The sequence below is a fragment of the Necropsobacter rosorum genome (assembly GCF_964241405.1).
Lineage (GTDB): Bacteria > Pseudomonadota > Gammaproteobacteria > Enterobacterales > Pasteurellaceae > Necropsobacter > Necropsobacter rosorum.
Map to the genome: position 1 here is coordinate 1 of NZ_CAXSXF010000003.1, position 230,686 is coordinate 230,686.

General features: G+C 48.8%; 222 protein-coding genes, 3 tRNA genes, 1 pseudogene, 1 riboswitch and 1 other annotated feature (1 of these 228 cut by a window edge). Of the genes and pseudogenes, 146 read left to right on the forward strand and 80 right to left on the reverse strand.

Annotation, left to right across the window (positions count from 1 at the left end; all coding sequences use genetic code 11):
- The first annotated feature begins 477 nt into the window (after positions 1-477).
- Positions 478-2,331: an ATP-binding protein gene (locus ACESOH_RS06500; protein WP_373100437.1), complete on the forward strand. Its 1,854-nt coding sequence runs from the start codon at positions 478-480 to the stop codon at positions 2,329-2,331.
- 175 nt (positions 2,332-2,506) lie between these two features.
- Entirely contained in the window at positions 2,507-3,967 is a 1,461-nt protein-coding gene (locus ACESOH_RS06505; RefSeq protein ID WP_373100438.1) for a sucrose-specific PTS transporter subunit IIBC, read from the forward strand.
- A 77-nt stretch (positions 3,968-4,044) separates the two neighbouring features.
- Here the strand turns inward: ACESOH_RS06505 and ACESOH_RS06510 are convergent, their stop codons facing one another.
- Both ACESOH_RS06510 and ispB read right to left on the reverse strand, forming a co-directional pair.
- A complete protein-coding gene (locus ACESOH_RS06510; RefSeq protein WP_373100439.1) occupies positions 4,045-4,749 on the reverse strand; it encodes an epoxyqueuosine reductase QueH in 705 nt (234 codons plus the stop codon).
- A gap of 140 nt (positions 4,750-4,889) precedes the next feature.
- Positions 4,890-5,861 carry an octaprenyl diphosphate synthase gene (gene ispB, locus ACESOH_RS06515; protein ID WP_373100670.1) on the reverse strand — a complete coding sequence of 324 codons (972 nt, stop codon included), beginning with the start codon at positions 5,859-5,861 and terminating at the stop codon, positions 4,890-4,892.
- A gap of 235 nt (positions 5,862-6,096) precedes the next feature.
- Between ispB and rplU the strand changes: the two genes are divergently transcribed.
- From rplU to cgtA, 5 genes are all read left to right on the forward strand, one after another.
- Positions 6,097-6,408 (forward strand): 50S ribosomal protein L21, encoded by a 312-nt coding sequence (gene rplU / locus ACESOH_RS06520; protein ID WP_032093524.1) that lies wholly within the window; start codon positions 6,097-6,099, stop codon positions 6,406-6,408.
- 20 nt (positions 6,409-6,428) lie between these two features.
- Positions 6,429-6,686, forward strand: a complete 258-nt coding sequence (rpmA, locus tag ACESOH_RS06525) for a 50S ribosomal protein L27 (protein WP_032093525.1) — start codon at positions 6,429-6,431, stop codon at positions 6,684-6,686.
- Between the two features lie 65 nt (positions 6,687-6,751).
- Positions 6,752-7,672: a DMT family transporter gene (locus ACESOH_RS06530; protein WP_032093526.1), complete on the forward strand. Its 921-nt coding sequence runs from the start codon at positions 6,752-6,754 to the stop codon at positions 7,670-7,672.
- Positions 7,673-7,686: 14 nt separating this feature from the next.
- Entirely contained in the window at positions 7,687-8,631 is a 945-nt protein-coding gene (locus ACESOH_RS06535; protein WP_373100440.1) for a DMT family transporter, read from the forward strand.
- A 72-nt stretch (positions 8,632-8,703) separates the two neighbouring features.
- Positions 8,704-9,879 (forward strand): Obg family GTPase CgtA, encoded by a 1,176-nt coding sequence (cgtA, locus tag ACESOH_RS06540; protein WP_373100441.1) that lies wholly within the window; start codon positions 8,704-8,706, stop codon positions 9,877-9,879.
- A gap of 48 nt (positions 9,880-9,927) precedes the next feature.
- Here the strand turns inward: cgtA and rapZ are convergent, their stop codons facing one another.
- The 5 genes from rapZ to lptC are packed head-to-tail and all read right to left on the reverse strand — an operon-like array spanning position 9,928 to position 13,127.
- Positions 9,928-10,782: an RNase adapter RapZ gene (gene rapZ, locus ACESOH_RS06545; RefSeq protein WP_032093529.1), complete on the reverse strand. Its 855-nt coding sequence runs from the start codon at positions 10,780-10,782 to the stop codon at positions 9,928-9,930.
- 1 nt (position 10,783) lies between these two features.
- Positions 10,784-11,293 carry a PTS IIA-like nitrogen regulatory protein PtsN gene (ptsN, locus tag ACESOH_RS06550; RefSeq protein ID WP_373100671.1) on the reverse strand — a complete coding sequence of 170 codons (510 nt, stop codon included), beginning with the start codon at positions 11,291-11,293 and terminating at the stop codon, positions 10,784-10,786.
- Positions 11,294-11,311: 18 nt separating this feature from the next.
- Positions 11,312-12,037 carry an LPS export ABC transporter ATP-binding protein gene (gene lptB / locus ACESOH_RS06555; protein ID WP_032093531.1) on the reverse strand — a complete coding sequence of 242 codons (726 nt, stop codon included), beginning with the start codon at positions 12,035-12,037 and terminating at the stop codon, positions 11,312-11,314.
- 12 nt (positions 12,038-12,049) lie between these two features.
- Positions 12,050-12,571: a lipopolysaccharide transport periplasmic protein LptA gene (gene lptA / locus ACESOH_RS06560; protein WP_373100442.1), complete on the reverse strand. Its 522-nt coding sequence runs from the start codon at positions 12,569-12,571 to the stop codon at positions 12,050-12,052.
- A complete protein-coding gene (lptC, locus tag ACESOH_RS06565) occupies positions 12,552-13,127 on the reverse strand; it encodes an LPS export ABC transporter periplasmic protein LptC (protein WP_032093533.1) in 576 nt (191 codons plus the stop codon). Before lptC ends, lptA begins: the two co-directional genes overlap by 20 nt.
- Before the next feature lie 249 nt (positions 13,128-13,376).
- On the opposite strand from lptC, the gene mlaF reads away from it, so the two are divergent.
- The 7 genes from mlaF to murA are packed head-to-tail and all read left to right on the forward strand — an operon-like array spanning position 13,377 to position 18,095.
- Entirely contained in the window at positions 13,377-14,171 is a 795-nt protein-coding gene (gene mlaF, locus ACESOH_RS06570) for a phospholipid ABC transporter ATP-binding protein MlaF (RefSeq protein ID WP_032093534.1), read from the forward strand.
- Positions 14,168-14,953 (forward strand): lipid asymmetry maintenance ABC transporter permease subunit MlaE, encoded by a 786-nt coding sequence (gene mlaE / locus ACESOH_RS06575; RefSeq protein WP_032093535.1) that lies wholly within the window; start codon positions 14,168-14,170, stop codon positions 14,951-14,953. Before mlaF ends, mlaE begins: the two co-directional genes overlap by 4 nt.
- Before the next feature lie 36 nt (positions 14,954-14,989).
- The gene (gene mlaD / locus ACESOH_RS06580) at positions 14,990-15,511 is read left to right on the forward strand and encodes an outer membrane lipid asymmetry maintenance protein MlaD (RefSeq protein WP_373100443.1); all 522 of its coding nucleotides are present in this window, start codon (positions 14,990-14,992) and stop codon (positions 15,509-15,511) included.
- A 41-nt stretch (positions 15,512-15,552) separates the two neighbouring features.
- Positions 15,553-16,191, forward strand: a complete 639-nt coding sequence (gene mlaC / locus ACESOH_RS06585) for a phospholipid-binding protein MlaC (protein ID WP_032093537.1) — start codon at positions 15,553-15,555, stop codon at positions 16,189-16,191.
- 3 nt (positions 16,192-16,194) lie between these two features.
- A complete protein-coding gene (locus tag ACESOH_RS06590; protein ID WP_032093538.1) occupies positions 16,195-16,566 on the forward strand; it encodes an STAS domain-containing protein in 372 nt (123 codons plus the stop codon).
- Positions 16,547-16,804, forward strand: a complete 258-nt coding sequence (locus tag ACESOH_RS06595) for a BolA family protein (RefSeq protein WP_032093539.1) — start codon at positions 16,547-16,549, stop codon at positions 16,802-16,804. Before ACESOH_RS06590 ends, ACESOH_RS06595 begins: the two co-directional genes overlap by 20 nt.
- Before the next feature lie 16 nt (positions 16,805-16,820).
- Complete coding sequence (murA, locus tag ACESOH_RS06600) at positions 16,821-18,095, forward strand: UDP-N-acetylglucosamine 1-carboxyvinyltransferase (RefSeq protein ID WP_373100444.1); 1,275 nt, start codon at positions 16,821-16,823, stop codon at positions 18,093-18,095.
- Between the two features lie 57 nt (positions 18,096-18,152).
- Here murA and fbp read toward each other — a convergent pair whose 3' ends face one another.
- Entirely contained in the window at positions 18,153-19,154 is a 1,002-nt protein-coding gene (gene fbp / locus ACESOH_RS06605; protein WP_032093541.1) for a class 1 fructose-bisphosphatase, read from the reverse strand.
- A 144-nt stretch (positions 19,155-19,298) separates the two neighbouring features.
- Between fbp and mpl the strand changes: the two genes are divergently transcribed.
- Complete coding sequence (gene mpl, locus ACESOH_RS06610; RefSeq protein WP_373100445.1) at positions 19,299-20,687, forward strand: UDP-N-acetylmuramate:L-alanyl-gamma-D-glutamyl-meso-diaminopimelate ligase; 1,389 nt, start codon at positions 19,299-19,301, stop codon at positions 20,685-20,687.
- Between the two features lie 145 nt (positions 20,688-20,832).
- Complete coding sequence (locus tag ACESOH_RS06615) at positions 20,833-21,042, forward strand: cold-shock protein (protein ID WP_032093543.1); 210 nt, start codon at positions 20,833-20,835, stop codon at positions 21,040-21,042.
- Between the two features lie 123 nt (positions 21,043-21,165).
- On the opposite strand, the gene ACESOH_RS06620 is transcribed toward ACESOH_RS06615, so the two are convergent.
- A tRNA-Met gene (locus tag ACESOH_RS06620) sits at positions 21,166-21,242 on the reverse strand.
- 201 nt (positions 21,243-21,443) lie between these two features.
- On the opposite strand from ACESOH_RS06620, the gene mltA reads away from it, so the two are divergent.
- The 4 genes from mltA (at position 21,444) to rlmKL (ending at position 26,678) form a co-directional block, all read left to right on the forward strand.
- Positions 21,444-22,553 (forward strand): murein transglycosylase A, encoded by a 1,110-nt coding sequence (gene mltA / locus ACESOH_RS06625; protein ID WP_032093544.1) that lies wholly within the window; start codon positions 21,444-21,446, stop codon positions 22,551-22,553.
- A complete protein-coding gene (gene tcdA / locus ACESOH_RS06630) occupies positions 22,553-23,326 on the forward strand; it encodes a tRNA cyclic N6-threonylcarbamoyladenosine(37) synthase TcdA (protein WP_373100446.1) in 774 nt (257 codons plus the stop codon). Before mltA ends, tcdA begins: the two co-directional genes overlap by 1 nt.
- A 94-nt stretch (positions 23,327-23,420) precedes the next feature.
- The gene (gene znuA, locus ACESOH_RS06635; protein WP_373100447.1) at positions 23,421-24,407 is read left to right on the forward strand and encodes a zinc ABC transporter substrate-binding protein ZnuA; all 987 of its coding nucleotides are present in this window, start codon (positions 23,421-23,423) and stop codon (positions 24,405-24,407) included.
- 123 nt (positions 24,408-24,530) lie between these two features.
- A complete protein-coding gene (rlmKL, locus tag ACESOH_RS06640; RefSeq protein WP_373100448.1) occupies positions 24,531-26,678 on the forward strand; it encodes a bifunctional 23S rRNA (guanine(2069)-N(7))-methyltransferase RlmK/23S rRNA (guanine(2445)-N(2))-methyltransferase RlmL in 2,148 nt (715 codons plus the stop codon).
- A 177-nt stretch (positions 26,679-26,855) separates the two neighbouring features.
- On the opposite strand, the gene frdD is transcribed toward rlmKL, so the two are convergent.
- The 4 genes from frdD to frdA are packed head-to-tail and all read right to left on the reverse strand — an operon-like array spanning position 26,856 to position 30,182.
- The gene (gene frdD, locus ACESOH_RS06645; protein WP_373100449.1) at positions 26,856-27,200 is read right to left on the reverse strand and encodes a fumarate reductase subunit FrdD; all 345 of its coding nucleotides are present in this window, start codon (positions 27,198-27,200) and stop codon (positions 26,856-26,858) included.
- 11 nt (positions 27,201-27,211) lie between these two features.
- Positions 27,212-27,607, reverse strand: coding sequence for a fumarate reductase subunit FrdC (gene frdC, locus ACESOH_RS06650; RefSeq protein ID WP_373100450.1), 396 nt, complete (start codon positions 27,605-27,607; stop codon positions 27,212-27,214).
- Between the two features lie 12 nt (positions 27,608-27,619).
- Positions 27,620-28,390, reverse strand: coding sequence for a succinate dehydrogenase/fumarate reductase iron-sulfur subunit (locus tag ACESOH_RS06655; RefSeq protein WP_032092236.1), 771 nt, complete (start codon positions 28,388-28,390; stop codon positions 27,620-27,622).
- Positions 28,383-30,182: a fumarate reductase (quinol) flavoprotein subunit gene (gene frdA / locus ACESOH_RS06660; protein WP_032092235.1), complete on the reverse strand. Its 1,800-nt coding sequence runs from the start codon at positions 30,180-30,182 to the stop codon at positions 28,383-28,385. Before frdA ends, ACESOH_RS06655 begins: the two co-directional genes overlap by 8 nt.
- Before the next feature lie 312 nt (positions 30,183-30,494).
- Between frdA and epmA the strand changes: the two genes are divergently transcribed.
- The 3 genes from epmA to ACESOH_RS06675 all read left to right on the forward strand — a co-directional run bounded on the left by epmA (position 30,495) and on the right by ACESOH_RS06675 (position 34,663).
- On the forward strand, positions 30,495-31,466 hold the full coding sequence (gene epmA / locus ACESOH_RS06665; protein WP_032092234.1) for an elongation factor P--(R)-beta-lysine ligase: 972 nt from the start codon (positions 30,495-30,497) through the stop codon (positions 31,464-31,466).
- A gap of 667 nt (positions 31,467-32,133) precedes the next feature.
- The gene (locus ACESOH_RS06670; protein ID WP_373100451.1) at positions 32,134-33,192 is read left to right on the forward strand and encodes a porin; all 1,059 of its coding nucleotides are present in this window, start codon (positions 32,134-32,136) and stop codon (positions 33,190-33,192) included.
- Between the two features lie 322 nt (positions 33,193-33,514).
- Entirely contained in the window at positions 33,515-34,663 is a 1,149-nt protein-coding gene (locus ACESOH_RS06675) for a porin (RefSeq protein WP_373100452.1), read from the forward strand.
- Positions 34,664-34,812: 149 nt separating this feature from the next.
- Here ACESOH_RS06675 and ACESOH_RS06680 read toward each other — a convergent pair whose 3' ends face one another.
- Positions 34,813-35,505, reverse strand: coding sequence for a YggS family pyridoxal phosphate-dependent enzyme (locus ACESOH_RS06680; protein WP_373100672.1), 693 nt, complete (start codon positions 35,503-35,505; stop codon positions 34,813-34,815).
- 168 nt (positions 35,506-35,673) lie between these two features.
- Positions 35,674-35,790 (forward strand) — a sequence feature (Thr leader region).
- A 45-nt stretch (positions 35,791-35,835) separates the two neighbouring features.
- Between ACESOH_RS06680 and thrA the strand changes: the two genes are divergently transcribed.
- The 10 genes from thrA (at position 35,836) to ACESOH_RS06730 (ending at position 47,049) form a co-directional block, all read left to right on the forward strand.
- Positions 35,836-38,283 (forward strand): bifunctional aspartate kinase/homoserine dehydrogenase I, encoded by a 2,448-nt coding sequence (gene thrA, locus ACESOH_RS06685; protein ID WP_373100453.1) that lies wholly within the window; start codon positions 35,836-35,838, stop codon positions 38,281-38,283.
- A gap of 12 nt (positions 38,284-38,295) precedes the next feature.
- Complete coding sequence (gene thrB, locus ACESOH_RS06690; protein WP_373100454.1) at positions 38,296-39,240, forward strand: homoserine kinase; 945 nt, start codon at positions 38,296-38,298, stop codon at positions 39,238-39,240.
- Between the two features lie 40 nt (positions 39,241-39,280).
- Positions 39,281-40,558 carry a threonine synthase gene (gene thrC / locus ACESOH_RS06695; protein WP_373100455.1) on the forward strand — a complete coding sequence of 426 codons (1,278 nt, stop codon included), beginning with the start codon at positions 39,281-39,283 and terminating at the stop codon, positions 40,556-40,558.
- 129 nt (positions 40,559-40,687) lie between these two features.
- On the forward strand, positions 40,688-42,598 hold the full coding sequence (gene gss / locus ACESOH_RS06700; protein WP_373100456.1) for a bifunctional glutathionylspermidine amidase/synthase: 1,911 nt from the start codon (positions 40,688-40,690) through the stop codon (positions 42,596-42,598).
- Positions 42,599-42,943: an ArsC family reductase gene (locus ACESOH_RS06705; protein ID WP_373100457.1), complete on the forward strand. Its 345-nt coding sequence runs from the start codon at positions 42,599-42,601 to the stop codon at positions 42,941-42,943. It begins immediately after the preceding gene.
- Between the two features lie 27 nt (positions 42,944-42,970).
- The gene (gene dapE / locus ACESOH_RS06710; RefSeq protein ID WP_373100458.1) at positions 42,971-44,113 is read left to right on the forward strand and encodes a succinyl-diaminopimelate desuccinylase; all 1,143 of its coding nucleotides are present in this window, start codon (positions 42,971-42,973) and stop codon (positions 44,111-44,113) included.
- 56 nt (positions 44,114-44,169) lie between these two features.
- Complete coding sequence (locus tag ACESOH_RS06715) at positions 44,170-44,859, forward strand: M15 family metallopeptidase (protein ID WP_373100459.1); 690 nt, start codon at positions 44,170-44,172, stop codon at positions 44,857-44,859.
- A 185-nt stretch (positions 44,860-45,044) separates the two neighbouring features.
- Positions 45,045-45,668, forward strand: coding sequence for an ADP-ribose diphosphatase (gene nudF, locus ACESOH_RS06720; protein ID WP_373100460.1), 624 nt, complete (start codon positions 45,045-45,047; stop codon positions 45,666-45,668).
- Between the two features lie 154 nt (positions 45,669-45,822).
- A complete protein-coding gene (gene cpdA, locus ACESOH_RS06725; RefSeq protein WP_373100673.1) occupies positions 45,823-46,653 on the forward strand; it encodes a 3',5'-cyclic-AMP phosphodiesterase in 831 nt (276 codons plus the stop codon).
- Between the two features lie 102 nt (positions 46,654-46,755).
- A complete protein-coding gene (locus tag ACESOH_RS06730) occupies positions 46,756-47,049 on the forward strand; it encodes a DUF3861 domain-containing protein (RefSeq protein WP_032092222.1) in 294 nt (97 codons plus the stop codon).
- 49 nt (positions 47,050-47,098) lie between these two features.
- Here the strand turns inward: ACESOH_RS06730 and ACESOH_RS06735 are convergent, their stop codons facing one another.
- Positions 47,099-48,274 (reverse strand): FAD-dependent monooxygenase, encoded by a 1,176-nt coding sequence (locus ACESOH_RS06735; RefSeq protein WP_373100674.1) that lies wholly within the window; start codon positions 48,272-48,274, stop codon positions 47,099-47,101.
- A 223-nt stretch (positions 48,275-48,497) separates the two neighbouring features.
- Here ACESOH_RS06735 and miaB point away from each other — a divergent pair, with 223 nt between their 5' ends.
- Entirely contained in the window at positions 48,498-49,922 is a 1,425-nt protein-coding gene (gene miaB, locus ACESOH_RS06740) for a tRNA (N6-isopentenyl adenosine(37)-C2)-methylthiotransferase MiaB (RefSeq protein ID WP_373100461.1), read from the forward strand.
- A gap of 47 nt (positions 49,923-49,969) precedes the next feature.
- Here miaB and rnb read toward each other — a convergent pair whose 3' ends face one another.
- The 6 genes from rnb to ACESOH_RS06770 all read right to left on the reverse strand — a co-directional run bounded on the left by rnb (position 49,970) and on the right by ACESOH_RS06770 (position 54,827).
- On the reverse strand, positions 49,970-51,949 hold the full coding sequence (gene rnb, locus ACESOH_RS06745; protein WP_373100462.1) for an exoribonuclease II: 1,980 nt from the start codon (positions 51,947-51,949) through the stop codon (positions 49,970-49,972).
- 72 nt (positions 51,950-52,021) lie between these two features.
- Positions 52,022-52,810, reverse strand: a complete 789-nt coding sequence (locus ACESOH_RS06750) for an enoyl-ACP reductase FabI (RefSeq protein ID WP_373100463.1) — start codon at positions 52,808-52,810, stop codon at positions 52,022-52,024.
- Positions 52,811-52,913: 103 nt separating this feature from the next.
- Positions 52,914-53,192 (reverse strand): hypothetical protein, encoded by a 279-nt coding sequence (locus tag ACESOH_RS06755; RefSeq protein WP_373100464.1) that lies wholly within the window; start codon positions 53,190-53,192, stop codon positions 52,914-52,916.
- A 9-nt stretch (positions 53,193-53,201) separates the two neighbouring features.
- Positions 53,202-53,585: a phage holin family protein gene (locus ACESOH_RS06760; RefSeq protein ID WP_032092217.1), complete on the reverse strand. Its 384-nt coding sequence runs from the start codon at positions 53,583-53,585 to the stop codon at positions 53,202-53,204.
- A gap of 78 nt (positions 53,586-53,663) precedes the next feature.
- On the reverse strand, positions 53,664-53,975 hold the full coding sequence (locus ACESOH_RS06765; RefSeq protein WP_373100465.1) for an ElaB/YgaM/YqjD family protein: 312 nt from the start codon (positions 53,973-53,975) through the stop codon (positions 53,664-53,666).
- Positions 53,976-54,071: 96 nt separating this feature from the next.
- Positions 54,072-54,827, reverse strand: a complete 756-nt coding sequence (locus tag ACESOH_RS06770) for a Nif3-like dinuclear metal center hexameric protein (RefSeq protein ID WP_373100675.1) — start codon at positions 54,825-54,827, stop codon at positions 54,072-54,074.
- A gap of 120 nt (positions 54,828-54,947) precedes the next feature.
- Here ACESOH_RS06770 and hypB point away from each other — a divergent pair, with 120 nt between their 5' ends.
- Genes hypB through hypE form a run of 3 tightly spaced genes read left to right on the forward strand, consistent with a single transcriptional unit; the run spans position 54,948 to position 57,884 of the window.
- Positions 54,948-55,745 carry a hydrogenase nickel incorporation protein HypB gene (gene hypB / locus ACESOH_RS06775; protein ID WP_373100466.1) on the forward strand — a complete coding sequence of 266 codons (798 nt, stop codon included), beginning with the start codon at positions 54,948-54,950 and terminating at the stop codon, positions 55,743-55,745.
- Between the two features lie 9 nt (positions 55,746-55,754).
- Positions 55,755-56,867: a hydrogenase formation protein HypD gene (hypD, locus tag ACESOH_RS06780; RefSeq protein ID WP_373100467.1), complete on the forward strand. Its 1,113-nt coding sequence runs from the start codon at positions 55,755-55,757 to the stop codon at positions 56,865-56,867.
- Positions 56,868-56,870: 3 nt separating this feature from the next.
- Entirely contained in the window at positions 56,871-57,884 is a 1,014-nt protein-coding gene (hypE, locus tag ACESOH_RS06785; RefSeq protein ID WP_373100468.1) for a hydrogenase expression/formation protein HypE, read from the forward strand.
- A gap of 41 nt (positions 57,885-57,925) precedes the next feature.
- Here the strand turns inward: hypE and hypF are convergent, their stop codons facing one another.
- Positions 57,926-60,205 carry a carbamoyltransferase HypF gene (hypF, locus tag ACESOH_RS06790; RefSeq protein WP_373100469.1) on the reverse strand — a complete coding sequence of 760 codons (2,280 nt, stop codon included), beginning with the start codon at positions 60,203-60,205 and terminating at the stop codon, positions 57,926-57,928.
- A 12-nt stretch (positions 60,206-60,217) separates the two neighbouring features.
- A complete protein-coding gene (hybG, locus tag ACESOH_RS06795) occupies positions 60,218-60,493 on the reverse strand; it encodes a hydrogenase maturation factor HybG (RefSeq protein ID WP_373100470.1) in 276 nt (91 codons plus the stop codon).
- A gap of 339 nt (positions 60,494-60,832) precedes the next feature.
- On the opposite strand from hybG, the gene ACESOH_RS06800 reads away from it, so the two are divergent.
- From ACESOH_RS06800 to yedF, 14 genes are all read left to right on the forward strand, one after another.
- Positions 60,833-61,432 (forward strand): 4Fe-4S dicluster domain-containing protein, encoded by a 600-nt coding sequence (locus ACESOH_RS06800; RefSeq protein WP_373100471.1) that lies wholly within the window; start codon positions 60,833-60,835, stop codon positions 61,430-61,432.
- Between the two features lie 29 nt (positions 61,433-61,461).
- On the forward strand, positions 61,462-63,483 hold the full coding sequence (hyfB, locus tag ACESOH_RS06805) for a hydrogenase 4 subunit B (protein WP_373100472.1): 2,022 nt from the start codon (positions 61,462-61,464) through the stop codon (positions 63,481-63,483).
- Positions 63,484-63,493: 10 nt separating this feature from the next.
- Positions 63,494-64,456 carry a respiratory chain complex I subunit 1 family protein gene (locus ACESOH_RS06810; protein WP_373100473.1) on the forward strand — a complete coding sequence of 321 codons (963 nt, stop codon included), beginning with the start codon at positions 63,494-63,496 and terminating at the stop codon, positions 64,454-64,456.
- 9 nt (positions 64,457-64,465) lie between these two features.
- Positions 64,466-65,902, forward strand: a complete 1,437-nt coding sequence (locus ACESOH_RS06815; RefSeq protein WP_373100474.1) for a hydrogenase 4 subunit D — start codon at positions 64,466-64,468, stop codon at positions 65,900-65,902.
- Positions 65,903-65,911: 9 nt separating this feature from the next.
- Positions 65,912-66,550 carry a hydrogenase 4 membrane subunit gene (gene hyfE / locus ACESOH_RS06820; RefSeq protein WP_032092205.1) on the forward strand — a complete coding sequence of 213 codons (639 nt, stop codon included), beginning with the start codon at positions 65,912-65,914 and terminating at the stop codon, positions 66,548-66,550.
- Positions 66,551-66,554: 4 nt separating this feature from the next.
- Entirely contained in the window at positions 66,555-68,096 is a 1,542-nt protein-coding gene (locus ACESOH_RS06825) for a hydrogenase 4 subunit F (protein ID WP_373100475.1), read from the forward strand.
- A 17-nt stretch (positions 68,097-68,113) separates the two neighbouring features.
- The gene (locus ACESOH_RS06830; RefSeq protein ID WP_373100476.1) at positions 68,114-69,844 is read left to right on the forward strand and encodes a hydrogenase large subunit; all 1,731 of its coding nucleotides are present in this window, start codon (positions 68,114-68,116) and stop codon (positions 69,842-69,844) included.
- Between the two features lie 11 nt (positions 69,845-69,855).
- Positions 69,856-70,428, forward strand: coding sequence for a formate hydrogenlyase complex iron-sulfur subunit (locus tag ACESOH_RS06835; protein WP_373100477.1), 573 nt, complete (start codon positions 69,856-69,858; stop codon positions 70,426-70,428).
- A complete protein-coding gene (locus tag ACESOH_RS06840) occupies positions 70,425-71,201 on the forward strand; it encodes an NADH-quinone oxidoreductase subunit B family protein (RefSeq protein WP_373100478.1) in 777 nt (258 codons plus the stop codon). The genes ACESOH_RS06835 and ACESOH_RS06840 overlap by 4 nt, the downstream gene beginning before the upstream one ends.
- A 9-nt stretch (positions 71,202-71,210) precedes the next feature.
- Complete coding sequence (locus tag ACESOH_RS06845; RefSeq protein ID WP_032092200.1) at positions 71,211-71,618, forward strand: formate hydrogenlyase maturation HycH family protein; 408 nt, start codon at positions 71,211-71,213, stop codon at positions 71,616-71,618.
- A gap of 10 nt (positions 71,619-71,628) precedes the next feature.
- Positions 71,629-72,072, forward strand: a complete 444-nt coding sequence (gene hycI, locus ACESOH_RS06850) for a hydrogenase maturation peptidase HycI (RefSeq protein ID WP_373100676.1) — start codon at positions 71,629-71,631, stop codon at positions 72,070-72,072.
- A 105-nt stretch (positions 72,073-72,177) separates the two neighbouring features.
- Positions 72,178-74,331, forward strand: coding sequence for a formate dehydrogenase subunit alpha (gene fdhF, locus ACESOH_RS06855; protein ID WP_373100677.1), 2,154 nt, complete (start codon positions 72,178-72,180; stop codon positions 74,329-74,331).
- 243 nt (positions 74,332-74,574) lie between these two features.
- Positions 74,575-75,795: a selenium metabolism membrane protein YedE/FdhT gene (gene yedE / locus ACESOH_RS06860; protein ID WP_373100479.1), complete on the forward strand. Its 1,221-nt coding sequence runs from the start codon at positions 74,575-74,577 to the stop codon at positions 75,793-75,795.
- A gap of 14 nt (positions 75,796-75,809) precedes the next feature.
- Positions 75,810-76,079, forward strand: coding sequence for a sulfurtransferase-like selenium metabolism protein YedF (yedF, locus tag ACESOH_RS06865; RefSeq protein ID WP_032092196.1), 270 nt, complete (start codon positions 75,810-75,812; stop codon positions 76,077-76,079).
- 59 nt (positions 76,080-76,138) lie between these two features.
- On the opposite strand, the gene hypA is transcribed toward yedF, so the two are convergent.
- From hypA to prfB, 3 genes are all read right to left on the reverse strand, one after another.
- A complete protein-coding gene (gene hypA / locus ACESOH_RS06870; protein WP_373100480.1) occupies positions 76,139-76,480 on the reverse strand; it encodes a hydrogenase maturation nickel metallochaperone HypA in 342 nt (113 codons plus the stop codon).
- A gap of 63 nt (positions 76,481-76,543) precedes the next feature.
- Positions 76,544-78,055, reverse strand: a complete 1,512-nt coding sequence (gene lysS / locus ACESOH_RS06875) for a lysine--tRNA ligase (RefSeq protein ID WP_032092194.1) — start codon at positions 78,053-78,055, stop codon at positions 76,544-76,546.
- Positions 78,056-78,119: 64 nt separating this feature from the next.
- A protein-coding gene (gene prfB / locus ACESOH_RS06880) for a peptide chain release factor 2 (RefSeq protein WP_373100481.1) occupies positions 78,120-79,218 on the reverse strand; the annotation gives its coding sequence in 2 pieces (ribosomal slippage) (positions 78,120-79,142 and positions 79,144-79,218; 1,098 coding nt in all).
- A gap of 222 nt (positions 79,219-79,440) precedes the next feature.
- On the opposite strand from prfB, the gene dsbC reads away from it, so the two are divergent.
- From dsbC to ACESOH_RS06900, 4 genes are all read left to right on the forward strand, one after another.
- Positions 79,441-80,127: a bifunctional protein-disulfide isomerase/oxidoreductase DsbC gene (gene dsbC, locus ACESOH_RS06885; RefSeq protein ID WP_032092273.1), complete on the forward strand. Its 687-nt coding sequence runs from the start codon at positions 79,441-79,443 to the stop codon at positions 80,125-80,127.
- A 72-nt stretch (positions 80,128-80,199) separates the two neighbouring features.
- The gene (recJ, locus tag ACESOH_RS06890; RefSeq protein ID WP_373100482.1) at positions 80,200-81,921 is read left to right on the forward strand and encodes a single-stranded-DNA-specific exonuclease RecJ; all 1,722 of its coding nucleotides are present in this window, start codon (positions 80,200-80,202) and stop codon (positions 81,919-81,921) included.
- Between the two features lie 4 nt (positions 81,922-81,925).
- Positions 81,926-82,618 (forward strand): thiol:disulfide interchange protein DsbA/DsbL, encoded by a 693-nt coding sequence (locus tag ACESOH_RS06895; RefSeq protein ID WP_032092192.1) that lies wholly within the window; start codon positions 81,926-81,928, stop codon positions 82,616-82,618.
- Between the two features lie 2 nt (positions 82,619-82,620).
- Entirely contained in the window at positions 82,621-83,310 is a 690-nt protein-coding gene (locus ACESOH_RS06900) for a 5'-methylthioadenosine/adenosylhomocysteine nucleosidase (protein WP_373100483.1), read from the forward strand.
- Between the two features lie 7 nt (positions 83,311-83,317).
- Here ACESOH_RS06900 and ACESOH_RS06905 read toward each other — a convergent pair whose 3' ends face one another.
- Entirely contained in the window at positions 83,318-83,731 is a 414-nt protein-coding gene (locus ACESOH_RS06905; protein ID WP_032092190.1) for a MerR family transcriptional regulator, read from the reverse strand.
- An 80-nt stretch (positions 83,732-83,811) separates the two neighbouring features.
- On the opposite strand from ACESOH_RS06905, the gene ACESOH_RS06910 reads away from it, so the two are divergent.
- From ACESOH_RS06910 to ACESOH_RS06930, 5 genes are read left to right on the forward strand one after another with little or no spacing between them, the layout of a single operon-like run.
- Entirely contained in the window at positions 83,812-84,495 is a 684-nt protein-coding gene (locus ACESOH_RS06910; RefSeq protein WP_373100484.1) for a DUF4198 domain-containing protein, read from the forward strand.
- Positions 84,495-84,992 carry an HI_1622 family ECF transport-associated protein gene (locus ACESOH_RS06915; protein ID WP_373100485.1) on the forward strand — a complete coding sequence of 166 codons (498 nt, stop codon included), beginning with the start codon at positions 84,495-84,497 and terminating at the stop codon, positions 84,990-84,992. The genes ACESOH_RS06910 and ACESOH_RS06915 overlap by 1 nt, the downstream gene beginning before the upstream one ends.
- A 1-nt stretch (position 84,993) precedes the next feature.
- Entirely contained in the window at positions 84,994-85,605 is a 612-nt protein-coding gene (cbiM, locus tag ACESOH_RS06920; RefSeq protein WP_373100486.1) for a cobalt transporter CbiM, read from the forward strand.
- Positions 85,602-86,249 (forward strand): energy-coupling factor transporter transmembrane component T family protein, encoded by a 648-nt coding sequence (locus ACESOH_RS06925; protein WP_373100487.1) that lies wholly within the window; start codon positions 85,602-85,604, stop codon positions 86,247-86,249. Before cbiM ends, ACESOH_RS06925 begins: the two co-directional genes overlap by 4 nt.
- Positions 86,246-86,887 carry an energy-coupling factor ABC transporter ATP-binding protein gene (locus tag ACESOH_RS06930; RefSeq protein WP_373100488.1) on the forward strand — a complete coding sequence of 214 codons (642 nt, stop codon included), beginning with the start codon at positions 86,246-86,248 and terminating at the stop codon, positions 86,885-86,887. The genes ACESOH_RS06925 and ACESOH_RS06930 overlap by 4 nt, the downstream gene beginning before the upstream one ends.
- Positions 86,888-86,933: 46 nt before the next feature.
- Here ACESOH_RS06930 and ACESOH_RS06935 read toward each other — a convergent pair whose 3' ends face one another.
- The 7 genes and pseudogenes from ACESOH_RS06935 to ACESOH_RS06965 form a co-directional block, all read right to left on the reverse strand.
- Positions 86,934-87,266 carry a zinc ribbon domain-containing protein YjdM gene (locus ACESOH_RS06935; RefSeq protein WP_373100489.1) on the reverse strand — a complete coding sequence of 111 codons (333 nt, stop codon included), beginning with the start codon at positions 87,264-87,266 and terminating at the stop codon, positions 86,934-86,936.
- Between the two features lie 44 nt (positions 87,267-87,310).
- Positions 87,311-88,600, reverse strand: a pseudogene (locus ACESOH_RS06940) (nucleobase:cation symporter-2 family protein); the annotation flags it as partial.
- A gap of 137 nt (positions 88,601-88,737) precedes the next feature.
- A complete protein-coding gene (locus tag ACESOH_RS06945) occupies positions 88,738-90,147 on the reverse strand; it encodes a basic amino acid/polyamine antiporter (RefSeq protein WP_373100490.1) in 1,410 nt (469 codons plus the stop codon).
- 8 nt (positions 90,148-90,155) lie between these two features.
- Entirely contained in the window at positions 90,156-91,043 is an 888-nt protein-coding gene (locus ACESOH_RS06950; RefSeq protein WP_373100491.1) for a homocysteine S-methyltransferase family protein, read from the reverse strand.
- A gap of 127 nt (positions 91,044-91,170) precedes the next feature.
- Positions 91,171-92,262, reverse strand: coding sequence for a redox-regulated ATPase YchF (gene ychF, locus ACESOH_RS06955; RefSeq protein WP_373100492.1), 1,092 nt, complete (start codon positions 92,260-92,262; stop codon positions 91,171-91,173).
- A gap of 28 nt (positions 92,263-92,290) precedes the next feature.
- A complete protein-coding gene (gene pth / locus ACESOH_RS06960) occupies positions 92,291-92,875 on the reverse strand; it encodes an aminoacyl-tRNA hydrolase (RefSeq protein ID WP_032092180.1) in 585 nt (194 codons plus the stop codon).
- Between the two features lie 73 nt (positions 92,876-92,948).
- Entirely contained in the window at positions 92,949-93,365 is a 417-nt protein-coding gene (locus ACESOH_RS06965; protein ID WP_032092179.1) for an EamA family transporter, read from the reverse strand.
- A gap of 81 nt (positions 93,366-93,446) precedes the next feature.
- On the opposite strand from ACESOH_RS06965, the gene ACESOH_RS06970 reads away from it, so the two are divergent.
- Genes ACESOH_RS06970 through xseA form a run of 4 tightly spaced genes read left to right on the forward strand, consistent with a single transcriptional unit; the run spans position 93,447 to position 96,792 of the window.
- Positions 93,447-93,878: a type II toxin-antitoxin system RatA family toxin gene (locus tag ACESOH_RS06970; RefSeq protein WP_032092178.1), complete on the forward strand. Its 432-nt coding sequence runs from the start codon at positions 93,447-93,449 to the stop codon at positions 93,876-93,878.
- A 10-nt stretch (positions 93,879-93,888) separates the two neighbouring features.
- Positions 93,889-94,251: an RnfH family protein gene (locus ACESOH_RS06975; RefSeq protein WP_373100493.1), complete on the forward strand. Its 363-nt coding sequence runs from the start codon at positions 93,889-93,891 to the stop codon at positions 94,249-94,251.
- Entirely contained in the window at positions 94,244-95,446 is a 1,203-nt protein-coding gene (locus ACESOH_RS06980) for a ribosomal protein uL16 3-hydroxylase (RefSeq protein WP_373100494.1), read from the forward strand. The genes ACESOH_RS06975 and ACESOH_RS06980 overlap by 8 nt, the downstream gene beginning before the upstream one ends.
- Before the next feature lie 2 nt (positions 95,447-95,448).
- Positions 95,449-96,792, forward strand: coding sequence for an exodeoxyribonuclease VII large subunit (gene xseA / locus ACESOH_RS06985; protein WP_373100495.1), 1,344 nt, complete (start codon positions 95,449-95,451; stop codon positions 96,790-96,792).
- Here the strand turns inward: xseA and ACESOH_RS06990 are convergent.
- The gene (locus ACESOH_RS06990) at positions 96,773-97,051 is read right to left on the reverse strand and encodes a hypothetical protein (RefSeq protein WP_373100686.1); all 279 of its coding nucleotides are present in this window, start codon (positions 97,049-97,051) and stop codon (positions 96,773-96,775) included. The two genes, xseA and ACESOH_RS06990, sit on opposite strands and share 20 nt — an antisense overlap.
- On the reverse strand, positions 97,003-97,485 hold the full coding sequence (smpB, locus tag ACESOH_RS06995; protein WP_373100496.1) for an SsrA-binding protein SmpB: 483 nt from the start codon (positions 97,483-97,485) through the stop codon (positions 97,003-97,005). Before smpB ends, ACESOH_RS06990 begins: the two co-directional genes overlap by 49 nt.
- A 132-nt stretch (positions 97,486-97,617) precedes the next feature.
- Between smpB and ubiD the strand changes: the two genes are divergently transcribed.
- The 3 genes from ubiD to ACESOH_RS07010 all read left to right on the forward strand — a co-directional run bounded on the left by ubiD (position 97,618) and on the right by ACESOH_RS07010 (position 99,832).
- Positions 97,618-99,093 carry a 4-hydroxy-3-polyprenylbenzoate decarboxylase gene (ubiD, locus tag ACESOH_RS07000; RefSeq protein WP_373100497.1) on the forward strand — a complete coding sequence of 492 codons (1,476 nt, stop codon included), beginning with the start codon at positions 97,618-97,620 and terminating at the stop codon, positions 99,091-99,093.
- A 43-nt stretch (positions 99,094-99,136) separates the two neighbouring features.
- Positions 99,137-99,319: an NF038104 family lipoprotein gene (locus tag ACESOH_RS07005; RefSeq protein ID WP_051977393.1), complete on the forward strand. Its 183-nt coding sequence runs from the start codon at positions 99,137-99,139 to the stop codon at positions 99,317-99,319.
- Positions 99,320-99,451: 132 nt separating this feature from the next.
- Positions 99,452-99,832 carry a hypothetical protein gene (locus ACESOH_RS07010; protein ID WP_373100498.1) on the forward strand — a complete coding sequence of 127 codons (381 nt, stop codon included), beginning with the start codon at positions 99,452-99,454 and terminating at the stop codon, positions 99,830-99,832.
- A 31-nt stretch (positions 99,833-99,863) separates the two neighbouring features.
- Here ACESOH_RS07010 and ACESOH_RS07015 read toward each other — a convergent pair whose 3' ends face one another.
- Genes ACESOH_RS07015 through ACESOH_RS07030 form a run of 4 tightly spaced genes read right to left on the reverse strand, consistent with a single transcriptional unit; the run spans position 99,864 to position 102,659 of the window.
- On the reverse strand, positions 99,864-100,694 hold the full coding sequence (locus ACESOH_RS07015; protein ID WP_373100499.1) for a nucleotidyl transferase AbiEii/AbiGii toxin family protein: 831 nt from the start codon (positions 100,692-100,694) through the stop codon (positions 99,864-99,866).
- Positions 100,667-101,131 (reverse strand): hypothetical protein, encoded by a 465-nt coding sequence (locus ACESOH_RS07020; RefSeq protein ID WP_373100500.1) that lies wholly within the window; start codon positions 101,129-101,131, stop codon positions 100,667-100,669. The genes ACESOH_RS07015 and ACESOH_RS07020 overlap by 28 nt, the downstream gene beginning before the upstream one ends.
- A gap of 58 nt (positions 101,132-101,189) precedes the next feature.
- The gene (locus tag ACESOH_RS07025) at positions 101,190-101,612 is read right to left on the reverse strand and encodes a hypothetical protein (RefSeq protein WP_373100501.1); all 423 of its coding nucleotides are present in this window, start codon (positions 101,610-101,612) and stop codon (positions 101,190-101,192) included.
- Between the two features lie 9 nt (positions 101,613-101,621).
- Positions 101,622-102,659, reverse strand: a complete 1,038-nt coding sequence (locus ACESOH_RS07030) for an IS1595 family transposase (RefSeq protein WP_373100502.1) — start codon at positions 102,657-102,659, stop codon at positions 101,622-101,624.
- A 106-nt stretch (positions 102,660-102,765) separates the two neighbouring features.
- Between ACESOH_RS07030 and ACESOH_RS07035 the strand changes: the two genes are divergently transcribed.
- From ACESOH_RS07035 to ACESOH_RS07060, 6 genes are all read left to right on the forward strand, one after another.
- On the forward strand, positions 102,766-103,101 hold the full coding sequence (locus tag ACESOH_RS07035) for a helix-turn-helix domain-containing protein (protein WP_373100503.1): 336 nt from the start codon (positions 102,766-102,768) through the stop codon (positions 103,099-103,101).
- Positions 103,102-103,271: 170 nt separating this feature from the next.
- Positions 103,272-105,335, forward strand: a complete 2,064-nt coding sequence (locus ACESOH_RS07040; protein ID WP_373100678.1) for a type I restriction-modification system subunit M — start codon at positions 103,272-103,274, stop codon at positions 105,333-105,335.
- The gene (locus ACESOH_RS07045; protein WP_373100504.1) at positions 105,322-106,674 is read left to right on the forward strand and encodes a restriction endonuclease subunit S; all 1,353 of its coding nucleotides are present in this window, start codon (positions 105,322-105,324) and stop codon (positions 106,672-106,674) included. The genes ACESOH_RS07040 and ACESOH_RS07045 overlap by 14 nt, the downstream gene beginning before the upstream one ends.
- Before the next feature lie 532 nt (positions 106,675-107,206).
- Entirely contained in the window at positions 107,207-108,280 is a 1,074-nt protein-coding gene (locus ACESOH_RS07050) for an IS1595 family transposase (protein ID WP_373100505.1), read from the forward strand.
- A complete protein-coding gene (locus ACESOH_RS07055; RefSeq protein ID WP_373100506.1) occupies positions 108,280-108,645 on the forward strand; it encodes a hypothetical protein in 366 nt (121 codons plus the stop codon). The genes ACESOH_RS07050 and ACESOH_RS07055 overlap by 1 nt, the downstream gene beginning before the upstream one ends.
- 13 nt (positions 108,646-108,658) lie before the next feature.
- Entirely contained in the window at positions 108,659-109,171 is a 513-nt protein-coding gene (locus ACESOH_RS07060; RefSeq protein ID WP_373100507.1) for a hypothetical protein, read from the forward strand.
- Between the two features lie 183 nt (positions 109,172-109,354).
- On the opposite strand, the gene arcA is transcribed toward ACESOH_RS07060, so the two are convergent.
- The 3 genes from arcA to ACESOH_RS07075 all read right to left on the reverse strand — a co-directional run bounded on the left by arcA (position 109,355) and on the right by ACESOH_RS07075 (position 110,729).
- Positions 109,355-110,068: a two-component system response regulator ArcA gene (gene arcA, locus ACESOH_RS07065; protein ID WP_032092173.1), complete on the reverse strand. Its 714-nt coding sequence runs from the start codon at positions 110,066-110,068 to the stop codon at positions 109,355-109,357.
- Positions 110,069-110,311: 243 nt separating this feature from the next.
- Positions 110,312-110,452: a type B 50S ribosomal protein L36 gene (ykgO, locus tag ACESOH_RS07070; RefSeq protein ID WP_005720998.1), complete on the reverse strand. Its 141-nt coding sequence runs from the start codon at positions 110,450-110,452 to the stop codon at positions 110,312-110,314.
- A gap of 10 nt (positions 110,453-110,462) precedes the next feature.
- Positions 110,463-110,729 (reverse strand): type B 50S ribosomal protein L31, encoded by a 267-nt coding sequence (locus ACESOH_RS07075; protein ID WP_032092172.1) that lies wholly within the window; start codon positions 110,727-110,729, stop codon positions 110,463-110,465.
- A gap of 193 nt (positions 110,730-110,922) precedes the next feature.
- On the opposite strand from ACESOH_RS07075, the gene ACESOH_RS07080 reads away from it, so the two are divergent.
- The 6 genes from ACESOH_RS07080 (at position 110,923) to glyA (ending at position 118,522) form a co-directional block, all read left to right on the forward strand.
- Positions 110,923-112,680 carry a protein-disulfide reductase DsbD gene (locus ACESOH_RS07080; protein ID WP_373100508.1) on the forward strand — a complete coding sequence of 586 codons (1,758 nt, stop codon included), beginning with the start codon at positions 110,923-110,925 and terminating at the stop codon, positions 112,678-112,680.
- A gap of 140 nt (positions 112,681-112,820) precedes the next feature.
- Positions 112,821-113,225 (forward strand): DoxX family protein, encoded by a 405-nt coding sequence (locus ACESOH_RS07085; RefSeq protein WP_373100509.1) that lies wholly within the window; start codon positions 112,821-112,823, stop codon positions 113,223-113,225.
- A gap of 155 nt (positions 113,226-113,380) precedes the next feature.
- Positions 113,381-114,982: a bifunctional phosphoribosylaminoimidazolecarboxamide formyltransferase/IMP cyclohydrolase gene (gene purH, locus ACESOH_RS07090; RefSeq protein ID WP_373100510.1), complete on the forward strand. Its 1,602-nt coding sequence runs from the start codon at positions 113,381-113,383 to the stop codon at positions 114,980-114,982.
- 84 nt (positions 114,983-115,066) lie between these two features.
- The gene (gene purD / locus ACESOH_RS07095; RefSeq protein WP_373100511.1) at positions 115,067-116,356 is read left to right on the forward strand and encodes a phosphoribosylamine--glycine ligase; all 1,290 of its coding nucleotides are present in this window, start codon (positions 115,067-115,069) and stop codon (positions 116,354-116,356) included.
- Positions 116,357-116,423: 67 nt separating this feature from the next.
- Positions 116,424-117,140 (forward strand): DUF8095 domain-containing protein, encoded by a 717-nt coding sequence (locus ACESOH_RS07100; protein ID WP_373100512.1) that lies wholly within the window; start codon positions 116,424-116,426, stop codon positions 117,138-117,140.
- 119 nt (positions 117,141-117,259) lie between these two features.
- Positions 117,260-118,522, forward strand: a complete 1,263-nt coding sequence (gene glyA / locus ACESOH_RS07105; protein ID WP_373100513.1) for a serine hydroxymethyltransferase — start codon at positions 117,260-117,262, stop codon at positions 118,520-118,522.
- A gap of 77 nt (positions 118,523-118,599) precedes the next feature.
- Here the strand turns inward: glyA and ACESOH_RS07110 are convergent, their stop codons facing one another.
- Positions 118,600-119,964: an L-cysteine desulfidase family protein gene (locus ACESOH_RS07110; protein ID WP_373100514.1), complete on the reverse strand. Its 1,365-nt coding sequence runs from the start codon at positions 119,962-119,964 to the stop codon at positions 118,600-118,602.
- Between the two features lie 119 nt (positions 119,965-120,083).
- Here ACESOH_RS07110 and ACESOH_RS07115 point away from each other — a divergent pair, with 119 nt between their 5' ends.
- The 4 genes from ACESOH_RS07115 (at position 120,084) to qseC (ending at position 123,582) form a co-directional block, all read left to right on the forward strand.
- Entirely contained in the window at positions 120,084-120,635 is a 552-nt protein-coding gene (locus tag ACESOH_RS07115) for a YgiW/YdeI family stress tolerance OB fold protein (RefSeq protein WP_373100515.1), read from the forward strand.
- 42 nt (positions 120,636-120,677) lie between these two features.
- A riboswitch (TPP riboswitch) is annotated at positions 120,678-120,773 on the forward strand.
- An 82-nt stretch (positions 120,774-120,855) separates the two neighbouring features.
- Complete coding sequence (gene tenA, locus ACESOH_RS07120) at positions 120,856-121,503, forward strand: thiaminase II (RefSeq protein WP_032092165.1); 648 nt, start codon at positions 120,856-120,858, stop codon at positions 121,501-121,503.
- A gap of 41 nt (positions 121,504-121,544) precedes the next feature.
- Positions 121,545-122,216 carry a response regulator gene (locus ACESOH_RS07125; protein ID WP_373100516.1) on the forward strand — a complete coding sequence of 224 codons (672 nt, stop codon included), beginning with the start codon at positions 121,545-121,547 and terminating at the stop codon, positions 122,214-122,216.
- Complete coding sequence (qseC, locus tag ACESOH_RS07130) at positions 122,203-123,582, forward strand: quorum sensing histidine kinase QseC (protein WP_373100517.1); 1,380 nt, start codon at positions 122,203-122,205, stop codon at positions 123,580-123,582. Before ACESOH_RS07125 ends, qseC begins: the two co-directional genes overlap by 14 nt.
- 150 nt (positions 123,583-123,732) lie before the next feature.
- Here the strand turns inward: qseC and aphA are convergent, their stop codons facing one another.
- Both aphA and prfC read right to left on the reverse strand, forming a co-directional pair.
- The gene (aphA, locus tag ACESOH_RS07135) at positions 123,733-124,440 is read right to left on the reverse strand and encodes an acid phosphatase AphA (protein WP_373100518.1); all 708 of its coding nucleotides are present in this window, start codon (positions 124,438-124,440) and stop codon (positions 123,733-123,735) included.
- A 119-nt stretch (positions 124,441-124,559) separates the two neighbouring features.
- Positions 124,560-126,140, reverse strand: coding sequence for a peptide chain release factor 3 (gene prfC, locus ACESOH_RS07140; protein ID WP_032092161.1), 1,581 nt, complete (start codon positions 126,138-126,140; stop codon positions 124,560-124,562).
- Between the two features lie 192 nt (positions 126,141-126,332).
- On the opposite strand from prfC, the gene ACESOH_RS07145 reads away from it, so the two are divergent.
- From ACESOH_RS07145 to argG, 3 genes are all read left to right on the forward strand, one after another.
- On the forward strand, positions 126,333-127,193 hold the full coding sequence (locus ACESOH_RS07145) for a phosphoribosylaminoimidazolesuccinocarboxamide synthase (RefSeq protein ID WP_373100519.1): 861 nt from the start codon (positions 126,333-126,335) through the stop codon (positions 127,191-127,193).
- A gap of 73 nt (positions 127,194-127,266) precedes the next feature.
- Positions 127,267-128,094 (forward strand): SDR family oxidoreductase, encoded by an 828-nt coding sequence (locus ACESOH_RS07150; protein WP_373100520.1) that lies wholly within the window; start codon positions 127,267-127,269, stop codon positions 128,092-128,094.
- Positions 128,095-128,194: 100 nt separating this feature from the next.
- Positions 128,195-129,526, forward strand: a complete 1,332-nt coding sequence (gene argG / locus ACESOH_RS07155; protein ID WP_373100521.1) for an argininosuccinate synthase — start codon at positions 128,195-128,197, stop codon at positions 129,524-129,526.
- Positions 129,527-129,646: 120 nt separating this feature from the next.
- Here argG and ACESOH_RS07160 read toward each other — a convergent pair whose 3' ends face one another.
- The 4 genes from ACESOH_RS07160 to ACESOH_RS07175 all read right to left on the reverse strand — a co-directional run bounded on the left by ACESOH_RS07160 (position 129,647) and on the right by ACESOH_RS07175 (position 133,829).
- A complete protein-coding gene (locus ACESOH_RS07160; protein ID WP_032092157.1) occupies positions 129,647-130,114 on the reverse strand; it encodes an Lrp/AsnC family transcriptional regulator in 468 nt (155 codons plus the stop codon).
- 176 nt (positions 130,115-130,290) lie between these two features.
- Positions 130,291-131,808: a YfcC family protein gene (locus ACESOH_RS07165; RefSeq protein WP_373100522.1), complete on the reverse strand. Its 1,518-nt coding sequence runs from the start codon at positions 131,806-131,808 to the stop codon at positions 130,291-130,293.
- Between the two features lie 73 nt (positions 131,809-131,881).
- The gene (gene arcC / locus ACESOH_RS07170; RefSeq protein ID WP_032092155.1) at positions 131,882-132,811 is read right to left on the reverse strand and encodes a carbamate kinase; all 930 of its coding nucleotides are present in this window, start codon (positions 132,809-132,811) and stop codon (positions 131,882-131,884) included.
- A gap of 13 nt (positions 132,812-132,824) precedes the next feature.
- Positions 132,825-133,829, reverse strand: coding sequence for an ornithine carbamoyltransferase (locus tag ACESOH_RS07175; protein ID WP_373100523.1), 1,005 nt, complete (start codon positions 133,827-133,829; stop codon positions 132,825-132,827).
- Positions 133,830-134,152: 323 nt separating this feature from the next.
- On the opposite strand from ACESOH_RS07175, the gene ACESOH_RS07180 reads away from it, so the two are divergent.
- Complete coding sequence (locus ACESOH_RS07180) at positions 134,153-135,043, forward strand: VirK/YbjX family protein (RefSeq protein WP_373100524.1); 891 nt, start codon at positions 134,153-134,155, stop codon at positions 135,041-135,043.
- 73 nt (positions 135,044-135,116) lie between these two features.
- Here ACESOH_RS07180 and nadE read toward each other — a convergent pair whose 3' ends face one another.
- From nadE to ACESOH_RS07195, 3 genes are read right to left on the reverse strand one after another with little or no spacing between them, the layout of a single operon-like run.
- Complete coding sequence (gene nadE, locus ACESOH_RS07185; RefSeq protein ID WP_373100525.1) at positions 135,117-135,863, reverse strand: NAD(+) synthase; 747 nt, start codon at positions 135,861-135,863, stop codon at positions 135,117-135,119.
- Between the two features lie 29 nt (positions 135,864-135,892).
- Positions 135,893-136,915 carry a PTS sugar transporter subunit IIC gene (locus ACESOH_RS07190; protein ID WP_373100526.1) on the reverse strand — a complete coding sequence of 341 codons (1,023 nt, stop codon included), beginning with the start codon at positions 136,913-136,915 and terminating at the stop codon, positions 135,893-135,895.
- Between the two features lie 5 nt (positions 136,916-136,920).
- The gene (locus tag ACESOH_RS07195) at positions 136,921-138,039 is read right to left on the reverse strand and encodes a nicotinate phosphoribosyltransferase (protein WP_373100527.1); all 1,119 of its coding nucleotides are present in this window, start codon (positions 138,037-138,039) and stop codon (positions 136,921-136,923) included.
- Positions 138,040-138,352: 313 nt separating this feature from the next.
- Here ACESOH_RS07195 and cmk point away from each other — a divergent pair, with 313 nt between their 5' ends.
- From cmk to yciH, 7 genes are all read left to right on the forward strand, one after another.
- Positions 138,353-139,069: a (d)CMP kinase gene (gene cmk / locus ACESOH_RS07200; RefSeq protein ID WP_373100528.1), complete on the forward strand. Its 717-nt coding sequence runs from the start codon at positions 138,353-138,355 to the stop codon at positions 139,067-139,069.
- Positions 139,070-139,137: 68 nt separating this feature from the next.
- A complete protein-coding gene (gene rpsA, locus ACESOH_RS07205) occupies positions 139,138-140,787 on the forward strand; it encodes a 30S ribosomal protein S1 (protein WP_032092149.1) in 1,650 nt (549 codons plus the stop codon).
- A gap of 70 nt (positions 140,788-140,857) precedes the next feature.
- Positions 140,858-141,142, forward strand: a complete 285-nt coding sequence (locus ACESOH_RS07210; RefSeq protein WP_373100529.1) for an integration host factor subunit beta — start codon at positions 140,858-140,860, stop codon at positions 141,140-141,142.
- A gap of 94 nt (positions 141,143-141,236) precedes the next feature.
- Positions 141,237-141,530, forward strand: coding sequence for a LapA family protein (locus ACESOH_RS07215; protein ID WP_032092147.1), 294 nt, complete (start codon positions 141,237-141,239; stop codon positions 141,528-141,530).
- A 2-nt stretch (positions 141,531-141,532) separates the two neighbouring features.
- Positions 141,533-142,723: a lipopolysaccharide assembly protein LapB gene (gene lapB, locus ACESOH_RS07220; protein WP_032092146.1), complete on the forward strand. Its 1,191-nt coding sequence runs from the start codon at positions 141,533-141,535 to the stop codon at positions 142,721-142,723.
- A gap of 18 nt (positions 142,724-142,741) precedes the next feature.
- Positions 142,742-143,437: an orotidine-5'-phosphate decarboxylase gene (gene pyrF / locus ACESOH_RS07225; protein ID WP_373100530.1), complete on the forward strand. Its 696-nt coding sequence runs from the start codon at positions 142,742-142,744 to the stop codon at positions 143,435-143,437.
- Position 143,438: 1 nt separating this feature from the next.
- A complete protein-coding gene (yciH, locus tag ACESOH_RS07230) occupies positions 143,439-143,759 on the forward strand; it encodes a stress response translation initiation inhibitor YciH (protein WP_373100531.1) in 321 nt (106 codons plus the stop codon).
- Positions 143,760-143,822: 63 nt separating this feature from the next.
- Here yciH and ACESOH_RS07235 read toward each other — a convergent pair whose 3' ends face one another.
- Both ACESOH_RS07235 and gyrA read right to left on the reverse strand, forming a co-directional pair.
- The gene (locus ACESOH_RS07235) at positions 143,823-144,173 is read right to left on the reverse strand and encodes a SirB2 family protein (RefSeq protein WP_373100532.1); all 351 of its coding nucleotides are present in this window, start codon (positions 144,171-144,173) and stop codon (positions 143,823-143,825) included.
- A 143-nt stretch (positions 144,174-144,316) separates the two neighbouring features.
- The gene (gene gyrA / locus ACESOH_RS07240) at positions 144,317-146,977 is read right to left on the reverse strand and encodes a DNA topoisomerase (ATP-hydrolyzing) subunit A (protein WP_373100533.1); all 2,661 of its coding nucleotides are present in this window, start codon (positions 146,975-146,977) and stop codon (positions 144,317-144,319) included.
- Positions 146,978-147,127: 150 nt separating this feature from the next.
- Here gyrA and ubiG point away from each other — a divergent pair, with 150 nt between their 5' ends.
- On the forward strand, positions 147,128-147,838 hold the full coding sequence (gene ubiG / locus ACESOH_RS07245) for a bifunctional 2-polyprenyl-6-hydroxyphenol methylase/3-demethylubiquinol 3-O-methyltransferase UbiG (protein WP_373100534.1): 711 nt from the start codon (positions 147,128-147,130) through the stop codon (positions 147,836-147,838).
- Between the two features lie 51 nt (positions 147,839-147,889).
- Here ubiG and fur read toward each other — a convergent pair whose 3' ends face one another.
- The 4 genes from fur to ACESOH_RS07265 all read right to left on the reverse strand — a co-directional run bounded on the left by fur (position 147,890) and on the right by ACESOH_RS07265 (position 150,079).
- Positions 147,890-148,330 carry a ferric iron uptake transcriptional regulator gene (gene fur, locus ACESOH_RS07250; protein WP_032092140.1) on the reverse strand — a complete coding sequence of 147 codons (441 nt, stop codon included), beginning with the start codon at positions 148,328-148,330 and terminating at the stop codon, positions 147,890-147,892.
- 29 nt (positions 148,331-148,359) lie between these two features.
- On the reverse strand, positions 148,360-148,887 hold the full coding sequence (gene fldA / locus ACESOH_RS07255; RefSeq protein WP_032092139.1) for a flavodoxin FldA: 528 nt from the start codon (positions 148,885-148,887) through the stop codon (positions 148,360-148,362).
- Positions 148,888-148,892: 5 nt separating this feature from the next.
- Positions 148,893-149,177 carry a LexA regulated protein gene (gene ybfE, locus ACESOH_RS07260; protein WP_032092138.1) on the reverse strand — a complete coding sequence of 95 codons (285 nt, stop codon included), beginning with the start codon at positions 149,175-149,177 and terminating at the stop codon, positions 148,893-148,895.
- Between the two features lie 122 nt (positions 149,178-149,299).
- Complete coding sequence (locus tag ACESOH_RS07265) at positions 149,300-150,079, reverse strand: alpha/beta fold hydrolase (protein ID WP_373100535.1); 780 nt, start codon at positions 150,077-150,079, stop codon at positions 149,300-149,302.
- Positions 150,080-150,159: 80 nt separating this feature from the next.
- Here ACESOH_RS07265 and seqA point away from each other — a divergent pair, with 80 nt between their 5' ends.
- From seqA to dnaX, 10 genes are all read left to right on the forward strand, one after another.
- Positions 150,160-150,786: a replication initiation negative regulator SeqA gene (seqA, locus tag ACESOH_RS07270; protein ID WP_373100536.1), complete on the forward strand. Its 627-nt coding sequence runs from the start codon at positions 150,160-150,162 to the stop codon at positions 150,784-150,786.
- Positions 150,787-150,809: 23 nt separating this feature from the next.
- Positions 150,810-152,213 carry an o-succinylbenzoate--CoA ligase gene (gene menE, locus ACESOH_RS07275; protein ID WP_373100537.1) on the forward strand — a complete coding sequence of 468 codons (1,404 nt, stop codon included), beginning with the start codon at positions 150,810-150,812 and terminating at the stop codon, positions 152,211-152,213.
- A gap of 1 nt (position 152,214) precedes the next feature.
- Positions 152,215-155,529, forward strand: coding sequence for a mechanosensitive channel MscK (gene mscK / locus ACESOH_RS07280; protein WP_373100538.1), 3,315 nt, complete (start codon positions 152,215-152,217; stop codon positions 155,527-155,529).
- Between the two features lie 9 nt (positions 155,530-155,538).
- Positions 155,539-156,621, forward strand: a complete 1,083-nt coding sequence (gene aroC, locus ACESOH_RS07285) for a chorismate synthase (protein WP_373100539.1) — start codon at positions 155,539-155,541, stop codon at positions 156,619-156,621.
- Complete coding sequence (mepA, locus tag ACESOH_RS07290) at positions 156,612-157,478, forward strand: penicillin-insensitive murein endopeptidase (RefSeq protein WP_373100540.1); 867 nt, start codon at positions 156,612-156,614, stop codon at positions 157,476-157,478. Before aroC ends, mepA begins: the two co-directional genes overlap by 10 nt.
- A gap of 82 nt (positions 157,479-157,560) precedes the next feature.
- Positions 157,561-158,886, forward strand: a complete 1,326-nt coding sequence (locus ACESOH_RS07295) for a cation:dicarboxylate symporter family transporter (RefSeq protein ID WP_373100541.1) — start codon at positions 157,561-157,563, stop codon at positions 158,884-158,886.
- A 2-nt stretch (positions 158,887-158,888) separates the two neighbouring features.
- The gene (locus ACESOH_RS07300) at positions 158,889-159,656 is read left to right on the forward strand and encodes a TSUP family transporter (RefSeq protein ID WP_032092130.1); all 768 of its coding nucleotides are present in this window, start codon (positions 158,889-158,891) and stop codon (positions 159,654-159,656) included.
- A gap of 15 nt (positions 159,657-159,671) precedes the next feature.
- The gene (lpxM, locus tag ACESOH_RS07305; RefSeq protein ID WP_373100542.1) at positions 159,672-160,628 is read left to right on the forward strand and encodes a lauroyl-Kdo(2)-lipid IV(A) myristoyltransferase; all 957 of its coding nucleotides are present in this window, start codon (positions 159,672-159,674) and stop codon (positions 160,626-160,628) included.
- A gap of 94 nt (positions 160,629-160,722) precedes the next feature.
- On the forward strand, positions 160,723-161,265 hold the full coding sequence (gene apt, locus ACESOH_RS07310) for an adenine phosphoribosyltransferase (RefSeq protein WP_373100679.1): 543 nt from the start codon (positions 160,723-160,725) through the stop codon (positions 161,263-161,265).
- Positions 161,266-161,284: 19 nt separating this feature from the next.
- On the forward strand, positions 161,285-163,312 hold the full coding sequence (gene dnaX / locus ACESOH_RS07315) for a DNA polymerase III subunit gamma/tau (RefSeq protein ID WP_373100543.1): 2,028 nt from the start codon (positions 161,285-161,287) through the stop codon (positions 163,310-163,312).
- 141 nt (positions 163,313-163,453) lie between these two features.
- On the opposite strand, the gene ACESOH_RS07320 is transcribed toward dnaX, so the two are convergent.
- On the reverse strand, positions 163,454-164,782 hold the full coding sequence (locus tag ACESOH_RS07320; protein ID WP_373100544.1) for a cation:proton antiporter: 1,329 nt from the start codon (positions 164,780-164,782) through the stop codon (positions 163,454-163,456).
- A 140-nt stretch (positions 164,783-164,922) separates the two neighbouring features.
- On the opposite strand from ACESOH_RS07320, the gene ACESOH_RS07325 reads away from it, so the two are divergent.
- On the forward strand, positions 164,923-165,804 hold the full coding sequence (locus ACESOH_RS07325; protein WP_373100545.1) for an endonuclease/exonuclease/phosphatase family protein: 882 nt from the start codon (positions 164,923-164,925) through the stop codon (positions 165,802-165,804).
- Here the strand turns inward: ACESOH_RS07325 and ACESOH_RS07330 are convergent.
- Positions 165,785-166,135, reverse strand: a complete 351-nt coding sequence (locus ACESOH_RS07330) for a RidA family protein (RefSeq protein WP_373100546.1) — start codon at positions 166,133-166,135, stop codon at positions 165,785-165,787. The genes ACESOH_RS07325 and ACESOH_RS07330 overlap by 20 nt on opposite strands.
- 105 nt (positions 166,136-166,240) lie before the next feature.
- Between ACESOH_RS07330 and ACESOH_RS07335 the strand changes: the two genes are divergently transcribed.
- Positions 166,241-166,954 (forward strand): YwiC-like family protein, encoded by a 714-nt coding sequence (locus ACESOH_RS07335; RefSeq protein WP_373100547.1) that lies wholly within the window; start codon positions 166,241-166,243, stop codon positions 166,952-166,954.
- A 9-nt stretch (positions 166,955-166,963) separates the two neighbouring features.
- Entirely contained in the window at positions 166,964-167,680 is a 717-nt protein-coding gene (locus ACESOH_RS07340; protein WP_373100548.1) for a tetratricopeptide repeat protein, read from the forward strand.
- 47 nt (positions 167,681-167,727) lie between these two features.
- Here the strand turns inward: ACESOH_RS07340 and parC are convergent, their stop codons facing one another.
- From parC to ACESOH_RS07365, 5 genes are all read right to left on the reverse strand, one after another.
- Positions 167,728-169,983 carry a DNA topoisomerase IV subunit A gene (gene parC, locus ACESOH_RS07345; protein WP_373100549.1) on the reverse strand — a complete coding sequence of 752 codons (2,256 nt, stop codon included), beginning with the start codon at positions 169,981-169,983 and terminating at the stop codon, positions 167,728-167,730.
- 58 nt (positions 169,984-170,041) lie between these two features.
- Complete coding sequence (gene nirK / locus ACESOH_RS07350; RefSeq protein ID WP_373100550.1) at positions 170,042-171,136, reverse strand: copper-containing nitrite reductase; 1,095 nt, start codon at positions 171,134-171,136, stop codon at positions 170,042-170,044.
- Between the two features lie 16 nt (positions 171,137-171,152).
- Entirely contained in the window at positions 171,153-173,051 is a 1,899-nt protein-coding gene (gene parE, locus ACESOH_RS07355) for a DNA topoisomerase IV subunit B (RefSeq protein ID WP_032092120.1), read from the reverse strand.
- 225 nt (positions 173,052-173,276) lie between these two features.
- Positions 173,277-174,593, reverse strand: a complete 1,317-nt coding sequence (argA, locus tag ACESOH_RS07360) for an amino-acid N-acetyltransferase (protein WP_373100551.1) — start codon at positions 174,591-174,593, stop codon at positions 173,277-173,279.
- Between the two features lie 129 nt (positions 174,594-174,722).
- Positions 174,723-174,986, reverse strand: coding sequence for a GrxA family glutaredoxin (locus ACESOH_RS07365; protein ID WP_032092118.1), 264 nt, complete (start codon positions 174,984-174,986; stop codon positions 174,723-174,725).
- Between the two features lie 133 nt (positions 174,987-175,119).
- Between ACESOH_RS07365 and nfsA the strand changes: the two genes are divergently transcribed.
- From nfsA to ycfP, 3 genes are all read left to right on the forward strand, one after another.
- Positions 175,120-175,854 (forward strand): oxygen-insensitive NADPH nitroreductase, encoded by a 735-nt coding sequence (gene nfsA, locus ACESOH_RS07370; protein WP_373100552.1) that lies wholly within the window; start codon positions 175,120-175,122, stop codon positions 175,852-175,854.
- A gap of 6 nt (positions 175,855-175,860) precedes the next feature.
- Positions 175,861-176,766, forward strand: a complete 906-nt coding sequence (locus ACESOH_RS07375) for an ATP-grasp domain-containing protein (protein WP_373100553.1) — start codon at positions 175,861-175,863, stop codon at positions 176,764-176,766.
- A gap of 159 nt (positions 176,767-176,925) precedes the next feature.
- The gene (gene ycfP, locus ACESOH_RS07380; protein WP_032092115.1) at positions 176,926-177,462 is read left to right on the forward strand and encodes an alpha/beta hydrolase YcfP; all 537 of its coding nucleotides are present in this window, start codon (positions 176,926-176,928) and stop codon (positions 177,460-177,462) included.
- A 32-nt stretch (positions 177,463-177,494) separates the two neighbouring features.
- On the opposite strand, the gene ACESOH_RS07385 is transcribed toward ycfP, so the two are convergent.
- Entirely contained in the window at positions 177,495-178,109 is a 615-nt protein-coding gene (locus ACESOH_RS07385) for a chalcone isomerase family protein (protein ID WP_032092114.1), read from the reverse strand.
- Between the two features lie 97 nt (positions 178,110-178,206).
- Positions 178,207-179,601, reverse strand: a complete 1,395-nt coding sequence (gene fumC, locus ACESOH_RS07390) for a class II fumarate hydratase (protein ID WP_373100554.1) — start codon at positions 179,599-179,601, stop codon at positions 178,207-178,209.
- 283 nt (positions 179,602-179,884) lie between these two features.
- Between fumC and ACESOH_RS07395 the strand changes: the two genes are divergently transcribed.
- The 9 genes from ACESOH_RS07395 to ACESOH_RS07435 all read left to right on the forward strand — a co-directional run bounded on the left by ACESOH_RS07395 (position 179,885) and on the right by ACESOH_RS07435 (position 195,888).
- Positions 179,885-180,310 carry a DNA polymerase III subunit chi gene (locus ACESOH_RS07395; RefSeq protein ID WP_032092112.1) on the forward strand — a complete coding sequence of 142 codons (426 nt, stop codon included), beginning with the start codon at positions 179,885-179,887 and terminating at the stop codon, positions 180,308-180,310.
- A gap of 9 nt (positions 180,311-180,319) precedes the next feature.
- Complete coding sequence (locus ACESOH_RS07400; RefSeq protein ID WP_373100555.1) at positions 180,320-180,808, forward strand: GNAT family N-acetyltransferase; 489 nt, start codon at positions 180,320-180,322, stop codon at positions 180,806-180,808.
- 66 nt (positions 180,809-180,874) lie between these two features.
- Positions 180,875-183,742, forward strand: a complete 2,868-nt coding sequence (locus tag ACESOH_RS07405; RefSeq protein ID WP_373100556.1) for a valine--tRNA ligase — start codon at positions 180,875-180,877, stop codon at positions 183,740-183,742.
- Between the two features lie 389 nt (positions 183,743-184,131).
- Positions 184,132-187,809, forward strand: a complete 3,678-nt coding sequence (locus ACESOH_RS07410; RefSeq protein ID WP_373100557.1) for a nitrate reductase subunit alpha — start codon at positions 184,132-184,134, stop codon at positions 187,807-187,809.
- 61 nt (positions 187,810-187,870) lie between these two features.
- Positions 187,871-189,430: a nitrate reductase subunit beta gene (gene narH / locus ACESOH_RS07415; RefSeq protein ID WP_373100558.1), complete on the forward strand. Its 1,560-nt coding sequence runs from the start codon at positions 187,871-187,873 to the stop codon at positions 189,428-189,430.
- A complete protein-coding gene (narJ, locus tag ACESOH_RS07420; RefSeq protein WP_373100559.1) occupies positions 189,430-190,107 on the forward strand; it encodes a nitrate reductase molybdenum cofactor assembly chaperone in 678 nt (225 codons plus the stop codon). The genes narH and narJ overlap by 1 nt, the downstream gene beginning before the upstream one ends.
- Positions 190,107-190,799, forward strand: a complete 693-nt coding sequence (narI, locus tag ACESOH_RS07425) for a respiratory nitrate reductase subunit gamma (protein ID WP_373100560.1) — start codon at positions 190,107-190,109, stop codon at positions 190,797-190,799. Before narJ ends, narI begins: the two co-directional genes overlap by 1 nt.
- 18 nt (positions 190,800-190,817) lie before the next feature.
- The gene (locus tag ACESOH_RS07430) at positions 190,818-192,041 is read left to right on the forward strand and encodes an MFS transporter (RefSeq protein WP_373100561.1); all 1,224 of its coding nucleotides are present in this window, start codon (positions 190,818-190,820) and stop codon (positions 192,039-192,041) included.
- Positions 192,042-192,999: 958 nt separating this feature from the next.
- Complete coding sequence (locus tag ACESOH_RS07435; protein WP_373100562.1) at positions 193,000-195,888, forward strand: ESPR-type extended signal peptide-containing protein; 2,889 nt, start codon at positions 193,000-193,002, stop codon at positions 195,886-195,888.
- Positions 195,889-195,908: 20 nt separating this feature from the next.
- Here ACESOH_RS07435 and ACESOH_RS07440 read toward each other — a convergent pair whose 3' ends face one another.
- From ACESOH_RS07440 to ACESOH_RS07465, 6 genes are all read right to left on the reverse strand, one after another.
- Complete coding sequence (locus ACESOH_RS07440; protein ID WP_019034308.1) at positions 195,909-196,073, reverse strand: transposon-encoded TnpW family protein; 165 nt, start codon at positions 196,071-196,073, stop codon at positions 195,909-195,911.
- 102 nt (positions 196,074-196,175) lie between these two features.
- Entirely contained in the window at positions 196,176-196,592 is a 417-nt protein-coding gene (locus tag ACESOH_RS07445; RefSeq protein WP_019034309.1) for a YjdF family protein, read from the reverse strand.
- A 185-nt stretch (positions 196,593-196,777) separates the two neighbouring features.
- Positions 196,778-198,238 carry a MobQ family relaxase gene (gene mobQ / locus ACESOH_RS07450; protein WP_373100563.1) on the reverse strand — a complete coding sequence of 487 codons (1,461 nt, stop codon included), beginning with the start codon at positions 198,236-198,238 and terminating at the stop codon, positions 196,778-196,780.
- A gap of 239 nt (positions 198,239-198,477) precedes the next feature.
- The gene (locus ACESOH_RS07455; RefSeq protein ID WP_005761264.1) at positions 198,478-198,798 is read right to left on the reverse strand and encodes a DUF3847 domain-containing protein; all 321 of its coding nucleotides are present in this window, start codon (positions 198,796-198,798) and stop codon (positions 198,478-198,480) included.
- A 126-nt stretch (positions 198,799-198,924) separates the two neighbouring features.
- Complete coding sequence (locus tag ACESOH_RS07460) at positions 198,925-199,443, reverse strand: ClbS/DfsB family four-helix bundle protein (protein ID WP_005761288.1); 519 nt, start codon at positions 199,441-199,443, stop codon at positions 198,925-198,927.
- Between the two features lie 60 nt (positions 199,444-199,503).
- Complete coding sequence (locus ACESOH_RS07465; protein WP_207778591.1) at positions 199,504-201,165, reverse strand: DUF4368 domain-containing protein; 1,662 nt, start codon at positions 201,163-201,165, stop codon at positions 199,504-199,506.
- A gap of 135 nt (positions 201,166-201,300) precedes the next feature.
- Here ACESOH_RS07465 and ACESOH_RS07470 point away from each other — a divergent pair, with 135 nt between their 5' ends.
- The 4 genes from ACESOH_RS07470 to ACESOH_RS07485 all read left to right on the forward strand — a co-directional run bounded on the left by ACESOH_RS07470 (position 201,301) and on the right by ACESOH_RS07485 (position 204,105).
- Positions 201,301-202,767 (forward strand): YadA family autotransporter adhesin, encoded by a 1,467-nt coding sequence (locus ACESOH_RS07470; RefSeq protein ID WP_373100564.1) that lies wholly within the window; start codon positions 201,301-201,303, stop codon positions 202,765-202,767.
- 436 nt (positions 202,768-203,203) lie between these two features.
- Positions 203,204-203,347 carry a hypothetical protein gene (locus ACESOH_RS07475; protein WP_373100565.1) on the forward strand — a complete coding sequence of 48 codons (144 nt, stop codon included), beginning with the start codon at positions 203,204-203,206 and terminating at the stop codon, positions 203,345-203,347.
- Between the two features lie 132 nt (positions 203,348-203,479).
- Positions 203,480-203,806 (forward strand): type II toxin-antitoxin system RelE/ParE family toxin, encoded by a 327-nt coding sequence (locus ACESOH_RS07480; protein ID WP_373100680.1) that lies wholly within the window; start codon positions 203,480-203,482, stop codon positions 203,804-203,806.
- Positions 203,803-204,105, forward strand: a complete 303-nt coding sequence (locus ACESOH_RS07485) for a helix-turn-helix domain-containing protein (protein ID WP_373100566.1) — start codon at positions 203,803-203,805, stop codon at positions 204,103-204,105. Before ACESOH_RS07480 ends, ACESOH_RS07485 begins: the two co-directional genes overlap by 4 nt.
- A gap of 174 nt (positions 204,106-204,279) precedes the next feature.
- Here the strand turns inward: ACESOH_RS07485 and ACESOH_RS07490 are convergent.
- From ACESOH_RS07490 to lptF, 3 genes are all read right to left on the reverse strand, one after another.
- A tRNA-Leu gene (locus tag ACESOH_RS07490) sits at positions 204,280-204,366 on the reverse strand.
- A gap of 157 nt (positions 204,367-204,523) precedes the next feature.
- Positions 204,524-205,594, reverse strand: coding sequence for an LPS export ABC transporter permease LptG (lptG, locus tag ACESOH_RS07495; RefSeq protein WP_373100681.1), 1,071 nt, complete (start codon positions 205,592-205,594; stop codon positions 204,524-204,526).
- A gap of 8 nt (positions 205,595-205,602) precedes the next feature.
- Complete coding sequence (lptF, locus tag ACESOH_RS07500; RefSeq protein ID WP_373100567.1) at positions 205,603-206,709, reverse strand: LPS export ABC transporter permease LptF; 1,107 nt, start codon at positions 206,707-206,709, stop codon at positions 205,603-205,605.
- A gap of 118 nt (positions 206,710-206,827) precedes the next feature.
- Here lptF and ACESOH_RS07505 point away from each other — a divergent pair, with 118 nt between their 5' ends.
- Positions 206,828-208,324, forward strand: a complete 1,497-nt coding sequence (locus tag ACESOH_RS07505) for a leucyl aminopeptidase (RefSeq protein WP_373100568.1) — start codon at positions 206,828-206,830, stop codon at positions 208,322-208,324.
- A gap of 388 nt (positions 208,325-208,712) precedes the next feature.
- On the opposite strand, the gene recR is transcribed toward ACESOH_RS07505, so the two are convergent.
- Entirely contained in the window at positions 208,713-209,318 is a 606-nt protein-coding gene (recR, locus tag ACESOH_RS07510) for a recombination mediator RecR (RefSeq protein ID WP_032092094.1), read from the reverse strand.
- 78 nt (positions 209,319-209,396) lie between these two features.
- Entirely contained in the window at positions 209,397-209,726 is a 330-nt protein-coding gene (locus ACESOH_RS07515) for a YbaB/EbfC family nucleoid-associated protein (RefSeq protein WP_373100569.1), read from the reverse strand.
- Between the two features lie 183 nt (positions 209,727-209,909).
- Here ACESOH_RS07515 and ACESOH_RS07520 point away from each other — a divergent pair, with 183 nt between their 5' ends.
- From ACESOH_RS07520 to ACESOH_RS07610, 19 genes are all read left to right on the forward strand, one after another.
- A complete protein-coding gene (locus tag ACESOH_RS07520; protein ID WP_373100570.1) occupies positions 209,910-211,844 on the forward strand; it encodes a DNA topoisomerase III in 1,935 nt (644 codons plus the stop codon).
- A gap of 109 nt (positions 211,845-211,953) precedes the next feature.
- Positions 211,954-212,304: a preprotein translocase subunit SecG gene (gene secG, locus ACESOH_RS07525; protein WP_032092092.1), complete on the forward strand. Its 351-nt coding sequence runs from the start codon at positions 211,954-211,956 to the stop codon at positions 212,302-212,304.
- A gap of 12 nt (positions 212,305-212,316) precedes the next feature.
- Positions 212,317-212,402, forward strand: a tRNA-Leu gene (locus tag ACESOH_RS07530).
- Between the two features lie 278 nt (positions 212,403-212,680).
- The gene (locus tag ACESOH_RS07535) at positions 212,681-213,934 is read left to right on the forward strand and encodes a tyrosine-type recombinase/integrase (RefSeq protein ID WP_373100571.1); all 1,254 of its coding nucleotides are present in this window, start codon (positions 212,681-212,683) and stop codon (positions 213,932-213,934) included.
- A gap of 214 nt (positions 213,935-214,148) precedes the next feature.
- A complete protein-coding gene (locus ACESOH_RS07540) occupies positions 214,149-214,424 on the forward strand; it encodes a hypothetical protein (RefSeq protein WP_373100572.1) in 276 nt (91 codons plus the stop codon).
- 11 nt (positions 214,425-214,435) lie between these two features.
- Entirely contained in the window at positions 214,436-215,209 is a 774-nt protein-coding gene (locus ACESOH_RS07545) for a hypothetical protein (protein ID WP_373100573.1), read from the forward strand.
- Positions 215,210-215,397: 188 nt separating this feature from the next.
- Positions 215,398-215,589: a helix-turn-helix transcriptional regulator gene (locus ACESOH_RS07550; RefSeq protein ID WP_373100574.1), complete on the forward strand. Its 192-nt coding sequence runs from the start codon at positions 215,398-215,400 to the stop codon at positions 215,587-215,589.
- A 9-nt stretch (positions 215,590-215,598) separates the two neighbouring features.
- The gene (locus ACESOH_RS07555; RefSeq protein ID WP_373100575.1) at positions 215,599-215,850 is read left to right on the forward strand and encodes a helix-turn-helix domain-containing protein; all 252 of its coding nucleotides are present in this window, start codon (positions 215,599-215,601) and stop codon (positions 215,848-215,850) included.
- 24 nt (positions 215,851-215,874) lie between these two features.
- The gene (locus tag ACESOH_RS07560; RefSeq protein WP_373100576.1) at positions 215,875-216,162 is read left to right on the forward strand and encodes a hypothetical protein; all 288 of its coding nucleotides are present in this window, start codon (positions 215,875-215,877) and stop codon (positions 216,160-216,162) included.
- A gap of 11 nt (positions 216,163-216,173) precedes the next feature.
- Positions 216,174-216,914, forward strand: coding sequence for an antA/AntB antirepressor family protein (locus tag ACESOH_RS07565; protein ID WP_373100577.1), 741 nt, complete (start codon positions 216,174-216,176; stop codon positions 216,912-216,914).
- A gap of 8 nt (positions 216,915-216,922) precedes the next feature.
- Positions 216,923-217,048 (forward strand): hypothetical protein, encoded by a 126-nt coding sequence (locus tag ACESOH_RS07570; RefSeq protein WP_256821813.1) that lies wholly within the window; start codon positions 216,923-216,925, stop codon positions 217,046-217,048.
- Between the two features lie 118 nt (positions 217,049-217,166).
- The gene (locus ACESOH_RS07575; RefSeq protein WP_373100578.1) at positions 217,167-217,685 is read left to right on the forward strand and encodes a host cell division inhibitor Icd-like protein; all 519 of its coding nucleotides are present in this window, start codon (positions 217,167-217,169) and stop codon (positions 217,683-217,685) included.
- Complete coding sequence (locus ACESOH_RS07580; RefSeq protein WP_373100579.1) at positions 217,678-218,070, forward strand: hypothetical protein; 393 nt, start codon at positions 217,678-217,680, stop codon at positions 218,068-218,070. The genes ACESOH_RS07575 and ACESOH_RS07580 overlap by 8 nt, the downstream gene beginning before the upstream one ends.
- A complete protein-coding gene (locus ACESOH_RS07585) occupies positions 218,063-218,290 on the forward strand; it encodes a hypothetical protein (protein ID WP_373100580.1) in 228 nt (75 codons plus the stop codon). The genes ACESOH_RS07580 and ACESOH_RS07585 overlap by 8 nt, the downstream gene beginning before the upstream one ends.
- The gene (locus ACESOH_RS07590) at positions 218,283-218,543 is read left to right on the forward strand and encodes a hypothetical protein (protein ID WP_373100581.1); all 261 of its coding nucleotides are present in this window, start codon (positions 218,283-218,285) and stop codon (positions 218,541-218,543) included. The genes ACESOH_RS07585 and ACESOH_RS07590 overlap by 8 nt, the downstream gene beginning before the upstream one ends.
- On the forward strand, positions 218,540-218,989 hold the full coding sequence (locus ACESOH_RS07595) for a terminase small subunit (protein ID WP_373100582.1): 450 nt from the start codon (positions 218,540-218,542) through the stop codon (positions 218,987-218,989). Before ACESOH_RS07590 ends, ACESOH_RS07595 begins: the two co-directional genes overlap by 4 nt.
- Positions 218,990-219,001: 12 nt before the next feature.
- Positions 219,002-221,185: a DUF927 domain-containing protein gene (locus tag ACESOH_RS07600; RefSeq protein WP_373100583.1), complete on the forward strand. Its 2,184-nt coding sequence runs from the start codon at positions 219,002-219,004 to the stop codon at positions 221,183-221,185.
- A 538-nt stretch (positions 221,186-221,723) separates the two neighbouring features.
- The gene (locus ACESOH_RS07605) at positions 221,724-222,008 is read left to right on the forward strand and encodes a BrnT family toxin (RefSeq protein ID WP_373100584.1); all 285 of its coding nucleotides are present in this window, start codon (positions 221,724-221,726) and stop codon (positions 222,006-222,008) included.
- Entirely contained in the window at positions 222,005-222,220 is a 216-nt protein-coding gene (locus ACESOH_RS07610; RefSeq protein ID WP_373100585.1) for a BrnA antitoxin family protein, read from the forward strand. Before ACESOH_RS07605 ends, ACESOH_RS07610 begins: the two co-directional genes overlap by 4 nt.
- 1,367 nt (positions 222,221-223,587) lie before the next feature.
- Here the strand turns inward: ACESOH_RS07610 and ACESOH_RS07615 are convergent.
- Positions 223,588-224,706: a Fic family protein gene (locus ACESOH_RS07615; protein ID WP_373100586.1), complete on the reverse strand. Its 1,119-nt coding sequence runs from the start codon at positions 224,704-224,706 to the stop codon at positions 223,588-223,590.
- 805 nt (positions 224,707-225,511) lie between these two features.
- Here ACESOH_RS07615 and ACESOH_RS07620 point away from each other — a divergent pair.
- Together ACESOH_RS07620 and ACESOH_RS07625 are read left to right on the forward strand one after the other, a co-directional pair.
- Positions 225,512-227,509, forward strand: a complete 1,998-nt coding sequence (locus tag ACESOH_RS07620; protein ID WP_373100587.1) for an ESPR-type extended signal peptide-containing protein — start codon at positions 225,512-225,514, stop codon at positions 227,507-227,509.
- Positions 227,510-227,511: 2 nt separating this feature from the next.
- Positions 227,512-230,686 carry the start of a YadA-like family protein gene (locus ACESOH_RS07625; protein ID WP_373100588.1) on the forward strand. The gene runs 3,785 nt beyond the window's last position, so only the first 3,175 of its 6,960 coding nucleotides appear in the window; its start codon is at positions 227,512-227,514; its stop codon lies beyond the right edge, outside the window.

Here is a 230,686-nt window from a genome sequence, read left to right on the forward strand (position 1 = left end):
CAAAACATAAACTCAACTCAATCAAACTCAACAACCCAACCGCAATAAAAAACAGGTAAAAAAATCACCGCACTTTTGTTGTTTCGGCCGGCGGTGAATCAAGCAAAAAAGTCAAAACATAAACCCAACCTAATCCAACTCAACACAACCACCAGACAACAATAAAAAACAGGTAAAAAAATCACCGCACTTTTAGGTCAACCAAAGATGAAGATAAAGTGCGGTGGGTGTTGAGAGAATTTTTTTCTAAACAAATCAAAACATAAACTCAACTCAATCAAACTCAACAACCCAACTGCAAGAAAAAACCGACAAAAAAATTACCGCACTTTTAGGTTAACGGAGATAAAGGGGATAATAAAGTGCGGTGGATTTTTGATAAATTTTATCCCTTTTGCAGGGGTAAATGGGGCGGCTTTTCACATTTTAATAAGGATGATAGAATGTTTGACAGGTCGGTTTAGTTTTTTGATTTGTATGAAAAATTTAAAGTATTTCGCGAAAAAATATGTGGATTGGGTGATTCGTTTAGGGCGCTTTAAGTTTTCCCTGTTGGGGGTGTGCATTCTGGCGGTTTTTGCTTTATTTGTGCAGATATTATTAAGTCTGTCTGTCGTCGGTACCGTGTATTGGGATGATGTGGCGCGTTCCGTGATATTCGGGCTTTTTTCTGCGCCTTTTGTGATTTATTTTTTTACTTTACTGGTTGAAAGACTGGAAAAATCCAGACTTGAGCTGGCTAAATCGGTGGACAGCCTGCGCCGCGAGGTTTCCGAGCGCATTCTGGCGGAGCGAAAACTGTCGATCGCCCTGAATGATTTGGAGCAAAATAATCGAAATAAAACAGCATTAATGACGACCATTAGTCATGAATTGCGTACCCCATTAAACGGTATCATCGGTTTAAGCCGCATATTGCTGGACGGTTCGCTTAATGAACAGCAGCGGGATTACCTTAAGACCATCAGCATGAGTGCCATATCGCTCGGGCATATTTTCAGTGATATTGTTGATTTGGAAAAAATCGACGCCAAACGGATTGAATTAAATTGCAAAGAAACCGACCTGCGCCGTTTTTTAAGCGATATCGCCAATTTTGCCACGCTGATGGCGGAACAAAATAAATTAAAATTCGAAATGTATTGTGCGCCGGATTTGCCGGATTGGCTGATGCTGGACAGCGCCAGATTAAGTCAGGTGCTATGGAATTTGATCAGTAATGCCGTTAAGTTTACCCCGCAGGGACAGATTAATCTGGCGGTGCGTCGGTTGTCTGCCGACACCTTTTCCTTTGCCATTTCCGACACTGGTATCGGCATTGCGCAGGCGGAGCTGGAAAATATTTTTACCATGTATTATCAGGTGAAATCCGATTCTAACCAACGGGCCGGGAGCGGTATCGGGTTAGCCATTTCCCGCACGATAGCCCGTTTAATGCAAGGCGATTTGACTGTGACCAGCGAACCGGGAAAAGGCTCGACCTTTTTGCTCACCCTGAAAGCGCAGGAAATTGCCAAACCGTCGGAGGAAACGCAGAATATACCGACCACCTTATCAATTTTATTAGTCGAAGATATTGAAGTGAATATTATCGTTGCCAAATCTGTTCTGGAAAAACTCGGCTATTCCGTTGATGTTGCAATGACCGGGCGGCAGGCGATAGAAAAATTCGAACATCATTATTATGATCTCATTTTGCTGGATATTCAGCTGCCGGATATGTCCGGCTTTGATGTGGCCATGTATTTGCGACAAAAGTATGAAGACGGCAGCTATGATTTTCTGCCGCCGCTGATTGCGCTGACGGCGAATGTGATGCAAAGCAAGCAAACTTATCAGCAAAAAGGAATGGATGATGTTTTGCGTAAACCGTTATCGTTAGATGAACTGACTCATTGTTTACAAGACTATTTCGGCGAGGAAATACACCCCGGTTTGACCTTAGCCCCGCCGGCGCCGGAGACATGGCAGGAAGATGAATTTCTTGATCTTGCCATGTTGAACGAACTCCGCGGGATTTTAGATACTGCGCTGATAAAAAATAACATATTGCTGTTTCAGCAGACGATGCCGGGTTATATTGATGAATTATTCGCGGCTTACCAACATTATCAACGCTCGCAAAATACAACCGATGTGGCGTCCGTTGCCCATAAAATCAAAGGTGCCGCCGCCTCTGTCGGGTTAAAACGTATTCAGCAAATCGCCGCGCAGGCTCAGACGCCGGAAGCCGAGGATTGGGCGGTGAAGATCGATAACTGGGTTCATGCGTTAGCCGATTTCTGGCAGGAAGACGTGCAGCGGTTGCAGCAGTGGATTGATAATGTTTGATCGCGGTTAAGCATTTCATGCCGGGGCGTTTGGTACGAAAGTGCGGTCATTTTTGCCGGCTTTTTTAGAAATAGATCACGAAACGGCGATTTTTTCCTGATTTTGCTAGAATCGCTTAACCGTTTTAGTTAGAATTTGCTGACTCATTTTATTACCAACCCTCCAGGAGAACGATATGAACTTCCCTAATATTGCCAAACAAGTGATTAACAAACTTGGCGGCAAGGACAATATCAGCGCGTTAGCCCATTGTGCGACCCGTTTACGCATCGTCGTGAAAGACGAGTCTAAAATTGATAAAGAGGCCATTGAAAATATCGACGGGGTCAAAGGACAGTTTTCCGTATCCGGTCAATATCAGATTATCTTCGGTTCCGGTACGGTCAATAAAGTCCACGCCGAAATGTCTGCGCTGCTCAATATGGGCGATATGACCAAAAACGAAGTCGCGGCGGCCAGTACGGAAAAACAAAACTGGTTAATGCGCATTGTCAAAGGGCTGGCGGATATCTTTGTACCGATTATTCCGGCTATTGTGGCCGGCGGTTTGCTGATGGGTATTCATAGCATGCTGACGGCGCAAGGGTTTTTCTGGAGTATTCCGCAGGCGCTGCGCGAAACGGGCGAGACAATCAGCGGCTTTTCTGTGGTTGATCGCTATTCCGCGATCTCCGATTTGGTTGATTTTATTAATACCGTTGCCAATGCGCCGTTTGTTTTCCTGCCGGTGCTGCTCGGATTTTCCGCCACGCGTAAATTCGGCGGAAACCCGTTCCTGGGGGCGGCATTAGGGATGTTGCTGGTTCACCCGGCGCTGGCCGACGGTTGGAATTATGCGTTAACCGCAGCGCAGGGCAAAATTACCTACTGGAATGTGCTGGGGCTGGAAATTGAAAAAGTCGGTTATCAGGGAACCGTTATTCCAACGCTGGTTTCCGCCTGGGTGTTGGCGACATTGGAAAAAACCTTCCGTAAATTTGTGCCTTCTTATCTGGATAATCTGATTACCCCGCTGTTCTCTTTGTTTATTGCCGGATTATTGGCGTTTACCGTAATCGGGCCGTTGGGGCGTGAAGCGGGGGATATTATTACCAAAGGGCTGACTTGGTTATATGACACGCTCGGCTTTGTCGGCGGCGGCGTGTTCGGAACGTTCTACGCGCCTATCGTCATCACCGGTATGCACCAAACCTTTATCGCCGTCGAAACGCAATTATTATCCAACATGACTTTATCCGGCGGAACGTTCATTTTCCCGATCGCCGCCATGTCGAATATCGCTCAGGGCGCCGCTTGTCTGGGTGTGGCGTTTGCGCTGAAAGATCCTAAAGTGCGCGGGCTGGCGATTCCGTCCGGCGTTTCGGCATTATTGGGCATTACCGAACCGGCCATGTTCGGGGTGAACTTACGTTATCGTCAGGCCTTTTTGGCGGCGATGATCGGTTCCGGTTTGGCCAGCGCTTTTATCGCGTTTTTTAACGTAAAAGCACAGGCGCTGGGCGCGGCGGGATTACTGGGCATTCCGTCTATCAAACCGGATAGTCTGGCGATGTACTGTATCGGTATGCTGATTTCTTTCTGCGTTGCCTTTACGCTGTCTGTGATTTTAGTCAAAAGAGCGCAGGCAAAGGCCTGATAAGATAAAAAATCAAGCAGAAAATACCGCACTTTGCAGCGCTCAAAGTGCGGTATGTTTTATCTGTGTTTTTAATTTTAATCTGCGTGATAGAACAAGGTGCCGATTTCGATTTTCTGACGCCCGTTTTTCTCACGCCATTTGTTGGTGTCGCGCAGGGAATAGACGCAACCGCAATATTCCTGCTGATAAAAACGCTCACGTTTGCTGATTTCGATCATGCGCTGTGAGCCGCCGCCTTTGCGCCAGTTGTAATCCCAGTAAACGACATCGTCATATTTATCCGCGGCGCGATGACCGCAGCCGTTAATCTGGTTCATATCTTTCCAACGGGAAATCCCCAGACAGCTGGTAAAAACCGGAAAACCGTTTTCATGGGCATATTGCGCCGCTTTTTCAAAGCGCATATCAAAACACATGGTGCAGCGAATGCCGCGTTCCGGTTCGTCTTCCATACCTTTGGCGCGATCAAACCAGTTTTGCCGGTCATAATCGGCGTCAATAAACGGGATGCCCCATTTTTCGGCAAAGCGAATATTTTCTTCTTTCCGAATCAGGTATTCTTTCAGCGGGTGAATATTCGGATTGTAGAAAAAAATCGTAAACTCGATACCGGAGGCATGAATGGCTTCCATCACTTCGCCTGAGCAGGGCGCGCAGCAGGAATGCAGCAATAATTTATTATGTCCGCCCGGCAGGGTGAGTTTGGGGCGAATGAACGGCGCATCGGGTTGGTTGCCTTTGCGCGTTAATTTCTGTGGTTTCTGTTGTTCTGTCGTCATGATTAATGCTTTGTTTATCGTAAAGTTAAGTTTTCACCGCAATTTTGCCGTTTTAATCTGATGAAGAACGCCGCCCGGCAGGCGGGCTGCGCTTCGGCGCAGTGAAAAAGTGCGGTCAAAAAAAGGGTATTTTTATAATCTTAATATTCCCGTTCTACGGAAAGATAAGCCAATGAGATCAAGGCGGTTTTATACGCGCTGTGCGGTAAAACCGCAATGGCGTCAACGGCTTTCTGCGCTTCTTCACGGGCGCGCTGCATGGCATAATCCAGCGATTTATGTTGCGCCATAATCGCCAGCACTTGCGCTAAAATGTCGCGCTTGCCGCCCTGTTCAATCGCATTGCGGATTAAGGCGGACTGCGTTTCATCTCCCTGCCGCATGGCGTGCAACAGCGGCAATGTCGGTTTACCTTCGGCTAAATCATCGCCCACATTTTTGCCCAGCGCCTGTGCGTTGGCGCTGTAATCCAGTACATCGTCAACCAATTGGAAGGCGGTGCCGAGATAACGCCCGTAATCCTGCAGCGCTTGTTCCTGCTGTGGCGTCGCGCCGGCGGCAATGGCGGCACATTGAGTGGCGGCCTCAAATAAGCGCGCCGTTTTGCTGTAAATGACCCGCATATAATTTTCTTCCGTAATATCCGGATCATTGACATTCATTAATTGCTGCACTTCCCCTTCGGCAATAACATTCGTCGCTTCCGACATGATTTTTAAAATTTTTAATGAATTCACCTGCGTCATCAGCTGGAACGAACGGGTGTAAATATAATCGCCGACCAAGACGCTGGCCGCATTGCCGAATTCGTTATTGGCGGTGGGCTTACCGCGCCGCATATCCGATTCGTCCACCACATCATCGTGCAGCAAGGTGGCGGTATGAGTGAATTCGATAAATGCCGCGCAGGTGATATGATCTTCACCTTGATAACCCAGCGCATTGGCCGCCAGTACGGCAATCATCGGGCGGATGCGTTTGCCGCCGCCCTGAATAATGTAGTAACCGAGCTGATTAATCAGCGCCACATCGGAATTAAGCTGAGCTAAAATCGTAGTGTTTACTTTCTGCATATCCCCGCTGATTAAAGCCTGGATCGCATGAATATCCATTAGGTTGGTTTTTTCTGTCATCGCGCATATCGGTAAAAGACTAAAGTGCGGTTGATTGTACCCGATTTTCCGGGCTTTCTGAAATCAAACCGGAAGAAATCGGAAATTTTTTATTTTATTGCAAAGAAGTTCTTGCTATCAGCGGGTTTTTTCCGTAGAATTTGCGACCTATTTATATGAATTTTGATGTGCTGAATGGGTTAACATTGTAAGCACAATGTATAGCGGAGTATTTATGTACGCAGTTTTCCAAAGTGGCGGTAAACAACACCGAGTCAGCGAAGGTCAGGTTGTTCGTTTAGAAAAACTTGAAATCGCAACGGGCGAAACCGTTGAGTTCGACTCAGTGTTAATGGTCGTTAACGGTGAAGATGTAAAAATTGGTGCCCCGGTGGTTGCCGGCGGTAAAGTAGTGGCTGAAGTGGTTTCCCACGGTCGTGGCGATAAAGTTAAAATCGTCAAATTCCGTCGTCGTAAACACAGCCGTAAACAGCAAGGTCATCGTCAGTGGTTCACGGAAGTGAAAATCACTGGGATTCAGGCATAATTTCAGAGGAGATCAAGTAGATGGCAACTAAAAAAGCTGGTGGTTCAACTCGTAACGGTCGCGATTCTGAAGCTAAACGCCTTGGTGTGAAACGTTTCGGTGGGGAATCCGTATTAGCAGGCAGCATTATCGTTCGTCAACGTGGTACAAAATTCCATGCCGGTAACAATGTCGGTATCGGACGTGACCACACTTTATTCGCAACCGCGGACGGTAAAGTGAAATTTGAAGTGAAAGGCGAGAAAAACCGTAAATACGTCAGTATCGTTACCGAGTAATTTCTAAAACACGCAATAAAATGCCTCACAATTGTTTGTGGGGCTTTTTTTATTAAAGGACAGCGATGAAACAACCTATAGCAGGCTTTCTTTTCGGGCTGACGGCAGCCTTTATGTGGAGTTCACTGCCTATTTTTGTACAGCAGGTCGTGCAAGTGATGGATATTCAGACCTCGGTGTGGTATCGGTTTGCTTTAGCGGCCGTCGGGTTGTTTATATTGTTATGTTTAAGCGGCAAACCGTTTAAATTCACTCGGTTGGGCGGGAAAGACACGCTACTGATTCTGCTTGGTATCGGCGGATTATCGGTGAACTTCTTTCTGTATAATCTGGCGCTGAAATATATTCCCCCGACCACCAGTCAGGTACTCAGTCCGTTATCTTCGTTTATTATGCTGATTGTCGGCGTTTTTCTGTTTAAAGAAAAAATGGGAATGCATCAGCGAATCGGGCTGGGGTTTTTAGTGCTGGGTCTGTTGCTGTTCTTTAATGAGCGGGTCGATGACTTTTTACAGTTAAATCTGTATTCCAAAGGGGTCATCTTTATTGTGCTGTCCAGTTTTATCTGGGTGGTTTACGCGATTGCGCAGAAATTATTGCTGGCTCGGCTTAATTCGCAGCAAATCCTGTTAATGATTTATATCGGTTGCGCACTGGTTTTTCTGCCCTTTGCCGATGTGCCGCAGATTGTCGAACTGAATACCTTCCAGCGGATCTGTCTGATTTTATCCGGCGTAAATACGATTATCGCATACGGCTGCTATGCCGAGGCATTAAATCGCTGGGATATTGCCAAAGTCAGTGCCATTTTGACGCAGATCCCGGTATTTACGCTGATTTTTTCTCATCTGGCGGTGGCAATCAGCCCGCAGCGTTTTGCGGCGGTGGAGTTAAACTGGATAAGTTATTGCGGTGCGCTGTGCGTGGTGTTGGGCGCCCTGTTATCGGCATTGGGGCATAAATTAAAACTGGTCAGATTGTTATAAGTGAAGGAATCGGTATGAAACAGCAACCGTTGTTAGGATTTATGTTTGCGTTAATCACCGCCATGGCGTGGGGATCGTTGCCGCTTGCCTTAAAGCAGGTGTTAACCGCAATGGATACGCTGACTATCGTCTGGTATCGCTTTCTGGTTGCCACACTGGCATTATTGCTGTTGCTTGGCATCAGCGGAAAGCTGCCGAAACTCTCCCAGCTCAACCGTTATTTTGTGGGGCTGGCGGTTATCGGTATTCTCGGGTTGGCCGGCAATTTCTCGCTGTTTAATTCCTCACTGCGCTTTATAGAACCGTCGGTGGCGCAGATCTTCATTCATTTATCCTCATTTATGATGCTGTTTTGCGGCGTAGTTATTTTTAAGGAAACGCTGGGATTACATCAAAAAATCGGGGTTGTGGTGCTGATTATCGGGTTATGTTTGTTTTTCAATGACAGACTGGATGATTTTACCCGCTTAAATGATTATTTTATCGGGGTGATATTGAGCGTTTGCGCATCGATTATTTGGGTGACTTACGGCTTGGCGCAAAAATTAATGCTGCGCCGGTTCAGCTCGCAGCAGGTGCTGCTAATGATTTATTTCGGCTGTGCGGTCGTATTTACGCCCTTTGCCGACTTTCCGCAGGTGGAGGCGCTAAGCGGCTTTACCTTACTTTGCTTTATTTATTGCTGTTTGAATACCCTGATAGGCTATGGCGCCTATGCCGAAGCGCTGAATCGCTGGGATGTGGCGAAAGTCAGCGTCGTGATTACTTTGGTGCCGTTATTTACCATTTTATTTTCCCATTTGCTGCATTATTGTTTACCGCAGCATTTTGCCGCGCCGGAATTAAATTCCATCAGTTACCTCGGCGCATTGGTGGTCGTACTCGGTGCGATGACATCCGCGATCGGGCATCGTTTTATCAAACCGAAACCGGTACCCAAAATCAAGATGCCGGATTAACCCGACAATCGGCCAAAGTGCGGTGCATTTTGAGCGAAAATAAAGAGAGACAGAAAACCATAAGGAGACAAAATGAAGTTTATTGATGAAGCCTTGATTCGTGTCGAGGCCGGCGACGGCGGTAACGGCTGCGTCAGTTTCCGGCGTGAAAAATATATTCCGAAAGGCGGGCCGGACGGCGGTGACGGCGGTGACGGCGGCGATGTGTATTTGCTGGCGGATGAAAACCTGAATACGCTGATTGATTACCGCTTTGAAAAACGATTCGCCGCCGAACGGGGCGAAAACGGGCGAAGTTCCGATTGTACCGGACGCCGGGGCAAAGATATTACCTTGCGCGTGCCGGTCGGAACCCGCGCCATTGATAATGATACCAAAGAAGTGCTGGGCGATTTAACCAAACACGGGGCGAAAATGCTGATCGCAAAAGGCGGCTATCACGGTTTGGGCAATACCCGGTTTAAATCTTCCGTAAACCGTGCGCCGCGCCAGAAAACCAACGGTACGCCGGGCGAAAAACGGGATTTGCAGCTGGAATTAATGCTGTTGGCGGATGTCGGCATGCTGGGATTGCCGAATGCCGGTAAATCAACCTTTATCCGCGCGGTCTCGGCGGCAAAACCGAAGGTGGCCGATTATCCCTTTACCACGTTAGTGCCGAGCCTTGGCGTGGCGCGCGTTGATGCCAACCGCAGCTTTGTGGTGGCGGATATTCCGGGGCTGATTGAAGGCGCGTCTGAAGGCGCCGGATTGGGGATCCGTTTCTTGAAGCATTTGGAGCGTTGCCGGGTGCTGATTCATTTGGTGGATATCGCGCCGATTGACGGCAGCGATCCGGCGGATAATATTGCCATTATCGAAACGGAATTATTCCGTTACAGCGAAGCGCTGGCGGATAAACCGCGCTGGCTGGTGTTTAATAAGATTGATACGCTGTCCGATGAGGAAGCGGAGCAGCGCGCCGCAGAAATTGCTCAGCGTTTGGCGTGGGAAGGGGATTACTATCTGATTTCCGCCGTTACCGGTAAAAATATCCGGCCGCTTTGCCGGGATATTATGGACTTTATTGAGGCCAATCCGCGTGAAGAGGCGCAGGTTGTTGAGCAGCCCGCCGAAGTCGCCTTTAAATGGGACGATTATCATCAGACCCAGCTGGCGCAGCACGCGGTGGAAGACGACGATGACGATGACTGGGACGACTGGTCGGAGGAAGACGAAGAAGGCGTCGAAATTATTTATAAGCCTTAAACCCGAAAAGTGCGGTGAAAATACCGCACTTTTTTTTGTGTCTGTCAGTTACTTTTTATGCCGTTCCAAGGATTTATGCTGAATCCGGACGTTTTTTCCCTTTGCCAGAAAGTATTCGCCCAGTTGTTGCGCGATGTACACTGAGCGGTGTTTGCCGCCGGTGCAGCCGATGGCAATGGTTAAATAGCTGCGGTTGTTTTGTTCCAGCATCGGCAGCCAGGTTTCGATGTAGCTGCGGGTTTGATAAATAAAGTTGTTGACTTCCGTATGTTTATTCAAAAAATCGGCGACCGGTTTATCTAAGCCGGTCAGGGGGCGGAGTTCCGGATTCCAGTGTGGATTCGGCAGAAAACGGACGTCGAAGACGTAATCCGCATCAAGCGGTAAACCATATTTAAAGCCGAAAGATTCGACGATGATTTTCAGCTCTTTGTCCGTATTGCCGCGCAGAAACTCGCGCAGACGTTCCGCCAGTTCGTGAGTGGATAAGCGGGCGGTATCGATGATGATATTGGCCTGTTGAATCAGCGGTTCTAAATAGGCTTGTTCCGCATCAATGGCGGCTTCCAGCGACAAATCCTGAATGGACAGCGGATGCAGCCGGCGCGAGTCGCTGTAGCGTCGGATTAAAGTGCTGCGATCCGTGTCGAGAAAGATAATTTTAAGCTGGTGGCTGTCCTGTAAGCGGGAAAGTACCTGCTCCAGTTGCGAGGTGCTATTCGGCAGATTACGGATATCGATGCTGATCGCAACGGAAGACTGATTGGCGGACAGAATATCGACCAGCTGCGGCAGTAAATCTACCGGCAGATTATCGACACAATAATAGCCGATATCTTCCAAAGCCCGTAAGGCGACGGATTTTCCGGCGCCGGAACGACCGCTGATGATGATGATTTCCATATTAGACCTGCTGTTGTTCGTTCACTGTTTGGTTCGCGTTTGATTGATTTATCTGATCGTAATGCTGAAAAATCTGCCAGATTTCCTCCGCACTTTGGGCGCTTCTCAGCTGTTTGCAAAGTGTTTTGTCCAACAATTCGTCCGCCAGTTTCGGCAATACCGACTGTGAAAATTCGGCGCAGATACGGGCGGGAATGAATAACGCCAAAATCAGATCCACCTCGCGGTGGTCGGCGGCTTCGTAGTCGATCGGTGTGTCCAGCTGCAGAAAGACGGCAATCGGCCGGTTTCCGTCCGGCAGCCGGCCTTTCGGCATAGCCACGCCGTTGCCCAGCCCCGAATTGCCCAGTTTTTCACGATTAAACAGGTAGTCGAAACCGCAATGCTCGCCGTCGGGGATCTCAAGCTGCGGGGCAACTATACGTCCGATAGTTTCAAACACCCGTTTTTTACTGGAACACACAACGCCCTGACGAATATTGTCGGGCGTCAGTAATTGAGTTAATGTCACCATAGTCATAAACCGCAACTATAATTTAAACTGTTCGCCTAAATAAACACGTCTGACATGTTCGTTGTTCATCACCTCTTGCGGCGTACCGGTGGCGATCATTTTGCCTGCGCTGACGATATAAGCCCGCTGGCAGACATCCAGCGTTTCGCGCACATTATGATCGGTGATAAGTACGCCTAGTCCCCGGTCGCGCAGATCCATAATGATTTTTTTGATATCAATGACGGAGATCGGATCGACGCCGGCAAAGGGTTCGTCCAGCAGAATAAATTTAGGATTCGCCGCCAGCGCGCGCGCGATCTCTACCCGGCGACGTTCCCCGCCAGATAAGGATTGACCCAGATTATCACGGATATGCCCGATGTTAAATTCGTCGATCAGCTCATCGGCTCTTTCACGTCGTTGTCTGCCGTTGAGATCTTTGCGGATTTCCAATACCGCCATCAGATTGTCATAAACGCTGAGACGGCGGAAAATCGACGCTTCCTGCGGCAAATAGCCGATCCCCCGCTGTGCGCGGTTGTGCATCGGCAACAGGCTGATATCTTCGTCATCAATGCGGATCTTTCCCTGATCATGGCGGATCAGACCGACCACCATATAAAATGTCGTGGTTTTACCGGCACCATTGGGGCCGAGCAGACCGACGATTTCATTCGAATTTACGGTTAAGCTGACATCGGCGACCACCTGACGGCTTTTATAGCTTTTGGTGAGGTTTTCGGCATAAAGAATAGACATAAACGCGTAATCCTATTTTTTCTTCTTCTGATCATTTAGCTGGTTCGGAATTAAAATGGTTTTCACCCGGGATTTCCCGTTACCATTGGCTTTCAGCTGTTGTTTTTTCACATCGTAAGTGATGACTTCGCCGTTAATTTTACTATCCAGCTGTTTTAGCTCGGCATTGCCGGTCAGGGTTAAAAATTCCGTGCCCAGATCATAATGCACTTTATTGGCTTTACCGTCCACCGGTTTGCCGTCATCCAGCAGCTGGTGGAACGTCACCGGGTTTCCGAAAGCATCGACGGTGTCTTTTTTACCCGAATTTTCCGGCGGTCGGGTGATCACGACTTTATTGGCTTTGATCAAAATGGAACCCTGCGTGATAACCACATTATCGGAAAAGGTCACCACACTGTTTTCCATATCCAGCGACTGATTGTCGGATTCGATATTAATCGGTTGATTCGTATCGTCTTTTAACGCCAATGCCGGCACCGATGCCATCATCAGGGTTGTGAGTAAGAAAATTTTATTGCTTATTGATTTCATAATGTGTTTTTACCTGCTCTTTCAGGGTGGCGATCTGTTGTTGTAAATTACCGCTTAGCTTTAATCCGGTGGAATTAAAGTTTAAGCCGTTGATGGTGACCATTGTATCAGATGTGATATCCTGCGTCTTTAAATTCACCACCGCACGCTGGGTTTCCACCCGTTGCAGGCGGGAATCGGCCAGCAGACTTTGTACGATCACGTTGCCGTTTAAATACAGCATATTCTCTTGGCTTAATTTGGCCTTGTCCGCGCTGATTTTCCAGCTTTGCCCGCCTAATTGCCCGGTTTGAATATCATACAGATAAACGACGGGGCGGTGGAAATCCGTATGTTTGTCGCTGGCGTAATGCTCGACTTTGTCGGACAGCGCCAGATATTGTTTTTTACCGCTAGGCGAATACACGGTGGTCTGCATGTTCTGACCGATATATTCCGGGCCGTCATCGGACTTGATCAGATCATTGAGGTTTTCATCAGCCTGATGGAGGCTGTAAAACCACGCGAGTAAGGCAAGGGTGATGACGGATAAAACGATATTCCAGCGGATCTTCATAAATGTGTCTGCTCGTCGGTTGTTAAAAAATCAGAAACGAATAATAGCATAATTTTTGCCGAGCAAGTAATAACGCACGGATAAATGGTAAGGAAAGTGCGGTGATATTTGGCGGAGAATTTTATTGAGGAACGTTTTTTTCAAATCGCGGTCAAACAGGAAAGCGGATTTAGATTTGACATTCAGCCTAAATTCATAGAATATCACTAACTTCATTTTTTATATCGAAACAGGGCAAACAACGGTTTTATGGCTAACCCCTTGGTTGAGGTGAAAAATCTCACATTTAAACGCGGTGAACGCACCATTTACGATAAGCTTAATTTGCGGGTTGAACAAGGCAAAATCACCGCAATTATGGGGCCGTCGGGAATTGGTAAAACCACCTTGCTGAAGCTCATCGGCGGGCAGTTAATTCCCGAACAGGGCGAAATTTTATTCGACGGACAGGATATCTGCAAAATGTCCCGCGCCGAACTGTATCGGGCGCGCAACCGGATGGGCATGCTGTTTCAATCCGGCGCGCTGTTCACCGATATGTCCACCTTTGATAATGTCGCGTTTACCATTCGCGAACATACCCGCCTGCCGGAAGCCTTAATCCGTAAAATCGTGTTAATGAAGCTTGAATCCGTCGGGTTGCGCGGTGCGGCCGATCTGATGCCGTCGGAGCTGTCCGGCGGGATGGCAAGACGGGCGGCGCTGGCCAGAACCATTGCGCTGGATCCGGATTTGATTATGTATGATGAACCTTTTACCGGTCAGGATCCTATCAGCATGGGCGTGATTATCAGCCTGATCAAACGCTTAAACGAAGCGTTGCAGCTGACCTCCATTGTGGTTTCGCATGATGTTCAGGAAGTGCTGAGTATTGCCGATTACGCCTATATCATCGCCGATAAACGCGTCATCGCCGAAGGCAGTGCGCAACAGTTGCTCGCAAGCCGTGATCCGCAGGTGATTCAGTTTATCAAAGGCGAAGCTGACGGCCCGGTGCATTTTCATTATCCGGCGCGGGATTATGTTCAGGAGTTATTCGAATGATAGTGAATATGATTTCCGCATTCGGGCGCACGGCAATAACTTTTTGCCGTTCTCTCGGCAGTGCGGGTTTTATGCTGTGGGGCGCCCTGATCGGCAAACCGCAGATAAGAAAGCATTTCCCGCTGTTAATTAAACAGTTACATGTCCTCGGCGTGCAGTCTTTGCTGATTATTATGCTGTCCGGTTTGTTTATCGGTATGGTTATCGGGCTACAGGGCTATGTGGTATTGGTGGATTTTGCGGCGGAAACCAGCCTCGGGCAATTGGTGGCGCTGTCTTTATTGCGCGAATTAGGGCCGGTTGTGACCGCACTTTTATTTGCCGGGCGTGCCGGCTCGGCATTGACCGCGGAAATCGGTTTAATGAAAGCGACCGAACAATTATCCAGTCTGGAAATGATGGCGGTCGATCCGCTGCGACGGGTGATTTCGCCGCGCTTTTGGGCCGGGGTGATCGCGATGCCGATTCTGGCGATTATTTTTACCGCGGTAGGCATTTGGGGCGGCTCGCTGGTCGGGGTGGACTGGAAAGGCGTGGATGCCGGCAGTTTCTGGTCGGTGATGCAAAATTCGGTCAGCTGGAGCTACGATATTCTTAACGGCTTTATTAAAAGTCTTTGCTTTGCGGTATCGGTGGTCTGGATTGCCTTATTTAACGGGTATCACTGTATTCCGACCTCGGAAGGCATCAGTAAAGCGACGACCAAAACCGTGGTGAACGCCTCTTTGGTTGTACTGGGATTGGATTTTGTGCTCACGGCAGTCATGTTCGGGGCGGGTTAAGTGAATTAAAAGTGCGGTAAAAAATCAGGACATTTTATGCGACAAACAACTAAATACGAATTTTGGGTCGGTTTATTTTTATTACTCGGCATTGCGGCATTGGTCTTTTTAGGCCTGAAAGTGGCGAATGTACAGGGATTTAATGAGGCGAAAAGTTACCATATCAGTGCAACTTTTGATAATATCGGCGGACTAAAAGTACGGGCGCCGTTAAAAGTCGGCGGAGTGGTGATCGGCCGGGTTACCGATATTGAGCTGGACCCTAAGACTTATCTGCCGGTGGTGAAAATCGCCATTAATCAGGCCTATCACGACATTCCGGATAACAGCTCGCTGTCAATTAAAACATCCGGTCTGTTAGGCGAGCAATATGTGGCGTTAAGTCTCGGCTTTGATGACGGTGAAACCACCGAAATGCTGAAAGACGGCAGCAAGATCATTGATACCAAATCCGCCATCGTACTGGAAGATCTCATCGGTCAGTTCCTGTATGGCGATAAAAACAAGTCTGAGCATGCCGACGCGAGCAAGGAATCTGCCGAAGCGGATTCGCAGTAAGACGGACACTCTTTTTAACGATATTTGAACGGGAGAAATCAATGTTAAAAATTCAATTAAACCGCTGGTTAGCGAAAACAGTCGTAATTATGACCGCACTTTTCAGCCTGCAGGCCTTTGCCGATGACAGTCCTTATGCCTTGATGCAGCAGGCCTCGGATAAGCTGTTCAGCGATATTGCAGCCAATCAGAGCAAAATCAAACAGGATCCGAATTATCTGAAAACCGTCGTACGTCAGGATTTAATGCCTTATGTGCATGTGAATTACGCCGGCTCGTTGGTATTGGGGCAGCATTTTAAATCCACCACGCCGGAGCAGCGGGCGACATTTTTCTCCGCTTTCGATAAATTTATCGAACAGGCTTATGCGCAGGCGCTGACTATGTACACGCAGCAGAAAATTGAAATTGAAAAGCCGAAAAATGTGTCCGACAATCAGGTCAGTATTCGGGTGAAAGTGTTGCAAACCGGCAACGCCGCCCCGATAAATCTTAACTTTTTCTGGCGCAAAAACAGTAAAACCGGTCAATGGCAGGTGTACGATATGGCGGCGGAAGGGGTCAGCATGGTAGATACCAAAAAGCAGGAGTGGGCGCCTATTTTGCGTAAAGACGGTATTGAAGCCTTGACCGCTCAGGTTCGTAAAGCGGCTAATGTGCCGGTAACCTTAGGCAAGTAACCCATGCAAAGCAAGAACGGTTTGAGTTGGGAATCGGCACGGAATGATGATAAGATAACGCTCCGATTAGCCGGCGAGCTATCCAGAAATACGTTGCTGCCATTGTGGCGGCAACGTTATTCTTTTTTATCGGCGGAAAAACTGGCCGGGCAATCGGTGGTGTGGGAACTGGCCGGCATTACGCGGATTGACAGTGCCGGTTTTGCATTGTTATGCGATTTTATTCAGCTGTGCCGGAGCATGAAGGTCAACCGGCAGAATATCGTCCATGCGCCCGTGCAGTTAGTCACCTTAGCGGATCTGTTCGGTTTAGCCGACTGGATGAAACCATTTTTACAATTTGATGGAAAACTTAATGGAAACTCAGGAAATTGAACGAATTCTAAAACAGGCTTTAAATCTTGATGAAGTGTATGTGCAGGGAGAGGATGCCCATTTCGGCGTTATCGTGGTGGATGATGAGATTGCCCGGTTATCCAGAGTTAAGCAGCAACAAAGAATTTATGCGCCGTTAATGAATTATTTTTCCAGCGGTGAGATTCATGCGCTGACAATCAAAACGTTCAGCGTTGAAAAATGGAAACGCGAACGTTTACTCAATCCTTTAAACTAAGTGGCGGTAAAGTATTATGCAAAAATTTCGTGTTTACGGTCAGTCCCGTTTGAGCGGTACGGTCAATATTTCCGGGGCAAAAAATGCGGCGCTGCCGATTCTGTTTGCCGCAATTTTAGCGCAAGAGCCGGTGGTGTTAAGCAATGTGCCGGAACTTAAAGACATTGATACCACGTTAAAAATTCTGCGTCGTTTAGGCGTAGTCGTCGAACGGGATGAAAGCGGCAAAGTGCATTTGGACGCGTCTCATATTGACCATTTCACGGCGCCTTACGAACTGGTTAAAACCATGCGGGCGTCTATCTGGGCGCTGGCGCCGTTGGTGGCTCGTTTTAATCAGGGGCAGGTTTCTTTACCGGGCGGATGTTCTATCGGCGCCCGACCGGTTGATTTGCATATCAGCGGATTGGAACGTTTAGGCGCTAAAATTACGCTGGAAGACGGCTATGTGAAAGCCTATGTGGACAATCGTCTGACAGGTACCCGTATCGTGATGGAAAAAGTCAGTGTTGGGGCGACCTTATCCATTATGATTGCCGCCACACTGGCGAAAGGCACGACGGTGATTGAAAATGCCGCCCGCGAACCGGAAATCAGCGATACCGCGGTATTTTTAAATAAAATGGGGGCGAAAATCAGTGGCGCCGGCTCCGATACGATTACCATCGAAGGAGTGGAACGCCTGGGCGGTTGCGAACACAGTATCGTCGCGGATCGTATTGAAACCGGTACATTTTTGGTCGCCGCCGCGATTTCCGGCGGACGTATCGTATGTAAAAATACCAAAGCGGATACCCTTGATGCGGTGATTGATAAACTGCGTGAGGCCGGCGCACAGGTTGATGTCAAGGAAGACACGATTACATTGGATATGCTCGGTTATCGTCCGAAAGCCGTGAATATTCGTACCGCACCTTATCCGGGTTTTCCGACCGATATGCAGGCGCAGTTTACCCTGCTGAATATGGTTGCCAACGGCACCAGTATTATTACCGAAACCATCTTTGAAAATCGCTTTATGCATATTCCCGAATTGGTACGCATGGGCGGTAAAGCGGAAATCGAAGGCAATACCGCCATTTGTCACGGGGTTGAACGGCTTTCCGGCGCGGAAGTGATGGCCACCGATTTGCGCGCGTCGATAAGTTTAGTGCTGGCGGGCTGTATTGCAACCGGGGAGACCATTGTGGATCGGATTTATCATATTGACCGCGGTTATGAACATATTGAAGAAAAACTGCGCGGCTTAGGCGCCCGCATTGAACGTTTTTCCGATCATGACGGCGAATAAATTCGAATACGACAACGGCAACCGAGAGGTTGCCGTTTTGCGTTTAATCGACACGGCTTAACCGAATTCACGCATAAAATCCTGCGCTTTTTCCACCATATCTTTAGAGCCGATAAACAACGGAATACGTTGATGAAGTTCAGCCGGCTGAATATCCAGAATGCGATGGTAGCCGTCGCTGGCGATACCGCCCGCCTGTTCGGCTAAAAATGCCATCGGATTGCCTTCATACAGCAACCGCAGTTTGCCCTTCGGATATGTTGTAGCGCTCGGATAAATATAAATCCCGCCTTTCAGCATATTACGGTGGAAATCGGAGACCAGCGAGCCGATATAACGCGAAGTATAAGGCCGCCCTGTGGTTTTATCTTCTTCCTGACAATATTTAATGTATTTTTTCACCCCCAGCGGGAATTTTAAATACTGCCCTTCGTTAATGGAATAAATCTTGCCGCTGTGCGGAATCTGAATGTTCTCGTGCGATAAGCAGAAGACGCCGAGAGACGGATCATAAGTGAAGCCGTTGACACCGTTGCCGGTGGTATAAACCAGCATCGTGGATGAACCGTAAACGATATAACCGGCGGCAACCTGACGATTGCCCGGTTGCAGAAAGTCTTCCAGCGTAACCGGCGTGCCGATCGGTGAAATGCGGCGGTAAATTGAGAAAATGGTGCCGACCGCCACATTCACATCAATATTGGAAGAACCGTCCAGCGGATCGGTCAGAATCACATATTTGGCATTACGACCGCGTTCGGTATCGAAAGCGACGAAATTTTCTTCTTCCTCCGAGGCGAATCCCGCCACTTCTTCCCGTGCGATCAACGCCTGTTTCATGGTATTGTGGGCAAATAAATCCAGTTTCATCTGCGCTTCGCCCTGCACGTTTTCCACACCGGAGTTACCGATGATGTTGTTTGTCAGTCCGGCTTTATTGATATCACGGTGAATCACTTTCGCGACCAAACGTATGGAAGACAGAATACCCGATAATTCGCCTTTGGCATTGGGGTATTCCGCCTGTTTTTCTATAATGAACTGTCCTAATGTCTTCATATTGTTATCCTGTTTGATTAATAAATTTACTCTCTAAGAGAGTTGATTTATTATAGCAACCTTTAGTTTCGGGCTACAAAGCTGATTTTTAATCTGTGATCCTAACCACATTTTTATACTAACTTTTTTATCAAGAGATAACAAATGACACAAAAACATCTTCATATACTGGGTATTTGCGGCACGTTTATGGGCGGCGTCGCAATCATCGCCAAGCAGATGGGCTATAAAGTCACAGGCTCGGATACCAATGTATATCCGCCGATGAGTACCTTTTTGCAACAAAGCGGTATTGAGATTATTCCGCATTATGATGCCTCCCAGTTGCAGCCCGCACCGGATCTGGTGGTGATCGGCAATGCGATGAAACGCGGAAATCCCTGTGTTGAATATGTGTTGGAGCATAATTTGCCTTATACTTCCGGCCCGCAGTGGCTGCATGATCATTTATTGCGTGAACGCTGGGTGCTGGCGGTTTCCGGTACTCACGGCAAAACCACCACAACCGGCATGCTGAGCTGGATTTTACAACAAAACGGCTTGGAACCGGGATTTTTAATCGGCGGTATTGCCGGTAATTTCGGCACCTCGGCGCGTTTGGGCGGCAGTCAATTTTTTGTGATCGAAGCGGACGAATATGACACGGCATTTTTTGATAAACGCTCTAAATTCGTCCATTACAATCCGAAAACCCTGATTATCAATAATATCGGTTTTGATCACGCGGATATTTTTGACGACCTGAAAGCGATTCAGCGTCAGTTTCATCATATGATCCGCACCATGCCTGCCAGCGGTCGCATTCTTTCCGTGGCGGCGGAACAGAGCGTGAAAGAAACGCTTGAAATGGGCTGTTGGTCGGAAACCCAGTTTTTAGGCGAGGGACAGGAATGGCACGCCCGGCGGCTGACTAATGACAGCAGCGAATTTACCGTATTTCATCACGGCGAGGAAGCCGGCACGGTGAAATGGCAGATTGTCGGCCAGCATAATATGCACAATGCGCTGATGGCGATCGCCGCCGCTTACCATGCCGGCGTCAGTATTGAAAATGCCTGTGCGGCGCTGTCCGATTTTGTCAACGCCAAACGCCGTCTGGAAGTGAAAGGCGAGATTAACGGCATTACTGTTTATGATGATTTTGCCCATCATCCGGCAGAAATTCTGGCAACGCTGACCGCACTTCGCGATAAAGTGGGCGGCGGCGTGCGTATCTTAGCGGTGCTGGAGCCGCGTTCCAATACCATGAAAATGGGCGTGCATAAAGATGATCTGGCGCCGGCGCTGGCGCGGGCCGATCATGTCTTTTTATTGCAGCCGGAAAGTATTCCCTGGGAAGTGGTGGATATTGCCAATCAATGCCTGCAACCTGCGAGCTGGTCGGCGAATCCGGATAAGCTGGCGGAGATGGTGGTGCAGGAAGCCAAGCCGACGGATCATGTACTGATCATGTCCAACGGCAGCTTCGGCGGCATTCATCAGAAGATACTGGATAAATTGTCGGTGACGAATCATCTCGGCGATGCTAAATAACGCGTGCTATTTGTCATATATACTGATAGTATAACTGCGCTTTGTTAAGCGAAAAGGGTAACCCGAATAAGTGCGTGGCGGGAGTAATCTATCATCACAATATTATTGCGTTATCTCATTATTTTTTATTAATTAGGATTATATAATGTCTCAAAATAAAGGAACCGTTAAATGGTTCAATGAAACAAAAGGGTTTGGTTTTCTACAGGCGGAAAGCGGAGAAGATGTGTTTGTTCATTTCTCGGCAATCCAGTCGAACGGATTTCGTACGCTGAAAGAAGGCCAGGCGGTCGCTTTTGATATTGTTGATGATAAACGCGGAAAGAAAGCCGAGAACGTAACGATTCTGGCGTAATCACACAAATGTATTGACAAACCGTTACCCGCAAGCGTAGCGGTTTTTTTGTGGGTATTATCCAAGATAGCATGACAGGCAAAAAGAAAAGCCGCGAATACAGTATTCGCGGCTTCTGAAATCTGGTTGCGGGGGCCGGATTTGAACCGACGGCCTTCGGGTTATGAGCCCGACGAGCTACCAAGCTGCTCCACCCCGCGTCTGTGAGGGCGTACTATACGCGATTAAATTTTTAATGCAAGTGAAAATCACGCCGATGTTGATTATTTGTTATAAAAATAGACGATCCGACGCTTTTTGCCGCAACTAAGCGGATAAAATTTATTAAAAAGCACTATATATTCCGTGTATTTTTTGTTACCTTATGGCGTTTCCATTGACTCGGTTTTTTAGGTATCACTATGCAGTTCCAATCCAGAATAACAATCAGATTCGCCGTATTGCTCGGCGTTATATTATTAGCGGCCTGTTCTTCCAAACCGCGGCCCGGCAAAAGCGGCGGTGCCGATAGCAGCTTGGCTAATCCGGAATTATTCGGGGCAAAATATGCCGGGCGCACGTATCAGCAGGCGGTGCTGATGCCGGTATTATCGGTCGACAATAAAAGTGCGGTAATTAATCAGGGCGATTTTTTAACTCAGTTATCCAATGTGCGCAGCTATTCGGGTCGGTTAACCAATCGCTTTGCGCCGACTTACGGCAAAGTCACCAGCTGGGTATTGGCCGGCGCCAATGTGGATGAACTGGCGACGTTCGGCATTCAACCGATGCTGATGAAAGGGCAGGACGGTTATCAGAATGTGCTGATGACCGGCTATTATTCGCCGGTGATTCACGCCCGCCGCACCCAGCAGGGGAAATATAATCAGCCGATTTACGCATTGCCGGTACAAAAACGCTTCAGTCGCGCACAGATTTATGCCGGCGCGTTGCAGGGAAAGGGCTTGGAACTGGCATACAGCGATTCGATGATCGATAATTTTCTGCTGGGCGTTCAGGGCAGCGGTTATGTGGATTTCGGCAATGGCGATCTGAATTATTTCGCCTATGCCGGACAAAACGGGTTTGACTATGTGGCGGTCGGGCGCTTGTTAGTCGAAGACGGCGAAATTGCGAAAGAAAAAATGTCTATTCAGGCGATTAAAGACTGGGCGCAGGCAAATCCGTCACGCTTACAGCGTTTGCTGGAGCGTAATCCTTCCTACGTTTTCTTTAAAAATGATCCGACCGGTCAGGTAAAAGGTTCTGCCGGCGTGCCTTTAGTGCCGATGGCGTCGATCGCCTCCGACCGTAATCTGATCCCGTCCGGTTCGGTGGTGCTGGTGGAAGTGCCGCAAATCGACAACAACGGCAACTGGACCGGCGAACATAAATTGCATTTAATGGTGGCGCTTGATGTGGGCGGCGCAGTGAAAGGCCATCATTTCGATTTATATCGCGGCGTCGGTGATCAGGCGGGGCATATCGCCGGTTTATCAAAACACTACGGACGGGTTTGGTTATTACAATAATGCAGCAACCTACGGATAATTACGAACGCCGCTTCGGCGGCATCGGTCGCCTGTATGGCAGTGCCGCGCTTGCCCGCCTGCAACAGGCGCACGTTTGCGTTATCGGCATTGGCGGCGTCGGTTCCTGGGCGGTGGAGGCGCTGGCACGCTCGGGCATCGGGCAAATCACCATGATCGATATGGATGATATTTGCGTCACCAATATTAACCGCCAGATTCACGCGCTGGGCGATAACGTCGGCAAGCTGAAAACCGAGGTGATGGCACAGCGCATCGGGCTTATCAACCCGGATTGTCAGGTGAATATCATTGACGATTTTATTACGACGCAGAATCTGGCGGACTACCTGAACCGGGGCTATGACTATGTGATCGACGCCATTGACAGCGTCAAAACCAAAGCGGCGCTGATCGCGTACTGCAAACGGCATAAAATCAACATTATTACGGTCGGCGGCGCCGGCGGTCAGACCGATCCGAGCCGGATTCAGATCGCCGATTTAAGCAAAACCATACAGGATCCGCTGGCGGCAAAAGTGCGGTCGCTTTTGCGCAAGGAATATGGTTTCAGCCGAAATCCGAAACGGAAATTCGGGGTTAGCTGCGTGTTTTCCACTCAGCCGCTGATTTTTCCGCAAACCGACGGCAATTGTGCCGTTTCCGCCACCATGAATTGCGCCAACGGTTTCGGTGCGGCAACCATGATTACCGCCACATTCGGCTTTTTTGCCGTGGCTCAGGTGATCGATAAGCTCATTATGGCGCCGCAATAACTTATTTTTTTTAGTAAAAAAAGATAGTAATTCCGGCAAAAAGCGTATAAGCTAATGCGGTTTCTGATAATTATTCTTAACAAGAGGATAGCCTATGAACGCTTTGCATAATACGTTTAAAAAAGCTGCCGTGGCGGCGGCAGTCATGACTTTTTCCGCGGTTGCCAGTGCGACCGTACTGACATCTATCAAACCGCTGGGCTTTATCGCCTCTTCCATTGCCGACGGGGTGACCGATACTGAGGTGCTGGTGCCGATGGGCGCTTCTCCGCATGATTACAGCTTAAAACCCTCCGATATTCAGAAAATCAAATCAGCTGAGCTGATTGTCTGGATTGGCGAAGATGTGGATCTTTTCCTGGATACTTCCGTACTGCGTGATATTGATCGCAAAAAGGTGCTGACCGTCGCGGAAATTTCGGACATCAGCGATGATATGTTGCATCAAGGTGAACATCATCACCATGGTCACGACCACGACCACGACCACGACCACGACCACGACCACGATCATGACCATAAAGCGGACGCTCATGGCGCGGGGCATGCTCATCAGCATGATAATTTAAGCACTAACTGGCATGTCTGGTATTCGCCGGAAGTCAGCGGCATCGTGGCGAAAAAAGTCGCGCAACGGTTAAGCGAACAATATCCGGAAAAACGTACGCTTATCGAACAAAACTTAGCGGAATTTAACCGCACTTTGACGGCGCAAAACGAAAAAATCAAACAGCAGCTGGCGCCGGTGCATGATAAAGGTTTTTACGTCTTCCACGATGCTTACACCTATTTTAATGCCGCTTATCATCTGAACCAGATCGGTGCGTTCACCATTAATCCGCTGGTGGCGCCGGGGGCGAAAACCATTGCGGCGATTAAACATGAAATTGAGGAGCACAAAGTCAGCTGTTTATTTGCCGAACCGCAATTTACACCGAAAGTGATTGATTCCCTGCATAAAGGCACCGGTGTGAAAGTCGGCCGTCTGGATCCGATGGGCGATGCGGTGAAACTGGGTAAAAATTCTTACGCCGACTTCCTGCAATATACCGCCGACAGTTATTTCGATTGTTTGAAATAACCTCTTCATCCACGGGGCGCGGCGAACTTGAAACTGCGCCCCCTGGCGATGCTTAATTAAAATCGACCGCACTTTTCCTCTCTGTTATAATCTCTGCAATTTTTAGCGTTGATGAGAATATTCATGAAAAAACTGTTCGCAACCACCGCCCGTGGTTTTGAAGAATTATTAAAGGTCGAACTGACTGAGCTGGGAGCAAACGACTGCCGGATCGCACAGGGCGGCGTGCATTTTTTAGCCGATGACGAGACCTTATACCGCGCGCTATTGTGGTCGAGACTCAGTTCGCGTATTTTACTGCCGATTGCCGCCGCCAAAATTTACAGCGATTTGGATTTATATGCCGCAGTGATCGGACAAAACTGGGCGGATTATTTTGATGATAAAACCACTTTTTTAGTCGATTTTAACGGCACGAATCGTGAAATCCGCCATACGCAATTCGGTGCGATGCGGGTAAAAGACGGCATTGTGGATTATTTTGAGCGCCACGGTAAGCGCCGCCCGACAGTGGATAAAGCACGGCCGGATATTCGTATTCATGCTTATTTAAACCGTGAGGATTTGATTTTGTCGCTGGATTTAAGCGGCGAAGCGCTGCATATGCGCGGCTATCGTGAAGATACCGGCAAAGCGCCGCTGCGCGAAACACTGGCGGCGGCGATTGTGTTGCGTTCCGGCTGGCAGCGCGGCACGCCGCTGGTGGATCCTATGTGCGGTTCGGGGACGTTGTTAATTGAAGCGGCGCAAATGGACGCGCAAATTGCGCCGCAATTGTATCGTCTGCATTGGGGATTCGATTTCTGGAAAGGACATAATCAGGCCGCGTGGGATAAGGTAAAAGCCGAGGCGATAGCTTTGGCCGCACAGCAACTTGAGAAAAATCCGCAACCGCACTTTTACGGCTTTGATCTGGATCACCGCGTGCTGCAAAAAGCACAGAAAAATGCCGCCAATGCCGGCGTTGCCCATTTGATTCGGTGGCGGCAGGGCGATGTGGCGGGGTTGGTTAATCCGAGTCGGGAAGAAAAAGGAACGCTGATTTGTAACCCGCCTTACGGTGAGCGCTTAGGCACCACGCCGGCATTGATTGCGTTGTATTCGGTGTTCGGCCAGCGGGTCAAGGCGCAGTTCGGCGGCTGGAATCTGTCCGTTTTCAGTGCCGAACCGGCGTTGCTGGATTGCCTGCGGTTGCGTTCTCACCGTCAGTTTAAAGCGAAAAACGGCCCGCTGGACTGCGTGCAGAAAAATTATCAGATTGCAGAACGTCAAACGGAGCAAGCCGAAAGTGCGGTGGAAAATGCGTTAGAATTTAATTCCGAGCATGCGCCGGTGGCATTGGATTTCGCCAATCGGCTGCACAAAAACCGCAAAAAAATTGAAAAATGGGCGAATCAGCAGGGCCTGGATGCGTATCGGTTATATGATGCGGATTTGCCGGAATATAATCTTGCCGTTGATCGTTACGGGGATCATATTGTAGTGCAGGAATATGCCGCGCCGAAAAATATTGATGAAAACAAAGCCCGCCAGCGCTTATTGGATGCGGTGACGGCAACTTTATCGGTAACCGGGGTGGAGACCAATAAACTGGTGCTGAAAGTCCGGCAGAAACAAAAAGGCACCAACCAGTATGAAAAGCTGGCCAATAAGGGCGAGTATTTTTATGTGACCGAATACGGCGCCAGACTTTGGGTGAATTTAACCGATTATCTGGATACCGGCCTGTTTTTGGATCATCGCCTGACCCGCAAAATGCTGGGAGAAATGGCGCGCGATAAAGATTTTTTAAATTTGTTTGCCTACACCGGTTCCGCAACGGTGCATGCCGCACTGGGAAAGGCCAAATCCACGACCACGGTGGATATGTCGAATACCTATTTGAACTGGGCGGAACAGAATCTGATGTTAAATGATGTGGCAGGCAAACAGCATACATTGATTCAGGCGGATTGTCTGCAATGGCTGGAAAAATGCGATCGTCAGTTTGATCTGATTTTTGTGGATCCGCCGACATTTTCCAATTCCAAACGCATGGACGACAGCTGGGATGTGCAGCGCGATCATATTAAATTGCTGAGCGCATTAAAACGGATTTTGCGCCCGCACGGCACAATTGTTTTTTCCAATAATAAACGCGGTTTTAAAATGGATTTTGCCGCGTTGGCAGAACTGGATTTCAGTGCGGTGGACATTTCGGCCAAAACGCGACCTTTGGATTTCGAACGCAATAAACACATCCACAATTGCTGGCTAGTGACGCATAAATAAAAAACGTCGTCTATTTTAACCGCACTTTTTATGCGAGCCTAAGCATGGGCATAATCGGCAAGCCGGCGGGAAATGATCCGCCGCGGTGTTGAGAAAAACGGATTTTGCTATCACACCGCCGTTTAGGCAATAAAAAACCCTTTCATTGTTGAAAGGGTTTGTCATTTTGGGACTGTCTTAAATATTAAATACTGCGAACAGCGTTAATACCGAATACAGCGTCGCCAGTCCGTAGAAAATCACACTGCCGGCAGGAACATGCACTTTGAAATCATGCAGCCCTAAATGGATACGGTGAATGCCGCACCATGCCGGGAAAATTAACAGCGCGAGAATCGCGAGTTTGCCGATCCAAGTGTGGGCGAAAGCAATAATATTATCCGGTGTGGCTAAGCCGAACGGCAGCAGAAAACCGATAATTAAGACTAAAACAGGAAAAAATACCGCACTTATGGCACCGCCGGCACCGAATAGCAGCCAGACGACCGGTTCATTTGAACGTTTTGGAGTGAGTTTGTCCATGTTATTTCTCCCTACACCAGAATTAAGGCGATGATACTGACTAATGCCGTCACACCCCAGAAAATACGGGATACCAGTTTCGCATCAAGGCGTTCGTTTTTGACGATGACGTTCATCATCTGCGGCGCCATATTAAAGAAGGTGAAACTGTGCAGTAATGCCGCACCTAAGGTAATGATATTTAAAATCACGACGACCGGATTTTGTAAGAACGTGATGAACGTCGTACCGAATGTGCCGTTGCTTAAACAGACTAATCCGTAGAAGAGTTCTAAACAGAACCATACGGTCGGCACGGAAGTGCTTTCACGCAAGACATAGAATTTGTAAAAATCTAACTTTTTCCACCATGTCGCTTTGACTTCACGCACATATTTTTTGCGTTTGCTTGCTACTGTTGTTGTCATTTTACTGTCTCCTTAGCTTTGCGGTTTTAACATTGCAAAAACATAGTCTTTCGCACTTTCGATTTTACCTTGGTTAACTCCGGAGGCCGGGCCGACATGTTTCGGGCATACCTCGGAACAATAACCGACGAAAGTACAGCTCCATACGCCGTTTTTACCGTTAAGGATTTTCATACGTTCCGCTTTACCGTGATCGCGGTTGTCAAGGTTGTAACGCAGCGCAAGTGTCAGTGCCGCCGGGCCGACGAATTCCGGATTCAAACCGAATTGCGGGCAGGCCGCATAACACAGACCGCAGTTAATGCACATTGAGAACTGGCGGTATTTTTCCAGCTGCGCCGGTGTTTGTTTGGTTCGGCTTTTGGCAAGCTCAGCGGACGGATGCGGTTTGCCGTCCAGCTCCGGCGCCTGATTACCGATAATATAAGGTTTAATGCTTTCCAGACTTTCGATAAAGTGACTGAGATCCACTACCAAATCGCGTTCGATCGGGAAGTTGGCCAACGGCTCGATCCGCATATGTCCGCTGTAATCGCGCAGGAAAGTTTTACAGGCCAGTTTCGGTTTGTCGTTGACCATCATACCGCAGGAACCGCAAATCGCCATACGGCATGACCAGCGATAGGATAATTCCGGTTCCAGTTTATCTTTAATATACCCCAACGCATCCAATAACGAAGTCTGGCTGTCATAAGGGACCTGATAGGTTCTTAAGTACGGTTCTTTGTCCGTTTCAGGATTGTAACGCAATACTTCGACATTCATAATTGCTTGATTAGCCATTTGCTTGCTCCTTAGCTTTCGCAGCCGCTTCCTCAGCTTCTGCTTCCGCACCGTAAACACGTTTTGCCGGTTGAGATTTGGTAATCTTCACATCGCTGTATTCGATACGCGGCGCACCGCCTTCATTGTAAAATGCCAGCGTGTGTTTTAAGTAATTGACATCGTCGCGTTCGGTATAGTCTAAGCGTTGATGCGCACCGCGGGATTCTTTACGCTCGATCGCAGAATTGGCGATAGACTGCGCAACATCCAGAATATAACCCAATTCGACGGTGTACAGCACATTCGTGTTAAAGACGCTTGAACGGTCGGCAATACGGATATGTTTATAACGTTCTTTCAGTTCGGCGATTTTATCGACGGTCTGCTGCATGCTTTCCTGAGTACGGTAAATACCGCAGCCTTCTTCCATGGAATCGCCCATTTCGTCACGAATCTGCGACCAGGATTCATTACCTTCCTGATTGTATAAATCCTCTAATCGGCGGACAACATCTTTTGCCTGCGCATCGACCGCACTTTGGTTAGCCGGTGCGGCTTCGGCGGCGCGTTGTGCGGCATATTCGCCGGCAACGCGGCCTAATACCACCAGTTCCGCCAGCGAGTTGGAACCTAAACGGTTGGCACCGTGTAAACCGGAGGAGGCACATTCGCCCACCGCAAATAAGCCTTTAATACGGGTTTCGCTGTTGAAATCCACTTCAATACCGCCCATGGTATAGTGCACCACCGGGCGCACCGGAATCGGCGCTTTTGCCGGATCGACGCCTTCATAAGCGCTGGCCAGTTCACAGATAAACGGTAAACGTTCATGCAAATATTTTTCACCCAAGTGGCGCAGGTCAAGGTGGACGACATCCACGCCTTTTTCGGTTTTCAGGGTATTGCCTTTACGCCATTCCTGCCAGAATGCCTGCGAGACTTTATCGCGTGGGCCTAATTCCATATATTTGTTTTCCGGTTTGCCGATCGGCGTTTCCGGGCCCAGACCGTAATCCTGCAAGTAACGGTAGCCGTCTTTATTAACCAGAATACCGCCTTCGCCGCGGCAGCCTTCGGTCATCAAAATACCGGTGTTCGGCAGACCGGTCGGGTGATACTGAACGAATTCCATATCACGCAGCGGCACGCCGTGGCGGTAAGCCATGGATAAACCGTCGCCGGTAACGATACCGCCGTTGGTATTGAAGCGGAATGCGCGACAACCGCCGCCGGTAGCGATCACCACGGCATTGGCATTGATTTGCACTAAGGTGCCTTCCATCATATTCATCGCGACCATACCGCGGGCATGACCGTCGTCAACCAGAATATCTAATACAAAATGTTCGTCGAAACGCTGAATCTGAGGGTATTGAATAGAGGTCTGGAAAAGGGTATGCAATAAGTGGAAGCCGGTTTTATCCGCGGCGAACCAAGTGCGTTCGATTTTCATCCCGCCGAAACGGCGCACGTTCACATCGCCGTCCGTTTTACGGCTCCAAGGGCAACCCCAGCGTTCTAATTGAGTCATTTCAACCGGAGAATGCTGAACGAAATAGTCAACCACATCCTGTTCGCACAGCCAGTCGCCGCCGGCAACTGTGTCGTGAAAATGTTTATCGTAAGAATCTTCTTCCTTAATCACCGCTGCGGCACCGCCTTCTGCTGCTACAGTATGGCTGCGCATAGGATAAACTTTTGATACTAATGCGATTTTTAAATTAGGATTGGCTTGTGCCGCCGCAATCGCTGCACGTAAGCCGCCGCCGCCGGCACCGACAATCGCAATATCGACATTAACAGTTTGCACGATATTCCTCCAATAAATGATGAGAGTAAAAAATAAAGATTTCGAACCGAGCGAAATCAATAACGGGTGAAAATATTCTGCCATGCTTTTGGGCGAGCGCTAACTGTTTTTTTACAAAATGGCGGAAGAAAAGTTCAGTTTCGTGATCTAACTCAAAAAGTTAGAAATTTGTTAATAGCCGATTTTATGACAGATGATAACTGATATCATTTGAATGCCTAAAATACCGGCGGCACATTAAATCATTGGTTTTTAGCCTGCCTGATTTCGGGTAAAATAACGCACATCATTTTTATACGGAACACATCAATTATGCTTTTAGAACCTCAATGGCGTCCGTCGGCATCCATCAAAAATCTGCTTGCCCGGGCTAAAATTATCGCCGAAATCCGCCGCTTTTTTACCGATCGCGGATTATTGGAAGTGGACACACCGGTATTAAGCGAGTTTGGCGTCACCGATGTGCATCTGGCGTCTTTCTGTACGGAATTTATTTCGCCGTTTCATGATCAATCCAAAACCTTATGGCTTTCGACCAGCCCCGAATATCATATGAAACGGCTGCTGGCAGCGGGCAGCGGAGCGATTTTTCAGTTATGCAAGGTGTTTCGCAACGAAGAAGCGGGGCGTAAGCATAATCCCGAATTTACCATGCTGGAATGGTATCGGCCGTATTTCGATATGTATCGCCTGATTGACGAAGTGGATGATTTGCTACAGCAGATTCTGGATTGCGAAGCGGCGGAAAATTTCAGTTATCAGTTTATTTTTCAGGAATATGTCGGTCTTGATCCGTTGTCTGCCGAACAGCACGAGCTGGTTGAAAAAGCCAAAGCGTTTCATTTAGCCGGTGCTGAAAATGAAGATCGCGATACCTTATTGCAGTTTTTGTTCAGCACGGTGGTCGAGCCGAAAATCGGCCTGCAAAGACCGGTGGCGGTTTATCATTTCCCGGCGACACAGGCGGCGCTTGCACAAATCAGTTCGGAGGATCACCGCGTGGCCGAACGGTTTGAATTCTATTATAAAGGGCTGGAGCTGGCGAACGGCTTTAACGAATTAACCGATGCCGGCGAGCAGCAGCGGCGGTTTGAGCAGGATAACCGGTTAAGAGAAAAAGCCGGTTTACCGCCGCATAAAGCCGACGAACGTTTTCTCGCCGCCTTGCAGGCCGGCGTGCCGAATTGTTCCGGCGTCGCATTGGGGGTTGACCGGCTGGTAATGTTGGCGTTAGGCGCCGAGAAAATCAGCGAGGTCATCGCGTTCGGCATTGATAATGCGTAATTCGCCGGCAGCGGATTCTAACGAAAAACCGACCGCACTTTTTAACAGTTTTGGCGGGATAAAAGTGCGGTTCGTTTTCAGCCCGTATATTGTTTTTTTCTTATCAGTACCTTTCTTTTAAAAATCCAATCAAATGAGCGGCGAAACTGTGACGCAGTTCACGGAATCTAAGTGCGGTTTATTTTTTATCAATAAAATAAATTTCTGATGAAATTTTATTCTGACACGGCATAGAATATTGCTTATTTTTCAACCTGTTATCCGCACAATTAAAATGTGATCCGTCTCACAAAAATGAATTAAACATTTATAAAAATAAGTTGTTTTGAAATTTAATTTCATTAGATTGCCTGTTTAAATGTGAATTTTATTAAATATCAATGAGATAAATGATTTCTATTGCATGACTTGAGGAAAATTAATAATAAAAAATGTGATCGGGATAACATTTTAAAATGTGTTTTTTAAGCTTTGAATTTTTATAACTTATTGTTTTAATTTATGTTTATAAAAATGACAAAAAGTTCCCGCACTTTTGACATTGGAAAATAACTTACTTATATTATTTCCGACAGAAATTATTCTGGAACTTAGTTTTATCAGTCGGTTGAATTTTATTATTCAATCAAAAATAAAAACACTCCTCTGAAAATTAAGGAAGTAAGTTATGAAAAAGACGCTTATCGCACTAGCAATCGCAGCCGTCGCCTCAACCGCAGCCAATGCGACGGTAATTTATTCACAAGACGGGACTAAAATTGATTTGGACGGTCGTGTTGCATTACAAATCGCGAATCAAACCGGTAAACGTACTGATTTACTTGATAAAGGCTCACGCCTCCGTGTCCGCGCGTTCCAGGAAATCGGTAATGGTTTTACCGCATTGGGCGCGGCTGAAATCCGCTTTACGCAAAACGGTACTGTCGGCGACGGCATTCATACCAAACGTTTATTTGCCGGTTTAACCCATGCGGATATCGGTTCATTGACTTTCGGTCGTCAGTTGACCGTCGGTGACCACATCGGTTTATCGGATTACACCTATGAATTAGGCTCCATTGTGAAAGTCGTGGACGCCCATAACAAAGCGGCGCATTTTATGTCCGCCGAATTTAACGGCTTCCGTTTCGGCGCCGATTATTACTTTGGTAATGCGGATAAAACTTATGTAGAAAAAGATAAAGATGGAAATGTTACTAAAACCGGATATTCTGCGGATAACGGTCAAGGCTTCGGTTTAGGCGCATTCTATAAAACCAAAATCGATGAATTCGGCTTTGCGGTAGAAGGCGGTTATAGTGAATTGACAAAAGGCGATTTCAAGGCGAATGAATATAAGGCAAAAGGCGCCGGTGCGGCAATCGAACTGTCTTACGGCCCGGCGGCGTTAGCGTTCGACTGGTCGCAGGCAAAATCTCCGGTAGGACATTCCGATCATAAATTCCGTGTCGGTGACGTCAAAAATGAAAAAGTTGATCAATTTGAAGTTGGTTTCAAATATCATGTCACACCGCAAAATAAAGTTTATGCGGAATATCTATGGGGTATCGGTAAAACTCAAGGAGAGGAAAACGATAAATTCAAAGGCTGGTTCTTAGGTGCGGATCACCATTTCAACAAACATGTTATTCTGTATGTGGAAGGCGGTTCGTTTAAAACTAAAAATGCCGGCGAAACGGTTGAAAAAGAAAAACGTATTGCATTAGGTACTCGTATCTTATTCTAATTTTCGCATTTGCTATCAATGTCCGATTCTGCCCGTAACTGTGCTTGGTTACGGGCTCTTTTTCGGCTAATCGGCGGTTAAAAATAAATAATTATTAAGTTTTGGGGGAATTGATTGGTTTTTATCCTGAAAAGCGCGAGTTCTTTTTAGAATTGTGATCCTGATCACTAAATTAAGTGAACTTTTTATCGACAGCATTGACACCGCTATATTTCTTTGCCAATATACAGCTGCTTCAAACGAGGTGGGCTTTGACATTTCTTTTAACGGAAAGTTTCAGCTTTAATTGTTATAACAACTTAATTCTGAAAGGAATTGTATTATGAAAAAGACATTAGTAGCATTAGCAGTGGCAGCTGCAGCAGTATCAGCAAGCGCGACAACAGTTTATAGTAATGAAGGTACAACCTTCGATATCGGTGGTCGTGTTGATGTTGCATTAGGTAAATTCGGTGACAACCAACGTGGTGATTTACGTAATAATGAATCTCGTATTGATTTCCATGCAGAACATCAGATCACAGACGGCGTTAAAGCATTAGCGCATTTGCGTATCCGTTTTAATGAAAATGGCGACCGTTGGGACAGCAAAAACAGCTTTAACGATCCGACAACCAATAAATTATGGGCTGGTTTACAGGCGGACAATATCGGTCGTTTAACTTTCGGTCGTCAGAATACCAGCGGTGATGATGTACAGCTGAATGACCCGACTTATCTGTTCGGCGGCAACAACAACTTAACCGACGGCGGTAAAAAAGTGGTCACATTCCGTTCCGCCGATTTTGAACTGGCACAGGGTCAGACTTTAACTCTCGGACTTGATTACCTATTCGGTCAATCTAATAAAGATAACTTGAAAGCTGGTGAACTGAAACACGGTTACGGTGCTGCGTTATTCTATAACGGTCAATACACTGAAGATCTGAGCTTAGAATTAAATGCCGGTGCAACCTTTGATAAATTTGATGCCGTTCAACCAGCTATTGGTGCGAACACTGCCGGTGCTCAAGAGAAAAAATCCTGGCGTGTCGCTTCATTATTACATTACGGCCCGGCTGCATTAGGTGCCGAATACGGTCAATCGACTTATAAAAATGTGGCTAATTTAGATACCGATTCGACTGACGGTAAAGCGCGTTTCTTAGAAGTGGGCGCACAGTATCAGGTATTGCCGGAATCAAAAGTTTACCTGCAATGGCAGCGTAATGAATTCAAAGGCAGAACAACAACAGACTTTGAAACCGATTACAGCTTAGCGAAAGCCGCACTTAGCAATGTGACATTAAACGACGGTGATAAAGCGCTACAGAACGTTTATTTAATCGGTGCCGATTATGCGTTCACTAAAAATGTAGTGACTTATGTTGAATATGCGCACAGCCGTGTGAAATTAACTGAAGCCGGTGTTGACGAAGCAACTAAAGACAACGAAAACTTCTACGGTGTAGGTTTACGCGTTTACTTCTAATCGCTTAAACTTGTGATAATAACTAAGCCGCTCATTGAGCGGCTTTATTTTTGCCTAAAAATAACGACTATTACGGCAGCATTTCGTGACAACTTATTTTTTGGAAATAAAAAACCTTGCCGTTCCGGTTTTTGAGGTTTTACAGCCGATCAGCCGCGTTGACCGAAAATGGCGGTGCCGATTCTGACCATGGTGGAACCGCACTTTATGGCGCTCGGCATATCATCGCTCATGCCCATTGACAGCGTATCGATCGGCGCGTCGGGCAACGCTTGTTGCAATTGCAAAAACAGCGCGTGCATTTTAGCGAAAGCCTGCTCCTGCAAGGCGATATTGTCCGTCGGCGCCGGAATCGCCATTAAACCGCGCAGGCATAAGTGCGGTAAGTTTTGCACCTGTTTTGCCAGCGTGAGCATCTCTGCCGGTTGAATACCGGATTTACTGCGTTCATCGCTGATATTAATTTGAATTAAAACGTTTAACGGCGCTTTAAAGTGCGGGCGCTGCGCATTCAGGCGCTCGGCGGTTTTTGCCCGATCCAGCGTTTGCATCCAGTCGAAATGCTCGGCCACCAGCCGGGTTTTATTGGATTGCAGCGGGCCGATAAAATGCCATTCCAGCGGGATATTCTGCTGTTCGAAAAACAGGATTTTCTCCACGCCTTCCTGTACATAGTTTTCGCCGAATGCGGTTTGCCCGGCTTGACAGGCGGCTAAAATCGCTTCAACCGGTTTGGTTTTGCTCACCGCCAGTAAACGCACCTCGTCGGCACTGCGCTGCGCCAGCCGGCAATGCTGTGTGATTTGCCGGTGAATTTGATTAAGATTTTGCTGAATATTCATCATAGACGTTTTATCGGTTAAATAGAGAATCAGGCGCTATTTTACAGGATTTACAATAAAGAAGGGAAATTTATCTTATTTATTCATTTTCCGTTTGACAAGCGACGAAAATTTCGGTATTTCTAACGCATTCGTTTTTATGAAGGAAATAACGCAATGACACACCGCACTTTCGCTATGACCACCACCATTATTATGATGACCATTACGATGACTAATGGGGCGGGTTAGTGCGTTAAAAACAGAATTGATAAAACCCGCATACAAAGTGCGGGTTTTTTTATCGCAGTTTTTCAGATTAACTTTATACACAACATTCAGGAGATTATTATGCGCGTACTTAAATTCGGCGGTACCTCTTTGGCTAATCCCGAACGGTTTTCACAGGCGGCACGGCTTATTGAACAGGCCCATTTAGACGATCAGGCGGCCGGCGTGTTGTCCGCACCGGCCAAAATTACCAACTATCTGGTCGCCCTTTCCGAGAAAGCCGCTCAAAACCAACCTACCGAAACCGATTTTAATCAAGCTTTAGAGATTTTTTATAACATCATCAATGGATTACATGCGGAAAATACAAATTTTGATTTAGCCGCGACAAAAGCGTTCATTGATGCCGAATTTGCGCAGATTCAGGGATTGCTGGACAATATCAGACAAAACGGCCGTGTTGAAGACGCGGTAAAAGCCACCATTGATTCACGCGGTGAGAAATTATCCATTGCCATGATGAAAGCCTGGTTTGAGGCGCGCGGTTATCGCGTAACGTTAATCAATCCGGTGGAAAAATTGTTGGCGCAGGGCGGTTATCTGGAATCCTCCGTAGATATTGACGCCTCCGCCACACGGGTGAACGCCGACGCGATTCCGAAAGACCATGTTGTGTTAATGGCCGGCTTTACCGCCGGTAATGATAAAGGCGAACTGGTGCTGCTGGGGCGCAACGGTTCCGATTATTCCGCCGCTTGTCTTGCCGCCTGCCTGAAAGCGAAAGTTTGTGAGATCTGGACGGATGTGGACGGCGTTTATACCTGTGATCCGCGTTTGGTGCCGGATGCGCGTTTGCTGCCGAGCCTGTCTTATCGTGAAGCGATGGAATTGTCTTATTTCGGCGCCAAGGTGATTCACCCGCGCACTATCGGGCCGCTGGTACAAGCCAATATTCCCTGTCTGATTAAAAATACCGGCAATCCGGACGCGCCGGGTTCCGTTATTGACGGCGAAGTTAAAGCGGAAGGATTGCAAGTGAAAGGCATCACCAATCTGGATAATCTGGCGATGTTTAATGTTTCCGGGCCGGGCATGCAGGGCATGGTCGGTATGGCATCACGGGTATTTTCCGCCATGTCGAAAGCCGGAGTGTCGGTGATTCTGATTACTCAATCCTCATCGGAATACAGCATCAGTTTTTGTGTGCCGGTTAAAGCGATCGACACCGCACGTTGCGCGCTGGAAAACGAATTCGCACAGGAACTGAAATCCGCCGCACTGGAACCGATTGAAGTCATCAAAGATTTATCCATTATTTCCGTGGTCGGCGACGGCATGCGACAGGCAAAAGGCATTGCGGCGCGTTTCTTCTCGGCGCTGGCGCAGGCAAATATCAGTATCGTGGCCATCGCGCAAGGCTCCTCCGAACGCTCCATTTCCGCCGTGGTGGCGCAGAATAAAGCCATTGAAGCGGTGAGATCCACCCATCAGGCGTTATTTAATAATAAAAAAATCGTCGATATGTTTCTGGTCGGCGTCGGCGGTGTGGGCGGCGAATTAATCGAGCAGGTAAAAAACCAAAAGGAGTATCTGGCAAAAAAGGACATTGAAATCCGTGTGTGCGCATTAGCCAACTCAAACAAAATGCTGTTGGATGAAAACGGATTAAATTTAGATAACTGGCAGGCGGATCTGGAAAATGCCACGCAACCGTCGGATTTCGACGTATTGTTATCCTTTATTAAACTGCATCATGTAGTCAATCCGGTGTTTGTGGACTGCACCTCGGCGGAAAGCGTATCCGGTTTGTATGCGCGCGCGCTAAGCGAGGGTTTTCATGTGGTGACTCCGAACAAAAAAGCCAACACCCGCGAGATTGAATATTATAATCTGCTGCGCGAAAATGCGCGTAAAAATCAGCGTAATTTTCTGTATGATACCAATGTGGGCGCCGGGTTGCCGGTGATTGAAAATTTGCAGAACCTGCTTGCCGCCGGCGATGAAGTGATCCGCTTTAACGGGATTTTATCCGGTTCGTTATCCTTTATTTTCGGCAAATTGGAAGAGGGTTTATCCTTATCGGAAGCCACCGCACTGGCGCGCGAAAAAGGCTTTACCGAACCGGATCCGCGTGATGATCTGTCCGGTCAGGATGTGGCGCGTAAATTATTGATTCTGGCGCGCGAAACCGGTCTGCCGCTTGAACTGGCGGATATTAACGTGGAAAGCGTGCTGCCGCAAGGGTTCGCCGCGGGCAAATCGACGGAAGAATTTATGGCGCTGCTGCCGCAGTTGGATGACGAATTCCGCGCCCGGGTGGAAAATGCCCGCGCGCAAGGGAAAGTGCTGCGTTATGTCGGTCAGATCGAAAACGGACAGTGTAAAGTGTCCGTGCTTGAAGTGGATGGCGACGATCCGCTGTATAAAGTGAAAAACGGCGAAAACGCACTTGCATTTTATACTCGCTACTATCAGCCGATTCCGCTATTATTACGCGGTTACGGTGCCGGCAATGCGGTAACTGCCGCCGGTATTTTCGCCGATATTTTAAGAACGGTACATCATTAACGGAGAATGGCAATGTTAAGAATTTATGCGCCGGCATCCAGTGCCAATATCAGTGTGGGATTTGACACCTTGGGCGCGGCGGTTTCCCCGATTGACGGTTCCTTGCTGGGCGATGTGGTTCAGATTGATGACATAGACAGCGGTTTCGAGCTGGAAAGTGCGGGCTATTTTGTGCGTAAATTACCGAAAGAGCCGCACAAAAATATTGTATATCAGGCTTATGTGTTATTTCGCGAACGCCTGAAACTGCGCAACAGTAACGTTAAAGCCCTGCGCTTGACGCTGGAAAAAAATATGCCTATCGGTTCCGGGCTGGGTTCCAGCGCCTGTTCGATTGTCGCCGCGCTGGTGGCGTTGAACCGCTTTCATCAGGAACCCTTTTCAAAAATGGAGTTGCTGGAAATGATGGGCGAACTGGAAGGTCGGATTTCCGGCTCCATTCATTATGATAATGTCGCACCCTGTTATTTGGGCGGCGTACAGCTGATGGTGCAATCGCTCGGCAATATTTGTCAGCAGCTGCCGTTTTTCGACAATTGGTATTGGGTGCTGGCTTATCCCGGCATTGAAGTGTCGACCTCCGAAGCGCGCGCGATTTTGCCGAAAAGCTATACCCGTCAGGATGTGATTACGCACGGCCGTCATCTCGGCAGCTTCGTTCATGCCTGTCATACGCATCAGGAAGCCTTGGCGGCATACATGATGAAAGACGTAGTCGCCGAACCTTACCGCGAAGCGCTGCTGCCGAATTTTGCCGAAGTGAAACAGGCGGTGCGCGATTTAGGTGCGCTGGCTTCGGGAATTTCCGGCTCCGGCCCGACGATTTTTGCCATTGCGCCGGATCTGGCCACCGCCACCCGCCTGTCCGCTTATCTGGAACAGCATTATTTACAGAATAACGAGGGCTTCGTGCATATCTGTAAAGTGGATAATCAGGGCGCGCGCGAATTAAGCTGATTGAATTAGGGCTGACACATTTAACCGAACAGGACAAACTATGAACTTATACAATATCAAGCACCCGACACAACGGGTTAATTTCGCTCAGGCGGTTCGTCAGGGCTTAGGGAAAGATCAGGGACTTTTTTTCCCGGCTCAGATCCCGCAATTGGATAATATCGAACAATTACTGGCGCTGCCGCTGGTGGAACGCAGCCAGACGATTTTAAGCGCGTTAATCGGTGAGGAAATTCCGCGCGAACAGCTGAATCAAATGGTGCAAAATGCGTTCACATTTCCTGCCCCGGTGGTAAAGGTGGAGGAAGGAATTTATGCGCTGGAACTGTTTCATGGCCCGACGCTGGCATTTAAAGATTTCGGCGGCCGTTTTATGGCGCAGGCACTGGCGGCGGTGCGCGGCGACGGCAAAATCACCATTTTAACCGCCACTTCCGGCGATACCGGTGCGGCGGTGGCGCATGCCTTTTACGGTCTGCAAAATATTGACGTCGTGATTTTATATCCGCAGGGCAAAATCAGCCCGCTACAGGAAAAACTGTTCTGTACGCTGGGCGGCAATATCCGCACCGTGGCGGTGAAAGCGGATTTCGACGCCTGTCAGGCGCTGGTCAAACAGGCTTTTGATGATGACGCATTACGTCAGGCAATCGGGCTGAACTCGGCCAACTCAATTAATATCAGCCGCTTACTGGCGCAGGTGTGTTATTATTTTGAAGCGGTCGCACAATTGCCGCAGCAGGCTCGAGACAATCTGGTGGTATCCGTGCCGAGCGGCAATTTCGGCAACTTAACCGCCGGCTTGATCGCCAAAACCTTAGGCTTGCCGATTAAACGTTTTATCGCCGCCACCAACGCCAATGATACCGTACCGCGCTATTTAGCCGACGGCAACTGGGCGCCGCACGCGACACAAGCGACCTTATCCAATGCCATGGATGTCAGCCGCCCGAATAACTGGCCGCGGGTGGAAGAATTGTTCCGACGTAACGGCTGGCCGCTGTCCGACCTGCATTCCGCCGCGGTGAGCGATGGGCAGACGGAAGACACCTTACGCGCCATGTACGCCGCAGGCTATTTGTGCGAACCGCACGGTGCGGTGGCCTATCGCGTACTGCAACAGGATCTGCAACCGGGTGAAAGCGGACTGTTCCTGTGCACCGCACATCCGGCAAAATTTAAGGAAAGCGTAGAACGGATTCTGTCGATTCAGCTTCAACTGCCGGCGGCGCTGGATAAACATAACAGACTGCCGTTATTATCCGATACAATGGAAAACGATTTCGCCGCGTTGAAGGCATATTTACTACATAAATAAACGACAACGAAAAAAGTGCGGTCCGTTTAACGCAGGTTTTAAAAACCGGCAAAAAAACGACCGCACTTTTGTTTTTGGCACTGATTGGATCTATACTACGCCGTTATTTGCCTTTACTCGGAGCTTGCCATGTCTGAACTGTCCTCATCAGAAATTTCACCCAATATTCCCACCGATGACCCTTTCGGCAGTCTGCTCGGTTATGCGCCGGGCGGGATTGCGATTTATTCGTCCGATTACGATACGGCGGATCCCAAGGAGTTTCCCGACGATGCGGCGTTTCGCAGCTATTTGGGGCGCGAATATATGGGCTATAAATGGCAATGCGTGGAATTCGCCCGCCGTTATCTGTATTTAAATTACGGTATGGTGTTCAGCGATGTGGGCATGGCTTATGAAATTTTTTCCCTGCGTTTTTTGCGTCAGGTCATCAACGATGCGCTGGTGCCGTTGCAGGCCTTTGCCAACGGCAGCAAAAAAGCGCCGGAAGCGGGCGCGTTGCTGGTTTGGCAGGAGGGCGGCGAGTTTAAAGAAACCGGTCATGTGGCGATCATCACCGAAGTGCTGGCGGACAGAATCCGGATCGCGGAACAGAATGTGATTCATTACCGTTTACCGAGCGGTCAGCAATGGACGCGCGAGCTGCCGATGACGGTCAGCGAAGCGGGTTATCGTTTACAGGATACTTTTACCGATACGGAAATTCTGGGTTGGATGATCCAAACGGAAGATACCGCATACAGCCTGCCGCAGCCGATGCCGGCGCCGGAAACCTTGCGGATTTTAGCCCGCAGACTGGACAATCACGGTCAATTCGACGCCGAATGGCTGAATGCAACGGATCCGCTGGAAAGCCGTTATATCGCTGCGATGAAAGGACATCGGATCAATTTTTCCGATCCATACCGCTATTTCACGATTTCCGAAAGTGCGCAGCATGAACTGATCCGCGCCACCAATGAACTGCATCTGATGTATCTGCATGCCACCGATAAAGTGTTGAAAGACGACGGTTTATTGCGGTATTTCAATATTCCGAAACTGTTATGGCCGCGCCTGCGTTTATCCTGGCAGAATCGCCGTTATCAAACCGTTTCCGGGCGGCTTGATTTCTGTTTGAGCGAACGCGGGCTGAAAGTGTATGAATATAATGCGGATTCGGCCTCCTGCCATGCGGAAGCCGGTGCCATTCTCGGACGCTGGGCGCAGGTCGGCGGTTTGCGGCAGGGCAGCGATCCCGGCGCCCGTTTGCGCGATGCACTGGCCGATTGCTGGAAACATCGCGAACATGCCGCTTTGGTGCATATTTTGCAGGATAACGATAATGAAGAAGATTATCATGCGCTGTTTATGCAGTCGGCACTGACACAGGCGGGATATCGCGCCAAAATTGTACACGGCACCGAAGGGTTGCATTGGGATAAACGCGGTCGCCTGCTGGATGATGAAGATAACCAGATACTCAGCGTGTGGAAAACCTGGGCGTGGGAGACCGTGCTGGAACAGCTGCGCGAAGAAACCGGCGGGCAGGAGGTGGCGCCGCCGATCCGCACCGGCTATGCGGAAGATAACGTGCGGCTGATCGATGTTTTACTGCGCCCGGAAGTGCTGGTGTATGAGCCGCTGTGGACCGCCATTCCGAGCAATAAAGCGATTTTGCCGGTGTTATGGTCGCTGTTTCCGAATCACCGCTATTTGCTGGAATCCGGTTTTGAGCTGACGCCGGCACTGGCGCAAAACGGCTATGCGAAAAAACCGATTGCCGGTCGCTGCGGTAATAATGTGACTTTAATCGGCGACGGCAAAACCGTGCTGGACGAAACCAGCGGCCGTTTTCATCAGCAGGAGGCGATTTATCAGCAGCTTTGGTGTTTGCCTAAAGTGGAAGAGCTGTATGTGCAGGTTTGCACTTTTACCGTCGGCGGGCATTACGGCGGCAGCTGTTTGCGTTCCGATCCGAGTCGTGTTATTGTCGGCGCCAGCGACATGCAGCCTTTGCGCGTGTTGCCGGATAACGAATTTTTACAACAGGAAGGTTAAATGATTACGGTTTACGGCATTAAAAATTGCGATACGGTAAAAAAAGCGTTGCAATGGCTGGCGGCGAATCATCTTGCACATCGGCTGCATGATTATCGCACCGACGGTCTGACGCGTGACTGGCTGGTAGCAGCGGAACGCCGTTTCGGCTGGCAAAATCTGCTGAATAAGCGCAGCACCACTTGGCGCAATCTGGATCAAGAGGCGAAAAAAACGTTGTCAAAACAGACCGCACTTGAGCTGCTGCTGGCGCAGCCGACGCTGATTAAACGGCCGATTATTATGCAGGATGAGATTGCGCTTATCGGCTTTAATGAACAAGATTATGCGGCGGCGCTGAAATAATCGCCGGCGCACATAACGGGAAATAATATGAAGAACAGGATTATTGAATTAGCGCAGCAGCTGATCCGCCGACCTTCCGTCAGCCCCGACGATCAGGGCTGCCAGCAAATTATTGCCGAGCGCTTGCAGGCGTTAGGTTTCACGATTGAATGGCTGCCGTTTAACGATACCCTGAATTTATGGGCGAAACACGGTGAGGGCGTGCCGGTGGTTGCCTTTGCCGGGCATACGGATGTGGTGCCGGCGGGGGATGAAGGCCAATGGCGTTATCCGCCGTTTTCCGCGCAGATCGTCGATGATATGCTGTATGGGCGCGGCGCCGCGGATATGAAAGGTTCGCTGGCGGCGATGATTGTGGCGACGGAGGAATATGTCAACGCCCACCCGCAACATCGCGGTACCATCGGCTTGTTGATTACCTCCGATGAAGAAGCGGCCGCCAAAGACGGCACGGTGCGCGTGGTGGACACCTTAATGGCGCGCGGCGAACGGATTGATTATTGCTTAGTCGGCGAGCCGTCCAGCGCGCAGCGTCTGGGCGATGTGGTAAAAAACGGACGGCGCGGCTCAATCACCGCGAATCTGATTATTCAGGGCGTTCAAGGGCATGTGGCTTATCCGCATCTGGCGGACAATCCGGTGCATAATGCGCTGCCGTTTTTAACCGCACTGACCGCTTATCAATGGGATCAGGGCAATCGGTTTTTTCCGCCGACCAGCCTGCAAATTGCCAATATTCAGGCGGGAACGGGCAGCAATAACGTTATTCCGGGTGAGCTTTTCGTGCAGTTTAACCTGCGTTACAGCACCGAAGTTACTGATGAGATCATTAAACGTACTGTGGCGGCCATGCTGCAACAATACGGTTTAACTTATCGCATCGACTGGCAGTTGTCCGGCAAACCGTTTTTAACCGAAGCGGGCAAGCTGGTCAGCGCGGTGACCGACAGTCTGCGCGAAATCGCGCATATCGAACCGCGGCTGGAAACCGGTGGCGGCACTTCCGACGGGCGTTTTATCGCCTTGATGGGAGCAGAAGTGGTAGAACTCGGCCCGCTGAACGCCAGCATTCATAAAGTTAATGAATGCGTCAGCTGTCATGATCTGGCACTGCTGGGGCAGGTTTATCGCGCCATGCTGAACAAGCTGTTGAGCGGCGCCGAAGGCTAAATCGTGCGCAGAGACCGTTATCCGCTTAATCGAAACCACATATTCACCGAGGAACCATGACACGCGTTTTTTTTACGCCCGATATGCTGAGCGGCAAATCCCGTGCGCATTTGCAGCATTTGCCTTGTCCGTTTTCCGCCAATCATTTTCTACAGCCGCAGGCATTGCGCGCCTTTCAGGCGTTGCAGAAAAGTGCGGTGCAAAACGGCTTTAATTTACAGCCGGCCAGCAGCTTCCGTGATTTTCAGCGCCAGCAGCAAATCTGGAACGAGAAATTCTGCGGTCGGCGCAAAGTGCATGATGATCAGGGCAACGCGCTGAATCTGAGCGCACTTTCAGAATGGGAAAAGTGTGAGGCGATTTTGCGCTGGTCGGCGTTGCCGGGCGGCAGCCGTCATCACTGGGGCACGGAAATCGATATTTTTGATCCCGATTTATTGCCGGCGCAGCAAAAACTACAGCTGGAACCTTGGGAATATGAACAAAACGGGTATTTTTTCGCCTTAAGTCAGTGGCTGGCCGAAAACTTGCCGCGCTTTGATTTTGCGCTGCCGTTTATGCATTTGCCGGCGCATTTGGCCATCGGGCGCGAGCCTTGGCACATCAGTTATCTGCCGGTGGCCGAACAGGCGCGGGCACAATTCGGGCCGCAGGTGCTGCTGGCGGCCTGGCAAAATGAATTTATTGCCGGCAATGCGGTGTTAAGCGCCCATATGCCGCAGATTTTTGCCCGTTTTTTTATTTAATACAATCGGCAATATCAAGGGCGGAGAATAAATAAGCCGGATGTAATATGAGAATAAAAGGTTTACGCAGGTGAACCTTTTTTTGTGAAAAAAGTCAAACATGATCGCAGACATGGTATTTTCGCTGATCGCGTGATGCTATCCGCTCATACAAGGGCGAGAGCGATCGCTTCTAAGGATGCAAGATGAAAGACGAGCAACAGTTTACCCAGCAGGATATTGAAATTCTGAAGGAAGAAACCCTGTACAGCGGCTTTTTCCGTTTACAAAAAATTCAGTTTAAGCATAAATTATTCGCCGGCGGAATGAGCGGGGTAGTGACCCGCGAGCTGTTAGTGAAAGGGGCGGCTTCTGCGGTGATCGCCTATGATCCGCAGGCGGATAAGGTGATTCTGGTCGAACAAGTGCGCATCGGCGCTTATGATCCGCGCTTAACCCAATCGCCCTGGTTGTTGGAATTGATCGCCGGCATGGTGGAAGCGGGCGAACGGCCGGAGCAGGTCGCCCTGCGTGAAAGCGAGGAAGAGGCGGGCTTAAAGGTGGATAAATTAACTCACGCGCTGAGCATGTGGGACAGCCCGGGCGGCGTGCGTGAACGGATTCATCTGTTTGCCGGCAAAGTGGACAGCACCAAGGCGACGGGCTTGCACGGGCTGGCGGAGGAACATGAAGATATCCGCGTGCATGCGGTGAGCCGGCAGACGGCTTATCAATGGGTGTGCGAGGGAAAAATCGACAACGGCATCGCCGTGACCGGTTTGTTGTGGTTGCAGTTGAATTACCAAATGTTACAGCAAAAATGGCGTTAAAAAATGTGATATAGCTTTTATTTTTGGCACAAAGTCGGCGGCAAAACATGACAGTGTTAACATTTTTTGTATTTTACTGATGCAATTTTTTTTGAAATCCGTAAGTTATAGCACAGTTTGGAGAAAATAAGGATATTAAGGGAGGATGGATCACTTGGTAAACACTTATACACATCAGACCTCGGAGAAGGTTATACGGTTAATCCAGATTACTGATCCCCATTTGTTTAAAGAAGAAAACGGCGAATTACTCGGAATAAACACGCAGGCGAGTTTTAACCAAGTATTAACGGAAATTCGGCAAAGCGATTTTAATTACGAACTGGTGCTGGCCACCGGCGATTTGGTGCAGGACAGCAGCGGCGAAGGCTATCTGCGCTTTTGCGAAAGCGTCAAGCCGCTGCAAAAAATGGTGTTCTGGATCCCGGGCAATCATGATTTTCAGCCGAAAATGTTCGATATTTTAAATCAGAAGCAAGGCAATATCAGCCCGATCAAACATGTGCTGCTGGGCGAGCACTGGCAAATTCTGATGCTGGACAGTCAGGTGTTCGGCGTGCCGCACGGTCAGCTGGGACAATATCAGATCGATTGGCTGTTATCGAAACTGAAAGATCACCCGGAACGTTATTCTCTGATCGTGCTGCATCATCATATTTTATCCACCCATTCCGCCTGGCTGGATCAGCACAATCTGCGCAATTCGCTGGATTTGGCTTACACTTTATCGCCGTTTCGCAACGTGCGCGGCATTTTGTGCGGGCATATTCATCAGGAAGTGGACGGCGAATGGTACGGCTATCGAGTGATGGCGACGCCCTCCACCTGCGTGCAGTTTAAACCGGACAGCAACAATTTTGCCCTTGATACGCTACAACCCGGCTGGCGGGAAATCGAACTGTATGATGACGGACGTATCGTATCGCGCGTAAAACGGATCCAACACGCGGTTTTTCTACCGAATATGTTGGGCGACGGCTATTAAAAGTGCGGTAAAATTAACGCCTATTTAAAAAACGTAGCGTTTTATGACCGCACTTTGCCGGTTTTTATCATCGGCGGAAAGGGTTAATCGGAGGCAAAACATATGAAACAACATCAGTATCGCATTAACGTACAATATTTATCCGACCATGAAGGACAGCCGGTAAATCAGGACATCACGTTTGAGGCGCCGAATCATGATAATCTCTTCAATATCATCGCAATGACCGAACAACGTGAAGGATTTACGCCGGAAATGGCGCAACGCTTTGTCGTCGGTTTGAAATTGCTGGGTGAGGTTATGTTGGAAAATCGCGATAATCCGTTATTTCGCCAATTACGCCCGCACTTTATGGAAATGATGAAGGTGATAAAAGGCAAAAATAAAACGGAATAAACGCAGCCAATCGCGCAGTCGGTTGCGCGCCAATATGCTGTCTGACAAATTACAATCCCAGCGCATATTTCAACGCCTGTTTTTTCAGCGGTGCGGCTTTGTCGGCCAAGACTAAGGCGAGATTGCGGGCGATCTTTAACGGCAGCAACTCTTCTTTAAAGGCTTTATAAAATAAATCCATGCCGGACTGCATCAGCAGATTATCTGCTTTGCGTTGCCGCTGGTAGCGTGCCAGTACGTCATCGGTGGCGAAATTGTGATTTTTTTCCACCGCACTTTCGATCACCGCCAGCAGCGCTTTCACATCTTTAAAACCAAGATTGACCCCTTGCCCCGCCAGCGGGTTGATGGTGTGCGCCGCATCGCCCGCCAGCACCACGCCCTGTTTGAAATAATCCTGTGCGTGACGGCGGGTCAGGGAAAAATCCGCGGCGCGCTGCACCCGGATATGACCCAAACGCGGTGGAAATGCCAGCTGGATTTGCTGTGCCAGTTTTTCTGCCGACAGCTGGCGCAGGGCGCGGATTTTCTGTGCGCTGTCATACCACACCAAGCAGGCCTGATGACCGCATAAAGGCAAAAACGCCCGCGGGCCGCTAGGATAAAACTGCTGCCAGGTGATGTCCTGCTGCGGCGATTCGGTCTCCACTAAAATCAGCATACAATCCTGACGATATTGCCAGCCGGTCAGACCGATACCGGCAGCCCGGCGGATTTGCGAATTGGCACCGTCGGCGGCGATAATCAGCGGCGCGGCATAGCATTGCCCGTCGGCTAACAGAATCTGCCAGTTCGCACCGCACTTTTTGGCTTCGACAATCGCCGTGCCAATCGAGCTTTGCACATTGGCAAACTGGCGCACGGCCTGCCATAAACCGCGCTGCACCAGATGATTTTCCACCATATAACCGAGCTGCGGCAGGTTCAGCTCTGTGCAGTGAAAGCGGGTGGCAAAGCCGTCGATTTCCCAGGTTTCCAGCCCGCGATAAGGGCAAACCCGCATTCTCTCAATATGTTGCCAGGCGTTGAGCCGTTTGAGCAAATTAACCGAAGCGGCGCTGATGGCGGAAATGCGGATATCATAAGGCGAATCCGGCTCAAACTCGGGCAGCGGCGCACGTTCGATAATCTGAATCTGCAGCCCGAGTTTGCCCAAGCCTGCCGCGCAGGCCGCGCCGATCATCCCGCCGCCGATAATAATAATGTCTTTGGTGATTGTCATAATTTGCTCCGCTGTTGTTATGCGCCGCTCACGGTGGTGAAAAATAAGTGCGGTGATTTTTCGGGCTGTTTTTCGTTGTACCGGCGCATCGCACGTTCCGTTCGGGTGATTTTATCCTTAATGGGCGAAAGAGAAAAGAAAATCCGATTTTAACTAGCCACCATTGCCGCAAGACTGTAAAATAGCCAATCAATTTTTTATCGGATAAGACATTTTGACATAGACTATGATGCACAAATTACATATTAAAACCTGGGGCTGTCAGATGAATGAATACGACAGTTCGAAAATGGCGGATTTACTCAACAGCACGCACGGACTGGAATTAACCGATGTGCCGGAAGAAGCGGATGTGTTGTTACTCAATACCTGTTCGATTCGGGAAAAAGCGCAGGAAAAAGTGTTTCATCAGCTGGGACGCTGGAAAGAATTAAAGCAAAAAAATCCGGCGCTGGTGATCGGGGTCGGCGGTTGTGTGGCGTCGCAGGAGGGCGAACATATCCGCCACCGTGCGCCTTATGTGGATATTATTTTCGGGCCGCAAACCCTGCACCGGCTGCCGGAGATGATTAACCAAATCCGCGGCGGAAAAAGTGCGGTGGTGGATGTCAGTTTTCCGGAAATCGAAAAATTCGACCGCCTGCCGGAACCGAAAGCGGAAGGGCCGACGGCGTTCGTTTCCATTATGGAAGGCTGTAATAAATACTGTACTTACTGCGTGGTGCCTTATACGCGCGGGGAAGAAGTCAGCCGTCCGCTGGACGATGTGTTGTTTGAAATCGCCCAGCTTGCGGAGCAGGGCGTGCGCGAGGTGAACCTGCTGGGGCAGAATGTGAATGCCTATCGCGGGCCGACGCATGACGGCGAAATCTGCACCTTTGCCGAGCTTTTGCGTTTGGTGGCGGCGATCGATGGTATTGACCGTTTACGTTTTACCACCAGCCATCCGATTGAATTTACCGATGATATTATTGCGGTTTACGCCGATACGCCGGAATTGGTCAGCTTCCTGCATTTGCCGGTGCAAAGCGGTTCCGATCGGGTGCTGAATATGATGAAACGTGGTCATACGGCGCTTGAATACAAATCCATTATCCGCAAATTGCGCAAAGTGCGGCCGGAAATTCAGATAAGTTCGGATTTTATCGTCGGTTTTCCGGGCGAAACGGATCAGGATTTCGAAGACACCATGAATCTGATCGCGCAGGTCAATTTTGATATGAGCTTCAGCTTTATTTATTCCGCCCGCCCGGGAACGCCGGCGGCGGATTTCCCCGATGATGTGACGGAAGAGGAAAAGAAACAGCGTTTATACCTGCTGCAACAGCGCATTAATCATCAGGCGGCACAATACAGCCGCGCCATGCTGGGCACGGAACAGCGCGTGCTGGTGGAAGGGCCGTCGAAGAAAGATTTGATGGAATTGACCGGCCGGACGGAAAATAACCGTATTGTGAATTTTGCCGGTACGCCGGATATGATTGGTAAATTCGTGGATATTAAGATCACTGATGTGTTTACCAATTCTCTGCGCGGAGAGATTGTCCGCACCGAAGATCAAATGGGGCTGCGCGTGCTGCAATCGCCGCAGGCGGTGATTAACCGTACCCGTAAGGAAGACGAATTGGGCGTCGGCCGTTATGCGGGCTGAGCGTGGCAAGATAAAAAACGAACGGGGCGCTTAAGCGCCCCGTTTTGTTATGCGGCGATCGTGCCGATAATACTGCGGGTGTCTTCTTTGACTTCGGTCAGGCGGACAGCAATAATATCGCCGATTTTATAGCGTCTTTCGCCCTTAATATATAAGGCGATTTCATCGGCATTCAGCTGAATTTCCTCTTTGTTATTATGCAGCGCCGAGGCAGGAATAAACATCGACGCGCCGTTTTCCAGCAATTGCACCCGTAATCCGCCGCGCATTACATCCAGCACTTGCGCTTCGAATTCCGGCTGCTGCGCCGCTTTATCCGCCAGATAGCGGCAATACAGCCAGTCGGCGACATCCCGTTCCACCAAACGGTTTTGCCGGCGGGCTTCCTGTAGGCGCTGCAACACAGTTTCCGACGGTTTTTCATAAGGCTGTCCGCTCAGGGTGGCTTTAATCAGACGGTGGTTGACCATATCGGAATATTTGCGGATCGGCGAAGTCCAAGTGGCATATGCCGGTAAGCCCAGCCCAAAGTGCGGTGCGGATTGCGCTTTAAATTCGGCAAAGGTCAGAAAACGGCGCAGGCGCAGTTCCAGATAGTCGCCCTCAATCGGTTCGATATCATGGCGCATCCGGCAATAACCCGACAAGGTGGCCAGATTTTCCACGGCATAACGCTGTGTCAGTTGTACGCGGTTTTCATCGTTGGCCAGATTCGCCAGCAGGAAATTGTGCGCGGCGTCCAGATATTTTTTATCAAAACCGGCGTGGGTATTGAAAATACCGCATTGCAGTTTTTCATCCAGATATTGCGCGGCACAGATATTGGCGAGGATCATGGCTTCTTCGACAATCTGGTTGGCGACACGGCGATGTTCCGCTTTGATCGCTTGTACTTTGCCGTTTTCCGCCAGGACAAAAGTATAATCCGGTTTTTCCTTAAATAATAAAGAATAGGTTTGGCGCCACTGAATCCGCGTCAGGGTAAATTGATGCAGCTGCTGAATCTGCCGCTCGGTAAGCGCGTCGCTCGGGCGCCAGCCGTCGGGCTGCTGTTCCAGATAGGCGGAAACCGTGTGATAAGCCAGCTTGGCTTTGGATTGAACATAAGCGCAAACGAAATGCGGTTTCGCGCAAATTTCGCCCTGTAAATCCGTTTCGATATAACAGACCAGCGCCGGGCGGGTCTGGTTTTCCATTAATGAACAGCGCTCGTCAGAGAGTTCGCGCGGCAGCATCGGAATATTAAATCCCGGCAGGTAGTTGGTGAAACAACGCTGGCGGGCGTCTTTTTCGATTTGCGAATCCATACCGATATAGGCGGTCGGATCGGCGATCGCCACCACCAGTTTCCAACCGGTTTGAACGCCGTTTTGTTCGACCGCTTCGATATACAGCGCATCGTCCATATCCTGCGTGCTTTCGCTGTCGATTGTAACGAAATGAAGTGCGGTCAAATCTTCGCGCGTTTGCTCATCCTGCAGGCTATAACTGTCCGCGCCCCGCACCGGATAACGGGATTGCTGGTGGCGCGCCAGCGTAACCCACCAAGGCGCGAATTCATCATCGCCGCGGCAGATAAATTCAGTGATTTGCGCATAGAAAAAACGATCGTCACGCAGCGGATGGGTTTTTAACACGGCGACCACCCAGTCGCCTTCCTGTAATTCCGTCTGCAAGGTTTTGAGTTTATTGGCGCCGATGGGTTGATTGATTTGCGGATGATCCGCTAAAACCTGTAATTTCTTGTCTTTATTGAACCGCACTTTGGCGATAAAACGGGTCAGCATCGGTTCGATCAGTTCATCCGGTTCCGCCTGTTCCTTATCACCGACGGTGTCGATGACGGCTTTGATTTTATCGCCGTGCATCACTTTTTTCATTGCCGGCGGCGGAATAAAGTAGCTTTTTTTATCACATTCAAGAAAACCGTAGGCTTTGTCCGAGCCTTTGACGACGCCTTCGACGTGCGGTTTGCTATCGCGCAGTTGTTGTTTTAATTGAGACAGCAGGGGATTATTTTGCAACATAATATCTGTTTTTATCGGGTTATTGACAAAAAAGGGCAGACACATTGGTCTGCCCGGTAAGAAACGAAAAAATTATTCCGCACCCAGTTCGCTCATGGCGGTGATACTGAATCCGGCATCCACATGCAGAACTTCACCGGTGATGCCGGAGGCTAAATCGGAACATAAAAATGCGGCGGAATTGCCCACATCGTCGATGGTGACGGTACGACGCAGCGGGGCGGTATTTTCAAAGGTCGCCAGCATTTTCTTAAAGTTTTTAATGCCGGATGCCGCCAGCGTGCGGATAGGCCCAGCCGAAATGGCGTTGACCCGGATGCCGTCTTTACCCAGATCCGCCGCCATCACACGGGTTGCGGCTTCCAGCGAGGCTTTGGCCAGACACATCACATTGTAATTCGGAATCGCCCGTTCCGCGCCGAGATAAGTCAAAGTCAGCAACGCGGCATTCGGATTTAACAGCGGGCGAGCCGCCTGCGCCATAGCGACGAAGCTGTAAGCGCTGATGTCGTGGGCAATGCGGTAGCCTTCGCGGGTGGCGGCGTTGACATAATCACCGTCAAGCTGGTCGCCCGGTGCGAATGCGATCGCATGCACGAAGCCGTCGAATTTTTCCCAGCGTGCGCTTAATTGTTTGAAACAGTTTTCAATGCTTTCGTCGGTGGCGACATCTAAAGGCAGGACGATATCGGATTCGAATTCCCGTGCGAATTCTTCGACGCGGGCTTTTAATTTATCGTTTAAATAAGTGAATGCCAGTTCGGCGCCGGCGCGTTTCATTGCCGCCGCAATGCCGTAAGCGATGGAACGGTTGCTTGCCAAACCGGTGATTAAAATACGTTTGCCAGTTAAGAAACCCATTGTGTTTTCCTTGATGTGATAAAAATTGCGGCAATTATACCCGTTTCTGTGATACAGGGCAATTATGGGGAAATTATGTCGGACCAGCCGGGTGCGGCGCGGATTAGCGATCTTGCGGAGGTTCTTTGCCGAGCAACCCGATCAATGCGACGCCTAGCCCCGAAAGCAACAGGTTGCGGACGGTAAATAAACGGTGGCTTAACAGATTAAGCAGCAACGAACGAATGATTGGCTGTGCCAGCGTCGAACCGATGAGGCTGAGATGATGTATCGGCTGGCTGATCTCCTGTCGGGCGGATTTGGTCTGCGTGCCGAATTTCAGCCGTAAGATTTCGCCTTTCAGTCGCAGCAGTTCTTTTTCTTCGTTCAGGCTTAATGGCATAACATTCTCCTAATCCTTGCGCGAAACGCCGGCCGCCTGTTTTAAGGCGCTGACATCGCGCTGTATTTCGGTTAAGGTCGATGACATAAAACGACGTTGCCGATTGAATAATCTCAGTATTATAAAAAGCAGAATCAGTACCGCCAGGCAAGCGACGGCGGTAATGCTGAAAAACACTGCGGCTTTGCTTTCCGGCGCCAGATAATGTTCCAATCCGAACAGCAGACTGATTAACCCGGTGAGTAAAAAAATAAACGTCAGCAGCAGTGCGCTTAATATGGCGAGCAGCGAATTTTTGAGCTGGATGAGCTCGATACTCATCATATGCAGACGGATTTGCGCCAGTTCCACGGCGGTAATAAACGCCCGTTTCATTTTGCCGATAATTTGCATTGTAACTCTTTATTCGTGTTTAATCGTCGGAAGAACGCCGGAAAGAAAGGGCCGCGCGGGGCAGCCCTGTCCGGATGATTATTTTTTGCTGATCAGCACGCCGAGTAATAAGCCGATAACCCCGGCGACCCCGATGGCTTTATACGGATTTTCCTGTACCAGTTCATCGGTTTGCTGGATAGCCCGTTTGGTTCTTTTTACGGTTTCTTCCTGCAGGGAACCGAATTGACCGCGTGCATCTTTCACCTGGGCGCTTAAGCGTTTTTTCAGCTTTTTCAGCTCATCGGCGCCGGCTTCGGTTTTTTCATTAAAGAGTTCTTCAGCATTATTCAGAATCTCGTCCAATTCCTCTAATAATTCTGCTCGTTTTTGCTCGAATGATTCACTCATAATGGTTCTCCTGTGTTGTTATTAATGCAAGACCTGTTAAATTTTATACTCGGCTTTGCACATGATGTCAAGCCGCACCGGATCGCGCCGCGGCACTTATACCGGGTTGTCGATGTCCTTAAATTCCACCTCGAAACCGTATTCCTGCGCCAGCCATTCGCCCAAGGCTTTGACCCCGTAACGCTCGGTGGCGTGGTGTCCGGCGGCAAAAAAAGCGATGCCCTGTTCTCGGGCGGAATGCACGGTTTGTTCCGATGCCTCGCCGCTGATAAAGGCATCCAGCCCCTGTGCCGCCGCCAGATCGATATAACCCTGACCGCCGCCGCTGCAAAGCCCGATGCGGCGGATTAAGTGCGGTGCGTTTTCGCCGCAAAATAAGGGTTTGCGCCGCAATACCTGTTCAATGCGGTGAGCCAAGGCATCGCCGCTTAACGGTGTGGATAATGTGCCGTACACCGGAATACTCAACGAACCCGGTTCCAGCGGTTGCAGATTTTCAATGCCGAGCAGCTGTGCCAGACGGGCGTTATTGCCGAGCTCAGGGTGAACGTCCAGTGGCAGATGATAAGCGTAAAGATTGATGTCGTGGGTCAGCAATGTTTTGAGCCGCCGTCCTTTCATTCCGCGCAGACAGGGATTTTCGTTTTTCCAGAAATAGCCGTGATGAACCAGCACGGCATCGGCGTGGCGGCTGACGGCATAATCCAGCAACGCCTGACAGGCGGTGACGCCGGTGATGATTGTTTTAACCTCCGTTTTGCCTTCCACCTGCAAACCGTTGGGCGCGTAGTCGGAAATGGCGTCGCTGCTGAGTTTTTGGTTGATAATACGTTCTAAAGCTAAATGATTCATCATATGCGCTAACCCCGGTGAAAAAATATATTTAACAGTGAGAATATGCTATTCTAGCGTGCATGAATTATCATAGACGCTAAGCATTGACAGCACAAATAAAAATTATCGAGGTGACTTATGTGTACAACCTGTGGCTGCGGCCATCCCGAACAGGTCAGAATCGGCGAATTACCGCATGCTCATGATGATTCCGCCGCGCAAAGTGCGGTGAAATTACCCGACTTTTCTCATTCTTCCTTCCGTCCGTCCGACGAGCCTCAACAAGAGGAAAGCCGCCGGCGCCTGCTGAAAGTGGAGCAGGATATTCTGGGCGAAAATAACCGGCTGGCGGAGATAAACCGCCGTTTTTTCGCACAACAGCATATTCTGGCGCTTAATCTGGTTTCCAGCCCGGGCTCGGGCAAAACGACCTTGCTGACGGCCACCTTAAACGCATTAAAACATCAACGTCCTTGCTATGTGATCGAAGGCGATCAGCAAACGGAAAACGATGCCGATCGCATTCGCGCCACCGGCGTGCCGGCGATTCAGGTCAATACCGGCAAAGGCTGCCATCTGGATGCGCAGATGATCGGCAATGCGCTGGCGAAATTGCGGCCGCAGGCAAACAGCCTGCTGTTTATTGAAAATGTCGGCAATCTGGTGTGCCCGTCGGAATTCGATTTGGGCGAACACGCTAAAGTGGTGATCCTGTCGGTGACGGAAGGCGAAGATAAACCGTTGAAATATCCGCATATGTTTGCCGCCGCCAAGTTGATGATTTTAAATAAAACCGATTTGCTGCCGTACTTGAATTTCGACGTGCAAAAATGTATTGCGTATGCCAAACGGGTCAACCCGGCGATTCAGGTCATTGCGCTGTCCGCCCAGAGCGGCGAAGGATTATCGCAATGGCTGGATTGGCTGCAAAAATAGGATCGTGCGATGCAGTTTGTTGATGAATTCCGCGATCCTGTACTGGCGAAAAGCCTGCTGCAGCGGCTGCGAAAACTGATGGAAAAATTACCGCACTTTACGCCGGACAATCCGCTATATTTGATGGAAGTCTGCGGCGGGCATACGCATACCATCTTTAAATTCGGGCTGGATCGGCTATTGCCGCCAAGTATCGAATTTATCCACGGGCCGGGCTGTCCGGTGTGTGTGTTGCCGATGGGGCGGATCGATGTGTGTATCGAGATCGCCCGCCGTCCGGATGTTATTTTCTGTACCTTCGGCGATGCCATGCGGGTGCGCGGGCGGCAGGGATCTTTACTGGAAGCCAAAGCGCAGGGCGCGGATGTGCGTATCGTCTATTCGCCGCTGGATGCGCTGAATATCGCCTTTCATCATCCGCACAAACAGGTGGTGTTTTTTTCGCTCGGCTTTGAAACCACCATGCCGAGTGCGGCGGTAACGTTGCAGCAGGCGAAAAAACAGCAGGCGGACAATTTTTTTGTGGTATGCCAGAATATCACCATTATCCCTACTTTACACAGCCTGCTGGCGCAGGAACAGGTGAAAATCGACGGTTTTATCGCGCCGGGTCATGTCAGTATGGTGATCGGCTCCGAACCTTATCGGGCGCTGTGCGACGCATATCATAAACCCTTTGTGATCACAGGCTTTGAACCGTTGGATATCCTGCAGGCGATCGTCATGCTGGTGACGCAGTTTGTCGAACGACGCTGTACGGTGGAAAATCAATATAAACGCATTGTGCAGCCGCAGGGCAATGTGTTGGCGCAACAGGCGATGCGCGAGGTTTTTCGCCTTAAAGCCAGCAGCGAATGGCGCGGTTTGGGGGAAATCGCCGAATCCGGCGTGGAACTGACGGCGCCGTATCGTAACTTTGACGCCGAAATCCGCTTCGCCACTCAGCCGCAACAAGTGGCCGATGATCCCGACTCCCGCTGCGGCGAAGTGCTGATCGGCAAATGTAAGCCCGCCGATTGCCCGTTATTTGCGCAAAAATGCCATCCCGATAATGCTTACGGTGCGTTAATGGTGTCTTCCGAAGGCGCATGCGCCGCCTATTATCAATACCGACGAGAATAATCTATGACTGATTTTATTACTATGGCGCACGGCAACGGCGGCGCTGCAATGCAACAGCTGATCCGCGATTATTTTGTCGCCGCGTTTGATAATCCGCTGCTTGCCCAAGGCGAAGATCAGGCGCGCATACCTTTGCAGAACATGGCGGCCTGCGGCGGAACGCTGGCATTTTCCACCGACAGCTTTGTGATTGACCCGATTTTTTTTCCCGGCGGGGATATCGGCAAACTGGCGGTGTGCGGTACGGCCAACGACGTGGCGGTGTGCGGCGCCGTGCCGAAATATTTATCCTGCGGGTTTATGCTGGAAGAAGGGCTGCCGCTGGCCGAATTAAAGCGGTTGATTCAATCCATGGCGCAAACCTGTCGCGCAGCCGGCATTGAGGTGGTGACCGGCGACACCAAAGTAGTGCCGAAAGGCGCGGTGGACAAAATTTTTATCAACACCGCCGGCATCGGCGTGATTCCCGACGGACTGGATTGGGGCGTACACCGCATTCAGGCCGGCGATCAACTCATCGTCAGCGGCACATTGGGCGACCACGGCGCGACCATTTTAAACCTGCGTGAAAAGCTCGGCATTCAAACGGATTTATGCAGCGATTGCGCGGTGCTGGCGCCGCTGATCGCCTGTCTGCGTCCTCTCGACGGCGTGAAAGCCGTGCGGGATGCCACCCGCGGCGGAGTAAACGCCGTGCTGCACGAATTCGCCCAGTCGCAGCGGCTGGGGATGCAAATTGACGAAAATGCCCTGCCGATTCGGCGGGAAGTACGCGGGATCTGCGAATTGCTCGGATTGGACGCGCTGAATTTCGCCAATGAGGGCAAACTGGTGATTGTTGCGGATAAACAAGAAACCGCGCAAATTCTGACCGCACTTCGCCGCCACCCGTTAGGCGAAAACGCCGCCGTCATCGGCGAAGTCACCACCGACGGCAAAGTCCGCGCCACCGGCATTTTCGGTCAAAGTCGCCTGCTGGATTTACCATCCAACGAACCCTTACCGCGAATCTGTTAGGCGAAACACCGGTTTAATTGACAATGGCGTCTTGTCTTCAATTAAACCGGTTTATCCGTTTGCCTATGCGCCGCAATTACCGCCTGACCTAAACTTAACCCGCCGTCGCCCATAGGGAACTGCTGGGCGCTGAGCAGATGAAATGGGCGCAGGTTTTCTTTTAATAAGCGGCGCAGCAATTGATTGTGCATAACCCCGCCGGACAGTACGATGGTGCGGCATTGGTAGCGGCGTGCGCCGTCGGCCGCCAGTCGGGCGAAACCTTGTGCCAGCGCATAGTGGAAGGCGAAGGCTTTATCGGCGGGGGCGGCGCGGTAATCCAACCAGCTTTGCCAGAATGCGGCGAGATCCAATTGATTGCCGATAAGCGGCATATTGACCGGAATAGTCACCGCACTTTGCGCCTTTGTGGCGAAGGCCGAACGATTTGCCAGCGCTTCCAGACGGCAGGCGGCTTCGCCCTCCCAGGAAACGCGCGGCGGTGCGATGCCCAGCCCGTAGGCCACCGCGTCAAACAAGCGGCCGGCGGAGGAGGCCGGCGGGCAATTTAACCCGCGTTCAATGGCATTGCTTAATGCGTGCCAATGGGGTTCGGTGCAGGTTGCGGCGAGGATTTCCCGCCACTGCGGTACAAATTGATGCAGGTGCGCCAGCCAGTTGCGCCAAGGCTGTGTTGCCGCCAGATCGCCACCGGGCAGCGCAACGGCGGGCAAGCCGCCTAAATATTGGCTGTGGCGATAATCCGCCAGCAGGCATTCGCCGCCCCACAGCCGTCCGTTTTCGCCCATGCCGATACCGTCCAGCGCCAGACCGATGACCGGCTCATTACAATGGTGTTCCGCCATGACGCTGACAATATGGGCATGATGATGCAGCACTTCGACCGGCGTCGCCTGTTGCTGTGCGGCAAGCTGTCTGCCGACGGCGGAGGAAAAATAGCCCGGGTGCGCATCGACCGCGATAACCTGCGGCGTAAACTGATAAATATGTTGAAATAAAGCCAGATTCTCGCGTAATTGTGACCGCACTTTTTCGTTTGCGGTATCGCCAATATGCTGGCTGAGTACGGCTTTATCGCCGCGCAGCAGGCAGAAAGTGTTTTTCAGATCGGCGCCCAGTGCCAGCACGTTTTTTGTACTACGAGTGGCAAGCGGCATTTCGTCCGGCACATAACCGCGCGCGCGACGCAGGGTTTCCGGCCCGTCGAAAGCGACGCGAAGCAGGCTGTCGTCGGCGCGCTGTAAAATATCACGGTTGTGGCAAAGATAAAAATCCGCCAAATCGGCCAGATTTTCCACCGCACTTTTATTCTCCAGCACCGGCGGCTGCCCGCTCGGATTGGCGGAGGTCATCACCAGCGGGCGGTCGACCGCGCGCAGCAGCAAATGCTGCAACGGATTACTCGGCAGCATCACGCCGATTTCCTGTAAATATGGTGCGATGTTATCGGCCAGATGTGGCACTTTGTGTTTGGCCAGCAGCACAATCGGCGCGGCGCTGCCGGTCAGCAAATCGCGTTCCGGCGCGGTTAAATCTTGCAGAAAATGCAGCTCGGGTACCATAACCGCCAGCGGTTTGGTCGGCCGCCGTTTTCGCCGGCGTAATAACTCGACCGCCGCTCGGTTGCCGGCATCACAGGCCAGATGAAAACCGCCCAGCCCTTTAACGGCGATGATATTGCCCTGTCGTAATAAAAGTGCGGTGTGTTGCAGCGCCGTTTCGTGAGTGGCGAGAATCTGTTGCCGATCCTGTAGCCAGATATGCGGGCCGCACGCCGGGCAGGCATTGGGCTGGGCATGAAAACGGCGATCGGCGGGGTCGCGGTATTCTTTTTCGCATTGCGGACAAAGCGGAAAAGCCGCCATCGCGGTGTTTTTCCGATCGTAGGGAATGGCCTTGATAATGGTGAAACGCGGGCCGCAATGGGTGCAGTTGGTAAACGGGTAGTGATAGCGCCGGTTATCGGGATCGAATAACTCCGCCAGACAATGCGGGCAGGTTGCGGCGTCGGGAATAATTTGCGTGTCCATTTGCGTGTTTTCGCTTTCCCGAATGTGAAAGCCGGCGGTGGGCGGGGTCGGCCAGTTGGTATCGCGCCGGATAATCTCGCTAATCTGCGCCAGCGGCGGCAGGCGGGTTTGCAGGTCGGCTAAAAACCGTTCGAGCGCCTCGCCGGGCGGGGCGGCAAAACGGATCAACACGCCTTGTCCGTCGTTATTCACATCGCCGTTCAACCCGTGTTGATTCGCCAGCTGCCACACGAAAGGGCGGAATCCCACGCCTTGTACTTTGCCTTTTATGCGTAATTCAACCCCTTGCATTATGCCGTCCTGTCATTTTTGATTCAGACCGAGAAAATCGCCCACTTCGTGTTCCAGCTGGCTCATGGCAATCAGCGCCTGCTGAGTTTGTTTTGCTTCTTGTTCATCAATAATCGTCATGGCAAAACCGACATGCACCAGCACCCATTTGCCGAGCAGGCATTTCGGATCGTCCTGACAAATTAATGAAATATTGACCTCTCTTTTGACTCCGCACACATCGACCACGGCAAGCTGCAATGCGCTGTCCGCCACTTGTACGATCTGCCCCGGAATGCCTAAACACATAATTTGTCCTTAGTTGGAATGTTGATGAGATGGATAGTTTGCGACGCGCCGATGAATGTGCTAACGCGCGCTGTCGGGCGCCGATTTTAGCATATAAATTTGCGCGGCGAAATTGAAAGCATGCCGCAAATAACATTTTATTAAATTTTAACTAATTGTTTTAGCATGAAATTATTTCATTTTACGTTTATGTAACGATTCCGTCACGACGGTGAAAATCTTTGTGATCCAAATCAAAATTTGCCTAATTCTTGCTTGAGCTTTAATTTTTTGCGGGAGTATCCTTACAACCTGAGTGGTTATTATAAAAATGTATATTTTACATACAAGGGGGAGAATATGAACCGTTTTGTAATCGGTGATCCGCAAGGATGTATCGGATGCAATACCTGTATGGCGGCTTGCAGCGAAGTGCATAAGGCTTTCGGTTTGCAGGCGCATCCGCGCTTGGAGGTGATGCGCAATGAGGATATTACCGTGCCGATTTTGTGTCGCCATTGTGATGATGCGCCCTGCGCCACCGTTTGCCCGGTACATGCGATTACGCATAAAGATCAAACCATTCAGCTCAATGAAAGTCTTTGTATCGGCTGTAAACTGTGCGCTATCGCCTGTCCTTTCGGCGCCATCACCCAACACGGCAGTTCGCCGCTGGATATGCCGGTTTATTATGAACATTTTTCTTTTCAGGATGCCGTTGCCCGTGATATTCGCACCGCGCCGGATAATACCGACGTGCATAATATGCTGGCATGGCAGCCGGGCGTCAGAGCCGTCGCGGTGAAATGCGATCTTTGTTATTTCCGCGCAGAAGGGCCGGCCTGCGTACAAACCTGTCCGACCAAAACCTTATTTTTAATCAGTGATGAAAGTATCACGCAAGCCAATAGAGCCAAACGGGAACAAGCCATGACGGCATCCCCCGCTATTGCGAAATAAATTATCCGTTTTAAGCAATGGAGTGAATTATGAGTTATCCGATAAGTTTACTCATCACTGCTTTGTTGATTTATATCGTTGGTGCGTTCGTTTCTCTGCTTAGCAGCCGCAACGAACAACTTGCAATCAATATATCCGGCGTGACCGGTATCATTGGTGGAGCATTGGGCATTATCGCCTGCGCCCCCGTTCTAATGAGCAGCAATGCAGTTATTGACGTATTTCAAACCCCTTTTGAATTTGCCCGTTTTTCTATCCGCATAGACGGTCTGGCCGCCTTTATGGTGTGCGTGATTTCTTTGCTGGTGGTGGTAAGTGCGCTGTATTCGTTTTCTTATGTGCAAGAATATAAAGGCAAAGGCGCAGGCTACATGGGCTTTTTTATGAATCTGTTTATCGCCTCGATGATTGCCCTGGTGGTGTGTGACAACGCGTTTTATTTTCTGGTGTTTTTTGAAATGATGTCGCTGGCCTCCTATTTTCTGGTGCTGACCGAACAGGATGACGATGCGGTGAATGCGGGATTGCTGTATTTCTTTATCGCTCATGCCGGTTCGGTGTTGATTATGATCGCCTTTTTCATTTTTTATACCGAGTCCGGCAGCTTTGAATTTGAGGCGTTCCGTCAGACTAAGCTTTCCCAACCGCTGGCCTTTACGGTGTTTATGCTGGCGTTTTTAGGGTTCGGTGCCAAAGCCGGTATGATCCCGCTGCACGGCTGGCTGCCGAAAGCACACCCGGCGGCGCCGTCTCACGCTTCTGCGCTGATGTCGGGGGTGATGGTGAAAATCGGTATTTTCGGCATTATCAAAGTCGGCATTGATTTACTGGGCGCCGACAATCTGTGGTTCGGCGTCATCGTATTGGGATTCGGTGCGGTGTCCTCTGTACTCGGTGTGTTGTATGCCCTTGCCGAACACGATATTAAAAAACTGCTTGCTTATCATACGGTGGAAAACGTCGGCATTATTATGATGGGCGTCGGCGTCGGTATGATCGGCATTGCGCTAAAACAGCCGGTGCTGGCGGTGGTCGGTTTGCTCGGCGGTTTATACCATTTGCTCAATCATGCGGTATTTAAAGGTTTGCTGTTTCTCGGCGCCGGTTCGGTGATGTACCGCTTACACACTAAAGATATGGATTTAATGGGCGGTCTGGGGAAATTAATGCCTTATACCGCATTTTGTTTTCTTATCGGCACCATGGCGATTTCCGCTTTGCCGCCGTTTAACGGTTTCGTCAGCGAATGGTTTACTTATCAGTCTTTGTTCAGTTTAAGTCTGGAACAAAACATTGTACTTAAATTAGCCGGCCCGATCGCAATCGTGATGCTGGCGCTGACCGGCGCGCTGGCGGCATTGTGTTTTGTGAAGGTGTACGGCATCAGCTTCGGCGGTATGCCGCGCAGCGAAAAGGCGGCGCAGGCGCGTGAAGTGCCGAAACCGATGGTGGTGAGTATGGCGCTGCTGGCGCTGTGCTGTCTGTTGTTAGGCCTGGGCGCATCGGTCGTGACACCGATTATTGCCCGCATTGCCACCGCACTTTCCGCGCTGCCGGCGTTTCCGCTGGCGGAAAATTCGATTGTGGTTTCTTCTCCTCAGCCTTATACCGCACTTTCCACGCCGATGCTGACAATCATGCTGATTGCGTTTTTCCTGCTGCCGTTTGCCTATTACGCGCTGACCGGCAAAGGTCGTCTTGCCGATCGGCCGAAAGGCAATCCTTGGGCCTGCGGTTATGCTTATGAAGCGGATATGGCGGCCTCTGCGGGCAGTTTCACCCGGCCGCTGCGTATTATGTTCAAACCGCTTTATACGCTGCGTCGCACGCTTGATCCCGCTCCGCTCGGACAAAAAGGCATTGATGCCGTCATCCGCGCCTCCGGCAAACTGGAACCGGTCTGGGAAGAGAAGCTGACCATGCCGATAGCTCATGTGATTCCGAAACTGGCGGCCAAACTGCAATGGCTGCAAAGCGGCGATTTCCGCGTGTATTGCGTGTATTTCGTGCTGGCGCTGGTCGTACTGTTATTCACGACGGCGCTCGTGTAAGGAGATAAGAATGATGACATTACCTTCAGAAATCGCCGGCGGCGGCGCGATGTTTCTGCTGGCGGTCGTGCAGGCGCTGTTATTGTTGCTGCTGGCACCGTTGTTTTCCGGCATTTCCCGTATGATCCGGGCGCGCATTCAATCCCGTCGCGGGCCGGGAATATTACAGGATTACCGCGATATCGCCAAATTAATGAAACGGCAGAATATCCTGCCGGATAACGCGGGATTGGTGTCCAAAGCCATGCCTTATGTGTTGATCGCCTCGGTATCGGTAGTGGCGATGAGCCTGCCGCTGTTTACGCTGGCCTCGCCGTTCGGTGCCGGTGGCGATTTGATTACCGCGATTTATTTGTTCGCCCTGTTCCGTTTCTTTTTCTCCATTGCCGGTCTGGACAGCAACAGCACCTTTGCCGCGCTGGGCGCCAGCCGTGAAGTGACGCTGGGCGTGCTGGTGGAGCCGGTATTAATGTTGGGGTTATTGGTGGTGGCGTTGATTGTCGGTTCCACCAATTTCGGTGTGATCAGCACCGCGCTGGCAACCCGGCACTGGGTCTCGCCCGTCGCCACTATACTGGCATTGATCGCCTGCGCCTTTGCCGTTTTTATCGAAATGGGCAAAATTCCCTTTGACCTGGCGGAAGCGGAACAGGAACTGCAGGAAGGGCCGCTGACCGAATATTCCGGCCCGGCGCTGGCGTTGATCAAAATCGGTCTGAGCCTGAAAGCCATGGTGGTGGCCGCGATTTTTGTCAGTGTGCTGCTGCCGTTCGGTGCGGCGCGCGAGACGAGCCTAAGTGCGGTGCTTTTCGGCGCAGTTTTTTTCCTGCTGAAATTAGTGATTGCCTATGTACTTGCCTGTGTGATTGAAAACAGTCTGGCGCGTACCCGGTTTATGCTCACCGGTCGCTTTACCGTCGTCGGCTTCGGCATTTCGGTGCTGGCGTTTGTGTTTTATCTGACCGGATTATAAGGGGGAAAAATGGACTTTTTATCACTCATCACCATCGTTTTACCCTTTATCGGCGCGCTGCTGGTCGGGGCGAGCAAAAAATCTTTCGCCAAAACCGCAACCTTGATTGCCGCACTGGCGACGCTGTCAAGTCTGTTACTGGCGCAGCAATGGTATGCGCACGGCAGACTGAGCGTCAGTTATGATTTGGTTCGCGTCGGGCAGACGGTGATTTTCGGCATTACGTTAGATGCGGTCAGCACCTTAATCTGCGTGGCGGTGGTGGCGCTCGGTTTCTTGATTATGCTCTATTCCTGCGGGTATTTGACGGCGGCAAACCGCGAACATCCGCACGCCGGATTACCGCGTTTTTATGCCTTGCTACTGGTTTTCATCGGCGCTATGGCAGGCGTGGTGCTGTCTTCCACCTTAGTCGGGCAGTTGCTGTTTTTTGAAATTACCGGTGCCTGTTCCTGGGCGTTAATCAGCTATTATCAAACGCCGAAAGCGATGGCCTCCGCCATGAAAGCGTTGATTATCACCCATATCGGCGCCATCGGTTTATATCTTGCGGCGGCCTTTTTATTCAGCAAAACCGGCACCTTCTCAGTTGCTGCGTTGGAGCAACTGGATCCGGGCAGTAAAACGCTGGTGCTATTCGGTGTGATGTTCGCCGCCTGGGGCAAATCGGCGCAATTGCCGATGCAGATTTGGCTGCCGAACGCGATGGAAGCGCCGACCCCGGTCAGCGCCTATTTGCACGCCGCGTCAATGGTGAAAGTCGGGGTGTATATTTTTGCCCGCGCGGTGATGTCCGCCGGAGAAATACCGCCGTTGGTGGGTGAAGTCGGTATGGTGATGGCGATGATCACGCTGGTGTACGGTTTTCTGATGTATTTACCGCAAACGGATTTAAAACGTCTGCTGGCGTATTCCACCATTACTCAGCTGGCTTATATTTTTATCGGTCTGTCTTTGGCGGCGTTAGGTTCCAAACTGGCGTTCGTCGCCGCAATTGCGTATATCTTTAACCATGCCTTTGCCAAAAGCCTGTTTTTTCTGGTCGCCGGTTCGTTAAGTTATGCCACCGGCAGCCGCATGATGCCGCGTCTGCGCGGGATTATGCGCACTATGCCGCTGGTGGGTACCGGCTTCGGCATTGCCGCTCTGGCGATTGCCGGAGTGCCGCCGTTTAACGGGTTTTTCAGTAAGTTTCCGCTGTTTGCGGCGGGTTTTCAATTGGGCGGTGAATACGGCTGGGTGACGATTCTGATGATTATCGCGCTGCTTGAAAGTATCGCGACATTTGTCTGGTTGCTGTACAAATTCGGGCAATGCGTGATAGGCGAGCCTTCACCAGATGTGATAAATGCGCAGCCGCTGCCGTTTTCCATGCGCGTGGTGCTGGTGATCCTGATGGTGATGTCGGTGTTATCCAGCGTGATTGCCGCCTGGTGGCTCGGTTAAGGAGGAATGATGTTAATAATAAATACCTTGGCGGGATTGCTGATTTTGACATCTTTATGTGTGATCGCCGCGAAAACGGCGAAAAAATCCGCCGTCTTTTATGCTTTGCAGTCTTTGGTGCTGGTGTTGCTGTTTGTGTGTCTGGCGCACGAAATGCAGGCGCATGAACTGTATATGTGGTCGATCGGTGCGTTTATCACCAAAGTGCTGCTGGTGCCGGCGCTGTTAATCCACGCGCTGAAAAAACTGGACGAAAGCAACACGCCGGCGGGGCTGAACGGTGCCTGGCTGATTCCGATTGTCGCCGTGATTGTGGTGCTGTGTTATTGGGTGGTTATGCCGATTACGTTGCCGCTGGTGGCGCATTTAAAACCGGTGCTGTCCGTTTCTCTCAGCCATTTTTTATTGGGACTGCTGTGTATCGTCAGCCAGCGCAATATTCTGAAACAGGTGTTCGGGTATTGCTTAATGGAAAACGGCTCCCATTTAACGCTGGCGCTGCTGGCCAATAAAGCGCCGGAACTGGTGGAAATCGGTATCGCCACCGACGCGGTGTTTGCGGTGCTGATTATGGTGATTCTGGTGAATAAAATTTACCGCAAAATTCACACGCTGGACGCCAAACAACTGACAGAATTGAAGGGGTGAGACGATGCTTGAATTAGGATGGATCTACGGCTTACTGCTTGCACCTTTGTGCGTGTCGCTCGGCTGTTTTGCCACATTAAAAGCGGAAAATCGTAAAATTTGCACCGCACTTCATATTACCGGTCTGGCGCTGATGTTTATTTTCGCACTGAAAGTGATCGCCGATGTGCTGACCTACGGGGCGCTGACTGCGCTCGGACAATGGATTTATATCGACAGTCTGGCGGCGATTTTTATCGGTTTGATCGGTATCGTCGGTGTGCTGGCCGGCATTTATTCCATCGGTTATATCAATACCGAAGCGGCGCGGGGGCATATTGATACGAAAGGCTATACGCTGTATTACGGTTTTCTGCACCTGTTCTTTTTTACCATGCTGGTTTCGGTGACCACCAATAATCTGATTCTGATGTGGGTGGGGATCGAAGCCACCACATTAAGTTCGGCGTTTCTGGTGGGCACTTATAAGCAGCGTACTTCGCTGGAAGCCGCCTGGAAATATATCATCATTTGTTCCGTCGGGGTGGCATTCGGGCTATACGGCACGATTCTGACCTTCTCCGATGCCAACAGTCTGCTCAGCGATCCGACGCAAGCGATTTTCTGGTCGGCGATCAATCAGCAGGCGGGCGGATTAAACGCCACCTTAATGCATCTGGCGTTCGTGTTTATCTTAATCGGTTTCGGTACCAAGTGCGGTCTGTTCCCGATGCATACCTGGCTGCCCGATGCGCACAGTGAGGCGCCAAGCCCGGTGAGCGCGATTTTATCCGCCGTTTTGCTCAATTGTGCGATGCTGGTGGTGCTGCGCTATTACATTCTGGTATCCAAAGCGGTGGGGCCGGCCTATCCGCAAACCCTGTTATTGGTATTCGGTTTGCTGTCCGTTGCGGTTGCTGCGTTGTTTATCATTATTCAGTCCGATATCAAGCGCCTGTTGGCCTATTCCAGTGTTGAAAATATGGGGCTGATCAGTTTTGCTTTCGGGCTCGGCGGGCCGCTGGGAATGTTCGCCGGTTTATTGCATACGATCAATCATAGCCTGGCAAAAACGCTGTTATTCTGTGTGTCCGGCAATATTTTGCTGAAATATAACACGCGCGATATGAACCGAATCAGCGGGTTATGGCGGGTTGCGCCGGTCAGTGCGGTGCTGTTTGCCGCCGGCGCGCTGGCGCTGGGCGGTATTCCGCCGTTTAACGTGTTTGTCAGCGAGTTCAGTATCGTGGCGGCCGGGATTTATGCGGAAAAAGGCTGGCTGGTGGTGCTGTGTCTGATCCTGCTGACCATTGTGCTTGCCGGTTTGGCGATGATGGTATTGAAAATCGTGCTGGGCAAACGGCCCGAACAGATTGAAGCGGGGGAAACGGATAGCATGTCGTTGATCGTCATGGCGATATTGTTGCTTTTAATGCTTGGAATGGGACTTTATATTGCCGAGCCGGTTTTACAATTATTAACTAATGCGGCGGGCATTCTGCTGGGGCAGGAAAATATCGCTTTCGGTGAGATGTTGGCATTGCCTTGGCAGTCTTTAGGTAAGTAGTGCGGGGGAAAATAAGCATGGAATTAACCAAAAATACCACAATTGATGCAAGCCGAATGCAGGGTAAAAATTATATTGCGGCGCTGCAGGAAAAATTTCCGGCCACCGTACTGGATGAACAATGGTCAACTCAAAATCAGGTCACGCTAACCGTCAAAACCAATATGCTGCCCGATGTGGTGAGCTATCTTTATTATCAGCATGAAGGCTGGCTGCCGTTGGTGTTCGGCAATGACGAACGCGCCATGCACGGCAATTATGCGGTGTATTATGTGTTGTCGATGGAAGGCGAGGTGAAATCCTTCGTGACGATCAAAGCCTTGGTGGATCCGGTTTCGCTGGAGTTTCCGTCGGTGACGCCGAAAGTGCCTGCCGCCGTATGGGGCGAGCGGGAACTGTTCGATATGTACGGCTTAAAGGCGGTAGGGCTGCCCGATCAGCGGCGTTTGGTGCTGCCGGATGACTGGCCGGAGGATTTGTATCCGCTGCGCAAAGACGCCATGGATTACCGGCTGCGTCCCGACCCGACTACGGCAACCGAAACTTACGAATTTATTAACGAAAAAGGCGAGGCGCGGATTGTGCCGATCGGGCCGCTGCATATCACTTCCGATGAGCCGGGGCATTTCCGCCTGTTTGTGGACGGCGAGGATATTATTGATGCCGATTATCGCTTGTTTTATGTTCATCGCGGCATGGAAAAGCTGGCGGAAACCCGCATGGGCTACGATGAAGTGACCTTTCTGGCGGATCGGGTATGCGGGATCTGCGGATTTACCCATAGCGTGGCCTATGCCAATTCGGTGGAAAATGCGTTGGGACTGGTGGTGCCGCCACGGGCGCAATGGATTCGGGCGATTTTACTGGAAGTAGAACGGCTGCACAGCCATTTGCTGAATATCGGGCTGTCCAGCCATTTTGTCGGATTCGATACCGGTTTTATGCAGTTTTTCCGGGTGCGGGAAAAATCCATGACGCTGGCGGAAATTTTGACCGGCGCGCGTAAAACCTACGGCATTAATCTTATCGGCGGGGTGCGGCGCGATATGCTGAAACGCCAGCGGCAGGAATGTATCCGCTTAATCCATGAAATTCGTGACGGGGCGAAAGAACTGGTGGATATTCTGCTGCATACGCCGAATATCGAGCAGCGCACCGTGAATGTCGGCCGGCTGGAAAAGTCGATCGCGCGTGATTACAGCCCGGTCGGGCCGATGGTCAGAGGCAGCGGATTTGACCGCGATGTGCGTAAAACTCATCCGTTTTCCGGTTACGGCGAAGTGCCGTTTGAGATCTTCACCGGCGATAACTGTGATGTGATGTCGCGTCTTTCCGTGCGGATTAAGGAATTGTTCGAAAGTATCAACATTATCGAATATATGGCGGACAACTTACCGAACGGCGAATTGCTGGCGGAAGGCTTTAGCTATAAACCGGGGCGTTTTGCGCTGGGCATTACCGAAGCGCCGCGCGGCGAAGATATTCACTGGTCGATGCTGGGGGATAACCAGAAACTGTATCGCTGGCGCTGCCGGGCGGCGACTTATGCCAACTGGCCGGTGCTGCGGTATATGCTGCGCGGCAATACGGTATCGGACGCACCGCTGATTATCGGCAGTGTGGACCCGTGTTATTCCTGTACCGACCGCGTTACCGTGGTGGATGTGCGTAAACGGCAGGCCAAAACCGTTGAGTATAAAGACATTGAACGTTACGGTATCGAACGTAAAAATTCACCGCTGAAATAGGGAGGTCGAGGATGTTTAAGTTACTTAAAACGGTATTTAAAACCGGCGATGCGACCACCAAATATCCCTTTAAACCTTATGAGGTGGATCCCGATTTCCGCGGCAAGCCGGAACTAAATGCGGTGCAGTGCATCGTCTGCGGCGCCTGCACCATGGCATGCCCGGCCAATGCGCTGACCATGCACACCGATGCGCAGAGCGGCGAACGTACTTGGTCGCTGTTTCTGGGACGCTGTATTTTCTGCGGACGCTGCGAGGAAGTCTGTCCGACCAAAGCCATTCGCCTCAGTCAGGATTTTGAGCTGTCGGTGCGCAATAAACAGGATCTGTATCAGGAAACGACCTTCGCAACGGTAAACTGCCAGCAATGCGGAAAACCGTTCACTTCTTACAAAGAACTGAATTACACCGCAGAACTGATGAAACAAAATGCCGAAAAGCCCGAACAGATCGCAGAAAAACTGGTGCTGTTGCACACCTGTCCGGATTGCAAACGACATAACAGTCTGGCGAAAACCGCACAAATGGAAAGCCATATGCGCCTGAAACTGGCGATGTTTAAGCATCAGGAGGGGACAAAATGAATACCCGCATTCCAATGCCGGTCAACGGCATATCGACGCCGTTCAGCGTGGATGAACAACTGGCGAAAATGAAGCAGACGCTGCTGAAAGACATTCAGCGTTCCGCCTATGTGTACCGGGTGGACTGCGGCGGCTGCAACGGTTGTGAAATCGAAATATTCAGTACCATCACGCCGACTTTTGATGCGGAGCGTTTCGGCATTAAAGTGGTGGCATCACCGCGCCATGCGGATATTCTGCTGTTTACCGGTGCGGTGACCCGCGCCATGCGCACGCCGGCAATGCGCGCCTATCAGGCCGCCCCTGATCCGAAAATCTGTATTTCGTACGGTGCCTGCGGTTGCGGCGGTGGGATTTTTCATGATCTGTATTGCGTCTGGGGCGGCAGCGATCAAATCGTGCCGGTCGATGTGTATATTCCGGGCTGTCCGCCGACTCCGGCCGCCACCATTTACGGCTTTGCCATGGCGCTGGGGCTGTTGGATCAAAAACTGAAAGGCAAACAGGAAAATGCCGATCCGAATGCGCAGGTGCAGTTGCGTTTTCCTGACATTCCGTATGATTTACGGGTGTGCCTTGAACGCGAAGCGCGGCGGCTGGCCGGTTACCGGCAGGGCGGTGATCTGGCGGATCGGTTTATGCGCATGATGACGGAAAAAAGCGCGATTCCGTTCGGCGTGCGGCTGGGCGAATATCTGGAACGGGAGGGCGACCCGCGCTTAAGCGAGATCTTCAACCGTTTACACGCCGTCAGTATGCCGTTTTCCGGATAAGGACAGACTATGGCAACGCAGGTTATTTTTTATTTATTAAACCAACGTTTTGTGGAAAACGATGAACAGGTGCCGGCGCAGGCGCAGGAAGTGATGTATTACTCGCTGGCGATCGGGCATCATGTCGGAGTGATCGACTGTTTTAAAAAACTGTTGGTGTGTGATTATGCCGATTATCGGCAATTTGTGGACAGTTTCGCCGACGGCGAGGCGAAACGCAAATTTGCCGGCTTAATCCGCTTCGGCGAAATTGTGATCGACAGCAGCCATGTGAACTTACTGGCACGCGCGATTGATGAGAATCGCGCCGCTTTCAGCCCGTTACACCGGCAATGGGCGGATACGTTAATGCAGGCACTGGCGGCAATTCAGAAAGAACCGGTGATGTACATTATGGTGAAACGACGTGACGAATAACGAAAATCTGATGCTGGCGGTTGGTAACGCCATGATGGGCGATGACGGCGCAGGGCCGTTGCTGTATCGCCTGATGCAGGAAAAAAACATTGAAAATTGGACCGCACTTGACGGCGGTTCGGCGCCGGAAAACAGCGCCCATATCGTGCGCGCGCTGAAACCGAAGCGCCTGCTGATCGTCGATGCCGCGGATATGGGGCTGGCGCCGGGCGAAATTCGGCTTATCGATAAAGATCTGATCGCCGAGATGTTTGTGATGAGCACGCATAATCTGCCGCTGAATTTTTTAATTGAGCAGCTGGAGGAGGATGTCGAACAGATTCTGTTTGTGGGGATTCAGCCGGATATCGTCTCCTTTGCCTTCCCGATGACGGAAAAAGTGAAAAGTGCGGTGCAATTTATTTATGATTTTTTACAGCGTCAGGGGGATTTCGCCGCATTTGAAACATTGTGAAAACCGACCGGCGAGATTCATCCCGCAACGTATGCGGTTTATCGCCCGCCGGTTCGCTATAACATAATAACCAACGGATAAACTTAACCATTAAGGACGTAGATGATGAAAAAAGTGATTACTGTATGTCCGTATTGCGCCTCAGGTTGTAAGATCAATTTATTGGTCGAAAACAACAAGATCGTGGGGGCGGAAGGCGCAAACGGCAAAACCAACGAGGGGGAACTTTGTCTTAAAGGCTATTACGGCTGGGACTTTGTTCACGATACCAAAATCTTAACGCCGCGTTTAACCCAACCGATGATTCGCTATCAACGCGGCGAGGCGTTTACCCCGGTAAGCTGGGACGAAGCGATTGCCTATTGCGCCAAACGGCTTACGGAGATCAAACAGAAATACGGCAACGAATCCATTATGGTGACCGGTTCGTCACGCGGGCCGGGCAATGAGGTGAATTATGTCATGCAAAAATTCGCCCGTGCGGTATTGGGCAATAACAATGTCGATTGCTGTGCGCGTGTCTGACACGGCCCTTCTGTAGCAGGTCTGCTCAAATCGGTCGGTAACGGCGCCATGTCCAACTCCATTGTGGAGATTGAAGATACCAAATGCGTATTTATTTTCGGCTATAACGCCTCCACATCGCACCCGATTGTGGCGCGGCGGATTAATCTGGCGAAACAAAAAGGGGCGAAGATCATTGTTTGCGATCCGCGTAAAATCGAAACCGCACGCATTGCGGATATTTACGCGCCGCTGGCCAACGGCAGCAACGTGGCGTTTTTAAATGCCATGATGAATGTTATTTTGCAAGAAAATTTACAGGATCAGGCGTTTATTGATGCCCATACGGAAAACTTCGACGCATTCTATGAAGTGGTGAAAAACTATACGCCGGAAAGCACTCAGCATATTACCGGTATCGAACCGGCAATGTTGCGTGAAATCGCCCGCACTTATGCCAACGCGGAAACCGCCACTATTTTGTGGGGCATGGGCGTTTGCCAGTTCCGGCAGGGCGTGGAAACCGTACGCGCGCTGGCAAGTTTGGCCATGCTGACCGGTAATTTGGGCAAACCGAATGTGGGCATTAATCCGGTGCGCGGTCAGAATAATGTGCAGGGCGCCTGCGATATGGGGGCGCTGTTTAACACATTGCCGGGTTATCAGCGTCTGGATGATGCGCAGGCGATGGCAAAATTCGCCAAAGCGTGGGGCGTGCCGGCGCTGAATCCTAAACCGGGCGTGCCGCTCAGCGAAGTGCCGGAAGCGATTATGGAAGATAAAATCAAAGCCTTCTATATTATGGGCGAAGACACCTTGCAGACCGAACCGGACGTGAATGCGGTGAAAAAAGCTTTCGAGAAACTGGAATTTCTGATTGTTCAGGATATTTTTATGACCCAAACCGCCGCCGAAGCCGATGTTTTGCTGCCGGCCACTTCCTGCGCCGAGCACGAAGGGGTTTACAGTGCGGCGGATCGCGGCTTCCAGCGTTTCTATAAAGCGGTGGAACCGAGCGGCGATGTGAAGGACGACTGGGTGATTATCAGCGAAATCGCCACCGCGATGGGCTATCCGATGCACTATAACAACACTCAGGAAATCTGGGACGAACTGCGCGGGCTGTGTCCGATCTATAAAGGTGCGACTTACGAAAAAATGGACGGACTGGGTTATATTCAATGGCCTTGCACCGATGAAGGCCCGGATGATCAGGGCACCAGCTATTTGTATAAAGGGCAGATTTTCGACCGGCCGAACGGCAAAGCTGAATTTTTTGCGACCGATTGGGCGCCGCCGATGGAAGATTTAAGCGCGGAATTCCCGCTGGTGCTGTCCACCGTGCGCGAAGTGGGGCATTATTCCTGCCGTTCCATGACCGGTAACTGCCGCGCGTTGGCGGCATTGGCCGACGAGCCGGGATTTGTTCAGATGAACGATCAGGATGCCGCCGAACTGGGCATTAAACATCATGATCTGGTGTGGATCGCCTCGCCGCGCGGGAAGGTGATTTCCCGCGCCGATGTCAGCAGCCGTACCAACAAGGGCGCCTGTTATATGACCTATCAGTGGTGGATCGGAAAATGCAACGAGCTGACCGCCGAACATTTGAATCCGGGTTCCAGAACGCCGGAATACAAATACAGTGCGGTGCGCATCGAAAAAATTGATGATCAGCACTGGGCGGAACATTATGTGGTGACGGAATATGCGAAGTTAAAAACGCGCTTAAAACAGACCGCACTTGTGGCCTGACGGCATCAATTGATCAACCTGTGACGGGCGGACTTGACGGTTCGCCCGATTTTTTTCAAGCGGGTTATTTTCCCGTCGCGCAAATTTGGTTATAATCCCTCCTGCCTCACAGCATTCATTGATATATCGCAAGTCTTGTGTATAGGAAATGATCAAATCAAATGGGTTGTAGAACCCGATTTCCGTTTTTTCATCATATACCTTTCTTGCAAATCGTTAACTTTTATTAGGATTTAACAACCTATGTTAGAGATTTGGCAACAATTCAAACAAAATTATTTAATTAAATACTGGAATCCGGTCGCCGCGGTGATCGCCGCCGGATTGATTTCGGCCTATTATTTCGGCGTAACCGGCACTTACTGGGCGGTTACCGGTGAATTTACCCGCTGGGGCGGGCATATGCTGCAAGCCTTGGGCGTGGATGTAACATCATGGAGTTACTATCAAATCATCGGCATGGACGGCACGGTGTTTACCCGCATCGACGGGGTGATGATTCTGGGCATGTTCGCCGGCTGTATTTCCGCGGCGTTATGGGCAAATAATGTCAAATGGCGCAATCAGCCGCATAAACGGCGTATTGCACAAGCGCTGGTCGGCGGCGCATTGGCGGGGTTCGGCGCGCGTTTGGCGATGGGCTGTAATCTGGCGTCGCTGTTTACCGGCATTCCGCAGTTTTCGGTGCATGCCTGGTTTTTCACGATTGCCACGGCGGTCGGCACCTATTTCGGGGTGAAATTTACCCTGCTGCCGATGTTTCGGGTGAAGTTACAATTGAAAAAAGGCGCGGCGAAATTGCAGGAAACCGATCCCAAACGGGCGAGCCGGCGGTTTCGTCTCGGCATGCTGGTTTTCTTGGCGTATTTTATCGCTTCGCTGTATGTCATGCAGTCTTCCGTCAAACTGGGCTTTGCCATGTTGTGCGGTCTGGCGTTCGGCCTGCTGATCGAACGGGCGCAGATTTGTTTTACCTCCGCCTTCCGTGATTTATGGGTGACCGGGCGCGCCTATATGGCGAAAGCGATTATTTTCGGTATCCTTGCCGGCACCATCGGCGTGTTTTCCTATATTCAGCTTGGCGTACCGGCGAAAATCATGTGGGCGGGGCCGAACGCCATTATCGGCGGACTGTTATTCGGCTTCGGCATCGTACTGGCCGGCGGTTGCGAAACCGGCTGGATGTATCGTTCGATGGAAGGGCAGGTGCATTTTATGTGGGTCGGCGTCGGCAATGTGGCGGGTTCGACGCTGCTGGCCTATGTCTGGGATGATATTGCGCCGGTGCTGGCACTGGATTATGAAAAACTGAATCTATTAAAAGAATTCGGCCCGGTGGGCGGATTACTGGTGAATTATGCTTTGCTGATTGTGTGCTTAATCGCCGTGCTGTGGTGGGAAAAGCGTTTCTTAGCCAAAGCGAAAGCAAAAATTACCAACGCATCAATAAACTTAGCTAACTGAGAGGAGAACTGACGATGGCATTTACCGTTATACAAAAATTAGACAAAGATCCGAAAGACATTACACCGGATTATACCTTGGATACGCTGGGCGAACCTTGTCCTTATCCGGCGATCGTCATGCTGGAAACCATGCCGCAGTTGCAGCAGGGCGAGATTCTGGAACTGTTAAGCGACTGCGCTCAGTCTATTAATAATATTCCGATTGATACTAAAAACCACGGTTATACGTTATTGAGCGTGGAACAGGACGGCACTAAATTACGCTATTTAATTCAGCGATAAAGCGCCGGCGGAGAGCGATACCCGTTCTCCGCCTGAATGGTTTTATCTTTAAGTGCGGTCTATTTTACCGCCATTTCCTTAATCCGGAATTCGGTACCGCTGCGGCGCTGTAAATGCACGCCGTGACAACGCGGGCAGCAATCCTGATAAGCGGCGATTTCCACTTCCTGCTGGCACTGCCAGCACCAGGCAAGCGCAGGCAGATGAATAAAATGCAACCGGCAGTGTTCGGCGATGGTGTCTTTGCGCATAATTTCAAAGCAAAATTCCACCGCACTTTGTTCCACACAGGACAGCGCGCCGATCTCGAGCCAAATATCGGTCACTTCGCTAATCCGGTGTTTTTGCCGTTGCTGCTCAATAATTTCCATGATGTTCTGACAGAGGGACATTTCGTGCATGATTGCCTCCTTCGGATAAAAAAATCGGCATGCCCTGATGCCGATCTTTTAGATGGGTTGCGTTTAGCCTTTGTGTTTCATCGCCGGGAATAAAATCACATCACGGATGGATGCCGCGTTGGCGAATAACATCGCCAGACGGTCGATACCCAGCCCTTCGCCGGCAGTCGGCGGAAGCCCGTGTTCCAGTGCGGTGACGAAATCGTCGTCTTTAAACATCGCCTCGTCATCACCCGCTTCTTTGGCGGCGACCTGTGCGTCAAAGCGTTCCGCCTGATCTTCGGCGTCGTTTAATTCGGAGAAACCGTTACCGATTTCACGACCGCCGATAAACAGCTCGAATCGATCGGTCACTTCCGGATTGTCATCGTTACGGCGCGCCAGCGGAGAAATTTCCGCCGGGTGCGCCATTAAAAAGGTCGGTTGAATTAAATGCTGTTCCGCCACTTCTTCAAAGATTGCGTTGACCAGACTGCCTAAGCCCCAGGATTTCTGAACTTCAATGCCCAGCTTGGCGGCGACGGTTTTGGCGCGCGCCAGATCGTATAAATCGTCTTTCACGATACCGTGCGCCGCGCCGTATTTTAACACCGCATCGTGCATGGTAATGCGTTCAAACGGTTGACCGAAATCGAATTCGTATTCACCGTAAGGCACTTTGGTGCTACCCAGAATATCCAGCGCCAGTTTGCGTAATAATTCTTCCGTATTATCCATTAAATCGTGGTAGTCGGCGTAAGCCTGATAATATTCGATCATGGTGAATTCCGGATTATGCCGCACGGAAACGCCTTCGTTGCGGAAGTTGCGGTTCAGCTCAAATACCCGCTCAAAACCGCCGACCACCAAGCGTTTCAAATACAGTTCCGGGGCGATGCGCAGGTACATATCGATATCCAGCGCGTTGTGATGGGTGACGAACGGCCGCGCCGCCGCGCCGCCCGGAATTACCTGTAGCATCGGGGTTTCCACTTCGATAAACCCTTTATGGATAAAATATTCGCGGATGCCGGCGATCACTTTGGAGCGAATAATAAAGGTGCGGCGCGATTCTTCGTTGGAAATCAGATCTAAATAACGCTGACGGTAACGGGTTTCCTGATCGCTTAAACCGTGGAATTTATCCGGCAGCGGGCGCAGCGCTTTGGTCAGCAGCTGAACCTCATGCACTTTAACCGTCAGTTCATTGGTTTTGGTTTTAAACAGCGTGCCGCTTACGCCGACAATATCGCCTAAATCCCAGTTGCCGACCTCTTCTTTATAAACGCCTTCCGGCAGATTATCACGCGCCACATACAGCTGAATGCGTCCGCTCATATCCTGTAGCGTAATAAAGGTGGCTTTGCCCATGGCGCGGCGGGTCATAATTCGCCCGGCGACTTTAACGTTGATGTCCTGAGCTTTCAGGCTTTCACCGTCGCTGTCGTCGTAGTTGCGGTGCAAATCCTGCGCCAGCGCGTCGCGGCGGAAGGTATTCGGGAAGGCATTGCCTTTTTGGCGTAACGCCGCTAATTTCTCACGGCGAACCGCCATTTCACCGTGCAAATCAAGTTCTGAAGGTTGTTGTTGTGACATGTTGATGACCTTAAATAGAGATTAAATTATTCCGACAGGGCACAGCGAACCCTGCCCGTTATGCTTATAGTCCCGCTTTTAAACTGGCTTCGATGAAACGATCCAAATCGCCGTCCAGCACCGCTTGGGTGTTGCGGTTTTCTACGCCGGTGCGCAAGTCTTTGATCCGCGCATCATCCAGCACATAAGAGCGAATCTGGCTGCCCCAGCCGATATCGGATTTCGTATCTTCCAGCGCCTGTTTTTCCGCGTTTTTCTTCTGCAGCTCCATTTCGTATAACTTCGCTTTCAGCTGTTTCATACATTGATCTTTGTTTTTATGCTGCGAACGATCGTTCTGGCACTGCACCACAATGCCGCTCGGAATATGCGTAATTCGCACCGCACTTTCGGTTCGGTTGACATGCTGACCGCCGGCGCCGGAAGCGCGATACACATCAATGCGCAAATCCGCCGGGTTGATTTCAATATCGATATCGTCGTCGATTTCCGGATAAACGAAAACCGCGCTGAAAGAGGTGTGGCGACGGTTGTTGGAATCAAACGGGCTTTTGCGCACTAAGCGGTGAATGCCGGTTTCGGTGCGCAGCCAGCCGAAGGCGTATTCGCCGGATATCCGCACCGTGGCAGATTTAATCCCCGCGACATCGCCGTCGGAGGCTTCCATCAGTTCGGTTTTAAAGCCTTTGCTTTCCGCCCAGCGTAAATACATGCGCAGCAGCATTTCCGTCCAGTCCTGCGCTTCCGTGCCGCCGGAACCAGCCTGTAAATCTACATAGCAATCGGCGCCATCATGCGGCCCGCTGAACATGCGGCGAAATTCCAGCTTGGCGAGATGTTGTTCCAGTTCGTCCAGTTCGGCGACCGCTTCGTTAAAGGTTTCCTCATCTTCCGCTTCAACGGCGAGTTCCAGTAAACCGTCCACATCCTGCAAACCCTGTTCAAGCCGTTTAATGGTCTCGACCACCGCTTCCAGCGCGGCGCGCTCTTTGCCCAGCGCCTGCGCTTTTTCAGGTTCGTTCCAGACATCGGGCTGTTCCAGCTCGGCGTTGACTTCTTCCAAACGTTCGACTTTCACATCAAAGTCAAAGATACCCCCGGAGCACCTGAGTACGCTCGGCGAGATCGGCAATTTTGTTTTTAACCGGGTTAATTTCAAACATAAAAAAAGATTTCCGTTAAAAGAATTAAGCGCCAGATTATATGCTATTTCGTGCAAATTTAATAGAGGCGGCGGCGAATTCCTTGGCGGCGGTGCGGTCTTTTAATGTGCGCGGTGAGCGGGCGGCAAAAGTGCTTTACCGAATTAGCTTGTTTTATCCGATTATGATAAAATTCCGCCGCCTTTTAGTTTTAAGATGTTGCATTTAGGGGAATTTGTAATGATGAAAAAAATATTGACCGCACTTTCGCTGACGTTACTGTCTTGGGGTGCAAACGCCGACGATACGGCGATTAAAACGCAATTAAATAAACTCGGCGCGTCCGACATTGAAATTAAATCCTCTCCGGTTAACGGATTAAAAACGGTGATTACCAACGAAGGGGTATTTTATATTACCGACGACGGCCGCTATGTGCTGCAGGGGCAGCTTTACGAATTAACGGAAAAAGGGCCGGTGGATTTAAGCGGAAAAATGCTGCTGGATAAATTAAACGCGTATCAGGATGAGATGATCGTGTATCCGGCTAAAAATCCGAAACATACGGTGACGGTATTTATGGACATCACCTGCCATTATTGTCATCTGCTGCATCAGCAGATTAAAGACTATAACGATTTGGGCATTACCGTGCGTTATCTGGCGTTTCCGCGCAGCGGGCTGAATAATAATACGGCCAAACAAATGGAAGCGATCTGGACGGCAAAAGATCCGGTGTTTGCGTTAAACGAAGCGGAAAACGGCAACCTGCCGCAGGAGCTGAAAACCCCGAATAGAGTGAAAAAACATTATGAACTGGGCGTGCAGTTCGGCGTACGCGGCACCCCGAGCATTGTCACCGAAAACGGTGAGGTGATCGGCGGCTATCTGGAACCGCAGAAATTATTGGACGCGCTGGAAGGCAAATAAGCGTTATCCGATGAAACGGGTTGCAACGCAAGCGCATAAACGCAGATTGTAGTACAAGGATTAACGGAAGCTGTGAATAAAGTGATTCAACGTCGTTTGGTGCCGCAGGGCGAACCGGTCTGCGGGCATCCGTTATTGGATCGGCTGTATCGCGCCCGGCAGGTGAAAAACGCGCGCGAATTGGACCGCACTTTAAGCGCGATGCTGCCGCCGGATTTATTGCTCGGTATGGAAAATGCGGTAAATCTGCTGGTACGGGCGCGCGAGGCGCAACAAAAGATTGTGATAGTCGGCGATTTTGATGCGGACGGCGCCACCAGTACCGCGCTGACCGTGCTGGCATTGCGCCGGCTGGGATTTTGCGCGGTGGATTATCTGGTGCCGAATCGTTTTGAGCAGGGCTACGGGCTGAGCGTTGCCGTGGCGCAGGCGGCGCTGGATAAGCAGGTTGAGCTGCTGATCACGGTGGATAACGGCATTTCTTCCTGTGACGGCGTGGCGTTTCTGAAACAGCGGGGCGTAAAGGTGATTGTGACGGATCACCATTTGCCCGCACAGACATTGCCGCCGGCGGACGCTATCGTGAATCCGAATTTAGCGCAATGCGGCTTTCCTTCCAAATCCTTAGCCGGCGTCGGCGTGGCGTTTTATGTGATGCTGGCGCTGCGGGCAAAGCTGCGCGAGTTAGGGATTTTCAGCGCGCTGTCGCAGCCGAATTTTACCGAATTGCTGGATCTGGTGGCGTTAGGCACCATTGCCGATGTGGTGCCGCTGGATCAGAATAACCGGATTCTGGCCTATCAGGGGCTGCAACGCATCCGCGCCGAACGCTGCCGCTGCGGGATTCGCGCGCTGGCGGAAGTGGCGAATCGGGATATTACCCGTTTCAGCGCCTCGGATCTGGGGTTTTCCGTCGGCCCGCGTTTAAATGCGGCAGGACGGCTGGACAATATGTCGGTGGGGGTGGAATTGCTGCTGGCGGAAGATATGCAGACCGCGCGCGCGCTGGCGCTGGAGCTGGACGGTCTGAACCAGACCCGCAAAGAAATCGAACAGGGTATGAAGCTGGAAGCGCTGGAAATTTGCCGTAATCTGACCGCACTTCAACAGGATTTACCCCTCGGCATTGCGCTGTATCAGGCCGACTGGCATCAGGGCGTGCTGGGCATACTGGCATCACGCATTAAAGATCAGTTTCACCGCCCGGTTATCGCCTTTGCGCAGGATCAGGACGGCATCCTGAAAGGCTCGGCCCGTTCGATCGAAGGCTTGCACATTCGCGATGCGCTGGAACGTATTCATGCCCGCCACCCGCAGATGATTGTGAAATTCGGCGGTCATGCCATGGCGGCGGGGTTGAGCATTCAGGCCGCGCTGTTTGAACCGTTCCGGCATGCTTTCGATCAGGTGGTGCGCGAATTGCTGGACGAAGAGCAGCTGCGCGGGGTAGTATGGACCGACGGTGAATTAAACGCGCAGTTTATGAATCTGGAAACGGCGGAAACCCTGAAACAGGCCGGCCCTTGGGGGCAAGCGTTTCCCGAACCCTTGTTCGACGGCGAGTTTCGGGTGTTGCAGCAGCGTTTGGTCGGCGAACGCCATTTGAAAATGATGGTGGAACCGAAGCAAGGCGGCCCGTTGCTGGATGCCATTGCATTTAATGTGGATACCCGCTATTATCCCGATCTTTCTATTAAAAATGCGAAACTGGCGTATAAACTGGATATTAACGAATACCGCGGTAACCGCACGATTCAATTACTGGTGGACTATATCGAGCCTATGGCAGGTTAATGGAATGAGACGAATTGGGCTTTTGCTGATGTTGGTTATCCTGTGCCGCGCGGCTTATGCCGAGCAGGAACAGGCCGTTTCCGCGCCGGCCGGCGAGTCGGCTAAACCGGCTCCGACGCTGCGGATTACACAGTTTAAAGACGGGCGGGATTATTTTTCTTATCAGGAACCGCTGCCGCAGCCTGCCCGCAGCGATAAAAAAATTCTGATTCAGTTCTTTTTCGATTATGACTGCCGGGTATGTTCGCTGGCGCAGGATATTCTGACCCTGTACAGCCAGATTAATGCCGATAAAGTGATCTTGCTCGAAAGTCCGGTGGCGACGGAAAAAGCCAGTGGCGGCGCAACGGTATTTTTCACCCTACAGGCGCTGCAGGCTGGCGCGGTATCGGATTTATTATTGTTTGAAAGCTCGGAAAAACAGCGTTTTATCGAACTTTCCCGTTTCGCTGATCTCATTGTCTGGTTAAACGCGCAGAAAGTCGATACCGAGGCATTTAAAAAACTGTATGCTTCCGCCGAAATTCGCGCCAAAGTGCGTGATGCGATCAAAATGACCGAAGACTACGGTGTGTTCACCTACCCTTATGTGATCGTGGGCGGCAAATATGTGCTGACGGCAAGTACGCTATATAATGATGATTACAGCTTTGCGGTGCTGGATTTTTTAATGACCAAACTCACACAAGGAAAATAACCATGACAATCGGTATTGTCGGCGCCATGGCGCAGGAAGTCGAACTATTATCGGCGTTGATGACGGATAAAACCGAAACCCGCGTGGCAAGCTGTACGATTTATCAGGGCCATATTCAGGGCAACGCCGTAGCATTGCTGCAATCGGGCATCGGTAAAACGGCGGCGGCAATGGGCACCACCGCATTATTGCAGCTGGCTGCCCCCAATATGGTGATCAATACCGGTTCGGCAGGCGGTGTAGCGGCGGGATTGCAGGTGGGCGATGTGGTGATTTCCACCGAAACCGCCTATCACGATGCCGATGTGACCGCCTTCGGCTATGCCAAAGGCCAACTGCCCGCCTGCCCGCCGGCATTTGTTTCCGACCCGAAACTGACCGCACTGGCGGCACAGGCGGCCGAAAGCCAAGGACTGCGGGTGAAATTCGGGCTGATTTGCTCCGGCGACAGTTTTATTCACGGCGGTGAGCGTTTGGCGCAGATTAAAGCGGATTTCCCGCAAGTGGTAGCGGTGGAAATGGAAGCCGCCGCCATCGCACAGGTGTGCCACGCATTCGGCGTACCGTTTGTGGTGGTGCGCGCCATTTCCGATGCGGGCGACGGCAAGGCCGGTATGTCGTTTGAAGAATTCCTGCCCTTAGCGGCACAACGTTCATCGGCGATGGTTTTAGCCATGTTGAAGGCGCTGTAAAGTGCGGTTATTTTAACCGCACAAAATTAACGCCGCTGTGTTGCAGCAGGGTGTTCATTAAATCGTTGTCCTGTTCGAAATGGCGGCATTTGCCTTTTAGCTGAATCAGCTGAATTCTCAGGTGATCCAATTCGTGAATCCGTTTTGCTATTTGCCGGATATGTCGGTCCAGCAGCGCATTGATTTCCCGTTCCTGTGCTTGGCTGGCGTGCTGCGGGTTAAGCAGCATTTTGATTTCTTTCAGCGAAATGTCCAGACTGCGGCAATAGCAGATAAAAGACAGCCGCTTCAAATGTTCTTCCGTATAAATACGAAAATTGCCGCTGCTTCGCTCCGCCGGTTCGATTAACCCCTGTTTTTCGTAAAAACGCACGGTTTCCACCGTACAGCCGACGGCGTCGGCTAACTGACCGATTTTCATTTTTTGTTAAATCATACTTGACCCTGAAGTGACTTCATACTTTATCATAATACCCACAAAATAAAAAAGGAGAACTTAGCATGAAAAAAACAGCGTTATTTTTAACCGCACTTTTTACCGCCGCGCTGGCGAACGCGCATAATGTATGGCTGGAACCGGTGCAGGGCGAACCGGGGCAGTATGTGGTGAAATTCGGTCATGAGGAAACCGAAAGCTATCCGCAAAGCAAGCTGAAAGCGGTGCGCCTGCTGGATGCCAAAGGCGGGCTGCATGACGCCGAGGTGAGCTTTAAACAGGGCGAGGCGCATTTTGCCGCGCCGGATGCCGCGATAGTGTTCGTCCGGTTTGATAACGGCGTCTGGTCGAAGCTGGCGAACGGCAAATATGTGGAAAAAACCAAACGACAGGCATCGGGTGCGGTGCTGAGCATTAATCCTCTGAAATTCGGCAAAGCGATTCTGCGCTGGGATGAACAGGCCGATAAGGCGCATAATATGGATTACGAACTGATCCCGCAAAGCGAACCGAAAGCCGGTCAGCCGCTGGATATTCTGGTGCTGGTGAAAGGCAAACCGGCGCACGGCGTGAAAGTGGGCTTGGGTGAGGATCATCCGTTTAATCTGACCAATGAACAAGGCGTGGCGCAGTTTACTCCGAAAGCCGGTTATAACAAAGTGTGGGCGGAGTTCGACGAGCCGGTGGAAGAAAATCCCGACTATACCGAACGCAGTGTCGAATATATGCTGACCTTTGATGTGAAATAATGAAAACCGTTGCATTTTTAACCGCACTTTTCGCATGGTTCGGCGCCCAACCGGCATTGGCGCACAGCCTGTATCTGTTCGCCCAGTATGACGGGCGCACGGTTTCCGGTAAGGCCTATTATTCGGATATGACCCCCGCTGCGGAAACCTATCTGGCGGTTTTTCACTCAGGACAGGCAGCGCCGGTTCTTGAAGGCAAAACGGACGGCGAAGGGCGCTTTGCCTATCCGCTCAGTGCCGAAGGCGGCGTTAAAGTGGTGGTGGAAGGCGCAGAAGGGCATAAAGCCGCCGTGGTTGCCGACAGAATCGCGCTGCAGGCGGCAAATTCCGGCGATAATGCGCTGATGCTGGTGCGCGAGGATATTGCGAAACTGAAAGACAAAATGTATTTGCACGATATTCTCGGCGGCATCGGTTATATTTTGGGTATTGTCGGCTTGTGGGCGCTGGCCCGCGCGGCGAAGTTGACGCGTAAATCGCAAGCTAAGGAAAACTAAGATGCATTTATCGGAAGGCGTGCTACATACGCCGGTATTGCTCGGTGCTGCCGCCGTCGCATTATGTGGCGTGATGATCGGCCTGCGGCGTCTTGATTCGCCGCGTTTGCCGCTGACCGCGCTGTTTGCCGCCGCCTTTTTTGTCGCCGGCACGATTCATGTACCGGTTGGGATCGGCAGCGTACATTTGATCTTAAACGGCATGGCGGGCTTGTTTCTCGGCTGGGCGGTGTTTCCCGCTTTTTTAATTGCGCTGGTGTTGCAGGCGCTGTTGTTTTCCTTCGGCGGATTTGCCGTGTTAGGCGTGAATTTATGTGTGATGGCGTTGCCGGCGCTTGCCGTGCATTGGCTGTTCGCAACGCGGCTTGAGCGAGATAATTCGCGCCGCATGCAGATCGCAGCGGGTATCGGCGCCGGCATCATCGGCGTGGGCGGTGCGGCGTTGCTGGCCTCATCGGTGCTGGCGCTGGACGGCGGCAGGGAATATGCCGATTTGATCATGCTGCTGATAATATCGCATATTCCGGTGTTTATTATTGACAGTATCGTCAGCGTGGGGGTGATTTTGTTATTGAACAAAATGTATCCGGCGGTGCTCAGTGCGGTGAAATGAAGATTCTCGTTATTTTTCAACCGCACTTACGGCTGATTTATGTATTTTTGTGGGGGCTGACGGTCAGCGCCATGACGCATATTCCCACGCTTGGCGGGTTGAATCTGGCGGTGTTCGGCGGGCTGTTTATTGCGCTGGCGGTAAATGGAAAATCGCCGGCGCGCTATTGCCGACACTGGCTGAAACTGAATCTGTTCACGCTGTTTATTTGGCTGACCTTAAGCTGGCGGCTGGGGGCGCAGGGCATAGTTGCAAATCCGGCGGGAATTGAGCTGGCGCTGCTGATTACCCTGCGCCTTAATCTGATTCTGGGTTCGACCCGACTGCTGTTAATCGATATGAACGAAAGCCGCTTACTACAAGCGCTGTGCCGCTTGCCGCTGCCGGCCAAACTGCGGCATCTGTTTGTGCTGACCGTGCGCTATATCGCAGTGCTGAGTGAGGTGCATAAAACCATGGATATGGCGATGCGTGCGCGCGGATACCGGGCGAAATTTAACGGCAGAACGCTTTTTCTGGCGGCACAGCGCGTCGCCTTATTATTAATTCATGCGTTGGTTAAGGCGGAAAAAACGGAAATGGCGCTGAAAGCACGCGGTTTTCAACTGCATGATGGGCAAAAAACGCAGGATAAATCCCCATGAATGTCCTTGAAGTCAGACAGCTACGGCTCACCCGCGGTCGGCGCGTGATTATTGATAACCTTTCGTTTGTGCTGCCGGCGGGGCAGCGCCTGTTTTTACAGGGCGATATCGGCAGCGGTAAATCCACTTTGCTGCACAGTCTGTTGGGATTTGTGCCGCATCGGCAGGGCGAGATTTGCTGGTTCGGCCGTACCTGCCGGCAGGAAGCGGATTTCGTGCCGCTGCGCGGGGAGGTGGGCATTTGTTTTCAGCATGCGGGCGATCAACTGTTCGGCCCGACAGTGCTGGACGATGTGGCGTTCGGGCCGCTGAATCAGGGGCTGGACAAAGCGCAGGCATATCAACGCGCATTGCAGCAGTTGGAGCGCCTGAATATCCTCGGCTTGAAAGATCGTTCGGTAAATACCTTGTCCGGCGGCGAACAGAATTTTACCGCGCTGGCGGGGGTACTGGCGATGCAGCCGCGGGTGTTATTACTGGATGAGCCCACCAACGGGCTGGATGCAAAAAATATCGCCAAACTGACCGCACTTTTGCGCGACTTGCAGCTGCCGATGCTGATTGCCTCTCACGATGTGCATTTCAGCGCAACGCTGGCGGATGCCTGTTTATCGTTAGCCGACGCCGGCGGCCGTTAAATGCGACGATGCCGGCACCAAGGCCGGCATGGGGGTAAACTCGGATTCAGGCTTTTTTCAGAAATTCGGATTTTAATGAAAAACTCTGTCCGTCGATTTTGCAATCCACATCATGATCGCCGTCCACCAAACGGATGCTTTTAACTTTCGTGCCTTTTTTCAACACAATCGAAGAGCCTTTCACTTTTAAATCCTTGATCAGAATCACCGCATCGCCGTCGTTCAGCACATTGCCATTGCTGTCTTTCACGGTTTTTTCTTGTTCCGCGACGGGTTCATCGCCCGACCACTCGTGCGCGCAGTCCGGGCAGACAAAATTTAGCCCGTCGTGATAAACATATTCGCCGCGACATTGCGGACAATTTGGCATCGGTTCCATGGTTTTTTCCTCGCTGATAACATTGACGGCGCGTTTTTGGCCGGTTTATCCTGCGGCAGGATCAGGTTCAAAATCAACGCCAATAATGAGCCGACGGTGATCCCGGAGCCCAGCACTTCTTTGAAAAAGTGCGGTAATTTATCCAGCAGTTCCGGGCGGGTAGTCACCGCCAGACCGCAGCCGATGGAAATGGCGATAATCAAGCCGTTGCGTTTGCTGCGCTCAATGCTGTCCAGCATCTGAATGCCCGCCGCGATAATCATGGCGAACATCATTAACCCCGCGCCGCCCAACACCGGCAGCGGAATGGACACGATAAGGGCGCCGAAAACCGGAAACAGACCGGCCAGCGCCAGCAGTGCGCCGGTGATGGTAACGACATAACGGCTGGCCACGCCGGTTAAGGAAATGACGCCGATATTTTGCGAGAACGACGAAAAAGGCGTGGTGGACATAATCGCCGCCAGCGCCGAACCCAAGCCGTCGCACAGCACGCCGCCGCGCAGATGTTTACCGGTGATTTCGGTTTTGGTGGCGTTGCCCAGCGCTAAGAAATTGCCGCTGGATTCGACAATCGTCACCAGATAAGCGATAGACATACCGATAATGCCGGCAACGGGGAATTCCAGACCGAAATGCAGCGGTTGAGGAAGGGCGAAAGTCTGGGCGTTTTTGACGCCGTCAAAACTGACCCAGCCTAATGCCAGCGCGACGATATAACCGGTCAGCATGCCGATAACGATTGCCGCCGCCGAGAAAATGCCTTTGCCCCATTGCACCAGAATCACTACGATCACCAGCACGAAACTTGCCATCATCAGATTTTCCGGCGTGGCGTAATTGGCATCACCGCGCTGACCGCCGGCAAACCAATCCACCGCCACCGGAATCAGGCTCAGCCCGATCATCATCACGACGGTGCCGGTAACCACCGGCGGAAACAGTTTGCGGATATAGGGCATGAAAAAACTGCCGATAATCATGACCAGCGAACCGACCAACGAGGCGCCGAGAATGCCCGCCACGCCGGATTCGCTGAACCCGATCGCCAGCGCCGCCGCCACAAAGGTGAAACTGGTGCCCATGACGCTCGGCAAACGGATACCGACAGGCCCCAGACCGCGGCATTGAATCATGGTCACCACACCGGAGATCAGCAGCGCGGCGTTGACCAGTGTAATCGTATCCTCGGTCGGCAATTGCAGCACATTGCCGATTACCAAAGGCACCGCGATAATACCGCCCAGTGCGGCTAATAAATGCTGAGCGGCCAATAACAGACTTAAGCCAAACGGCGGTTTGTCCTCGACGGAATAAAGCAGGTTCGTGTTCATAATTTCCCTTGAGATGATAAAAAGATGGCGAATTATACTGTAATTTCCGCCTTAAGCAAACGGTTGCCTGAAAAGGAAAAGTGCGGTCGAAAAAATACCGGTTTTTTTGACCGCACTTATTGCCGTTTATTCAGCGCTCAGGCCGCCAGTAATTCCGGTAAACGGTATAGCGCATAACAGAATAGCGCCGCAATAAAAGCGAGGATGAGTTTTTCAAACCCGCGCAGTGTGATCCGGCCGTGCGACTGATAGTCGGAATACAAAAACAGCGCAATGCCCGGCACATAAAGCACCGCGGATAGCAGCAAATATTGCAGTCCCGCCGCGTACAAAATCCACAGGCCGTATAAGGTCGCCATAAAACCGGTGAGCTTGATATACCAGGCGGCATGGTGTTGGATGGCGAGCTTAAGCAGGTATGCGCCGATTAATAAATAAGGCACCAGAATCATGGAGGTGGAAATCAACAGCAGGGTTTCATAGCTTTTTCCGGTCAGCAATACCAGCAGCAGACAAAACTGCACCACCAGTCCTGTGAACCATAATGCGTTAATCGGCACATCGTTGCGGTTGAGTTTATTCAGAATCTGCGGAAAGGCGCCGTTTCTGGCGCCGCGATACGGCACTTCGGCGCAGTACATGGTCCAGCTGATATAAGACGCCAGCACGGAGACGATCAGACAAAAGGTGATAATCACTTTTCCGAGCGGGCCGATCATGCCGTTTAATAAGCCTGCCATGGACGGGTTCGACATACCGGCGATCACTTCGCGCGGCATTATGCCGAGCGACAGCACGGTAATTGCGATATACAGCACTAAGGCGATGATAATCCCCAGTACGGTGGCCAGCCCCACATCGCTTCTTTTTTTCGCATGGGCGGACAGCACGGCGGCGCCTTCCACCCCGGTAAACACCCACAACGTGATCAGCATCGTATGTTTGACCTGATCGCTAACCGGCACATTTAACGCAGCACCCGGCATATCCTGGGTGAAGGTTTGCGCTGAAAAAAAGTACAGCGCCAGCACAATAAATAACAGCAGCGGAAACACCTTAACCGCCGTGGCGATCAGATTGACGGCGGCGGCTTCTTTAATTCCGCGTGCAATTAAGCCGTGTACCAGCCATAAGATCAGCGAAGCGCCGAGAAAGGCGGCGATCGTATTGCCCTGCCCGAATAAGACGAACTGTTCGCTGTCGGTAAAGGTGCCGATTCCTTCGAATGCCACCACCAGATAGCCGACAATGCCGATAGTGGCACACAGCCAGTAGCCCCATGCGGAGATAAAGCCCAGCAAATTGCCGAATCCTTCGCGTGCATAGGTATAAATGCCGCCGTCCAGTTCCGGTTTTAAACGGGAAATATAGAAAAATGACAGACCGAGAAAAATAATCCCGACGCCGGTAATCAGCCAGCCGATCAGCAAGGCTTGCGCACCGGCGACGGCGGCCATATTCTGCGGCAGACTGAAAATACCGGAGCCGATCATGGAACTTAATACCAGCGCCGTCAGCGACATTAAACCGATTTTTTTGTTCGACATTTTTGCTCCTATCGCAGATTTTCGCTGAGCATTTTGATGTGTTCAAGCCCGATGCCGCAGCAACCGCCGATAATGCCGGCGCCCGCCTGCACCCATTGCTGCGCCCAATTCAGGTAAGCCTGCGGGTCGAGGTCTTTGCGCACCTCATCCAAGCCGTCATTGGCGCTATTGTTCTGCTGCGGGGCAAAGGCATTGGCATAGGCGCCGGTGCGGATTTGTCCGGCGTTTAAGCGTTGCAGCGTTTGTCGAGTGATCTGCAACGCCTGCCCGATCACTTCAGGCTGGCAGCAATTGAATAAAACGGCATCAACGCCCAATTCCGTCATTTTTTCCACCGCACTTTGCACCGTTTCGCCCGAACGCAGCTGCGGCGTCGGTGTCGGTTCGTCGTCTTTTAAGGTAAAGGACACCCACAACGGGCGGTTATCCGGCAATAACGGTTTGATCGATTGCGGCTCGATAATGCTGCTTTGGGTTTCGCACAGCCACAGATCAACATAGGGCGCAAGCCCGTCAATCAGCGGTTGAGCGATGGATTTAACCTGTTTGAGGCGGAACAGATCCGGGCGGTAGGAGCCGAACAGCGGCGGCAGCGAGCCGGCGATTTTCACCGCTTTACCGCTTTTTTGCACCGCACTTTTCGCCAGACGACCGGCCAGATCGGCGAGGGTTTTGCCGTCGGCATGAAAGCGCCGGTCGCCGATATGAAACGGCACCACCGCATAGCTGTTGGTGGTGATGACTTGCGCGCCGGCGGCGATAAAGTTTTCGTGTACCCGCTGCACCGCATCGGGTTGTTCATACAGCGCCAGCGCCGACCATTCCGGTTGGCGGAAAGGGGCGTTAAGGCGCATTAATTCACGGCTCATACCGCCGTCGAGAAGAGTGATTGTCATCGTTTGGTTTTCCTGTATAGGGTGATGCTGATTGAGATTTATGCTAAAAAAACACCGCACTTTACGCTGAAAAAGTGCGGTGCTTTTTGGTGATGTTTTATGGCATGCCGAATATTGCGCAATTTGCTTAAACATTAAAACGGAAATGCATCACATCGCCGTCCTGTACGATATAGTCTTTGCCTTCCAAGCGCCATTTGCCCGCTTCTTTGGCACCGTTTTCGCCGTTGTAGCGGATAAAATCCTCATAGGAAATCACTTCGGCGCGGATAAAGCCTTTTTCAAAATCGGTATGGATCACTGCCGCCGCTTTCGGTGCGGTGGCGCCGACGGAAACGGTCCAGGCGCGCACTTCTTTCACCCCGGCGGTGAAATAAGTTTGCAGATTCAACAGCGCGTAACCGGCGCGGATCACTCGGTTTAACCCCGGCTCTTCAATGCCCAGATCCTGTAGAAATTCGATTTTTTCATCGTCTTCCAGCTCGGCGATTTCCGACTCGATGGCCGCACACACCGGCACTACTACGGCGCCTTCACGCTCGGCGATGTCGCGCACCCGATCCAGATACGGATTATTTTCAAAGCCGTCTTCATTGACATTGGCGATATACATGGTCGGTTTTAAGGTCAGAAAATTATAGCTTTTGATCGCCTGCAATTCCTCTTTATCCAGCCCGATTGCGCGAATCATGCCCGCGTTTTCCAGTACCGGCAGAATTTTTTCCATGATCGAAAGCTCGAATTTCGCTTCTTTGTCGCCGCCCTTGGCTCGTTTTTGTAAACGCTGAATGGCGCGTTCGCAGCTGTCTAAATCCGCCAGCGCCAGTTCGGTATTAATGGTGTCGATATCTTCCGCCGGGTCGATTTTACCGGCGACGTGAACGATATCGTCATTTTCAAAACAGCGCACTACATGTCCGATGGCATCGGTTTCCCGGATATTGGCGAGAAATTTATTGCCCAGTCCTTCGCCTTTGCTGGCGCCCGCCACTAAACCGGCAATGTCCACAAATTCCATGGTGGTCGGCAGCACGCGTTCAGGATTGACGATCTTCGCCAGGGCGTCCAGACGCGGATCCGGCATCGGCACCACACCGGTATTCGGCTCGATCGTGCAAAACGGGTAGTTCGCCGCTTCAATACCGGCTTTGGTCAGCGCATTAAAAAGGGTCGATTTGCCTACATTCGGCAGGCCGACGATACCGCATTTAAATCCCATAATATTTTCCTTTCATTGTCATTTTTATTTATGCTTTAAAACTGTTTAACCGATTGGTCGCTTTGGTTATTCCCTCACGGAGCAGAATATCCACGCAGGCGGCGGCTTCCTCCAACGCTTTATCGATGCGCAGGCGATCCGCCGGTGCGGGTTTGCTCAGAACATAGGCGGCCACCAGATTTTTATCGCCCGGATGGCCGATGCCGATTCTTAACCGATAGAAATTTTTATTGTTGCCGAGCTGAGCGATACTGTCGCGCAAGCCGTTATGCCCGCCGTGTCCGCCGCCCAGTTTGATTTTCGCCACCCCGGGCGGTAAATCCAGCTCATCGTGAATAATCAGGATTTCCTCCGGCTTAATCCGGTAAAAGGCCGCCAGCGCCCCCACCGCTTTACCGCTGAGATTCATAAAGGTCGTCGGCAGCAAAAACCGCACTTCCTGCCCGTGGATCAGCGCGCGCGCCGTTTTGCCGAAAAATTTGCCGTCTTCTTTTAAGCTGAAATTAAACTGTCGCGCCAAACGGTTAAGCAGCCATTCGCCGGCGTTGTGGCGGGTGTCGGCATATTTATCGCCCGGATTGCCCAGCCCGACGATTAATTTGATTTCTGCCATGGTTCCGATGTTGTCCGCTGAAATAAAAAGGTGGGCTATTGTAGCGGAAAATGCCCGGGGACTCAATCACGCCTTACAGCGCCAGCACTAACACTCCGGATAAGATTAGCAGCGCGCCGATAATCAGTTTGCTGCTGATAGGCTCGCCTAAAATGACGATGCCTAACACAATGGCGATCACCACGCTGAGTTTATCGATCGGCGCGACCCAAGAGGCGGGCGCCATTTGCAGCGCGCGGTAATAACACAGCCAGGATAAGCCGGTGGCAACGCCGGACAGCAGTAAAAAGGTCATCGGGCGGGCGGCGATATGCTGCGGCAGCTGCCATTCGTTGCGCATGGTGATAATGCCGCCGGCAACGAACAGCACCACGACGGTACGGATAAAGGTCGCCAGATTACTGTTGATGCCTTCAACCCCGAGTTTGCCGAAAATGGCGGTCAGACCGGCGAAAAAGGCCGAACCGACCGCAAACCATAACCAATTCATATTTTTTCCTTATTTTTGACCGCACTTTTTCGCTATAATAGCAAAGTTTTTTTAACCACATAATAGATAATAGCGATTGCCATGCCAAGTGTGAATCAAAGTGCGCTGGTGCCGTACAGCGCCGCGCAAATGTATGCCTTAGTCAACGATTACGAACGCTATCCGGAATTTTTGCCGGGCTGCGTCGCCGCCCGCACCGTTACGCCGAACCCGCAGGAATTGACGGCGGAGCTGACTATCAGCAAAGCCGGCATCAGCCAGCGCTTTACCACCCGCAACCGAATGACGCCGGATCGCAGCATTACGATGCGGTTGGCGGAAGGGCCGTTTGAATTTCTGCACGGGCGCTGGACGTTTGACGAACTTGACGAACAATGCTGTAAAATTTCGCTGGATCTGGAATTTGAGTTTTCCAACCCGATTATTGCGCTGGCGTTCGGACGGATTTTCACCCATTTAACCGGCAAAATGGTGGATGCGTTCAAACAGCGGGCGAAAGCGATCTATCACTAAGGAGCTTGCCGTGGCACAGATAAACATTGAAATCGCCTATGCTTTTCCCGACCATTATTATTTAAAAGGCTTTCATGTGGAGGCCGGCACGACGGTGCAGAGCGCCATTTTACAATCGGGCATTTTGCAGCAGTTTACCGAGATTGATCTGCGTGAAAATAAAGTCGGCATTTTCAGCCGGCCGGCCAAACTGAGCGATCCGCTGCAAGACGGCGATCGCATTGAGATTTATCGTCCGCTGCTGGCCGATCCGAAAGACATCCGCCGCAAGCGGGCGGCACAGCAGCAACAGGAACAACTGGCGCAGAAACAGGCCGAGAAACTGGCGAAACAATCGGCGAAAGCGGCGCAAAAGGAGACGCAACATGACTGACTTCTGTTTACCCGAACCGATTACGCCGGCGATTTTTTTGCGTGATTACTGGCAGCAAAAGCCGCTGCTTATCCGCAACGGTTTACCGCAGATTGTCGGCCGCTTCGAACCGCAGGATATTCTTGAGCTGGCACAAAGCGAAGAGGTGACCGCCCGTTTGCTGAAACAATACGACGACGATAATTGGACGTTCACCCCCAGCCCGCTGACGGCCGCCGATTTTGCCGACTTGCCGCCGCGCTGGACAGTGCTGGTACAGAATATGGAACAGTGGTCAACGGAGCTGGGGCAATTGTGGCGCGCTTTTGGGTTTATTCCGCAATGGCAGCGCGACGATATTATGGTGTCTTATGCGCCGCTGGGCGGTTCGGTAGGCAAACATTATGACGAATATGATGTTTTTCTGGTGCAGGGCTACGGCCATCGCCGCTGGCAGCTGGGCAAGTGGTGCGATCCCGCTACCGAGTTCAAACCGAATCAGCCGATCCGCATTTTTGACGATATGGGCGAGCTGGTGCTGGACGAGGTGATGGCGCCGGGCGATGTGTTATATATTCCGTCGCGCCTGTCGCATTACGGCGTGGCGCAGGATGATTGTCTGACCTTCTCTTTCGGCTTGCGTTATCCGAATCCGACGGATTTGCTGGAAAACCTTAATAAAGCGCTTTGCCAGCCACATCCAGACTGCGATCTGAACGAATTTGCAATACCGCTGCGTTTGCGCCCGTCGGTACAGCAAAGCGGCGAACTTGATCCGGCGACGGTTGCGGAAATGAAACGGCAGCTGCTGGCGACGCTGGCACAGTCGGCGCCGTTTGAACGTCTGTTTCAACAGGCGGTGGCCGCCGCGGTCAGCACGCGCCGTTATGAACTGCTGCCGACCGGCGATATGGCCGAGCCGGATGAGGTGCGCTTGCGTTTAACGCAGGAAAAGGCGCGGCTGGTACAGGATAACAACTGCAAACTGGTTTATACGCGACAGCCGTTGCGGATTTACGCCAACGGTGAATGGCTGGACGAACTCAATCCGCTGGAAGCGCTGATTTTAAAACATCTGGCTGACGGCCGTCGCCTTAACTGGCAGGATATTTTAGCACTGGCGGCACAAACGGCGGAAAAACAGACCGCACTTCAGCTGCTGCCGGACAGCATTTGCAACTGGCTGGATGACGGCTGGGTATTGCTGGACGAATAACGATGAGTAACGCCAACATTTATTCCGTCTCGCAGCTTAATCAGTCGGTACGCCAAATGCTGGAAGGGCAATTCGGCACAGTCTGGCTGACGGGGGAAATTTCTAATTTCAGTCAGCCGGTCTCCGGTCACTGGTATCTGACGCTGAAGGATGAAAATGCGCAGGTACGTTGCGCCATGTTCCGGATGAAAAATCTGCGCGTGGCGTTTCGCCCGCAAAACGGCATGCAGGTGCTGGTGCGGGCAAACGTCAGTCTGTATGAACCGCGCGGCGACTATCAGCTGATTATTGAAAGCATGCAGCCGGCGGGCGAAGGATTACTGCAACAGCAATTTGACGCATTAAAGCTGAAGCTGGCGGCGGAGGGGCTGTTTGCGCAGAATCTGAAGAAAACGCTACCGCACTTTTGTCGCGCGGTCGGCATTATCACCTCGGCCACCGGCGCCGCCCTGCAGGATATGCTGCATATTTTGCAGCGCCGCGATCCGAGTCTGCGCGTGGTGATTTACCCGACTGCGGTACAGGGCAAAGAAGCGACGGCGGAAATCGTACGCACCCTTGAACTGGCGAATCGGCGGCAGGAAGTGGATGTGTTGATTGTCGGGCGCGGCGGCGGATCGCTGGAGGATTTGTGGTGCTTTAACGAAGAAGCGCTGGCGCGGGCGATTTTTCATTCCGCACTGCCGGTGATCAGCGCCGTGGGGCATGAAACCGACGTAACCATTGCGGATTTTGTCGCCGATTTGCGCGCGCCGACGCCTTCCGCCGCCGCCGAACTGGTCAGCCGTGATCAGCAGGAATTATTGCGTCGTCTGCGGGATAAACGGCAGCGCTTGGATTTGGCGTTTGATCGGCTGTTCGAACAGAAAACGCAAGCGCTGCGGCATATGCGCCGGCGCCTGCAAAACCGGCATCCGCAAACTCAGCTGCGTTTGCAGCAGCGCGAAATGCAGCAGTTTATGCACCGGTTGCAGCGGGCGATGATGCAATGGCAGGATAAAAAACGGCAAAATCTGACCGCACTTTGCGATCGGCTGTATAACAATCCGCTGCCTTACCGACTGCAAAAGCAAGGGCAGACAATCCGCCAGCTGCAAGTGCGGCTCGATCTGGCGGCAGAAAAGCATCTGGCATTGCAACGGCATCATATCGCCGCGTTATGCGCCAAACTGGACGGATTAAGCCCGCTGAAAGTGCTGGCGCGCGGCTATTCCATTGCGCAGAATGAAGCGGGTTGTGCAGTCACTCACTGCCGTCAGGTGAAGATCGGCGAGCGCCTGACCACCCGCTTGGCACAGGGCGAGATTCTCAGCCGGGTAGAGGCCGTCAGCGATAAACTGGCATAAAAGTGCGGTCAATATTGCGCTTTTTTTGCGCTTCTGCTGTCGTGGCATTATCGATATGTATTTTGCCGGGGCGACGGAAGAGCGGCGCTGAAAACAAATGAAAAGGGCGAATATCAATCCGCCCGGACGATTCGACGCTGGCCTGTGATAGGGTTATACCGGCTTTTTTCGCACTCCTCGTCAATCTAGCATCAAGATCAAAACCGTTGCTTAGCCGCGCGCGGCATTTTTCATGATCCGGTCTTTGGTCAGCCGCCATTCGCGTTCTTTGATGTCTTCCCGTTTATCATGTTGTTTTTTCCCTTTCGCCAGACCGATTTTGACCTTCGCCCACGCGCCTTTCCAATATAACGCCAGAGCGACGATGGTGAAACCGTCGCGGTTGGCTTTGCCGAACAGGGAGGCCAGTTCGCGCTGGTTTAACAATAATTTGCGGGTGCGGGTCGGGTCGCAGACGATATGGGTGGAGGCGACGCTTAAGGGCTGGATGCTGGCGCCGAATAAATAGGCTTCGCCGTGTTTAAAAATAATATAGCTGTCGCTGATGTTGGCTTTGCCCGCACGCATGGATTTCACTTCCCAGCCTTGCAGCGATAGTCCCGCTTCGATTTCATCTTCAATAAAATAGTCGTGTCTTGCTCGTTTGTTTAGGGCGATGGTATTTGAGCCGACTTTGGTTTTTTTCTTTGTCATATTGCCTGCTGATGTGCTGAATTTGGTTGGCGCTCATTCTACCTAATAACGGAAAATATAGCAAAAAGGCTTGCATTGGCGGTTATTCTTTATAACAATGCGCACACCATTAAACAGGATGATAATCAGCCTATGAAATATAAAAATTTACGCGATTTTCTGGCGTTATTAGAACAACAGGGCGAGCTGAAACGGATTACGCAGCAGATCGATCCTTATCTGGAAATGACGGAAATTGCCGACCGCACGTTACGCGCCGGCGGGCCGGCCTTGCTGTTTGAAAATCCGAAAGGGTTTCGCATACCGGTGCTGTGCAATCTGTTCGGTACGCCGAAACGCGTCGCCATGGGCATGGGGCGGGAGGAGGTGTCTGCGCTGCGCGAAGTGGGGCAACTGCTGGCGTTTTTGAAAGAGCCGCAGCCGCCGAGAGGGTTTAAGGATTTGTGGTCGACCCTGCCGCAGTTTAAGCAGGTATTGAATATGCCGACCAAAGTGCTGGGGCGGGCGGATTGTCAGCAGCAGGTGCTGAGCGGCGAGCAGGTGGATTTATATCAACTGCCGATTATGCATTGCTGGAAAGAAGACGTGGCGCCGCTGGTGACCTGGGGGCTGACGATTACCCGCGGCCCGCATAAAGCGCGTCAGAATCTGGGCATTTACCGTCAGCAGCTGATCGGCAAAAATAAGCTGATTATGCGCTGGCTTTCTCATCGCGGCGGTGCGCTGGATTTGCAGGACTGGAAAGCGGCGTATCCGAATCAACCGTTTCCGGTCTCCGTGGCGCTGGGGGCGGATCCCGCCACCATTTTGGGCGCGGTGACGCCGGTGCCGGACAGTTTGTCGGAATATGCCTTTGCCGGATTATTGCGCGGCAACAAAACGGAAGTGGTGAAATCGGTCAGCAATGATCTGGAGGTGCCGGCGGGGGCGGAAATTGTGCTGGAAGGTTATATTGATCCGAATGAAACCGCCCTTGAAGGGCCTTACGGCGATCACACCGGCTATTATAACGAACAGGAATATTTTCCGGTGTTTACCGTAACGCATATTACCATGCGTAAAGATCCCATTTATCATTCCACCTATACCGGACGTCCGCCTGACGAACCGGCGGTGTTGGGCGAAGCGCTGAACGAAGTGTTTATTCCTATTTTGCAGAAACAGTTTCCGGAAATCGTCGATTTTTACCTGCCGCCGGAAGGCTGCTCTTATCGTCTGGCGGTGGTAACGATTAAAAAACAATATGCCGGTCACGCCAAACGGGTGATGATGGGGGTTTGGTCGTTCCTGCGCCAGTTTATGTACACTAAATTCGTGATCGTCTGCGATGAGGATATCAACGCGCGGGATTGGAAAGATGTGATTTGGGCGATCACCACCCGCAGCGATCCGGCGCGCGATTGCACAATTGTGGAACATACGCCGATCGATTATCTGGATTTCGCTTCGCCGGTGGCGGGGTTAGGCTCGAAAATGGGCATTGATGCCACCAATAAATGGCCGGGCGAAACTCAGCGTGAATGGGGCGTACCGATTAAAAAAGATCCCGAAGTGGTGAAAAAAATCGATGCGATGTGGGACAGTTTGGGCATTTTCCCGCCGCGCTGATGGCAAAAAGACGGCATATAATGACAGGTTTTGAAGGACAACGATGAACGTATTTTTCCGATTTTTAGGGCTGGGATTTTGCTGTGTGCTGTTAAACGGTTGTATCGTTACCTCCGCGGTAGGACTGGCCGTCGGCACGGTCGCCACGGCCGGTAAAGTGGCGGTGAAAACGACCGGTGCGGTGGTGGATGCGGTAACGCCGGACAGTGACGATGAGGACGACTGACCTACCTACCGGACGGCAGCCGGCAAACTCAGCGAAAAAACCGGTATTATGTAGCAGTTGCACAAAGATTTAACCGATTGAAAACATTAAAATCCCTATTGAAATTTACACTCAATAGGGATTTTTTTTATTATGGCACAAAAATTATCCAAGCACGAGTTGATCTCTCGTTTACTCTCTCTAAAAGAAAAGCAAGATGAATTAACAGCCCAAATACAGCACTTAACACAAGAAATGAATACCCTAATTCAGCCATATATGCCAAAAGAACCTAAGCCGTCATCTTTAATTACAGCAAGAAAGGTGGCTCAAGTGTTACGAGAAAATCGGGAGTGGCTGTTTTGCGATGAGATAGCAGAAAAGGTTTTAACACTTGCAGGAAATCCGCAATTTGTAGATTTTGGAGATAAGCACTATAAAGCGGTTAATCGGATTTTGTTTCGGTTACGTGAGCAAGGAATTGTGGAATGTGCGGCAAGGCTTTGGCGGTTAAAACCGCTTGAACAAGGATAAGGAATAGCGGTAGAAATACCGCTATTGTTATTTAGCATTTCATTTTGAGTGAAGGCGATACAATATTTTCTTGTATTGTTTCTTCTTTCTTATTTGTTGCTTCATCTAGCAGCCCTTTAAATTGCTTTTGAGCATTAGACGTTAATGCTTGCATTGCTGGGTGATTTTGCATTCGTTGGGTGAAATAAATCGTTTCTGCCATTTCATTTAGTTCAAGTGCTATTTGTTCAACGTCCATAATCTTATTAAGTAATGGATCGGCTTCAATATCTTCCCGATATAAACTGACTAATTTATCAGGATCTTGTGCAAAACCTTTCAAGCGAGCAGCAAGTTCAAAATCAAAATGTTCAGCGTAATGGCTTGCTAAGAAATGTAAGTCAAATAAATCACGCCCTTTTGTTCGAGTGTTATTACCATCATAGGCAGCGTGCAGTTTGTTATCAATAATGCGTTCCACCGATGAAAAACGAATGCTATCTTTAACCGTAATTTGCTCATCTGACGCTGGTGTTCGGTAAGAAATTTCCATTTTTAGGGCATCTTTGATACCTGTATCACGAATATGATAATTCACAATATAGCGACTGACGGTATCGGTATCTTTTTTCACATTAATATCATCAATCACAATGCCGTGCGGAGCAGATGCTTTGATTTTATTGAGCAAATTCAGTTTCTTACCTGAATCGAAGTCCAAATCTTCGGAAAAACGGTTTAAGCCATAGCCGAGATAAAGTGCTGTGCCGCCTTTCAATACCAAAGGCGTATCGGAAAGATTTTTTAGGATATTTACCATCAACCGTTCGTGATGTTTATCACGTTCTGTGAGCATTACATTATTGGGTTTTTGCGTTTCCATAATTGTAAATTTTCCCTTTCTTGTTTCGTTAAGTGCGGTTCAATTTGGTCGAGTAATTGATAGACCGATTGTTTATCTTCATCGCTGGGAAACCAATCATCTAAAATAACACGCCCAATAGAGCCTGTTTGCAACACAGCTGTATAAAGATAATCGACACAAGCTCTTGGGTGGTCGGCAAGCCAAACAGGGCTGTTTTCAGGGAAATATCCCATATCATTGAGCCTTTTTGTGCCGTCAATAATCCCAATATCGCCCAAAAGGTGATGAGTATTTCGTTTTTGACCAAAGCCATAAATATAAAAATCTTGCGGATAGGCATCATCATTTAATGCTGCTGCACTATGCCAATCGCCTGTTCCATTGGGGCTATGAACGTTTAATGCCACAATGCTGCTAACATAACGATTGATTTGTGTCGGGGGAATGCGTAGCATAATTTATCCTAATAATTAACCAGTTATATTTGAATTATCGTTAAAATCTGATTTTATATCAATGGATTTTCCATTGCCAATAGACTTCTCTACGGCTGATTTGTGTTCTTATAATCCAATCACGTTGATGAAATGTATTTAACTGCTTACGCACGGAATCTAAATGTTTTTCCGATGGAATACCTTGTGTCTGTTCAATATCAAAAATCCGTTGGGTAAGCTCGGTAATCGTAAAGGCTTTATTTGGCTCATTACGCATTATCTGAATAAGGTATTTTCGAATTTTCCCTTTAAATAATTTATATCTACGGCGATAAATGAAATTTTCCGTGTTATAACGTGCAATATCTTCTTCCGCCTTCATTAAATCAATGGCTTTTTGAACGGTAGCAATCTTTACATCTAATAATGCTAAATGATCTAACACCTGTTTACGTTCAAAAGCAAGGGCTTTGAGTTTTTGCTCGAGTTTATAAGCCATTATCATTCCCTATTGCCAAATCACTTCTTGATAAACAATTTTTCGTTGCCAATAGCTACACCATTCATTATTTTCATTCGTGGTGTTTAGACATTTGCTTAACACATCTTTGAACTGCCAACCATTCGATTTTCTACGATGATCTTCACGGTAAGCCACTTCATTAGCATAATTGAGTAAATAGGTATTACTCATTTTATGGGTTTGTCCGTAGTACATTCGTTTGAAACGACTAAAGAAACTTTCTGCCTGATTGTTGGTTACACCTAAATCACTACGATATTCTTTTTTGTGATTGACGGTGAATAAATCATAATCCAGCAATAATTCACCGTAAGCATTACTTTCGTCAGTATTAATACGACTCTTTTTCTCAATATAGGCATTAGCAAAAGCATTAACAACAGATTGTGTTTCCAAAAGGGTAACAAAGACGTGTGAGCGTTTCGCACCACGATTTAGCTTATTCGCTCCCTTTTCAATCGCAGAATAATGCTCTCTAGCTACCATTACACAACGTTTATCAGGATTTTGATTTTCTTTCAAACGATAATCCAAGCGGTCAGATGCTTTATTCTTTTTGCGTGGCACAGGGTGAACGTAAGTACCGTCCATATCAATTTCACCTGATAAAGGCTGTAAATCTCGATGTGTTAAGAGAGATTTACGCACTTTATGAGATAGAACAAATGCTGTACGATAGTTCACATCAGCATCACGAGCAAGTTGTAGTGATGAAATACCTTTAGTCGCATTGACAAATTTAGCGATGATATAAAGGTAGGTTTGCAATGGTTTTTTACGGTTTGCAAAAATTGTGCCTGATGTAATGCTAAATGTGTGTTTACAATGCTTGCAACGCCATTGTTTACGAGTAGAGATAAAATAGGCTTTATGCCGAACACCGCATTTAGGGCAAACCACCACTTCTTTACTTCCCCAGCGTAGCTCGCACAATAAGCTAAATGCTTCATCATCAGATAGACGAGCTATCTTGATAGATGAAAGCGAGCGAGCTTTGCTGGAAAGAAGAAAATGTTGTGTCATAGTATTGAGATCACACCTTGAATAAATTAGAATATGAAACATTATTCATATTGATTGTGCATAATATATCACAATCATTCACTTTTTTCAATAGGAATGTGAAATAATGTGCATATCGAAACGATTAAAGCAGGTGCTTGAAGTCAAAAATATGACGATAACGGAATTTTCAAATGTGACGGGAATTTCGTATCGCTCCGCAATGAATTACTTAAATGAAGGGCGTGATCCGAATGTAGATGCCTTAGTAAAAATTCATAAGGGGCTTAAAATCAGTATAACTTGGTTGCTTACAGGAAATGGAGCAATGTTTCAAGCAGCAACGCAGGAAAATAACATTTCAGCACAAGAAGAAAAACTGATTGCGGACTATCGCACGATGCCTGATAACCTTAAAGAAGCCTTTGCAATTTCTTTCAAAGAAATTTCAGACAAACTATAAGTTATACTAGACAAACTAATTTAAAGATCGAAAAATGAATCAATCAATCAATCAATCAATCAATCAATCAATCAATCAATCAATCAATCAATCAATCAATCAATGAGTTTATCGCCCTTGGCATAAAGCACAAACTGATTTCTATTTCATCTGAAAACCGCATCGAATATCTGTTCGAAAAGCGTTCTCGTAATTTTACCAATCCTGAAGAACAGGTACAGGCAGAAATTTATTGCCGTCTGATTTTGCAATATGGTTATCCGAAAGAACAAATTCGTAATTTTGTTTCGGTAACAATGGGTTCGAGCACCAAAGAAGCCGATATCGTAGTTTATCGTGATGTCGAATGCCAACAGCCACATATTTTGGTGGAGTGCAAACAAGCTGAAGTATCAGAAGCAGAATTTATTCAGGCAGTCAATCAAGCCTATTCTTATGCCTACGCCCTACCGAATAATGTCAAATTCGTATGGGTAACATCATCTATAAAAAACGAATATTTTTCTGTAGATAAAAGCAAAAATAGCCGCACTACTCTGCCTGATATTCCACCATTCGGTGTGGATAAGCTCGCCAGTTATAAATTTGCCAAAGGAGCAAATCTGTTATCTGAGAAAGGTAAACAAAAGTTTTTTGATTTACAGATTGTCGATGAAGCAGATTTAACCCGCCGTTTCAAGCAAGCACACAACGCATTATGGGCTGGTGGTCAGCTTAATCCATCAGAAGCTTTTGATGAATTGGATAAACTCATTTTCTGCAAAATTTGGGACGAACGTAAACTGCGTAAAGATGGAACGCCTTACGATTTTCAAATTATGTTAGATTTTGATGAGAAAAATGAAGACGGCATAAAGAAAAACAATCAAGCCTTGTTTGACCGCATTACCAAACTTTATGCAGAAGGGCGAACCAAAGACCCTGAAGTTTTTAAAGACAGCATTCGCTTATCACCTGAACGGGTGCGTACTATTGTCGGCTATCTGCAAGATGTTAATCTAAGTAAAACTGACCTAGATAGCAAAGGACGAGCCTTTGAAACCTTTATGGATTCGTTTTTCCGTGGTAGTTTCGGACAGTATTTTACCCCACGCCGTATTGTGAAATTTATAGTTGATGTGTTACCAATTACCCACGACAGCTTCGTACTGGATACCAGTTGTGGCAGTGGTGGTTTCTTGTTGCACGCTTTGGATAAAGTTCGTCGTGAAGCTGATGAATACTATCCGCAACATAGTACCGAGCATTTCCGCCACTGGCATGATTTTGCTGAGAAAAAACTTTATGGTATTGAAATCAATGAACAAATTAGCCGTGCTGCCAAAATGAATATGATTATTCACGATGATGGGCATACCAATGTTATTTCTGCCGACGGCTTATTAAGCGATATTGAGCTACAGAATCAAAGCAATAATATAGGCTTTAAATACAATCACTTTGATTTTATCATTACCAATCCACCGTTTGGAAGTACAGTCAAGCAAACCGAAAAGGCTTATTTGTCTAATTATGGCTTTGGCTTAAAAGATATTTCTTGGCTGGATATTAAAAATAGCGGAGTACAAAATCGAGATAGCCAAGCAACCGAAATATTATTTATTGAGCAATGCCATAATTTTTTAAAACCAAACGGCTATTTAGCGATTGTCATTCCAGACGGTATCTTAACGAACAGCAGTTTGCAATATGTGCGTGACAGCATTGAAGAAAAATTCCGCATTATCGCAGTAGTCAGCTTACCGCAAACCGCTTTTAAAGCTACAGGAGCAGGCGTAAAAAGTAGCGTACTATTTTTGCGTAAATACGAGCCAAGCGAAACCGACCGTATCAGTAATCTGAAAAAAGATATTCAAAATGCAGTCAAAAATGCTCACAATTTTGAATCCACTTTAAAAGCATTGGACAGTGAGAAAAAAACTATCTTAAAAAATGCCACAGGTGCTAATTTTGAAGGCGATTTAAAAGCCTTTAAAGAAACAGCCGCTTACAAAGAATGGAAAAATGATATTAACAGCGAATACGGAGAAAAAATCACTGAGCTTAAAGAAGCTATGCTGGAGAATTATCTAGCCCAAAAACGTACCCAATTGCCTGATTATCCGATATTTATGGCAATCGCTGAACATATTGGTTATGACGCAACAGGAAAAGATACTGCTATCAATGAACTGGATACCATTAGTTCAGAATTGGCACGTTTTATTGAAGGAGTGAACAATGGCGAGTTTTAATTTTCAGTCTGCTTTAACGTATGGGCAAATGTTCTTGGTGCAGTCAAGGGAATTAGAAGGACGATTAGATACAGGATTTTATCAATACAATCGTAACGATATTGATACCATTAAATTATCTAGCTTAATTCGTGTACAAGGTGGAAAAAGATTACCGCAAGGTGAAAATTATTCTGAAACAAATACAGATTATTTGTACTTTAGAGTAAGCGATATGACTGAATATCAAACAGCTTGTTTTGATAACTGCAAATTTATTTCAGAAAAAAATTATTTAACCCTAAGAAGATATGAACTATTTGAAAATGAATTAATTATCTCTATTGCGGGAACAATTGGAAAAGTTCAAATTGTAGATAATTTCCCGAAGGATAAAAAAATTATTCTTACAGAAAATTGTGCTAAACTATCGATAAAAGATCGCTCTAAATTATCTCCTGAATATTTGGACTTGATGCTTAAAAGCGATTTTGTGCAACAGCAAATTTCTGTTTCTAGTATCCAAACAACTATTCCTAAATTAGGGCTGGATAAAATTTTATCATTGAAAATTCCTAAAATTCCAAACCTTCAAAAACAAGAAAGTATTATAGCGTTAATGAAAAAATCTGTTTTGACTAAATCAACAATGGATAAACAAGCCCAAACCCTATTAAATAGTATTAACGATTATTTGCTAAATGAATTACAGATTGAATTACCACAGACTGATAACAGTTTAGAAAATCGTATTTTTACAGTACAGATGAGAGAAATATCGAGCGGGCAATTTGATGCACAAAGTCAGTTTAATAAACATTACCGTATTCAAGGTGGCAAATACAAAAATGAGTCATTGAATAAATTAGCTATTTTACAAAAAGGACAAAGTATTACGTCTGATGAAGTGATTGATGGAGATTATCCTGTGATCGCAGGTGGTCAGACTAGCCCCTATAACCACCATATTGCTAACCATAACGGCAATGTGATTACCGTAAGTGCTAGCGGTGCATATTCAGGCTATGTGTGGTATCACGATTATCCGATTTTTGCATCTGACTGCACAATGATCTTTTCTCAAAATGAAGATAGTATTTTAACGGAGTTTTTAGCTGAAATATTAAAACTAAAACAGCAAGAAATTTACCTATTACAAAAGGGAGCTGGGCAACCGCACGTTTATGCTAGTGATTTGGAGCAGTTAGAAATTCCTATTCCCCCTTTAGTAACGCAGAAAAAAATTATTAACCATATCCGTCAAACTCGTCAAACTGCTAGCGATTTACAAATTGCTGCTAATAATGAGCTAATAAAAACTAAAGCTAATATAGAGAAAATGATTTTAGGGGTGTCTTAATGATATTAACAGGTATATTAGAACGATCTTTAGGTAACTAAAAGAAATTCAAAACTACTATGACTTTGGAGAGTATTTATTTTTTCCTGAAGTAATACTAGGAAACTTTTATTAAGATTCTATTTCGGCTTTTATAAAGTCCACAAATTCCTTGTGGCAGTACGGTATTCAAGGCAAAATGCTTTGAGCCGACCTGAAAATTCAGGTGGGCGATTTTTTTGTGTCTAGCGTTTAGCTTTGAGTGCCTGTACACACAAGGAATACTTAAAACAACCACTCAAGGCGTTTAAAATATCAGCAATCAAACGCATCAAAAAATTTCTCTTGACAGAGCTTAGAGCTTTTGGGAACTGACTATATTCAAAAACACAAAAAATCTCAAAAAAGACTTGACAAAAGAAAGTGCTTGACAAACGCCCTATAAAATAATATCTTTTTGCCCACAGAGAATAGTCCCTTCATTATGACTTTGCTTTTAAGCCCAAAAAGGCTTTAGAAGTTTCAGAGTTTTAATGAAGGGATTTTTGTTTCTATGGCACAACATTTTCGGTTATCAGCGGCAGCACGCCAGCTATCTGTAGATAGCTTGGCGAGTTTGTCTGAAGCCGAGATTTTTCAGCTATTAAAACAAGCTCGGTGGGGTAATGTAGATGAAATAAACAATGTTATTTGTCCGCATTGCCATACTCGCCACCACGCCTATTTCATTTCTACTCGTCAGCAATGGCAATGCAAACATTGCCAGCATCGTTTTTCAATTACGGCAGGCACAATTTTTCAAGGTGCAAAACTTTCTTTGCGTAAAATTGTACTGGCAATTTTCTATTTTTCGACTGAAAGCAAAGGACTATCTGCCATTACGTTATCACATAAGCTCAATGTGCAATATAAAACAGCGTGGGTACTCTTGCATAAATTCCGTGAGTCCCTTGATAAAGTCAAAGATTTAACACCGCTGAATGGCGAAGTTCACATTGATGGAGCTTACACGAACTATTATATTCGCCCTAAAAACTTTCGCCATAAGCGTATTGACAGACGGAAGAAACGCTACCAGCGAGCGGATAAGTCTTGTGTATTGGTATTTCGCCAACGTGCGGCTAATCAAGATGCGATGAAAGGGGCTGATAGAAGTATTGTCGCTTTAGTTAAGGAAGAAAACACGCAAGATATACTTGATTTAACACAACGCTTAGTCAAGCCAAACAGCACGATTCACGCTGATGAAAACCCTGCTTATGACAATCTCGCTTTTCATTATGATTTATGGCGAGTCAATCATTCGCAAGAGTATTGTTCGATTGATGGTATAACGAATAATCTTGCCGAGTCCTTTTTCGCAAGACTACGGCGAGCAATTACAGGTATCTATCACAAGATGAACAATAAATATCTGATTTTCTATGCAAATGAAATAGCGTGGCGTGAAGATAATCGCCGAAAAAGCGTAAAAGAGAAATTTGAGCAATTACTAAAATGTTGCTTAAACACCTTGCCATCACGAGATTTTATTGGGTACTGGCAAGGCAATAAAAAAGCAGAAGCGAAGTTTGGTTTAGCAAGCCTACACGCTTCAAATGATTTTTACTATTCATTGGTGGCATAATGCAAACGTTTATTTTAATCTACATTCTTACCTTAAATATCTTCTATCAACGTGTAAAAAGGCTACGCTTTTTCTATTATTTAATGTTGTTGGTAATTATCATCACAATAAGCCATTACTTGATGGTGAATTATCAAGATAGACCAATGTATTATGCTATTGCGATAGGCAATGGCTGGGTAATGCTGCTTGAGTTCATCACGCTTATCGCAGGGGTAATTTATCGGTTTGGTTACTTAAAAACCCCTATCCCCGATGCAAATACGATTTTGACAATGCCGACATTGGCACTCTTTCCCTATATTAGCCTATGGGGAAAGATGAAAAATGAGCATATTACCTATTGGGAAAATTTCACTCATTAATAAGGGAAAAACTATGATAGATACATCACTTAACGTTGATTTACGTAAAATGTCCTATGAAGATTTTAAGGAATTTATGAAAGGATTAGCAACCATTTATTCAGAATCCACCTTTGATTTCAGTTTCTTTTCTTTGTATAAATCCTTGCGTAGTATCGCCAAACAAATAGATCGTCCGCTATATAGTTTGTTTACAATTTATGGTGCATACGAAATCGCAGATAATCAAGTCGTATTAGCTGTCTTTGATATACTCATTAACCTTGATGACGATGAAAGTGAAGAAAATAAAAGACCTAAAATGGAAGTGAGTTTTGCAGAAGATACCACTCGTTTGCGTTGTCCAATGAGTGTAAGAGATTTACTCACTCAATCAGATTATGTGTTACGATCAGAGAAAGTCTTTCCCCGAATAATGGAAGAAATTCTCTTAGAAAATGAGAAAGCAAGACGAAAACCAACGCCCATCACATTTACCGATGAAGAACTTGAATTACTGCTAGAAGGTAGCATTCCATTCGAATAAACACACCTTGTTAGATTTAGCTTATTAAACTAAAATGTCTTTAACGTTAATCGGTTAAAGGCATTTTTATTGCGGTTAGATTTGATTTTAGGCTTTGTGCAACTGCTACATAATACCGGAAAAAACGAAAAGTGCGGTGAATTTCACCGCACTTTTTTAGTTTTGATTGCTCCGGATTTGATCTTAGTCTTCAATATCGCCGCAGAAACGGTAGCCTTCGCCGTGAATGGTGGCGATGATTTCCGGCGTATCGGGATGATCTTCGAAATGTTTACGGATGCGACGAATGGTGACATCCACGGTTCTGTCCTGCGGTTTGAGTTCGCGGCCGGTCATTTTTCTTAATAATTCTTCGCGGGTTTGAATTTTGCCCGGATTTTCACAGAAATGCAGCATTGCGCGGAATTCGCTGCGCGGCAGTTTATATTCTTCGCCTTCCGGATTAATCAGTGAGCGGCTGTTGAGATCCAGCGTCCAGCCGTTAAAACGGTATTGCTCAATATGTTGATTGGCGGTTTTGTGATGTTCCTGCATGGTGCGCTGCAGCAGATTTCTGGCGCGGATCGTCAGCTCGCGCGGGTTAAACGGCTTGGTAATATAATCGTCGGCACCGATTTCCAGCCCTAAAATTTTATCCACTTCATTGTCTCTGCCGGTTAAAAACATCAACGCCGTATCGGTGTTTTCGCGCAGTTCGCGGGCAAGCATCAACCCGTTCTTGCCCGGCAAATTGATGTCCATAATCACAAGGTTCACTTCCTGTGCGGAAAGGATTTTGTGCATTTGCGTGCCGTCGCAGGCCTCGAATACGTCGTATCCTTCCGCTTCAAAGATGCTTTTTAACGTATTTCTGGTAATTGCTTCATCTTCAACAATTAAAATCTGTGGAGTAACCATTATCGTATTCCTTCCTCGCGGACGTTCTGTGTCCGTTTAACTAATTTAACCGGATGATTAACCTCGGGTATTTTAAATTCGTAATTGTATAATTGCAACATTATTGTAACAAGCGGGAAATATTGAAATTATTTAATTAACTTTTGATTTTATGATCTATATCATGGATATTGATTTTTAAAGCAAAAAAACTCCCTCCGCGAAAGGAGGGAGAAATGTTGAGGAGTGATACCAAAATAAAAACTATCTTTTTTTCTTACCGCCCTGACGAGCTTTAAAACGCGGGTTTTCTTTGCAAATAACATAAACCACGCCGTGACGACGCACGATTTTACAACCCGGATGGCGGGTTTTGGCGCTTTTTAACGATGATAATACCTGCATGCCGACCGCCTTATTTGGATTTTAAGGCGCCGAACCGGCCGTAACGGTTAGCAAACTCGCTGGCGCGGCCTTCATTGGCGATTTGTCTGGTCTTACCGGTATAAAACGGGTGAGAGGCGGAGGAGGTATCGCACATAAACAGCGGATATTCTTTGCCGTCTTCCCATTTCATGGTCGTGCTGGTACGCGCGCAGGAACGAATCAGGAATCCTTGTTTGGCATTGCTGTCATAAAATAATACGGTACGGTAATTTTCCGGATGAATACCTTTTTTCATAATTTAAAACCTTCTTATTTTTTATTGAAAAATAACTATGTCCGAGCATACTACAACAAATAAGAACAATTATCAAACTTATTTTTTTAGATAAAGTAAGTTTGTTTTGCCGCGCTGATTTTTTTCCTGTCTTTGCGGCCGATTGTGTTAAAATCCCGTCGGGTATGTCAATTGATAATGATTATGTTTAGCTATGAAAAAATATATTCTAATTTTAACCCTGATTTTCACCGCACTTTGCGCGCAGGCGGGGCTGTTCGGCGCCAAATCCTCCTTTTTAAAAGCCGATGAAGCCTTTCGCTTTGTGTTCGAGCAAAACGCGGATTCCGTGGCATTGCAATGGAAAATCGCGGACGGCTATTATCTGTATAAAAAAGAAATTCTGATTGAAGATCAACAAGGCAACATCGAGGAGATCGATTTTCCGCCGTCGGAAAGACATCATGACGAGTTTTTCGTCGACACGGATATTTATCGTCATGCGCTGACCTTAAAGGTGCCGTTACCGCAGGAGCGCCGTAGCGAATGGCTGCGGGTGACCTATCAGGGTTGCACCGACGGTTTTTGTTATCCGCCGGAAAGCCGGGAAATTGCCTTGCATACCGTTGCCGATAACCAAGGCGCGCAGGCGGAGGGTGGAATTTCAGCGCCAAAAAGCACCGCACTTTCGGCGTCGTTAAGCGAGCAGGACAGACTGGCGGAAAGGCTGTTTGAGAGCCGTTATGCGGTGTTCGGGTTCTTTTTGCTCGGCATCGGGCTGGCGTTTACGCCTTGCGTTCTGCCGATGTTGCCGCTGTTGTCGGCGATTGTGATTGGCGGCGGTAAACAGCGTCCGAATACGGCCCGCGCGCTGGGGCTGAGTTTTGCTTATGTGCAGGGCATGGCGCTGACTTACACCTTGCTCGGCCTTGCGGTGGCGGCGATTGGTCTGCCGTTTCAGATTGCCTTACAAAGCCCGCCGGTTTTGATAGGGCTGTCGGTGATTTTTGTGCTGCTGGCGCTGTCGATGTTCGGGCTGTTCACCTTGCAGTTGCCGAGTTCGCTGCAAACCCGTCTGACTTTGCTCAGTCAGCAGCAAAAGCGCGGTGCGTTCGGCGGCGTTTTTGTGATGGGGATGATCGCAGGCCTTGTCGCCTCGCCCTGTACGTCTGCGCCTCTGTCGGGGGCTTTGCTGTATGTCGCGCAAAGCGGGGATTTGCTCACCGGCGCTCTGACTCTGTATTTGCTGGCGTTAGGCATGGGGCTGCCGTTAATGCTGATTACGGTGTTCGGCAATCGGATTTTGCCACAATCCGGCGCATGGATGGTAAAAGTCAAACAGGCGTTCGGCTTTGTGATGCTGGCATTGCCGGTTTTTCTGCTGTCCCGTTTGCTGCCGGATAACTGGGCGAGCCGTTTATGGGCGCTGTGGGGACTGGTCTTTTTCCTGTGGCTGGCATTGCAAATGAAAAATCACGGAGTCGGTTTGGTGTTGCGCATCGTCTGGCTTATCGGCGCTCTGATTTTCGCCAAGCCGCTACAGGATTGGGCATGGGGCGCCGTACCGCACGGGCAGGAAAGTGCGGTGCAACATTCCGCCGTTTCTCAGGCGGTAAACTTCCGGCGAATTAGCAGTTATGCCGAATTGCAGCAGGCTTTGCACAGCAATCCGAAAACCGTTGCGATGCTTGATCTGTACGCCGATTGGTGTGTGGCCTGCAAGGAATTTGAACAATATACCTTCACTGATCCTCAGGTACGAACAGCGTTTGAAAACGTGCTGCTGTTACAGGTGGATATGACCAAAAACAGCCCGCAAAATACGGAATTAACGGAAAAATTGAAGGTGATCGGCTTACCGACCATTCTGTTTTTTAATGCTCAGGGGGAGGAAATCGCCAATTCCCGGATTACCGGATTTATGCCGGCGCAACCGTTCTTTAACCAATTATTGAAAAATATCGGGCAGTAGTTTTTATTCTTAACTGAAATGAAAAAGTCCTTTTCTTTGTCCGGCGGTTGTGGCATCCGCCGGATTCCGTTATGATCTGAAGTCCTCGGACCTGTTAACGGATAACAGGGATTTTCGGTTATTTAGCAAAGGAATACTTTATGAATTCATTAAACAAATACAGCCCCTATTTTCTGGCGTTATTACGCATTATCGCCGGTTATATGTTTTTACTGCACGGCACGGCGAAATTATTTGAATTTCCGCTTTCCATGACCGGCGGCAACGGTGGCGTGCCGTTGTTTTCGCTGTACGGCATCGGCGGAGTTATTGAAATTGTCGGCGGTGTGTTATTTATTTTAGGCCTGTTTACCCGCCCGGCGGCGTTTATTCTGTCCGGTCAAATGGCGTATGCTTATTTCTTTATTCACGCCTCGGCGGATAATCTGCTGCTGCCGTTGGTTAATCAGGGCGAACTGGCGGCATTATATGCGCTGGTCTTTTTATCTTTTGTCTTTTCCGGTGCCGGCGCCTTTGCCTTGGATAACAAGCGCGCGCAGAAATAATACCGCCGCTGAAAATAGCGTTTCAATCAACCCGCGTAATGCGGGTTTTTTTATGTCAAATTGCGCGCAGACCCTACATAAACGCAACCGTTTGCGTTATAATGCCCCGGTTTTTTGTTTCTGGTTAGTTATCAATTTAAAAAGGAAATTTTTCAATGCAATCACATCGCCCCATTCGTCAGGCATTATTAAGCGTTTCGGATAAAACAGGTATCGTCGGCTTTGCGCAAGGTCTTGTGCAGCGCGGCGTGAAACTGCTTTCCACCGGCGGCACGGCAAAATTATTAGCCGACAACGGCTTGCCGGTAACGGAAGTGTCGGATTATACCGGTTTTCCGGAAATGATGGACGGCCGGGTCAAAACCCTGCATCCGAAAGTCCACGGCGGCATTTTAGGACGGCGCGGTACGGACGATCAAATCATGCGTGAACATCATATCGAACCGATTGATATGGTGGTGGTGAACCTGTACCCCTTTGCCCAAACGGTGGCAAAAGCGGGCTGCACGCTGGAAGAGGCGGTGGAAAATATCGACATCGGCGGGCCGACGATGGTGCGATCCGCGGCTAAAAATCATAAAGATGTGGCGATTGTGGTCAATAACGGTGATTTTGATGCCATTCTGGCGGAAATGGATCGTCACCACAACAGCCTGACTTTTGAAACCCGGTTCGACTTGGCGATTAAAGCCTTTGAACATACGGCGCAATACGACAGCATGATTGCTAACTATTTCGGGCAGTTGGTCAAACCGTATTTTGCCGCGGAAGAAGACGAGGCTGAAGCGAAGTGCGGTCAGTTTCCGCGGACTTTAAACTTAAATTTCGTGCGCAAACAAACCATGCGTTACGGCGAAAACGGCCATCAAAACGCGGCGTTTTATGTCGAAAATCACGTTAAAGAAGCGAGTGTTTCCACCGCCCGTCAGTTACAGGGCAAAGCGCTGTCGTATAACAATATCGCCGATACCGACGCCGCTCTTGAATGTGTGAAATCCTTTGAGCAGCCCGCCTGTGTTATCGTCAAGCACGCCAATCCGTGCGGCGTGGCGCTGGGAGCGGATATTCTGGAGGCTTATCAGCGCGCTTATCAGACCGATCCGACCTCGGCTTTCGGCGGCATTATCGCCTTTAACCGCGAACTGGACGGCAAAACGGCGCAGGCTATTATTGAACGTCAGTTTGTGGAAGTGATTATTGCGCCGGCGGTTTCTGCCGAAGCCCTTGATATAACGGCGAAAAAGAAAAATGTGCGGGTGCTGGCATGCGGCCAGTGGGACGGCGCGCAGTCGCGTTTGGACTTTAAACGGGTCAACGGCGGCCTGTTGGTGCAGGAAGCCGATCTGGCGATGGTCGGTATTGATGATCTGCAAGTGGTAAGCAAACGCCAGCCGACGCAAAAAGAATTAAGCGATCTGCTGTTTTGCTGGAAAGTGGCGAAATTCGTGAAATCCAACGCCATTGTGTATGCCAAAGACAAGCAAACCGTCGGCATCGGCGCCGGGCAGATGAGCCGGGTATATTCCGCCAAAATCGCCGCCATTAAGGCGCAGGACGAAGGGTTGGAAGTCAAAGGCTGCGTGATGGCTTCCGATGCGTTCTTCCCGTTCCGCGACGGTATTGATGCGGCGGCTAAAGCGGGGATCGAATGTGTAATCCATCCGGGCGGCTCAATGCGCGATCAGGAAGTGATCGACGCGGCAAACGAGCATAATATGGTGATGGTATTGACAAAAATGCGCCATTTCAGACACTAAAAATAACGCGGCGGGGCAGGTAGTCCCGAGCAGACGGATGTTAAGGGCGTAGGCAATACGCTTGAGGAATAAAAAGGAAAATAAATGAATATTCTGATTATCGGCAACGGCGGGCGCGAACATGCGCTGGCCTGGAAAGCGGCGCAATCGCCGCTGGCTGACAAGGTTTTTGTGGCGCCGGGCAACCCCGGTAGCGCGCGTGAAAGTGCGGTGCAAAATGTGGCGATTTCCGCAACGGATGTGCCTGCGCTGGTGAAATTTGCGCAGGATAATGCCATCGGGCTGACCATTGTCGGCCCGGAAGCGCCTTTGGTTATCGGCATTGTCGATGCGTTTGAAAATGCGGGGCTGACCATTTTCGGCCCGCGTCAGGCAGCGGCGCAATTGGAAGGTTCCAAAGCCTTTACCAAAGATTTTCTGGCGCGGCATCATATTCCTACCGCCGAGTACCGCAACTTCACGGCGATTGAACCGGCGCTGGCTTATTTGCGTGAAAAAGGCGCGCCGATTGTGATTAAAGCGGACGGCCTGGCTGCCGGCAAAGGCGTGATTGTGGCGATGACGCTACAGGAAGCGGAAAATGCGGTGCGCGATATGCTGGCGGGTAATGCCTTCGGCGAGGCCGGGCATCGCGTGGTGATCGAGGAATTTCTGGACGGTGAAGAGGCCAGTTTTATCGTGATGGTGGACGGTGAACACGTGGAACCGATGGCCACCAGTCAGGATCACAAACGGGTCGGCGAGCAGGATCAGGGGCTGAACACCGGCGGTATGGGCGCGTATTCGCCGGCGCCGGTGGTGACGCCAGAAATTCATCAGCGGGTGATGGAACAGATTATTTATCCGACCGTGCGCGGCATGGCGAGCGAAAATAATCGGTATAAAGGGTTTTTGTATGCCGGTTTGATGATTGACAAACAGGGGCAGCCGAAAGTGATCGAATTTAATTGCCGTTTCGGCGATCCGGAAACGCAGCCGATTATGCTGCGGATGAAATCGGATTTGGTGGCGCTTTGCCTGCAAGCCTGCCGCGGGAAGTTGGATCAGATCACCTCCGAATGGGACAGCCGGGCGGCGCTGGGCATCGTGCTGGCTGCGGAAGGGTATCCGGGCGATTATCGCAAAGGCGATGACATTCACGGTTTGCCCGCACAAGCGGCGGCGGACGAAAAAGTCTTTCTTGCCGGTGTCGCCGAGGAAAACGGTAAACTCGTTACCAACGGCGGACGGGTACTTTGCGCCACCGCCTTAGGCGATAGCGTATTTGATGCGCAACAAAAAGCCTTAAAACTTGCCGAACAAATCCAATGGACAGGGCGTTTTTATCGTCGCGATATTGGCTATCGTGCCGTAGCAAGAGAAAAAAACGCTTAAAATTCAGACCGCACTTTTAAAAGTGCGGTTGATTTTTGCACTATTTTGATAAATTAAGGTTTTTATTATGAAAACACTTGTTCTAGTTGGATGTTGTGCGGCATTATTATCTGCTTGTTCGGTTAATCACGATAATACATATCATTGGCGACCTTATTTCGATTTAGAGGGAAAATTACAACATATTGCTTTTAGTAATATTATTGTACTAAAAGATGGTAAAGAAAGTATTCCTGATGTAAAAGAGCAACAAGGTGTCGCAATTCGTAAAACAAGATTTGGTGAGTTGACTTCTCATGAAACGCTAGGAAAAATTTATGGCTTGTTTGACGCTAATAATGTTCCGATGGCAGTAATATTTATTTCGGATTTTTTAGTACCGAATAATTCTCTTAATCCACATATTCCGGAACATATTAAAGCCCTTGCCAAAGCGAAGCAATTTGATTTTTATGAATTTGGTAAACAACGTTTAGGTATTGTGCGTTATCGTGCTAAAAATGGTATTTGCCAAGATTTTAAAGAAAAGGCTGGTGTACAGTTAGAAATGGCAACTAATTATTATCCACAAAATAGCTTTACCGATTTTTATACCAGTTTTATCCGTGTGCAGCTAAATCATAAAAAAGCATTAAGTGCAGTGGATTATGAGCAAAAATTAACAGGCCAAGATAAAAAACTGCAAGCAGAAATGAAAGATTATGTGGAAAAACATTGGCAGAAAATAGCCGATGCCAATATCAATGAAAAAGTAGGTCTATTAGCAAATATTGTTTGCAAGTAGCCGTTATTTTTTAGAGTAAATGAATTATTTTCATAAAGATAATGAAAAAATCCCAATAAAATTTTTGTAAAAATAGCGTACAATAAATTTCAACCAACGTGAATAATGAGGACACCCCCATGTTAAAAAGAAGTATGAATATTGCCGATTATGATCCCGTATTATGGGAAGCGATTCAAGATGAAGATCGCCGTCAGGAAGAGCATATCGAACTGATTGCTTCCGAAAACTATGCCAGCCCGCGCGTTATGCAGGCGCAAGGTTCGCAATTAACCAATAAATATGCGGAAGGTTATCCGGGTAAACGCTATTACGGCGGCTGCGAATATGTGGATATTGTTGAGCAACTGGCTATTGACCGCGCCAAAGAGCTGTTCGGCGCAGATTATGCCAATGTACAGCCGCATTCCGGTTCGCAGGCGAATGCGGCGGTGTATATGGCGTTGCTGAATCCGGGCGATACCATTTTAGGCATGAGTCTGGCGCATGGCGGTCATTTAACGCACGGCGCGTCGGTCAGTTTCTCCGGTAAGATTTATCATGCGGAACAATACGGCATTACCGCAGAAGGGCTGATCGATTACGATGCTTTGCGTAAACAGGCACAGGAAGTAAAACCGAAAATGATTGTCGGCGGTTTCTCCGCTTATTCCCAAGTGGTGGATTGGGCGAAAATGCGTGAAATTGCCGATGAAGTGGGCGCTTATCTGTTCGTGGATATGGCTCATGTGGCCGGGTTGATCGCAGCCGGCGTTTATCCGAGCCCGGTGCCGCACGCCCATGTGGTAACCACCACCACGCATAAAACCTTAGCCGGCCCGCGCGGCGGTCTGATTCTTTCTGCCAGCGGCGATCAGGAAATGTATAAAAAACTGCAAAGTGCGGTGTTCCCAGCCGGTCAGGGCGGGCCGTTAATGCATGTGATTGCGGCGAAAGCGGTATGTTTTAAAGAAGCGCTGGAACCGGAATTCAAAGCTTATCAGGCGCAGGTAGTAAAAAATGCGCAGGCGATGGTCGAAGTCTTCAAACAGCGCGGTTTTGAGGTGGTGTCCAACGGCACGCAAAATCACCTGTTCTTAGTCAGCTTTATCAAACAGGGATTGACCGGTAAAGCGGCGGATGCGGCATTAGGTGCGGCGAATATTACGGTGAATAAAAACTCCGTGCCGAATGACCCGCAAAAACCGTTTATTACTTCCGGTATTCGTGTGGGTACGCCGTCGATTACCCGTCGCGGTTTCAAACAAGAGGACGCCAAAGCACTGGCGGGCTGGATGTGCGACGTGCTGGACAGTCTGGGTAAAGACAACCATGAAGCCGTGGTGCTTTCTACCAAAGCTAAAGTGCTGGAAATCTGTAAACGCCTGCCGGTTTATGCCTAATCGGTATGATTGTTAGAGAAAGCGGCGATCTTAATCGCCGCTTATTTTTTGCCTGACGTAAACGGTAGAGATTGCGCTCAGGCCGCCGGTTTATTGACCATAATTTCAATCACCTGACGATCGGTATATTGCATGCTGCGCGAGGCGATATCGCACAGATTGTTGATGGACCGGTCGATACTGTGTTCGACGATCCCTTCATCACCGGTGACCTGTATGTTATCCAGCGCCATTAGCACCGCTTTATAGCCTGAGGTCACGCTGGTGGACACTTTCATCGCACAGCCGTTTGCCGCACCGTCGCAGATGATCCCGCTGATATCGCCGATCATACTGCTTATGGCCATGCTGATCGTCTCGAATTTGCCACTTAATAACCAGGCGATCCCCGCACAGCTGCCCATTGCCGCCGTGGTTGCCGCGCATAAAGCGGACAGTTTGGGCAGTTTGCTGTGAATATAAATCGCCATTAAATGAGAGAGAAACAGCGCGCGGATTAGACGCCGGCGATCAGCCTGCAAATGCTGTGCGACTACAACCACCGGCATAGTGGCGGTGATGCCCTGATTGCCTGAGCCGGAATTGCTCATGGCCGGTAAATTCGCGCCGCCCATTCGGGCATCGGAAGCGGCGGTGGTGGCGATGATGATGCGGTTCATCAGATCATCGCTGAGCAGCCCGCTGCGGATGTGTTTTTGCAATGTCCGCCCGATGTGCAGCCCGTAATCTTGGCGTAATCCCTCCTGCGACAGCGCTTCATTCAAGCGTGCCGCTTCGGCGATAAAGGCAATACTGTTTTCATCCGCACGCATGGCAAAATCAAAAATATCCTTTGCACTAAGTGCGGTGAAAATTTCTTGAGAATTTTCGTTGTCAACGGCGCAGGGCTTGGCAAACAGGGTTTCGCCGTTTTTTTCAATATAAATAATATTGGCGTGATGCGCCGCAATCCGCACGCAAACGCTGTCCTGTCCGCAAAATAAGGTCGCCTCGGAATATAACAGATGGTCGGTTTGCAGCATAGAGACTTTGACCTTTTCGGCGCTGATCAGCGCTTTGGCATGAGCGACCTGTTCGGCGTTAATATTTTTTAACACTTCCAAACCCGCATCCGGATCGCCGCCCGTCGCCCCGATTGCCGCCGCCATTTTCAGCCCCAGCGTACCGGTTCCCGGCACGGTAACGCCCATGCCGTTTTTCATTAAATTCGGTGACACTTTCGCTTCGATTTTCTGCGGCTCGGCGGCTAAATATTTGCGCGCGGTAGCCGCCGCCAGCGCCAGCGAAATGGGTTCCGTGCAGCCCAGTGCGGGCACCACTTCCCGTTTGGCGATAGCTAACAGCGATTGTTCTATATTGTGATTGAGGGCCGAATGAGGCCGGTCGGCGGCGTCCTGTACTGACGGTGAACCGTCAGCTGCCGGCGGAGGTGTGCAATTCATAGCATGTCCTTGGGGTAAAATTTTATAGTCTTAAGTTTTTCTTAATATTTAATTGTTTTAATAAGCCTCAACAAGACAACAGCGTCTTGTTGCTTACGATGTTATTTTGGAGACCTATTATGAAAAAACTTAGTTTAGCAACAATTTTAGCATTATCAACCGTTAGTCTGTTTGCCGTTGCACAGAATGAACAGATTAGCGTATCACAGCAAAAAGGCGGCACCCAGATGACTCAACCGGCACCGCAAAACGGTAAAGGCCGCTGCGATTACCGCGATGGCAGACATCATGGCGATAAAAAATCCCGCGGCGATTGGAATGGCAAAGATGAAGTACGCGGCGGCTTTAAAGATCCGAGCAAACCGGCGGTAGATACGGCCAATCAGCCGCGCCGTCCGGAGTTTAATTTTCCGGTGTTGAAAGTCGCCGATGCCGACAGCTGGAAAGACAATCAGTTCATTGCGCTGCAGGGGAAAATTGTCGAGCAGGTGGGAAAACGGGATTTCTTATTCCGTGACGCCAGCGGTGAAATCGAAGTGGAAATCAGCCGTCGCGCATGGCACGGTCAGGACATTACGCCGAACGATGAGGTGAAATTATTCGGTGATGTGAATAAATCCTGGAAAAAACCGACGATCGAAATTCGTCATGTTGAAAAAGTAAAACCGTAATTTTCGGTGGCAAATTATTTTTTTTACGCTAAACTCAATCACTGAAATTAGTCGGGGTGCGTGCCGGATGCGCGCTGAGATCATACCCGTGAACCTGAAGCAGTTAATACTGACGTAGGAAACTAATTTGGTTATCGCGCGGTTATCGATAACGTGATGTGTTTCGCAAGCGGTGTTCCCCGGCAGTTTCGTATCATCAATTTTTTATGGGAGCGAATCTATGTCTATGGTACAGCAGCTGATCGAAGCGGCAAAAACCGATTGGGAAGCCTATATTTATCACCCGTTCGTTAACCGTTTGGCGGACGGCACCTTACCGGAATCCTGTTTTCAGCATTATCTGAAACAGGATTATTTATATTTGTTTCATTACAGCCGCGCCTTATCGCTCGGCATTTTTAAAGCGGACAATTTCGAACATATTCAGTATGCCCATCAGGCCAATGATCTGCTGTTAAAGGAAATTCAGCTGCATATTGCATTCTGCCGTCAGTGGGGCATTTCCGAGCAGGCGCTGATGAACGAAGCGGAATCGCCCGCCTGTGTGGCATATACCCGTTATGTGCTGGATTGCGGCGTGAAAGGCGGTCTGGCGGAACTTTATACTGCGCTGGCGCCTTGTATGCTGGGCTATGCGGCGATTGGCAAACGGCTGGCCGGCATAACGACGGCACATAATCCTTATCAGGCGTGGATCGATACCTATGCCGGCGAGGATTTCCAGCAGGCGGCGGCAGATTTTGCCCGCAGGCTGGATAGTTTTTGTGCCGAGTTAAGCGACACTCGGCGGCGGCAGCTGCGAACCGTTTTCAGTACGGCAACCCGAATGGAAGCCGCATTCTGGCAAATGGGGCTGGATTTAAGCTGATCCGGCGCGGTAATGCAATCATAAAAAGTGCGGTCAAAATTATGCGAATTTTATTAATTGAAGATGATCCGTTAATCGGCGACGGGATTAAAGTCGGGTTAACCCAATCCGGTTTCAGCGTGGATTGGTTTACCGACGGAAACACCGGCTTGCAGGCAGTGAAAGCCGCGCCTTATGACGCCGTAGTGCTGGATCTGACCTTGCCGAAAATGGACGGTCTGGATATTGTGCAACGCTGGCGCAACGACAGTGAAGATGTGCCGGTGCTGATTCTGACCGCACGGGATACGCTGGATGAGCGCATTACCGGTTTGCAGCGCGGCGCGGACGATTATTTATGCAAGCCCTTTGCGCTGGCGGAAGTGGTTGCCCGCTTGCAGGCGCTGATCCGGCGCCGTTATGGTCATACTAATCCGGTTATTGCCCATGGCCCGGTCAAATTCGATCCGAATCAGCATAAGGTTTTTCTGCATGAGCAGGAAGTGGCGCTGACCACCCGGGAATATAAGCTGCTGGAACTTTTTATGCACCATAAAGACAGAGTGCTGTCACGTTCCGCCATTGAGGAAAAACTCTACACTTGGGATGACGAAGTCAGCAGCAATGCGCTGGAAGTGCATATTTACAACCTGCGGCAAAAATTGGGTAAACAGTTTATCCGCACCGTGCACGGTGTCGGTTATGCGTTGGGAAAAGCGGATGAAAACAGCTAAACCTGCCAGCCTGCGTTTTCGCTTGATTATTATGCTCTCGTTTATCGCGCTGATCGTATGGACGATCTCCACTGCGGTGGCTTGGTTACAGGTGCGCAAAGAAGTCAATGAAGTGTTTGATGCGCAGCAGATTTTATTTGCCAAACGGCTGGCGTCTTCCGACTTGCGGACGATATTAATCGAACGGCACCGCCCCGAGTTTTTCAACGGATATAAAAATCGTCGCCGTTTTATGCCGAAAAAAGGCTATGACGGCAATGCGCTGGCCTTTGCGGTTTTCACCCCTAACGGCGAAATCGTACTCAGCGACGGTGAGAACGGCGACGGTTTTATTTTTGCGCCGGCACGCGGATTTTCGGTGACAAACATCCGGGACAGCGAGGATAAGTGGCGCATTTTTTGGCTGCCGCTGGGCGATCGCCTGATCGTAGCGGTGGGGCAGGAGCTGGGCTATCGGGAAAACCTGATTCAGAATATGGTGTTCGGCCAAATGTGGATTTGGTTTGCCAGCCTGCCGTTTCTGCTCGGTTTAATTGTGTGGGTCATCAGCCGGGAGCTGCGCGCCTTACGCCGGGTCGGTGAACAGCTCAGTCAGCGTGCGCCGGCAGATAATACGGCATTATCCGTACAACATGTGCCGCGTGAAATTCTGCCGCTGGTGAACGAATTAAACCGCTTTTTTGACCGCACGGCCAGCATGTTGCTGCGCGAACGCCGTTTTACCTCCGATGCCGCTCATGAGCTGCGCAGCCCGCTTGCCGCATTGCGGATTCAGACCGAAGTGGCACAGCTTGCCGGTGACGACAATGCGGTGCGCGAACAGGCGCTGAAACATCTGACCCAGGGCATTGATCGCGCCACCCAATTGGTCGAACAGCTGCTGACCCTTTCCCGTCTGGATAACCTTCAACAACTGGATAATTTAGAAACGATTCACTGGGATAAACTGATTCCCTCGCTGATCGGTGAATTATATTTCAGCGCCCGGAAAAGCGGCATTGAGCTGGCCTTTGAACAACAGGCGCTGCCGCCGCAGCGGCAGGGACAACCGCTGTTGCTGTCTTTAATGCTGCGCAATCTGATCGACAATGCCATCCGTTATGGCCGCGCCGGCAGCACGGTGACGGTGCGTTTAACTCACGATCGCATTGTGGTGGAAGACAACGGCGGCGGTGTGGAGGAAGCGGATCTGACAAAACTCGGACAACGCTTTTACCGCCCGGCGGGGCAAAACGAAAAGGGCAGCGGACTGGGATTGTCGATTGTATATCGCATTGCACAGCTGCATCATTATCAAGTGCGGTTAAAAAACGGGCTGAATGCCAAGCAGGAAAAAGGCCTGCAAGTCAGTATTCTATTCAATTAAAAAACGGGAAAGCCGATCACTTTCCCGCATAATTTCAAATCCTGTATGCTCAATTTGGTCGGTTGACCAACCCGATAATATCGTTGCGGTTTCAGAGGCCGTACCGGCATAATCCGCGTTTCGGTACGGCGTGCGTTTTGCAAAGCGGGTTTAATAGGCGGAGTTAATAATTACTTCTTCGCCGTAACCGCCGGCTTGCGGGAGCGGCAGGTAAGTGGAGTTTGCCGCTCTTAATACGCGGATGCCGCGGATTCCCGCCTCTTTGGCGGCTAAAATATCATCATCGCTGTCGCCGTAGTGAATGCTGATTTTATGTTCGATGATTGCCGGAGTTTTGTCATATTTGGTGCTGTGCGCTTTGCCGCCCATAAAATTGACCGGCTGCATATTTTTGATATCTAAGGCTTTTGCCAGAATCGGCGTCACCTGATCATCTTTGCCGGCAGTACGTCCGGTAATCAGGTAGATTTGATCGCCGCGCGCCTGATGCATGTTGATCAACGCTTTCGCCACATCTTTCGGTATGCTGTATTTGTCGCAACCGGCATTGATTTCATCCCAAAAATCCTGATTTTTCAGATAACTGAAATCCTGCGGCGAATATTTTTGTTTGCCGTAGTAGAAGCAGCCGCTGGTGGCGGCGACCGTATCGTCAATGTCAAAGCTGACGTTCATCGGCGGCAGATCTTTGATGCTTTCTTTAATCTGTTCAACAGACACCCATTTTATCGCTGCCTGCTGTTCCAGCATGCGCGCATTTGTGCCCTCTTGAGTATAAGGTTCTTTCGGTGCGGCGCTGGCGGTGCCGGAAACGGCGGCGATGAAAGCGATGGTGATGATGTGACGTTTTAATTGCATAAATTACCCCTTTGATTGAGAGCCTGCCTGTCGGCAAGCCGGTGTCTTGTTGTTGGTCGTGGTGCGTTTTCCGCAACTGAAAAGTGCGGTGAAAAAAACGGGCAAATCGCCCGTGCGGATTAATGTTCTCTGGTTTTAAAGAAGGTGACGTCGGGATAACGTTCCTGCGTCAGATTCAGATTCACCATGGTCGGTGCGATATAGGTTAAATTATCGCCGCCGTCTAAAGCCAGATGCTGTTCGTTTTTGCGTTTGAATTCTTCGAATTTTTTCGCATCGCCGCATTCCACCCAGCGGGCGGTGGCGACGTTCACCGTTTCATAAATCGCTTCTACGCTGTATTCGGTTTTCAGGCGGGAAACCACGACGTCAAACTGTAGCACGCCGACCGCTCCGACGATAAGATCGTTATTGGCGACCGGGCGGAACACCTGTACCGCGCCTTCCTCGGAAAGCTGTACCAGCCCTTTTAACAATTGTTTCTGTTTTAACGGATCTTTCAGGCGGATGCGGCGGAATAATTCCGGTGCAAAATTCGGAATGCCGGTAAATTTCAGCTCTTCGCCCTGGGTAAAGGTATCGCCGATTTGAATGGTGCCGTGATTGTGCAGGCCGATAATATCGCCGGCATAGGCTTCTTCCGCCTGAGTGCGGTCGCCCGCCATAAAGGTCAGCGCGTCGGAAATCGCCACCTCTTTGCCGATGCGCACATGGCGCAGTTTCATGCCTTTTTCGTATTTGCCGGACACGATGCGCATAAAGGCGACGCGATCGCGGTGTTTCGGATCCATATTGGCCTGAATTTTGAATACGAAACCGGTCAGTTTTTCCTCCGCACTTTCCACCAAACGGGTATCCGCTTGACGCGCCTGCGGGATCGGTGCCCATTCGGTCAATCCGTCCAGCATATGATCCACGCCGAAATTGCCCAGCGCCGTGCCGAAAAAGACCGGCGTCAGTTCACCGTTCAGAAAGGCCGGTAAGTCAAATTCGTTAGAGGCGCCTTGTACCAGTTCCAGCTCATCACGCAGTTGTGCCGCCAGGTCGTCGCCGACCGCGCTGTCCAGTTGCGGATTGTGCAGCCCTTTGACAATGCGCACCGGCTGAATGGTATGCCCTTGTCCACTTTGGTACAGATAGGTTTCGTCTTTATATAAATGATACACCCCTTTAAACAATTTCCCGCAGCCGATAGGCCAAGTGATGGGCGCACAGCGAATGTTCAGCACGTTTTCCACTTCGTCGAGCAGTTCCATCGGATCGCGAATGTCGCGGTCGAGCTTGTTCATAAAGGTCAGAATCGGCGTGTCGCGCAGGCGGGTGACTTCCATCAGCTTGATGGTACGTTCTTCCACCCCTTTGGCGCTGTCGATCACCATCAGGCAGCTGTCCACCGCGGTTAACGTGCGGTAGGTATCTTCCGAGAAATCCTCGTGTCCCGGCGTATCCAGCAGATTGACCAGACAATGATGATAAGGAAACTGCATCACGGAAGTGGTAATGGAAATTCCGCGTTGTTTTTCCATTTCCATCCAGTCGGATTTCGCATGCTGGCTGGCGCCTTTGCCTTTGACCGAACCGGCGGTTTGAATCGCCTGTCCGTACAGCAGCACTTTTTCAGTGATGGTGGTTTTACCCGCGTCGGGGTGAGAGATAATCGCAAATGTGCGACGTTTATTGACCTGTTCCGGATATGACATCGTAATTTATTTCTGTTCAGTGTAAAAAATTGGCTCGTATTGTCGCCGAAAATCGGGTTTGGTGCAATATGATAGGACATTGACTTTAGCATCAGCCGCCGACATAAGAAAAAAAGTAATCGTTTGCGCAAAAGTGAAAAAAGTGCGGTACAATAGGCGCCGATTTTTCGTATAACCAAAAAGGTATAGCCAATGACACAACTCAGCCTTAAAAAAATTTATTCCGGTAAAGTGCGCGATCTGTATGAGATTGACGATAAGCGTATGTTGATGGTGGCGACGGATCGTTTATCCGCATTTGATGTGATTTTAGACGATCCGATTCCGCGCAAAGGCGAAATTCTGACTCAAATTTCCAATTTCTGGTTTCACAAACTGGCGCCGATTATGCCGAATCATTTCACCGGCGAAACCGTTTATGATGTGCTGCCGCAAGCCGAGGCGGATGCGGTGAAAAACAGAGCGGTGGTGGTAAAACGGTTGAAACCGATTAAAATCGAATCTATCGTGCGCGGCTATCTGACCGGCAGCGGTTTAAAAGATTATCAGCAAACCGGCACCATTTGCGGGCTGGAACTGCCGCCGGGGCTGGTGGAGGCGAGTAAACTGCCGCAGCCGATTTTCACCCCGTCGAGCAAGGAAGAGGTGGGCAATCACGATATTAATATCAGCTATGCGCAATGCGAAGCACTGATCGGTGCGCAACTGGCGGCGCAGGTGAGAGAAAAAGCCATCGCCCTTTATCGTGCGGCGGCGGAATATGCGCTGAGCAAGGGCATTATTATCTGCGATACCAAGTTCGAATTCGGGCTGGATGAAAACGGCGTGCTGACTTTGATGGACGAAGTGCTGACCCCGGATTCCAGCCGTTTCTGGTCGGTGCAGACTTATCGCGAAGGCACCAATCCGCCGTCTTTTGACAAACAGTTCGTGCGTGACTGGCTGGAACAAAGCGGCTGGAACAAACAGCCACCGGCACCGAGAGTGCCCGCCGAGGTTATCCGTAAAACGGTTGATAAATATCAAGAAGCCTTGGATTTATTAACCAAATAGCGAAATTTTTTCCAAGTGCGGTGGATTTTGCGCTAGAATCGACCGCACTTTCGTGTAATTTCATTGAGGTATTATGAGGTCGGTTGCAATTGTCGGCTTAGGGTGGCTTGGCCTGCCCCTTGCCCGTCATTTAAAAAATCTGGGCTGGGAGGTAAAAGGCACAAAGCGTACGCATGACGGCGTCGAGCAAATGCGTCTGCTGCGACTGGAAACCTATCATCTTGAACTGACCCCCGAGATTAATGCCGATCCTGACGATTTGAGCGCGTTGTTCGCCGTCCGTTCGCTGGTGATTAATATTCCGCCGAGCCAGTATTTTTTTGAACTGAACCAATATGTAGAAGGGGTCAAAAATCTGGTGAACGAGGCGCTGTTGCAGGGCGTGCAGCATATTATCTTTATCAGCTCCAGTTCGGTGTTTGCCGAGGTTTCCGGTCGTTTCGACGAGTCCGTGCCGCCGCAGCCGGACAGCGAAACGGGGCGGGCGCTGAAAGCGATTGAACAGTGGCTGTTTCAGTTATCCGATATTGACTGCGATATTGTTCGCTTCAGCGGGCTGGTGGGCGATGATCGTCATCCGGTGCGTTTTCTGGCCGGCAAACAGGCACTGAGCGGCGGCAATACGCCGGTCAATCTGGTGCATGTGGAAGATTGCGCGCGCGCCATTCAGCTGTTGCTGGAAACGCCGGGTTCTCAGCGTTTGTATCATTTATCCGCACCGCTGCACCCGAACAAGGCGGAATATTATGCCCGCATGGCGCAGCGACTGGGCGTAGCGCCGCCGCAATTTATTTGCAGCGCACAGGATCCGCAGCGGATTATTCTGGCGGATAAAATCTGCCGCGAACTGGGTTTTGTGTATCAGTATCCTGACCCGGATCAAATGCTGCCGCGCGAATAGCACCGTTAAAGTGCGGTGGACTTTGGGCCGGTTTTCATTGATAATAGACCGATTTTTTTGCGAAAACGATTACTTAAACCACAATAATAAGGTATTACTTATGTCAAACACAATTTTACAACATCTTCCTGCCGGTCAAAAAGTCGGTATTGCCTTTTCCGGCGGACTGGACACCAGCGCGGCATTGCTGTGGATGCGTCAGAAAGGCGCGGTGCCTTATGCGTATACCGCCAATCTGGGTCAGCCCGATGAAGAGGATTATAATGCGATCCCGCGCAAAGCGATGGAATACGGCGCGGAAAATGCACGTTTAATCGACTGTCGCAGCCAGCTGGCGCACGAAGGTATCGCGGCGATTCAGTGCGGGGCGTTTCATGTTTCCACCGGCGGCGCAACCTATTTCAACACCACACCGTTAGGGCGAGCGGTAACCGGTACCATGCTGGTGTCGGCGATGAAAGAAGATGATGTCAATATCTGGGGCGACGGCAGCACCTTTAAAGGCAATGACATTGAGCGTTTTTATCGTTACGGATTATTAACCAATCCGCAGCTGAAAATTTACAAACCGTGGCTGGATCAGCAGTTTATTGATGAACTGGGCGGACGTCACGAAATGTCCGAATTTTTAATCGCCAACGGTTTCAATTACAAAATGTCGGTGGAAAAAGCCTATTCTACCGATTCCAATATGCTCGGCGCCACGCACGAAGCCAAAGATCTGGAATTATTAAGCACCGGCATCAAAATCGTTAAACCGATTATGGGCGTGGCGTTCTGGGACGAAAAGGTGGAAGTGAAAACCGAAAGCGTAACCGTACGTTTTGAAGAAGGCGTGCCGGTGGCGTTAAACGGCAAAACCTTTACCGATGCGGTGGAACTGTTTCTGGAAGCCAACCGTATCGGCGGCCGTCACGGATTAGGTATGTCGGATCAAATCGAAAACCGCATTATTGAAGCCAAAAGCCGCGGCATTTACGAAGCGCCGGGCATGGCGCTGCTGCATATCGCCTACGAACGTTTAGTCACCGGTATTCATAATGAGGATACGATCGAACAATACCGCATTAACGGGTTGCGTTTAGGGCGTTTGCTGTATCAGGGACGCTGGTTTGATCCGCAGGCGCTGATGCTGCGGGAAACCGCGCAGCGCTGGGTGGCGCGCGCAATCAGCGGCGAAGTGACGCTGGAATTGCGCCGCGGTAACGACTATTCCATTTTGAATACCGAATCGCCGAATCTGACTTATGCGCCGGAACGTCTGAGTATGGAAAAAGTGGAAAATGCGCCGTTTGATCCGATTGACCGTATCGGTCAGCTGACTATGCGGAATCTGGATATTGTGGATACGCGCGCGAAACTGGGGGTTTATTCCGACGCCGGCTTGCTGGCCGTGAGTAATGATGTGCTGTTGCCGCAGTTGAAAAAATAAAGCAAAAACTATCGATATTTTGACCGCACTTTTGCCGATGCTCAGGCCGGCGATAAAAGTGCGGTCGTTTTTTTGCATAAATTCCGATGATGCCGGGCGCATGATAACGGTAAAAGCGGGCTAGAGCGGCAGTTCAGTGGTGTTTTTGACGGTTTTGAGAATAATCTCGGTTTTCAGATTTTTTATGCCGAGTTCTTTGGTGAGATATTTCTTTTTGCAGGTATAAAATTCATCCAGATCGGCAACCTGCAGCTTCAGGATAAAATCGTAATCACCCGCCATTAAATGACATTCGGTGATTTGCGGAATCAGTTTCATTTCGAACATAAACCTTTCCCGCTGTTTAACGTCTTCCTCGAAAAAGGAGCCCAGCGCATAGACGGTCAGGCCGCAGTTGAGTTTTTTCGGATCGAGGATTGCCGTGTATTTGTTGATGAATCCGTTTTGTTCCAGCAGGTTGACGCGTCTTAGGCAGGCGGAATTGGATAGCCCGACTTCCTGTGCCAGTTCATTATTCTGTAAACGACCGTTTTGCTGTAAGGCGCGTAAAATTCTGGTATTAATGTTATCCAATATTTTATTGGCCATATGTTTTCCTCCTCAAATCGTGCTTTCCCTATAAAGGATAGGAAAAATCCATTTCTGAAACGGGTTATGCTGAATTCATATTGTTATGGTAAGGTTGCTTGATTATATAAAATTAAGGGACGGACAGGTTACTTTGATTGTCCGATATACAAAGTAACCTGTTCATATTACAGGGCTTAAGCGTACATTTGCACCTGAATGACGAGTAACGCGGAACCGATTACCAGTAGCGCGCCGATCATCGGCAGTACGAATTTTACCCATCTGTCGAACGGAATATGCAGCATTTGCAGCGTAACCAGCACCAGACCGGTCGGCGCAAGGAACAGCATGGCATATTGCCCCCAGTTGTAGGCGGAAACCACGATATGACGCGGAATCCCGACCGCATCGGCCAACGGCGCCATAATCGGCATTGATAGTACGGCAAGGCCGGATGAAGACGGCACGAACAAGCCCAGGATGATAAAAATCACCAGCTGAGTCAGAATAAAAATGGTAGTCGGCATGCCGGCGACGATGTCGGACATATAAGCCAGAATGGTATCGGAAATCATGCCTTCATCCAGCACCAGATTCACGCCGCGCGCCAGCCCGATAATCAGCGAAACGCCGACCAATTCCGAGGCGCCGCGGGTAAAGGAGTCGATAATATCCTGTTCCGATAAGCCGGAAATAAACATGATGATGATCGTCAGCGTCAGGAACGATGCCGCCATTTGCGGGAACCACCAGCCGCCCGCCATAACGCCCCAGATCATAATCGGAAAGGCAATGCAGAAAATGCCGAGAATAATTTTTCTTCTGGTGCTGAATTGCAGTTCGGTGGACGGATCGTAATTGTGCATGTAGCGGTTGTAAAATTCTTCCCGATCATCATAGGTGTAGGAAAAACTGGCGTCCGCTTTGATTTTTTTACAATACCAGTACATATAACTGATCACGCAGGCGGAACCTAAGATTAATCCGATAAAACGGAAGGTGATGCCTTCGGTAAACTGAATGCCGGCGGCGTTTGAGGCGATTACCACGGAAAACGGGTTGACGGTGGAAAAGGCGGTGCCCATGGAAGAGGCCAGAAAAATCGCCCCGACGCAGACAATGGCATCATAGCCCAAGGCCAAAAATACCGGCACCAGTATCGGGTAGAACGCCACCGCCTCTTCTTCAATACCGCAGGTGGTACCGCCGATAGCCATTAACACGCAGACGCTGAACACGATCAGAAATTCGTTACCTTTGGTGCGTTTGGCCAGCGCGCTGAGCCCGGCGTTAAAGGCGCCGGTTTTGTTGATCACACCAATCATTCCGCCGAGTACGAAGATAAACACCATCACATCGGCCGCCTCGATGGTGCCTTCTACCATGCTGATAGTGATATCTTTGATGCCTTTCGGGTTTTGTTCAACCCGCTGATAAGAGCCGGGAATGGCGATCGGTTTGCGAATGGTGCCTTCGGTGAAATTGCTTAAGGCTATTTTGATATTTAATTTGTCCAGTGATTCCGTGGTGGCGGGCAGAATCCGGTCGGGTTGCTGATAGGTTTTAACCACAAAGTTATCGGCGGACGGATTGTAAGTCAGTTTAGAATAGGAACCCGCCGGGATAATCCAGGTCAGTCCGACGGCGATAATCAAAATAATAAATAAAATCGAAAATGCCGTAGGAAATTTAAATGTTTTCTTTGTGCCCATGATGAACTCCTCGTGATACGGCTTACGTTAAAATCAGAGATGCGCCTGTTCAGACGCATCTTTGCGGCGCGGGTTAGTCATATTCAATCTCGGATACCTGTGGGGTTATCCTTGTTCCCGCTTTACCTTTCACAATCTCGACAATATCGGACAGCGAGCCGATAACGGCGTCATGTCCGGAATGTCGCACGAAATTGACCGCCGCCTGTACTTTCGGCCCCATGGAACCGGAGGCGAATGCCAGTTTTTCGATGGCATCGGGATTGGCTTTGGCGATGGCTTTTTGGCTCGGTTTGCCCCAATCCACAAAAACCGCAGACACGTCGGTGGCGATAATAAACAGATCCGCATCCAGATTTTCCGCCAGCAGGGCGGAGCAGAGATCCTTATCGATGACCGCTTCAACCCCTTGCAGATTGCCCTGTTCGTCATAATAAGTCGGAATGCCGCCGCCTCCGGCGCAGATCACGATACTGCCTTTTTCCAGCAGCCATTTTACCGGGCGGATTTCAAAAATACGTTTCGGCAACGGACTTGGCACCACGCGGCGGTATTTGTCACCGTCCTGCGCGATAGACCAGCCTTTTTCCTTGGCCAGATTTTCCGCTTCTTCTTTGGTGTAAACCGGGCCGATGGGTTTGGTCGGCTTTTTGAACGCCGGATCTTTCGGGTCCACCTCAACCTGTGACAGCAACGTGGCGAACGGCGCTTCAAACGGCAACAGATTGCCCAGCTCCTGTTGGATCATATAGCCGATCATCCCGACGGATTCCGCCCCCAGTACATCCAGCGGATAAGTGGACACCTCTTTATAAGCCGCGCCCTGTAAGGCGAGCAAACCGACCTGCGGCCCGTTGCCGTGGGTGATAACCAGTTCATTATTCGGATAAATTTTAGCGATTTGTTCACAGGCAATACGCACATTCTGGCGTTGATTCTCGGCGGATAACGGCTCACCGCGACGCAGCAGCGCGTTGCCGCCTAAAGCAATAACGATTCTCATACGGATCCTCCGGTTAAATTAAGCTGGCGACCATCACCGCTTTAATGGTGTGCATGCGGTTTTCCGCCTGTTCAAAGGCGATATTCATCGGCGATTCGAATACCGCTTCGGTCACTTCAATGCCGTTGGCCAGCTGCGGATATTTTTCTGCGATTTGTTTACCGACTTTGGTTTCGCTGTTATGAAATGCCGGCAGGCAGTGCATAAATTTCACCTTCGGATTGCCGCTGCGTTGCATCAACGCCGGTGTCACCTGATAAGGCATTAACAGATCAATGCGTTCGCCCCAGCTGTCCAGCGGTTCGCCCATGGACACCCAAACATCGGTATGCACGAAATCCACCCCTTTTACCGCCGCATCGATATTGTCGGTAACGGTCATTCTGGCGCCGCTTTGTGCTGCGAATTGTTGACATAAACTGACCAGCTCATCATCCGGCAATAAGGCTTTCGGCCCGCACACCCGCACATCCATCCCCAGTTTGGCGCCGATCAGCAACAAGGAATTGCCCATATTGTTGCGCGCATCGCCGATATACACATAGCTGATTTCGCCGAGCGGCTTGTCGCAGTGTTCGATCATAGTCAGCACATCAGCCAGCATTTGGGTCGGGTGGAATTCATCGGTCAGACCGTTAAACACCGGCACGCCGGCATATTGCGCCAGCTCGTCCACCACGCTTTGTTTGAAACCGCGGTATTCAATGGCGTCATACATGCGCCCCAGTACGCGCGCGGTATCTTTCATGCTTTCTTTATGCCCGATCTGAGAGGAAGTCGGATCGATATAAGTCACTTGCGCGCCCTGATCATAGGCGGCGACTTCAAAGGCGCAGCGGGTACGGGTTGAGGTTTTTTCAAAGATCAGCGCAATGTTTTTGCCTTTCAGGTTCTGTTGTTCGGTACCGGCGTATTTCGCACGTTTAAGATCTCTTGATAAATCAAGCAGATATTTTATTTCGCGTTCAGAATGGTTAACCAGACTGAGCAGATGCCGGTTTTTCAGATTAAAAGCCATAATCAATTCTCCTTATCAACGGATGGATTATTAAACGGATATCGCATATCCCCTGTACTACGCGAAAAAGGGTATCAGTCTTCGTGTTGAATTTGGTTGCGTTTTTGGCGGCGTAATGTAAATTTTTGAAATAAAATTCTAATTTAGAGGAGAGAATTGCGATTAAATTTTAAGATCTCAAGAAGCCTGCCATTTAACAGCATTAAATATTTGAACGGGAATTGTCTTTTTTTTCGACGATTAACAAGTTTCAGGCTTAAAAGTGCGGTTATTTTTTGCTACAATCCGCCGCCGTTAATATTTTTGTATTAATGGTATATAAAATGTATAAACTCTCTCATTTTCCGACGTTTGCGGAAATGTATCCTACGGAAAAACGCTGGCAGAAAAAGCTGCGCAGTTATCTTCGTTATCACCTTTATCGGTTCATTTATGCCCGTTATTGCCGGGAATTAATGTATTTTCTACACCTCCATCCCTTATGGGAAACTCTGTTCGCCCGTTCTCCTTATCGCATCAATACGCTGCTGGCGAAATACTGCGATAAGCGTTTTGGCGTCAAGCGGCGGCTAAATGCGATTAGCGCGAATTTCACGCTGGCGGAACAAAAATTTACCTACGCCAAGGCGCAATCTCTGATACGGGAAGAACGCCTGTTGCTGGCTACGTTGACGGATGAGCTGGATCTTTATTTGAATATCAACAAAATCGATCCGTTCGAAGGTTTTTTTTCACTGAATATTATCGATCGCCGTCAAGAGAGCATTTATGATGCGTCTTTCGCCTTTTTGCCGGACAACACGCTGTTGATTACCTCCATTCAGGGGCCGCATTATGCGCAGGCGCAGGCGGTCATTCGGGCGGCGACCAAAAATTTACACGGCATCCGTCCGATGTTTATGCTGATTCACGCCTTTCAGCTGCTGAGCGAAACATTAGGCTGCGAATTGTGCGGCATTCCGCATAAACATCAGGCTAAATACCGCTGGAACGATTCGAGCAAATTAGTGTTTCACTATGACACATTCTGGCAGGAAAACCACGGCGTATATGATAAGCAATGCGGCTACTGGCTTTTACCGCGCACTTTAGCGCGTAAAAGTGAGGCAGAGATTCCAAGTAAAAAGCGTTCCATGTATCGCAAACGCTACGACATGCTTGACAGCACGGCCCGGCAAATCCGGCAGTTTTTTGCCGCCGAAAACGTGGCATAAAATAACCGCACTTTGGCTTTACCTCGCATCGGCATAGTCAAAGTGCGGTCGGATTTTACGGGATTTTAGACGATTATGCCGCCGTAATCTCTTCAACGGATTGCGGTACCGGCGGCAGGCGGCGTTTGTGGTGTGAGCGCCGGTGCCAGAATTCAATTTGTGTCAGCGCCTGCGGCGATACGCTTTCACCGCGCAGAAAGGCATCGATATCACGATAACTGACGCCCATTTCGTCTTCGTCGGTTTGTCCCTGCCACAAGCCCGCACTGGGCGATTTCGCCAATAATTCGGACGGCACGTTTAACAGGGCGGCCAGTTCATACACTTGTTCTTTGCGCAGCCGCAGCAGCGGCGCAATATCCACGCCGCCGTCGCCGAATTTGGTGAAATAGCCGGTCAGCCATTCTGCCGCATTGTCGGTGCCGACCACGATTGCCTGATGGCTTTGCGCATAAGCATACAGCGAAATCATGCGCAAACGTGCCTGCAGATTGCCGGCAATCACGTTTTGGCGCGCCGCCTGTGCATTGAACAGCGGCTGCATGGTTTGCATAAAGGTGCGGTAGGTGTCGATAATCGGCACTTCCAGCACGGGGCAGCCGGCGCTTTCGGCGACCAGATAGGCGTCTGCAATATCCTGTTCAGAGGTGGTTTCGGAAGGCAGAATCAACCCCTGTACCGGGGCGGCGCAGCGGGTTAATAAATGGGCGACCACGGCGGAATCAATGCCGCCGCTGATGCCGACCACATAGCCTGCCGCGCCGTAGTCCAGACGTTGCTGTTCCAGCCATTGCAGTAAGTAATTCAGATAGTTTTGCATGAGTTTATCCTTGTAGATGGTATAGCGAATTATACATTTAGTGTTAAATCGCCCGCTTTAATCCAGCCTTTGCGACGCATAAATGCGGCAACTAATAAGGTTAATACGGCGGGTAAAACAAAATGCAGCAATAATATCGCCGACCATACCGGCAATGTATTTCCCATGGCGTTCAGCGTGCCGATTTGACCGACCAGCCCGCTGGTGCCCATGCCGGCGCCGGAAGGAATATTCTGCATCTGAAACCAGACCGTCGCAAAGGGCGCGATAATGGCGCCGGCTAAGGTCGGCGGCAGCCAGATTTTAGGGTTTTTAACGATATTCGGCATTTGCAGCATGCTGGTGCCGAGCCCTTGGCTGAGCAGTCCTGCCCACCGGTTTTCACGAAAGCTCATCACGGCGAAACCGACCATTTGCGCACAGCAGCCGATGGTCGCCGCCCCGCCGGCCAAGCCGCTTAATGACAGCGTGATGGCAATGGCGGCGCTGGAAATCGGCAGGGTTAAAATCATGCCCATTAATACCGATACGATGATGCTCATGGGAATCGGCTGGAGCTCTACCGCCCATATGATAAGCTGGCCGGTTTCGTGCATCAACGTTGCCAGCATCGGCCCGATTAATTTTGCGGCGCTCATGCCGGCGATCAGGGTGACGGCGGGGGTGACTAAAATGTCTATCGGCGTGAGTTTACTGACCAGTTTGCCGCATTCGGCACCGATTGCCGCGGCAATAAAACAGCCGACCGGCCCGCCGAGCGTCGCGCCTAATATGCCGGTGGTGGTACTGGTCAGCAATACCAGCGGCGGTGCTTGTAACGCATAAGCTACGCCGACCCCGATAGCCGCGCCCATGCTTGACTGGGCTTGTGCGCCCAGTTCGGTCAGCCATGGCTGGCTCAACCAGCCGCCCAGATTTTTCAGGATCAGCCCGATAATCAGCGAACCGAATAATCCCAGCGCCATAAAATTCATGGCATCGATCGCATAACGGCGCAGGCTGAATTCGATATTGCGGGCGGCCAGAAAGGTTTTCACCGTATTATATGTCATGCGCGTCAACCTTCGGAAACCGGCGAAAATTCCACCGCACTTAGGCGCGGATTAAAACTATAGCGGCGTCCTTGTTTAGCCTGTTCTTTGCCGTTCAAACGGACGCAGTCGCCGGTAAAACCGATATTGACTTTGAGCAGACTGGAACCCACGCCGTAGGAATCCACCGGGGCGTTCTGCGCTTCAAAACGGCGGATTTTGTCGGCATCGAAACCGCCGCTGACGATAATTTTTACCCGCGGAAAACCGGCGGCGTCCAGCTGTTCGCGCAGACGGCGCACCAGACAGACATTGGTGCCGCGCAGATCTTCCTGACCGAATTCGTGCTGATTGCGTAAAAAATACTGATCGACCATATTGGCGGCGGTATCCAGACGCACGCCATATAAACGATCGCCGAAATGGCGGGCGACCTTCAGGCTGTCGGTGATCACATCATTGTGATAATCCACCAGCGCGACCAGATTATCTTCGGGATAAGTGGCTAAATAGGCTTCGCAGGCGTTGATCAAATCGCCGTCGAATAACTGAATCAGCGCATGCGGCATGGTGCCGACGCCTTCTTTGCCCCACCATTCGTTCATCGCGTGAGTCGCCTGCGCCGCCACACCGCCGATATACGCGGAATAACCGTCGCCGGCCTGTTGCGAGAAGTGATCATCGCGATCGCCCATAAAAATCACCTGCTTGCTGCCGGCGGCCTGCACCACGTTATAAACATTGGTGGCGACGGATGTGCGGCGTGCCAGTACGCCGTCGATTAAGCCCTCCAGATAGCCGAAATCTTCATAATAACCTTCGATCATCAATACCGTTTCAAAGGGCTTGATTTTGTCGCCGTCGTTCAGGGCATGAATTTTTAACTGCTGGGGATTAACGGCAAAGGTGTGCAGCAATGCAATGGCTTCGTCCACTCCGCAGAGAATGGCGTCTTTTTTCTGGAAAAACTGCATGGTGACCCGTTGCTTCGGGCGGCGTTGTTTAATGATTTCAGCGGTTTTCAGAAAATAAACTGCCGAGAACCAGCCGTCTTGAATGCGGGAATCGAACTTAAAGGTTTTGTTGGTTAAACGCGGAATGCTGCCTTGCCGTTTCAGCTCAAATTCTTTATTTATCGTTTCCACATTTTGCTCCTTATATAAGTTTACATGCCTTAAATGGAAAGTGTTTGCTACAAAATATAGTGCGTAAGCTATACCTATTCAGCCCAAAAAGCAAGCGTTAGTCTCGTTCGGCAAAGGCCGATTCGGCCCCGCGCGGCATATTGCCTGCGGATTATCTCGACTGAAATTTATAACATGATGAAAAATAATGGGTTTTTCAGTATGAAATTATTGTTTATGGATTATGCGGATCTTCGGGTAAAATCACCGGGGTTATTACCGCCTGAAAGTGCGGTCGGATTGAAGGCATTTTTTATTATATAAAGAGTAAATTATGACAAATTATACAGTGATTACCGTGGATGGGCCGAGCGGAGCCGGAAAAGGCACCTTATGTTATGCGCTGGCAGAGAAATTAGGGTTTGCATTATTAGACAGCGGCGCGATTTATCGTGTTACTGCGTTGGCGGCGCTGAAAAAGCAAGTGGCGCTGGAAGATGAAACCGCCCTTGCCGAACTGGCGGCGGGGCTGGAGATTGAATTTTTGCCGCAGGCCGGTGAGGTGATGATTTTCCTGCAAGGCGAAGATGTCAGTGGCCAGATCCGCACGCAGGCCGTGGCGGAAGCGGCCTCGAAAATTGCGGTATTCCCGCAAGTGCGCGCCGCGCTTTTGCAGCTGCAACGCGATTTTGCCACTGAAAAAGGTTTGATTGCCGACGGGCGGGATATGGGGACGGTGGTTTTCCCTGACGCGCAGGTTAAACTGTTTTTGGACGCCAGCGCGGAAGAAAGAGCGAAAAGACGCTATAATCAGTTGCAAAGCAAAGGGATTAATGGTAACTTTGCACAGATTTTGGCCGAGATAAAGGCGCGCGACAACCGCGACAGAAACCGTCCGGTGGCGCCGCTGAAACCCGCGCCGGACGCCTTGCTGCTGGACAGTACCGAATTAGGTATTGATCAGGTTGTTGCCCGTGCGTTAGTCTATATTCGGCAACGGCTTGTTTTGCGGTCGGAATCATCGGAATCCGTTTATTCAGGGAACGAATAAATATGTATTATCAGCCCCACTTTTATGGATATGAAGTGGACGTTATTAACTAACTTAGAAGATTAATTATGTCAGAATCTTTTGCTCAACTCTTTGAAGAATCATTAAAAGGCCTGGAAACCCGTTTGGGTTCTATCGTTAACGGTACTGTTGTCGCGATTGAAAAAGGCTTCGTTTATGTCGATGCCGGTTTGAAATCCGAAGCGCGTATTCCGGCGGAAGAATTCCAGAATGCACAAGGCGAGCTGGACGTTAAAGTCGGCGATGTCATCAATGTGGCACTGGATGCGGTGGAAGACGGTTACGGCGAAACCAAATTATCCCGTGAGAAAGCCGTTCGTCACGAATCCTGGATTGAATTGGAAAAAGCATACGAAGAACAAGCGACCGTAACCGGTTTAATCAACGGTAAAGTGAAAGGCGGTTTCACAGTTGAGCTGAACGGCGTGCGCGCATTCTTACCGGGTTCTCTGGTAGATACCCGTCCGGTGCGTGACACTACACACCTTGAAGGCAAAGAGCTGGAATTCAAGGTGATTAAACTGGATCAAAAACGCAACAACGTGGTAGTTTCCCGTCGTGCGGTGATCGAATCTGAAAACAGTCAGGATCGTGAAGAAATTTTAGCCAGCCTGTCTGAAGGCGCGGAAGTCAAAGGTACCGTTAAAAATCTTACCGATTACGGTGCGTTTGTTGATTTGGGCGGTGTTGATGGCTTACTGCATATCACTGATATGGCCTGGAAACGTGTTAAACATCCGAGCGAAATCGTTAATGTCGGCGATGAAATCACCGTTAAAGTCTTGAAATTTGACAAAGACCGTACCCGCGTATCCTTAGGCTTAAAACAGTTGGGTCAGGATCCATGGGTGGCGATTGCTGAAAATCATCCGGTCGGCAGCAAATTAACCGGTAAAGTGACTAATCTGACCGATTACGGCTGTTTCGTGGAAATTTTAGAAGGCGTTGAAGGATTAGTTCACGTTTCCGAAATGGACTGGACAAACAAAAATATTCATCCGTCTAAAGTGGTCAGCCTTGGCGATGTGGTTGAAGTCATGGTACTGGAAATCGATGAAGAACGTCGTCGTATTTCGCTGGGCTTAAAACAATGCAAACCTAACCCGTGGTTACAATTTGCCGAAACTCACAATAAAGGTGACAAAGTTTCCGGTAAAATCAAATCCATCACTGATTTCGGTATCTTCATCGGTCTGGAAGGCGGTATCGACGGCTTAGTGCATTTATCCGATATTTCCTGGAACGTACCGGGCGAAGAAGCAGTTCGTAGCTACAAGAAAGGCGATGAAGTGTCCGCCGTCGTATTGCAGGTGGATTCCGCTAAAGAACGTATTTCTTTAGGCATCAAGCAGCTTGAAGAAGACCCGTTCAATAACTTCGTTGCGCTGAACAAAAAAGGCGCGGTAGTCAGTGCGAAAGTGGTTGAAGCTGATGCGAAAGGCGCCAAAGTGGAACTGGACGGCGGCGTTGAAGGCTATATCCGTGCTGGCGATTTAACCAGTGAAGTTGCTGCCGGCGATACCGTTGAAGCAAAATACACCGGTGTGGATCGTAAAGCCCGTATCGTTCACTTATCCGTAAAAGCGAAAGATCAGGCTGAAGAAGCGGCAGCGGTTGCAAGCGTCAACAACAAGCAGGAAGATATTGCAATGCCGAATGCGTTTGCTGAAGCGTTCAAAGCGGCGAAAGGCGAGTAATTAAGCATTCCCTTAAAACGACCGGCGCAATGTTGTAAGCTGCCGGCCGATAAGAGGTGAGGAGAATATTATGACCAAGTCAGAACTTATTGAAAATTTAGTTCAAAAAAATCCTTCCGTACCGGTTAAAGAGGTAGAAAACGCGGTGAAGGACATTTTAGAACAGATGTCGCAGACGTTAGAAAACGGTGATCGTATCGAGGTTCGCGGCTTCGGCAGTTTTTCATTGCATTTTCGCCAACCGCGTATAGGTCGTAACCCGAAAACCGGTGATCAGGTAAAACTGGAAGCCAAATCGGTACCTCACTTTAAAGCGGGTAAAGAGCTGAGAGAACGTGTAGATGTTCGGGCATAATATATCAACTAATTGAAATAACGGCACTTTAAGTGTCGTTTTTTGTGTTTATTTTTGGCATAATGATACGCACAGATTTCCAGGGAGAACCGCTATGATTAAATATATTTTTGGCTTTATTATTCTGCTCGCCGTTGTATTGGTTGCGATTACCGTCGGCGCCAATAATGATCAAATCATTTCATTTAATTATATTGTTGCGCAAAGCGAAGTGCAGCTTTCCACTCTGGTTGCGATTCTATTCGGTTTAGGATTAATTTTAGGCTGGCTTATCTCGGCGTTCTTCTATCTGAAATTAAAACTGAAAAATATGTCTCTTGCCCGCCAGATTAAACGTCAGACATTACAAATTAACGAATTGGCCACCAGCCGAGACAAGGCCGTCTGATAATGCTTGAACTGCTCTTTCTTCTGTTGCCGATTGCCGCCGCTTACGGTTGGTACATGGGGCATCGCAGCGCGAAAAAAGATCAGGACGATATCAGCAATAAACTTTCCCGCGATTATGTGACCGGGGTAAATTTTCTGTTATCCAACCAGCCGGATAAAGCGGTGGATTTATTTTTGGCGATGCTGCAAAAGCAGGAAGCCGAGAATGAAATAGAAAGCGCCTCCCGCTTTGAAGCGGAACTGACTTTAGGGAATTTATTCCGTTCGCGCGGTGAGGTCGATCGCGCTTTGCGCATTCATCAGGCGCTGGATCGCAGTCCGAATTATAGTTTTGAACAGAAATTACTGGCAAAACAGCAGCTTGCCAGAGATTTTATGGCGGTCGGTTTTTTTGATCGCGCCGAGAATTTATACATTGCTCTGGTGGATGAACCGGACTTCGCCGAAGGGGCGCTACAGCAGCTGGCGATTATTTATCAAAAAACCAAAGAATGGAAAAAAGCGATTAATGTCGCCGAGAAGCTGGCCAAAATCGCCCCGAAAGAAGATAACATCGAACTGGCGCATTATTATTGCGAATATGCACAGGGGCTGGATGCGCAAAGCAAAGATAAACCGATTGAAATTCTACAGCAGGCCCTGAATGTTGCGCCGAGTTGCGTCCGCGCTTCCATGTTGCTGGCGGAAGCCTATATGGTTCGGTTGGATTACCAAAGTGCGGTCAAAAATTTTGAAAATATTTTGCATCAGAATGCCGATTATGTGGGCGAAGTGCTGCCGGCGCTGAAGTACTGTTATCAGGAATTAAACCAGCTGGATAGTTTCGAGCTGTTTTTAATTAAAGCCAGTCAGATTTGTCATAACAGCGCGGTGGATCTGGCGCTGGCGGATTTAATCGCTGAAAAAGACGGTTCGTTTGCCGCCCAGACCAAACTGTACCAGCAACTGAATCAAAATCCGAGTACGTTTATTTTTCACCGCTTTATTCAGTATCAGATTGATAATGCGGAACCGGGAAGGGCGAAAGACAGTCTGATTCTGTTGCATAAAATGGTCGGCGAGCGGATAAAACAAGGGTTTGATTACCGCTGCATAAACTGCGGTTATCAGACGCATAAACTGACATGGTGCTGCCCGTCCTGCCGTCAGTGGGAAAGTATCAAACCGATTCGTGGAATTGAACATAATTGAGTTAATAAGGAAAACGTTATGAGCAGTAAAGTCATCGTAGCATTGGATTATGAAAAAGAACAACAGGCGCTGGCGTTGGTGGATCAGATTGATCCGGGTTTATGCCGTCTGAAAGTGGGCAAAGAAATGTTTACCACCTTGGGCACGCAGTTTATTAAACAATTGCACCAGCGTAATTTTGATGTGTTTTTGGATTTAAAATTCCATGATATTCCGAATACGGTGGCCAGAGCGGTGCGTTCGGCAGCGGATTTAGGTGTCTGGATGGTGGACTTGCATGCCAGCGGCGGGTTGCGCATGATGGAAGAGGCAAAAAAAATTCTGGAACCTTACGGCAAAGATGCGCCGATTTTAATTGGCGTGACGGTGCTGACCAGTATGGAAGATCTGGATTTATTACAGATCGGTATTAACGCATCGCCGATGGAACAGGTGATTCGCCTGGCTAATTTAACTCAGCGTGCCGGATTGGACGGTGTGGTCTGTTCGCCTCAGGAAGTGGAAATTCTGCGCGCTCACTGCGGTAAAGATTTTACTCTGGTGACGCCGGGCATTCGTCCTATCGGTGCCGATTTCGGTGATCAGCGCCGGGTAATGACGCCGCCGGCAGCCATTCAGGCCGGTTCCGATTATTTGGTTATCGGCCGTCCGATTACACAGGCGGATAAACCGGCGGAAGTGTTACGCGCAATCAATGTGTCGATTGAAGGTTAATATGTCGGACAGCGTATTGGTTTATTCGACGCAGGGCGGGCGAATAAAAGCCGAGGACAAACCGGCGGCAAGACCGAAAGGTGATGGTATCGTACGCATTCAGCGACAAGCCAGCGGCCGCAAAGGCAGCGGCGTCAGCCTGATTAGCGGTTTGGATTTAAGCGATGACGAACTGAAAACGCTGGCCGCCGGATTAAAAAAACGCTGCGGCTGCGGCGGTGCGGTAAAAAACGGCTGCATTGAAATTCAGGGAGATAAACGCGATCTGCTTAAATCGTTGCTGGAACAGCAAGGATTTCGTGTCAAATTAGCGGGCGGTTAACGACGAATTAAAACCGAAAACATAAAAATGTCGGGCGGATAAATTAACACCGTCCGGCATTTTTTAATGAAAATAGCCCAGCAGCATGGCGCCGATAAAGGCGGCAACCGCAAATAATAATTTACGGGTTTTGGGTGGTGTGGCACTTTTATGAAAATAGCCGGCGGCACAGATTACATAGCAAATCAGCAGAACCAGTTTGCCGATAATCCACCACGGGAAGCCGAATTGCAGGGTAAACAGAATAATCGCACCGCTGAGAATCAGTAAAGTATCGGATAAGTGCGGTAGCATTTTTAACAGTTTTATTGCCCGCCAGTCTTTACCGCGAAGTTGCATCGTTCCGCGTACGACTAACAGGGCGAGGCTGGTAAAAGCACAGATGATATGAAGGTAAATTAACGAAAGTATCATGGGTTACGGCTTAATATTGACTAAATGCGGCGATTCTAACATTCGCCCGCCGAAAAGGAAATCGGCCTGCGTGGAAAAGCAAGGATTTCCTGATTTGGATCATAAAAAGAAAGCGGACATCATGTCCGCTTTCTTGATCTGATTTATTCCGGCGAATTTTCGACCGCACTTTCCGGGCTTGTCTCTTCGTCATCATCGGCATCGCAGACCCGTTCTAGACTGACCAGCTGCTCGTTTTCGACGGTACGAATCAAGCGTACGCCCTGTGTATTGCGCCCGACCACGCTGACTTCGCTGACCCGGGTTCTGACTAAGGTGCCGGCGTCGGTAATCAGCATAATCTGATCGTTTTCTTCCACCTGCGCGGCGGCCACCACTTTGCCGTTACGTTCGCTGACCTTAATGGAAATCACCCCTTTGGTATTGCGCGATTTGGCCGGATATTCTTCCAGACCGGTGCGTTTGCCGTAGCCGTTTTGGGTGGCGGTCAGAATGGCGCCGCCGTTTTTCGGCACGACTAACGACACGACTTTATCGATATTGAGATCCGGGTTTTCATCGCTATTGTCATCGGAAATCTCTTCATTTTCGACCGCACTTTCTTCATCCGACAGCGTATCGTTTAAGGCCAGTTTTATCCCGCGCACGCCGGTTGCCGAGCGCCCCATGGCGCGCACGGCGTTTTCGTCGAAACGCACCACGCGACCCTGTGAGGAGAACAGCATGATTTCATTGCTGCCGTCGGTAATATCCACCCCGATCAGTTCGTCTTCATCACGCAGGTTCAGGGCGATAATGCCGTTTGAACGCGGGCGGCTGAACTCGGTCAGCGCGGTTTTCTTCACGATACCGCCGGCCGTGGCCATGACCACGAATTTGTTTTCTTCATACGCGGAAACCGGCAGAATGGCCGTGATGCGTTCGTTATCTTCCAGCGGCAGAATATTCACAATCGGACGACCGCGCGCACCGCGACTGGCCTGCGGCAGCTGATAAACTTTTAGCCAATAGAGGCGACCGCGGCTGGAAAAACACAGAATCGTATCATGGGTATTGGCAACCAGCAGGCGCTCAATAAAATCTTCTTCTTTCATTTTGGTCGCGGATTTGCCTTTGCCGCCGCGGCGTTGCGCTTCATAATCGGTTAACGGCTGGTATTTCACATAGCCTTCGTGCGACAGCGTGACGACCACATCTTCTTGGGCAATCAAATCTTCCAGATTAATATCTCCGGAGGCGGCGGTGATTTCGGTGCGGCGCGGATCGTTAAATTCCAGTTTTACCCGTTCCAGTTCTTCGCGCAACACTTCTTTCAGCCGTTCGCTGCTGTTCAGAATACGCAGCAGTTCGCCGATTTCGAGTAAAATTTCCTGATATTCATTGACGATTTTCTCGTGTTCCAGACCGGTCAGGCGTTGCAGGCGCAAATCCAGAATGGCGCGCGCCTGTTCTTCGGACAGATAATACCGACCGTCTCTGACCCCGAATTGCTCCGCCAGATCTTCCGGGCGGGAGGCATCCACGCCAGCGGCTTCCAGCATGGCCTGCACATTGCCGAGCTCCCAGCTGCGCGAGAGTAGGCCCTCGCGCGCTTCATCGGCGGTTTTGGAGGCGCGGATTAATTCAATCACCGGATCAATATTGGCCAAGGCAATCGCCAGCCCTTCTAAAATATGGGCGCGTTCGCGTGCTTTGCGCAGTTCGAATACGGTGCGGCGGGTCACCACTTCGCGGCGGTGTTTAACGAAAGCGGCGATGATTTGTTTGAGATCGAATAATTTCGGTTGACCGTGATCCAGCGCCACCATATTGATCCCGAAAGTGACCTGCATTTGGGTCAGCGCATAGAGATGATTCAAGACCACTTCGCCGACCGCATCGCGTTTGACTTCGATCTCAATGCGGAATCCTTCTTTGTTGGACACATCCAGTACGTTGCTGATGCCATCGATTTTTTTATCACGCACCAGCTCGGCGATTTTTTCCACCAAACGGGCTTTATTGACCTGATAAGGGATTTCGGTCACGATAATGGTTTCGCGGCCTTTGTCGTTCGTCTCGATTTCCGCTTTGGCGCGCACATAGACTTTACCGCGCCCGGTTTTGTAGGCTTCTTCAATGCCTTTGCGGCCGTTGATCAGCGCTGCAGTCGGGAAATCCGGGCCGGGAATATATTGCATTAATTCATCGATACTGATGTCTTCGTTGTCGAGATAAGCCAGACAGCCGTCCAGCACCTCGCCTAAATTATGCGGCGGAATATTGGTCGCCATCCCCACGGCAATACCGGAAGAACCGTTAACCAGCAAGGCGGGAATTTTAGTCGGCAGCACATCGGGAATCATTTCCTTGCCGTCGTAGTTCGGCGAGAAATCCACGGTTTCTTTATCAAGATCGGTGAGTAATTCCTGCGTGATTTTCTGCATCCGGACTTCGGTGTAACGCATCGCCGCCGGCGCATCGCCGTCCACCGAACCGAAGTTACCCTGTCCGTCCACCAGCATGTAGCGCAGCGAAAAAGGCTGTGCCATGCGCACAATCGTGTCATAGACCGCGCTGTCGCCGTGCGGATGATATTTACCGATCACATCACCAACCACGCGCGCGGATTTGACATAGGCTTTATTATGCGTGATACCGCTTTGATCCATAGAGAAAAGTACACGGCGGTGTACGGGTTTCAGGCCGTCTCGTACGTCGGGTAAGGCACGTCCGACAATCACGGACATCGCATAATCAAGATATGAAGATTTTAATTCTTCTTCTATACTGACGGGCGTAACGTTTGGGACTAAATCAGTCATTCAGGTCTTCCTAATATGGTAAAAAAACTGGCGGAATTATAGCATAATTTCTATTGTTCCTCTAATGTTCCGCAAATTTTATAGTGAATTTTTACCGCACTTAGGGAATAATGATGCATTATTTCTATTTTGATTATCAGAAGGTTAAGCATGCACAATCTTGATCCGCAGGAGTTGGATAAATTTGAAAAAATGGCGGACGGCTGGTGGGATCCGCAGGGCGATTTTAAACCGATTCACCGGCTTAATCCGCTGCGTCTCGATTATATTTTGCAGCAGGCGAACGGCTTGTTTGCAAAACGGGTGCTGGATGTGGGCTGCGGCGGCGGCATTCTGGCCGAGAGTATGGCAAAACAGGGCGCGAACGTAACGGGAATCGATATGTCGGCTGCACCGCTGGAGGTTGCCGTCAACCATGCGCGCGAAAGCGGTGTGCAGATTGATTACCGGCAAACGACGGTGGAAGATTTTCTGCAAAAACAGACCGCACTTGGGGCGCAGAAATTCGATGTGATAACCTGCATGGAAATGCTGGAGCATGTGCCGCAGCCGGCTTCGGTCATCCGCAGCTGCAAACAGTTGTTGAAACCGGACGGCGTGCTGTTTCTGTCCACCATTAACCGTACCTTTAAAGCTTGGACGCTGGTTGTGCTGGGGGCGGAGTATATTCTGAAAATGCTGCCGCAAGGCACGCACGATTACGATAAATTTATCCGTCCGGCGGAGCTGTTGCAGTGGACGGATGAGGCGCAGTTGGAATGCCGCAATATGACGGGCTATCACTATAACCCGCTAAGCGGCCGTTTCCGCTTAAATCGCGATGCCAGCTGCAATTATATGGCGGTATTTCACGCCAAATAGCGCAAATGGCGCGCTTTCGGCGCAAAACAAAGGACGCCGCGGCGTCCTGGGTTATTTTTTATTGTTTTCGTCGCAATGCTCGATATCACTGCATTTGCCGTATAAATACAGGCTGTGGGTTTTTAGTTTAATACCGTGCTCGGCGCTGATTTCGCGCTGGCGTTTTTCAATCACTTCGTCATTGAACTCGAACACCTTACCGCAATCGACGCAGATAATGTGATCATGATGTTCCGTCGGCGCCAGTTCGAAAACCGATTTATTACCTTCAAAATTGTGACGGGTCAGAATATTCGCTTCATCGAACTGGTTCAATACGCGATATACCGTCGCCAGACCGATGTCTTCACCTCGTTCCAGCAACATTTTATACACGTCTTCCGCAGAAAAATGTGACATTTCATGCTCTTGCATTAATGCTAAAATCGTCAGACGCGGTTCGGTGATTTTTAAGCCGGCCTTTTTGAGTAATTTGATGTTTTCTTCAGACATAAAATGCCCCTTTTTTGAGATTAAGCGGATTATTCAACCAATTGATCTAAACACATTTCATCGTAAACCTGTTTAGTCCATTTTTCCACACGCTCGGCCGTTAATTCGGGCTGGCGATCTTCATCGATACACAAACCGACGAAAGTATTGTCGTCAATCAGCGCCTGTGACGATTCAAAATGATAGCCTGCGGTCGGCCAGTTACCGACGATAATGGCGCCTTTCGGTTCAATGATATTGCGCACGGTTCCCATCGCATCGCAGAAATAGTCGGCGTAATCTTCCTGATCGCCACAGCCGAAAATGGCGACTAATTTGTCGGTGAAGTCGATTTCTTCCAACGTTGGGAAAAAATCGTCCCAGTCGCATTGCGCTTCGCCGTAATACCAAGTCGGGATCCCAATCATCAGAAAATCGTAGGCCTCAATATCTTCTTTGGTACTTTTGGCAATATCGCGAATATCGACGATTTCGGCGCCCAATTGTTTTTGAATCATTTTGGCAACGTTTTCGGTGTTGCCGGTATCACTACCATAAAATAAACCAACGATAGCCATGTTTATTACCTGTTTTCCTTAATATCAAAATAATTTTGTAAAATCGTTACGACGACATCCGAACGACTAACCCCCCGAACGGACGCCAAATCTTCCAGTTTCTGCACCAAACCGCTATGTAATTTCAACTCCACCCGCTTTAAACCGCTGGATTTATCGCGTTTAAGCTGATTACGTTTATTGATACGGATTTGTTGCTCGCGGCTCAGCGGATTCGTTCTCGGGCGTCCTACCCGCGGCGTGTTAGCAAACAGATCTAAAGTGATGCAGTCGGCATCTTGTTTTGCCATTTTTCAACCCACTGAAATTATTCAACACGCAGCTAATTGAGAATGATAAGCTACAACGCTAAGATGGGGCGAACTATAACATAATTCAAGGGCGATTTAAACCCTATTCACACAACCCGAAATCAGGATAAAAAGCGCTGTACGGCGCGGATGACGGCATCCGGTTTTTCTGCGTGCACCCAATGTCCGCTGCCGTTAATGGTAAAGGCGCCGGCATGCGGAAACTGCGCCGTAATCTCATCCCGGTATTCCGGCAGAATATAATCCGACAGCCCGCCTTTGATAAATAATGTCGGTTTGGAGAAACTCACCGCCTGCCAGTCCATCAGCTTGGCATAATTGGCGTAAAGTGCGGTCAGATTGAAGCGAAAACGTTCGGGGCAATGAGCATCAAAGGATTTCAGCATAAACTGCTGCACGCTTGCCTGCGGAATATGTTGCGCCAGAATCGGTTTTGCCTGCTGACGGGTTTGCGCCTGCGCCCGTTTTACCGCAAACAAACCGGCAAACACACTATCATGCCCGTGGTTGCCGTACGCTACCGGAGCGATATCGATAACAACCAGTTTTTCCGTTAATTCGGGACGTAACGCCGCCGCCGTCATCGCCGTTTTGCCGCCCATGGAATGCCCGATTAAAATCACTTTATCCAGCTGCAGATAATCAATCAGATGCAGCAAATCCTGCGCCATCAGCGCATAATTCATTTCATCGCTGTGAAAGCTGTGCCCGTGATTACGCAAATCGACGCGCAGAATCGGATAATCGTCGGCGAAAGCGCGGGCGATCACGCCTAAATTGTTCATATCGCCGAACAAACCGTGAATAAAGATTAGCGTAGGTTTGCTAGTCGGTTGTTTTAATTGATTAAATTGGAAATTCAGTAAATTTTGTTGCGACATAATTTTTGCATAGAGTATTTGTAGAGAAGTCGTTATAATGTTGCAAAAGCGTAAACAGATCAAGCAAGTGGAGAGAAAAAATGAAAATAATCGAAGTGGATGAAGAACTTTATCAATATATTGCCAGCCAGACGCAATCTATTGGCGAAAGTGCCTCCGATATTCTGCGTCGTTTACTGCATTTTTCTTCCGCTAAAAGTGCGGTCAAAAATGAGCCGGTTTTTACCCCGCCGCTAAACGCCGAAAGCGCGCCGGAGGCTGAAACGGCGTCGGTGGCTGAAGTCTCGCCGAACCGGGTGGAAAATGCGGCATCACAGCCGCCGAAAAAACAATCCGAGGCAGCGATTTCTCAGCTTGTCGGCAAAGTCCGCGCGCTGCTGACATCGGAAACTTTCCTGCAGGAAAGTAAAGCGGTCGTGCGGTTTTTAGATATTCTGCGCGTGCTGTACCGCACAAATCCGGAGAGCTTTGCGCAGGCGACAGAATCGCTGCAGGGGCGAACCCGGGTGTATTTTGCGCGCGATGAAGCCACATTACTGATGGCGGGCAATCATACCAAACCGAAACAGATTCCGGACACGCCGTATTGGGTCATTACCAATACCAACAGCGGGCGCAAAATGCTGATGCTGGAAGGGGCGATGCAATCAATGCACTTGCCGGCCGAACTGATTGATGAAGTCCGAGCCTTTTTCACCGCCAATTAAGCGGGCATATCAGGCACATTTTCATGCTATTTCCTTGGCGGCAATATGCCGACTCCGCATCCTATCAACACAGGATTGCCTTGCGTGATGAGCAGGGTAATCTTTTCACTTGGGCGCAGCTGGCAGCGCACATCGCACATTATGCCGCCGCCTTACGCGCACAGGGCGTTAAGGCGGGCGACGGCATTGCCCTACAGGGCAAAAACAATTGCCGTCTGGTGTTGCTGTATCTGGCGGCGATTGAGCTCGGCGCGCGGGTGCTGGGGCTCAATCCGGCGTTTCCGGCGGAAAAAGCCGGCTGCCTTTGTCAGCGTAATCGGATCCGCTTTTATTATTCGGCAAGCGCAGAAACGTTGCCGAATCTGACCGCACTGAGCTTGTCGGTCGGACAGGCTGATGCTTTGCCGGATTTTGAAACCGGCGCGGATTTTCAGCGCCCGGCGACGATGACCTTAACATCCGGCTCCAGCGGGATGCCGAAAGCGGTGGTACATAATGTGCAGGCTCATCTGGATAATGCGCGCGGAGTGTGCGAGTTAATGGCATTCGGCGCGCAGGATTGCTGGTTGTTATCGTTACCGCTGTACCATGTATCCGGTCAGGGCATTATCTGGCGCTGGCTGCATGCCGGCGCGCAATTGCATGTACCGGCGTGCGATTTTTATGCCGATGTGCTGCAAGCCAGCCATGTTTCGCTGGTACCGACCCAGTTGCGCCGCTTGCTGGCTTATATTCGGCAGCATCATATCGCGCAGTTTGCCACCCGCCATATTTTGCTCGGCGGCAGTCATATTCCGATCGAACTGACCCAACAGGCGCAGGCGCTGGGCATACAAACCTATTCCGGCTACGGGATGACCGAAATGGCCTCCACCGTGTTTGCCAAACTAAGCGACCGATTCGCCGGTGTCGGCCGGCCGCTGCCCGGACGGGAATTTCGCTTAGTCAATGAGGAAATCTGGCTGCGCGGCGCCGGGCTGGCGTTGGGGTATTGGCAGGATGACGGCATTGTCGCCATGGTCAACCCGCAAGGCTGGTTGCAGACAAAAGATAAGGGACTGTGGCAGAATAATGAGCTGGTGGTGGTCGGGCGGCTGGATAATATGTTTATTTCCGGCGGCGAGAACATTCAGCCGGAAGAGATCGAAAAAATCATTTTGGGTTTCGAGCATGTCGAACAGGTATTTATTCTGCCGGTGGCGGATGACGAGTTCGGTCAGCGCCCGCTGGCAATGGTAAAATTCCGGGATGGTTTCAGCCAAAGTGCGGTCGAAAATTTAACACTTTGGCTGGCGGATAAATTAGAAAAGTTTAAACAGCCTGTGCGCTATTTACCTTTAGCGCCCGAATCGTGGCAGCAACAGGGCAATATTAAAATTTCCCGCGCACAGCTGAAAGCGCAGTTAGCGAAATTATTAGGAAAGTAAAATGAAACGACGTCGTATTTTTTCAATGTTATTTGCGGCGGGGCTGTTATTGCTCTGCAGCGGCGGCAGTATGGCCGAGGTGCCGAGCGAAGAGAGCGTGCAGACGCAGCTGGCGGCGGCAAAAGAGAAGGATCAGAACGATGCGGCGAATAAAGCATTGGTGCAGAATCTGCAAGATACGCTGGATTTACTGACCAAAATCAGCAAACAAAAAGAAGATAATAAAGCGCTGGACAGTGCGATCAATAACGCAGCGAAAGCCACCGCAACCACACAGGCTTCCGTCGATAAGCTGAAAAGCGCCAGTGCGCCGAGCGCCGCGCAGCTGGCCAAATTATCGCTGACGGAATTACAGAATCAGTTAGCCACCGTGCAGCAGGATTTACAGCAGGTGCAGACGGATTTAACCAATATTAACGGACTGTTGGTTAATCAGCGTTCTGCGCCGGATCGCGCTCAGACGGTATTAAGCAATAATCTGGTGCGCTCGCAGGAAATCGAAAAACTGCTGTTTAATACCGCCATCGATCCGACGGAAAAAGGCAAGCTGGAAGCCGAAGCGGCGTTAATTAAGCTGCAAAATGCCTACAATCAGGCATTATTGCAGGGTAATAATGATCTGACCGCACTTTATACCATTCAGCTGGAAGAAAAAAATCTGGTGCAGCAGCAGCTGAAGAGCAAACAGACCGTGCTGCAGGATGTGGTGAATGAAAAAAATCTACAGGAAACCCGCCAGCAGGCCGAACAGTTGCAGCAGGACGGCAAAAGCAGTACCAATCCATTGCTGGCCGAGCAGCAAAATCTTAATCTGGCCATCAGTCAGGATCTGATTAAACAGACGGCGCAGTTAAATACCATGACGCAGGATAATCTGCGGATTAAAAGTGTGTTGGATAATTTGCAGCAGACCGAGCGCAATATTAACGAGCAGATCAGCGCGCTGCAGGGGACACTGGTGCTTTCCCGTATTATTAATAAACAAAAGCAACTGTTGCCGCAGGATCAGATGGTAAGCGGCTTAGCCAAACAGATTACCGATTTGCGGGTCAGAATTTTTGATTTGACCGAAATTCGTGACAATCTGTATGAAACCAAAAGCTATATCGCGGATTTGGAAAAGAAAAATAACGCCACGCTGACGGACGCCGAACGCAACCAGCTGACTACAATTTTGCAGGAACGCCGTAAACTGCTGTCGGATACCATCACCACGCTGAATAATCAGCTGAATCTGGCGATTAATATTGAGCTGAATCAGCAGCAGGTGACCGCAATCAGCGACACCTTGCAGGATAAACTGCAGCAGCAAAGTTTCTGGGTGAAAAGCAATTCGCCGCTTGATTTGGACTGGGTGACCAACTTTTTGCCGCGGGTGCAGTTCCAATTGAAAGACATCAGTGCGCTGATCAATTTTTCCAACTGGAAAGACAATATTATTCCGGCCGGCATCCTGATTGTTTTTCTGTCTTTATTGACCGCACTGATTCAATGGCGTAAACAGAAAATCAAGCAGCGTCTGACTTATATCAACAGCCGGATTAATACCTTAACCGGTGATCGTCAGCGTTATACGCCGGAAGCGATTTTCTGGACATTGATTCTGTGTCTGCCGAGCACGCTGATCTTTTTATCCTGTCTGATCTTGATCACCTTTATCTGTTTTGAAAATCCGGCCAATTTCTGGTGGTGGTCGCTGCGCATGTCCGGCTATTGGCTGTTCTTTGCCTTTATATTAGCCATGTTGCGCCCGAACGGGTTGGCATACCGCCATTTTAATATGCCGCTTAAAAATGTGGAGATCTTCTCCTCCGTATTGAAACGTTCCGTGTGGATTTGCGCCCTGTGGCTGAATGCGGGCATGTTCACCCGGCTGGATGCGGGGATTACCAATGATGTGATCGGGCAGGTGCTGACTATTTCGATTCTGATTATTTCATTGTTTATTGTCGGCCCGCGTTTACGCTATGCGGTACGGGCGTATCAGAACAGCCAGCAGGAAAGCACCGGGCAGGAATATCTGTCTAAATTCGCCCGTATCTTACTGGCGATCGCACCGGTGGCGCTGATTATTCTGATCGTCATGGGGTATTATTACACCGCGTTGATTCTCATGGATCATTTAATGTCCTCCTATTTCGTTTTTGTTATCTGGATGGTGCTGCGCGATGTGATTTACCGTGCCTTTACGGTTTCCGCCCGCCGTTTGGCTTACCGGCGCATACAGGAAAAACGTGAGCAAGCGCAGGCGCAGAAAGCGGAAACCGATGACGGTGAAGTCAGTCTGGATATTCAGCCGGAAGAAGAAATCGCAATTTCTCAGGTGAAAGCGCAGGTCGGGCGCGTCACCGATCTGTTATTATGGGTAGGCTTATTCGCGTTATTTTATTGGGTCTGGTCCGATTTAATCGCCGTGGCGTATTATCTGGAAGGTGTGACGCTGTGGCAGCAAAGCGTCACCACCGATTCCGGCGTGGTTATGGAATCCATTACCTTGCTGAATCTGTTGCTGGCGATCGTGATATTGGTGGCGACTTATGCCTTGGTGCGCAATATTTCAGGGTTGCTGGAAGTGCTGATTTTCTCCCGTTTCAGCTTTTCGCAGGGCACTCCTTACACCATTACCACCTTATTGATCTATTTTATTATCGCGATCGGCGCGGGTACCGCGTTTGCGACACTGGGCATGTCGTGGTCGAAACTGCAATGGCTGTTTGCCGCGTTATCCGTCGGTCTCGGTTTCGGTTTGCAGGAAATTTTCGCCAACTTCGTTTCCGGTATCATTATTCTGTTTGAACGTCCGGTGCGAATCGGCGATGTGGTCACGATCGGCACCTATTCCGGTACGGTGTCCAAAATCCGTATCCGTTCCACTACGCTGATTGATTTTGATAAAAAAGAAGTCATCGTGCCGAATAAAGCGTTCGTGACGGAACGGATCGTCAACTGGGCGCTGACCGATTCCATGACCCGCGTTTTAGTAAATGTGGGCGTGGCCTACGGCTCGGATCTGGAACTGGTGAGAAAATTATTGCTACAGGCGGCGAACGAATGTGATCGCGTACTGAAAGATCCGGAGCCTGCGGCCTATTTCTTATCTTTCGGCGCCAGCACGCTGGATCATGAATTGCGCGTTTATGTGGGTAAAATCGGCGACAGAACCCGGACGGTGGATTACCTAAACCGCCGCATCGAACAGTTATTTACGCAACACAATATCGATATCGCCTTTAATCAGCTGGATGTGTTCATTAAAAATACCTCCTCTGATGAGGAAATCCGGCTTATATCGGAGAAAACGGTTATCAAAAATTAAGGAAGCAATATGGCAGGCAACAGCATAGGACAGTTATTTCGCGTCACCACTTTCGGTGAATCGCACGGTATCGCACTGGGGTGCATCGTTGACGGCGTTCCGCCGGGACTGGCGTTATCGGAACAGGATATTCAGCCGGATTTGGATCGCCGCAAGCCCGGCACTTCCCGCTATACTACGGCGCGCCGTGAAAATGACGAGATACAGATTTTATCCGGCGTATTTGAAGGAAAAACCACCGGCACCAGCATCGGCATGCTGATTAAAAATGCCGATCAGCGCTCGCAGGATTACGGCGAGATCAAAGACCGTTTCCGGCCGGGCCATGCGGATTATACCTATCAGCAGAAATACGGTTTGCGCGATTATCGCGGCGGCGGGCGGGCATCCGCGCGGGAAACCGCCATGCGGGTCGCGGCGGGGGCGATTGCCAAAAAATATTTGCGCGAACACTTCGGGATTGAGGTGCGCGGATATTTATCGCAAATCGGCGCGGTGAAAATCGATCCGCGCACGGTGGAAAATGTCACGGCTATCGATTGGCAGCAGGTCAATGCTAATCCGTTTTTCTGCCCGGATCAAAGTGCGGTGGAAAAATTTGATGAATTGATCCGCCGCCTGAAAAAAGACGGCAATTCCGTCGGGGCAAAGCTGACGGTGGTGGCGGAAAACGTGCCCGTCGGTTTGGGCGAACCGGTTTTTGATCGTCTGGATGCGGATTTAGCCCATGCGTTAATGGGCATTAATGCGGTGAAAGCGGTGGAAATCGGCGACGGTTTCGCCGTGGTTGAACAGCTCGGCACTCAGCACCGTGATGAAATGACGCCGCAGGGTTTTTGTTCCAATCATGCGGGCGGAATTTTGGGCGGCATCAGCTCGGGGCAACCGATTATTGCCACGCTCGCCTTAAAGCCGACTTCTAGCATTACTATTGCGGGACGCTCGGTAAATCGGGAAAATCAGCCGGTAGAAGTGGTGACCAGAGGGCGCCATGACCCCTGCGTGGGAATTCGTGCCGTGCCGATCGCCGAGGCGATGACGGCTATCGTGCTGCTTGATCATTTATTACGATTTAAGGCGCAATGTCGATGAAAACTTCTCTACGAACAGGCTTAAGTGCGGTCGTTTTTTCCGCTGTTTTTTTCGTTTCTTCCGTGATTGCCGCCCCGCAGGACTGGCAACAGGTAAAACGCCCGATTCCCGGCGATCCGACCCCGGTCGGTTCGTACAGCAACGGTTGTATTATCGGTGCGCAGGCGTTGCCGTTCGACGGCGACGGCTATCAGGTGATTCGCACCGCAAAAAACCGCTATTACGGCCATCCCGATATGATCGCTTATTTACAGCGTTTAGGACAAAAAGTGAAAGCCGCCGGCCTGCCGACCATGCTGATCGGCGATATCGCCATGCCGGGCGGCGGTCGTTTCCTGACCGGTCATGCCAGTCATCAAATGGGGCTGGATGCGGATATTTGGCTGCGCATGGGACGTTTATCGGCTAAAGACGCGCAGGATCCCGCCGGTATGGGGCTGCTGGTGGTTAACCGTAAGGCGCAGCGGGTGGACGATCGGCTATGGAATGACAATCATACCAATCTAATTCGTCTGGCGGCGCAGGATAGACAGGTCAGCCGGATTTTCGTCAATCCGGCCATTAAACTGAAATTATGCCAGACGGTGCGGGGCGATCGCAGCTGGCTACAGAAAATCCGCCCATGGTTCGGTCATGATTCCCATTTCCATGTGCGGTTAACCTGCCCGCAGGGCGCGGCCTATTGTGAAAATCAGGCGCCGGTGCCGGCCGGTGACGGCTGCGGCGATGAGCTGTATTCCTGGTTTGAACCGGCGAAACCGTCGGTGACGCCGAGCAAGCCGAAAGCGCTGCCGCCGGAGCCGGTATTATGTCAACAGGTGCTGAATGCACCGAATCGCAGCGAGTGGTTAGAGTAAAAATTTAGGTGCGGCATCAGGATGAAAAAGATGCCGCAGGCTTGGCAAATCTGCCGTGAGTGAACATGGAAGGGGGAGTGTGATGTTTATTGTAACTTTGATGATTTTTGTTACCGGTCTGTTTTTGTTGGGCGTGGTGTACAACAAAACGCAAAAACTGGGACAAACGGTTTTTTTAGGCTTGCTGTTAGGCTTGCTGGGCGGCGCATTATTGCAGCTTTTTGCCGCAGAGCAGGTGATTAAAGACAGTCTGGAATGGATTAATTTGGTCGGCAACGGCTATGTGCGTCTGTTGCAGATGATTGTTATGCCGCTGGTGTTTATTTCCATTTTATCGGCCATCACCCGTTTAAATCAGGCCGGTTCTCTCGGCAAAATCAGCTTCAGCGTGATCGCCGTGTTATTGGTGACCACCGCCATCGCGGCGGCTATCGGGATCGCCATGGTATATTGGTTCGACGTCTCCGCACAAGGGTTGATTGCCGGTGAGCGTGAACTGGCCGCACAGGCGAGAGTGGACGGCAAGGTCGAGCAAATCAGCGGCTTAACGATTCCGGCCATGCTGCTTTCGTTTATTCCGAAAAATCCGTTTGCCGAACTGACCGGCGCCAGCCCGACCTCCATTATCAGCACGGTGATTTTTTCCGCTTTTTTAGGTGTTGCGGCAATCAGTTTGCGTAAAGAAAATCAGTCGCTGGGCGAACGTATTGCGCAAGGAATCGATACCTTAAATCAGCTGATTATGCGCGTAGTGCGTTTTGTCATCCGCTTAACGCCGTACGGTGTATTCGCCCTGATGATTAAAATGGCGGCCACCTCGAAATGGGCGGATATTTTAATGCTGGGTAATTTTATCATTGCCTCTTATGTCGCGATTTTATTGATGTTTGTGGTACACGGCATATTACTGGCGCTGGCCGGCATTAACCCGCTTCATTACTATAAACAGGTGTTGCCGACACTGAGCTTTGCTTTTTCCTCCCGTTCAAGTGCGGCCACTATTCCGTTAAATATTGAAACCCAAATCAATAAACTGGGTAACAATAATGTGATTGCGAATTTTGCCGCGACCTTCGGCGCAACCATCGGACAAAACGGCTGCGGCGGCATTTACCCGGCAATGCTGGCGGTCATGGTGGCGCCGACGGTAGGCATCGACCCGTTCAGCGTGCAGTATATCGCCACATTGATTTTGGTGGTGGCGATTTCTTCCGCCGGTATTGCCGGCGTGGGCGGTGGCGCGACGTTTGCGGCGATTGTGGTATTGTCAACGTTAAACCTGCCGTTGGCATTGGTGGGATTATTGATTTCCATTGAGCCGCTTATCGATATGGGACGAACCGCCCTGAACGTGAACGGCGCCATGGTGGCGGGAACATTAAGCAACAAATGGTTGTCAGGAAAATAAATATGCCGGAACTCAGTATTGAAATCATTATGCTTTTAGTCGGCGTGGCTTTCATCGCCGGTTTTATCGACGCCATCGCCGGCGGCGGCGGATTAATTACTATTCCGGCGCTGTTGATGACCGGCATGCCGCCGGCAATGGCGCTGGGTACCAATAAATTACAGGCTTGCGGCGGTTCGTTTTCCGCCAGTCTGTATTTTTTGCGCCGAAGAACGGTCAATCTGGCCGAAGTCTGGTTTTTATTACTGATGACGTTTATCGGCGCGGTGATCGGAACGGTGCTGATTCAGGCCGTTGACAGCGCATTAATTAAAAAAGTGATTCCGTTTCTGGTGTTGGCGATCGGCCTGTATTTTCTGCTGACGCCGAAGCTGGGCGATGAGGATCGGCAAAAGCGTATTTCCTATTCCGCGTTTGCATTAAGTGCGGGGCTGGGCATCGGGTTTTACGACGGCTTTTTCGGGCCGGGTACCGGTTCGCTGCTGAGTCTGGCTTTTGTCACCTTGCTCGGGTTTAATCTGGCGAAAGCCACCGCGCATGCGAAGGTGTTGAATTTTACTTCGAATCTTGCCTCGCTGATCTTTTTCCTGATCGGCGGACAGATTATGTGGACGGTCGGGCTGGCCATGATGCTGGGACAAGCGATCGGCGCCAATCTGGGTGCCAAAATGGTATTAACTAAAGGCAAAGCGTTAATTCGCCCGATGGTGGTGGTGATGTCCTTTATTATGACGGCAAAAATGGCCTATGATCAGGGCTGGTTCGGATAATTTGAGTGAAAGAACATGGCTGAACAACAAGAAGCATTACGCTTAACCGCGCGCGCAGGCTATCAGCCGCACTGGTCGTGGTCTTATTTATTGCCGCAATACTGGGGAATTTGGCTCGGCATTTTAGTGTTGCTGCTGCTGGCGTTTTTGCCTTATGGCTGGCGCGATAAGCTGGCGGCGAAATTAGGCGTGATTGTCGGTCGCAAGGCGAAAAAACAGCGTCACCGCGCGGCGGTCAACCTGCGTTATTGCTTTCCGCACTGGTCGGAGGAAAAGCGCGAGCAGGTGATTGACGCCATGTTCGTGACGGTAACCCAAGTGATGCTGGGCATCGGAGAAATTGCCGTGCGTTCGAAAAAACACTTGCAGGCGCGCAGCGAGTTTATCGGTATCGAACATATTCGACAGGCGAAAGCCGAGGGGCATAATATCATTTTGCTGGTGCCGCACGGCTGGGCGATTGACGCTTCCGGCATTATTCTGCATACCCACGGTATGCCGATGACTTCAATGTATAATCCGCATCGTAATCCGCTGGTGGATTGGCTGTGGACCATCACCCGCCAGCGTTTCGGCGGCAAAATGCACGCGCGCCAAAACGGCATTAAACCGTTTTTGAATACGGTAAAAAAAGGCGAAATGGGCTATTATCTGCCCGATGAGGATTACGGCGCCGAACTGAGCGAATATGTGGATTTTTTCGCCACCTATAAAGCCACCCTGCCGGGGCTGAACAAAATGGCAAAACTGGCTAAAGCGGTGGTGATTCCGATGTTCCCGCGCTATAACGCGGCGCGCGGCAAATATGAAATGGAAATTCATCCGGTGATGAGTTTAAGCGATGATCCCGCACAATCGGCGCGGGCGATGAACCGCGAAATCGAAAGTTTCGTCACCCCGACACCGGAGCAATACGTCTGGATTTTACGCCTGCTGAAAACGCGCAAAAACGGCGAGGATATTTATCGTTAAATCCCATAATCTGTGATACTATTTGCGCCGGTTTCTTTTATACAACTTTTATACAAAAAGTCGAAAATTTTCGACCGCACTTTTAGGTAATATGATGAACAACCCATTAGAACTGATTAAATCATCTATCAAATCCATTCCCGATTATCCGAAAAAGGGAATTATTTTCCGGGACATTACCGGATTAACGGCTGTTCCGGCCGCATTTAAAGCCTCAATTGATCTGATCGTCGCACAATACCGGGATAAGGGTATCACTAAAGTTATCGGTACGGAAAGCCGCGGGTTTATTTTCGGCGCGCCGGTTGCGCTGGCGCTGAACGTGCCGTTCGTGTTAGTGCGTAAACCGGGCAAGCTGCCGCGTGCGACCCTGGCGCAATCTTATCAGCTGGAATACGGTGAAGATACGCTGGAAATTCATGCCGATTCCATTGAAGCAGGCGATAATGTGTTGATTATTGATGATTTACTGGCCACCGGCGGCACCGTAGAGGCGACCGTAAAACTGGTGCGCCGCCTGCACGGTGAAGTGAAACACGCCGCTTTTGTGATCAATCTGTGTGATCTCGGCGGGCAGGAACGTTTGCACGCTTTGGGCGTCGAGCCGTTTACGCTGGTGGATTTTCCGGGACATTAATTGACAGGAAGGACGGGCAATGAGTTATCAGGTATTGGCAAGAAAATGGCGGCCGAAAAACTTCGCCGACGTAGTAGGGCAGGAGCATATTCTGACCGCGCTGTCCAATGGTCTGAAAGATAACCGCCTGCATCACGCCTATTTGTTTTCCGGCACCCGCGGAGTGGGCAAAACCTCCATTGCGCGTTTGTTCGCCAAGGGATTGAATTGCATTCACGGCGTAACGGCCGAACCTTGCGGCGTGTGCGAACATTGTCAGGCGATCGAAGAAGGGCGTTTTATCGATCTGATCGAAATTGATGCCGCCTCGCGCACCAAAGTGGAAGATACCCGCGAATTGCTGGATAACGTGCAGTATAAGCCGGTGCAGGGGCGTTATAAGGTTTACCTGATCGATGAAGTGCATATGCTGTCCCGTCATTCTTTCAACGCGTTGCTGAAAACGCTGGAAGAGCCGCCGGAGTATGTCAAATTTCTGCTTGCCACTACCGATCCGCAAAAGCTGCCGGTTACCATTTTATCCCGCTGTATTCAGTTTCATCTGAAAGCGCTGGAACAGACGCAAATCGCACAGCATCTGGCGCATATTCTGAACGCGGAGCATATTCCGTTTGAGGCGCTGGCGCTGGATAAACTGGCGAAAGCCGCACAGGGCAGTATTCGTGACAGTCTGAGCCTGACGGATCAGGCGATCGCCATGAGTAACGGCAATATCACCCTTGAAGTGGTCAGCAATATGCTGGGTTTGCTCAGCGATGAGCAGCCGATAGAGATTTTATACGCCCTGCAACAGGGCAATGCGGAAGCGATGATGAAAGGCATTCGATCGGTGGCGGAGAAAGGCGGCGATTGGGATGAATTACTCAACGCGGTGGCCGAGCTGCTGCATCATATTGCCATGCAGCAGTTATTGCCGCAGGGACAAATCAGCGATGAAAGCCCAATCGGTTTTCTGGCCAAACACATTGCCCCGGAAGATGTACAGTTTTTCTATCAGATTATTGTCTCCGGCCGTAAAGAGCTGGCGTTCGCGCCTAATCGGCGTGCCGGTGCGGAGATGATTCTGATGCGCGCGCTGGCGTTTCACCCGAAATTATTCAACATCGCGCCGTCCGCCGCTGCGTCGGCGGAAGCCTCAACCACGCCGCCATTGGTGGAAATGCCGGTGCTGTCGCAAAATATAAAAGCCAAATATCAAGCGCAAACCGCGCCACGGCGCACCGAACTGAGCGATTCGAGTTCGGCGGCTCTGCAAGCGCTGGAACAATTATCCAAACCGGTTGCCGCCGCGGAACCGACAACGGCGGACGAAAAAAAAAAGCATAATCTGACGAACGCAGAACCGTCGGCAGCGGTTAATACTTTGCCGCTGGTCGGTCGGCCGGCGAAACAACAGGCTGAAATACATTCTTCTAATCCGTCCGTTTCCTCCGTGCAACCGCCGGCGCCGAACAATACGCCGGCAGAAAAAAGTGCGGTGGAAAATAGCGTCGAAAATGAAAACGAAGACAGTGAAGAGACGCAAACGGCTGAAAATTACCGCTGGGAGTGGATTAATCCGGAAATGGCGAAAGAGCAGCAATCGGTGCGTCCTTCGGAAATCAAACGCGCGATCCTGCAGCACAGCACGCCGGAATTACAGCAGCGGATTGTCTGCGCCGCCCGCCAGCAGGACAGCTGGACGGATACGGTGGAAAAAATCGGCGTAAGCGGTCTGGTGAAAGAAATGGCGATGAACTGTTTTATTGTGCAGCAGTCGGAAACCCAGCTCCGGTTAGGCTTATCTTCCGCACATTTTCATTTAAATAAGGACAAAACCCGGCAAATGCTGGGCAAGGCATTAAGTGAGTTTTACGGCAACGAGATTGCGTTGACGATTGAGGAAAACAACGATTCGACCCGGTTAACGCCGCTGGATCACCGTAATAAAATCTATCATGCGTTCAGTGAACAGGCTAAGCAGGATTTACAGCAGGATCCGAAACTTCGTTTATTACAGCAGGAATTCGATGCGCAGCTGGAACTCGGCAGCATCCGCCCGGTATAACCGACGAAGCGGATTTCAACGGGCAAAAAGTGCGGTAAAATTTGAGGCGAAATTTACTGACAGTCGCCGCCGAAGAACAATCATAACTAAAACAACGAGATAAAAATCACCTGCCGGAAACGAAAGGTGATTTTTTTATCCTTAATTTGACTGCGATGGCGGGGTTTTATGGTGTAGATCCACATATCCTCTTTGTTGCAGTGTGACTTCCTTGGATTTTTTCACCATGGTTTCGATCGTGGTGCCCTGTACTAAAATGGAAAACATCACCACCGCATAAGTCATCACCAGCAACAGATCGCGCACATTCATGCCGATTTCCGGCATAAACAGACTTCCGGCGGGAATGGACAACGCCATTGCCAGCGACAGCCCGCCGCGCAGCCCGCCCCAGGTCAGAATACGCAGCGTGTAGGGGTTATAAGTGGTTCTCATACTCAGCAGTTTAAACGGTATCCACACGCTGAGATAGCGGCACAACAGGCATACCGGAATGGCGATCAGGCTGAGTATAATACCTTGTGACGTAAAGCTGACCAGCAGCATGGCGGAGCCGATCAGCAGGAACAGCAAGGAATTGAGAAAATGGTCGATCATCTCCCAGAAGTGATCGAGATAATGCTGGCTTTGGGTGGAAAAGCCGGTATGTCTTGTCCAGTTTCCGATCATAATGCCGGCCACCACCATCGCCAGCGCGCCGGAAACCTGCAATAGATTCGCCAGCATAAAACCAGCCGTCGGAATGGTGAGCGTCAGCAGAATTTCCAGACTGCCGTCGTCGGTGGCGGAAATCAGAAAATGCGCCAACAGCCCCAATGCCAGCCCGAACAGAATACCGCCGACCGCTTCCAGCAGGAATAATTCGCTGATGCCTTCCAGCGTCGGTTCGCGGCCGCCGAAGGCAACGGCAAACACTGTGGTGAAAATCACCAGCCCGACACCGTCATTAAACAGGGATTCGCCTTCCACTTTCATGGACAGTTTTTTCGGCGCTTTCAGGTTTTTGATGATCGCAAGCACAGCAATCGGGTCGGTCGGGGAAATTAAGGCGCCGAACAGCAGACAATAGATAAATTCGATATGCCAGCCGATCAATCCGGTAATTCCGTACAACATAACGCCGACGAAAAAAGTGGAGGCCAAGGTGGAAAATAAGGCGAGAATGGTGATTTCCCATTTCTGGCTTTTCATCACCGGCAGCTTAATCCCCAGTGCGCCGGCAAACAGCAGGAAGCCTAAGATCCCGTCTAACAGAAAACTTTTAAAATTAATCCGCTCCATTACGGTTCTGGCGATATCGTCCAGATTAAACCAGTTTAAATAGCCCATCAGCAGCAGAATTAAAGAGCCGACCATCGCCGAGGCGGTAACGGCGATGGTGTATTGAATTTGGTCGTTGATTTTCTGGGTGATAAAACCGATAAGAATGGAAATTGCCGAAAGAAAACAAATGTAAGTGTAGATACTCATAGATAAGCCTTAATAAAAAATAAACCGAGTCAAACAAGCCTGATGAAAGAGGTGAGCAAAAAATACAGCAAGCGATTAATTGGCGTAGTATAAGGAAACTGCTATCATTTAGAAAGAATATTTTCTGAAAATACATTGAAATGAGTAGAGTAAAAACCCTTTTTGTTACCCTGTTGCTGCTGTTATCCGGCGCGGTCGCCTATTGGTTTTACAGCGTTGAGATTTATCCGAGCGCCAATGTGGTGTTTTCTGCCGCCGGCGCTTCGGATTATCAGCCCGAATCGCTGTCGCCGGATATTCAGTGTGCCGCGACAAATCGGGCGGTGACGCCGATTCGGCAGGATAAATTCGGGCTGCTGGTGTGGAATATTCATAAAGGGCAGGATCACGGCTGGCAGGCCGCCGTACAGCAGTTTGCACAGGATAAAGATTTTGTTTTATTACAGGAAGTGACCGATCGGCAGCATATCGCCGATTTATTTTCGCATCAATTTTCCACCGCACTTTATGTCAGCGCCTTTGCTTATCTGGGACGGCAATCGGGCGTAAGCTCTCTCAGCCGCTTTACGCCGCAAACCTATTGCGCCGGTTCTTCCGTCGAGCCGTGGATTCGGATCCCGAAAGTCGGTAATGCCATGTTGTTCCCGTTGGCGGACGGCCGGCGTTTATTAACCGTGAATCTGCATTTGGTTAATTTTGAACTCAATCCTACTTATTATTACCGCCAGTTGCGCGCGATGATGGCGTTAATCGCACGGCACCAAGGGCCGATTATTTTAGCCGGCGATTTTAATTCGTGGAACGGCTGGCGGCTGGCGCTGATTCGGCAGTTGACCGCGCAATACCGGTTGCAGGAAGTTCAGTTTAGCCCCGATTACCGGCTGCGCTTTTTTGATTATCCGCTGGATTGGGTGTTTGTGCGCGGATTTAAAACCCTGCGGGCGACTACGCTGCAAACCGGCAGTTCCGATCATAACCCGCTGCTGCTGGAGCTGGAACTGATTAAACCGCCGCGTGAATAACGATTTCCACTTTCCAGCGCGGATCGGCAAGGCGGGCTTCAACCGTGGCACGGCTCGGCGGATTTTCCGCATCCACCCATTCATCCCAGGCGCGGTTCATTTGCGCATAATCCGCCATATCCGCCAGAAAAATCTGCGCGTTCAGGATTCGGCTTTTATCCGAACCGAGGTCGGCCAATAAGTTATCAATCAGCGCCAGCACTTCCTGAGTCTGCTCATAGGCATCCGCCGCCGTATTTTCCGGCACTTGCCCGGCCAGATAAGCGACGCCCTGATACACGCTGATTTCCGATAAACGCCGATTGGCATAAAAACGTTGAACTTTTGACATTTTTATTTCTCTTAATAATAAAAGGGGAAATTAACACGGAAAGATTATAGCCGTTTTCGGCAAAAACGACTAAAATTCTTTTATTTTTAACCGCACTTATACAAGATGAAATTACTGATTTCCAACCAGCATGGCGCCATTGTGATGGCGTTGCTGCCGTTTTTATACGGCATGTTTTTATCGCATCCGATTTGGCCGCATCTTTTTCTGCTGGCGGGCTGGTTCGTGTTATATCTGATGACCTATCCGTTCCTGAATTTATTTAAAGGGCGCAATCTGCCGTTGTATGCGAAATGGAGCGGAATTTATGCGGGCGCCGCCCTGATTTTGGCGCTTCCGGCGTTGTATTATAACTGGCGGATTATTTATTTTCTGGCGACGATGTTGCCTTTTGTATTGGTCAATATTTATTATGTCAGACAAAAAAATGAACGGGCGCTGCTTAATGACATCGCAGGCATTATCATTTTTGCCCTCGCCGGCATGGGCGCCTACTATTTTCCCGACCGCACTTTTGATCAGACCATCTGGCTGGTGGCGCTGTATCCGAGTCTGTTTTTTGTCGGTACCACCTTATATGTGAAATCGGTCATGCGGGAACGTAAAAATCCGCGCTATCTGCAAGCCTCGATACTGTTTCATGGGCTGTGCGTAGTGGGATTTATCCTGATGGGGCAATATTATTTAGCGCTGGCTTTTGTGCCGCCGTTGCTTCGCGCCCTTGTGCTGCCGAAAGTCAAGCTGTCGGTTAAGCAGGTCGGATTTATTGAAATGGCCGTATCGTTATGGTTTTTGATCATGCTGCTGATTGCAGCTTAAAGAGAGATTATGAATTTATATAAATGGTTGTTATTACCGTTGGCCGCCCTGAGTTTTTATACGCACGGGCAATCGATTGCGCCGCATGAGGCGACGACGGAGATAACGCAAGGGGAAGAATTTACCGATCAGCAGCGGCGCAGTCTGGCGCAGCTGGCGGCGAACTGCGGGGATTGGCCGAAAGTGTTTGAGCTGATTTATCCGCTTGCCGAAAAGGGCGATGCCAATGCGCAGGCCAATCTGGGCATTTTGTATGTGCAGGGAAAAGGCGTCGCGCAGGATGCGGACAAAGCCTACTGGTGGTTCAGCGAAGCGGCGGAGCAGGGCAATATTAAAGGCATCAATTATCTGGCGTTTTTGTATCTGGACGGCCTTGGTACGCAGAAAAATATTCCGCACGGCATCAAACTGTTAAAGAAAACGGCACAGGCCGGCAATCAGACCGCCATGTTTATTCTGGGCGTATTGTATTACCGTGATTTGCAGGATTTCAAAAACGCGTTTATCTGGTTTGAAAGAGCCGCCAATACCGATCATAACGAATCCAAATTCCGCCTTGCCACGATGTATGAAGAGGGCAAAGGGATTAAAAAGAATGAGCAGAAAGCCATTTACTGGTATCGGGAAACCCTGAAACATCAAGACCAGTTCGCAGAGCAGGCACAAAAGCGCCTGAATGCGTTAAAACCGCATGCAGTTAATCAAACCAACACGAACGACAAATAACACACAGGGCAAAAACGATAAAGGCGGACATTCAGTCCGCCTTTGTGTTATGCACTTTGTGCCGGTTCAATCACCTCAATGTCGGCATCGCTGTGCAGACCGCGCGGTAATGCGGAACCTTTGCGACCGCGTTCGGCACGGAATTTTTGCCAGTCCGCCGGTTTGAGGGTGATTTTGCGCTTGCCGGCATGGAATACCAGACTGGCGTTTTCACTGATCAGCAATAAACGCACCAACAGTTCCGAGCGGTTTTTGGCGTTTGCCGCCGGAATGGTGATGATTTTATTACCCTTTCCTTTTGATAATGCCGGCAGATCGGCGACCGGGAAAATCAGCATACGACCCGCGGAGGTCAGCGCCACCACAAGTGCGGTCGGATCGGTCAGCGTTAACGGCGGCAACACCTTGGCGTTTTCCGGCAGGGAAATTAACGCTTTGCCCGCTTTGTTGCGTGCGATTAAATCCTCAAATTTACACAAGAAACCGTAACCGGCGTCGGAGGCCAACAACAATTGCTGCGGCTCGTTTTGCATCAGCACCTGTTCCACCGTGGCGCCGGCCGGCAGCGACAGTTTCCCGGTCAGCGGTTCGCCCTGCGAACGGGCGGAAGGTAATGACAGCGGATCCAGCGCGTAGCTGCGCCCGCTGCTGTCGACAAATACCGCCGGCTGATTGCTTTTACCATAAGCATGAGCCAGATAGCCGTCACCGGCTTTATAGTTCAGTCCCTGCACGTCAATATCATGCCCCTTGGCACAGCGCACCCAGCCCATTTGCGACAAAATCACGGTGACCGGTTCTGCCGGCAACATCTCATTTTCGGCGATGGCTTTCGCCTCGGCGCGTTCTACCAGCGGCGACATGCGCGGGCTGGCAAAGGTTTGCGCATCCTGCTGAATTTCTTTTTTAATTAAGGTGTTGAGGCGGCGCTCGGAGCCCAGAATTGCCTGTAGGCTTTGCCGTTCCTGTTCCAGTTTATCCTGTTCCGCCTGTAGGGCGTGTTCTTCCAGTTTCGCTAGCTGGCGCAGACGCAGATTTAAAATCGCTTCCGCCTGTTCATCGCTCAGATTAAAGCGCTGCATCAGCACCGGTTTCGGTTTGTCCTCGCTGCGGATAATGGCGATTACTTCATCAATATTGAGAAAGGCGATCATTAAGCCCTGTAGAATATGCAGCCGTGCCATTACTTTATCCAAGCGGTGCTGCAGGCGACGGGTGACGGTGGTTCGGCGAAACGTCAGCCACTCGGTCAGAATCTGCGGCAGGTTTTTCACCGCCGGTTTGTTGTCCAGCCCGATCATGTTCATATTGACACGATAGCTTTTTTCCAGATCCGTCGTGGCGAATAAGTGCGCCATCAGCGCTTCGGTATCTACCCGGTTGGAACGCGGCACAATCACAATGCGTACCGGATTTTCGTGATCCGCCTCATCGCGGATATCGTCCACCATCGGCAGTTTTTTCGCCGTCATCTGATCGGCAATCTGGGCGATGATTTTGGACGGCGAAGCCTGATGCGGCAACGCGCTGACGATAATTTCGCCGTCTTCTTTTTTCCATACCGCCCGCATTTTGATTGAACCGCGCCCTTGCTGATAAATTTTGCGGATATCCTCTTTCGACGAGATGATTTCCGCTTCCGTCGGATAATCCGGGCCGTGCAGCACCGTCATGAGTTGATCAAGTTCAGCCTGCGGATTCTCCAGCAGCATCACGGCGGCATCCGCCACTTCGTTAATATTGTGCGGCGGAATATCAGTCGCCATACCGACGGCGATGCCGGTTGTGCCGTTTAACAGAATATGCGGCAGACGCGCCGGCAGATATTGCGGCTCTTCCAGCGTGCCGTCGAAATTAGGCTGATAATTAACCGTGCCTTGTCCCAGTTCGCCAAGCAGCAACTCGGAAATGGCGGCCAGCCGGGATTCCGTGTAACGCATAGCGGCGAAGGATTTCGGATCGTCCGGCGCGCCCCAGTTGCCTTGCCCGTCCACCAGCGGATAGCGATAAGAAAAAGGCTGCGCCATTAACACCATGGCTTCATAGCAGGCGCTGTCGCCGTGCGGGTGGAATTTACCCAGCACATCCCCCACGGTACGCGCCGATTTTTTGTATTTCGCCGTGGCGTTCAGCCCGAGTTCGGACATGGCATAAATGATGCGGCGTTGTACGGGTTTCAGTCCGTCGCCGATAAACGGCAGCGCACGATCCATAATCACATACATGGAATAATTGAGATAAGCGCTTTCGGTAAAACGGCGAATCGGCATTTGCTCGACGCCTTCATAATTAATTTGTGGCATAAACTCTGTTTCTGTTTTGTAATGACCGCAAAAGTGCGGTCGGTTTTTGAATTATTTTTTAATGCTGGAATCCGCTGTCGGTATCGGCATCGGGATTGCGTTGCTGGTAGATTTCATCTTTAATTTTGCCGCTGAAAATCGCCGGATTTTCCTCTCCCGTGACGATCAGCGTTCCTCTGGCGCCTTTATCTGCGCGGAAAATCGAATGATCGATAAAACTGTAACGGCCGGGCACCGGAATGCTGACCTCCGTTATCGTCGCGCCGCCCGGCGGGATCAGTGTGGTCTGTACATGCTGATTGCGCAGCGAACCGCCTTCCACATAAACGGTATCGAAGGCTTTGCCGATCAAATGAAAAGCGGAGGCTTTATTCGGCCCGGCGTTGCCTACATAAAAACGGATTTTGTCGCCCACGTTGGCATGTAGCGCCTTATCTTCCGTCAGCGCGCCGTAATGGCCGTTGAATACCACATAATCGGGCAGTTCGTAGGCGGCTTTTTCCGGGCTGAACACTTGCAGGCCTTTTTCACCGAAAGCGCCGCGGGTATAGAATTCATTTTGTATGATATAAAATTCTTTGTCCGCCGGCGGTAATCCTGCTTTCGGTTCCACCAGCATTAAACCGAACATGCCTTTGCCGATATGAATGCCGGCTCCCGGCATTGCCGCGCAGTGATAAAGGTACAACCCGGGCGATAATACTTTAAAGCTGTAAATACTGGTATGACCGGGCGCCGTATTGCTTACCGTCGCGGTACCTTCCGGCGCGGCGGCGGAATGAAAATCAAGGCTGTGCGCCAGTTTTGAGTTGACCGGATTGGACAAATGAATCTCCACCGTGTCTCCTTCGCGCACCCGGATAAACGGTGCCGGCGTGGTGCCGTTAAAGGTCCAGTATTTAAACTGTACCTCCGGCATCATGTCCATGATCTTTTCCAGCGCTTCCAGTTTTACAATCACTCTGGCCGGCGTGGTGCGGTTAAGCGCTTTGGGAACATGCGGCGCCGGTGTCAGTTCCGCTTCAATCACCGGCAGCTCGGAAACGGCCGGATTTTCTACCGCACTTTTGGCCGTTTCAGGCGTCGCGGCTAAAGCGGGCGCGCTAATGGCGAAAACGGCGCCGATGATAAGGGATACAATGGTTTGTCGCATAGGGAATGTCCTCCGTTTAGACTGTGAGATCGACCTGATCGCCGTTGATTTGCAGCCAGTTTTTGCGATCTTCCGCGCGTTTTTTGGCCAGCAGCATATCCATTAACTCGAGGGTTTCGTCGGCAGTCTGTGCGTCCTGCTCAAAGGTCAGCTGAACCAGTCGGCGGGTGTTCGGATCCATGGTGGTTTCGCGCAGCTGGTTCGGGTTCATCTCGCCCAGCCCTTTGAAACGCTGTACATTCAGTTTGCCTTTTTTGTTTTTCAGGCGATCCAAAATGCCTTCTTTTTCGCCTTCATCCAGCGCATAAAAGACTTCATTGCCTAAATCAATGCGGTACAGAGGCGGCATTGCCACATGAACATGCCCCTCGCGCACCAGTTTCGGAAAATGGCGCAGAAACAGCGCGCACAGCAGGGTGGCGATATGCAGCCCGTCGGAGTCCGCATCGGCGAGGATACAGACTTTGCCGTAACGCAGCTGGGAAAGATCGTCACTGTCGGGATCGATACCCAACGCCACGGCGATATCATGCACTTCCTGTGAGCCGAGCACTTGATCCGCCGAAACTTCCCAAGTATTCAGAATTTTACCGCGCAGGGGCAAAATCGCCTGATATTCGCGATCGCGCGCCTGTTTGGCGGAACCGCCGGCGGAATCGCCTTCCACCAGAAACAGCTCCGTGCGTGCGGAATCCTGCTGACTGCAATCCGCCAGTTTACCCGGTAACGCCGGGCCGCTGACCAGTTTTTTGCGTACCACTTTTTTTGCCGCCCGCAAGCGACGTTCGGCGGAACTGATGGCCAGTTTCGCCAGTTCTTCCGCTTCCTGTACGTTTTGATTCAGCCATAAACTGAAGGCATCTTTCACCACGCCGCTGACAAACACCGCACTTTGGCGCGAGGACAGACGTTCCTTAGTCTGACCGGCAAACTGCGGGTCCTGCATTTTGATTGACAGCACATAAGCGCAGCGTTCCCAGATATCGTCCGCGGTCAGTTTAACCCCGCGCGGCAGCAGATTGCGGAATTCGCAGAATTCGCGCATTGCATCCAGCAATCCCTGACGCAAGCCGTTGACATGCGTTCCGCCCTGAATGGTGGGGATCAGATTAACATAGCTTTCACCGAGTAATTCGCCGCCCTCCGGCAGCCAGAGCAATGCCCAGCTGGCGGTTTCTTTGTCCGTTTTGAAATCACCGACGAAAGGAACCGCCGGCAGCGTAACGCTGTTTTGCACCGCTTCGCTCAGATAATCTGATAAGCCGTCCTGATACAGCCAGCTTTCTTCACTGTCGTTGATTTTATCGATAAAGCGGATTTCCAACCCGGAACACAGCACCGCTTTGGCGCGCAGCAAATGGCGCAGACGGGTGACGGAAAAATTGCTGCTGTCGAAATATTTCGGATTCGGTTTGAAATGTACGGTGGTGCCCGTATTGCGCCGCCCGCAGGTGCCGATCACGGTCAGTTCTTCGGTTTTTACCCCGTTTTCAAAGGCGATTTTATAAATCTGCCCGTTGCGTTTAATGGTGACGTCCACCCGCTCGGACAGGGCGTTGACGACGGAGATGCCGACTCCGTGCAGGCCACCGGAAAATTCGTAGTTTTTATTGGAGAATTTACCGCCGGCGTGTAGTTTGGTCATAATCACTTCCACGCCGGACACCTTTTCCGTCGGGTGAATATCCACCGGCATGCCGCGGCCGTTATCAATCACTTCCAGCGATTGATCTTTATGTAAAATCACGTCGATTTTATCGGCATAGCCCGCCAGCGCTTCATCCACGCTGTTGTCAATGACTTCTTGGGCAAGGTGATTAGGGCGGCTGGTGTCGGTGTACATGCCGGGGCGCAGCTGTACCGGCTCAAGATCTTTTAACACCGTAATTTCATTGGCGGAATAATTATCTGTCATGTTGTTTTCTGTAGTTAAACGTCAAATTTGCCGGGAATTTTAACAAAAAAATGACCCGCTTGCACCTAACAAGAAAGGGGATGATATGCCGTCGTCGCCCGGTACGATGTCTTGCATCAGGTATCGGATCGGGCGATGGCGTATATTAAACGAAAAACGGACGAGCACTCCGTTTTGGTGCGGTGTTTTATTGCCGCGGGAGAAAATTTGTGGCTATTGCCGCCGTTATTGTGCGCTTAAATCCTGAATTAAAATTTTAGAGCGGCGCTGGTAATTATAATTATCCCGTTTATATTTCGGTAAATCTTCAATCCCGGCAAGGCGAAATCCCCGTTCCTGAAACCAGTGCACGGTGCGGGTGGTGAGCACGAACAGTTTGCCGATGCCCGCTTCGCGCGCCCGTTTTTGGATCGCTTCCAGCAAAATATCGCCGCGGGAGGAATTACGATAATCGGGGTGTACCGCCACACAGGCCATTTCCGCCATGTTCTCGGCCGCATAGAGATTAAGCGCCGCGCAGGCGATAATCACGCCGTCGCGATCAATAATGGTGTAATTGGCGATATCCATTTCCAGCTGTTCGCGTGACCGTTTAACCAGAATACCCAGCTGTTCGAGCGGGCGGATTAATTCCAGCAGGCCCGGAATATCCGCCACGGTGGCAATGCGGATATGCTCGGAACTTTCCATCGAAAGCTGGGTGCCCACACCGTCGCGAGTGAATAATTCCTGCAATAAAGAGCCGTCTTCTTCATAACTGAGCAGGTGCGAACGTTTCACCCCGGCGCGGCAGACATCAATCGCAGCCTGTAAGAAACGCGCCTGCGAGCTGTGATAGCGATTATCTTCAATCAGCGCCTGCAAATGCTTGGCGGCATCCTGCGGCAGCAAATCCGAAATCGGCATTTGTTGATCATCCAGAATCCCTTGGGTGGCGGAAAAACCGATCAGTTTCTCCGCCTTGAGTTTAATTGCCACCTGCGTGGCGATTTCCTCAAACGGCAGATTGAACGTCTCGCCGGTGACGGAAGGCGCAATCGGGCCTAACAATACGATAGCGCCCCGTTCCAGCTGCTGTCTGATATTGTCCGTATCAATGCGGCGGATTTTACCGCTCAACATATAATCCACGCCGTCGTCCACCCCGATCGGCTGAGCCAGAATAAAATTGCTGCTGACCACATTAATCAGCGGTGAATGCGGCAGGCGCAGGGATAAGCGGGCGGCAATATCATAATGCAGTTTTCCCACCGCCTGTTTGACCAGTTCAAGGGTGCGCGGATCGGTGATGCGGATATTTTTGTGATAAACGGACTGAATATTATGCTGTTGCAGTAATTGATTGATCTGACAACGTGCGCCGAAGACGATGACCAGTTTGATGCCGAGGCTGTGCAGTAAACTGATATCATTGATAATATTGATAAAATTAGGACTGGCGACGGTATCGCCGTCAAGCATGATGACAAAGGTTTTGCCCCGGTGCATATTCACATAAGGCGTGGACTGTCTGAACCATTGAACTAATTCTGTGCTGCGCATAACCATTCCTATATATAATTATTCATTTTTAGTGAATTTATATTCATTCGGGCAAATATGCAAGCAAAATTTTCGTCAACGTAAAAGTGCGGTGAAAATCACCGCACTTTATTGTATCTATCAGCGTATTTATGCCACAACGTTGAACTGCGCTTTCATTAAGGCTTCGAAATCCGTGCAGCCGCCGATCGGCTTTTCATCAATAAAAATCTGCGGCACGGTTTCTACCGGTTTGCCCACCGAGGCGGATAAATCCGCTTTGCTGATGCCTTCGGCAATAATATCCACATAACGGTAATCAAAATCCGGCAACGTGTTTTTGAGTTTTTCCGCCAGATTTTTTGCCCGTACACAATAAGGACAGCCCGGACGGCCGAAAATAACAACGAACATAATTCATTTCCTTTTTGGTTGTATAAAAATCGTAAGAATTCTACCCGATTTGCGGAAAAATGATAAAGCGTTTTTCCGCATTGTTGCGATTGGTGTAATATATGGAAGAAAAAACGACTCACGGAAACCGATTATGACAGCACAAAAAACCGCTTCATCAACCTTAGATTGTATTTTATCCCACCGTTCTATCCGCAAATTCACCGCGCAGCCCATCGACGGGCAGATTATCAGCAAGCTGGTGGATGCCGCCCGCTTTGCTTCGACCTCTAATCATCTGCAATGCGTCTCCATTATCCGGGTGACCGACCCGGCGTTGCGCGAGGCGCTCATGCGGTGTTGTTCCAATCAGGAATATGTCAAAAGTGCGCCGGAATTTTGGGTGTTTTGTGTGGATTTTCATAAACATAAACAGATTTGCCCGCAGGCGCAGCTGGATTATGCCGAGCTGCTGCAAATCGGCGCGGTGGACACCGGCATTATGGCGCAGAATGTGATGATCGCGGCGGAAAGTCTCGGGCTGGGCGGGGTGTTTATCGGCTCGTTGCGCAATCAAATGGAACAGGTCGGCGAACTGTTAGCATTACCGCCGCACACCTTGCCGATGGTCGGCTTATGTTTAGGCTATCCGGATCAGGATCCGCCGTCAAAGCCGCGTTTACCGCCGGCGGCGATGTTTTTTGAAAACGCTTATCAGCCTTTGGATTGCTCATTGCTGGAAGGGTATAATGCCCAAGTGGCCGATTATTATCAAAAACGCAGTGCCATCGACATGGACTGGTCGAAAAATGTGATTAAAACTTTGTCCAAACCGGTGCGTCCGGGCGTGTTGAGTTATCTGCAAAAACAAGGATTTGTGAAAAAGTAGGGAATCATGAAATTATTAATGCTATGCCGCGAACCGCGCTTATACAGCTGCCGGCGTCTGAAAGAGGCGGCACAGGAGAGCGGGCACCAAATGGATATATTGGATCCGAACCGCTGTTTGTTGAAACTGGCGCAAAATTCACCGCACTTTCAGTTGTATTATCAGCACAACACGGACACCGAGCCGTATTTCTTACCGCAATACGATGCGGTTATTCCGCGTTTCGGCTCGGCCAGCACGCAAATGGGCTGTGCGGTGTTGCGCCATTTTGCGGCGCAAAACGTGCTTTGTTTAAACGACGAAAGCGCATTTTTAAACGCGCGGGATAAATGGCGCAGCCTGCAATTATTGGCAACGGCCGGCATCGCGCTGCCGCCGTCGGCGCTCTCCGGCTGCGAATTTCAGGCCACGCAGGCGGTGAATCGTATCGGTTCGCCGACCATTTTGAAAACCTTAAACGGTGCGCAGGGTATCGGGGTGATTCTGGCGGATAAGGCACAAAGTGCGGTCAGTATTCTGGAAACGTTGACGCACACCAATGTGCCGGTGCTGTTGCAGGATTTTATTGCCGAAGCCAACGGCACTGATTTTCGTTGCTTTGTGGTGGGCGAGCAGGTGGTGGCCAGCATGCGGCGCATCGGACAAAACGGCGAGTTCAGAGCCAATTTCCACCGCGGCGGTAGCGCGGAAAAAGTCAGCCTGAGCGAGGCGGAAAAAGCCATTGCCGTGAAAGCGGCAAAAACGCTGGGGCTGGATGTGGCGGGGGTGGATTTGATCCGCTCCGCACAAGGCCTGTTGGTGCTGGAAGTAAACGCCAGTCCGGGGCTGGAAATGATCGAAAAAACCAGCGGCCTGGATATTGCGCTGCAAATGATCGCCTATGTTGAGAAAAAATGGCGCTCGGCGGCGTAGGCGGCATGGCAGGTTGCTGCCGGTGCGCCGAAGTGCGGTGAAAAAAGCGGCGGTTTTGCTTTTCATATTATGCCGCCGGTATTAAAATGTTCGTTGCGACACAACAGAGATATTTTTCCCGCATGCACGAAACCATAGCACAATAAGTGAGGAGTTATCATGATTATTTATTTACACGGGTTTGATTCCAGTAGTCCGGGTAACTACGAAAAAATTATGCAGCTGAAATTTATTGATGACGATGTGCGGTTTGTCAATTACAGCACCTTGCATCCGCGCCATGATATGCAGTTTTTGCTGAATGAAGTGCATAAACTGGTGTCGGAAAGCCGCGATCCCAAGCCGCTGATTTGCGGGGTCGGACTGGGCGGTTATTGGGCGGAGCGCATCGGTTTTTTGTGCGGGATCAAACAGGCGATATTCAACCCGAATTTATTTCCGAATGAGAATATGAGCGGTAAAATCGATCGGCCGGAAGAATATGAAGATATCGCCACCAAATGCGTGGCGAATTTCCGGCTGAAAAATAAGGGGCATTGTCTGGTATTTTTATCCACACAGGACGAAATACTGGATTCTCAGCGCAGCGCACAAATCTTATCGCCATTTTATGAAGTGATTTGGGATGCGGCGGAAAGCCATAAATTCAAAACCATCTCCCACCATTTACAGCGTTTAAAACAATTTAAAGCGTAATATTGGCACCGGCGGGCGAGGCTGCCGGGTTGTTATGAAGCGTCTTTGCTGCGGTTTTCCATTTCAAAATTCGGCGGCAGTTGCGGATCGGCATCTTCTTCATTGAGCTGCTTGACTTCCGGGGTCGCCATCAGTTTTTCCGTTTGATCATCATGAGCGCGTTTTTCCTTGCCCAATAGCTGATTTTGCAGCTGCGCATAACTGCTTTGCGGCGACAGCCAGACGGCGATTAACGCCTGATTGAACTGGTCGTCGAATTCATGAGCCAAAATCGTGTCGTTTAAAATAAAATAGCCGCGATCCGCCAGCGCAATATAACTTAATACGTCGTTCGGTGAAAAATCGGGAAAGATTTCCTGCATTTTTTTCAGCCATGCCGCCGAGCTGTCTTTATTGAAGTTTAGCGCATTCATTTCTTTCACCAGACTGATGGCGAAACTTTTTCCTTCCACCGGCTTGGCGTATTTAAACGACAGCATTAAAGGGCGCTGATTTTCTTGATAAGCGCCGCTTTCGGTGTACAGGCTGACGGTGTAAACATGAAAAGGTCCCCAGTTATAATCGGCATTGCCGACACTGGTCCAGTGCGCCGAAAGTGCGGTCGAAAATAAGCCGGAAAGCAATAACAGAAAAGCGTTAAATTTCATAATCTATCCAGTACAGAAATGATGGGCTGATTATATCAATAAATATGGAAAAGGCGAGAATTGCTCTCGCCTTTCGCTTATTTTTTGCCTTGCGGGGTTATTTTAAACTGCCGACCATATCTTCCGGCCGCACCCATTCGTCGAATTGTTCTGCGCTGAGCAGACCTAAATTCACCGCTTCTTCTTTCAACGTGGTGCCGTTTTTATGCGCGGTTTTGGCGATTTTGGCCGCATTTTCATAACCGATATGGGTATTGAGGGCGGTTACCAGCATTAAGGAATTATCCAGCTGCATTTTGATGCGCGGGTAGTTCGGTTCAATGCCGGAAGCGCAGTGTTCGTCGAAGGAAACACAGGCATCCGCCAGCAGTTGCGCCGATTGCAAGAAATTCGCCGCCATTACCGGTTTGAACACATTTAACTGGAAGTGTCCCTGCGAACCGGCAAAGGAAACGGTGGTATCGTTACCGAGTATTTGAGCGCAAACCATGGTCATGGCTTCGCATTGCGTCGGATTGACTTTCCCCGGCATGATGGACGAACCCGGTTCGTTTTCCGGAATCAGAATTTCGCCGATACCGGAACGCGGGCCGGAAGCCAGCAGACGAATGTCGTTAGCGATTTTAAATAAAGACATGGCCAGCTGTTTCAGCGCGCCGTGGGTTTCCACCACCGCATCATGAGTGGCTAAGGCTTCGAATTTATTTTCCGCGGTGATAAACGGCAAGCCGGTGAATTCGGCGATATAATCCGCCACTTTCACATCATACCCTTTCGGCGTATTTAAACCGGTGCCGACGGCGGTACCGCCCAACGCCAGCTGGCTTAAATGCGGCAGGGTGTTTTTCAGCGCCAGCAAACCGAAGTGCAGTTGCGCCGCATAAGCGGAAAATTCCTGACCTAATGTCAGCGGTGTGGCGTCCATTAAGTGCGTACGCCCGATTTTAACCACATCTTTGAACGCCTCGGATTTGGCCGCGAAGGTTTTTTGTAAACGTTCGACACAAGGAATGGTGACTTCCACCACTTTTTTGTACGCCGCAATATGCATGGCGGTCGGATAGGTATCGTTGGAGGACTGGGATTTGTTGACATCATCATTCGGGTGAATAATGGATTTTTCGCCCAGTTTGCCGCAGTGGATCACATGGGCGCGATTGGCGATCACTTCGTTCAGGTTCATATTGGATTGCGTACCGGAACCGGTCTGCCAGATCACCAGCGGGAATTGATCGTCTAATTTGCCGGCCAGAATTTCATCACAGGCCTGCGCGATCAGATCGCGTTTTTCCAGTGGTAACACGCCTAAATCATAGTTTGCGTAGGCGGCGGCTTTTTTCAGATAGCCGAAGGCTTCGATAATTTCTTTCGGCATGGAGGCCGCAGGGCCGATTTTGAAATTGTTGCGCGAACGCTCGGTTTGCGCCGCCCAGTATTTATCGGCAGGCACTTTCACTTCGCCCATGGTGTCTTTTTCAATACGAAATTCCATTGTGATTACCTCTTGTTAAATATAAAAAAACAGGGCAAGTCTATCATTTCAGCACGGTGAATGGAATGTAAGAGGAATTGTAAACTTCGGTTTTGTGATTTAGATCATAAAGTGCGGTGGATTTTTTCAGTGTTTCCGAACCTTAACCAAAGCTGTCGCTTTTTTGCCCGTTTAAAAAATTAATATTTTATCTTCGCCTGATTTTTCGCTAAAATCTTGCAGTTTAACGATCCGCTTTTTAGCGTAAACCCATTGGCAGCCACCAAGCCGGAGTAATGATTTTATGTCAAAACAAGCACAGTTTTACCTTTTGCAGGCGGCGCAGGCTCCGGAAGCGCTGGCCTGCGATCTGGCAGCCGCCGCCTGGCGTTTGGGCAAACGGGTGTTGATTGCCTGTGCCGCGGAAGCACAGGCGCTGGATATTGATGAAGCGCTGTGGCAGCGGGATCCCGAACAGTTCGTGCCGCATAATTTATCCGGTGAAATCACGCAATATGCCACGCCGATTGAAATTTCCTGGGGCGATAAACGGAATGCGCAACGGCGGGATTTATTGATCAATTTGCAGCCGCAGGTACCGGCTTTTGCCGCCGGCTTTAATCAGGTGATCGATTTTGTGCCGGCGCAAGAGGCATTGAAAGCGCTGGCGCGCGAACGTTATAAGCAATACCGCCAGCTCGGCTGGCAGCTCAGTACCGAGCAGGCATAAGGAGGCCGTATGTTTCGTTTGGCTGAAAGCCATGATTTGCCCCGTATCCTGACGATTTACAATCAGGTGATTGACAAACGCACGGTGACCGCCGATCTGGCGCCGGTAAGCGTTGAAAGCCGGCAGGACTGGTTTGATTTTCATCTGCACAGCACAAAATATCCCTTATGGGTTTATGAAGCGGAAGGTCATCTGCTCGGCTGGTGCAGTTACTCCGCCTTTTATGGCCGCCGCGCTTATGACGGTTGTGCGGAAATCAGTTTCTATCTGGACAGCGCGCTGCACGGCAAGGGCATCGGCAAACAATGCGTCAATTTCCTGATTGAACAAATGCCGAACTATCAGCTGCATACCTTACTGGCGTTCGTGTTCGGCAATAACGCGCCGAGTTTAGGTTTGCTGCACAAAATGGGATTTGAACGCTGGGGGTGCTTACCGCAGGTGGCCGATATGCAAACCCATTTTGAAGATTTGGTGATGCTGGGATGGCAAAGATAAATCCGCCGCAATACACCGGCGTTGGAACGCGAATTGAAAAGAATGAATAAACAATAGAGAAACAACATGACAAAACAATTTCAAATGGCGGATCGCTTTGATGCGTCTTCCGTCGAGCAGGCACTTTATAAACACTGGGAAGAACAGGGGTATTTTAAACCGAACGGCAATCCGGACGTTGCGAGTTATTGCATCGCCATTCCGCCGCCGAACGTGACCGGTAGTCTGCATATGGGACATGCGTTCCAGCAAACGCTGATGGATACCCTGATCCGCTTTCACCGTATGGAAGGGCATAATACATTATGGCAGGCGGGAACCGACCACGCCGGGATTGCAACGCAGATGGTGGTGGAACGCAAAATTGCCGCGGAAGAGGGCAAAACCCGCCACGATTATGGGCGTGAGGCCTTTATCGATAAAATCTGGCAATGGAAAGCTCATTCGGGCGGCACCATCAGCCAGCAGATGCGCCGTTTGGGCGATTCGGTGGATTGGGCGCGCGAACGTTTCACCATGGATGAGGGCTTATCCAACGCCGTGAAGGAAGTGTTCGTGCGTTTGCATGAAGAAGGGCTGATTTACCGCGGTAAACGCTTGGTGAACTGGGATCCGAAACTGCACACCGCGATTTCCGATTTGGAAGTGGAAAATAAAGAAAGCAAAGGATCGCTGTGGCATTTCCGTTATCCGCTGGCCGACGGCGCAAAAACCGCAGACGGTAAAGATTATCTGGTGGTGGCGACCACCCGTCCGGAAACGATGCTGGGCGATACGGCGGTGGCTGTGCATCCGGAAGATGAACGCTATCAGTCGCTGATCGGTAAAACTGTGATTCTGCCGCTGGCAAACCGGAAAATTCCGATTATCGCCGATGAATATGTGGATCGCGAATTCGGTACCGGTGTGGTGAAAATCACCCCCGCGCACGATTTTAACGACTACGAGGTGGGCAAACGGCACGCTTTGCCGATGGTCAATGTGCTGACGCTGAATGCGGATATTCGTGATGAAGCGGAAATTATCGGTACGGACGGCAAAATCTGTCAAAATTATACCGCACTTATTCCGGCCGACTATCGCGGTCTGGAGCGGTTTGTCGCGCGTAAAAAAATCGTGGCGGATTTTGACGCGCTGGGATTGTTGGATGAAATCAAACCGCACGATTTGAAAGTGCCTTACGGCGATCGCGGCGGCGTGCCGATTGAACCGATGCTGACCGATCAATGGTATGTGAGCGTCAAACCGCTGGCGGAAGTCGCAACCAAGGCGGTGGAAGACGGCGAAATTCAATTCGTACCGAAACAATATGAAAATCTGTATTTCTCCTGGATGCGTGATATTCAGGATTGGTGTATTTCTCGCCAGCTTTGGTGGGGACACCGCATTCCGGCATGGTATGACGACGCGGGCAATGTGTATGTTGCGCGTAACGAAGAGGAAGTGCGGTCAAAATATAGCCTAAATTCTGATGTGGCGTTACGCCAAGACGAAGACGTGCTGGATACTTGGTTTTCCTCCGCCTTATGGACATTCTCCACCTTAGGCTGGCCGCAGCAAACCGAGGAGCTGAAAACCTTCCACCCGACGGATGTGCTGATCACCGGGTTCGACATCATCTTTTTCTGGGTGGCGCGCATGATTATGTTTACCATGCACTTCATCAAAGATGAAAACGGCAAACCGCAGGTGCCGTTTAAAACCGTGTACGTTACGGGTTTGATCCGTGATGAACAAGGACAAAAAATGTCCAAATCAAAAGGCAACGTTCTGGATCCGATTGATATGATTGACGGCATCAGCCTGGAAGCGCTGCTGGAAAAACGCACCGGTAATATGATGCAGCCGCAACTGGCGGAAAAAATCGCCAAAGCGACCCGCAAGGAATTTGCCAACGGTATTGCCGCACACGGCACCGATGCGCTGCGTTTCACGCTGGCGGCGCTGGCGAGTAACGGGCGCGATATTAACTGGGATATGAAACGGCTGGAAGGCTATCGCAATTTCTGTAACAAACTGTGGAATGCCAGCCGTTATGTGTTGATGAATCTCAATACGCTGGATTTACCGCACGGTGAGCCGGCGTTCGGTCTGGCGGATCGCTGGATTCAGGCGGAATTCAATAATACGGTTAAAGCCTTCCGTGATGCGTTGAGCCAATACCGTTTCGACTTAGCGGCGAATGCGTTATATGAATTCACCTGGAATCAATTCTGCGACTGGTATCTGGAACTGACCAAACCGGTTTTCGCCAACGGCAGCAATGCGCAAAAACGCGGCGCGCGCGATACGTTAATTAATGTATTGGAAAAACTGCTGCGCTTAACGCATCCTGTGATGCCGTTTATCACCGAAGAAATCTGGCAGCAGGTGAAAGGTTTCGCCGGCGTGGACGGCGACACCATCATGTTACAGCCGTTCCCGCGTTATGATATCGCGCTTGAAGACGCGGAGGCGATTGCGCAAATCAACTGGCTGAAAGACATTATCACCGCCGTGCGCAATATCCGGGCGGAAAGCAATATCGCGCCGGGTAAAGGGCTGGATTTATTGCTGCGCAATATCAGTCAAAGCGAGCAAAACTGTCTTGAAAACAACCGCACTTTATTGCAGGTAATGGCGAAACTGAACGACATCCGCGTGCTGGCACAGGGCATTGACGCCCCGTTATCGGTCACCAAGCTGGTCGGTCAGGCGGAGTTATTTGTGCCGATGGCGGGCTTTATCAATAAAGATGCGGAACTGGCGCGTTTGAATAAAGAAATCGAAAAACTTCAGCATGAAGTTCAACGTATCGAAACCAAACTCGCCAATGACGCCTTCGTCGCAAAAGCACCGCCAGCCGTTATTGCCAAAGAACGGGAAAAAATGCAGGGCTACCGCGACGGTCTGGAAAAGCTGAAACAGCAATATTTGGCGATTGAGGCGCTGTAATAAATCGTCCGCGTGATATCTGGAGCACAGATTCACGCGGTTTTTTTATCTCTTTATCTCCCCGCTAATAAAAACTTTGTCGTAATTTGCCGCAGCAAATGTCGCTGATGCGGATTTAATGCCGGCACAGGTGATTATTTTTTCATCAATCAAAGAATGCCGCAGACCACCGATGCGGTGGCTTCGATGATCGCTATTTTTTTGATCTTCATCATATCGCATACCTATTTCTATCTAGCGGACTACTCATTTATAACTAGTTTCTTTACGACATAACACTATGATTTTATTGAATATACCTAATAAACAGTAACACTTATTAGGCGTATTTTTTGTATGGTTTTGAGCGTATAGTGATTAAGCTATATACAAAAAGGAAGGAAAAAATAATGAGTCATTTCTTGGATCGTTTAACCTTTTTCAGACGCCGCCAGGCCGAAGCGTTCGCCAATGGACACGGTGCGTTAATCAATGATGATCGTCAATGGGAAGACGCCTACCGTAGCCGCTGGCAGCATGATCGTATCGCCCGTTCCACTCACGGTGTAAACTGTACCGGTTCGTGCAGCTGGAAAATTTATGTTAAAAACGGCTTGATTACCTGGGAAACCCAGCAAACCGATTATCCCCGTACCCGTCCCGATCTGCCCAATCATGAACCGCGCGGCTGTCCGCGTGGCGCATCATTTAGCTGGTATGTGTATTCGGCACAGCGTATTAAATATCCCATGATGCGCGGCGCATTGGCCGAATTATGGCGTACCGCGCGCAGCACGCTATCGCCGATAGAGGCTTGGGCGTCTATTGTAGAAGATGAACGGAAAGCGAAATCTTATAAATCGCAGCGAGGATTGGGAGGGTTTGTTCGCTCGAGTTGGGATGAGGCATATGAAATGGTTGCCGCCGCGAATGCCTATACGATCAAGCAGTACGGCCCGGATCGCATTATTGGTTTTTCGCCTATTCCGGCTATGTCGATGATCAGCTATGCCGCCGGAACCCGCTATTTAGGATTATTAGGCGGCGTGCCGCTTTCATTTTACGACTGGTATTGTGATTTACCGCCGGCAAGTCCGCAGGTATGGGGCGAGCAGACGGACGTTTCCGAATCTGCCGATTGGTATAATGCGGATTATTTATTGGTGTGGGGGTCTAACGTACCACTGACACGCACACCCGATGCCCATTTTTATACCGAAGTGCGCTATAAAGGCACGAAAACCGTAGCGATTTCTTCCGATTACGGCGAAATGGCTAAATTCGGCGATATCTGGCTGGCGCCGAAGCAGGGAACGGACGCCGCGCTGGCCATGGCGATGGGACACGTTATTTTAAAAGAATTTCACCTCAATAATCCTTCTGAATATTTCACTTCTTATATTCGCCGTTATACGGATATGCCGATGCTGGTTCGCCTCGAACATACCGAAAAAGGGCTGATGCCGAAATATTTTTTGCGAGCCAGTGAGTTATCCGCTCAGTTTAGTGAAGAAAAACATCCCGAATGGAAAGTATTGGCGTGGGATACGCATTCGGATAGTCCGGTCGCGCCAAATGGCACGATCGGTTTTCGCTGGGACGGCAGCCGGAAATGGAATCTGGAACAAACTGCGCAGGATAAGCCCGTGCAACTGGCATTATCGTTAAAAGCCTGTGCCGATGAAGTCGTTGAGGTGCAGTTCAGCTACTTCTGCGCAGATAACAATGCACTGATTGCGCATAAAGTACCGGTAAAACGGGTTCGGTTAGCAAACGGTGAAACTGCTCTGGTGGCGACAGTATTCGATTTAATGGTGGCCAACTATGGCGTCGATAATGGCCTAAACGATGAAAATGCGGCCAATAGCTATGATGAGGACAAACCTTATACACCGACATGGCAGCTGAAACATACCGGCGTCGATCCCGACTTAGTCATACGGGTCGCCCGCGAATTTGCGCAAAATGCCGATGCCACGAAAGGGCGTTCCATGGTGATTATCGGAGCCGGGTTAAATCACTGGTACCACATGGATATGGCATACCGCGGCGTGATAAATATGCTGATGCTGTGTGGGACGATCGGGCGTTCCGGCGGCGGCTGGTGTCATTATGTCGGACAGGAAAAATTACGGCCGCAAAGCGGCTGGTCACCGTTAGCCTTTGGTCTGGACTGGCACCGACCGGCGCGTCAGATGACCGGCACCTCATTCTTCTACGCGCATACTAGTCAGTGGAGGCATGAAAAACTCGGTGCGGACGAGATTTTAGCTCCTATGGCGGATGAGAGCATGAAAGCATTATCGATGATCGATTATAACGCCAAAGCCGAACGTATGGGGTGGCTGCCGAGTGCGCCGCAGCTTGGCGCTAATCCGCTGGATGTGGTCGCACAGGCGGAAAGTGCGGGTGAAAATCCGCAAGATTTTATTGTTAAGGGGTTAAAAAACGGCTCGCTTGACCTTGCCTGTAATGATCCGGACAACCCGCAGAACTTTCCGCGCAATCTGTTTGTCTGGCGTTCCAATCTGCTGGGTTCGGCGGGGAAAGGTCATGAATATTTCTTAAAATATCTGCTGGGAACGCAAAATGCGGTGCTGAGCGATGAAAAAGACTGCATTACGCCGACGGAAATTAAGGTACGCCCGGCGGCGGAAGGTAAATTGGATTTGCTGACCTGTCTGGATTTTCGTATGAACACCACTTGTTTGTATGCGGACGTTATTTTTCCGACGGCCACCTGGTATGAAAAAGACGATTTGAATACCTCGGATATGCACCCGTTTATTCATCCGCTGACCGAAGCGGTACAGCCGTTATGGCAAAGCCGCAGCGACTGGGATATTTATAAAGGTCTGGCCAAAAAATTCAGTGAGCTGGCAAAAGATTATCTTGGTGTGCGCAAAGATATCGTATTGACACCGCTGATGCACGACAGCCCGCAGGAAATGGGGCAGCCGTTTGATCCGAAAGACTGGAAACTCGGCGAATGCGAACCGATTCCGGGGAAAACGATGCCGGCAATGACCGTCGTCGAACGAGATTACGGCGCGATTTATGAACAATATACGTCAGTCGGCCCGTTGCTTGAGAAAATCAATAACAATGGGAAGGGGATGACGTGGAATACCCAAGAAGAAGTCGATTTCTTGCGTAAGCTGAACGGAATACAGCCGCAGGGCGCCGGCAAAGGCCAGCCTAAACTGGAGACGGCCATTGACGCGGCGGAAATGATTTTAACTTTAGCGCCTGAAACGAACGGCCATGTATCCAAAAAGGCTTGGGCGGCGCTGGGCAACATCACCGGGCGGGAACATACGCACTTGGTTGCGGCAAGCGAACATACGCAAATCCGTTTCCGCGATATCGTGGAACAGCCGCGGAAAATCGTGACCTCGCCGATTTGGTCCGGTATTGAAAGCGAAGAGGTTTGTTATAACGCCGGTTATACCAATGTGAATGAACTGATTCCATGGCGCACGCTTACCGGTCGTCAGCAATTTTATCAGGATCACCTGTGGATGCGCGCGTTCGGCGAAGGATTTGCCGTGTATAAACCCGCGGTGAATTTTAAAACGACGGAGAAATTATTACACCGTTACCCGAATGGCAATCAGGAAATTACCCTGAATTTCTTAACGCCGCACCAGAAGTGGGGCATTCACAGCACCTATTCGGAAAACATTCGTATGCTGACCTTAGGGCGGGGCGGGCCGCACATCTGGCTGAGTGAAGCTGATGCGAAACGAGCCGGCTTGCAGGATAACGATTGGGCGGAAGTCTTTAATGCAAACGGAACCCTGACCTGCCGGGTGGTGGTGAGCCAGCGTATTCCGGAATCCATGGTGGTGATGTATCACGCGCAGGAAAAAATCGTGAATACGCCGGGGGCGGAAGTATCGAAAAAACGCGGCGGCATTCATAACTCGGTGACGCGCGCGGTGCTTAAACCAACGCACATGATTGGCGGTTATGCACATCTGGCATACGGCTTTAACTATTACGGTACGGTGGGTTCAAACCGGGATGAATGGGTTGTGGTACGGAAGATGAGCCGGATCGATTGGATGGACGAAACGGCGGAATAACTGACCGCACTTTTACTTTCTCGCCTACAGGGTAACGAATTGAAATCAAAAGGAATACAAAATGAAAATTAAGGCGCAGATCAGCATGGTGCTGAATTTGGATAAGTGTATCGGCTGCCATACCTGCTCGGTAACTTGCAAGAATGTCTGGACAAGTCGCGAAGGGGTGGAATATGCGTGGTTTAACAATGTCGAAACTAAACCGGGCATCGGGTTTCCGAAAAACTGGGAGGATCAGGAAAAATGGCAGGGCGGCTGGGTACGCAAAGCGAATGGAAAACTGGTACCGAAACAAGGCGGCAAAATTAAAATTCTGTCAAATATTTTTGCCAACCCGAATATGCCGCAAATTGACGACTATTACGAACCCTTTACCTTTGATTATGAACACTTGCAAAATGCGCCGAAATTAACCACGCCGCCGACCGCTCGCCCGGTGTCTTTAATCACCGGCAAGAAAATGGACAAAATCGAATGGGGGCCGAACTGGGAAGACGATTTGGCCGGTGAATTTGAAAAGCGGGCTAAAGACGTGCTGTTTGACGGCATTCAAAAAGAGATGCTGGCGGCCTTCGAACGGACGTTTATGATGTATTTGCCGCGTTTATGCGAGCATTGCCTGAATCCTTCCTGTGTGGCGTCGTGCCCGTCCGGCAGCATTTATAAACGCGAAGATGACGGTATCGTCTTAATCGATCAGGATAAATGCCGCGGCTGGCGTATGTGTGTGTCCGGTTGTCCGTACAAAAAAATTTACTATAACTGGTCAACGGGGAAAGCGGAAAAATGTATTTTCTGCTATCCGCGGATTGAAAGCGGCGAACCGACAGTATGTTCGGAAACCTGTGTCGGACGTATCCGCTATCTGGGCGTGATGCTTTATGATGCCGATAAAATAGCGCAGGCCGCCGGTGTGGAAAATCCGCAGGATTTATATCAGGCGCAGCTTGACGCATTTTTAGATCCGACGGATCCGGCAATCGAACGCGAAGCGTTAAAACAGGGCATCAGCCAAAGCTGGCTGGATGCGGCAAAAAAATCGCCGGTGTATAAAATGGCAATGGAATGGAAAATCGCTTTTCCGCTGCATCCGGAATATCGTACGTTACCGATGGTCTGGTATATTCCGCCGCTTTCTCCGATCCAATCGGCAATTGAAAACGGCTTTATCGGCGAGGACAGTATTATTCCGAGTGTCGACGAAATGCGCATTCCATTGCGTTATTTAGCCAATTTGCTCACCGCCGGAGATGTTGCGCCGATTCGTGCGGCATTAGAAAAAATGATTGCAATGCGTCGCTTTAAACGCGGTCAGAGCGTGCAGGGCGAAAATTTAACGCAAAGCTTAGCCGGTAGCGGGCTGACGGCCGAAATGATTGAAGAAATGTACCGCACTTTAGCCATTGCCAACTATGAAGATCGCTTTGTGATTCCGGCAAGCCATAAAGAAATGGTTGAAGACAGCTTTAATGATAAAGCTTCCTGCGGTTTCAGCTTCGGCAACGGCTGTTCGGACGGCGTCAGTAAAGAAAGCCTGTTCGGCAGAAATAAACGGATTCCTATTATTTTTACCGATCGGCGAGAAGACATCGAAGAGAACCGCCGGAAAGGAGTGCGTTAATGGCAAATCAACTTGTGTTTAAATGGCTCTCCGTGCTGCTGTGCTATCCGGAGCAGGCACTGATTGACGCTTTGCCGGAATTGCGGGAGGCGTTAAATAATATGCCGGAAATTGCGTCGAAACGCACCGCACTTGCCGAGTTTTTAGATCATCTTGCCAAGACTAAATTACTGACTTTACAGGAAGATTATGTGCAGACCTTCGATCGGAACCGCAGTCACGCACTGTATATTTTCGAACATATTCACGGCGAAGACCGTGATCGCGGTGCGGCATTGGTGGATCTGCTGGAAGAATACCGTAAATATGGTCTGGAGCTGGGCGATGACGAACTGCCGGATTATCTGCCGGCATTGCTGGAGTTTCTGGCTGAGATCGCCCCGCAACCCGCATTCAAACTGCTTGGCGATGCCGTGCATGTCATCAATCATATTGCGCAAAAGCTGGCCGCGAACGGCTCACCTTATGCCGTGTTATTGCAAACCCTGGTTATGCTCAGTCCGGTCAAGCCGTTACCGTTGATTGAACCGCCGGTGCGGGATATGGACGAGGCGATGGAAACATTCGGCGCGGATATGACGGGCGCGGAGCCTTTACTGAACCGATCATTGAGTGATCGTACCAAAATCAGGTTTTATCCTGAAGGGGCCCATAAACAACATCAAGGAGCGGAGTAATGAATTACATTGAGCAATTTTTATTCGGAATTTATCCTTATATCTGTCTGAGCGTATTTTTTATCGGCAGCCTGATTCGTTTCGATCGTGAGCAATATTCTTGGAAAAGCGAATCCAGCGAGCTGCTTTACCGTGGACAGCTGCGTTTAGGCAGCGTGTTGTTTCATGTGGGCATTTTGTTAGTGCTGGGCGGGCATGTCGCCGGTTTGCTCACGCCATTATGGGCATTTGAGCTGCTCGGTATCAGTCAGGAACAACATCATGTTATGGCGCTTGCGGCGGGGTCGGTGTCGGGTACGATGGCGCTTGCCGGAATCTTAATCCTGATTCACCGGCGCTTTCGCATTCAGCGCATTTTAACGACCAGCACATGGCGGGATAAATTGGTTGTGATCTGGTTGCTGGTTACCATACTCGCCGGTTTAAGTTTGATTCCGCTCAGTTTGGCAAGTAATAATGCGGTCGGCGAACTGGAAAGCATGATGCAATATGCACAGCGCATTCTGACATTTCGCGGCGATGCTACCGCTTATATTGCGCCGTTATCAAGTGCGGTCAAAATTCATGTGTTTTTGGGCATGACATTCTTTTTGATTTTTCCGTTTACCCGTATGGTACATGTATGGAGCGGTTTTGCCGCTTTCATCGGCTACATCCCGCGTGCTTGGCAGCTGGTACGCCGTCGTTCATAACCAACAGTAAGGAATGATATGAAATCGGAGCATTTCAAACGCTATTCAGTTTTATTTGCCGGCACGCTGGCGTTTCTGATGACGTTTATGGTATGGATGATGTTCGGTGTGATCGGTATTCCCCTGCGTAACGAACTGGGGCTATCCGATGTGGAATTCGGTATTTTAACTGCGACACCGGTACTTTCCGGCTCGATTATCCGCCTGCCGCTGGGAATGTGGACGGATAAATTCGGAGGCCGGAATGTAATGCTGACCTTGCTGGCGGTGTGCATTCCCTTTGTTTATCTCACCAGTTATGCGACATTATTCTGGCATTTCCTGGTTATCGGTTTAGTGATGGGACTGGCCGGCGGATCGTTTTCTGTCGGCATGCCTTATGTTGCCCGCTGGTTTCCTAAAACGCAACAGGGACTGGCGACCGGTATATTCGGAATCGGCACTGCGGGGACGGCACTGAATAATTTTATCGCCCCGGAATTGCTGGCGCATTTCGGTGACTGGCGCGCCATACCGGAAGTCTATACCGGAATTTTGGCGGCGACGTTAGTTATATTCTGCTTTACTGCGTTTAGCAATCCGGCACATTTGATTAAAGGGGCGCAGGCGGGAATTATGCAGCAGTTGTCGCTGTTAAAAGACTGGCGGGTATTGCGCTACAGCCAGTATTACACCGTTGTGTTCGGCGGTTTCGTCGGCTTAACATTGTGGCTGAATAATTATTATGTCGAAAATTATCATTTGAATTTACATGATGCAACCTTGCTGGCCCTGATTTATTTAATTCCGGGCAGCACGTTTCGTTCTGTCGGTGGCTATCTGGGGGATCGCTTCGGTGCCAACAGGGTTTCTTGGGTGGTCATGTGGGTATTGTGGATAGGCTTTCTGATTTTTGCCATTCCGCACGGCAGCTTATTACTGATCGGCACAAAAGGCGAGATCAGTTTACCTATCGGGCTGCCACTTTGGGCGTTTGCGCCGCTGACCTTTCTGGTCGGGTGCGCCATGGGAATCGGCAGCGGCTCTATTTTTAAATCCGTTGCCGACGATTACCCGAACGATATTGGCACGGTATCCGGCATCGTCGGACTTGCCGGCGGTTTATTCGGTTTTATTTTACCGATTGCCTTCGGCGCCTTGCTTGATGCCACCGGCATTCGGGCGACAGCATTTGTGTTAATGTTCATCGGCATTTCCACCGCATTAATCTGGATGCATTTTGCCTTTAAGACCGAGCGTTAAGGTTGCGTATAAAACGGAAGAAAAGAGCGTTTCATTGAGCTGAGCGCAAAAAAGTTAGACCACGACATTAAGGACTGTTTCCGATAGATCATTGGGTTCAGTCCTTTTAGCTGTGAATGAGCAAAAACTAAAGATAAATCATTAATTTTGAATTTCTTTATTTTTCTCCGCTTAATTTTTAAATAAACCGTTTTTTTAGATTTATTTAATATGATCTGAATTTAATGTCTCAAAATAAAAATAATCTCTATATCTATTAAAAATGGGTAATAATATTTTTAATATAAGATATATCGAAAAATAAAAATTTAATTGTTATTTTATTTATTTCGCTTTTCTATTTCTATCCTTTTAGATAAATATTTATATTATTGTAGTCATTAAATAATTAAACAATCTCTGAGAAATCATTTTTACTAAACTTTAAAATAAGCCTTTGTTGTAAATATGTAGACGGCCGCGATTGTGGTAAATCTCACAATTTTTCATATTTCTTACCGCACTTTCAACATTCACATCACCGCCTTTGTCATCCGTTCGTCGTTAAAGCTACGAAATTAACCCGTCATAAGAGTCTTCCCTCGGCATTCCGCTGGCTTAACTAATTTATCATCCAGGTTTTTTAGCTAAAAATCGTATTAATATGTAAATTTTTTAAAATTTAACCTTTACATTAATTTACCGGCTGAAATGTTTTAGCTTGAATTAATGTAGCTTATAATAATGCGGTGGGCTGATTATGGAATTAATTGTTATCTATTATAGTAATGCGTATTTAGGTGGTTTGTAATTCAATTGTCTGCGGCGGTGTTATGAATATGGAAATATCATAAAGATTATATTAATTGTTGGTTTTTGCTTTAATTACTATTAACTATAATCGAACTGTAATTTTATATTTATAATAATGACATTATCACTTCATTTCAAAATGAAATTAAAAAAATAGAAATAAGATATGAATAAAATATTTAAAGTGATTTGGCACTATTCAAGTCAGACGTTCGTTGTGGTTTCTGAATTAACTAAATCGCAGAGTAAATGTTCATCGACAGCAGATGAAAGAAAAAATCCGAACAAGTTATTCCTATTAAGTGTGGCAGGTTCGGCTATGCTTAGTTCCGTTATGGCGCTGGCAGCAGGCTCTAATGGTATTGAACTTGGAGAAGGTGCCAGTTCTACGGCAACAAATGCGAATGCGTTAGGGGTTTATGCTAATGCTTCCGGTGTGAATTCAACGGCTATCGGCACTCAGGCCGCGGCGTCAGAAACGGATGCTATTGCGCTTGGTTCCGGGGCAAATTCATCAACGCAATGGTCTATCGCTATTGGTAAAGGTGCCGTAAACAACTATAACTCGACGATTACAACAGCCGCCGCCGATGGGCGCGGAAATGCCGCTATTGCCATTGGCTACGGCGCTTCGACCAGTGATTATGGCACAACTGCAATCGGTTTGGGGACGAAGGCCTCAGGTAATATGGCAACGGCATTGGGTTCTCATGCAAACGCGACTAATACGGCGAGTTTAGCCGTGGGGGATGCGGCAAATGCAAGCGGGCTTGGTTCTGCCGCCATCGGCTATGATGCGGTTGCCAATTCCACTTATTCGACTGCTGTGGGGCATAGTGCAAAAGCGACGGATATTTATGCCATTGCGATTGGCGATAGTGCGTCAGCCAGCGAAGACCATACTATAGCCATGGGATATTTATCCAATGCAACAAAGTTTGCGGCGATAAGCGTTGGAATTTATAGTAAAGCCAGTGGGCATCAGGCAAATGCTTTAGGTTATGCAGCGAATGCTTCCGGTTCTTCTGCCAATGCATTCGGTTCTAATGCGACGGCGGCCGGCGATAATTCCATTGCGGTTGGAACGAAATCTATTGTAACGCAAAGTAATGCTGTTGCTGTTGGTACCACTGCGAATGCGTCGGGAATCGCGGCTTCTTCGTTCGGCGCTTTAGCGGTTGCGGCCGATTCTTTTGCCACGGCTTTAGGTTCCTATTCTAATGCGACCGGCTCGGCTGCGGTTTCTATCGGGCATCTTTCCAAGGCGTTAGCAGAGCAAACCATTGCGCTTGGTGAATGGTCGTTAGCCAATGCCACAGCCTCCCTGGCGATAGGAGAGCATGCTAATGCGACAGCCAAATGGGCAACAGCGATTGGTTCTTATTCAAATGCCTCGGCTCAAAATGCCGTTGCTATGGGCCATAGCGCGAATGCCGGCGGAACGGACTCTATCGCGATTGGTACGTTGGCAGCCGCGCAGGGGGAACAGGCTGTTTCTGTGGGTTACAATAATAATGTCACGGGTAATCGTTCAGGTTCGCTCGGTGATACAAGCGTCATTGCAGGTAACGCCGCTTATTCAGTGGGAAATAATAACAAGATTAACGCCAATGGTTCCTTTGTATTAGGCAGCGATAATGTTATTGCAGCGACAGCGAATAATACTTATGTGATTGGTAATAATATTTCAGTAACCGCAGACAATAATGTTATTTTAGGCGCAAACAGTTCAGAAAGTTCAAATACTACAACTAATGGCAAGGCCAATCAGGTAACTGCGGCAACAGTCGGCAGCTTAACGTATGGCGGGTTTGCCGGCACGGCGTCTGGCGTGGTTTCTGTGGGCGCGAAAGGGGCAGAACGTCAAATTATTAATGTTGCGCCGGGGAATATTTCTGCAACATCGACGGATGCGATTAACGGTTCACAACTTTATGCAACGAATACTGTCCTGAATAATACGGCAGATTCTGTCGTCAATATATTAGGCGGAAATGCTAATGTGGTGGATAACGGTACGGTCAGCATGACTAATATCGGCGGTACGGGCAAAAATAATGTTAATGATGCCGTTGCCGCAGTAAATAACACCGTGGCGGCAGGAACCAATACCAATGTAACCGGTGTGCAAAATGCCGATGGCAGTACGACCTATACGGTAAATGCGTGGAACACCACGTTGAAAGGTTCTGATGAGATCAGCGTAACGAATGTGACGGATTCGGCAGGCAGGGTGATTGATTACAGCGTCGATCTTTCCGACAGTGCAAAAAATAATATAACTACGGCGAACAATACGGCAAATTTAGCAAATACGACGGCTAATGCCGCCAATCGTACGGCAAATATAGCGAATAACACCGCAAACTTGGCTAATGCAACGGTGAATAAAGGCTGGAATCTTACGACGACGGCGGCAGGCGGCGGTAATGTTGTGAACAGTACGGCTGAAAATGTACAGATGGGGGAAACGGTCACTCTTGATGCGGGAAAAAATGTTAATGTGACGCAATCGGGTCAGACAATCAGTATTGCCGTAACGGATAAACCGACTTTTGAAAGCGTAACGGCCAATACTTCCGTGAAGGTGGGGGATACGACGCTCACCTCTGACGGCATCACAATAGTGAATGGCGCTGGAGATAGCGTCAGTGTAACTAAAGAGGGGTTGAATAACGGCAATAATACGATTACGAACGTCGCGCCGGGGGTGAAGGGGACTGATGCGGTTAATCTGAATCAGTTAAATGCAACGACCGGTGCGGCTAAAACGATATTAGAGAATGGCACAACCACTACGGTGACAGAGAGAACGGGGACGAATGGCCAGAGTATTTATTCCGTTGAAGTGAATCGTTCAAATGGTTCGGTGAATAAGAACGGCACTGTAATTGTAGAGAATGGTGATGCGATATTGAACGCACGCACCGTAGCAAACTTAATCAATAATTCGAGTTGGTCAGTGAATGCCGGCAGCGTCACAGGCACAAATGGCGTGACTCATTATGCAGTCAATGCTAACAGTGCAATTTGGGAAGATTTGTCAAGGACATAAACAAAATTTCTTTGACAAATTTATATCTTCTCTGTTTCTCTCTTGATTAGCTTTAGTATTTTATCCTTGTATGTTTCTCCTGTACCTTGCTTAAAATGTAGGTTTACAGTATATTTTGTCTTTCCAATATCCATCATTAACTGTTTATTAGGTGGTGTTTTTATTTCTCTTTTTTCTTCTTCCATAAGTCCTCCTTTCCGTTTTTTAGGCAAAGAAAAAACAGTAAACCTTTTTTGATTTACTGTTTTGGTGATTAGCGATAATCCTCTGGTGCAAATAGCTCATTACTATTTGCCTCTGTGTTTTTGTTTGCGTTTTTCTTGTTTTAATTCAAATTTTCTTTGTTTCTCCAACTCTCTTCTTTTTCTAATTTTGGTTTTTCTTTCCAATTTCATTTCTTCTCTTTGTTGCTGCAATGCCAATTGAGATTTTGTACCTATCCCTACTTGTTTACTTTGTTTTCTTGCCTCTCTTTGCAATCTTTTAGGATTAGCATTTCCTTTTTTAACCTCAACTTCTATATTTGAACTAAATTTTAAATTACTATAATTTTTCAAAATAAAATCGTATACTTCATAATCTTTAGGTTCTGCTCCAAACACCACTCTGCATACCGATAATTTATTTTCTTCTATACGCTCAAAAACACCTACCCAAAAAGGATCATCAAAAAAAACCGTTAATTGCCCTGTTATTTTTTCCATAACAAACCCTCCTTAATGCTCTATCAAAGAATGGACAACCCGGAGGGGAAGGTTACTTACCTAAGGAAATAATTACTTAGACGACTGGGCTACCTACCAGTTCTAATACATTTTACATAAATGTATATTGCGTTTTTATCTTTGAACTAAATTTATTATTTATTATATCACTTTTCAGCTTGATTTTATAGTTCTAATTCATTCCTCCTTACCTGTGTCAGTCCTCTGTTTTCTTGTTGCAATTTATCTATACAGTTCCTGGCACTTTCAGCCTGTTCAACCTCTTTTCGTATATCTATGATTTGAGAATACAGACTATCTTTTTCTTTCTTCAAGGCTTTTACCTCCGATTTCCATTTAGATATATTTAAGGTCTTGCTTTCTCTTAAATGCTCTTTGAGATATTTCTTTGCACTTTCAAATAAAATAATCTCTGCCGTATGCTCGTTATAAAAATCTTCCTGTTTTATTTTCTTTAACTTTGCATAGGCTTTGTAGATGTCCTTGTACTTCAAATATTTTTCTGACTGGTCGATGAGTTGTGTTTTTTCATCAATCTTTTTCTCGGTATCTTTTAAGGCTCTTGTGGTCTTATAATTCTTATCTCTTAGGGTAACTATATTTTCTTTAAGCTCAGATAATGAAGTGATATTTTTTTCTTTGAGTAATTGATAACTCTCAATATATTTCTCTAAATCTGCATTATTGTTATCTGCATTTTTACGGGTAAGATTTTCAAAGATTGATTGCAAATTTTCTTTGAGTGGAAGAGTGGACTTTGTATTTTTATTTTCTATTTTTTCCTTTTTTCCAATTCCCCTTATCCAATTTAGCAATACTTTTATTCTTCGTGCAATTTCTCTTAATAGCTTATTCTGATGTTTGATTTCTCGGTTGATATTTCCTCTGTCGGTAGCTATGCCTTTCTTTTCCATTTGACTTGCTGATACTCCTAAATGAATAGTAGGTATTTGCTCTATCCCCTGTCTTTGATAAGAACGGTGGTCGACTTTTTCCTGTATGCTGTTTTCTTCCAAATATTTGTTTGTAATATCTGCCCATGCTTTTCGCCACTCTTCTGCTTTGTCTTGATCGTTCCAATCAACTGTATTGATTTTTTTTGTTTTATAGTTCCCGTTTTTGAGTTTTATTTTCTCGCCATTTTCATCAAGGATATATTCTTTTTTTGATTTTGCTCCCCATGTCTTATTTTCGTTTAATGGTCTCATAGTTAATAATATGTGAGCGTGTGGGTTTCCATCATTTTTATCGTGTAGGGCAATATCTGCACACATACCAACTTTCACAAAATTTTCTTTTACATATTCTCTTACAAGCTCAATCTGTTTTTCCCTGCTTAATTCTTTTGGTAGGGCGATTTCTATTTCTCTTGCAAGCTGTGAGTTTTTACTTTTTTCTATTTTCTCTACACTGTTCCATAATGTTCCTCTGTCTGAAAATTCCTGTGGTGCATTTTGTGGTAATAGAATTTCTGTATGTGCTATTCCGCCTTTTCTTGTAAAGTCATGGACTATTCCGTCATACTCGTTTTTTATCTTTTCACCACTTCTATAGGCGGAAGCTGCTACTGCACTTTTGCCTTTGCCTCTTGAAATAATCTTTATACTAAGATGATATATAGCCACAAGAAAAACCTCCTCTCTTTTTTGATGTGAGTATGATGGCGATGATAAAGACTTACTAAAAAAAATCGGATTGCTTTTTATCCGATTTCTTTTGGGAAGTACACAAGGGGTAGGAAATTTATTTCCGTAGGGGAGTGTAGCTCCCCTGTATCAGCGTTAGCTGATATGCTCTCTGCAAGAGCCTTCGGAGAACGCACACACCCTTTAGGGTGTATAAGTGCGCCCTTGTCAACAAGGGACTATTTCTCTATCTCTGTTTCTTCCTCTTGTATTTCTGTAATTTTGTTTTCGCTTTGTTCTCGCTTCTCTATGATTTTTAAGATTTTTTGATTGATTGCTTCTTTGATAGTTGAAAATGAGATTAGTTGATAGAATTCATCTTTTGTAAAATCCTTGCTTTCGGTAAAGATACTTTCAAAGACTGCTCCTTTTTCATAAAGCCTTTTATCTCTCTTTTTTCTTTCTTCCTGTTTCTGCTGACTGATGAGCTTTTTTCTTTTGTTTTGTAACTGCTTAATTTCTTCTTCTGCCATTAAAATTTTTTCATCTATATTTTTCATTTTCTGTTTTCCTTTCTTCGTAATTTTGAGCAAAGAAAAAACAGTAAACCATTCTTTTTGTTTACTGTTTCGTAAGTTGATATATTATTACTTGTATTTAATTATTTTACTTCGACAAACTGAGATTTATAGTACTATCTTCTTCCATTTTCTGATTTTTGTTCTAAAAGATCCAAAAGGTGCAACCGTATTTACATGAATAAACTTATATACCTCCCATACTGCTATTTTAGTCGCTTCATCAGCCCATTTTTTCATATGCGGTTTAAACAATTCTTCCTCACTTAACGAATCAATCATTGCATAGATAGAATTAATATTTTCATTTAATTTGGATTTCAACTCTTGTAAGGATAAATGAGCGTAAGTATCCGTAAACCACTGATATAATTCACCAAGTTGATTCCATTTAAATTCGTCCGATGGTGTCTTTACTTTAAGTCCCTTTCTTTCATCTTTCTCCCATTTAAGAAGTAAGGTTGTCCATCCCACTTGATAAGCAAGGTTTTCTGCGGGAGTTCTATCAACTTCATCAACTCTCTTATCTTTTAAGGTTTCTGGTATATTATCAAATTCTGAAATATATTTTTTAAATGTTTTATTTATTTCAGTCTTGAGTTCTTCTTTATTTTCGTATGTTCGCAAAAAATCACCTCCACAACTTCTTATTTTTCTCTCTGAATAATTAATAATATTATACCATTTTTAAGCCAGTTTTTCTATCTCCTCTTTCTGTGGCACTTGACAGTTGCCTATAAAGTTAAAATACACATCAACTTGCTGTTTTCTGTCTTTGCCTTTTCTTCCCCCTGTCGCTTCATGAACTACTACTTTTTCTATATACTCATTTATCATTGGTACTGTCAGTTCTTCAATATCGGTATATTTCTCTATCATTTTTAGGAATTTATCGGTTTCAACTTTTCTCTGATGATAGCTTTCTATTTCCTCTTCAAAATACTGTATTTGCTTTTCTAAGTCTTGTTGCTCTGTATCATAGATATTAAATAATCTATCAAAGTGTTTTACAGGAATTTTTCCAAGTGCGTGGTCTTCATACAGCTTTGTAATTAGTGTTGTTAATTCTGCATTTCTTGATGACAGTTTTTCTAACTTTTCTTTATCTCCTTGATACTTTTCTTCTCTTTTTTCGTCGGATAACTTGTTCATCACTTTTAGAAATTCTTGCTTTTCTTCTTTTGCAAAGTCTGTGATTTCTTTGATTGATTTTAAGAGAATTTCATTCACTGTTTTTACTTTGATGTAGTGCATACTGCAAGTGCCTTTTCTGTGTCTATAATGTTGACATACAAAAGAGTAATCACTATCATATTTCTTTTCTTTGTGTTCTGCCGGCTCTCTGTAACTTAACTTTCCTCCACAATCTGAACAGATTAAAAGTCCTGTAAAGGGGTGTGATGTTGTTCCATACTTTGGACTTCTTCTCACTGTTTTTCTTAACCTTTGTGCGTTATTCCATGTTTCTTCATCAATGATTGCTTCATGGGTGTTTTTGAAGATAATGAGTTCATCTTCTTTCGCCTTTCTTCGTTTTTTGGTTTTGTAATCAAGGCATATTGTTTTACCAAGTACGGTGTGTCCCATATATTCTTGCTTTTCTAAGATATAGCCTACTGTGGTCGGTGTCCAAAAATACGGGTCTTCTATTCCTCTTTTCTTGGAGCTATGATTATTTTCGGGATAATGTATTTCTGCATAGGCTGATGGGATAAGGACTTTATCTTTGGTTAGTATATCTGCTATCTGTGTTACTCCATATCCCTCTATTACAAGTCTGTAAATGCGTTTTACGACCTTTGAACTCTCTTTATCGACAAGTAGCTCCTGTTTGTTCTTAGGGTTTCTATAATAGCCGTATGGTACGCTTGGTGATACTCTTTTACCCTCTTCCATTCTTGCTCTGAAGATGGATTGTATTTTTCTTGATGTATCTCTTGCATACCATTCGTTCATGATATTTAGAAATGGGGTAAAGTCGCTTTCTGCTTGTTTCTCACTATCTATTCCGTTATTGATGGCGATAAATCTTACTCCCTTTTCTTTGAAAAGTATTTCGGTGTAAAAGCCTACTTTGAGGTAATCTCTGCCAAACCTACTCATATCTTTTACTATCACAGTAGATACTTTGTTTTCTTCTACTGCTTTTATCATCTTTTGAAATCCCTCTCTATCAAAGGTTGTTCCGCTTACTCCATCATCGGTATAGTGATAAATATTTATAAAGCCGTTTCTTTTTGCATAGCTTTCAAGTAGCTGCTTTTGATTGGTGATGGAATTACTTTCTCCTTGCATTTCATCATCACGACTTAAACGCTCATAAAGGGCTGTTTGTCCTGTTCTTTTCATATTTGACACGAGAATTACCTCCTTTCCAAGTTTTTATTATTTTCTCTGTCCCTATGAGGTTAATCCTTTCGCGCCGGTGATACGGTAAATTATAACGCAGGGCAAAATATTGTAATTGGTGGTGAAGGTCATAACGTGACGATCGCCACTAATCCGAATGCCACCTTTGATTCTGTTGCGGCCAATGCTTCGTTTACTGTCGGTACGGGTGAGAATGCAACGACGATAAGCTCGAATTCCGACGGTTTAGTTGTTGCAAATAGTACGGGCGGTGATACGAAGATCCAAGGTGTAGCAAATGCAACATTAAATGCGGAGAGTAAAGATGCCGTAAATGGCAGCCAATTATATTCCACGAATAATAATGTGACTAATTTAACAAATGAAGTTGCTAAAGGCTGGAATATGGCTGTTGTTGCGGAAAATGGCAGCGTAACCTATGTAGGAAACGATAAAGTTTCACAGATCAATATGGGGGATACGGTAAGTTATAAAGCGGGTCAAAATATTAATCTGATCGTGGATGCGACGAATAATACGATCACTATTGCCACTTCCGCCACACCAAACTTTACCTCGGTAGAGGCCGATACCGTGAATGCAAATACTGTGAATGCCGGTAGCGTAACCATTAATAATACCGGTATTAATGCCGGCAATACCACCATTACAAATGTCGCCGCACCGGTAAACCCAACGGATGCGGCGAATAAAGACTATGTCGATAACGCCGGTTGGTATGTGCAGAATAACGGTGAGGTTGTGGGTGATAAAATCACTCATAACCAATCAGTGAATTTTGCAAACGGTAATGGCACTGTGACCAAGGTAAAAGTGGTTAATGGCACGGCGACTATCAGCGTTGATGTAGCAAATACGGCACTTTCAGTCAATGAAAACGGCACGGTGAAAGCGGGTGATAATACCTCTTATGCCACGGCAAATGATGTGGCGAATGCCGTCAATCATGCAGGTTGGACAGTAAATTCGACTGCAGTCGGAACAGGTAAGGTTTCGGGCGATACTGAAGCGGCTAAAGTGACGGCAGGGTCAGCAGTTAATATTAATGCCGGCAATAATATTGAAATCGCGCGTAAGGGAGCTGAGATGACGGTTGCAACATCAATGACTCCCGAATATACCAAGGTTTCGGTGGGCAACGGTGCCGTTACTATCGGCGGTTCAACCGGCAAAGACGGCGTTGCTGAAGTTTCGGTGGCAGACAGCAAGGGCGCACCGACGAGAGTGACGAACGTTGCGCCGGGTGTCAGTGGCACTGATGCAGTGAATATGAGCCAATTAAACAATTCAGTAACTCACTTTAATACCAACATGAATGCGCTTAATCATAAACTGGATAAAGTGGATAAAACTCTTCGTGCCGGTATTGCAGGGGCGACGGCAATCGGCTTTATTCAGCGTCCTAATGAAGGCGGTAAAAGCATCGTTTCTGTCGGTGTAGGCGGTTATAAGGGAGAATCTGCCGTTGCGGTCGGCTATGCACGAAATTCTGACAATAATAAGATTTCGATCAAACTAGGGGCGGGTATGAATAGCCGAAGCGATGTTAACTTTGGCGGAAGTATCGGTTATCAATGGTAAACCCTATAAATTATCGTGCAATAAGCCTACCAGCACCGCGTTGAAATTATTCACTTCGGTACAGCACAAAGGCATTGAAATTTTCGCCTGACTGCCACTGAATCAAAACAGCAAAAGCAAGCCGTTGGACTTGCTTTTTTACTGATAGCCACAAAGCCTATAACAAAAAAGCCGCTCATCAGAGCGGCTTTAATTTTTTATGATATTTATCGGTGGTGCAGTATTACTGCTATACAGTACAAAACCGCGACGTTATGGCAACGAAAAGCCCGTGTGGTAACACGGGCAATTCAAGTATGAAAGGATCTCTATGAAAGCAACATGAAAAAACATCTCGCTAAATGGGCCTGTTCTGTCAGTGTAATTATTGCCATCATATTAACAACCTATGCCGATAATTTACGCACCTCCCAAACCGGCCTTGAATTAATCGGCAATGCGGAAGGTTGCTACCGTAAGCCTTAACACCGCCCAAGGGCAGGACGAACGCGCCATTGCGCGCATGATCGCCCAAGAAATGCAGCGCCTCCAAAATCAACAACAGGCGAGATTGCGCAGCCGTTTAGGCGACAGAGAATAACGAAAGGGTGAAAGCCCTTTTTGTTGTAACTGGTTCTACAATCTGATAATATACTCCTAAAGATGATAGAAGGCACAACCAATGAGAATATTCAAAACCAAAGCCTTTGATAAATTTGCATAAAAGCACTATATTCCGGATGAGGACTTTCTTGAGGCCGTCATGCGTGCGGAACAAGGCGCGATTGATGCCGACTTGGGCAGCAATATCATCAAACAGCGAATCGCAAGGGCAGGCAAAGGACGCAGTGGCGGGTTTCGCGCCTTCATCTTTTACCGCATTAACGAAAATAGCTATTTTGTTGCCGCAATAAGCAAAAATGTACGGGATAACATTTCTACCCAGGAGTTTGCCGCGCTGAAAGCCTTGGCAAAAGAGTATGCCAAACTTGCCCCGCAGCAGATTGAACGGCAAATCGAAAACGGATTATTTATTGAAATCGACGGAGGACAAAAATGAGTGAATTGTTAGCCATGATCCACGAAAATGCGGCGGATTTACATGAAGCCGGATTAATGGATAAAAAAACCATGAAAAAATTTGATGAATTATGCTTAACACCGGTGCCGGCATTAACCCCTGACGAGATCAAAGCCATTCGGGAAAAAGAGCGGGTTTCGCAAACTGTGTTTGCGCATTATCTTAACGTCAACAAAAACATGATATCCGAATGGGAAAGGGGGGTAAAAAAACCCACCGGTACCGCATTAAAATTACTCACCTTAGTGCAACACAAAGGCATTGAAATTCTCGCCTAGCCGTTGTCAGACCAAAACAGCTAGTCGTAAATACCTGTTATAATATACAGTAGTTGGGTGGGTTTTTCAAATATGTAGTTAAGTGATAATAATCTAACTTATTGATTTTTAAGTAAATATATAACAAAAAAGCCGCTCATCAGAGCGGCTTTAATTTTTTATGATATTTATCGGTGGTGCCTAGGGTCGGACTCGAACCGACACGCTTTTAAGGGCGGCGGATTTTGAATCCGCTGCGTCTACCAATTTCGCCACCCAGGCTTCACTGATAAACATCATCTTCAGTGCGTTGTATTATACGGTTATCCTTCCGGCTTGCAAGCGGAAATTCGGATTTATTCACCGTTTGTTTTAATTTTCAGCAAACGGGTGAAATTTACACCGCACTTTATCGTGGCGCAATAAAGTGCGGTGGATTTTAATCACGTTTCCGGCTTAATAACCACCAGGTAATGAGGATAAACAGCATACTCGGCATGAGTGCGCCGGCCAGCGGCGGGATGCTGTAAACCAGACTGAGCGGGCCGAAAATTTCGTTGACCACATAAAACAGAAATCCGAAACAGATTCCGGTAACGATACGCGCACCGGCGGTGACGCTGCGCAGCGGGCCGAAAATAAAGGACAGCGCCAGCAGCATCATCACGCCCACGGAAAGCGGCTGGAATAATTTGCGCCAGTAAGTCAGTTCAAAGCGCTTTGAATCCTGTCCGGTTTCTTTCATAAACGCGATGTAATCGGACAGCCCGGAAATCGACAGCGAGGTGGCGCGCAACGAAACAATCCCTAATTTATCCGGTGTGAGGCTGGTTTGCCACACGCCGTTCAGCTGATTGGTGGTTTTGATTTCATCGGCGGAAATTTGCGAAGTATTGATTTGTTTTAATGTCCATTTGCCGTCTTTAAAGGTCGCCTGATTGGCATGGCTGACTTGCTGCAGCTGGCGCTGATCGTTAAAACGGTAAATATAAATATCGTTGAGTTTGATGTCGTCGGTAATTCGTCTGACATAAATAAAATCGTTACCGTCTTTTGCCCATACGCCGTTTTTAACCGACAGCATCGAGCCGCCGGAAATGGCTTTCGAACGCATATCGCGGGCGAATTGTTCCGTTTGCGGAATGCCCCATTCGCCGATCACCATGGTAATTACAACCAGCGGCAGGGCGGTTTTCATCACCGCGACACCGATATTTAAGCGGGAAAATCCCGCCGACTGCATCACGATCAATTCGCTGCGGCTGGCTAGATTGCCCAGCGCAATCAGCGCGCCGAGCAGCGCCGCCATCGGGAAAAAAGTTTCCACATCTTTCGGTACGGTCAACACGGTATAAAGTACGGCCTGCAGCACATCATAGCTGCCTTTGCCGACACTGCGGAATTGTTCGACGAATTTAATGATGGCCGATAAACCGACCAAGGTCAGCAGGGTGGCGAAAATGGCGCCTAAAATACTTTTGCCGATGTAGCGATCCAAGGTATTCATCATCATTTCGTTTATCCTTCTACTACATGCTTTTTGCCGAATAAATGACGGATTTTATACATAAAGGCGCTGTGCCAGCTGTTTAACAGAATCCCCAGCAGCAGGAAGGCGAGATTAACCAGTGGCATGAACAGCGAAGCGTCGAGTTTGCCGGAAGCGCCTGCGGATTTAAACGAGCTTTGCAGCAGGAAATAAATCAGATACAGCATTAACGCCGGCAAAATCTTGGCAAACCGCCCCTGACGCGGGTTAACGCGGCTGAGCGGCACGGCGATTAACGCCATAATCGGCACCGCCAGAATCAAGGTGATACGCCATTGCAGTTCGGATTTTGCGGCCGGCGTTTTGGCTTTCAGCAGCTCGGTAAAAGGCAGAGTTTCCGCTTCGCTGTTTTCATTATTGACTGCCTGATGCCCCAGATAAGCCCGGTATTGATCGAAATGCGTAATCCGGAAATCAGGCAGCATGGCGCTGCCTTCCACGCGCTGACTGTTTTGCAGATTCAGAATCTGATCGCCGTTCGGCAATGCTTTAAGTTCGCCGCTTTCCGCCACCGTTACGGACGGTTTTTCACTTTTTTTGCTTGGCATCTGGAATAAGTACACATCATGAATCGTGTTATTGCGAATATTATTGATAAATAAGACAAAATTATTATTCCCGGCAGACATAAACTGACCCGCGGCAAGGGCGCCCATGGTCGGATTCGCTTTGGCGTCGTCTAAAATCTGGGCTTGTTTTTGGATCGCCCACGGCGATAAGGCCAGTGCGTTGTAAGCGGCGAGCGCGGCGGTGAAAAAGGATAACAGCAGCGCCACCCGCACCAGAATACGCTGACCGACGCCGCAGGCGCGCATAACGGTGATTTCGCTTTCCGCATACAGCCGTCCGAAGGTCAGCAGCAGCGCGATAAATAAACATAACGGCAGCATTAACTGCGCCATGGTGGGCATGCCGAGACCGAGCAGCGACAGCACCAGATCCGCCGGCACTTTTCCGCTTGCGGCGGAACCTAACACGCGCACTAATTGCTGACAAAAGAAAATAAGCAGTAAGATAAACAGAATTGCAGCCTGACTTTTTACGACTTCTTTAGTTAAATATCTGGTTAAAATCACGGTTCCGCCTATATTATTCCTTGCAATTTTTCTAAAACTGAGTAGTTTACTTGTTTTCAATAAGTCGGCGTATCATAACGTATTTTTGCCTTTTACGCAGTAAATTAGTGAGGAACACATGAAATATACAGTAAAAAGCACCGCACTTGCGGCGGTGGAAACCAGCCTGCTGGTCGGGCTTTTCGAGGACGGCATGCTGTCGGAAAGTGCCGCCCGGTTAGATCAATTAAGCGGCGGTTATTTAACGCGGTTGCTGCAATCCGGCGAGATCAGCGGTAAGCACGGGCAGGTGACGGTGTTGCGCAATATTCCGCAGCTGAAAGCCGAGCGGTTGTTTATCGTCGGTTGCGGCAAACAGAATGAGCTGACGGAACGTCGTTATAAACAGCTGATCCAAAAAGCGATCGGCGCAGTGAAAGAAACCAAAGCGGCGCAGCTGGTCAGCTTGCTGGGCGATGTGGCGATTAACGGGCGCAGTGTTGAGTGGAACCTGCGTTTTGCGCTGGAAGCCATTGAGGACAGTTTTTATCTGTTCGACCGCTTTAAAAGCAACAAGAACGAACCAAGTGCGGTGTTAAATGAGGTTGTTTTTCATGTTGATGCGGCACAAACGGCGCAGGCGGAACGTGCCTTACAACAGGCGCAGGCGATTGCCCTCGGCATCCGTGCGGCAAAAGATCTGGCCAACTGCCCGCCGAATATCTGCAATCCGGCTTATCTGGCGCAGCAGGCGGAGGCCTTAGCGCAGCAATCGGCGCTGATAACAACCACGGTGGTGGGCGAAAAAACGATGGCGGAATTGGGTATGAACGCTTATCTGGCGGTGTCGCAAGGCAGTAAAAACGAGGCGCAGATGGCGATTATCGATTACCGTAACCACCCTGATCCGCAGGCAAAACCGATTGTGTTGGTGGGCAAAGGGCTGACCTTTGATGCCGGCGGTATTTCGCTGAAACCGGCGGACAGCATGGATGAGATGAAATACGATATGTGCGGTGCGGCGTCCGTGTTCGGCGTTATGCAGGCTGTCGCGCAATTGCAGCTGCCGCTGAATGTGATCGGCATACTGGCGGGCTGCGAAAATCTGCCGGACGGCAACGCTTATCGGCCGGGGGATATTCTCACTACGCTGGCGGGCTTGACGGTGGAAGTGCTGAATACCGATGCGGAAGGGCGTTTGGTGCTGTGCGATGCGTTGACTTATGCGGAACGTTTCGAGCCGGCGATGGTGGTGGATATCGCGACTTTAACCGGTGCCTGTGTGGTCGCCTTGGGGCAGCATAACAGCGGTCTGGTGGCCACCGACGACGAGCTGGCGCAGGAATTACTGACAGCGGCGCAGCAAGCGGCGGATAAGGCCTGGCGTTTGCCGCTGAGCGAAGAATATCAGGAGCAGCTGAAATCCAATTTCGCCGATCTGGCCAATATCGGCGGGCGTTGGGGCGGGGCGATTACCGCCGGCGCGTTTTTAGCCAATTTCACCAAAAAATACCGCTGGGCGCATCTGGATATCGCCGGCACCGCCTGGTTGCAGGGCGCCAACAAAGGCGCGACCGGACGCCCGGTAGGCCTGCTGACCCAATTCCTGATCAATCAGGCGGATAAATCTGCCTAAAGTGGGGTCGGTTTCGGCGTAAAATCCCTTCCTTATCCCCGTTATAAACTATATTATATAAACAAATTTATAACGGGGATTTTCTATGTATACCTTTCTTAAACCGATACAACGAACAGGCCGCTTTCTGTGCTGGTTTATTGCGTTTATTGCTTGTTGCAGATGCCAGCGGGTTTGCCGAGGTGGACAGAGTATATTTCACCCACTTGTAATATACTTTCTGAACCAGTAAAAATATTGCGCCGGCGGGATAATTTTATTGATCATTATATAAATAAGTATATAATGAACGTGCTTTGTAAGTAGTAAATCAAAAGGCTAGTGCATTCCCCATAATCTTTCCCCCAAGATTATTTTGCACTAGCCGTTTTTTATGCGCGTTATGCGCTCAGGAATGAATTTCCCGCCGACCGAGAAAAGAATGGGTCAGCGTGGTGCCGTCCACGGTTTCCAGCTCGCCGCCGACCGGAATGCCGTGTGCGATACGGCTGACTTTGATCCCTTGTTGCATGCACAGTTCCGCAATGTAGTTCGCCGTGGCATCGCCTTCCACCGTCGGATTGGTGGCCAGAATCACTTCGCTGAAATTTTCCGTCTGTAAACGGTTATGCAGCAGATCCAGCCCGATTTCGCGCGGGCCGATGCCGTCCAGCGGCGACAGATGACCCATTAATACGAAATAACGGCCGGAAAATTGCCCGGTCTGCTCAATCGCCTGAATATCCGCCGGCTGTTCCACTACGCACAGCAAACCGCTGTGCTGGCGGCGCGGATTGCTGCAAATGGTGCAAATCGCTTCTTCCGTAAAGGTGCGGCATTGTTCGCAATGGCCGATTTGCGACATGGCGGCGGTGAGCGCGCGGGCAAGCTCCATGCCGCCGCTGCGATCCCGCTGCAACAGATGATAAGCCATCCGCTGTGCCGATTTCGGCCCGACGCCCGGCAGACAGCGCAGCGCGTCGATCAGATGTTCTAAAAGTGGACTGGTTTGCATAGATTTCGTCGAAACGGTGAAAAAATACACCGCACTTTGGCGCAACGGGCAAAAGTGCGGTCGGATTTTGCGGCGTTTTTAGAACGGCATTTTAAAACCCGGCGGCAATGCCATACCGGCGGTTACGGAGACCATTTTTTCTTTCTGTAATTCTTCCGCCCGGCGCACCGCATCATTAAATGCGGCGGCGATCAAGTCTTCCAGCATTTCTTTGTCATCCGCCATCAGGGACGGATCAATGTCGATCCGACGGCAGTTGTGGGCGCCGTTAATGGTGATTTTCACCAGCCCCGCACCGGATTCGCCGGTCACTTCCAGCTGCGCGATTTCCTCCTGCATTTTCTGCATGCGATCCTGCATCTGCTGCGCCTGTTTCATTAAATTGCCTAAGCCGCCTTTTCCAAACATAATTTTTTTTCCTGTCTGATTAAATTAAAAAACCCGGGCATTTTAACGAAAAATGACGAAATTGGGAATAGGGCGGCAGCGCTTTGCATGATCCTTACGGCGGCGCGGAAAATTGGCACAAGTGCGGGCGAAATCTGTGCTAGAATTGCGCTTTTATATCAAACAAGCAATGATTTTGTCGTTATGCGAGTATTTATAGCCGAAAAACCCAGTCTGGCGCGCGCCATTGCCGATGTGCTGCCGAAACCGCATCAGCGCGGCGACGGTTTTATCCGCTGCGGTGAACACGATTATGTCACCTGGTGTGTCGGTCATCTGCTGGAACAGGCGGAACCGGACGCCTATGATGCCCGCTTTAAACAATGGCGTTTGGAACATTTGCCCATCGTGCCGGAAAAATGGCAGCTGATTCCGCGCAGTGCGGTAAAAAAACAGCTGGATATCGTTGCCGGGCTGATTCATCAGGCGGACGAACTGGTTAACGCCGGCGACCCGGATCGGGAAGGTCAGCTGCTGGTGGATGAGGTGTTCAGTTATGTCGGACTGTCTGCGCAAAAACGTGACCGGATTTTGCGTTGTCTGATCAGCGATTTAAATCCGAATGCGGTGGAAAAAGCGGTAAATAAGCTGCAACCCAACCGCGATTTTATTCCGCTGGCGACCTCCGCACTGGCGCGGGCGCGGGCGGATTGGCTGTATGGCATTAATATGACCCGCGCTTACACCATTCGCGGGCGGCAGGCGGGCTATGACGGCGTATTGTCCGTCGGTCGGGTGCAAACGCCGGTGCTGGGGCTGATTGTGCGCCGTGATCTGGAGATTGAACATTTTCAGCCGCGGGATTTTTTTGAGGTGCAGGCGCTGGTGCGCACGCAAGAGGAAAATCCGCAAAAATTCACCGCACTTTGGCAGCCGAGCAAAGCCTGCGAGGATTATCAGGACGAAGACGGCCGCGTGCTTTCCCGCGCGTTGGCGGAAAATGTGGTTAAACGTATCAGCGACCAGCCGGCGGAAGTGACGGATTATACGGATAAACGGGAAAAAGAAACCGCCCCGCTGCCGTATTCGCTGTCTGCGTTGCAAATCGACGCCGCAAAACGCTACGGCATGTCGGCGCAGGCGGTGCTGGATACCTGTCAGCGCTTATACGAAACCCATAAACTTATCACCTATCCGCGTTCCGACTGCCGCTATTTGCCGCAGGAGCATTTTGCCGAACGGCAGAAGGTGCTGGCGGCGATTTCCAGCCAATTGAACCTATATCGTCCGCTGCCCGATATTGTTGATCCGGAACAGAAAAACCGCTGCTGGAATGATAAAAAGGTGGAAGCCCACCATGCGATCATTCCCACTGCGAAAAATAAATCCGTCGCACTCAATCAGACCGAGCTGAACGTGTATGCGCTGATCGCACGGCAATATTTAATGCAGTTTTGCCCCGATGCGGAATACCGTAAAAGTAAAATTACCTTAACCATTGCCGGCGGCACCTTTATCGCGCAGGCGCGCAATCTGCAAATTGCCGGCTGGAAACAATTATGGGGAAAAGACGATGAGGACGAGCAGCAGGAACCGCCGTTGCCGGTGGTGAAAAAAGGGCAGATGCTGTGGTGCGAAAAAGGCGAGATTATCAGCAAAAAAACACAGCCGCCGAAGCCTTTTACCGATGCCACGCTGCTTGCCGCCATGACCGGTATTGCGCGTTTCGTGCAGGATAAAGCGCTGAAAAAAATCCTGCGCGAAACGGACGGTTTAGGCACCGAAGCGACGCGCGCCGGCATTATTGAGCTGCTGTTTAAACGCGGTTTTTTATATAAAAAAGGCAAAAATATTCACAGCTCGCCCGCCGGGCGGATTTTAATTCAGGCGCTGCCCGATATTGCCACCCTACCGGATATGACCGCGCACTGGGAAGCGCAGCTGGACGGCATCAGCCGCAAACAGGCAAGCTACCGTCAGTTTATGGATAATTTAACCCGTTTGCTGCCCGAGCTGCTGCGCTATGTCAATTTTACCGCCCTGCGCCAATTAAGCGGCGCGGCAAAGGCGACCGCACCGAAAGGGAAGGGCGGCAGGCGAAAAAGTGCGGTGAAAAAAAATGACGTTTCCGCTGGATGAAATTAACTCAATCAGGCATGATTTCATGAAAACCGCTTGCGTATAAGCCGGATATCCGATAATATCCGCACGTTAAATCAATGGCTATTTGTAAAAAGAGAATAAGATAATGTATCAAGCACTGTTAATCGTTTATTTACTGGTATCTATCGCCCTGATCGGCTTTATTTTACTCCAGCAGGGTAAAGGCGCAAATGCCGGCGCATCATTCGGCGGCGGTGCATCCGGTACGGTATTCGGTTCTGCCGGTGCGGGCAATTTCTTATCTCGCACCACTGCGGTATTAGCCACGGTTTTCTTTATCGTTAGCCTTGCGATTGGTAACATGAATTCCCATCGCAACAATGTACAGCAAGGCGCATTTGACGATTTATCGCAGGCCGCCGAACAGATTCAGCAACAACAACCGGCAGCGCCCGCAGCGGAAAAAGAACAACAAAACAGCGATATTCCACAATAAACCTCGTATTTCGCTCTGATGGTGGAATTGGTAGACACGCTATCTTGAGGGGGTAGTGTCCGTAGGACGTGCGAGTTCAAGTCTCGCTCAGAGCACCAATTTAGAAAAGATCGCATTTTTGCGGTCTTTTTTTATTGTGTTTTTTCTTACGTCTTCTTATTTAAGAGCCTTGTTATTATTGGCTTTGCTTAAATTTCTATCTTTTCTAGTCTTATTTCTTTTTGCGTGTTCTTACGTTTACAGCCGCTAATTTTAGTTATATGCTTAGTTATATGTTTTGAGTTTTCAAAAATTAGTATAACTAAAAACTGATGAAACCTTTTCTAAAAAGGATTTATTCAAATTTAACGGTATAACAGAAAAATAGGGGCTTGAAGTGGCACGTTTAACCAAACCGCTTACAAATACTGAGGTTAACAACGCGAAACCAAAAGCAAAGGAGTACACACTATCGGACGGGAAAGGGCTTTATTTGTTGGTGAAGCCAAACGGTTCAAAGTTATGGCGGTTTAATTATTACAAGCCGTTGATGAGCCCAAAGAAGCGGGTATTGTTAGGCGTGGGAAAATTCCCCGATATTTCGTTACAGCAAGCCAGAGCAGTCAGAGAAGAATATTTATCTTTGCTTGCACAGAATATCGATCCGCAACAGTACAAGATTAAAACAGAACAAGCGGAGCAGAATCGCCTATTAAGCACCTTTCAGGCGGTGGCGGAACATTGGAAAGAAAGCAAGAAGGACAAGATCAAAACATTAACCCTGAAGAAATATTGGGCGATTGTCGAACGTTATCTTTTGCCCGTGTTGGCTGGTTATCCTGTTAGTGATATTACGCCGGCAACGGCGAAGATAGCGCTAGAAATTCCCTATAGACAAGGTAAGGCGGAAATGTACCGCAAAGCCGTAAAACTGCTCAATGCAATCTTAAATTATGCGGTTTATTCGTTGTTTCTTATTCCGTTTAACCCTTGCGAAAAAATCGCAACCGCTTTTGAGGCGCCGAAGCGCGGGAGAAACCCGAGTATTAGACCTGATGAATTGCCGGCATTTCTTGAAGCCTTGGATAATTCCGCCACTGACCTTTTGACAAAATATCTTATCCGCTGGCAACTGCTTACTATGGTTAGACCGAATGAAGCTGTCACTGCCGAATGGGCAGATATTGATGAGGATAAAGGATTATGGACTATTCCGGCGCATAAGATGAAGCAGACTAAAGCCAATGCAAACAAACCGCACTTAGTTCCGCTTTCTAAGCAGGCTAAAGCGTTACTGGAGAAAATCAAAAGACTGGCGGGAAATTCCCCTTACTTGTTTCATAGCATGAGAGCAAAAGAGGGCTATTTCAATAGCCAGACCGCCAACAAAGCGCTCAGGGATAACATGGGCTATAAGAATAGGCAGACCGCGCACGGTTTAAGGAAAATTGCCAGTACCTACCTACATGAAAAAGGCGTAATTCCTGATGTGGTGGAAATGTGTTTAGCTCACACGATTAAAGGTATTAGGGGCGTTTACAACGAAGCCGAATATTTATCACACCGCAAACAGGCTTTACAGCAGTGGGGCGATTATGTGGAACAATGTCAACTTCAAGCTATCACGCCGCATTTAAAGATTGTGGCTTAGAGTGCGCTAGGTTTTTACTACATTTTACTATTTTAAAAATTCACTTATACAGTATTGAACTGTATAAAAACGTATGAAACAATAAGAGTCAATAAAAATTAACAAGCCGAACAGGTGCGACTAGGCGGGGCGTAATTAACCACGCTGAAAGATAGTAACCCTTATTGCTATTTGTCGCACTTCCTCAAATAAGGGCAACGTTAAGGGGCGTTTTATGACTTCAAATAGTGAAGAGCAGCAAGATGAATTTGTAAGTATTTTTGATTTGCTTAAATTTGCTAATTCCCAAGATATCATCAATGCGACTTATCAAATTCACTCAATTCTACAAGAGGAGAAAAAACAAGTAAAAGTTTACCAATATCACACCGGGATTAAACCGCGTCTAACTTTACAAGAGAAGCCTTTGAATGATTATTTGTTGAAAATAAATAAGAACCAGGGCTATAAAAAACAAGGTTTAGATTTTGATGATGATATTCCGTTTTGATGGGGTGAAAGATGTTAATTGAAGAATGGCAAGCAAAGAATTTATATGTAAACAAATCTGAACTAGAAACGGCTTTAGGTGTTGAGCTTAAGGGGGTAAAAACATGCAAATTTAATTTTAAAAAAGAAATATCTAGTGAATTATTGCCGTATTGTTCAATGGCTTATTTCAATGAACAACAGGCGGTAACTTTGTTACAAGGAGAAAATCCAACTCATTTTGTTATGAATGATGGATTTTATCCAATATTTATGGCGCTTAAAGGAGCTATAGAATCAGGTGAAATTAAAGACGGGGAAATAATACCCGCTGACTACGATTATCATCATGACAGTTTATCAATTGGGCATTCTGAACTTGAAAGATGGGCTAAACACTATGGTTATAAGTGGATATTGCCGCCATACAACCCAATGCAAACAATAAAAACAGATCAAAGTCTGATGAAACCTGAAATCATAGAAGAACTACGTGCTGAAAATGCAGGGCTAAAAGCACGAATCATAGAACTTGAAAGCCAACCACAAAAGCAAAGCGCAGTGAATTATGATGATTTTTCTATTTATGGACACACAACCACCGAAATAAAAGCTATTTTTGCCGTTATACAGCGATATTGGATAAATCACGACATAACACAGCCCGATACTATCGCTAATGCGGACGATATAAAAAATTGGATTAGGGAAAATTTCCCCGAGATTAGTAACACAAATGCGGAAGCTATTCAGAAAATCACGAGACCGTTAAAAGCTAAATTTATAGGTAGAAAAGAAAAAGGCTAGAGCCCTTTTCAACCTTACTACATAAAGCTTTATTAATATTCCAAGGGGTGAATCTGTAAAGGGTTGCACCCCTTTTTTATTATTTAAAGGTTGCACCCTTTTAAAACTCTTTCAATCAATACTTTTTTAAAAACCAGTAGTTTAATGTGCGCGTTCAAAAACAAACTTCAATACAGGAGAACGCAAGAATGGAAACATTAAACACTACACAACCCACCACAAAACAACTTCTTAACCTTGAAGATGTGAAAGCTATTACCGGCTTTTCAACCACCACCATTTACAAACATGTTAAAGACGGCATTTTTCCGCAGCCGAAAAAGTGCGGTCGTTCCACCCGTTGGCGATTAGCCGACATTCAAGCCTATATCAACTCATAAGGCGGCTCAATGGAAGCAATTAACACCACCAGCACTTATGAACAGCAGATTTTCATTCTGCAGTGTTTACGCCGCCGGCCGCATAGTACGCACGAATTAAGAGCCAAGGGGATTTATTACCCGCCGGCAAGGGTGAAAGAGCTACGGGAGCAAGGTTATGTGATTGATACCTTTTACCGAGATGAAACCGATTTAACCGGCTTAACTCACCGCGTGGGCGTTTATGTATTGCATGAAAACGCCATAAGACAAAATCCTTAATATAACGGGCATAGAGAGGTTTTAATGATGAGTAATGCAAATATTCAAATTAACGAAGAAAATCGCAACAAGGCGACGCTATGGGGAATTTACGCGATTATTGAACGTATAGAGCAATTTTCAAATTCAGCCATGACCGGCCATGTATCAACTCTCAATCCTGACGGCACAAAAACACCCGTGCAGCCGAATGAGGTTTTTAACCTGATTAATGAGATGGCCAACCTTGCCTTAATGGATATTCAAGCATTACGCCAAGAATTTGAACGACTGGCCACCAGCAAAACCCAACATGTTATGACAAAAATTTAGAAGGAAACGAGATGAAAACAGAGATTATTAACTTACTACAAACAACACAAGCTCTTGATGGTGGAAACCAAGGCATTAATGCCCGAGATGTGCATAGACTTTTGAAAGTCGGTCGTGATTATTCAACTTGGATTAAAGCTCGAATTAAGCAAGCCGGTTTTATCGAAAATCAAGATTTTGCCATTGTAGAGAATTTGAGCTCCCCCGTTTTGGCGAGCTCAAAAAACAAACACTCATCAATGGCACGACCTCAAAAACTCATTGACTATATCATCACCCTAGACACCGCCAAGCACCTTTGCTTGATGGAGAAAAATGAAATCGGGCGGGCTATTCGTCAGCACTTTATCGAGGCAGAGCAACAGCTAAAACAGGTTGCGCCTAAGGTTTATAAAAACACTTTGGCCAAAACACAGGCACGGCTGGCGGCAATAGACCATAACCGAGAAATGACGGATGCCATTCAAGCCAGTTTTAAACGACAAGGAAAAGCCCCAAAACCGCACCATTTCAGCATTAATCACGAGCTTATAGATAGCCTTGTCTTAGGTGAGAACGTGCGACAGTGGAAAGCTAAGCGCGGAATTTTAGGCAGAGTGCGAGATAGTTTTAATGTGAATCAGATGACCTTGCTCAAACTCTTATTAAAAACTAATGCAAGTCTTATCAATTTAGATATGCCGTATCAAGAACGCAAGGCACAGTTGCAGAAATTAAGCCGGCGCTATTTAAGCGAGCAGTTGACAGCATAGGGGGAAATATGAGTGAGAACGGTGCAGATAAAGCAGGGCAAACAATATCAACAGGAATTAAATTTTTCTTATGCTGCGGAGGCATTGCGCTATTAGCGGTGGCTTTTGCCTTTGGGTATTACCTCATCAAATAAGAGAAATGATGAAGGGAAAACCGAATTTCGGGAGCAGTACGCGCGCGCGATACGAGCTAATCTCTTGAATTTAAAGCAAACCTCAAAAATGAGTTTTGCCAAGTCACAAGGAAACATAATGACTTTTCAAAAATCTTCAAAAACCACTTTACAAAGTGCGGTCAATTTTGGCATTATTTCCCCGCAATCGCAAAAAACGATTGCCGAGCCTCGAAACTCGAACAATTTATCAGTGGCGCATAGCACGCCGAAAGCGTGTTTTTTTATGCGTGATTTACACACACCTAAAGAACGCCTAGCGCGTCTATCTATGGTAGCGTGTAGCGGGAAAGGTTTCGCCCTTTGCTGTGTTCCACTGATCGCAGTTTTCGAGCCCGTTACACGTTACCGCCAACAAGCCTCGAAACTTAAAGCGGTAACTCTTGAAAATTTATTCAGTGGAGTTACGCAAATGTACCAATTCATTTTTGCGGCTATACGTCGCACCGATTTAACCAATCAAATTCAGAAAATCCGCATTAATGCCGACAGCGAACTACAGGCCCGCGCGATGTTAGCCCGCGAGTTCGTGTTAATCCTTGCCGGCAAAATCAACCTTAAAAATGACCGCACTTTTTCGGGGGTGAGCTATGCGTAATTTATCCTTGATTAAATCCGCGGTTATGGGTAGTATTTGCGGTACTACTACTGTTAACGGTCACCGCACCCGTAAGACTTGCGGATTTTTTATACCTCAAATTCCTTTCAATGGGTATGAGCCAACGGCGCACACCCTATCATTTATTGAATTTGTGGCAAGGTCTATACGTCGAAATAAGGCGGAGTATATCCGCACGAATAAGGCGAGCCGGTTAACAGCGGTAGTTGAAGCCTTGTCACACCTTTTACAGGTTGGCAAATCATTTACTAATACTGTTAAGAGATCATTCAAAATGAAAACCTTTCAAACCCCAAGCGGAAACCCCGCCCAAAATGCCCCTATTGTCTTTGATTTTCAGCAAATGGAGGGGATTTATGCGTAATCAACACGTCGATCAGTTTCAATTTGATTTACTGAATAACGAAATCAATCGCCTTGGCCAGATTGAGTGCTTAATTCATGTTTTGGCCAAAGCTGATTTTAACAGCTTGGAAGCCGGAGAGATTGAATCATCCTTGCATGGCATTAATGCTTTGCTGGTGGAAAGAATGAACCGTTTACGCGATCGCGTCGCATTTATGACAGGGGGTAAAAATGACTAATCAAATTCCTACACACCGCGCACTGCCTATAGTGGAGGCCGGCAAGGTTGAACGCTCAATTTCTTATGCGAAAGCCATTTTAACGCTAATCCAGCATGACAACATAGAAGATGATGAAACAGATGATTTTATGACGTCTGCAAGCGTTATTCGCACAGCATTAAGCGCAGTCAGCCACTTTCTTGATCAGGCTGAAGAATCATCAAGTAAAGGGTTTTATTTAGTGCATGAGAGCGAGGAGGTTGAACAATGAGCTTATCAGAATTAACGCCTAAACAAGAAAAATTCTGTCAGCTGTATATTGAGCTGGGGAATGCAAGTGAAGCCTATCGGCAAAGCTATGATTGCTCAAGAATGAGTAATGAGGCTGTTAATGTGGAGGCCGTTAAGTTATTAAATAGTCAAAAGAACCCTAAGATCGCCCTAAGGGTCGAAGAGTTAAAACAAACTCATCAAGAACGCCATAATTTAACCATAGATGATCTATTGGACGAATTAGAGACCGCACGAAAAGGCGCATTGAGTAAAAAGCAGTTTAATATCGCCGTGCAGGCGACAATGGGCAAGGCAAAGTTATTAGGCTTTGATCGAAAAACGCTAGAGCTACAAGGGGAGAATATCCCTGCAACCCGTATTGAGTTAGATCTGGATTTTTACAAAGAAGCCAGACGACAAATGTTAGAACTTGACGATTGTTAGAGGGGGGAAACAATGGCTAAACTAAAAAACGCCCCTTACTTAAAACAGCAAGATCCTACCGGTGAAAGCCCGGTAACTATCTGTTTGGGGTCGCAAGCGTGGGATATTGCCAAGCACTTTAATGAATTGGGCAAAAGTGCGGATGAAATCGCCCTCGAAAATGCCTTAGGCGACACGGCGGCTAAATTCCCTTGCGTGGTGGTGGATGGGGAGATATTGGAAAGCATTGAGCAATATCGCCTTGCTCCGAAAAACGCCCGAACTATCCGCTTGATTCAAGCCAATAATGGGCAAGCCTTATCGGTTGCGCTGACGGAACAAGTCTATTTAAATCTTGCCCGAACGACCCGCGCCGAAAGCGTGGTTTATTGCAATGAGGCGGGGGACGTGTTGGAGGATGTGAGCCAATATATCCAACGCTTGCGCAAGGGCGAAACCTATCACGGTGAAATTCAGCTCATTTGCGAATCAACCCGAAATCATCATCAGCCTTACACTGAAAAACGCACAGAAAACGGCATAGCGGGGCTTTTCAGGGTGATTCCGAAGTTAGACAAGGATACGGGCGAGATGACCGAGAAATGCGAATGGCTGGCCGATTGTGTGGAGGTGGTGGGCGTGGGCATTTCCGAAAGTGAGCATTTTTCGATGCTTTCCTTTCAACCACAGGGAAAAACTGAGCCGACTTTGACCGCACTTCCATGGGCAGAGATTGGCGAGCGTGCAGGGTGGCAACTGCTCAAACAACAGGGCTTGAGGGTCACGAATAATCAACGGCTCAAGCCTTATTTGGCGGATTATCTCCAAGACACGCAGAACAAGCCGATTTATCAGATTGTGAATGAAACCGGCTGGCAGGCAGATTTTAATGCTTACATTTTGCCGAATGGTGAAGTGCTGGGCGAGCCGGCTCAACCGGTCTATTTTAACAACAAATCCGCCACCGGCGCCGGCTATCAGGCAAAGGGAACGCTTGCACAGTGGCAGCAGGAAATCGGGCAATATCTTCAAGGCAATCATTCCATGATGTTGGGCGTGGCGTGCGCATTGAGCGCCCCTTTGATTGGCTTAATTGGGGTGGAGAGTTTCGGCGTGCATTTATTCGGAAAATCCAGCGCCGGGAAAACCACAATAGCCAATATCGCCAGCTCAATCTATGGCGAGCCGGACATAATACGCTTATCATGGAACGGCACCAGCCTAGGCCTAATTAACGAAGCCGCCGCGCGCAATGATGGCTTTATTCCCCTTGATGAAATCGGACAAGGGGCAAGCAAAAAGCACGTTGAGCAAACCGCCTACGCGTTATTTAACGGCGTGGGGAAAATTCAAGGGGCAAAGGAGGGCGGAAACCGAGAGTTAAACCGCTGGCGCATTCTTGCCTTTTCTACCGGGGAGCAGGATTTAGAGTTATATCTCAAACAAGATCATATCCGAACCAATGCCGGGCAATTGGTGCGCTTGTTAAATATCCCTATCACACCGGCAGAGCAATTTTATCAATTTGGCAATGGCAAAGCGCATGCAGACCATTTAAACGCCATGGCGAAGCGTTACCATGGCACAATGGGCAAAGCGTGGATTATGTGGCTATTAGAAAATAAAAGCGCGGTGGTGGCGGCATATCAGCGCTATGCCGAACAATGGCAAACCATGTTACCGAATGATGCCAGCCCGCAGGTTAAACGGGTGGCCGGGCGATTTGCGATACTGGAAACCGCGCTGCAGATGGCCGGCCATTTAACCGGCTGGAAAACGACGGAAAATCAGACCGCACTTTTACACAGTTTCAATGAATGGGTGAATGAGTACGGTTTACACTCAAGGGAAGAGAAGCAAATTATTGAACAGGTGAACGGCTGGCTTTTAAGGTATGGGGCACGCTTTATTGAAATTCCCCTTAATCCGAATCAGAAAGAGCCGAACGATACGGCAGGTTATCGGTTATTAGTCAATGAACGAAACGATAAAGAGAAGTTTTTTATTTATCCGCAGGTTTATTTAGAAGATGTGATTAAGGGATTTAATGAGAAACAGGCGAATGAAATATTATTCAATGCTGGAATGTTAGAACGTTCTAATGAAACGCCGCCACGATTCAGAGTGCGCATTCCGGCTAGTGTAGATAAAAAACAGACACGATGTTATGTATTAATTCCAATCACAGAACCGGAGGGAGAGGAAGAAAAGGAATAAAAAGCCTATTTTAAAAGGTGCAGGCTATCAAAAATCAAAGAGCAGATCAGAAATGATTTGCTCTTTTTTTATCCACCAACGAAAAAAATTGTATATAGGAGGGATTTTTTTACCGGGATAACCGGGATAAAACAGAGAAAACTAACAAGATATTCAATAAAAACAATGAGATATAATGAAAAAGTTATCCCGATATTTAAATTTTTATCCCGATTTTGACCCTTTTTATCCCGATTTTAGCCTATTTTATCCCGCTTATTTTTTAATCAATTATTTTCTATCCCGGTTTTATCCCAGTTTATCCCGGTGCTTTGGGATAAAATTGAAAAATTAACTATTTGAAAAATAATAATATTTAGTCGTTTATCCCGCTATCCCGGTTATCCCGGCATTTTTCTGTTATATATACACTTTTTTTTATTTTTTTTGCGCAGGAAATCTTCACGCTGATTCATAGGTGAAACTTTTCTAAATTAACATTGCTTTTTGTGTCAGTGTAAATATAATGTATTTATTCTTTAATCGATAAAGGGTAGCTATGTTTTCCATTGAGGGCTTTGAGTGGGACAAACACAAAGCAGAAATTAACGAAAGAAAGCACGGAATTAATTTTAACGAAGCTATCACCGTCTTTTATGATGACAATGCGTTATTAATTCCTGATCCGGATCATTCATTCTTAGAAGAGCGCTTTTTATTGTTGGGACGTAGTGAAAAAAGTAATGTGCTTGTAGTGGTGCATTGTGAACGAGATAACAATATCCGGATTATTTCAGCAAGAAAGGCAACAAAACGAGAAATCAACCAATACAGGGGGCAATGATGAGAGAAGAATATGACTTCAGCAAGGGAGTTAAAAATCCTTATGCTAATAATCTAAAATCTAAAAAAGTGGTTACCATTCGCATTGAAGACGAAACCATAGATTATTTCAAAGGCTTGGCAGAAGAAATGAAATTACCCTATCAAACATTGATTAACCTTTACTTAAAAGATTGTGTTCAGCAAGGGCGCAAATTAAAGATGACTTGGTAGGGAAAAGGATTGAAAAGGCTTAGTGCATTGCATTGAGCCTTTTTTATTGGAATTTTTTGACCAGTACGCGCGCGCGAGAACCAAGCCGATTTTACTAGGGAGGGGCGGGTAAAAAGTTCAAGGGAAAAGTCTTAAATACCGCCCTCGGAACTCCGTTTTATCGCTATTACAGTTTTTATAGCCCTTTTTTATGGACTCGCAAAAATTCGAATTTTGTCAGCAGTACGCGCGCGCGAGGCAATATAACGCCCTCAAATTTGAGGAGAGCTACGGCCACGGTTGAAATACCTTTACGATGCAGCCGGTTGAACCGTTACCATATGAAAATATTAAAGCATTCGTATAACACGAACACTTGATTAAGTAATAAACGAAATCCAAATTAGGATTTTGCGAACCTCAAATTAAGTTTTGTCAAGGAAGATGATGATGCCTTAAAACCCGAAAAACTGCCGAAAACCGCGCGCGCCTAAACCCGTGGAACACCCACCCCGTCTAGGAGTACCTTTTTCATTTTCCGGAAACTATCACGCAATCCTTTCGACATTCCCCAACATCCACCAACGGCGGACTTAACCTCAATTTAAGGAAAACAACGAGACCAAAAATGGACCGGTTAGTCGATCAAAATTAACGTTAAAAGATTGACTAATTGATTAGAGCCTCATGTTTAATAGACTAATATATTTAGAGGTGAACGCAATTTTAAGCCCGCCTAAAATTATCGCCGGTAGAATTTACGCAGACGATTTACACCTCCTCAATTTTGCCGCGGTTAGATTGTATAAATAATAGCCGTTTTAATAGGTGACTTTTTGATTTAGTTATACGTTTAGTTATACGGTTGAAGTTTTAGAAAATTAAAATTCAGTAATGACAAGGTTTTATTTGACTTAGATCAGGTCTCGCTCAGGCACCAATTTAACAATTTATACGTTCCAAAGAACACCGAAAAGCCTTGAAAATACTCATTTCAAGGCTTTTTATTATCCAATGCGCACCAATGCGATACTACTCAATCCTTGAGTTTTAGTACGTTTAGTAGGATTTTATTAAGTCGTTAAAACAGCGTTTTACTAAATATGCCGCAAAGCCTGTATTTTCAAGGCTTTCCTAAGTTTTAGTTGTTATCATATTTCCTCTCTTTAAGCCTGCGCGGATTTTTGTTTTTCAATTCACGCGTTCACTTGTTCTAAATTCCAGCGGATAACGTTTTGTGAAAGGCGGATCGGATGCGGGAATTGATTGGCTTTTACCGGCGGATTTAAGTTCGTGCGGCCAAAACCAATAATTGTTCCTATTGATAGAAACGCACCAACAAGATAAGGTTTCTTGCTTTCGGGAGCTACCCTAGATGCGTTTAATTATTATACTCTCACTAGTTTCATTAGACGTTCAAAGGAGTAAAGTGCTGATCTTTGACCAGATGCTTTGTCTTTTAGAACTAAAATATCATTTGCTACCAGCGTACTTATGATTTTATTTGCGGTTCCGGTTGGAATACCGCTTTTAGAAGTAAAATTCTTATTTCTAAATACAGGGTTAGTAAATATAAAATCTAATACATTGACTGTCCATTTTGATGAAAGAATATTAGTAAGTTCGATTTTCATTTGTTCATATAGATTTTGTATATTTTCTGATATAGCCAGGTTTTTAATCGCTTGTTCTTCTATTGCTTTAATAAAGAAACCACACCAATCATCCCAATTACCCGTTTTTGAAACATTACGCATCATATCTATATAGATGTTTTTGTTATCCTCTAAATATCCACTAATATAAAAATGAGGTGCCGATATTTGCTTAGAAGACCATAGCATTAAAGTAATTAACATTCTTCCTATTCTGCCGTTACCATCTTTAAATGGATGCAGAGCCTCAAACTCTAAATGTGTGATAGCTGTTTTTACTAGTTCTGGATCTTCTGAAGTATTAATATAGTTAAATAAATTATCTAATCCGGATTCTAAGTCGATTGAGGATATCGGTACAAATAAAATATTTTTTCTTCCGGTATCAGCTATATAGTTTTGTTCATTTTTAAAATAACCGGGAGATTTATTTGCCCCACGTCCGTAAGACAGTAACTGTTGATGCATCGTTTTAATCATTGATTTACTTAGTGGGTAGCCCTGTGAAATAGCTCTTTGTGCATTTTTTAATGTTCTTTGATAAAGTATCGTTTCTATGACATCCATCCTAACTTCACTGGAATATTGTTCACTGTCTCCGTAATCTGCCTCATATTGTAAAATTTCATCCATCGTACTAATCGTACCTTCCATTCTGGAAGAAATGACGGCTTCTTGATTTCTTAGTGGGGCAAGTAAAATCTCACTATTTTTCATACTTTTCAAACATTGATCGTATCTGGCAAGTGCTGAAGTCGCATTAAGTAGCTGTGATATAAATTTAGTATATTCAAGTTGTTGTGGAGGGAATTTACCGTAATGGTAAGTTACTGCATTATCCAAATTTAGCATATAAGCTCTCTCCTGATTTATTCTGTTTATACATTAGTCAATCTTTTAACGTCAATTTTGATTGACTAACATATTAGTCGATCAAAAACGAAGCTCAAATCCATTAGTCAATCTTTTAACGTCAATTTTGATTGACTAACACATTAGTCGATCAAAAACGAAGCGCTAATCCATTAGTCAATCTTTTAATGTTAATTTTGATTGACTAACACATTAGTCTATCAAAAACGAGGTGCTAATCAATTAGTTGATCTTTTAACGTTAATTTTTACTATCCAACCCGCTCGGATGTTCTTCCGATAACTTAAAAATCAGAGCGGGTATCCTTTAAAAGTGCGGACATAATTGAGAGAAAACCAGGAATTTATTGACCGCACTTTCATCAAAATAATAAGCAGGGTTAGCGAAATCCGCAAGGTAATGACTTATTGCCCGGAACCTTCGTTAAGGCGGAAATTCGAGCGGTGGGGTGTGGCTTTTTCTGGGGGGATTCGGTGCTGAATTGTGTCAATTAAAATGAAAAAAATTCATTTAAATGAATAAGAAACGCATGATTTCTAAAATCTGTTTCAGGTTATGTAAAGAAGTGCAAATATTGGCGTTCTTAATTGAATAAAAACTAATTGTCTATAATATGGCAGGGATTTTAGAGTTAGTCATCGTGTTATCCTCAGCGTAAAAATCATATCCTCAAAACATCATCAGGCATTTCAATGTAAAAGGATAAAAACAGGGAAGGTTTAGTCTTCACTCCCTCCGGTACATGCGGCGCGCTCTCACTTTTATCTCAATTAAGGATCATATAATGAACAAAATTTTTAAAGTAATTTGGAATCATGCTACACAAACCTGGGTTGCTGTTTCGGAATTAGATAAAGCGAAAGGGAAAACGAAATCCTCTTCCGGCCGGAAAAAAGGCGTTGCGGTGTTAGCACTTTCAGTTGCAGCGGCGGGCGGCTGTTTAATCGGCGGGGCGGCACTGGCGGCAACGGCGACTAACATTGATGGGGACATAACAAGTTCAACCGATGTTGATATGGAAGTTGCAATTGGTAAGGGGTCTAAGGTTGTTAATACTTCAACAGTTACCACATCGGATAGTGAGGGTGGCACTACTGCCGGCGGTATGGCGATTGGTTATAATGCTACTACGGTAGGTTCTGGGGTTTCTATTGGGTTAGATGCTTTTGCCGGTTCCGACTCATTGGCATTTGGTGCCGGTGCCACGGCTAATTCAAAAAGCAAAGGGAATGGACTAGTTGCCTCCAGTACGGCAATTGGTAATGGGGCTTATTCGGAAGGTGACTATGCGTTAGCCGTAGGCGCATTTTCTAGAGCCGGAGCAAAAAGTTCTATTGCGGAAGGGGTGCTGGCGGCAACGTCGAAAGCAGGATCTATTGCTATCGGACGTTCATCTGGGGCAAGTACTACTCAAGGAACTAGAACGCTAGGCAATGGTGTAGGAATCCCAACAGTGACTGTTAACCAGTCTGAAGGTCATGGTTCCGTATCTCTTGGGACCTATAGCCATGCTTATGGCGATTTAGGCGTTGCTATTGGTCAGTCGTCTTCGGTCAGTAATACTTCTGCGCTATCGGTGGCGTTAGGGGCGAAATCGGTAGCAGGGGCATTTAATAATGAACAGTCTTCCACCAATGTGACCTTTTTAAATGCTTCAGGGGTGAATGAAACCAAGGAATATGCCGGAACTTATAAGGCGGTAACAATACCGACGACTGGCAGTGATACGATTATGACTGCCAGTAAAGCCAATGGTACCAGCGTATTGGCTATCGGTACTAACGGTTCCGAACGCCAGATTCAATATGTGGCAGCGGGTCGGGTGACTAATGATTCTACCGATGCGATTAACGGTTCACAGCTTTATCATGTTTTAAATTATATGGGCTTTAATGTGCATAACACGAGCGATAGCTCTGTTGCGCGTATTAATAATAATTCTCATATCCAATTTAAAGATGGTAATTTAACCGAAGTTGTTGCTGAAGCAAAAGACAGCGGTGCTAATGCAACGGTAACAGTAAATGTTAAACAAGGCAGTTTTGATACAACCAATAATGGTACTATCGCTGCCAACAGCACACAGACCGGTGTGGCAACGGTTGCGGATGTGGCTGCTGCGGTGAAAAACACCGGTTGGTATGCAACCTCTAACAAAACCGGCACAGGAACGAATACCGGTTCAAGCAAGGAATTAGTTAACCCGGGTGAAACGGTAACCTTTATTGCCGGGGATAATATTAATATTACGCAAAGTGGCAGCAATTTCACTATATCTTCAACGGCAACGAGCGGAAACGCCGGCGATGGCGTACATTACTATAGCGTAAATGATAATAGCACACAGAAAGACAACTATAAAAATGATGGAGCTACAGCCAATAATGCCTTAGCTGCCGGTGTTGCGGCTAAAGCCAGCGCTGAAAATGCAACGGCTATCGGGATTAATTCAAACGCGTCCGGTATAGGCAGTGTTTCTATTGGTAACGAATCTAAAGCAGCCGGATTAAGAACGGTTGCAATCGGTGAATCGACAAATGCAACAATGAATGATGATATTGCGGTCGGTTATGGTGCTAAAACCAATGCGAATAACTCAGCTAATACAAGCAGTCAAGGCGGCGCGTTGGCATTCGGTATTCATACCAATGCCGATGGTGATAACGCGGTTGCGGTGGGGAATAAAGCCAATGCCACAGGAAATTCTGCTATTGCGCTTGCCGGTAACAGCACCGGCACCGGTGCGGTAAATGTCGGTTGGCGACAGGAAACAGCACGGTAAGCATGGGTTATTATGCTAAGGCTACAAAGGATTATGCAACGGCTATTGGTAGTCAGGCAAAAGCCGGCGGCATTCAGTCGGCAGCACTGGGCGCAAATGCAAATGCTTCAGCAGACTATTCATCGGCATTAGGCGGTAGTGCCAATGCTTCGGCAAATTATTCTTCAGCTGTGGGCAGTTATGCTAATGCAAGCAGCGATTATGCTTTTGCCGGCGGCTATTATGCCAATGCAAGCAATGAAAGCACCATTGCGCTGGGTAATAATGCAAACGCAAGCGGGGAAAGTGCCATCGCTCAGGGGTATCATGCCAGTGCGAGCCAAGAAAATAGTATTGCTATCGGTACGGAGGCGAACGCTTCAGGAATGCAATCTATTGCGATTGGTAGCAGCAACAATGTATCCGGCGTGAATTCCAGTGCCATTGGTAACAACAATACCATTTCTTCGGCTGCACAAAATACCAGCGTGCTGGGTAACAATGTGAGTGCGACAACCAAAGATTCCGTAATTTTAGGTGATTCTTCGCAAGGCGATGCTTCTGTTGTCGGTTGTTCTACCGCAAAAGTAAATAATATTACCTATGGTGGATTTGCAGGTAACACCGTAGATTCCGGCGAATATGTCAGCATTGGTGCTAAAGGCGATGAACGCAAAATTATTAATGTTGCGGCGGGGAATATCACTGCCGACTCTACCGAAGCGATTAACGGTTCTCAGCTTTATATTGTTGCGAATAATCTAACGGATTATGTAAATAATGTATCCTGGAAACTGGGTAATAATAGCGGCACTAAAGTTGATGATGTGAAAGCCGGTGATCAGGTGAATTTTGTTAACGGTACTAATACCGTGTCGAGCGTTATTGCAAATGATGAAGGTACGGTGTCCAATGTGTCTTACAGTGTGAAGGTGGATAATTCTACCATTAAAACCGGTGATGACGGCAACGTTACGGCAAATACTACTAATCTGACAGTAAATAATAACGGTACGGTAAAAGTTGATGACAATGGAAACGGGTCAAATCTGGTGAATGCCAGCACCGTGATTAACGCCATTAACAATGCCTCATTTGTAGCAACAATCGGCACCAATACGACGACTTTTGCTAATCAGGAGGGTAAATCCAACTATACGGTAAAAGCCGGTGAAACTCTGGTATTCCAAGCAGGTAAGAACCTGAAAGTGAAACAGGAAAACGGTACCTTTACTTATGCTACGGAAGATAATGTAAGTTTTGAGAACGTTAAAGTCGGCAATGTAACAATTAATTCCACCACAGGTATTGATGCAGGTAACACCACCATTACCAATGTTGCAAACGGCACTAACGCAACGGATGCGGTGAATCTCAGCCAGTTAAATTCAACTAAAACGGAAGTGAAGTCAGCAAACCAAACTGTGACGGTAACGAACTCTACCGGTACAGAGGGGCAGACGATTTATAATGTTGAAGTCAATGCGGACGGTAAAACCATTAACACTAACAGCAGCACCGGCGCGCTGGAAGTAGTTAGCGGTAACACCACAACCAATAGTAATGGCACGGCGAAAGTGGCGGACGGCAGCAATAATACGGATGTGGCGACTATCGGCGATATTGTTAATACCATGAATAATGTGTCTTGGAATATCACTTCAGGCACCAACGGTACGGGTACTCAAGCCGGTACTAAATCCGATGAACAGGTTAAAGCCGGCGAGACCGTTACTCTATTAGCCGGTGACAATATGGTGATTAAGCAAGATGGGCAGAACTTTACTTATTCCGTTAGCGAAAATCCGACATTCAGCAATGTGACGGTTAATAATACCTTAACTGTCGGCCCGGTAAAAATTAACAATACAACCGGCATTGACGCAGGTAATACGACAATTACCAACGTATCTAACGGCACTAACGCAACGGATGCGGTAAATCTTAGCCAGTTAAATGCAACCAAAACTGAAGTGACTTCAAATAATAAGACCGTTAATGTTACCAATTCGACAGGGGCAAATGGTCAGACTATTTATAATGTTGAAGTGAATACGGATAATACAACCATTAAGCCAAATTCTACGACTGGCGCATTGGAAGTGGTAACGGGTAATACCACAACCAATACTAACGGTACCGCCGCTGTGGCAAATGGTAGTAACGCAAGCAGTGTGGCAACAGTCGGCGATATTGTTAACACGATTAACAATGTATCCTGGAAACTGGGTAACAGCACAGCTCAAAAAGTGGATGATGTAAAAGCCGGCGATCAGGTGAATTTTGTTAACGGTACTAATACCGTGTCGAATGTGACTGTAAATGATGACGGTACGGTATCCAATGTGTCTTACAGTGTCAATGTGGATAATTCTACTATTAAAACCAGTGATGACGGCAAAGTTACTGCGAACACTACTAACCTGACGGTAAATGACAACGGCACGGTAAAAGTGGATGATGCTAACGGTTCAAATCTGGTTAATGCAAGCACAGTAACCAATGCGATTAACAATGCTTCCTTTGTGGCGACAATCGGCAAAGATGCAACTGATTTTACCGATCAGCAAGGCAAATCCAGCTACAAAGTGAAAGCCGGTGAAACCCTGACATTCCAAGCGGGTAAAAACCTGAAAGTGAAACAGGACAACGGTACTTTCACTTATGCTACGGAAGATAATGTTACATTTAATAATGTGAATACCACCACGCTGACCGTCGGTAATGGGGCAAACAGCAGTGCGCCGACAGTCAACTTTAGTGCGGAAGCGGCCACAAACGCCACAAACAATAATGCAAGCAATATGCCGGTAAACGCGCTGAATATTACCACTAACGGTAAGCCGACACAGATTACCGGTGTAGGTTCGGTATTAAATACACAAACCGTTAATACCAATCCGAACGGAACTGCAAGCAGCTCGACGTTAGTGAATTTAACCAACTTACCGGAAACGACCTTAAATTCCGCTGCCACCGTGCGTGATCTGCAGAATATGGGCTGGGTGGTTTCCGCTCAGGGCAATAATTATACCGATACGGTGAAAAACGCCAATGAAGTGAAATTTGTTGGCGAAGGTGCGGTTAATGTTACCGGGGTAACGAATAACAATATCCGTTATGTCAATATTTCGGTTAACGAGACTCAGGTGCGTAATAATATTACCGGTAATGCCACAGTGGACAGCAACGGTAAAG

Excerpts from the sequence above, each read along its gene's own strand:
- ACESOH_RS06500 (WP_373100437.1), top strand. The coding sequence starts at position 478 with ATGAAAAATTTAAAGTATTTCGCGAAAAAATATGTGGATTGGGTGATT.
- ACESOH_RS06505 (WP_373100438.1), top strand. The coding sequence starts at position 2,507 with ATGAACTTCCCTAATATTGCCAAACAAGTGATTAACAAACTTGGCGGC.
- ACESOH_RS06510 (WP_373100439.1), bottom strand. The coding sequence starts at position 4,749 with ATGACGACAGAACAACAGAAACCACAGAAATTAACGCGCAAAGGCAAC.
- ispB (WP_373100670.1), bottom strand. The coding sequence starts at position 5,861 with ATGGATATTCATGCGATCCAGGCTTTAATCAGCGGGGATATGCAGAAA.
- rplU (WP_032093524.1), top strand. The coding sequence starts at position 6,097 with ATGTACGCAGTTTTCCAAAGTGGCGGTAAACAACACCGAGTCAGCGAA.
- rpmA (WP_032093525.1), top strand. The coding sequence starts at position 6,429 with ATGGCAACTAAAAAAGCTGGTGGTTCAACTCGTAACGGTCGCGATTCT.
- ACESOH_RS06530 (WP_032093526.1), top strand. The coding sequence starts at position 6,752 with ATGAAACAACCTATAGCAGGCTTTCTTTTCGGGCTGACGGCAGCCTTT.
- ACESOH_RS06535 (WP_373100440.1), top strand. The coding sequence starts at position 7,687 with ATGAAACAGCAACCGTTGTTAGGATTTATGTTTGCGTTAATCACCGCC.
- cgtA (WP_373100441.1), top strand. The coding sequence starts at position 8,704 with ATGAAGTTTATTGATGAAGCCTTGATTCGTGTCGAGGCCGGCGACGGC.
- rapZ (WP_032093529.1), bottom strand. The coding sequence starts at position 10,782 with ATGGAAATCATCATCATCAGCGGTCGTTCCGGCGCCGGAAAATCCGTC.
- lptB (WP_032093531.1), bottom strand. The coding sequence starts at position 12,037 with ATGTCTATTCTTTATGCCGAAAACCTCACCAAAAGCTATAAAAGCCGT.
- lptA (WP_373100442.1), bottom strand. The coding sequence starts at position 12,571 with ATGAAATCAATAAGCAATAAAATTTTCTTACTCACAACCCTGATGATG.
- lptC (WP_032093533.1), bottom strand. The coding sequence starts at position 13,127 with ATGAAGATCCGCTGGAATATCGTTTTATCCGTCATCACCCTTGCCTTA.
- mlaF (WP_032093534.1), top strand. The coding sequence starts at position 13,377 with ATGGCTAACCCCTTGGTTGAGGTGAAAAATCTCACATTTAAACGCGGT.
- mlaE (WP_032093535.1), top strand. The coding sequence starts at position 14,168 with ATGATAGTGAATATGATTTCCGCATTCGGGCGCACGGCAATAACTTTT.
- mlaD (WP_373100443.1), top strand. The coding sequence starts at position 14,990 with ATGCGACAAACAACTAAATACGAATTTTGGGTCGGTTTATTTTTATTA.
- mlaC (WP_032093537.1), top strand. The coding sequence starts at position 15,553 with ATGTTAAAAATTCAATTAAACCGCTGGTTAGCGAAAACAGTCGTAATT.
- ACESOH_RS06590 (WP_032093538.1), top strand. The coding sequence starts at position 16,195 with ATGCAAAGCAAGAACGGTTTGAGTTGGGAATCGGCACGGAATGATGAT.
- ACESOH_RS06595 (WP_032093539.1), top strand. The coding sequence starts at position 16,547 with ATGGAAACTCAGGAAATTGAACGAATTCTAAAACAGGCTTTAAATCTT.
- murA (WP_373100444.1), top strand. The coding sequence starts at position 16,821 with ATGCAAAAATTTCGTGTTTACGGTCAGTCCCGTTTGAGCGGTACGGTC.
- fbp (WP_032093541.1), bottom strand. The coding sequence starts at position 19,154 with ATGAAGACATTAGGACAGTTCATTATAGAAAAACAGGCGGAATACCCC.
- mpl (WP_373100445.1), top strand. The coding sequence starts at position 19,299 with ATGACACAAAAACATCTTCATATACTGGGTATTTGCGGCACGTTTATG.
- ACESOH_RS06615 (WP_032093543.1), top strand. The coding sequence starts at position 20,833 with ATGTCTCAAAATAAAGGAACCGTTAAATGGTTCAATGAAACAAAAGGG.
- mltA (WP_032093544.1), top strand. The coding sequence starts at position 21,444 with ATGCAGTTCCAATCCAGAATAACAATCAGATTCGCCGTATTGCTCGGC.
- tcdA (WP_373100446.1), top strand. The coding sequence starts at position 22,553 with ATGCAGCAACCTACGGATAATTACGAACGCCGCTTCGGCGGCATCGGT.
- znuA (WP_373100447.1), top strand. The coding sequence starts at position 23,421 with ATGAACGCTTTGCATAATACGTTTAAAAAAGCTGCCGTGGCGGCGGCA.
- rlmKL (WP_373100448.1), top strand. The coding sequence starts at position 24,531 with ATGAAAAAACTGTTCGCAACCACCGCCCGTGGTTTTGAAGAATTATTA.
- frdD (WP_373100449.1), bottom strand. The coding sequence starts at position 27,200 with ATGGACAAACTCACTCCAAAACGTTCAAATGAACCGGTCGTCTGGCTG.
- frdC (WP_373100450.1), bottom strand. The coding sequence starts at position 27,607 with ATGACAACAACAGTAGCAAGCAAACGCAAAAAATATGTGCGTGAAGTC.
- ACESOH_RS06655 (WP_032092236.1), bottom strand. The coding sequence starts at position 28,390 with ATGGCTAATCAAGCAATTATGAATGTCGAAGTATTGCGTTACAATCCT.
- epmA (WP_032092234.1), top strand. The coding sequence starts at position 30,495 with ATGCTTTTAGAACCTCAATGGCGTCCGTCGGCATCCATCAAAAATCTG.
- ACESOH_RS06670 (WP_373100451.1), top strand. The coding sequence starts at position 32,134 with ATGAAAAAGACGCTTATCGCACTAGCAATCGCAGCCGTCGCCTCAACC.
- ACESOH_RS06675 (WP_373100452.1), top strand. The coding sequence starts at position 33,515 with ATGAAAAAGACATTAGTAGCATTAGCAGTGGCAGCTGCAGCAGTATCA.
- ACESOH_RS06680 (WP_373100672.1), bottom strand. The coding sequence starts at position 35,505 with ATGAATATTCAGCAAAATCTTAATCAAATTCACCGGCAAATCACACAG.
- thrA (WP_373100453.1), top strand. The coding sequence starts at position 35,836 with ATGCGCGTACTTAAATTCGGCGGTACCTCTTTGGCTAATCCCGAACGG.
- thrB (WP_373100454.1), top strand. The coding sequence starts at position 38,296 with ATGTTAAGAATTTATGCGCCGGCATCCAGTGCCAATATCAGTGTGGGA.
- thrC (WP_373100455.1), top strand. The coding sequence starts at position 39,281 with ATGAACTTATACAATATCAAGCACCCGACACAACGGGTTAATTTCGCT.
- gss (WP_373100456.1), top strand. The coding sequence starts at position 40,688 with ATGTCTGAACTGTCCTCATCAGAAATTTCACCCAATATTCCCACCGAT.
- ACESOH_RS06705 (WP_373100457.1), top strand. The coding sequence starts at position 42,599 with ATGATTACGGTTTACGGCATTAAAAATTGCGATACGGTAAAAAAAGCG.
- dapE (WP_373100458.1), top strand. The coding sequence starts at position 42,971 with ATGAAGAACAGGATTATTGAATTAGCGCAGCAGCTGATCCGCCGACCT.
- ACESOH_RS06715 (WP_373100459.1), top strand. The coding sequence starts at position 44,170 with ATGACACGCGTTTTTTTTACGCCCGATATGCTGAGCGGCAAATCCCGT.
- nudF (WP_373100460.1), top strand. The coding sequence starts at position 45,045 with ATGAAAGACGAGCAACAGTTTACCCAGCAGGATATTGAAATTCTGAAG.
- ACESOH_RS06730 (WP_032092222.1), top strand. The coding sequence starts at position 46,756 with ATGAAACAACATCAGTATCGCATTAACGTACAATATTTATCCGACCAT.
- miaB (WP_373100461.1), top strand. The coding sequence starts at position 48,498 with ATGATGCACAAATTACATATTAAAACCTGGGGCTGTCAGATGAATGAA.
- rnb (WP_373100462.1), bottom strand. The coding sequence starts at position 51,949 with ATGTTGCAAAATAATCCCCTGCTGTCTCAATTAAAACAACAACTGCGC.
- ACESOH_RS06750 (WP_373100463.1), bottom strand. The coding sequence starts at position 52,810 with ATGGGTTTCTTAACTGGCAAACGTATTTTAATCACCGGTTTGGCAAGC.
- ACESOH_RS06755 (WP_373100464.1), bottom strand. The coding sequence starts at position 53,192 with ATGCCATTAAGCCTGAACGAAGAAAAAGAACTGCTGCGACTGAAAGGC.
- ACESOH_RS06760 (WP_032092217.1), bottom strand. The coding sequence starts at position 53,585 with ATGCAAATTATCGGCAAAATGAAACGGGCGTTTATTACCGCCGTGGAA.
- ACESOH_RS06765 (WP_373100465.1), bottom strand. The coding sequence starts at position 53,975 with ATGAGTGAATCATTCGAGCAAAAACGAGCAGAATTATTAGAGGAATTG.
- ACESOH_RS06770 (WP_373100675.1), bottom strand. The coding sequence starts at position 54,827 with ATGAATCATTTAGCTTTAGAACGTATTATCAACCAAAAACTCAGCAGC.
- hypB (WP_373100466.1), top strand. The coding sequence starts at position 54,948 with ATGTGTACAACCTGTGGCTGCGGCCATCCCGAACAGGTCAGAATCGGC.
- hypD (WP_373100467.1), top strand. The coding sequence starts at position 55,755 with ATGCAGTTTGTTGATGAATTCCGCGATCCTGTACTGGCGAAAAGCCTG.
- hypE (WP_373100468.1), top strand. The coding sequence starts at position 56,871 with ATGACTGATTTTATTACTATGGCGCACGGCAACGGCGGCGCTGCAATG.
- hypF (WP_373100469.1), bottom strand. The coding sequence starts at position 60,205 with ATGCAAGGGGTTGAATTACGCATAAAAGGCAAAGTACAAGGCGTGGGA.
- hybG (WP_373100470.1), bottom strand. The coding sequence starts at position 60,493 with ATGTGTTTAGGCATTCCGGGGCAGATCGTACAAGTGGCGGACAGCGCA.
- ACESOH_RS06800 (WP_373100471.1), top strand. The coding sequence starts at position 60,833 with ATGAACCGTTTTGTAATCGGTGATCCGCAAGGATGTATCGGATGCAAT.
- hyfB (WP_373100472.1), top strand. The coding sequence starts at position 61,462 with ATGAGTTATCCGATAAGTTTACTCATCACTGCTTTGTTGATTTATATC.
- ACESOH_RS06810 (WP_373100473.1), top strand. The coding sequence starts at position 63,494 with ATGATGACATTACCTTCAGAAATCGCCGGCGGCGGCGCGATGTTTCTG.
- ACESOH_RS06815 (WP_373100474.1), top strand. The coding sequence starts at position 64,466 with ATGGACTTTTTATCACTCATCACCATCGTTTTACCCTTTATCGGCGCG.
- hyfE (WP_032092205.1), top strand. The coding sequence starts at position 65,912 with ATGTTAATAATAAATACCTTGGCGGGATTGCTGATTTTGACATCTTTA.
- ACESOH_RS06825 (WP_373100475.1), top strand. The coding sequence starts at position 66,555 with ATGCTTGAATTAGGATGGATCTACGGCTTACTGCTTGCACCTTTGTGC.
- ACESOH_RS06830 (WP_373100476.1), top strand. The coding sequence starts at position 68,114 with ATGGAATTAACCAAAAATACCACAATTGATGCAAGCCGAATGCAGGGT.
- ACESOH_RS06835 (WP_373100477.1), top strand. The coding sequence starts at position 69,856 with ATGTTTAAGTTACTTAAAACGGTATTTAAAACCGGCGATGCGACCACC.
- ACESOH_RS06840 (WP_373100478.1), top strand. The coding sequence starts at position 70,425 with ATGAATACCCGCATTCCAATGCCGGTCAACGGCATATCGACGCCGTTC.
- ACESOH_RS06845 (WP_032092200.1), top strand. The coding sequence starts at position 71,211 with ATGGCAACGCAGGTTATTTTTTATTTATTAAACCAACGTTTTGTGGAA.
- hycI (WP_373100676.1), top strand. The coding sequence starts at position 71,629 with ATGCTGGCGGTTGGTAACGCCATGATGGGCGATGACGGCGCAGGGCCG.
- yedE (WP_373100479.1), top strand. The coding sequence starts at position 74,575 with ATGTTAGAGATTTGGCAACAATTCAAACAAAATTATTTAATTAAATAC.
- yedF (WP_032092196.1), top strand. The coding sequence starts at position 75,810 with ATGGCATTTACCGTTATACAAAAATTAGACAAAGATCCGAAAGACATT.
- hypA (WP_373100480.1), bottom strand. The coding sequence starts at position 76,480 with ATGCACGAAATGTCCCTCTGTCAGAACATCATGGAAATTATTGAGCAG.
- lysS (WP_032092194.1), bottom strand. The coding sequence starts at position 78,055 with ATGTCACAACAACAACCTTCAGAACTTGATTTGCACGGTGAAATGGCG.
- dsbC (WP_032092273.1), top strand. The coding sequence starts at position 79,441 with ATGAAAAAAATATTGACCGCACTTTCGCTGACGTTACTGTCTTGGGGT.
- ACESOH_RS06895 (WP_032092192.1), top strand. The coding sequence starts at position 81,926 with ATGAGACGAATTGGGCTTTTGCTGATGTTGGTTATCCTGTGCCGCGCG.
- ACESOH_RS06900 (WP_373100483.1), top strand. The coding sequence starts at position 82,621 with ATGACAATCGGTATTGTCGGCGCCATGGCGCAGGAAGTCGAACTATTA.
- ACESOH_RS06905 (WP_032092190.1), bottom strand. The coding sequence starts at position 83,731 with ATGAAAATCGGTCAGTTAGCCGACGCCGTCGGCTGTACGGTGGAAACC.
- ACESOH_RS06910 (WP_373100484.1), top strand. The coding sequence starts at position 83,812 with ATGAAAAAAACAGCGTTATTTTTAACCGCACTTTTTACCGCCGCGCTG.
- ACESOH_RS06915 (WP_373100485.1), top strand. The coding sequence starts at position 84,495 with ATGAAAACCGTTGCATTTTTAACCGCACTTTTCGCATGGTTCGGCGCC.
- cbiM (WP_373100486.1), top strand. The coding sequence starts at position 84,994 with ATGCATTTATCGGAAGGCGTGCTACATACGCCGGTATTGCTCGGTGCT.
- ACESOH_RS06925 (WP_373100487.1), top strand. The coding sequence starts at position 85,602 with ATGAAGATTCTCGTTATTTTTCAACCGCACTTACGGCTGATTTATGTA.
- ACESOH_RS06930 (WP_373100488.1), top strand. The coding sequence starts at position 86,246 with ATGAATGTCCTTGAAGTCAGACAGCTACGGCTCACCCGCGGTCGGCGC.
- ACESOH_RS06935 (WP_373100489.1), bottom strand. The coding sequence starts at position 87,266 with ATGGAACCGATGCCAAATTGTCCGCAATGTCGCGGCGAATATGTTTAT.
- ACESOH_RS06945 (WP_373100490.1), bottom strand. The coding sequence starts at position 90,147 with ATGTCGAACAAAAAAATCGGTTTAATGTCGCTGACGGCGCTGGTATTA.
- ACESOH_RS06950 (WP_373100491.1), bottom strand. The coding sequence starts at position 91,043 with ATGACAATCACTCTTCTCGACGGCGGTATGAGCCGTGAATTAATGCGC.
- ychF (WP_373100492.1), bottom strand. The coding sequence starts at position 92,262 with ATGGGATTTAAATGCGGTATCGTCGGCCTGCCGAATGTAGGCAAATCG.
- pth (WP_032092180.1), bottom strand. The coding sequence starts at position 92,875 with ATGGCAGAAATCAAATTAATCGTCGGGCTGGGCAATCCGGGCGATAAA.
- ACESOH_RS06965 (WP_032092179.1), bottom strand. The coding sequence starts at position 93,365 with ATGAATTGGTTATGGTTTGCGGTCGGTTCGGCCTTTTTCGCCGGTCTG.
- ACESOH_RS06970 (WP_032092178.1), top strand. The coding sequence starts at position 93,447 with ATGCCAAGTGTGAATCAAAGTGCGCTGGTGCCGTACAGCGCCGCGCAA.
- ACESOH_RS06980 (WP_373100494.1), top strand. The coding sequence starts at position 94,244 with ATGACTGACTTCTGTTTACCCGAACCGATTACGCCGGCGATTTTTTTG.
- xseA (WP_373100495.1), top strand. The coding sequence starts at position 95,449 with ATGAGTAACGCCAACATTTATTCCGTCTCGCAGCTTAATCAGTCGGTA.
- ACESOH_RS06990 (WP_373100686.1), bottom strand. The coding sequence starts at position 97,051 with ATGGCGGCTGACCAAAGACCGGATCATGAAAAATGCCGCGCGCGGCTA.
- smpB (WP_373100496.1), bottom strand. The coding sequence starts at position 97,485 with ATGACAAAGAAAAAAACCAAAGTCGGCTCAAATACCATCGCCCTAAAC.
- ubiD (WP_373100497.1), top strand. The coding sequence starts at position 97,618 with ATGAAATATAAAAATTTACGCGATTTTCTGGCGTTATTAGAACAACAG.
- ACESOH_RS07005 (WP_051977393.1), top strand. The coding sequence starts at position 99,137 with ATGAACGTATTTTTCCGATTTTTAGGGCTGGGATTTTGCTGTGTGCTG.
- ACESOH_RS07010 (WP_373100498.1), top strand. The coding sequence starts at position 99,452 with ATGGCACAAAAATTATCCAAGCACGAGTTGATCTCTCGTTTACTCTCT.
- ACESOH_RS07015 (WP_373100499.1), bottom strand. The coding sequence starts at position 100,694 with ATGGAAACGCAAAAACCCAATAATGTAATGCTCACAGAACGTGATAAA.
- ACESOH_RS07020 (WP_373100500.1), bottom strand. The coding sequence starts at position 101,131 with ATGCTACGCATTCCCCCGACACAAATCAATCGTTATGTTAGCAGCATT.
- ACESOH_RS07025 (WP_373100501.1), bottom strand. The coding sequence starts at position 101,612 with ATGGCTTATAAACTCGAGCAAAAACTCAAAGCCCTTGCTTTTGAACGT.
- ACESOH_RS07030 (WP_373100502.1), bottom strand. The coding sequence starts at position 102,659 with ATGACACAACATTTTCTTCTTTCCAGCAAAGCTCGCTCGCTTTCATCT.
- ACESOH_RS07035 (WP_373100503.1), top strand. The coding sequence starts at position 102,766 with ATGTGCATATCGAAACGATTAAAGCAGGTGCTTGAAGTCAAAAATATG.
- ACESOH_RS07045 (WP_373100504.1), top strand. The coding sequence starts at position 105,322 with ATGGCGAGTTTTAATTTTCAGTCTGCTTTAACGTATGGGCAAATGTTC.
- ACESOH_RS07050 (WP_373100505.1), top strand. The coding sequence starts at position 107,207 with ATGGCACAACATTTTCGGTTATCAGCGGCAGCACGCCAGCTATCTGTA.
- ACESOH_RS07055 (WP_373100506.1), top strand. The coding sequence starts at position 108,280 with ATGCAAACGTTTATTTTAATCTACATTCTTACCTTAAATATCTTCTAT.
- ACESOH_RS07060 (WP_373100507.1), top strand. The coding sequence starts at position 108,659 with ATGATAGATACATCACTTAACGTTGATTTACGTAAAATGTCCTATGAA.
- arcA (WP_032092173.1), bottom strand. The coding sequence starts at position 110,068 with ATGGTTACTCCACAGATTTTAATTGTTGAAGATGAAGCAATTACCAGA.
- ykgO (WP_005720998.1), bottom strand. The coding sequence starts at position 110,452 with ATGCAGGTATTATCATCGTTAAAAAGCGCCAAAACCCGCCATCCGGGT.
- ACESOH_RS07075 (WP_032092172.1), bottom strand. The coding sequence starts at position 110,729 with ATGAAAAAAGGTATTCATCCGGAAAATTACCGTACCGTATTATTTTAT.
- ACESOH_RS07080 (WP_373100508.1), top strand. The coding sequence starts at position 110,923 with ATGAAAAAATATATTCTAATTTTAACCCTGATTTTCACCGCACTTTGC.
- ACESOH_RS07085 (WP_373100509.1), top strand. The coding sequence starts at position 112,821 with ATGAATTCATTAAACAAATACAGCCCCTATTTTCTGGCGTTATTACGC.
- purH (WP_373100510.1), top strand. The coding sequence starts at position 113,381 with ATGCAATCACATCGCCCCATTCGTCAGGCATTATTAAGCGTTTCGGAT.
- purD (WP_373100511.1), top strand. The coding sequence starts at position 115,067 with ATGAATATTCTGATTATCGGCAACGGCGGGCGCGAACATGCGCTGGCC.
- ACESOH_RS07100 (WP_373100512.1), top strand. The coding sequence starts at position 116,424 with ATGAAAACACTTGTTCTAGTTGGATGTTGTGCGGCATTATTATCTGCT.
- glyA (WP_373100513.1), top strand. The coding sequence starts at position 117,260 with ATGTTAAAAAGAAGTATGAATATTGCCGATTATGATCCCGTATTATGG.
- ACESOH_RS07110 (WP_373100514.1), bottom strand. The coding sequence starts at position 119,964 with ATGAATTGCACACCTCCGCCGGCAGCTGACGGTTCACCGTCAGTACAG.
- ACESOH_RS07115 (WP_373100515.1), top strand. The coding sequence starts at position 120,084 with ATGAAAAAACTTAGTTTAGCAACAATTTTAGCATTATCAACCGTTAGT.
- tenA (WP_032092165.1), top strand. The coding sequence starts at position 120,856 with ATGTCTATGGTACAGCAGCTGATCGAAGCGGCAAAAACCGATTGGGAA.
- ACESOH_RS07125 (WP_373100516.1), top strand. The coding sequence starts at position 121,545 with ATGCGAATTTTATTAATTGAAGATGATCCGTTAATCGGCGACGGGATT.
- qseC (WP_373100517.1), top strand. The coding sequence starts at position 122,203 with ATGAAAACAGCTAAACCTGCCAGCCTGCGTTTTCGCTTGATTATTATG.
- aphA (WP_373100518.1), bottom strand. The coding sequence starts at position 124,440 with ATGCAATTAAAACGTCACATCATCACCATCGCTTTCATCGCCGCCGTT.
- prfC (WP_032092161.1), bottom strand. The coding sequence starts at position 126,140 with ATGTCATATCCGGAACAGGTCAATAAACGTCGCACATTTGCGATTATC.
- ACESOH_RS07145 (WP_373100519.1), top strand. The coding sequence starts at position 126,333 with ATGACACAACTCAGCCTTAAAAAAATTTATTCCGGTAAAGTGCGCGAT.
- ACESOH_RS07150 (WP_373100520.1), top strand. The coding sequence starts at position 127,267 with ATGAGGTCGGTTGCAATTGTCGGCTTAGGGTGGCTTGGCCTGCCCCTT.
- argG (WP_373100521.1), top strand. The coding sequence starts at position 128,195 with ATGTCAAACACAATTTTACAACATCTTCCTGCCGGTCAAAAAGTCGGT.
- ACESOH_RS07160 (WP_032092157.1), bottom strand. The coding sequence starts at position 130,114 with ATGGCCAATAAAATATTGGATAACATTAATACCAGAATTTTACGCGCC.
- ACESOH_RS07165 (WP_373100522.1), bottom strand. The coding sequence starts at position 131,808 with ATGGGCACAAAGAAAACATTTAAATTTCCTACGGCATTTTCGATTTTA.
- arcC (WP_032092155.1), bottom strand. The coding sequence starts at position 132,811 with ATGAGAATCGTTATTGCTTTAGGCGGCAACGCGCTGCTGCGTCGCGGT.
- ACESOH_RS07175 (WP_373100523.1), bottom strand. The coding sequence starts at position 133,829 with ATGGCTTTTAATCTGAAAAACCGGCATCTGCTCAGTCTGGTTAACCAT.
- ACESOH_RS07180 (WP_373100524.1), top strand. The coding sequence starts at position 134,153 with ATGTATAAACTCTCTCATTTTCCGACGTTTGCGGAAATGTATCCTACG.
- nadE (WP_373100525.1), bottom strand. The coding sequence starts at position 135,863 with ATGCAAAACTATCTGAATTACTTACTGCAATGGCTGGAACAGCAACGT.
- ACESOH_RS07190 (WP_373100526.1), bottom strand. The coding sequence starts at position 136,915 with ATGACATATAATACGGTGAAAACCTTTCTGGCCGCCCGCAATATCGAA.
- cmk (WP_373100528.1), top strand. The coding sequence starts at position 138,353 with ATGACAAATTATACAGTGATTACCGTGGATGGGCCGAGCGGAGCCGGA.
- rpsA (WP_032092149.1), top strand. The coding sequence starts at position 139,138 with ATGTCAGAATCTTTTGCTCAACTCTTTGAAGAATCATTAAAAGGCCTG.
- ACESOH_RS07210 (WP_373100529.1), top strand. The coding sequence starts at position 140,858 with ATGACCAAGTCAGAACTTATTGAAAATTTAGTTCAAAAAAATCCTTCC.
- ACESOH_RS07215 (WP_032092147.1), top strand. The coding sequence starts at position 141,237 with ATGATTAAATATATTTTTGGCTTTATTATTCTGCTCGCCGTTGTATTG.
- lapB (WP_032092146.1), top strand. The coding sequence starts at position 141,533 with ATGCTTGAACTGCTCTTTCTTCTGTTGCCGATTGCCGCCGCTTACGGT.
- pyrF (WP_373100530.1), top strand. The coding sequence starts at position 142,742 with ATGAGCAGTAAAGTCATCGTAGCATTGGATTATGAAAAAGAACAACAG.
- yciH (WP_373100531.1), top strand. The coding sequence starts at position 143,439 with ATGTCGGACAGCGTATTGGTTTATTCGACGCAGGGCGGGCGAATAAAA.
- ACESOH_RS07235 (WP_373100532.1), bottom strand. The coding sequence starts at position 144,173 with ATGATACTTTCGTTAATTTACCTTCATATCATCTGTGCTTTTACCAGC.
- gyrA (WP_373100533.1), bottom strand. The coding sequence starts at position 146,977 with ATGACTGATTTAGTCCCAAACGTTACGCCCGTCAGTATAGAAGAAGAA.
- ubiG (WP_373100534.1), top strand. The coding sequence starts at position 147,128 with ATGCACAATCTTGATCCGCAGGAGTTGGATAAATTTGAAAAAATGGCG.
- fur (WP_032092140.1), bottom strand. The coding sequence starts at position 148,330 with ATGTCTGAAGAAAACATCAAATTACTCAAAAAGGCCGGCTTAAAAATC.
- fldA (WP_032092139.1), bottom strand. The coding sequence starts at position 148,887 with ATGGCTATCGTTGGTTTATTTTATGGTAGTGATACCGGCAACACCGAA.
- ybfE (WP_032092138.1), bottom strand. The coding sequence starts at position 149,177 with ATGGCAAAACAAGATGCCGACTGCATCACTTTAGATCTGTTTGCTAAC.
- ACESOH_RS07265 (WP_373100535.1), bottom strand. The coding sequence starts at position 150,079 with ATGTCGCAACAAAATTTACTGAATTTCCAATTTAATCAATTAAAACAA.
- seqA (WP_373100536.1), top strand. The coding sequence starts at position 150,160 with ATGAAAATAATCGAAGTGGATGAAGAACTTTATCAATATATTGCCAGC.
- menE (WP_373100537.1), top strand. The coding sequence starts at position 150,810 with ATGCTATTTCCTTGGCGGCAATATGCCGACTCCGCATCCTATCAACAC.
- mscK (WP_373100538.1), top strand. The coding sequence starts at position 152,215 with ATGAAACGACGTCGTATTTTTTCAATGTTATTTGCGGCGGGGCTGTTA.
- aroC (WP_373100539.1), top strand. The coding sequence starts at position 155,539 with ATGGCAGGCAACAGCATAGGACAGTTATTTCGCGTCACCACTTTCGGT.
- mepA (WP_373100540.1), top strand. The coding sequence starts at position 156,612 with ATGTCGATGAAAACTTCTCTACGAACAGGCTTAAGTGCGGTCGTTTTT.
- ACESOH_RS07295 (WP_373100541.1), top strand. The coding sequence starts at position 157,561 with ATGTTTATTGTAACTTTGATGATTTTTGTTACCGGTCTGTTTTTGTTG.
- ACESOH_RS07300 (WP_032092130.1), top strand. The coding sequence starts at position 158,889 with ATGCCGGAACTCAGTATTGAAATCATTATGCTTTTAGTCGGCGTGGCT.
- lpxM (WP_373100542.1), top strand. The coding sequence starts at position 159,672 with ATGGCTGAACAACAAGAAGCATTACGCTTAACCGCGCGCGCAGGCTAT.
- apt (WP_373100679.1), top strand. The coding sequence starts at position 160,723 with ATGAACAACCCATTAGAACTGATTAAATCATCTATCAAATCCATTCCC.
- dnaX (WP_373100543.1), top strand. The coding sequence starts at position 161,285 with ATGAGTTATCAGGTATTGGCAAGAAAATGGCGGCCGAAAAACTTCGCC.
- ACESOH_RS07320 (WP_373100544.1), bottom strand. The coding sequence starts at position 164,782 with ATGAGTATCTACACTTACATTTGTTTTCTTTCGGCAATTTCCATTCTT.
- ACESOH_RS07325 (WP_373100545.1), top strand. The coding sequence starts at position 164,923 with ATGAGTAGAGTAAAAACCCTTTTTGTTACCCTGTTGCTGCTGTTATCC.
- ACESOH_RS07330 (WP_373100546.1), bottom strand. The coding sequence starts at position 166,135 with ATGTCAAAAGTTCAACGTTTTTATGCCAATCGGCGTTTATCGGAAATC.
- ACESOH_RS07335 (WP_373100547.1), top strand. The coding sequence starts at position 166,241 with ATGAAATTACTGATTTCCAACCAGCATGGCGCCATTGTGATGGCGTTG.
- ACESOH_RS07340 (WP_373100548.1), top strand. The coding sequence starts at position 166,964 with ATGAATTTATATAAATGGTTGTTATTACCGTTGGCCGCCCTGAGTTTT.
- parC (WP_373100549.1), bottom strand. The coding sequence starts at position 169,983 with ATGCCACAAATTAATTATGAAGGCGTCGAGCAAATGCCGATTCGCCGT.
- nirK (WP_373100550.1), bottom strand. The coding sequence starts at position 171,136 with ATGCGACAAACCATTGTATCCCTTATCATCGGCGCCGTTTTCGCCATT.
- parE (WP_032092120.1), bottom strand. The coding sequence starts at position 173,051 with ATGACAGATAATTATTCCGCCAATGAAATTACGGTGTTAAAAGATCTT.
- argA (WP_373100551.1), bottom strand. The coding sequence starts at position 174,593 with ATGCGCAGCACAGAATTAGTTCAATGGTTCAGACAGTCCACGCCTTAT.
- ACESOH_RS07365 (WP_032092118.1), bottom strand. The coding sequence starts at position 174,986 with ATGTTCGTTGTTATTTTCGGCCGTCCGGGCTGTCCTTATTGTGTACGG.
- nfsA (WP_373100552.1), top strand. The coding sequence starts at position 175,120 with ATGACAGCACAAAAAACCGCTTCATCAACCTTAGATTGTATTTTATCC.
- ACESOH_RS07375 (WP_373100553.1), top strand. The coding sequence starts at position 175,861 with ATGAAATTATTAATGCTATGCCGCGAACCGCGCTTATACAGCTGCCGG.
- ycfP (WP_032092115.1), top strand. The coding sequence starts at position 176,926 with ATGATTATTTATTTACACGGGTTTGATTCCAGTAGTCCGGGTAACTAC.
- ACESOH_RS07385 (WP_032092114.1), bottom strand. The coding sequence starts at position 178,109 with ATGAAATTTAACGCTTTTCTGTTATTGCTTTCCGGCTTATTTTCGACC.
- fumC (WP_373100554.1), bottom strand. The coding sequence starts at position 179,601 with ATGGAATTTCGTATTGAAAAAGACACCATGGGCGAAGTGAAAGTGCCT.
- ACESOH_RS07395 (WP_032092112.1), top strand. The coding sequence starts at position 179,885 with ATGTCAAAACAAGCACAGTTTTACCTTTTGCAGGCGGCGCAGGCTCCG.
- ACESOH_RS07400 (WP_373100555.1), top strand. The coding sequence starts at position 180,320 with ATGTTTCGTTTGGCTGAAAGCCATGATTTGCCCCGTATCCTGACGATT.
- ACESOH_RS07405 (WP_373100556.1), top strand. The coding sequence starts at position 180,875 with ATGACAAAACAATTTCAAATGGCGGATCGCTTTGATGCGTCTTCCGTC.
- ACESOH_RS07410 (WP_373100557.1), top strand. The coding sequence starts at position 184,132 with ATGAGTCATTTCTTGGATCGTTTAACCTTTTTCAGACGCCGCCAGGCC.
- narH (WP_373100558.1), top strand. The coding sequence starts at position 187,871 with ATGAAAATTAAGGCGCAGATCAGCATGGTGCTGAATTTGGATAAGTGT.
- narJ (WP_373100559.1), top strand. The coding sequence starts at position 189,430 with ATGGCAAATCAACTTGTGTTTAAATGGCTCTCCGTGCTGCTGTGCTAT.
- narI (WP_373100560.1), top strand. The coding sequence starts at position 190,107 with ATGAATTACATTGAGCAATTTTTATTCGGAATTTATCCTTATATCTGT.
- ACESOH_RS07430 (WP_373100561.1), top strand. The coding sequence starts at position 190,818 with ATGAAATCGGAGCATTTCAAACGCTATTCAGTTTTATTTGCCGGCACG.
- ACESOH_RS07435 (WP_373100562.1), top strand. The coding sequence starts at position 193,000 with ATGAATAAAATATTTAAAGTGATTTGGCACTATTCAAGTCAGACGTTC.
- ACESOH_RS07440 (WP_019034308.1), bottom strand. The coding sequence starts at position 196,073 with ATGGAAGAAGAAAAAAGAGAAATAAAAACACCACCTAATAAACAGTTA.
- ACESOH_RS07445 (WP_019034309.1), bottom strand. The coding sequence starts at position 196,592 with ATGGAAAAAATAACAGGGCAATTAACGGTTTTTTTTGATGATCCTTTT.
- ACESOH_RS07455 (WP_005761264.1), bottom strand. The coding sequence starts at position 198,798 with ATGAAAAATATAGATGAAAAAATTTTAATGGCAGAAGAAGAAATTAAG.
- ACESOH_RS07465 (WP_207778591.1), bottom strand. The coding sequence starts at position 201,165 with ATGAAAAGAACAGGACAAACAGCCCTTTATGAGCGTTTAAGTCGTGAT.
- ACESOH_RS07475 (WP_373100565.1), top strand. The coding sequence starts at position 203,204 with ATGCGGAAGGTTGCTACCGTAAGCCTTAACACCGCCCAAGGGCAGGAC.
- ACESOH_RS07485 (WP_373100566.1), top strand. The coding sequence starts at position 203,803 with ATGAGTGAATTGTTAGCCATGATCCACGAAAATGCGGCGGATTTACAT.
- lptG (WP_373100681.1), bottom strand. The coding sequence starts at position 205,594 with ATGATGAATACCTTGGATCGCTACATCGGCAAAAGTATTTTAGGCGCC.
- ACESOH_RS07505 (WP_373100568.1), top strand. The coding sequence starts at position 206,828 with ATGAAATATACAGTAAAAAGCACCGCACTTGCGGCGGTGGAAACCAGC.
- recR (WP_032092094.1), bottom strand. The coding sequence starts at position 209,318 with ATGCAAACCAGTCCACTTTTAGAACATCTGATCGACGCGCTGCGCTGT.
- ACESOH_RS07515 (WP_373100569.1), bottom strand. The coding sequence starts at position 209,726 with ATGTTTGGAAAAGGCGGCTTAGGCAATTTAATGAAACAGGCGCAGCAG.
- ACESOH_RS07520 (WP_373100570.1), top strand. The coding sequence starts at position 209,910 with ATGCGAGTATTTATAGCCGAAAAACCCAGTCTGGCGCGCGCCATTGCC.
- secG (WP_032092092.1), top strand. The coding sequence starts at position 211,954 with ATGTATCAAGCACTGTTAATCGTTTATTTACTGGTATCTATCGCCCTG.
- ACESOH_RS07540 (WP_373100572.1), top strand. The coding sequence starts at position 214,149 with ATGACTTCAAATAGTGAAGAGCAGCAAGATGAATTTGTAAGTATTTTT.
- ACESOH_RS07545 (WP_373100573.1), top strand. The coding sequence starts at position 214,436 with ATGTTAATTGAAGAATGGCAAGCAAAGAATTTATATGTAAACAAATCT.
- ACESOH_RS07550 (WP_373100574.1), top strand. The coding sequence starts at position 215,398 with ATGGAAACATTAAACACTACACAACCCACCACAAAACAACTTCTTAAC.
- ACESOH_RS07555 (WP_373100575.1), top strand. The coding sequence starts at position 215,599 with ATGGAAGCAATTAACACCACCAGCACTTATGAACAGCAGATTTTCATT.
- ACESOH_RS07560 (WP_373100576.1), top strand. The coding sequence starts at position 215,875 with ATGATGAGTAATGCAAATATTCAAATTAACGAAGAAAATCGCAACAAG.
- ACESOH_RS07565 (WP_373100577.1), top strand. The coding sequence starts at position 216,174 with ATGAAAACAGAGATTATTAACTTACTACAAACAACACAAGCTCTTGAT.
- ACESOH_RS07570 (WP_256821813.1), top strand. The coding sequence starts at position 216,923 with ATGAGTGAGAACGGTGCAGATAAAGCAGGGCAAACAATATCAACAGGA.
- ACESOH_RS07575 (WP_373100578.1), top strand. The coding sequence starts at position 217,167 with ATGACTTTTCAAAAATCTTCAAAAACCACTTTACAAAGTGCGGTCAAT.
- ACESOH_RS07580 (WP_373100579.1), top strand. The coding sequence starts at position 217,678 with ATGCGTAATTTATCCTTGATTAAATCCGCGGTTATGGGTAGTATTTGC.
- ACESOH_RS07585 (WP_373100580.1), top strand. The coding sequence starts at position 218,063 with ATGCGTAATCAACACGTCGATCAGTTTCAATTTGATTTACTGAATAAC.
- ACESOH_RS07590 (WP_373100581.1), top strand. The coding sequence starts at position 218,283 with ATGACTAATCAAATTCCTACACACCGCGCACTGCCTATAGTGGAGGCC.
- ACESOH_RS07595 (WP_373100582.1), top strand. The coding sequence starts at position 218,540 with ATGAGCTTATCAGAATTAACGCCTAAACAAGAAAAATTCTGTCAGCTG.
- ACESOH_RS07600 (WP_373100583.1), top strand. The coding sequence starts at position 219,002 with ATGGCTAAACTAAAAAACGCCCCTTACTTAAAACAGCAAGATCCTACC.
- ACESOH_RS07605 (WP_373100584.1), top strand. The coding sequence starts at position 221,724 with ATGTTTTCCATTGAGGGCTTTGAGTGGGACAAACACAAAGCAGAAATT.
- ACESOH_RS07610 (WP_373100585.1), top strand. The coding sequence starts at position 222,005 with ATGATGAGAGAAGAATATGACTTCAGCAAGGGAGTTAAAAATCCTTAT.
- ACESOH_RS07615 (WP_373100586.1), bottom strand. The coding sequence starts at position 224,706 with ATGCTAAATTTGGATAATGCAGTAACTTACCATTACGGTAAATTCCCT.
- ACESOH_RS07620 (WP_373100587.1), top strand. The coding sequence starts at position 225,512 with ATGAACAAAATTTTTAAAGTAATTTGGAATCATGCTACACAAACCTGG.